The 230,686-nt window shown below is 47.1% G+C and carries 223 protein-coding genes, 3 pseudogenes, 3 riboswitches and 1 other annotated feature (2 of these 230 running past the window's edge); of the genes and pseudogenes, 157 read left to right on the top strand and 69 right to left on the bottom strand.

What is annotated here, in order from left to right; all coding sequences use genetic code 11:
• A protein-coding gene (locus QRX25_RS19175; protein ID WP_115996405.1) for a DeoR/GlpR family DNA-binding transcription regulator crosses the window boundary here: on the bottom strand, window positions 1–335 show its 5' portion. 421 nt of this gene lie to the left of the window's left edge; 335 of the gene's 756 nt are visible here — the first part of the coding sequence; its start codon is at window positions 333–335; its stop codon lies off the left edge, out of view.
• Window positions 336–779: 444 nt separating this feature from the next.
• Here QRX25_RS19175 and iolA point away from each other — a divergent pair, with 444 nt between their 5' ends.
• The 15 genes from iolA (at window position 780) to QRX25_RS19100 (ending at window position 16,948) form a co-directional block, all read left to right on the top strand.
• Window positions 780–2,243, top strand: a complete 1,464-nt coding sequence (gene iolA / locus QRX25_RS19170) for a methylmalonate-semialdehyde dehydrogenase (RefSeq protein ID WP_115996407.1) — start codon at window positions 780–782, stop codon at window positions 2,241–2,243.
• 73 nt (window positions 2,244–2,316) lie between these two features.
• The gene (gene iolB, locus QRX25_RS19165) at window positions 2,317–3,132 is read left to right on the top strand and encodes a 5-deoxy-glucuronate isomerase (RefSeq protein WP_115996409.1); all 816 of its coding nucleotides are present in this window, start codon (window positions 2,317–2,319) and stop codon (window positions 3,130–3,132) included.
• Between the two features lie 23 nt (window positions 3,133–3,155).
• A complete protein-coding gene (iolC, locus tag QRX25_RS19160) occupies window positions 3,156–4,148 on the top strand; it encodes a 5-dehydro-2-deoxygluconokinase (RefSeq protein WP_115996410.1) in 993 nt (330 codons plus the stop codon).
• Between the two features lie 23 nt (window positions 4,149–4,171).
• Entirely contained in the window at window positions 4,172–6,085 is a 1,914-nt protein-coding gene (gene iolD, locus QRX25_RS19155; RefSeq protein ID WP_115996412.1) for a 3D-(3,5/4)-trihydroxycyclohexane-1,2-dione acylhydrolase (decyclizing), read from the top strand.
• A 15-nt stretch (window positions 6,086–6,100) separates the two neighbouring features.
• Window positions 6,101–6,997, top strand: coding sequence for a myo-inosose-2 dehydratase (gene iolE, locus QRX25_RS19150; RefSeq protein ID WP_065982738.1), 897 nt, complete (start codon window positions 6,101–6,103; stop codon window positions 6,995–6,997).
• A 12-nt stretch (window positions 6,998–7,009) separates the two neighbouring features.
• On the top strand, window positions 7,010–8,305 hold the full coding sequence (gene iolF, locus QRX25_RS19145) for a myo-inositol transporter IolF (RefSeq protein WP_065982737.1): 1,296 nt from the start codon (window positions 7,010–7,012) through the stop codon (window positions 8,303–8,305).
• Between the two features lie 22 nt (window positions 8,306–8,327).
• The gene (gene iolG, locus QRX25_RS19140) at window positions 8,328–9,362 is read left to right on the top strand and encodes a bifunctional inositol 2-dehydrogenase/D-chiro-inositol 1-dehydrogenase (RefSeq protein WP_065982736.1); all 1,035 of its coding nucleotides are present in this window, start codon (window positions 8,328–8,330) and stop codon (window positions 9,360–9,362) included.
• Window positions 9,363–9,381: 19 nt separating this feature from the next.
• The gene (locus QRX25_RS19135; RefSeq protein WP_065982735.1) at window positions 9,382–10,251 is read left to right on the top strand and encodes a sugar phosphate isomerase/epimerase family protein; all 870 of its coding nucleotides are present in this window, start codon (window positions 9,382–9,384) and stop codon (window positions 10,249–10,251) included.
• Window positions 10,252–10,338: 87 nt separating this feature from the next.
• Window positions 10,339–11,181, top strand: a complete 843-nt coding sequence (gene iolI, locus QRX25_RS19130) for a 2-keto-myo-inositol isomerase (RefSeq protein WP_065982734.1) — start codon at window positions 10,339–10,341, stop codon at window positions 11,179–11,181.
• Between the two features lie 2 nt (window positions 11,182–11,183).
• The gene (gene iolJ, locus QRX25_RS19125) at window positions 11,184–12,056 is read left to right on the top strand and encodes a 6-phospho-5-dehydro-2-deoxy-D-gluconate aldolase (protein ID WP_065982733.1); all 873 of its coding nucleotides are present in this window, start codon (window positions 11,184–11,186) and stop codon (window positions 12,054–12,056) included.
• Between the two features lie 107 nt (window positions 12,057–12,163).
• Window positions 12,164–12,853 carry a two-component system response regulator YxdJ gene (yxdJ, locus tag QRX25_RS19120; RefSeq protein ID WP_115996416.1) on the top strand — a complete coding sequence of 230 codons (690 nt, stop codon included), beginning with the start codon at window positions 12,164–12,166 and terminating at the stop codon, window positions 12,851–12,853.
• Window positions 12,850–13,827, top strand: a complete 978-nt coding sequence (gene yxdK / locus QRX25_RS19115) for a two-component system sensor histidine kinase YxdK (protein WP_115996418.1) — start codon at window positions 12,850–12,852, stop codon at window positions 13,825–13,827. Before yxdJ ends, yxdK begins: the two co-directional genes overlap by 4 nt.
• A 143-nt stretch (window positions 13,828–13,970) precedes the next feature.
• Window positions 13,971–14,744 (top strand): ABC transporter ATP-binding protein YxdL, encoded by a 774-nt coding sequence (yxdL, locus tag QRX25_RS19110; protein ID WP_065982731.1) that lies wholly within the window; start codon window positions 13,971–13,973, stop codon window positions 14,742–14,744.
• The gene (yxdM, locus tag QRX25_RS19105) at window positions 14,719–16,587 is read left to right on the top strand and encodes an FtsX-like permease family protein (RefSeq protein ID WP_212099901.1); all 1,869 of its coding nucleotides are present in this window, start codon (window positions 14,719–14,721) and stop codon (window positions 16,585–16,587) included. Before yxdL ends, yxdM begins: the two co-directional genes overlap by 26 nt.
• A gap of 13 nt (window positions 16,588–16,600) precedes the next feature.
• Window positions 16,601–16,948, top strand: a complete 348-nt coding sequence (locus QRX25_RS19100; RefSeq protein WP_212099899.1) for a YxeA family protein — start codon at window positions 16,601–16,603, stop codon at window positions 16,946–16,948.
• 40 nt (window positions 16,949–16,988) lie between these two features.
• On the opposite strand, the gene QRX25_RS19095 is transcribed toward QRX25_RS19100, so the two are convergent.
• Window positions 16,989–17,951: an iron-hydroxamate ABC transporter substrate-binding protein gene (locus QRX25_RS19095; protein WP_212099897.1), complete on the bottom strand. Its 963-nt coding sequence runs from the start codon at window positions 17,949–17,951 to the stop codon at window positions 16,989–16,991.
• A 129-nt stretch (window positions 17,952–18,080) separates the two neighbouring features.
• On the opposite strand from QRX25_RS19095, the gene QRX25_RS19090 reads away from it, so the two are divergent.
• Complete coding sequence (locus QRX25_RS19090; RefSeq protein WP_115996421.1) at window positions 18,081–18,473, top strand: hypothetical protein; 393 nt, start codon at window positions 18,081–18,083, stop codon at window positions 18,471–18,473.
• A 51-nt stretch (window positions 18,474–18,524) separates the two neighbouring features.
• Here QRX25_RS19090 and QRX25_RS19085 read toward each other — a convergent pair whose 3' ends face one another.
• Both QRX25_RS19085 and QRX25_RS19080 read right to left on the bottom strand, forming a co-directional pair.
• Window positions 18,525–18,887, bottom strand: coding sequence for a hypothetical protein (locus QRX25_RS19085; RefSeq protein ID WP_014471248.1), 363 nt, complete (start codon window positions 18,885–18,887; stop codon window positions 18,525–18,527).
• Between the two features lie 161 nt (window positions 18,888–19,048).
• Window positions 19,049–19,435 carry a hypothetical protein gene (locus tag QRX25_RS19080; protein WP_065982726.1) on the bottom strand — a complete coding sequence of 129 codons (387 nt, stop codon included), beginning with the start codon at window positions 19,433–19,435 and terminating at the stop codon, window positions 19,049–19,051.
• A 110-nt stretch (window positions 19,436–19,545) separates the two neighbouring features.
• Between QRX25_RS19080 and QRX25_RS19075 the strand changes: the two genes are divergently transcribed.
• The 7 genes from QRX25_RS19075 (at window position 19,546) to QRX25_RS19045 (ending at window position 25,735) form a co-directional block, all read left to right on the top strand.
• The gene (locus QRX25_RS19075) at window positions 19,546–19,965 is read left to right on the top strand and encodes a lipocalin family protein (protein WP_115996425.1); all 420 of its coding nucleotides are present in this window, start codon (window positions 19,546–19,548) and stop codon (window positions 19,963–19,965) included.
• The gene (locus QRX25_RS19070) at window positions 19,955–20,479 is read left to right on the top strand and encodes a hypothetical protein (RefSeq protein ID WP_115996427.1); all 525 of its coding nucleotides are present in this window, start codon (window positions 19,955–19,957) and stop codon (window positions 20,477–20,479) included. The genes QRX25_RS19075 and QRX25_RS19070 overlap by 11 nt, the downstream gene beginning before the upstream one ends.
• 69 nt (window positions 20,480–20,548) lie before the next feature.
• Window positions 20,549–21,361, top strand: coding sequence for a sugar-phosphatase (yidA, locus tag QRX25_RS19065; protein WP_115996429.1), 813 nt, complete (start codon window positions 20,549–20,551; stop codon window positions 21,359–21,361).
• Between the two features lie 70 nt (window positions 21,362–21,431).
• Entirely contained in the window at window positions 21,432–22,373 is a 942-nt protein-coding gene (deoR, locus tag QRX25_RS19060; RefSeq protein ID WP_065982722.1) for a DNA-binding transcriptional repressor DeoR, read from the top strand.
• 90 nt (window positions 22,374–22,463) lie between these two features.
• On the top strand, window positions 22,464–23,132 hold the full coding sequence (deoC, locus tag QRX25_RS19055) for a deoxyribose-phosphate aldolase (RefSeq protein WP_004393277.1): 669 nt from the start codon (window positions 22,464–22,466) through the stop codon (window positions 23,130–23,132).
• Between the two features lie 92 nt (window positions 23,133–23,224).
• Window positions 23,225–24,406 carry a NupC/NupG family nucleoside CNT transporter gene (locus tag QRX25_RS19050; protein WP_065982721.1) on the top strand — a complete coding sequence of 394 codons (1,182 nt, stop codon included), beginning with the start codon at window positions 23,225–23,227 and terminating at the stop codon, window positions 24,404–24,406.
• A 27-nt stretch (window positions 24,407–24,433) separates the two neighbouring features.
• The gene (locus tag QRX25_RS19045; protein ID WP_065522952.1) at window positions 24,434–25,735 is read left to right on the top strand and encodes a pyrimidine-nucleoside phosphorylase; all 1,302 of its coding nucleotides are present in this window, start codon (window positions 24,434–24,436) and stop codon (window positions 25,733–25,735) included.
• Window positions 25,736–25,772: 37 nt separating this feature from the next.
• Here QRX25_RS19045 and QRX25_RS19040 read toward each other — a convergent pair whose 3' ends face one another.
• The 6 genes from QRX25_RS19040 to hutP all read right to left on the bottom strand — a co-directional run bounded on the left by QRX25_RS19040 (window position 25,773) and on the right by hutP (window position 33,207).
• Complete coding sequence (locus QRX25_RS19040) at window positions 25,773–27,191, bottom strand: amino acid permease (RefSeq protein ID WP_115996430.1); 1,419 nt, start codon at window positions 27,189–27,191, stop codon at window positions 25,773–25,775.
• Window positions 27,192–27,238: 47 nt separating this feature from the next.
• Window positions 27,239–28,189: a formimidoylglutamase gene (gene hutG / locus QRX25_RS19035; RefSeq protein ID WP_212099895.1), complete on the bottom strand. Its 951-nt coding sequence runs from the start codon at window positions 28,187–28,189 to the stop codon at window positions 27,239–27,241.
• Window positions 28,182–29,447 carry an imidazolonepropionase gene (gene hutI, locus QRX25_RS19030; RefSeq protein WP_115996434.1) on the bottom strand — a complete coding sequence of 422 codons (1,266 nt, stop codon included), beginning with the start codon at window positions 29,445–29,447 and terminating at the stop codon, window positions 28,182–28,184. Before hutI ends, hutG begins: the two co-directional genes overlap by 8 nt.
• 1 nt (window position 29,448) lies before the next feature.
• Window positions 29,449–31,113 carry a urocanate hydratase gene (gene hutU / locus QRX25_RS19025; RefSeq protein WP_115996436.1) on the bottom strand — a complete coding sequence of 555 codons (1,665 nt, stop codon included), beginning with the start codon at window positions 31,111–31,113 and terminating at the stop codon, window positions 29,449–29,451.
• Window positions 31,110–32,648: a histidine ammonia-lyase gene (gene hutH / locus QRX25_RS19020; protein ID WP_115996438.1), complete on the bottom strand. Its 1,539-nt coding sequence runs from the start codon at window positions 32,646–32,648 to the stop codon at window positions 31,110–31,112. Before hutH ends, hutU begins: the two co-directional genes overlap by 4 nt.
• Before the next feature lie 112 nt (window positions 32,649–32,760).
• Entirely contained in the window at window positions 32,761–33,207 is a 447-nt protein-coding gene (hutP, locus tag QRX25_RS19015; RefSeq protein ID WP_013354132.1) for a histidine utilization transcription antiterminator HutP, read from the bottom strand.
• Window positions 33,208–33,448: 241 nt separating this feature from the next.
• On the opposite strand from hutP, the gene abnB reads away from it, so the two are divergent.
• Both abnB and QRX25_RS19005 read left to right on the top strand, forming a co-directional pair.
• Window positions 33,449–34,855, top strand: a complete 1,407-nt coding sequence (gene abnB / locus QRX25_RS19010) for an arabinan endo-1,5-alpha-L-arabinosidase AbnB (protein ID WP_212099893.1) — start codon at window positions 33,449–33,451, stop codon at window positions 34,853–34,855.
• A 185-nt stretch (window positions 34,856–35,040) separates the two neighbouring features.
• Window positions 35,041–35,430: a (deoxy)nucleoside triphosphate pyrophosphohydrolase gene (locus QRX25_RS19005; protein WP_115996443.1), complete on the top strand. Its 390-nt coding sequence runs from the start codon at window positions 35,041–35,043 to the stop codon at window positions 35,428–35,430.
• On the opposite strand, the gene QRX25_RS19000 is transcribed toward QRX25_RS19005, so the two are convergent.
• Window positions 35,419–38,550, bottom strand: coding sequence for a DUF3427 domain-containing protein (locus tag QRX25_RS19000; RefSeq protein ID WP_212101818.1), 3,132 nt, complete (start codon window positions 38,548–38,550; stop codon window positions 35,419–35,421). The two genes, QRX25_RS19005 and QRX25_RS19000, sit on opposite strands and share 12 nt — an antisense overlap.
• Window positions 38,551–38,678: 128 nt before the next feature.
• On the opposite strand from QRX25_RS19000, the pseudogene QRX25_RS18995 reads away from it, so the two are divergent.
• The 21 genes and pseudogenes from QRX25_RS18995 to QRX25_RS18895 form a co-directional block, all read left to right on the top strand.
• Window positions 38,679–38,900: pseudogene (locus tag QRX25_RS18995) on the top strand (family 1 glycosylhydrolase); the annotation flags it as partial.
• An 80-nt stretch (window positions 38,901–38,980) separates the two neighbouring features.
• On the top strand, window positions 38,981–39,427 hold the full coding sequence (locus QRX25_RS18990) for a universal stress protein (RefSeq protein WP_115996447.1): 447 nt from the start codon (window positions 38,981–38,983) through the stop codon (window positions 39,425–39,427).
• A 146-nt stretch (window positions 39,428–39,573) separates the two neighbouring features.
• Window positions 39,574–40,485 (top strand): DMT family transporter, encoded by a 912-nt coding sequence (locus tag QRX25_RS18985; RefSeq protein WP_373925706.1) that lies wholly within the window; start codon window positions 39,574–39,576, stop codon window positions 40,483–40,485.
• A 141-nt stretch (window positions 40,486–40,626) separates the two neighbouring features.
• Complete coding sequence (locus QRX25_RS18980) at window positions 40,627–41,691, top strand: polysaccharide lyase family 1 protein (RefSeq protein WP_065982707.1); 1,065 nt, start codon at window positions 40,627–40,629, stop codon at window positions 41,689–41,691.
• A 158-nt stretch (window positions 41,692–41,849) separates the two neighbouring features.
• Entirely contained in the window at window positions 41,850–48,887 is a 7,038-nt protein-coding gene (gene wapA, locus QRX25_RS18975) for a tRNA nuclease WapA (RefSeq protein ID WP_212099889.1), read from the top strand.
• 175 nt (window positions 48,888–49,062) lie between these two features.
• The gene (locus QRX25_RS18970; protein WP_212099886.1) at window positions 49,063–49,545 is read left to right on the top strand and encodes a YxiG family protein; all 483 of its coding nucleotides are present in this window, start codon (window positions 49,063–49,065) and stop codon (window positions 49,543–49,545) included.
• Complete coding sequence (locus tag QRX25_RS18965) at window positions 49,538–49,930, top strand: YxiG family protein (protein WP_212099883.1); 393 nt, start codon at window positions 49,538–49,540, stop codon at window positions 49,928–49,930. Before QRX25_RS18970 ends, QRX25_RS18965 begins: the two co-directional genes overlap by 8 nt.
• A 92-nt stretch (window positions 49,931–50,022) precedes the next feature.
• Window positions 50,023–50,436 (top strand): YxiG family protein, encoded by a 414-nt coding sequence (locus tag QRX25_RS18960; protein WP_212099880.1) that lies wholly within the window; start codon window positions 50,023–50,025, stop codon window positions 50,434–50,436.
• Window positions 50,437–50,621: 185 nt separating this feature from the next.
• Window positions 50,622–50,999 carry a hypothetical protein gene (locus QRX25_RS18955; RefSeq protein WP_258415539.1) on the top strand — a complete coding sequence of 126 codons (378 nt, stop codon included), beginning with the start codon at window positions 50,622–50,624 and terminating at the stop codon, window positions 50,997–50,999.
• A 48-nt stretch (window positions 51,000–51,047) separates the two neighbouring features.
• Complete coding sequence (locus QRX25_RS18950) at window positions 51,048–51,875, top strand: hypothetical protein (RefSeq protein ID WP_212099874.1); 828 nt, start codon at window positions 51,048–51,050, stop codon at window positions 51,873–51,875.
• Between the two features lie 45 nt (window positions 51,876–51,920).
• Window positions 51,921–52,430 carry a YxiF family protein gene (locus tag QRX25_RS18945; protein WP_212099871.1) on the top strand — a complete coding sequence of 170 codons (510 nt, stop codon included), beginning with the start codon at window positions 51,921–51,923 and terminating at the stop codon, window positions 52,428–52,430.
• Window positions 52,412–53,005, top strand: a complete 594-nt coding sequence (locus QRX25_RS18940; protein ID WP_212099869.1) for a hypothetical protein — start codon at window positions 52,412–52,414, stop codon at window positions 53,003–53,005. The genes QRX25_RS18945 and QRX25_RS18940 overlap by 19 nt, the downstream gene beginning before the upstream one ends.
• A 14-nt stretch (window positions 53,006–53,019) precedes the next feature.
• Window positions 53,020–53,880: a YxiH-YxzG fusion protein gene (locus tag QRX25_RS18935; RefSeq protein ID WP_212099866.1), complete on the top strand. Its 861-nt coding sequence runs from the start codon at window positions 53,020–53,022 to the stop codon at window positions 53,878–53,880.
• 1 nt (window position 53,881) lies between these two features.
• Window positions 53,882–54,247: a YxiJ family protein gene (locus QRX25_RS18930; protein ID WP_212099863.1), complete on the top strand. Its 366-nt coding sequence runs from the start codon at window positions 53,882–53,884 to the stop codon at window positions 54,245–54,247.
• Between the two features lie 27 nt (window positions 54,248–54,274).
• Window positions 54,275–54,517 (top strand): YxzC family protein, encoded by a 243-nt coding sequence (locus QRX25_RS18925; RefSeq protein WP_212099860.1) that lies wholly within the window; start codon window positions 54,275–54,277, stop codon window positions 54,515–54,517.
• A gap of 95 nt (window positions 54,518–54,612) precedes the next feature.
• Complete coding sequence (locus tag QRX25_RS18920; RefSeq protein WP_238156930.1) at window positions 54,613–55,419, top strand: hypothetical protein; 807 nt, start codon at window positions 54,613–54,615, stop codon at window positions 55,417–55,419.
• A 64-nt stretch (window positions 55,420–55,483) separates the two neighbouring features.
• A complete protein-coding gene (locus QRX25_RS18915) occupies window positions 55,484–55,957 on the top strand; it encodes a DUF2716 domain-containing protein (RefSeq protein ID WP_212099856.1) in 474 nt (157 codons plus the stop codon).
• Between the two features lie 46 nt (window positions 55,958–56,003).
• Complete coding sequence (locus QRX25_RS18910; protein WP_212099854.1) at window positions 56,004–56,369, top strand: SMI1/KNR4 family protein; 366 nt, start codon at window positions 56,004–56,006, stop codon at window positions 56,367–56,369.
• The gene (locus QRX25_RS18905) at window positions 56,356–56,691 is read left to right on the top strand and encodes a PIM8 family immunity protein (RefSeq protein ID WP_212099852.1); all 336 of its coding nucleotides are present in this window, start codon (window positions 56,356–56,358) and stop codon (window positions 56,689–56,691) included. The genes QRX25_RS18910 and QRX25_RS18905 overlap by 14 nt, the downstream gene beginning before the upstream one ends.
• On the top strand, window positions 56,672–57,046 hold the full coding sequence (locus tag QRX25_RS18900; protein WP_065982689.1) for a hypothetical protein: 375 nt from the start codon (window positions 56,672–56,674) through the stop codon (window positions 57,044–57,046). The genes QRX25_RS18905 and QRX25_RS18900 overlap by 20 nt, the downstream gene beginning before the upstream one ends.
• Window positions 57,047–57,100: 54 nt before the next feature.
• Window positions 57,101–58,540: a DEAD/DEAH box helicase gene (locus QRX25_RS18895; protein WP_212099850.1), complete on the top strand. Its 1,440-nt coding sequence runs from the start codon at window positions 57,101–57,103 to the stop codon at window positions 58,538–58,540.
• Window positions 58,541–58,573: 33 nt separating this feature from the next.
• Here the strand turns inward: QRX25_RS18895 and QRX25_RS18890 are convergent, their stop codons facing one another.
• The gene (locus tag QRX25_RS18890) at window positions 58,574–59,824 is read right to left on the bottom strand and encodes an MFS transporter (protein ID WP_212099847.1); all 1,251 of its coding nucleotides are present in this window, start codon (window positions 59,822–59,824) and stop codon (window positions 58,574–58,576) included.
• A 171-nt stretch (window positions 59,825–59,995) separates the two neighbouring features.
• Here QRX25_RS18890 and licT point away from each other — a divergent pair.
• Together licT and bglS are read left to right on the top strand one after the other, a co-directional pair.
• A pseudogene (gene licT, locus QRX25_RS18885) lies at window positions 59,996–60,830 on the top strand (BglG family transcription antiterminator LicT).
• A gap of 231 nt (window positions 60,831–61,061) precedes the next feature.
• On the top strand, window positions 61,062–61,781 hold the full coding sequence (gene bglS / locus QRX25_RS18880; RefSeq protein ID WP_115996483.1) for a beta-glucanase: 720 nt from the start codon (window positions 61,062–61,064) through the stop codon (window positions 61,779–61,781).
• Window positions 61,782–61,823: 42 nt separating this feature from the next.
• Here the strand turns inward: bglS and citH are convergent, their stop codons facing one another.
• Entirely contained in the window at window positions 61,824–63,104 is a 1,281-nt protein-coding gene (gene citH / locus QRX25_RS18875; protein ID WP_115996485.1) for a citrate transporter CitH, read from the bottom strand.
• A 199-nt stretch (window positions 63,105–63,303) separates the two neighbouring features.
• Between citH and QRX25_RS18870 the strand changes: the two genes are divergently transcribed.
• From QRX25_RS18870 to QRX25_RS18855, 4 genes are all read left to right on the top strand, one after another.
• Window positions 63,304–65,355, top strand: coding sequence for a catalase (locus tag QRX25_RS18870; RefSeq protein ID WP_212099844.1), 2,052 nt, complete (start codon window positions 63,304–63,306; stop codon window positions 65,353–65,355).
• 162 nt (window positions 65,356–65,517) lie between these two features.
• Window positions 65,518–66,201 (top strand): hypothetical protein, encoded by a 684-nt coding sequence (locus QRX25_RS18865; protein WP_212099841.1) that lies wholly within the window; start codon window positions 65,518–65,520, stop codon window positions 66,199–66,201.
• Between the two features lie 20 nt (window positions 66,202–66,221).
• Window positions 66,222–66,524, top strand: coding sequence for a protein YxiS (yxiS, locus tag QRX25_RS18860; protein WP_029575284.1), 303 nt, complete (start codon window positions 66,222–66,224; stop codon window positions 66,522–66,524).
• A gap of 140 nt (window positions 66,525–66,664) precedes the next feature.
• Window positions 66,665–67,339 carry a DUF3298 and DUF4163 domain-containing protein gene (locus tag QRX25_RS18855; RefSeq protein WP_212099838.1) on the top strand — a complete coding sequence of 225 codons (675 nt, stop codon included), beginning with the start codon at window positions 66,665–66,667 and terminating at the stop codon, window positions 67,337–67,339.
• A 46-nt stretch (window positions 67,340–67,385) separates the two neighbouring features.
• Here the strand turns inward: QRX25_RS18855 and QRX25_RS18850 are convergent, their stop codons facing one another.
• Window positions 67,386–68,579 carry a NupC/NupG family nucleoside CNT transporter gene (locus tag QRX25_RS18850; protein ID WP_212099835.1) on the bottom strand — a complete coding sequence of 398 codons (1,194 nt, stop codon included), beginning with the start codon at window positions 68,577–68,579 and terminating at the stop codon, window positions 67,386–67,388.
• Window positions 68,580–68,714: 135 nt separating this feature from the next.
• Window positions 68,715–68,815: riboswitch (purine riboswitch) on the bottom strand.
• Window positions 68,816–69,176: 361 nt separating this feature from the next.
• Here QRX25_RS18850 and QRX25_RS18845 point away from each other — a divergent pair.
• On the top strand, window positions 69,177–70,058 hold the full coding sequence (locus QRX25_RS18845; protein WP_212099832.1) for a methyltransferase domain-containing protein: 882 nt from the start codon (window positions 69,177–69,179) through the stop codon (window positions 70,056–70,058).
• Between the two features lie 34 nt (window positions 70,059–70,092).
• Here the strand turns inward: QRX25_RS18845 and QRX25_RS18840 are convergent, their stop codons facing one another.
• The 4 genes from QRX25_RS18840 to pepT form a co-directional block, all read right to left on the bottom strand.
• On the bottom strand, window positions 70,093–71,229 hold the full coding sequence (locus QRX25_RS18840; RefSeq protein WP_212099829.1) for a 5-methyltetrahydropteroyltriglutamate--homocysteine S-methyltransferase: 1,137 nt from the start codon (window positions 71,227–71,229) through the stop codon (window positions 70,093–70,095).
• Window positions 71,230–71,307: 78 nt separating this feature from the next.
• Window positions 71,308–71,394, bottom strand: a riboswitch (SAM riboswitch).
• An 84-nt stretch (window positions 71,395–71,478) separates the two neighbouring features.
• Window positions 71,479–71,955 carry an LURP-one-related/scramblase family protein gene (locus tag QRX25_RS18835; RefSeq protein WP_071347354.1) on the bottom strand — a complete coding sequence of 159 codons (477 nt, stop codon included), beginning with the start codon at window positions 71,953–71,955 and terminating at the stop codon, window positions 71,479–71,481.
• A 102-nt stretch (window positions 71,956–72,057) separates the two neighbouring features.
• On the bottom strand, window positions 72,058–72,225 hold the full coding sequence (locus tag QRX25_RS18830; protein WP_003150808.1) for a hypothetical protein: 168 nt from the start codon (window positions 72,223–72,225) through the stop codon (window positions 72,058–72,060).
• A gap of 576 nt (window positions 72,226–72,801) precedes the next feature.
• The gene (gene pepT / locus QRX25_RS18825; RefSeq protein ID WP_088613690.1) at window positions 72,802–74,034 is read right to left on the bottom strand and encodes a peptidase T; all 1,233 of its coding nucleotides are present in this window, start codon (window positions 74,032–74,034) and stop codon (window positions 72,802–72,804) included.
• A gap of 211 nt (window positions 74,035–74,245) precedes the next feature.
• Here pepT and galE point away from each other — a divergent pair, with 211 nt between their 5' ends.
• Window positions 74,246–75,262 (top strand): UDP-glucose 4-epimerase GalE, encoded by a 1,017-nt coding sequence (galE, locus tag QRX25_RS18820; RefSeq protein WP_115996499.1) that lies wholly within the window; start codon window positions 74,246–74,248, stop codon window positions 75,260–75,262.
• Window positions 75,263–75,308: 46 nt separating this feature from the next.
• On the opposite strand, the gene QRX25_RS18815 is transcribed toward galE, so the two are convergent.
• Window positions 75,309–75,848, bottom strand: a complete 540-nt coding sequence (locus QRX25_RS18815; protein ID WP_212101811.1) for a DUF4352 domain-containing protein — start codon at window positions 75,846–75,848, stop codon at window positions 75,309–75,311.
• Window positions 75,849–76,194: 346 nt separating this feature from the next.
• A riboswitch (guanidine-I (ykkC/yxkD leader) is annotated at window positions 76,195–76,296 on the top strand.
• A 66-nt stretch (window positions 76,297–76,362) separates the two neighbouring features.
• Here QRX25_RS18815 and QRX25_RS18810 point away from each other — a divergent pair.
• From QRX25_RS18810 to QRX25_RS18795, 4 genes are all read left to right on the top strand, one after another.
• Window positions 76,363–77,199 (top strand): YitT family protein, encoded by an 837-nt coding sequence (locus QRX25_RS18810; protein ID WP_003150818.1) that lies wholly within the window; start codon window positions 76,363–76,365, stop codon window positions 77,197–77,199.
• 163 nt (window positions 77,200–77,362) lie between these two features.
• Entirely contained in the window at window positions 77,363–78,256 is an 894-nt protein-coding gene (locus QRX25_RS18805) for a PucR family transcriptional regulator (RefSeq protein WP_115996501.1), read from the top strand.
• 118 nt (window positions 78,257–78,374) lie between these two features.
• A complete protein-coding gene (locus QRX25_RS18800) occupies window positions 78,375–79,475 on the top strand; it encodes an ABC transporter ATP-binding protein (RefSeq protein WP_065982678.1) in 1,101 nt (366 codons plus the stop codon).
• A gap of 99 nt (window positions 79,476–79,574) precedes the next feature.
• Window positions 79,575–80,417 carry a polysaccharide deacetylase family protein gene (locus QRX25_RS18795; protein ID WP_212099827.1) on the top strand — a complete coding sequence of 281 codons (843 nt, stop codon included), beginning with the start codon at window positions 79,575–79,577 and terminating at the stop codon, window positions 80,415–80,417.
• 35 nt (window positions 80,418–80,452) lie between these two features.
• Here QRX25_RS18795 and cimH read toward each other — a convergent pair whose 3' ends face one another.
• On the bottom strand, window positions 80,453–81,796 hold the full coding sequence (gene cimH / locus QRX25_RS18790) for a citrate/malate transporter CimH (protein WP_115996504.1): 1,344 nt from the start codon (window positions 81,794–81,796) through the stop codon (window positions 80,453–80,455).
• A 500-nt stretch (window positions 81,797–82,296) separates the two neighbouring features.
• On the opposite strand from cimH, the gene QRX25_RS18785 reads away from it, so the two are divergent.
• From QRX25_RS18785 to QRX25_RS18765, 5 genes are all read left to right on the top strand, one after another.
• On the top strand, window positions 82,297–83,703 hold the full coding sequence (locus QRX25_RS18785) for a cytochrome ubiquinol oxidase subunit I (RefSeq protein ID WP_212099824.1): 1,407 nt from the start codon (window positions 82,297–82,299) through the stop codon (window positions 83,701–83,703).
• A complete protein-coding gene (gene cydB, locus QRX25_RS18780; RefSeq protein ID WP_115996508.1) occupies window positions 83,687–84,703 on the top strand; it encodes a cytochrome d ubiquinol oxidase subunit II in 1,017 nt (338 codons plus the stop codon). The genes QRX25_RS18785 and cydB overlap by 17 nt, the downstream gene beginning before the upstream one ends.
• Window positions 84,703–86,406, top strand: coding sequence for a thiol reductant ABC exporter subunit CydD (cydD, locus tag QRX25_RS18775; RefSeq protein ID WP_115996510.1), 1,704 nt, complete (start codon window positions 84,703–84,705; stop codon window positions 86,404–86,406). Before cydB ends, cydD begins: the two co-directional genes overlap by 1 nt.
• Window positions 86,403–88,133, top strand: a complete 1,731-nt coding sequence (gene cydC, locus QRX25_RS18770; protein WP_212099821.1) for a thiol reductant ABC exporter subunit CydC — start codon at window positions 86,403–86,405, stop codon at window positions 88,131–88,133. Before cydD ends, cydC begins: the two co-directional genes overlap by 4 nt.
• Before the next feature lie 90 nt (window positions 88,134–88,223).
• Entirely contained in the window at window positions 88,224–89,054 is an 831-nt protein-coding gene (locus tag QRX25_RS18765) for an NAD(P)H-hydrate dehydratase (RefSeq protein WP_212099818.1), read from the top strand.
• Window positions 89,055–89,067: 13 nt separating this feature from the next.
• Here the strand turns inward: QRX25_RS18765 and QRX25_RS18760 are convergent, their stop codons facing one another.
• The gene (locus tag QRX25_RS18760) at window positions 89,068–90,426 is read right to left on the bottom strand and encodes a purine-cytosine permease family protein (protein WP_065982671.1); all 1,359 of its coding nucleotides are present in this window, start codon (window positions 90,424–90,426) and stop codon (window positions 89,068–89,070) included.
• A gap of 277 nt (window positions 90,427–90,703) precedes the next feature.
• On the opposite strand from QRX25_RS18760, the gene yxeI reads away from it, so the two are divergent.
• Complete coding sequence (gene yxeI, locus QRX25_RS18755; RefSeq protein ID WP_065982670.1) at window positions 90,704–91,690, top strand: penicillin V amidase; 987 nt, start codon at window positions 90,704–90,706, stop codon at window positions 91,688–91,690.
• 40 nt (window positions 91,691–91,730) lie between these two features.
• Here the strand turns inward: yxeI and katX are convergent, their stop codons facing one another.
• The 6 genes from katX to QRX25_RS18725 form a co-directional block, all read right to left on the bottom strand.
• Window positions 91,731–93,344, bottom strand: a complete 1,614-nt coding sequence (katX, locus tag QRX25_RS18750) for a catalase KatX (RefSeq protein WP_115996519.1) — start codon at window positions 93,342–93,344, stop codon at window positions 91,731–91,733.
• Between the two features lie 192 nt (window positions 93,345–93,536).
• Window positions 93,537–94,835 carry an arsenic transporter gene (locus QRX25_RS18745; protein ID WP_115996521.1) on the bottom strand — a complete coding sequence of 433 codons (1,299 nt, stop codon included), beginning with the start codon at window positions 94,833–94,835 and terminating at the stop codon, window positions 93,537–93,539.
• Window positions 94,836–94,848: 13 nt separating this feature from the next.
• Entirely contained in the window at window positions 94,849–95,199 is a 351-nt protein-coding gene (locus tag QRX25_RS18740; protein ID WP_115996523.1) for an ArsR/SmtB family transcription factor, read from the bottom strand.
• A 103-nt stretch (window positions 95,200–95,302) separates the two neighbouring features.
• The gene (locus tag QRX25_RS18735; RefSeq protein WP_115996525.1) at window positions 95,303–96,199 is read right to left on the bottom strand and encodes an ABC transporter substrate-binding protein; all 897 of its coding nucleotides are present in this window, start codon (window positions 96,197–96,199) and stop codon (window positions 95,303–95,305) included.
• 16 nt (window positions 96,200–96,215) lie between these two features.
• Window positions 96,216–97,229: a FecCD family ABC transporter permease gene (locus QRX25_RS18730; RefSeq protein ID WP_212099815.1), complete on the bottom strand. Its 1,014-nt coding sequence runs from the start codon at window positions 97,227–97,229 to the stop codon at window positions 96,216–96,218.
• On the bottom strand, window positions 97,230–98,228 hold the full coding sequence (locus QRX25_RS18725) for a FecCD family ABC transporter permease (protein WP_249199341.1): 999 nt from the start codon (window positions 98,226–98,228) through the stop codon (window positions 97,230–97,232).
• 239 nt (window positions 98,229–98,467) lie between these two features.
• Here QRX25_RS18725 and QRX25_RS18720 point away from each other — a divergent pair, with 239 nt between their 5' ends.
• The 7 genes from QRX25_RS18720 to licH all read left to right on the top strand — a co-directional run bounded on the left by QRX25_RS18720 (window position 98,468) and on the right by licH (window position 104,804).
• On the top strand, window positions 98,468–99,058 hold the full coding sequence (locus tag QRX25_RS18720; protein ID WP_212099810.1) for a DNA-3-methyladenine glycosylase: 591 nt from the start codon (window positions 98,468–98,470) through the stop codon (window positions 99,056–99,058).
• A 60-nt stretch (window positions 99,059–99,118) separates the two neighbouring features.
• Window positions 99,119–99,244 carry a small protein YxzF gene (gene yxzF / locus QRX25_RS19885; RefSeq protein WP_373925705.1) on the top strand — a complete coding sequence of 42 codons (126 nt, stop codon included), beginning with the start codon at window positions 99,119–99,121 and terminating at the stop codon, window positions 99,242–99,244.
• A gap of 147 nt (window positions 99,245–99,391) precedes the next feature.
• Window positions 99,392–101,347, top strand: a complete 1,956-nt coding sequence (gene licR / locus QRX25_RS18715; RefSeq protein ID WP_065982663.1) for a transcriptional regulator LicR — start codon at window positions 99,392–99,394, stop codon at window positions 101,345–101,347.
• A 98-nt stretch (window positions 101,348–101,445) separates the two neighbouring features.
• Window positions 101,446–101,754, top strand: a complete 309-nt coding sequence (gene licB / locus QRX25_RS18710) for a PTS lichenan transporter subunit IIB (RefSeq protein ID WP_013354068.1) — start codon at window positions 101,446–101,448, stop codon at window positions 101,752–101,754.
• 15 nt (window positions 101,755–101,769) lie between these two features.
• On the top strand, window positions 101,770–103,128 hold the full coding sequence (gene licC, locus QRX25_RS18705) for a PTS lichenan transporter subunit IIC (protein ID WP_212099807.1): 1,359 nt from the start codon (window positions 101,770–101,772) through the stop codon (window positions 103,126–103,128).
• Window positions 103,129–103,146: 18 nt separating this feature from the next.
• Window positions 103,147–103,479 carry a PTS lichenan transporter subunit IIA gene (licA, locus tag QRX25_RS18700; RefSeq protein ID WP_065982661.1) on the top strand — a complete coding sequence of 111 codons (333 nt, stop codon included), beginning with the start codon at window positions 103,147–103,149 and terminating at the stop codon, window positions 103,477–103,479.
• On the top strand, window positions 103,476–104,804 hold the full coding sequence (gene licH, locus QRX25_RS18695; protein WP_212099804.1) for a 6-phospho-beta-glucosidase LicH: 1,329 nt from the start codon (window positions 103,476–103,478) through the stop codon (window positions 104,802–104,804). Before licA ends, licH begins: the two co-directional genes overlap by 4 nt.
• Window positions 104,805–104,844: 40 nt before the next feature.
• Here licH and QRX25_RS18690 read toward each other — a convergent pair whose 3' ends face one another.
• The 6 genes from QRX25_RS18690 to QRX25_RS18665 all read right to left on the bottom strand — a co-directional run bounded on the left by QRX25_RS18690 (window position 104,845) and on the right by QRX25_RS18665 (window position 110,410).
• Window positions 104,845–105,936, bottom strand: a complete 1,092-nt coding sequence (locus QRX25_RS18690) for a branched-chain amino acid aminotransferase (RefSeq protein ID WP_212101808.1) — start codon at window positions 105,934–105,936, stop codon at window positions 104,845–104,847.
• A gap of 184 nt (window positions 105,937–106,120) precedes the next feature.
• A complete protein-coding gene (gene dltD / locus QRX25_RS18685; RefSeq protein WP_212099800.1) occupies window positions 106,121–107,299 on the bottom strand; it encodes a D-alanyl-lipoteichoic acid biosynthesis protein DltD in 1,179 nt (392 codons plus the stop codon).
• Complete coding sequence (gene dltC, locus QRX25_RS18680; protein ID WP_013354062.1) at window positions 107,300–107,536, bottom strand: D-alanine--poly(phosphoribitol) ligase subunit 2; 237 nt, start codon at window positions 107,534–107,536, stop codon at window positions 107,300–107,302.
• 16 nt (window positions 107,537–107,552) lie between these two features.
• On the bottom strand, window positions 107,553–108,737 hold the full coding sequence (gene dltB, locus QRX25_RS18675) for a D-alanyl-lipoteichoic acid biosynthesis protein DltB (protein ID WP_115996538.1): 1,185 nt from the start codon (window positions 108,735–108,737) through the stop codon (window positions 107,553–107,555).
• A complete protein-coding gene (gene dltA / locus QRX25_RS18670) occupies window positions 108,734–110,245 on the bottom strand; it encodes a D-alanine--poly(phosphoribitol) ligase subunit DltA (RefSeq protein WP_212099797.1) in 1,512 nt (503 codons plus the stop codon). Before dltA ends, dltB begins: the two co-directional genes overlap by 4 nt.
• Window positions 110,246–110,260: 15 nt before the next feature.
• Entirely contained in the window at window positions 110,261–110,410 is a 150-nt protein-coding gene (locus tag QRX25_RS18665) for a teichoic acid D-Ala incorporation-associated protein DltX (protein ID WP_013354059.1), read from the bottom strand.
• Between the two features lie 438 nt (window positions 110,411–110,848).
• Between QRX25_RS18665 and QRX25_RS18660 the strand changes: the two genes are divergently transcribed.
• Both QRX25_RS18660 and ywaC read left to right on the top strand, forming a co-directional pair.
• Window positions 110,849–111,784 (top strand): 1,4-dihydroxy-2-naphthoate polyprenyltransferase, encoded by a 936-nt coding sequence (locus QRX25_RS18660; RefSeq protein WP_013354058.1) that lies wholly within the window; start codon window positions 110,849–110,851, stop codon window positions 111,782–111,784.
• Between the two features lie 130 nt (window positions 111,785–111,914).
• Window positions 111,915–112,547: a GTP pyrophosphokinase YwaC gene (gene ywaC, locus QRX25_RS18655; RefSeq protein ID WP_013354057.1), complete on the top strand. Its 633-nt coding sequence runs from the start codon at window positions 111,915–111,917 to the stop codon at window positions 112,545–112,547.
• 46 nt (window positions 112,548–112,593) lie between these two features.
• Here the strand turns inward: ywaC and tyrS are convergent, their stop codons facing one another.
• Window positions 112,594–113,838 carry a tyrosine--tRNA ligase gene (tyrS, locus tag QRX25_RS18650; RefSeq protein ID WP_115996542.1) on the bottom strand — a complete coding sequence of 415 codons (1,245 nt, stop codon included), beginning with the start codon at window positions 113,836–113,838 and terminating at the stop codon, window positions 112,594–112,596.
• 45 nt (window positions 113,839–113,883) lie between these two features.
• Window positions 113,884–114,095, bottom strand: a binding site (T-box leader).
• Window positions 114,092–114,589 carry a MarR family winged helix-turn-helix transcriptional regulator gene (locus tag QRX25_RS18645; RefSeq protein WP_014419207.1) on the bottom strand — a complete coding sequence of 166 codons (498 nt, stop codon included), beginning with the start codon at window positions 114,587–114,589 and terminating at the stop codon, window positions 114,092–114,094. It overlaps the preceding feature by 4 nt.
• Before the next feature lie 178 nt (window positions 114,590–114,767).
• Here QRX25_RS18645 and QRX25_RS18640 point away from each other — a divergent pair, with 178 nt between their 5' ends.
• On the top strand, window positions 114,768–115,628 hold the full coding sequence (locus tag QRX25_RS18640) for a glycosyltransferase family 8 protein (protein ID WP_115996544.1): 861 nt from the start codon (window positions 114,768–114,770) through the stop codon (window positions 115,626–115,628).
• 52 nt (window positions 115,629–115,680) lie between these two features.
• Here the strand turns inward: QRX25_RS18640 and QRX25_RS18635 are convergent, their stop codons facing one another.
• Window positions 115,681–117,429, bottom strand: coding sequence for a S8 family peptidase (locus QRX25_RS18635; protein ID WP_115996545.1), 1,749 nt, complete (start codon window positions 117,427–117,429; stop codon window positions 115,681–115,683).
• A gap of 163 nt (window positions 117,430–117,592) precedes the next feature.
• On the opposite strand from QRX25_RS18635, the gene celB reads away from it, so the two are divergent.
• Window positions 117,593–118,927, top strand: a complete 1,335-nt coding sequence (gene celB, locus QRX25_RS18630) for a PTS cellobiose transporter subunit IIC (protein ID WP_115996547.1) — start codon at window positions 117,593–117,595, stop codon at window positions 118,925–118,927.
• A gap of 26 nt (window positions 118,928–118,953) precedes the next feature.
• On the opposite strand, the gene glxA is transcribed toward celB, so the two are convergent.
• Window positions 118,954–119,337 carry a glyoxalase GlxA gene (gene glxA, locus QRX25_RS18625; protein WP_013354053.1) on the bottom strand — a complete coding sequence of 128 codons (384 nt, stop codon included), beginning with the start codon at window positions 119,335–119,337 and terminating at the stop codon, window positions 118,954–118,956.
• A gap of 84 nt (window positions 119,338–119,421) precedes the next feature.
• On the opposite strand from glxA, the gene QRX25_RS18620 reads away from it, so the two are divergent.
• Window positions 119,422–120,609, top strand: a complete 1,188-nt coding sequence (locus tag QRX25_RS18620) for a class I SAM-dependent rRNA methyltransferase (RefSeq protein ID WP_115996549.1) — start codon at window positions 119,422–119,424, stop codon at window positions 120,607–120,609.
• 2 nt (window positions 120,610–120,611) lie between these two features.
• Here the strand turns inward: QRX25_RS18620 and QRX25_RS18615 are convergent, their stop codons facing one another.
• Window positions 120,612–120,992 carry a MerR family transcriptional regulator gene (locus QRX25_RS18615; RefSeq protein ID WP_238156931.1) on the bottom strand — a complete coding sequence of 127 codons (381 nt, stop codon included), beginning with the start codon at window positions 120,990–120,992 and terminating at the stop codon, window positions 120,612–120,614.
• 519 nt (window positions 120,993–121,511) lie between these two features.
• On the opposite strand from QRX25_RS18615, the gene QRX25_RS18610 reads away from it, so the two are divergent.
• The gene (locus tag QRX25_RS18610) at window positions 121,512–121,937 is read left to right on the top strand and encodes a BON domain-containing protein (protein ID WP_071347382.1); all 426 of its coding nucleotides are present in this window, start codon (window positions 121,512–121,514) and stop codon (window positions 121,935–121,937) included.
• A 202-nt stretch (window positions 121,938–122,139) separates the two neighbouring features.
• Here QRX25_RS18610 and QRX25_RS18605 read toward each other — a convergent pair whose 3' ends face one another.
• The 5 genes from QRX25_RS18605 to QRX25_RS18585 form a co-directional block, all read right to left on the bottom strand.
• The gene (locus QRX25_RS18605; protein ID WP_212101805.1) at window positions 122,140–123,021 is read right to left on the bottom strand and encodes a DUF2268 domain-containing putative Zn-dependent protease; all 882 of its coding nucleotides are present in this window, start codon (window positions 123,019–123,021) and stop codon (window positions 122,140–122,142) included.
• Between the two features lie 7 nt (window positions 123,022–123,028).
• The gene (locus QRX25_RS18600; protein WP_212101802.1) at window positions 123,029–123,784 is read right to left on the bottom strand and encodes a MerR family transcriptional regulator; all 756 of its coding nucleotides are present in this window, start codon (window positions 123,782–123,784) and stop codon (window positions 123,029–123,031) included.
• 152 nt (window positions 123,785–123,936) lie between these two features.
• A complete protein-coding gene (locus QRX25_RS18595) occupies window positions 123,937–124,131 on the bottom strand; it encodes a YwbE family protein (RefSeq protein WP_014471213.1) in 195 nt (64 codons plus the stop codon).
• A gap of 128 nt (window positions 124,132–124,259) precedes the next feature.
• Window positions 124,260–124,940: a CidB/LrgB family autolysis modulator gene (locus tag QRX25_RS18590; protein WP_212099794.1), complete on the bottom strand. Its 681-nt coding sequence runs from the start codon at window positions 124,938–124,940 to the stop codon at window positions 124,260–124,262.
• Entirely contained in the window at window positions 124,922–125,308 is a 387-nt protein-coding gene (locus QRX25_RS18585) for a CidA/LrgA family holin-like protein (protein ID WP_007407725.1), read from the bottom strand. The genes QRX25_RS18590 and QRX25_RS18585 overlap by 19 nt, the downstream gene beginning before the upstream one ends.
• Window positions 125,309–125,414: 106 nt before the next feature.
• Here QRX25_RS18585 and cidR point away from each other — a divergent pair, with 106 nt between their 5' ends.
• The 7 genes from cidR to QRX25_RS18550 all read left to right on the top strand — a co-directional run bounded on the left by cidR (window position 125,415) and on the right by QRX25_RS18550 (window position 132,508).
• On the top strand, window positions 125,415–126,323 hold the full coding sequence (cidR, locus tag QRX25_RS18580) for a cidABC operon transcriptional activator CidR (protein WP_115996554.1): 909 nt from the start codon (window positions 125,415–125,417) through the stop codon (window positions 126,321–126,323).
• 3 nt (window positions 126,324–126,326) lie between these two features.
• Window positions 126,327–127,145: a hydroxyethylthiazole kinase gene (thiM, locus tag QRX25_RS18575; protein WP_212099791.1), complete on the top strand. Its 819-nt coding sequence runs from the start codon at window positions 126,327–126,329 to the stop codon at window positions 127,143–127,145.
• The gene (gene thiE / locus QRX25_RS18570) at window positions 127,142–127,810 is read left to right on the top strand and encodes a thiamine phosphate synthase (RefSeq protein ID WP_115996556.1); all 669 of its coding nucleotides are present in this window, start codon (window positions 127,142–127,144) and stop codon (window positions 127,808–127,810) included. Before thiM ends, thiE begins: the two co-directional genes overlap by 4 nt.
• Window positions 127,811–127,945: 135 nt before the next feature.
• A complete protein-coding gene (efeU, locus tag QRX25_RS18565) occupies window positions 127,946–129,394 on the top strand; it encodes a ferrous ion permease EfeU (protein ID WP_212099788.1) in 1,449 nt (482 codons plus the stop codon).
• The gene (gene efeO / locus QRX25_RS18560; RefSeq protein ID WP_212099785.1) at window positions 129,391–130,542 is read left to right on the top strand and encodes an iron uptake system protein EfeO; all 1,152 of its coding nucleotides are present in this window, start codon (window positions 129,391–129,393) and stop codon (window positions 130,540–130,542) included. The genes efeU and efeO overlap by 4 nt, the downstream gene beginning before the upstream one ends.
• 19 nt (window positions 130,543–130,561) lie before the next feature.
• Window positions 130,562–131,818 carry an iron uptake transporter deferrochelatase/peroxidase subunit gene (gene efeB, locus QRX25_RS18555; RefSeq protein WP_212099782.1) on the top strand — a complete coding sequence of 419 codons (1,257 nt, stop codon included), beginning with the start codon at window positions 130,562–130,564 and terminating at the stop codon, window positions 131,816–131,818.
• Window positions 131,819–131,905: 87 nt separating this feature from the next.
• On the top strand, window positions 131,906–132,508 hold the full coding sequence (locus QRX25_RS18550) for a DsbA family oxidoreductase (RefSeq protein WP_212099778.1): 603 nt from the start codon (window positions 131,906–131,908) through the stop codon (window positions 132,506–132,508).
• A 19-nt stretch (window positions 132,509–132,527) separates the two neighbouring features.
• Here the strand turns inward: QRX25_RS18550 and QRX25_RS18545 are convergent, their stop codons facing one another.
• From QRX25_RS18545 to QRX25_RS18535, 3 genes are all read right to left on the bottom strand, one after another.
• A complete protein-coding gene (locus QRX25_RS18545; RefSeq protein WP_212099775.1) occupies window positions 132,528–133,202 on the bottom strand; it encodes a glycosyltransferase family protein in 675 nt (224 codons plus the stop codon).
• Window positions 133,202–133,882: a class I SAM-dependent methyltransferase gene (locus QRX25_RS18540; RefSeq protein WP_013354038.1), complete on the bottom strand. Its 681-nt coding sequence runs from the start codon at window positions 133,880–133,882 to the stop codon at window positions 133,202–133,204. The genes QRX25_RS18545 and QRX25_RS18540 overlap by 1 nt, the downstream gene beginning before the upstream one ends.
• A gap of 217 nt (window positions 133,883–134,099) precedes the next feature.
• Window positions 134,100–134,261: an anti-repressor SinI family protein gene (locus QRX25_RS18535; RefSeq protein ID WP_013354037.1), complete on the bottom strand. Its 162-nt coding sequence runs from the start codon at window positions 134,259–134,261 to the stop codon at window positions 134,100–134,102.
• A gap of 375 nt (window positions 134,262–134,636) precedes the next feature.
• On the opposite strand from QRX25_RS18535, the gene QRX25_RS18530 reads away from it, so the two are divergent.
• From QRX25_RS18530 to galT, 4 genes are all read left to right on the top strand, one after another.
• The gene (locus QRX25_RS18530; protein WP_212099772.1) at window positions 134,637–135,260 is read left to right on the top strand and encodes a TetR/AcrR family transcriptional regulator; all 624 of its coding nucleotides are present in this window, start codon (window positions 134,637–134,639) and stop codon (window positions 135,258–135,260) included.
• Between the two features lie 78 nt (window positions 135,261–135,338).
• Window positions 135,339–135,725, top strand: a complete 387-nt coding sequence (locus QRX25_RS18525; RefSeq protein ID WP_065982940.1) for a GtrA family protein — start codon at window positions 135,339–135,341, stop codon at window positions 135,723–135,725.
• 50 nt (window positions 135,726–135,775) lie between these two features.
• Window positions 135,776–136,960 carry a galactokinase gene (locus QRX25_RS18520; RefSeq protein ID WP_212099770.1) on the top strand — a complete coding sequence of 395 codons (1,185 nt, stop codon included), beginning with the start codon at window positions 135,776–135,778 and terminating at the stop codon, window positions 136,958–136,960.
• On the top strand, window positions 136,950–138,491 hold the full coding sequence (gene galT, locus QRX25_RS18515) for a UDP-glucose--hexose-1-phosphate uridylyltransferase (protein WP_065982638.1): 1,542 nt from the start codon (window positions 136,950–136,952) through the stop codon (window positions 138,489–138,491). The genes QRX25_RS18520 and galT overlap by 11 nt, the downstream gene beginning before the upstream one ends.
• A 16-nt stretch (window positions 138,492–138,507) precedes the next feature.
• On the opposite strand, the gene QRX25_RS18510 is transcribed toward galT, so the two are convergent.
• A complete protein-coding gene (locus tag QRX25_RS18510) occupies window positions 138,508–138,753 on the bottom strand; it encodes a GlsB/YeaQ/YmgE family stress response membrane protein (RefSeq protein ID WP_003150926.1) in 246 nt (81 codons plus the stop codon).
• A 502-nt stretch (window positions 138,754–139,255) separates the two neighbouring features.
• On the opposite strand from QRX25_RS18510, the gene qoxA reads away from it, so the two are divergent.
• The 4 genes from qoxA to qoxD are packed head-to-tail and all read left to right on the top strand — an operon-like array spanning window position 139,256 to window position 143,197.
• Entirely contained in the window at window positions 139,256–140,221 is a 966-nt protein-coding gene (gene qoxA, locus QRX25_RS18505; protein ID WP_088030703.1) for a cytochrome aa3 quinol oxidase subunit II, read from the top strand.
• A gap of 27 nt (window positions 140,222–140,248) precedes the next feature.
• Window positions 140,249–142,198 (top strand): cytochrome aa3 quinol oxidase subunit I, encoded by a 1,950-nt coding sequence (gene qoxB / locus QRX25_RS18500; protein WP_065982637.1) that lies wholly within the window; start codon window positions 140,249–140,251, stop codon window positions 142,196–142,198.
• A gap of 14 nt (window positions 142,199–142,212) precedes the next feature.
• Window positions 142,213–142,827 (top strand): cytochrome aa3 quinol oxidase subunit III, encoded by a 615-nt coding sequence (qoxC, locus tag QRX25_RS18495; protein ID WP_013354030.1) that lies wholly within the window; start codon window positions 142,213–142,215, stop codon window positions 142,825–142,827.
• Window position 142,828: 1 nt separating this feature from the next.
• Entirely contained in the window at window positions 142,829–143,197 is a 369-nt protein-coding gene (gene qoxD / locus QRX25_RS18490) for a cytochrome aa3 quinol oxidase subunit IV (protein ID WP_065982636.1), read from the top strand.
• Window positions 143,198–143,240: 43 nt separating this feature from the next.
• Here qoxD and ywcE read toward each other — a convergent pair whose 3' ends face one another.
• Window positions 143,241–143,501, bottom strand: coding sequence for a spore morphogenesis/germination protein YwcE (ywcE, locus tag QRX25_RS18485; RefSeq protein ID WP_003150937.1), 261 nt, complete (start codon window positions 143,499–143,501; stop codon window positions 143,241–143,243).
• A 294-nt stretch (window positions 143,502–143,795) separates the two neighbouring features.
• On the opposite strand from ywcE, the gene QRX25_RS18480 reads away from it, so the two are divergent.
• From QRX25_RS18480 to QRX25_RS18465, 4 genes are all read left to right on the top strand, one after another.
• Complete coding sequence (locus QRX25_RS18480) at window positions 143,796–144,254, top strand: GNAT family N-acetyltransferase (protein ID WP_212099768.1); 459 nt, start codon at window positions 143,796–143,798, stop codon at window positions 144,252–144,254.
• A gap of 235 nt (window positions 144,255–144,489) precedes the next feature.
• The gene (gene rodA, locus QRX25_RS18475) at window positions 144,490–145,677 is read left to right on the top strand and encodes a cell shape-determining peptidoglycan glycosyltransferase RodA (RefSeq protein ID WP_013354027.1); all 1,188 of its coding nucleotides are present in this window, start codon (window positions 144,490–144,492) and stop codon (window positions 145,675–145,677) included.
• A 102-nt stretch (window positions 145,678–145,779) separates the two neighbouring features.
• The gene (gene nfsA, locus QRX25_RS18470) at window positions 145,780–146,529 is read left to right on the top strand and encodes an oxygen-insensitive NADPH nitroreductase (protein WP_115996574.1); all 750 of its coding nucleotides are present in this window, start codon (window positions 145,780–145,782) and stop codon (window positions 146,527–146,529) included.
• 161 nt (window positions 146,530–146,690) lie between these two features.
• Window positions 146,691–147,692, top strand: coding sequence for an LLM class flavin-dependent oxidoreductase (locus tag QRX25_RS18465; protein ID WP_212099766.1), 1,002 nt, complete (start codon window positions 146,691–146,693; stop codon window positions 147,690–147,692).
• Window positions 147,693–147,734: 42 nt separating this feature from the next.
• Here QRX25_RS18465 and QRX25_RS18460 read toward each other — a convergent pair whose 3' ends face one another.
• Window positions 147,735–150,146: a S8 family peptidase gene (locus tag QRX25_RS18460; protein ID WP_212099764.1), complete on the bottom strand. Its 2,412-nt coding sequence runs from the start codon at window positions 150,144–150,146 to the stop codon at window positions 147,735–147,737.
• 525 nt (window positions 150,147–150,671) lie between these two features.
• On the opposite strand from QRX25_RS18460, the gene QRX25_RS18455 reads away from it, so the two are divergent.
• The 5 genes from QRX25_RS18455 (at window position 150,672) to QRX25_RS18435 (ending at window position 155,217) form a co-directional block, all read left to right on the top strand.
• Window positions 150,672–150,986 carry a hypothetical protein gene (locus tag QRX25_RS18455; protein ID WP_065982622.1) on the top strand — a complete coding sequence of 105 codons (315 nt, stop codon included), beginning with the start codon at window positions 150,672–150,674 and terminating at the stop codon, window positions 150,984–150,986.
• 23 nt (window positions 150,987–151,009) lie between these two features.
• Window positions 151,010–151,840 carry a PRD domain-containing protein gene (locus QRX25_RS18450; protein ID WP_065982621.1) on the top strand — a complete coding sequence of 277 codons (831 nt, stop codon included), beginning with the start codon at window positions 151,010–151,012 and terminating at the stop codon, window positions 151,838–151,840.
• Window positions 151,841–152,058: 218 nt separating this feature from the next.
• Window positions 152,059–153,441 carry a sucrose-specific PTS transporter subunit IIBC gene (locus tag QRX25_RS18445; protein ID WP_115996580.1) on the top strand — a complete coding sequence of 461 codons (1,383 nt, stop codon included), beginning with the start codon at window positions 152,059–152,061 and terminating at the stop codon, window positions 153,439–153,441.
• The gene (locus QRX25_RS18440) at window positions 153,438–154,877 is read left to right on the top strand and encodes a sucrose-6-phosphate hydrolase (protein ID WP_212099762.1); all 1,440 of its coding nucleotides are present in this window, start codon (window positions 153,438–153,440) and stop codon (window positions 154,875–154,877) included. Before QRX25_RS18445 ends, QRX25_RS18440 begins: the two co-directional genes overlap by 4 nt.
• Window positions 154,878–154,992: 115 nt before the next feature.
• Window positions 154,993–155,217, top strand: a complete 225-nt coding sequence (locus tag QRX25_RS18435) for a hypothetical protein (RefSeq protein ID WP_065982939.1) — start codon at window positions 154,993–154,995, stop codon at window positions 155,215–155,217.
• A gap of 31 nt (window positions 155,218–155,248) precedes the next feature.
• On the opposite strand, the gene QRX25_RS18430 is transcribed toward QRX25_RS18435, so the two are convergent.
• A complete protein-coding gene (locus tag QRX25_RS18430) occupies window positions 155,249–156,061 on the bottom strand; it encodes a bifunctional hydroxymethylpyrimidine kinase/phosphomethylpyrimidine kinase (RefSeq protein WP_212099760.1) in 813 nt (270 codons plus the stop codon).
• A gap of 362 nt (window positions 156,062–156,423) precedes the next feature.
• On the opposite strand from QRX25_RS18430, the gene QRX25_RS18425 reads away from it, so the two are divergent.
• The 5 genes from QRX25_RS18425 to QRX25_RS18405 all read left to right on the top strand — a co-directional run bounded on the left by QRX25_RS18425 (window position 156,424) and on the right by QRX25_RS18405 (window position 160,182).
• Window positions 156,424–157,230: a glycosyltransferase family 2 protein gene (locus QRX25_RS18425; protein ID WP_212099757.1), complete on the top strand. Its 807-nt coding sequence runs from the start codon at window positions 156,424–156,426 to the stop codon at window positions 157,228–157,230.
• Between the two features lie 14 nt (window positions 157,231–157,244).
• Window positions 157,245–157,928: a uracil-DNA glycosylase gene (locus tag QRX25_RS18420; RefSeq protein WP_013354011.1), complete on the top strand. Its 684-nt coding sequence runs from the start codon at window positions 157,245–157,247 to the stop codon at window positions 157,926–157,928.
• A gap of 58 nt (window positions 157,929–157,986) precedes the next feature.
• Window positions 157,987–158,409, top strand: coding sequence for a YwdI family protein (locus tag QRX25_RS18415; protein WP_212101798.1), 423 nt, complete (start codon window positions 157,987–157,989; stop codon window positions 158,407–158,409).
• An 18-nt stretch (window positions 158,410–158,427) separates the two neighbouring features.
• Window positions 158,428–159,747, top strand: coding sequence for a purine/pyrimidine permease (locus QRX25_RS18410; RefSeq protein WP_212099753.1), 1,320 nt, complete (start codon window positions 158,428–158,430; stop codon window positions 159,745–159,747).
• Window positions 159,748–159,810: 63 nt separating this feature from the next.
• A complete protein-coding gene (locus QRX25_RS18405) occupies window positions 159,811–160,182 on the top strand; it encodes a DUF423 domain-containing protein (protein ID WP_212099750.1) in 372 nt (123 codons plus the stop codon).
• A gap of 46 nt (window positions 160,183–160,228) precedes the next feature.
• Here QRX25_RS18405 and gerQ read toward each other — a convergent pair whose 3' ends face one another.
• Window positions 160,229–160,780, bottom strand: a complete 552-nt coding sequence (gene gerQ / locus QRX25_RS18400) for a spore coat protein GerQ (protein ID WP_212099747.1) — start codon at window positions 160,778–160,780, stop codon at window positions 160,229–160,231.
• 281 nt (window positions 160,781–161,061) lie between these two features.
• On the opposite strand from gerQ, the gene QRX25_RS18395 reads away from it, so the two are divergent.
• From QRX25_RS18395 to QRX25_RS18320, 16 genes are all read left to right on the top strand, one after another.
• Entirely contained in the window at window positions 161,062–161,832 is a 771-nt protein-coding gene (locus tag QRX25_RS18395) for a glycosyltransferase family 2 protein (protein WP_115996588.1), read from the top strand.
• A gap of 4 nt (window positions 161,833–161,836) precedes the next feature.
• Window positions 161,837–163,261, top strand: coding sequence for a capsular polysaccharide export protein, LipB/KpsS family (locus QRX25_RS18390; RefSeq protein WP_212099744.1), 1,425 nt, complete (start codon window positions 161,837–161,839; stop codon window positions 163,259–163,261).
• 22 nt (window positions 163,262–163,283) lie between these two features.
• Entirely contained in the window at window positions 163,284–164,453 is a 1,170-nt protein-coding gene (locus QRX25_RS18385; RefSeq protein WP_212099741.1) for a DegT/DnrJ/EryC1/StrS family aminotransferase, read from the top strand.
• A complete protein-coding gene (locus tag QRX25_RS18380; RefSeq protein WP_065982611.1) occupies window positions 164,454–165,317 on the top strand; it encodes a GNAT family N-acetyltransferase in 864 nt (287 codons plus the stop codon).
• Window positions 165,317–166,438, top strand: coding sequence for an N-acetylneuraminate synthase family protein (locus QRX25_RS18375; protein WP_212099738.1), 1,122 nt, complete (start codon window positions 165,317–165,319; stop codon window positions 166,436–166,438). Before QRX25_RS18380 ends, QRX25_RS18375 begins: the two co-directional genes overlap by 1 nt.
• Window positions 166,431–167,171 carry a cytidylyltransferase domain-containing protein gene (locus QRX25_RS18370; RefSeq protein WP_212101794.1) on the top strand — a complete coding sequence of 247 codons (741 nt, stop codon included), beginning with the start codon at window positions 166,431–166,433 and terminating at the stop codon, window positions 167,169–167,171. Before QRX25_RS18375 ends, QRX25_RS18370 begins: the two co-directional genes overlap by 8 nt.
• 1 nt (window position 167,172) lies before the next feature.
• Complete coding sequence (locus tag QRX25_RS18365; RefSeq protein ID WP_212099735.1) at window positions 167,173–168,177, top strand: PseG/SpsG family protein; 1,005 nt, start codon at window positions 167,173–167,175, stop codon at window positions 168,175–168,177.
• 27 nt (window positions 168,178–168,204) lie between these two features.
• Complete coding sequence (locus tag QRX25_RS18360) at window positions 168,205–168,942, top strand: sugar phosphate nucleotidyltransferase (protein WP_115996598.1); 738 nt, start codon at window positions 168,205–168,207, stop codon at window positions 168,940–168,942.
• A gap of 2 nt (window positions 168,943–168,944) precedes the next feature.
• Window positions 168,945–169,895, top strand: coding sequence for a dTDP-glucose 4,6-dehydratase (rfbB, locus tag QRX25_RS18355; protein ID WP_065982606.1), 951 nt, complete (start codon window positions 168,945–168,947; stop codon window positions 169,893–169,895).
• A 20-nt stretch (window positions 169,896–169,915) separates the two neighbouring features.
• Complete coding sequence (rfbD, locus tag QRX25_RS18350; protein ID WP_212099732.1) at window positions 169,916–170,764, top strand: dTDP-4-dehydrorhamnose reductase; 849 nt, start codon at window positions 169,916–169,918, stop codon at window positions 170,762–170,764.
• Complete coding sequence (locus QRX25_RS18345; RefSeq protein WP_065522457.1) at window positions 170,761–171,216, top strand: dTDP-4-dehydrorhamnose 3,5-epimerase family protein; 456 nt, start codon at window positions 170,761–170,763, stop codon at window positions 171,214–171,216. The genes rfbD and QRX25_RS18345 overlap by 4 nt, the downstream gene beginning before the upstream one ends.
• A gap of 226 nt (window positions 171,217–171,442) precedes the next feature.
• Window positions 171,443–171,904, top strand: coding sequence for a biofilm surface layer hydrophobin BslB (bslB, locus tag QRX25_RS18340; protein ID WP_014471192.1), 462 nt, complete (start codon window positions 171,443–171,445; stop codon window positions 171,902–171,904).
• A 186-nt stretch (window positions 171,905–172,090) separates the two neighbouring features.
• On the top strand, window positions 172,091–173,377 hold the full coding sequence (locus tag QRX25_RS18335; protein WP_013353994.1) for a Glu/Leu/Phe/Val family dehydrogenase: 1,287 nt from the start codon (window positions 172,091–172,093) through the stop codon (window positions 173,375–173,377).
• Between the two features lie 205 nt (window positions 173,378–173,582).
• Complete coding sequence (gene pruA, locus QRX25_RS18330) at window positions 173,583–175,130, top strand: L-glutamate gamma-semialdehyde dehydrogenase (RefSeq protein WP_212099729.1); 1,548 nt, start codon at window positions 173,583–173,585, stop codon at window positions 175,128–175,130.
• A gap of 70 nt (window positions 175,131–175,200) precedes the next feature.
• The gene (locus QRX25_RS18325; protein ID WP_212099727.1) at window positions 175,201–176,883 is read left to right on the top strand and encodes a M20 family metallopeptidase; all 1,683 of its coding nucleotides are present in this window, start codon (window positions 175,201–175,203) and stop codon (window positions 176,881–176,883) included.
• Window positions 176,884–176,907: 24 nt separating this feature from the next.
• Window positions 176,908–178,326: an amino acid permease gene (locus tag QRX25_RS18320; RefSeq protein ID WP_212099724.1), complete on the top strand. Its 1,419-nt coding sequence runs from the start codon at window positions 176,908–176,910 to the stop codon at window positions 178,324–178,326.
• A 31-nt stretch (window positions 178,327–178,357) separates the two neighbouring features.
• Here QRX25_RS18320 and QRX25_RS18315 read toward each other — a convergent pair whose 3' ends face one another.
• Window positions 178,358–179,560, bottom strand: coding sequence for a multidrug effflux MFS transporter (locus QRX25_RS18315; RefSeq protein WP_115996607.1), 1,203 nt, complete (start codon window positions 179,558–179,560; stop codon window positions 178,358–178,360).
• Between the two features lie 220 nt (window positions 179,561–179,780).
• On the opposite strand from QRX25_RS18315, the gene QRX25_RS18310 reads away from it, so the two are divergent.
• From QRX25_RS18310 to bacF, 7 genes are all read left to right on the top strand, one after another.
• Window positions 179,781–181,019 carry an MFS transporter gene (locus QRX25_RS18310; RefSeq protein ID WP_212099721.1) on the top strand — a complete coding sequence of 413 codons (1,239 nt, stop codon included), beginning with the start codon at window positions 179,781–179,783 and terminating at the stop codon, window positions 181,017–181,019.
• Between the two features lie 161 nt (window positions 181,020–181,180).
• Window positions 181,181–181,795: a bacilysin biosynthesis protein BacA gene (locus QRX25_RS18305; protein ID WP_014471186.1), complete on the top strand. Its 615-nt coding sequence runs from the start codon at window positions 181,181–181,183 to the stop codon at window positions 181,793–181,795.
• Window positions 181,785–182,495 (top strand): 3-((4R)-4-hydroxycyclohexa-1,5-dien-1-yl)-2-oxopropanoate isomerase, encoded by a 711-nt coding sequence (gene bacB / locus QRX25_RS18300; RefSeq protein WP_041481683.1) that lies wholly within the window; start codon window positions 181,785–181,787, stop codon window positions 182,493–182,495. The genes QRX25_RS18305 and bacB overlap by 11 nt, the downstream gene beginning before the upstream one ends.
• Complete coding sequence (bacC, locus tag QRX25_RS18295) at window positions 182,492–183,253, top strand: dihydroanticapsin 7-dehydrogenase (protein WP_212099719.1); 762 nt, start codon at window positions 182,492–182,494, stop codon at window positions 183,251–183,253. The genes bacB and bacC overlap by 4 nt, the downstream gene beginning before the upstream one ends.
• A 16-nt stretch (window positions 183,254–183,269) precedes the next feature.
• Window positions 183,270–184,688: an alanine--anticapsin ligase gene (gene bacD / locus QRX25_RS18290; RefSeq protein WP_212099716.1), complete on the top strand. Its 1,419-nt coding sequence runs from the start codon at window positions 183,270–183,272 to the stop codon at window positions 184,686–184,688.
• Entirely contained in the window at window positions 184,685–185,866 is a 1,182-nt protein-coding gene (gene bacE, locus QRX25_RS18285; protein ID WP_212099712.1) for a bacilysin exporter BacE, read from the top strand. The genes bacD and bacE overlap by 4 nt, the downstream gene beginning before the upstream one ends.
• Window positions 185,867–185,878: 12 nt before the next feature.
• Window positions 185,879–187,078, top strand: a complete 1,200-nt coding sequence (bacF, locus tag QRX25_RS18280; RefSeq protein WP_212099708.1) for a transaminase BacF — start codon at window positions 185,879–185,881, stop codon at window positions 187,076–187,078.
• 15 nt (window positions 187,079–187,093) lie between these two features.
• On the opposite strand, the gene bacG is transcribed toward bacF, so the two are convergent.
• Together bacG and hemQ are read right to left on the bottom strand one after the other, a co-directional pair.
• Window positions 187,094–187,873, bottom strand: a complete 780-nt coding sequence (gene bacG / locus QRX25_RS18275; RefSeq protein WP_212099705.1) for an NADPH-dependent reductase BacG — start codon at window positions 187,871–187,873, stop codon at window positions 187,094–187,096.
• 118 nt (window positions 187,874–187,991) lie between these two features.
• Complete coding sequence (hemQ, locus tag QRX25_RS18270) at window positions 187,992–188,756, bottom strand: hydrogen peroxide-dependent heme synthase (protein WP_014471181.1); 765 nt, start codon at window positions 188,754–188,756, stop codon at window positions 187,992–187,994.
• Between the two features lie 256 nt (window positions 188,757–189,012).
• Here hemQ and pta point away from each other — a divergent pair, with 256 nt between their 5' ends.
• Window positions 189,013–189,984: a phosphate acetyltransferase gene (pta, locus tag QRX25_RS18265; protein ID WP_212099702.1), complete on the top strand. Its 972-nt coding sequence runs from the start codon at window positions 189,013–189,015 to the stop codon at window positions 189,982–189,984.
• A 38-nt stretch (window positions 189,985–190,022) separates the two neighbouring features.
• On the opposite strand, the gene QRX25_RS18260 is transcribed toward pta, so the two are convergent.
• Window positions 190,023–191,000, bottom strand: a complete 978-nt coding sequence (locus tag QRX25_RS18260; RefSeq protein ID WP_115996615.1) for a YeiH family protein — start codon at window positions 190,998–191,000, stop codon at window positions 190,023–190,025.
• Between the two features lie 115 nt (window positions 191,001–191,115).
• Between QRX25_RS18260 and cysL the strand changes: the two genes are divergently transcribed.
• From cysL to QRX25_RS18230, 6 genes are all read left to right on the top strand, one after another.
• The gene (gene cysL, locus QRX25_RS18255; protein WP_065982595.1) at window positions 191,116–192,006 is read left to right on the top strand and encodes a cysJI operon transcriptional regulator CysL; all 891 of its coding nucleotides are present in this window, start codon (window positions 191,116–191,118) and stop codon (window positions 192,004–192,006) included.
• A 55-nt stretch (window positions 192,007–192,061) separates the two neighbouring features.
• Window positions 192,062–192,925 (top strand): octanoyl-[GcvH]:protein N-octanoyltransferase, encoded by an 864-nt coding sequence (gene lipL, locus QRX25_RS18250; protein ID WP_115996617.1) that lies wholly within the window; start codon window positions 192,062–192,064, stop codon window positions 192,923–192,925.
• A gap of 151 nt (window positions 192,926–193,076) precedes the next feature.
• Entirely contained in the window at window positions 193,077–193,256 is a 180-nt protein-coding gene (locus tag QRX25_RS18245) for a hypothetical protein (protein WP_013353974.1), read from the top strand.
• Between the two features lie 49 nt (window positions 193,257–193,305).
• Window positions 193,306–194,229, top strand: a complete 924-nt coding sequence (locus tag QRX25_RS18240) for a DUF6895 family protein (RefSeq protein WP_212099699.1) — start codon at window positions 193,306–193,308, stop codon at window positions 194,227–194,229.
• Window positions 194,198–194,995 (top strand): hypothetical protein, encoded by a 798-nt coding sequence (locus tag QRX25_RS18235; protein ID WP_212099696.1) that lies wholly within the window; start codon window positions 194,198–194,200, stop codon window positions 194,993–194,995. The genes QRX25_RS18240 and QRX25_RS18235 overlap by 32 nt, the downstream gene beginning before the upstream one ends.
• Complete coding sequence (locus QRX25_RS18230; RefSeq protein WP_212099693.1) at window positions 194,986–195,822, top strand: hypothetical protein; 837 nt, start codon at window positions 194,986–194,988, stop codon at window positions 195,820–195,822. The genes QRX25_RS18235 and QRX25_RS18230 overlap by 10 nt, the downstream gene beginning before the upstream one ends.
• On the opposite strand, the gene QRX25_RS18225 is transcribed toward QRX25_RS18230, so the two are convergent.
• The 5 genes from QRX25_RS18225 to QRX25_RS18205 all read right to left on the bottom strand — a co-directional run bounded on the left by QRX25_RS18225 (window position 195,812) and on the right by QRX25_RS18205 (window position 199,683).
• Entirely contained in the window at window positions 195,812–196,765 is a 954-nt protein-coding gene (locus tag QRX25_RS18225; RefSeq protein WP_212099690.1) for a DUF2705 family protein, read from the bottom strand. The two genes, QRX25_RS18230 and QRX25_RS18225, sit on opposite strands and share 11 nt — an antisense overlap.
• Complete coding sequence (locus tag QRX25_RS18220; protein ID WP_212099687.1) at window positions 196,762–197,682, bottom strand: ABC transporter ATP-binding protein; 921 nt, start codon at window positions 197,680–197,682, stop codon at window positions 196,762–196,764. The genes QRX25_RS18225 and QRX25_RS18220 overlap by 4 nt, the downstream gene beginning before the upstream one ends.
• Window positions 197,683–197,779: 97 nt before the next feature.
• Window positions 197,780–198,334, bottom strand: a complete 555-nt coding sequence (locus tag QRX25_RS18215; RefSeq protein ID WP_065982588.1) for an HAAS signaling domain-containing protein — start codon at window positions 198,332–198,334, stop codon at window positions 197,780–197,782.
• Entirely contained in the window at window positions 198,335–198,610 is a 276-nt protein-coding gene (locus QRX25_RS18210) for a PadR family transcriptional regulator (protein WP_115996628.1), read from the bottom strand. It lies immediately after the preceding gene.
• Window positions 198,611–198,909: 299 nt separating this feature from the next.
• Entirely contained in the window at window positions 198,910–199,683 is a 774-nt protein-coding gene (locus QRX25_RS18205; RefSeq protein WP_065982586.1) for an RsfA family transcriptional regulator, read from the bottom strand.
• A gap of 203 nt (window positions 199,684–199,886) precedes the next feature.
• On the opposite strand from QRX25_RS18205, the gene QRX25_RS18200 reads away from it, so the two are divergent.
• The 3 genes from QRX25_RS18200 to QRX25_RS18190 all read left to right on the top strand — a co-directional run bounded on the left by QRX25_RS18200 (window position 199,887) and on the right by QRX25_RS18190 (window position 202,114).
• Window positions 199,887–200,111: a YuzB family protein gene (locus QRX25_RS18200; protein WP_003151034.1), complete on the top strand. Its 225-nt coding sequence runs from the start codon at window positions 199,887–199,889 to the stop codon at window positions 200,109–200,111.
• A gap of 161 nt (window positions 200,112–200,272) precedes the next feature.
• Window positions 200,273–201,574, top strand: coding sequence for an HD domain-containing protein (locus tag QRX25_RS18195; protein WP_212099684.1), 1,302 nt, complete (start codon window positions 200,273–200,275; stop codon window positions 201,572–201,574).
• A 39-nt stretch (window positions 201,575–201,613) separates the two neighbouring features.
• Window positions 201,614–202,114 carry a YwgA family protein gene (locus QRX25_RS18190; protein WP_065982583.1) on the top strand — a complete coding sequence of 167 codons (501 nt, stop codon included), beginning with the start codon at window positions 201,614–201,616 and terminating at the stop codon, window positions 202,112–202,114.
• 64 nt (window positions 202,115–202,178) lie between these two features.
• Here QRX25_RS18190 and QRX25_RS18185 read toward each other — a convergent pair whose 3' ends face one another.
• Window positions 202,179–203,558, bottom strand: a complete 1,380-nt coding sequence (locus tag QRX25_RS18185) for an APC family permease (RefSeq protein WP_065982582.1) — start codon at window positions 203,556–203,558, stop codon at window positions 202,179–202,181.
• A gap of 379 nt (window positions 203,559–203,937) precedes the next feature.
• Between QRX25_RS18185 and QRX25_RS18180 the strand changes: the two genes are divergently transcribed.
• Entirely contained in the window at window positions 203,938–204,357 is a 420-nt protein-coding gene (locus tag QRX25_RS18180; RefSeq protein ID WP_212099681.1) for a MarR family winged helix-turn-helix transcriptional regulator, read from the top strand.
• 38 nt (window positions 204,358–204,395) lie between these two features.
• Here QRX25_RS18180 and thmT read toward each other — a convergent pair whose 3' ends face one another.
• The gene (gene thmT, locus QRX25_RS18175; protein WP_003151042.1) at window positions 204,396–204,584 is read right to left on the bottom strand and encodes a 2-hydroxymuconate tautomerase; all 189 of its coding nucleotides are present in this window, start codon (window positions 204,582–204,584) and stop codon (window positions 204,396–204,398) included.
• Window positions 204,585–204,689: 105 nt separating this feature from the next.
• Here thmT and QRX25_RS18170 point away from each other — a divergent pair, with 105 nt between their 5' ends.
• From QRX25_RS18170 to QRX25_RS18160, 3 genes are all read left to right on the top strand, one after another.
• Window positions 204,690–205,349 carry a site-2 protease family protein gene (locus QRX25_RS18170; protein ID WP_014471167.1) on the top strand — a complete coding sequence of 220 codons (660 nt, stop codon included), beginning with the start codon at window positions 204,690–204,692 and terminating at the stop codon, window positions 205,347–205,349.
• Between the two features lie 12 nt (window positions 205,350–205,361).
• A complete protein-coding gene (locus QRX25_RS18165) occupies window positions 205,362–205,883 on the top strand; it encodes a YwhD family protein (RefSeq protein ID WP_212099678.1) in 522 nt (173 codons plus the stop codon).
• 143 nt (window positions 205,884–206,026) lie between these two features.
• Window positions 206,027–206,464 carry a hypothetical protein gene (locus QRX25_RS18160; protein ID WP_212099675.1) on the top strand — a complete coding sequence of 146 codons (438 nt, stop codon included), beginning with the start codon at window positions 206,027–206,029 and terminating at the stop codon, window positions 206,462–206,464.
• Window positions 206,465–206,488: 24 nt separating this feature from the next.
• Here the strand turns inward: QRX25_RS18160 and QRX25_RS18155 are convergent, their stop codons facing one another.
• Window positions 206,489–208,561, bottom strand: coding sequence for a transglycosylase domain-containing protein (locus QRX25_RS18155; RefSeq protein WP_212099672.1), 2,073 nt, complete (start codon window positions 208,559–208,561; stop codon window positions 206,489–206,491).
• A 199-nt stretch (window positions 208,562–208,760) separates the two neighbouring features.
• Here QRX25_RS18155 and speE point away from each other — a divergent pair, with 199 nt between their 5' ends.
• Window positions 208,761–209,591: a spermidine synthase gene (gene speE / locus QRX25_RS18150; protein ID WP_013353957.1), complete on the top strand. Its 831-nt coding sequence runs from the start codon at window positions 208,761–208,763 to the stop codon at window positions 209,589–209,591.
• Window positions 209,592–209,649: 58 nt separating this feature from the next.
• Window positions 209,650–210,522 (top strand): agmatinase, encoded by an 873-nt coding sequence (gene speB, locus QRX25_RS18145; protein ID WP_065522437.1) that lies wholly within the window; start codon window positions 209,650–209,652, stop codon window positions 210,520–210,522.
• A 133-nt stretch (window positions 210,523–210,655) separates the two neighbouring features.
• Here the strand turns inward: speB and QRX25_RS18140 are convergent, their stop codons facing one another.
• The gene (locus tag QRX25_RS18140; RefSeq protein ID WP_115996635.1) at window positions 210,656–210,775 is read right to left on the bottom strand and encodes a PhrC/PhrF family phosphatase-inhibitory pheromone; all 120 of its coding nucleotides are present in this window, start codon (window positions 210,773–210,775) and stop codon (window positions 210,656–210,658) included.
• Complete coding sequence (locus QRX25_RS18135; RefSeq protein WP_212099667.1) at window positions 210,759–211,904, bottom strand: response regulator aspartate phosphatase; 1,146 nt, start codon at window positions 211,902–211,904, stop codon at window positions 210,759–210,761. Before QRX25_RS18135 ends, QRX25_RS18140 begins: the two co-directional genes overlap by 17 nt.
• Window positions 211,905–212,133: 229 nt before the next feature.
• On the opposite strand from QRX25_RS18135, the gene QRX25_RS18130 reads away from it, so the two are divergent.
• Window positions 212,134–213,528 (top strand): YncE family protein, encoded by a 1,395-nt coding sequence (locus QRX25_RS18130; RefSeq protein WP_212099664.1) that lies wholly within the window; start codon window positions 212,134–212,136, stop codon window positions 213,526–213,528.
• A gap of 5 nt (window positions 213,529–213,533) precedes the next feature.
• On the opposite strand, the pseudogene QRX25_RS18125 reads toward QRX25_RS18130, so the two are convergent.
• A pseudogene (locus tag QRX25_RS18125) lies at window positions 213,534–214,013 on the bottom strand (bacteriocin biosynthesis protein AlbG); the annotation flags it as partial.
• 152 nt (window positions 214,014–214,165) lie between these two features.
• Here QRX25_RS18125 and QRX25_RS18120 point away from each other — a divergent pair.
• From QRX25_RS18120 to fnr, 4 genes are all read left to right on the top strand, one after another.
• Entirely contained in the window at window positions 214,166–214,594 is a 429-nt protein-coding gene (locus QRX25_RS18120) for a YwiB family protein (RefSeq protein ID WP_212099662.1), read from the top strand.
• On the top strand, window positions 214,591–216,261 hold the full coding sequence (gene argS, locus QRX25_RS18115) for an arginine--tRNA ligase (protein WP_065982573.1): 1,671 nt from the start codon (window positions 214,591–214,593) through the stop codon (window positions 216,259–216,261). Before QRX25_RS18120 ends, argS begins: the two co-directional genes overlap by 4 nt.
• 132 nt (window positions 216,262–216,393) lie before the next feature.
• The gene (gene narK / locus QRX25_RS18110; protein ID WP_212099659.1) at window positions 216,394–217,584 is read left to right on the top strand and encodes a nitrate/nitrite transporter; all 1,191 of its coding nucleotides are present in this window, start codon (window positions 216,394–216,396) and stop codon (window positions 217,582–217,584) included.
• Window positions 217,585–217,681: 97 nt separating this feature from the next.
• Window positions 217,682–218,398, top strand: a complete 717-nt coding sequence (fnr, locus tag QRX25_RS18105; protein ID WP_014471163.1) for a fumarate/nitrate reduction transcriptional regulator Fnr — start codon at window positions 217,682–217,684, stop codon at window positions 218,396–218,398.
• A gap of 32 nt (window positions 218,399–218,430) precedes the next feature.
• On the opposite strand, the gene QRX25_RS18100 is transcribed toward fnr, so the two are convergent.
• On the bottom strand, window positions 218,431–219,147 hold the full coding sequence (locus QRX25_RS18100) for a YwiC-like family protein (protein WP_212099656.1): 717 nt from the start codon (window positions 219,145–219,147) through the stop codon (window positions 218,431–218,433).
• A 143-nt stretch (window positions 219,148–219,290) separates the two neighbouring features.
• Here QRX25_RS18100 and QRX25_RS18095 point away from each other — a divergent pair, with 143 nt between their 5' ends.
• The 7 genes from QRX25_RS18095 to QRX25_RS18065 all read left to right on the top strand — a co-directional run bounded on the left by QRX25_RS18095 (window position 219,291) and on the right by QRX25_RS18065 (window position 229,817).
• On the top strand, window positions 219,291–219,770 hold the full coding sequence (locus tag QRX25_RS18095; RefSeq protein ID WP_212099653.1) for a cyclic nucleotide-binding domain-containing protein: 480 nt from the start codon (window positions 219,291–219,293) through the stop codon (window positions 219,768–219,770).
• Window positions 219,771–219,945: 175 nt separating this feature from the next.
• Window positions 219,946–223,632 (top strand): nitrate reductase subunit alpha, encoded by a 3,687-nt coding sequence (locus tag QRX25_RS18090; protein WP_212099650.1) that lies wholly within the window; start codon window positions 219,946–219,948, stop codon window positions 223,630–223,632.
• Window positions 223,622–225,085 carry a nitrate reductase subunit beta gene (narH, locus tag QRX25_RS18085; RefSeq protein ID WP_212099647.1) on the top strand — a complete coding sequence of 488 codons (1,464 nt, stop codon included), beginning with the start codon at window positions 223,622–223,624 and terminating at the stop codon, window positions 225,083–225,085. Before QRX25_RS18090 ends, narH begins: the two co-directional genes overlap by 11 nt.
• A 26-nt stretch (window positions 225,086–225,111) precedes the next feature.
• On the top strand, window positions 225,112–225,666 hold the full coding sequence (gene narJ / locus QRX25_RS18080) for a nitrate reductase molybdenum cofactor assembly chaperone (RefSeq protein WP_212099644.1): 555 nt from the start codon (window positions 225,112–225,114) through the stop codon (window positions 225,664–225,666).
• Window positions 225,663–226,331, top strand: a complete 669-nt coding sequence (narI, locus tag QRX25_RS18075; RefSeq protein ID WP_115996650.1) for a respiratory nitrate reductase subunit gamma — start codon at window positions 225,663–225,665, stop codon at window positions 226,329–226,331. Before narJ ends, narI begins: the two co-directional genes overlap by 4 nt.
• A 178-nt stretch (window positions 226,332–226,509) precedes the next feature.
• A complete protein-coding gene (cls, locus tag QRX25_RS18070; RefSeq protein ID WP_212099641.1) occupies window positions 226,510–228,012 on the top strand; it encodes a cardiolipin synthase in 1,503 nt (500 codons plus the stop codon).
• Between the two features lie 80 nt (window positions 228,013–228,092).
• Entirely contained in the window at window positions 228,093–229,817 is a 1,725-nt protein-coding gene (locus QRX25_RS18065; protein WP_212101787.1) for an ABC transporter ATP-binding protein, read from the top strand.
• A 62-nt stretch (window positions 229,818–229,879) separates the two neighbouring features.
• Here QRX25_RS18065 and QRX25_RS18060 read toward each other — a convergent pair whose 3' ends face one another.
• Together QRX25_RS18060 and uvsE are read right to left on the bottom strand one after the other, a co-directional pair.
• Window positions 229,880–230,152, bottom strand: coding sequence for a hypothetical protein (locus QRX25_RS18060; protein ID WP_016937610.1), 273 nt, complete (start codon window positions 230,150–230,152; stop codon window positions 229,880–229,882).
• A 68-nt stretch (window positions 230,153–230,220) separates the two neighbouring features.
• Window positions 230,221–230,686, bottom strand: partial view of a UV DNA damage repair endonuclease UvsE gene (gene uvsE, locus QRX25_RS18055; RefSeq protein WP_212099638.1) — the final stretch only. The gene runs 497 nt beyond the window's last position; only the last 466 of its 963 coding nucleotides appear in the window; the start codon falls outside the window, past its right edge; the stop codon is at window positions 230,221–230,223.

Genomic DNA, 230,686 nt, shown 5'->3' with positions numbered 1-230,686 from the left:
TCGGGGTCAAGCGTCTCCAGCATCGATTTTGTCGTCGTGCCGGAATCAATAAACACAAGATCGTGATCCTCGATAAACTGTGACGCATAGCGGGCGATTTTGATTTTTTCATCCTGATGTTGAATGGTGCGGTTTTCAAAAGGGACGAGCACAGATTTTTCGGCTGATGTCACGCCGCCGTATACCTTTTTGATAACCCCTTTTTCCGCAAGCTTATTAATATCCCGTCTGACCGTGTTTTTAGAGACGTTGAATACCTCGCACAGTTCATCCAGCGAAGTGGCTCCGTGTTTGAGAATGTATTCTTCCATCTCCTGAATCCGCATCAGTTTCATAAAAAAACTCCTTCTAGAATTCTTAAAGTAATTAAAATATATAATAAACACCAAGAGTTAATCAATAGTTACTTAACAAATGATAAAAAAGATGGATCATCCCGTACGATTCGACATTGTTCTCCAAGTTCCTGTTTCCCGGCTCAAAATAAGTATAATAAAAATAATGAAAAAATTTTGATTTTTTAGATTGACTTGGAGGTGTGATGGGCTTACAATGTAACCAAGAAATGACCAAAATATAACCTGTAAAATCAAAAGTGAAAGGTGTAACCGTTTGCTTTTTATGGTACATGACCAACTTTTACACGGGAAGATTGGGAATCACCATCATTTTAGCATTTGTAAGCGTTTAATTCATGTCTTTTGTATGTAAAAGATGAATATATTCATCCGTTATCACCCGGCTGAACAGGATGTTTACTATTTAAGGAGGCAATGAGAATGGCAGAGATCAGAAAACTGAAAAACTACATCAATGGTGAATGGGTTGAAAGTAAAACAGATCAATATGAAGACGTTGTCAATCCGGCTACAAAAGAAGTGATGTGCCAAGTTCCGATTTCTACGCGGGAGGATGTGGAATACGCCGTCCGGTCAGCGTCAGAAGCGTTTAAAACATGGTCAAAGACGGCAGTGCCGCGCCGTGCGAGAATTCTATTTAACTATCAGCAGCTTCTCCAGCAGAACAAAGAAGAGCTTGCCCGTCTGATCACTTTGGAAAACGGTAAAAACACGACAGAAGCACTCGGCGAAGTGGGACGCGGAATTGAAAACGTTGAATTCGCAGCGGGCGCGCCCTCACTCATGATGGGCGATTCACTTGCCTCTATCGCAACGGATGTAGAAGCGGCGAACTACCGCTATCCGATCGGGGTGGTCGGCGGTATCGCACCATTCAACTTCCCCATGATGGTTCCGTGCTGGATGTTCCCGATGGCGATTTCTTTAGGAAATACGTTCATTCTGAAGCCGTCTGAGCGCACGCCGCTGTTAACGGAAAAACTGGCAGAGCTGTTTGAACAGGCCGGGCTGCCAAAAGGCGTCTTCAATGTCGTGCACGGTGCGCATGATGTGGTAAACGGCATTCTTGAGCATCCTGATATTAAAGCCATCTCATTCGTCGGTTCAAAGCCTGTCGGCGAGTATGTCTTCAAAAAAGGCAGCGAACATCTGAAACGCGTTCAGGCGTTAACGGGTGCGAAAAATCATACGATCGTGCTGAATGACGCCCATCTTGAAGATACGGTCACAAATATTATCGGTGCGGCATTCGGTTCTGCTGGCGAGCGCTGCATGGCATGCGCGGTTGTGACGGTTGAAGAGGGAATCGCCGATGAGTTTATGGCGAAATTACAGGAAAAGGCCGCAGACATCAAGATCGGAAACGGACTGGATGACGGCGTGTTCTTAGGCCCGGTCATCCGCGAGGACAACAAAAAGCGCACGCACAGCTATATTGAAAAAGGCATCGAAGAAGGAGCGAGACTCCTTTGTGACGGCCGTGAAAACGTAACGGAAGACGGCTATTTCGTCGGGCCGACGATTTTTGATAACGTGACGACGGATATGACGATCTGGAAAGATGAAATTTTTGCGCCCGTTCTGTCGGTCATCCGCGTGAAAAACCTAAAAGAAGCGGTTGACATCGCCAACCAGTCTGAATTTGCAAACGGCGCGTGCCTGTTTACTTCAAACGCGAACGCAATCCGCTACTTCCGTGAGAATATAGATGCGGGAATGCTCGGCATCAATTTAGGCGTGCCGGCGCCGATGGCATTCTTCCCATTCTCGGGCTGGAAGTCTTCTTTCTTCGGCACATTGCACGCTAACGGAAAAGACAGCGTCGACTTCTATACACGTAAAAAAGTCGTGACGGCACGATACCCGTCTCCTGACTTCAATTGATCTGACAGCCGGCCCGGACGGCTTTGATATCCCGTCCGGGTTTCCTTTTACCATCAATTAAGGAGGAATAAACATGAGTCATTTGCTGCGAAAACCGAAGGCCGATGAGATTTCTCAAGGCGTGAACATCATACATGAAGTCACTTCATCTAATTCAGACCTCAAATACGTCGGATTTAAAGTCGTCGACCTCGCTCCCGGATCAAAATATACAGAAGATTTAAAAAAGACGGAGTGCTGCATTGTTGCGGTAACGGGGAAAATCACCGTCACTGATCATGAACAGACATTTGAAAGCATCGGCACCCGTGAAAGCGTATTTGAAAGAAAACCAACGGACAGCGTTTATGTGTCTAATGACCGCTCTTTTGAGATCACAGCTGTCAGCGGGGCGAGGGTTGCGCTGTGCTATTCTCCGTCCGAACACCAGCTTCCGACAAAGCTGATAAAAGCGGAAGACAACGGTGTGGAACATCGCGGCAAGCTGGCAAACAAACGAACCGTTCATAACATTCTCCCCGATTCAGATCCATCGGCAAACAGCCTTCTCGTTGTTGAAGTTTACACGGACAGCGGCAACTGGTCGAGCTACCCGCCGCACAAACATGACCAAGACAATCTGCCGGCTGAATCCTTCTTAGAAGAAACTTATTACCATGAAATGGACCCGCCGCAGGGCTTTGTTTTCCAGCGTGTATACACGGACGACCGTTCGATTGACGAGACGATGACCGCAGAAAATGAAAACGTTGTCATCGTGCCGGCGGGCTATCACCCGGTTGGTGTTCCGGATGGGTATACCTCTTACTACCTGAATGTAATGGCGGGACCGACACGCAAATGGAAGTTTCATAATGATCCGGCCCATGAGTGGATTCTGGAACGCTAACAAGTGAGGAGTGGCAGATAACGATGAAATATACGTTTAATGAAGAAAGAGAGTTTGATATTGTCGCGATCGGGCGCGCGTGTATTGATTTGAACGCGGCGGAATACAATCGCCCGATGGAAGAGACGATGACGTTTTCAAAATATGTCGGCGGCTCTCCGGCAAATATTGCGATCGGCAGCGCCAAGCTCGGATTAAAAACCGGTTTTATCGGCAAAATCCCGGACGATCAGCACGGCAGATTCATCGTTTCCTATATGAAGGGAAAGGGCGTTGATACGTCACAAATGGTCGTTGACAGAGACGGGCATAAAGCCGGACTCGCTTTTACGGAAATTCTCAGTCCTGAAGAGTGCAGCATTCTCATGTACCGGGATGACGTGGCGGATTTGTATCTTGAGCCGTCCGAAGTCAATGAAGGCTACATCGCAAACGCGAAAATGCTGCTCGTTTCTGGTACGGCGCTTGCGAAAAGCCCGTCGCGCGAAGCCGTCTTAAAAGCGGTGCATATCGCAAAAAAGCATGACGTAAAAGTCGTTTTTGAGCTGGACTATCGCCCGTATACATGGCAATCGGCAGAAGAAACAGCCGTGTACTACTCGCTGGTGGCGGAACAATCCGATATCGTCATCGGGACGCGTGACGAATTTGACGTGATGGAGAACCGCAGCGGCGGAATTAACGATGAAACCGTCCGCCATTTGTTTGCGCACTCTGCTGATCTTGTCGTCATCAAGCACGGCGTTGACGGGTCATACGCATACAGCAGATCGGGAGAAATCTTTCGGGCGCATGCCTATCAAACAAAGGTGCTGAAGACGTTCGGAGCGGGTGATTCCTATGCGTCCGCCTTCATCTACGGACTTGTCAGCGGCCGGGATATTGAAACGGCATTAAAATACGGGAGCGCTTCCGCTTCCATCGTCGTCAGTAAACACAGCTCCTCAGAAGCAATGCCGGCTGCCGATGAAATCATCGAACTGATTGAAGCACAGCACAGTCTGAATGGTAAATAGAACGATAAAAGGTGGGATCGTTTGTGGGCAAGACAATTCGCTTAACGACAGCACAAGCGCTGATTAAATTCTTAAACCGGCAGTACATTCATGTTGACGGAAAAGAAGAGCCGTTCGTTGAGGGCATCTTCACGATTTTCGGCCACGGAAATGTGTTAGGGATCGGGCAGGCGCTTGAGCAGGACGCAGGGCACCTGAAAGTCTATCAAGGCAAAAACGAACAAGGCATGGCGCATGCCGCAATGGCATACAGCAAGCAGATGCTGAGAAGGAAAATTTACGCGGTATCAACATCAGTCGGACCGGGTGCCGCTAATTTGACGGCTGCCGCGGGCACGGCGCTGGCTAACAATATTCCGGTGCTGCTGCTTCCGGCCGACACCTTTGCGACGAGGCAGCCTGACCCGGTGCTTCAGCAGGTGGAGCAGGAATACAGTGCCGCCGTCACGACAAACGATGCGTTAAAGCCCGTGTCCCGCTACTGGGACCGCATTACCCGCCCCGAGCAGCTGATGAGCAGCTTAATCCGGGCATTTGAAGTAATGACAGATCCGGCAAAGGCGGGTCCGGCGACAATCTGCATTTCTCAGGATGTAGAGGGAGAAGCATATGATTTTGAAGAAAGCTTCTTTGCAAAACGCGTTCATTATATTGATCGGATGCAGCCGAGCGAGCGTGAGCTGAAAGGCGCCGCGGAAAGAATTAAAGAGAGCAGCCGCCCCGTCATTTTAGTGGGCGGCGGTGCAAAGTATTCCGGCGCGCGTGAGGAATTGATCGCGCTTTCTGAAACATACGGCATTCCGCTTGTGGAAACGCAGGCCGGCAAGTCAACGGTTGAAGCTGACTTCGCCAACAATCTGGGCGGCATGGGCATCACGGGCACACTTGCCGCAAACAAAGCCGCCCGCCAGGCTGATCTTATCATCGGTGTCGGCACACGGTACACGGACTTTGCGACATCCTCCAAAACGGCGTTTGATTTTGACAAAGCAACATTCTTGAATATCAATGTCAGCCGCATGCAGGCTTATAAGCTTGACGCGTTTCAGGTCGTAGCCGATGCGAAAGTGACGCTCGGCAGGCTGCACGGCTTATTGGACGGATATAAAAGTGCATTCGGCACGGCGATTAAAGACTGGAAAAATGAATGGCTGGCTGAACGGGACCGGCTCGGCAAAGTCACTTTTACACGTGACGCGTTCAAACCGGAAATTAAGAACCATTTTTCACAGGACGTGTTAAACGAGTATGCCGACGCGCTCGAGACTGAGCTGGCGCAAACAACGGCGCTTCTGACGATCAATGACACGATTCCTGAAGACAGTGTCGTCATCAGTTCGGCAGGGTCTCTTCCTGGAGATCTGCAACGGCTGTGGCATTCCAATGTCCCGAATACGTACCATCTGGAGTACGGCTATTCCTGCATGGGATACGAGGTATCAGGCACGCTCGGCCTCAAGCTGGCCCACCCGGACAAAGAAGTCTATTCACTCGTCGGCGACGGAAGTTTTCTGATGCTGCACTCAGAGCTGATTACGGCGCTTCAATATAACAAAAAAATCAATGTCCTGCTTTTTGATAACTCCGGATTCGGCTGTATCAACAACCTGCAGATGGATCACGGCAGCGGCAGTTATTTCTGTGAGTTCCGCACAGAGGACAATCAGATTTTAAACATTGATTACGCGAAGGTGGCAGAGGGCTACGGCGCCAAAACATACAGAGCCAATACGGTTGAAGAGCTGAAAGCGGCGCTTGAAGATGCGAAAACGCAGGACGTATCCACGTTAATTGAGATGAAGGTTCTGCCGAAAACGATGACGGACGGCTATGACAGCTGGTGGCATGTCGGTGTAGCGGAAGTGTCTGAGCAGGAAAGCGTCCAACGGGCATACGAAGCGAAAGAGACGAAGCTGAAGTCTGCGAAGCAGTACTAGAGGGGAGGCATCACGATGGGCAAACAAGATATTCTGTGGGGCATCGCTCCCATTGGATGGCGCAATGACGATATGCCGGAAATCGGAGCCGGGAATACGCTGCAGCATTTGTTAAGCGATATTGTTGTCGCCGGTTTCCAAGGTACGGAAGTGGGAGGGTTTTTCCCTGAACCCTCCGTCCTGAATAAGGAGCTGGCTCTCCGGAACTTGCGGATTGCGGGAAAATGGTTCAGCAGCTTTATCATTCAAGACGGAATTGAAAAAACAGCCGAACAATTTACAGAACACTGTGACTATTTGCAAAAAGTCGGGGCGGATGTCGCCATCGTTTCTGAACAGACGTACAGTGTTCAGGGTTTGGACATTGATGTTTTTAAGAAAAAACCGCACTTCTCAGATGAAGAATGGGATACGCTGTGCCAAGGCTTGAACCGCCTTGGGAAAATCGCCGATGAACACGGGCTTGACCTCACGTTTCATCACCATCTCGGTACAGGCGTTCAGACGGCGGAAGAAGTTGACCGGCTGATGGAAGGGACGGATCCCCGGTATGTCCATTTGCTTTATGATACAGGCCACGCTTATATCTCGGACGGAGATTACATGACGATTCTGAATAAGCATATGGAACGGATCAGACACGTTCATTTCAAGGATGCACGGTTTGACATTATGGAGCTGTGCAGAAAGGAAGGCAAGTCATTCAGGCAGTCGTTTTTACAGGGCATTTTTACGGTTCCCGGAGACGGATGCATCGATTTCACCGAAGTGTACCGAACGCTCATCCGTCATGATTATTCAGGCTGGATCGTCATTGAAGCCGAACAAGACCCGGCAGTCGCCAATCCGCTTGAGTACGCGCTGATTGCGAGAAAGTATATCGACAAAGAACTGCTTGATCCTGCAAATTAGAGGGGGACTTATATGAATAGTGCCAAGGCGGAATCAGCTTTCAGCAAAAGGACCATCGCCGCAGCATTAGCAAATTACATTGATGCAGGTTCCATCGTGGCAGGATCAGCGGGTTTATCCATGTGGGTCAGCTATTTGAAGCTGTCCGACAGCCAGATCGGATTGCTTGGCGCCTTCAGTGCAAACGCCATATCAGCGGCCATCGGAGCGCTGCTTGGCGGATATTTGGCTGATAAGGTCGGACGGAAAGCGGTATATACAAACAGTATGCTCGTTTACGCCTTAGGAATTTGTTTGGTTTTGTTTGGATTCAACTTTCCTATGCTGTTATGCGGATACACGATTATCGGGATTTCTGTAGGCGCGGATATTACGGCATCATGGACCATTATCGCGGAAAACGCCCCTGAGAAAAACCGGGCGAGGCATTGCGGGGTGGCGCAGGTGGCATGGGCCGCCGGAGCCGTTGTGGTCCTGCTGTTATCCGTACTGGTTGGTGACCTTGGGCTTTTAGGAAATAAAATTGTTTTTGCGCATCTATTGGTGATCGCCCTTATCACATATACGATAAGAAAGCGTTTACCTGAATCAGATGCCTGGAAAAACAGTGAAGACCGGCCTGCCGCCGTGAAAAAAACATCTTATTTTGACCTGCTTCAGCCGAAATTTTTTAAGAATATTTTGTTTTTAATGGGTGTGTTTCTCGTATGGAATCTTGCCGCGGGAGTCATGGGATTCTTTATGCCGTACATCTATCAGCAGGTCGGCGGCGTATCCGCAAATACGGCTAACATTCTGCAGATGGCTCTGTTTATTTTCACCGGGCTCGGCGTCGCTTGGATCTTCATGCCTTTTGCTGATAAATATCGGAAAACGGTGTTCGGAATCTGCGCATTTATGGCTGTTGTCGGCTGGTCGCTGTTTTTACTGCCGTTTCAGGGGCTTCCGGTTCTGCTTTTGTTTGTCCTCGCGATCGGCATCAATAACGGAGCCGGCCAGCAGGCGAACTACCAGCTGTGGGCAAGCGAGCTGTTCCCGACGGAGCACAGGGCGTCGGCACAAGGGCTCATGTTCTTTCTGGTCCGTATTTCAATCGGAATTTGGAGTTTATTTGTGCCGGTTATCATGACACAGTTCGGCATCGGTGTTATGGCAGGTATTCTGCTCATATGCGTGACGGCCAGTATGGTCATCGGGCTTGTCTTCGCACCGAATACGTCCGGCAAGTCGCTTGAACAGATTCAGGAGGAACTCTACGGTGCTCCTCAGGACGGCAGCGAGAAAAGAAAGACGAAAACAATCATTTGATTATCAGAAGGAGTGGCGATCAATGAATTTACGTATAGGTGTTATCGGAACCGGTGCTATCGGAAAAGAGCACATCAACCGCATCACAAATAAGCTGTCCGGAGCGGAAATTACCGCTGTAACGGATGTGAATCAGGAGGCTGCACAGCAGACCGTTCAGGATTTCAATTTGAACGCCTCCGTTTATCCTGATGACGACAGCCTCCTCGCTGCTGCGAATGTGGACGCCGTCTTAGTGACAAGCTGGGGCCCGGCTCACGAGTCCAGCGTTTTGAAAGCGATTCATCACGGCAAATACGTTTTTTGTGAAAAGCCGCTAGCGACAACGGCAGAAGGCTGTATGCGCATCGTCGAAGAAGAAATGAAGACGGGACGCCGATTGGTGCAGGTAGGCTTCATGCGAAGATATGACAGCGGTTACGTTCAGCTGAAAGAAGCGATCGACAACCGTGTGGTCGGCGAGCCGCTGATGATTCACTGTGCGCATCGCAATCCGACGGTCGCACCGAATTATTCAACAGACATGGCCGTTGTCGATACGCTCGTTCATGAAATCGATGTCCTTCACTGGCTCGTCAATGACGACTATGAATCCGTACAGGTCATCTATCCGAAGAAATCAAAAAATGCGCTGCCGCATCTGAAAGATCCGCAGATGGTCATTATTGAAACAAAAGGCGGTATCGTCATCAATGCCGAAATCTATGTGAACTGTAAATACGGCTACGATATTCAATGTGAAATCGTCGGAGAAGACGGCATCATCAAGCTCCCGGAACCATCCAGCATCAGCTTGAGAAAAGAAGGGACATTCAGCACTGATATTCTGATGGATTGGCAGCGCCGATTTGTGGCTGCATATGATGTGGAAATTCAAGACTTCATTGATTCGATCCGGAAAAAAGGCGAAGTCAGCGGTCCGACGGCATGGGACGGTTACATCGCCGCCGTGACGACTGACGCGTGCGTAAAAGCTCAGGAATCCGGCCGGAAAGAGCCTGTGGCGCTCCAAGAGAAACCGGCATTCTATCAATCATTTACGACTGTGAACAAATAATAGAGCGGGAGTGAAAGAAATGAAACTGGCCTTGGATCCATCCATGTACCGTGATGATTTAACGTTAGAAGAAATGGTCTATAAAACGGCGGAGCTCGGTTATGAATATATCGAACTGTCACCGCGCGAGGATTTTTGTCCTTTCTATAAATATCCGAAAGTCGATTCAGCAAAGATCAAACAATTGAAGCGCCTTTTAAAGGATACAGGCGTGAAGCTGTCCTCTCTTCTTCCGCTTTACCATTGGGCGGGTCCTGATGAAGACCGCCGCCAGGCAGCCGTGCGCAACTGGAAACGGGCGATCGAAATTGCGGTTGAACTTGAAGTGGATTTGATGAACAGCGAATTCAGCGGTTCAAAATATGATCCGTTAACAAGTGAAGAAAAATTTATCAAATCCATGGATGAGCTGCTGCCCGTCTTTGAAAAAGAAGGCGTCAAACTCAATCTGCAGGCCCACCCGTATGATTTTATCGAGACGCATAAAGGTGCGATGGATATGATCCGCGCGCTTGACAAGGATTGGATCAATCTTGTCTACTCGACTGCGCACACGTTCTTCTATGATGACGGCAGAGGCGACATCGAGACCATGTTTGACGAAGCCGGCGACCGCCTCACACATGTTTTATTTGCTGATACCTATAATCATAAAGCGGCTCATGGCCTTCGCTACATCGTCAATCCGCCTGACGCGAAAGTAACGGTTCACCAGCATTTGGACATTGGTCAAGGCGAGGTTGATTTTGATACGATTTTCAAAAAGATGAGAGAGATGAAGTTCGACGGAATTGCGACGAATGCCGTTTTTGCTTGGGTCGGCGAAAGAGCGGATGAATCAAGCCGCTTCATGCTTAAGAAATTAAAAGAAGAATTAGGTATGGCGTAAGCTGAGTATGGAGTTCGGCGGGACGGGGCAAAAAAGCCCTTCAGCCGGACTCCCTTCATATCTAATACGCGAATGGGAGAGGCTGACATGAAACTTTGCTTTAATGAAGCGACAACGTTGGAGAATTCAAACCTGAAACAGGATTTAGAGCTGTGCGAAAAGCACGGCTATGATTATATTGAAATCCGCACAATGGATAAGCTGCCGGAATATTTAAAAGACCATTCACTGGCCGATCTGGCGGAATATTTTCAAACCCATCACATTAAACCGCTTGCGCTGAACGCATTGGTTTTCTTCAACAATCGTGACGAAAAGGGCTATCGGGAGATCATTTCAGAATTCAAAAGCATGATGGAAACCTGCAAAACACTCGGCGTGAAATATGTGGTGGCCGTACCGCTTGTCACAGAGCGGAAAATCTTAAAAGAAGAGATCAAAAAGAGCAGCATCAAGGTGCTGACTGAGCTTTCTGATATCGCGGAGCCGTACGGCGTAAACATCGCCCTTGAATTTGTCGGCCACCCGCAATGCACGGTCAATACATTTGAACAGGCGTATGACATCGTGGACGCTGTCGGCCGGGATAATGTCGGGCTTGTGTTTGACAGCTTTCATTTCCATGCGATGGGCTCCAATATTGAGAGCCTGAAGCAGGCGGACGGAAAGAAAATTTTCATCTATCATATTGACGATACAGAAGATTTTCCGATCGGTTTTTTAACGGATGAAGACCGCGTCTGGCCGGGGCAGGGGGCGATTGACTTAGACGCCCATCTGTCAGCACTAAGAGAAATCGGATTCAATGATGTTGTCTCCGTAGAGCTGTTCAGACCTGAATATTATAAGCTGACCGCGGAGGAAACGATCAAAACGGCAAAAGAAACAACGGAAGCCGTCGTATCAAAATACTTCATGAAGGAGGCGTGAACATGGCTTTTGTCACCATGAAACATCTTCTTGCAGAAGCGAAACGGGAGCATTATGCAGTCGGTCAGTTTAATATAAACGGCCTGCAATGGACAAAAGCGATTCTGCAAGCGGCGCAAAAGGAGCAATCGCCGGTCATCGCCGCGGCATCTGATCGGCTGGTCGATTATTTAGGCGGCTTTAAAACGATTGCCGCCATGGTAAGCGCGTTAATCGAGGAAATGGCGATTACCGTTCCCGTCGTGCTCCATCTTGATCACGGAAGCAGTGCGGAACGCTGCAGACAGGCCATTGACGCCGGATTCAGCTCAGTGATGATTGACGGCTCCCATGCGCCGATTGACGAGAATATCGCAATGACAAAAGAAGTCACCGATTATGCCGCAAAGCACGGTGTGTCAGTAGAAGCCGAAGTCGGCACGGTCGGCGGCATGGAAGACGGGCTGGTCGGCGGAGTCCGCTATGCCGATATCACGGAATGTGAGCGGATCGTCAAAGCAGCCAATATCGACGCGCTGGCCGCCGCCCTCGGCTCCGTCCACGGCAAATATCAGGGTGAACCGAATCTCGGATTTAAGGAAATGGAGGAAATCTCCCGCATGACTGATATTCCTCTCGTTCTTCACGGAGCATCCGGAATTCCGCAGGATCAGATCCAAAAAGCCATCACGCTCGGCCACGCGAAGATCAATATCAATACGGAATGTATGGTAGCCTGGACAGACGAAACACGCCGCATGTTTCAGGAACAAAGCGATCTGTACGAACCGCGCGGCTATATGACACCCGGCATCGTAGCCGTGGAAGAGACAGTGCGAAACAAAATGAGAGAGTTCGGATCAGCCGGTAAAGCTGTAAAACAGCAGGCCGGCTGATGAGACCGGAAACCGCCGGAATGGCGGTTTTTTTGTGCGGTGTTGCGTCCGTACGCCAGAAACGATTATGATGATGGCAGCATCGTAAAAAACGGGAGTGGTTCAGATTGAATAAAATCATGATTGTGGAAGACAGTGAAGACATTCGCGGACTATTGCGGAATTATCTTGAAAAATACGGATATCAAACCGTGGCGGCCGCGGATTTTACAGCTGTTCTTGATGTTTTTTTAAAAGAAAAGCCTGATGTGGTGCTGCTTGATATCAATCTGCCGTCCTATGACGGCTATTATTGGTGCCGCCAGATCCGTCAGCACTCCACAAGCCCGATCATTTTTATTTCAGCCAGAAGCGGAGAAATGGATCAGGTGATGGCGATTGAAAACGGCGGAGATGATTATATCGAAAAGCCGTTTTCCTATGATATTGTGCTGGCGAAAATCAAAAGCCAGATCCGCAGGGCGTACGGGGAGTACGCCGCAAAGCAGGGGGAGAAAGTGCTTGAATATGCCGGTGTGCAGCTCTTTGTGGAACGGTTTGAACTGCGCTTTCAGGATGAAAAAAGCGAGCTTTCTAAAAAAGAAAGTAAGCTCTTGGAAGTGCTGCTGGAGCGGGGAGAAAAGGTGACGGGAAGAGACCGGCTCATGGAAAAAACGTGGGACACCGATATTTTCGTCGATGATAATACACTTAACGTGTATATCACGCGGCTCAGAAAAAAACTGCGGGAGCTGAATGCGCCTGTTTCAATTGAATCGGTGCGGGGCGAAGGCTACCAGCTGAGGGCGCTGTCATGAAGCTGTTTCTCCGGTCTCATGCAGTGCTGATTCTGCTTTTTCTCCTTCAAGGGCTGTTCGTCTTCTTTTATTACTGGTTTGCGGGTCTTCATTCTTTCTCTCACCTGTTTTACATATTGAGCGTGCAGCTTCTTATTTTGGCGGGCTATCTTGCCTATCGCTGGTACAAAGACAGCGGTGTTTATCATTGGCTCGGCTCGGGACAGGAAGGAACGGACATTCCGTATCTCGGTTCTTCAGAGTTTTGTTCAGAGCTGTATGAAAAGCAGATGGAGCTGATACGGCTGCAGCACCAGAAGCTCCATGAGACCGAAGCCAAGCTTGACGCGCGGGTGACGTATATGAATCAATGGGTGCACCAAGTAAAGACGCCGCTGTCGGTCATTAATTTAATCATTCAGGAAGAGGATGAACCCGTTTTTGAACAAATTAAAAAAGAAGTCCGGCAGATTGAATACGGACTGGAGACGCTTCTATATTCATCAAGGCTTGATCTGTTTGAACGGGATTTTAAAATCGAAGCGGTTTCGTTATCCGAGCTTCTCCAATCAGTCATTCAAAGCTATAAACGATTTTTTATTCAATACCGCGTCTATCCGAAAATGAATATTCGCGATGACCATCAGATTTATACCGATGCAAAATGGCTCAAATTCGCGATCGGCCAAGTGGTCACAAATGCGGTCAAGTATTCGGCGGGCGAGAGTGACAGACTTGAGCTGAATGTCTTCCGCGATGAAGACAGGACAGTGCTTGAAGTCAAAGATTACGGTGTCGGTATTCCTTCCCAGGACATCAAGCGGGTGTTTGACCCTTATTACACCGGCGAAAACGGGCGGCGTTTCCAAGAATCTACGGGAATCGGCCTCCATCTCGTCAAAGAAATTACGGGCAAGCTCAATCATACGGTGGACATCAGTTCGTTCCCGGGTGAAGGGACATCGGTTCGATTTTCATTTCTTACAAAAATGTAAGGCTGCGTTAAGAAAACAACATAGCTCATTCTGCTTCCCCTTGATAACATGGATTTACGTCAAGGGGATTTTTATGTTGAACGCCCCGACATTACATGAAAGCAGCTGAGATCAAGAAGAATAAAACCATAAGGAGGATTCTCATGGCGAATATGCTTGAAGTCAAACATATAAATAAAACCTATAAAGGACAAGTGTCCTATCAAGCCTTAAAACAAATTTCATTTTCAATAGAAGAAGGCGGATTCACGGCGGTGATGGGGCCGTCCGGCTCCGGCAAAACAACGCTTTTGAATATCATTTCAACGATCGACCGTCCGGATTCAGGCGATATCCTGATTCACGGAGAAAACCCGCATCGGCTGAAGCGGACAAAGCTCGCTCATTTCCGCCGCAAGCAGCTCGGATTTGTGTTTCAGGATTTCAACCTTCTGGACACGCTGACAATCGGTGAAAATATCATGCTGCCGTTAACGCTTGAAAAAGAACCGCCGTCTGTAATGGAAGAAAAACTGCACGCCATCGCGGCAAAGCTCGGAATCGAAAACCTCCTCAACAAACGGACGTTTGAAGTATCCGGAGGCCAGCGCCAGCGGGCCGCCATCGCAAGAGCGGTCATTCATAAGCCGTCACTCATTCTGGCTGATGAACCGACGGGAAACCTTGATTCCAAGGCGTCAAAAGACGTCATGGAAACGATGCAGAGCCTGAATCAGGATGATCATGTCACGGCTTTGATGGTGACCCACGACCCTGTTGCGGCAAGCTACTGCCGCCGCGTCATTTTTATAAAAGACGGCGAACTGTTTAATGAGATTTACCGCGGGGAAAACCGCCAAGTATTTTATGAACAAATTCTTGATGTGCTGTCTATGCTGGGGGGAAACGCAAATGACCTTTCTTCAGTTCGCTTATAACAACGTCACGAGAAACAAAAGGGCCTATCTTGCATTCTTTTTAAGCAGCGCCTTTTCCGTTTTGATTTTCTTTACCTTTGCGATGTTCCTGTTTCATCCGGCTTTAAAAGAAGGCTACTTGAATAACATTGCCAGAAAAGGCTTAACCGCCGCGGAATGGATGATCTTTGTTTTTTCTTTCTTATTTGTTCTGTATTCGGTTAATGCATTTTTGAAATCGAGAAATAAAGAATTCGGCATCCTGCTTATGCAGGGCATTACGCCGGGGCAGCTGAGAAAGCTCATTACTGCGGAAAATATGATCATCGGCGTCATGTCGATTGCGGCCGGCATTATCGGCGGCGTCATTTTTTCGAAAACGTTCTTTACGGTCGGCGCTTATATTTTAGAAATGGACGCGCTGCCCCTGTACATGCCTTGGAAAGCGCTCGGCATTACAGCCGGAGGATTTCTGCTTTTATTTTTCCTTTTATCGCAGTTCACGATCCTTTTTGTCAGATCAAATACGGTTATCAAATTAATAAAGGGCACTGATAAGATCAAGCCGGAACCGAAGCCGTCCGTTCTTTTGTCATTATTCGGCATCGCCTGCCTGTGCGGCGGGTACGGCATGGTTCTTAAAGGCAATGTCCACGGGACAGAACCATTCATCATTTTACTCCTTACCGTTATCGGCACGTATTTCTTTTTCAGCCAAAGCAGCATCTGGATTTTGCGCGCGCTGAAGAAGTGGAAAGCCTTTTATCTGCGCGGGAAAAATGTCATTTGGGTTTCTGATCTTGTCTATCGTTTAAAAGACAACGCCCGCCTGTTCTTTATTGTCAGCATTATTTCCGCGGTTGCGTTTACGGCGACGGGCGTGCTCGCGATGTATAAAGCGACCGTCGGGGCGGAAGAGTCAGCCTATGAGATGGAGTATATTTCTTACAGCAACAATCCAAAAGAACAGACTCATTTGAAAGATATTGAGCATGAACTGAAATCACACGGCTTTGCGTATAAGAAAGACAAAATAGATGTTTCCTATATTCGCTATCAGGAAGGAGATACTGTTCCGCCTGTTTACATGATCAGCAAATCGGACGTGTCAAAATACTTCCATGTCAAGCTGAACGGCCTGAAAAATGATGAGGCTGTCTATTTCCCGGGCACGTATGACCGCAATCTCAAAAACCAAGCCCCGGATCAGCTGAAGCTGCTGAACCAAAAAGACGAGCCGTCTGACCAAAAACTGTCGGTAAAAGAAGTCAAAAAACCGCTGATTTCATTGAGTGCCATCATCGCGGTGAACGATCAAACCTTTGATCAGCTCAAATCACTCGGTGATAAAGCGTCATTATACGGCTACAGCTATGACCATTGGAAAGACAGTCTTGAGTTCAGCCAATCCTTGAAAAACGAAATTTACGGCAACTATATCGACGTGCATTCTGATTTTGCGTCAAAAGCCGGAACCTACTATGATACGGTGCAGCTGCCGAGCTTGAGTTTATTCATCGGCCTGTTTATTGCGATCGTCTTCTTCGTCGCAGCAGCAAGTTTCTTATATTTCAGGCTGTTCACCGATTTGGATGAGGACCGGGAGCGCTACCGTTCACTGGCCAAAATCGGTCTGAGTGAGCGTGAAATGTCACAAAGCGTGACGATACAATTGGCGATCCTCTTCTTCTTTCCATTTGTCATTGCCGTCATGCATACGCTGTTTGCCTTGAAAACAATGGCTGTGGAAGGGTATTCCGATGTAGCCGGGCCGCTCAGTCTTACCATCGGAGGATTTTTCATTTTTCAGCTTCTGTTCTTCCTCGCGGTGCGGTCGAGCTATTTGAAAAAAATGAACAAGTAAGGGGAGTGTAAAGATGAAGAAAGCATTGGCAATCCTGGCCGTCGTGGCGGCCGCTGCCGTTATATACGGGCTTCTCTTTTTTCATAACGATATTACAGACAGATTTAATCCGCTTATTCACCAGCAAGATGTCTATGTACAGATTGACCGAGATGGTAAACATCTTAGCCCGGGCGGTACTGAGTATACATTAGACGGATATAATGCGTCCGGAAAAAAAGAGGAAGTGACCTTTTTCGCCGGTAAAGAACTTCGGAAGAACGCGTATCTGAAGGTGAAGGCGAAAGGAAAGTATATCGAGACCTGGGAAGAAGTCAGGTTTGAAGATATGCCGGACTCCGTACAGTCAAAATTAAAATGAATCATACAAAACGGCACAGTGTTATGACTGTGCCGTTTTCTTATTTTTTATTTTCTTCGGCCCGTTTGATCAGCATGTCGGTGATGATATCCATCTGTTTGCTGACGGCAATCGGGTCATACGGATAGAAGGTGTTATAGTCGTTGATAAAGACACGATTGTTCTTCACGGCGTCGAGATTTTTCCAAACGGATGAATCTTTAAGACGCTCAAACGTTTTGCTTTCTCCGTTCGGATTGTAATCGGTAATGAACATATAATCAGCCGCATATTGAGGGATGACCTCTTGGGAAATCTGTTTCATGGCACCCGTTTTGATGATGTCTTTTTCAATTTTAGCCGGCGCTTTTAATCCGAGCGCGTTATAAACGGCCTGGCCGCCGCGGCCGGAATTGTCATTGAAAATCCAGATCTCGCCTTTGTCCGTCGTTTCATAAAGGCCGACTGTCGTATCTTTACCGATCACATCTTTGAGCCGCTTTTGATCGGCTTCAGCTTTTTTGTTAAAGTCTGCCATAAAGCTTTTGGCTTTATCCTTCGCTCCGGCAATGCCGCCGAATAGGCTGACCGTATCTTTCGTATTTTTTGCGGTGTTAAAAGGAATGACAATCGTCGGCGCGATTTTCGATAGTTTCTCGTATTGGTCATCCTTCATCAGTACGATTAAATCAGGCTTCAGCTGCATCACTTTCTCTACATTGACGGGATTGCCGACGTCTGTGATGTGTTTCAGCTGTTTTTTGATAAACGGATTTTTGAAAGCCCATGAGCCCGCCCCGACGACATTTGCATCAACAGACAGCAGCTCACCCGCATAAAAGTCAGTGACGATCCGCTTCGGATGTGCGGGTATGTCAATATTTCCTTTTGCCGATTGATATGTACGCATGTCTGTCTTCTCTTTACCTGATGCTGATCTGCTGTTTTCCTTCGCGCCGCTGCAGGCGCTTAAGGCGAAAACGAGCAGAAGTGCCAGGCCGATCAGCCATGATAGTTTTTTCATTATGATCCCCCTCATTAAATGATAATGATTATCATTATTAATATAGCAGGAAGACCTCATTCCGTCTATGTTTTTTATAGAAAACCTTCCTTGATTATCCATGTTATAGTAGTAAAGGAGGAGGAATGAATGTTGATTACGAAAAGAGGGAACTGGTGGGAAGTGCTGCACAGCTGGTGGCTGCTGCTGACTCTCGTGCCGTTTGCGCTCACTGCTTTCTTGGCCTTTTTCTATATCGGCTACCGGGCCAAGAACAAAAAATGGCTGAAATACGGTCTTATCTATTTTATTATTTTAGCAATTGCTTTTGTGCTGCCGAGCACACCCGGCGTGTATATCGTGCTGCCTTTATGGGTCATCTCCATCATCCACGGTCTGAAGGTGCGGGCGGCTTATTTGATACAGCTTGATGTGTTTAAACAAAACGTCGAAGCAAGAGCGTATGAAGCGGTAAGACATGAGGCGGAAGCAAAATTCAGCGGAAAACCCGCTCACCGCATTAATCTGACAAAACAACAATAAAAACAAATGACAAAGCCGGTATCCTTGCGCTTTGTCATTTGCATGATCGGGCTACTGCTGGTATGAATGCTGCTGGAACGGTGTGTGATGCTGAGTTTGCGGGAATGAAGAAACATTCGTGTTTGTCATCGGTGAAGGCATGTGCCCGCTTACGTCCTGCTGCAGCTGATTGCACACATTCACGATTTGCTGACATTTTTGAATGGCCATTTCATGCCCCTGAAGCGCTTGCTGAATGGTATGAACGGCATGCTGCTCATGGTTAAGCATCTGCTGCAGCATTTGAATGTTTTGCTGTTCTTGCTGAAGCATTTGCTTGTACTGCTGGCTGCTTTGCTGTGTCTGCTGAATCAGCTGCTGTGCTGTCTGGCGGCATTGCTGGAGCTGATTTCCGCTGTATTGGTTTTGGTACATCATGAAAACCTCCTGGAATGATTGATTTTACATATTTATCATGTGAAAGAATGTGAGAGGCATTCATGCAAGCAGGGGATTCAAATATTTACCTGTTATGTATAGAGCGGAATACAAGGCTCGGGAATGGTCTCTCGAGCTTTGTATTCCGGCCCTTTTTCTCAGAAGCCGCCTTCTGTAGCGTGAAAAGGGATATTGAGTCTGTTTTCAACCGCGCGCAGGCGCTGATTCAGGCGGTTTAAGCGGCGGGTATGGATCTCAATCGCCTGGCTCAGCCGTCTGACCTGCTCGCTCATCCGTGTGATTTCCCTGTTTTGGCGCTGGTCTTCATGTGAGAGGCGGGTGAGCTCTCTCGTTTGCTCAGCGTTTTGTCTTTCAAGCTGGGCGACTCTCCGTTCTAAAGCCGTCGGCTGCCGGTCTTCAGCCTGGTAGGGCGCATAATAAGCTTCCTGCTGATACGGCTCATACTCAACACGGTTCACTTCGAATTCCTGCTGCTGAGGGAAATAGGCAGGCGGGGTATAGTTATAGTACTGATATGGGTTCATTCATCATTCTCCTTATCTAGTGAAGTCTTTATACACTATGTAGTCAATTGCACAGTGCCACGGCACCCGCCTAACTTACAGGCGTAAAAAAGCTTCGAAGGAAGGTGATCATGTTGCGGAATATACGGATTTTCATCATGCTGGTTCTTGTTTTCGGATGCGTCATGATGACGGGCTGCCAGCTAAAGAAAGCAGACGATACGCCTTTTTATTACGGGACATGGGATGCAGGGCTGAAGCCGGGACCGATGGACGGGGTCAGATCTGAAACCGTCACGTTTACGAAAGATAGAGTGCTGACAAAGCAGGTCATCAAAGGCCGCGGCGAGGTTGACATGCCCTCAGATGCTTACAAGGTGATATCACAAAACACTGACGGAACGATCGAAATTGAATACCTCGGACATCCGCATCCCGTCAAAAGCACGTTGAAAAGAGGAAAAAATAATACGCTCATTTGGAAGATATACGGAGGAACAAAAACAATGACAAGAATAAAAACCGGCGGGGAGGATGCACATGCGAAATAAAGCTGCCGACAGGCTCGTTTTGACGGGTGTCATCGTACATATCATTCAATGGTTTTCAGTGTTATGGCTATTTTTTATGGTTTTAGACCAGTTTGGGCATTTTACTATTTATAATCCCAATGTCGTCAACGGCAGCATGCAGTCTTTTTCATTCTATGATATGATGCGCGCTCTTCTGTTTTCCGGCACGCTGCGGAATACGCTGCTGCTGTTTTTGTTCGCGGCGCTGCTCATTTACTTATGGGTGAACGCTCTGTTTATCCTGTTAGAAATCGTTTCATATTTCATGATCAGGCGGAACAGCCGTTCATTGTGGGCATACTTTCCCGCAGCGATGGGAATAAAGCTTGCCCTTCTGGACATAGCGGCTGTCCCTTTCTTTGCGGCGGGGCTGATTCTCTTAAAGCAGAAATCAGAGAACGGCGGTGAACAAACCGGCAAGAGGAAAAGACGGCCCCGTATCCGGAAACAAGCCCGGTATATGAAGAGAAGACGGAGAAATCCGTCCGTTTGATTTTTCATTGAAAAGAAAAAACGATATGATGAAAGTATAAGAAGAAAAGGACCACAAAGGAGATGCAGGATGTACAAGTTAATCGCAATAGATATGGACGGAACACTATTAAACGATCATCATGAAGTAACGGCTGAAGTCCGCGGGGCGCTTGATGCGGCTAAAGCCGAAGGAGTCAATATCGTCCTGTGCACGGGACGGCCGATCGGCGGCGTGCGGCGGTATTTGGAAGAGCTGAATTTACAGGAAGAAGGCGACTTTGTGATTGCTTATAACGGCGCCCTCGTCCAAAATACGTATACAAACGGTGTCGTGGCCGAGCAGTCATTAGGCTTTGAAGATTTAGAGGCGCTTCACGAGCTGAGCCTACAGCTGGATACCCCGATGCATTACTTTGACACAGCCAATCTGTATACGCCGAACCGGGATATCAGTGAATACACGGTATACGAATCATACATTACAAAAGTGCCGCTTCATTTCCGCACGATCGATGAGGTGCCGAAGGATATTCTCATTCCGAAAATCATGTTCATCGACGATCCGGACAAGCTGGAGAAAACGATCGCTTCCATTCCGGAATCCTTCAAGGAAAAATACACAATGGTCAAAAGCGCGCCGTTCTTCCATGAGATTCTTCACCCCGAAGTGAGTAAAGGAAACGCGGTCAAGCTGCTGGCTGAAAAACTCGGCATTGAACAAAAAGACGTCATGGCAATCGGCGATAACGGCAACGACATGTCCATGATTCAGTGGGCCGGCTGCGGTGTGGCAATGGCCAATGCCATCCCGGAAGTAAGGGAAATTGCAAATTTTGAAACAAAATCAAACAACGAACACGGCGTAGCGCATGCGATTCAGGAGCTTGTGCTGAAAAAATAGGCACCCCATCAGAGGGTGCTTTTTTACCGTGTGTTTTGGTGATATGATAAGCGGAGAGGGGAGGCGCGATATGGATCGTGAAAAACAGCAGCTCAGCATAGAAGCGGCAAAATTATATTATCAATCAGATTACAGCCAGCAGCAGATCGCCGAACGGCTTAATCTGTCACGCCCCACCGTTTCAAGGCTGCTTCAGTACGCAAAGGAAAAAGGATATGTCCAAATTCGCGTCATGGATCCGTTTGAGGATTTGGATGAACTCGGCGCGAAGCTGGAAGAAAAATACGGACTGCTTGAGGCGCACGTCGTCTTTTCTCCAAGTGACGATTACCCGGCCATTACACATTACTTAAGCCGCTATGGCGCAGACTATATGCATAAAACCGTAAAGGACGGCGATATACTCGGCGTAAGCTGGGGGACGACAATGTACCAGATCGCAAGCCGGATGGAGCCGAAGCAGGTAAAGAGCGTTGAAGTCGTGCAGCTGAAAGGCGGCATCAGCCATTCCAACGTCAATACGTATTCGTCTGAGACAATTCAGCTGTTCGCCGAAGCATTTCAGACCATGCCGAGGTATTTGCCGCTGCCTGTTATATTTGACAGCGCCGATGTGAAACAGATGGTCGAGCGGGACAGACATATTAAGCGGATCATTGAAATGGGCAGACAAGCCAATATCGCCCTGTTTACGGTGGGAACCGTCCGGGATGAGGCGCTGCTTTTCAGACTCGGCTATTTCCGGGAAGAAGAAAAACAATTGCTGAAAGCGCGCGGAGTCGGCGATATTTGTTCGCGCTTTTTTGACGCGGAAGGCAGGATTTGCAGCAGCAGCATTAACGGCCGGACCATAGGAGTCGAGCTCAGCGACTTGAAAATGAAAGAGCGTTCGATTTTGGTGGCGGGCGGCAGCAGAAAATGCAAGGCCATTCACGGTGCCCTGACAGGTAAATACGCAAACGTGTTGATTACCGATCAGCATACGGCCAAAAAACTCATTCAAGAATTGTGACAATTAATGAACATAATTTCAATTACCAATTTACATATGTTCAAAATTCGGTTATTCTAAACGTATCCTAGGAAAAAGGAAGTGCATACAATGTCAATTGCAAGTCAAATAGACCATACTGCTTTGAAACCGCATACACAAAAAGCAGATATTTTACAACTGATAAAAGAAGCAAAAGAATATAAATTCGCTTCCGTTTGCGTGAACCCGACTTGGGTCAAACTCGCAGCGGAGGAGCTGAAGGGCACGGGAGTTGACGTTTGCACCGTTATCGGGTTTCCTCTCGGCGCAACGACATCTGAAACAAAAGCATTTGAAACAAAGGATGCCATCTCAAAAGGAGCCACTGAGGTTGACATGGTCATCAATATCGGCGCGTTAAAAGACGGCGATGATGAAGCGGTTGAGGCTGATATCCGCGCGGTGGTTGAAGCAGCAGATAAAAAAGCGCTCGTCAAAGTGATCATCGAAACATGTCTTTTGACAGATGAAGAAAAAGAGCGCGCATGCCGCTTAGCGGTATCCGCGGGAGCAGACTTCGTTAAAACGTCTACCGGTTTTTCTACAGGCGGGGCAACGGCTGAAGATATCGCTCTTATGAGAAAAACAGTCGGACCGGACATCGGGGTCAAAGCATCAGGCGGCATCAGAACAAAAGCTGATGTTGACAGCATGATTGCTGCGGGCGCAAGCCGGATCGGCGCAAGCGCAGGCGTCTCTATCGTGAGCGGCGGAGACAGCGGCAGCAGCGACTATTAAGCAGCAGTGCGGAAGCTGAAAGCTTCCGCAATCCTCTTTCTTTGTTGATGCATAAAAAATTGTAAGCGAATACAAACAAAAGGAGAACACATATGAAGTATTTCATCGGAATTATTGGAATCATTGTGTTTTTAGGTCTTGCCTGGCTCGCCAGCAACGGCAAAAAAAGAATCAGAATCCGGCCGATCGCCGTCATGCTCGTGCTGCAGCTGATTCTCGGTTACATTCTCCTCAACACCGGAATCGGGAATTTTCTTGTCGGCGGATTTGCCAAAGGATTTAACTACTTGCTGGAATATGCATCAGAAGGGATTAACTTTGTATTCGGCGGACTTGTGAATGCGAAACAGACGACGTTCTTCATGAGCGTGCTTCTGCCGATCGTCTTTATATCCGCTTTAATCGGAATATTGCAGCATTGGAAGGTTCTCCCTTTCATCACGAAGTATATCGGTCTTGCATTAAGCAAGGTGAACGGAATGGGAAAAATCGAATCTTACAACGCTGTCGCATCCGCGATTTTAGGTCAGTCGGAAGTTTTTATCAGCTTAAAAAAACAGCTCGGCTATCTTACTGAACAGCGCTTATACACGCTTTGCGCATCCGCAATGTCGACGGTCTCAATGTCAATCGTCGGTTCTTACATGATGATGCTGAAGCCTGAATACGTCGTGACGGCGCTTGTGCTGAACTTATTCGGCGGATTTATCATCGCTTCTATCATCAACCCGTACACCGTCAGCAAAGAAGAGGATTTGATCGTCGTTCCTGAAGAAGAAAAACAATCCTTTTTCGAAGTGCTCGGTGAGTATATAATGGATGGATTCAGAGTCGCCGTTGTCGTAGCGGCGATGCTGATCGGATTTGTCGCACTCATTGCCCTTGTCAATGGCGTTTTTAACGCGGTCTTTGGCATTACATTCCAGGCGCTGCTCGGCTATGTATTTGCGCCATTCGCGTTTTTAACCGGCATTCCGTGGAATGAAGCGGTGAGTGCCGGAAGCATTATGGCGACGAAAATGGTATCGAATGAATTTGTGGCGATGCAGACGCTCTCATCCGGCGATTTCCATTTTAGTGCGCATACTCAGGCAGTGGTATCTGTATTCCTTGTCTCATTTGCGAATTTCTCCTCTATCGGAATCATTACGGGTGCGGTGAAAGGGCTGCATGAAAAACAAGGAAACGTCGTCGCGCGGTTCGGGCTGAAGCTGCTGTACGGGGCAACGCTCGTCAGCTTCCTGACAGCGGCGATCGTGGGATTGATTCACTGAACATAATTGAAGGACAGGTGATATATCATGAGAATGGTAGATCTTATTGTAAAAAAACAAAACGGTAAAGAACTGACAACAGAAGAAATTCAATTTTTTGTAAAAGGATATACGGACGGAAGCATTCCTGATTATCAGGCAAGCGCGCTGGCTATGGCGATTTACTTTCAGGATATGACGGATCAGGAGCGCGCCGATCTGACAATGGCGATGGTGAATTCAGGGGAAACGATTGATCTCTCCGCCATCGAAGGCATTAAGGTCGACAAACACTCTACGGGCGGAGTCGGCGACACGACAACTCTCGTACTCGCACCGCTTGTCGCGGCGCTCGGCGTTCCCGTCGCTAAAATGTCCGGCCGCGGCCTTGGCCATACGGGAGGAACCATTGATAAACTGGAAGCGATCGAAGGCTTTCACGTGGAATTGTCAAAAGATGAATTCATCAAGCTTGTAAACCGCGACAAGGTAGCCGTCATCGGACAAAGCGGCAACTTGACGCCTGCCGATAAAAAACTGTATGCCCTTCGTGATGTAACGGGTACAGTAAACTCCATTCCGCTGATCGCAAGCTCAATTATGAGTAAAAAAATCGCCGCCGGAGCAGATGCCATCGTGCTTGACGTCAAAACGGGAGCCGGCGCGTTTATGAAGACGGATGAAGACGCCGTGAACCTCGCCAAAGCAATGGTCCGTATCGGAAACAACGTCGGCCGCCAGACGATGGCCGTGATTTCTGACATGTCGCAGCCGCTCGGTTTTGCGATCGGAAACGCCCTGGAAGTTCAAGAAGCTATCGATACATTAAGAGGGGAAGGCCCTGAAGACTTAAACGAACTCGTCCTCACGCTCGGCAGTCAAATGGTCGTTCTGGCGAAAAAAGCCGAGACATTGGAAGAAGCGAGAACGAAGCTGCAGGAAGTCATGAAAAACGGCAAAGCGCTTGAAAAGTTCAAAGAGTTCCTGAGCAATCAGGGAGGAGACGCTTCCGTCGTTGATGATCCGTCCAAACTTCCGCAGGCGGCGTACAAAATTGACGTCCCGGCAAAAGAAGCGGGTGTCGTTTCAGAAATCGTCGCTGACGAAATCGGCGTCGCAGCGATGCTGTTAGGCGCGGGACGTGCGACAAAAGAGGACGAAATCGACCTTGCCGTCGGTATCATGCTCCGCAAAAAAGTCGGTGACAAAGTCGAAAAAGGAGAGCCGCTCGTCACCCTTTACGCCAACCGCGAAAACGTTGACGACGTGACCGCCAAAGTCTATGACAACATCCGCATCTCAGAAAAAGCGGAAGCGCCGAAGCTGATTCATACGCTGATTACGGAATAAGAAAAAAAGGCACATACCTCATCAGTATGTGCCTTTTTTATGGCATGGTTTTATCCAAATGAATGTCACCGACGGATCGTTTCGGCTGTTTTCTTCTCAAAAAACGAATGAGGTAGCACAAGATCATACATGGAATTCCGCAGAAGAGGGCGATTCTTTGATTGGGATCAAATGCAAGGCCTACGCATGAAGCGAAACACAAGATCATGGCAGCGATCGGAACGAGAGGATATAACGGCGTGCGGAAGGTCAGATCCGTGAGGCGGCCGCCGTTTTTTACATAATGTTTTCGAAATAACAGCTGAGACAGGGCGATGCTCATCCACACCACGACGCCGGCAAATCCGGCTATTGCCACAAGCACCACGTAGACCGTGCCCGGAGCGGCGATGCTTGAGATTAAGGATATGCAGGAAACGGCCATGCTGGCGAGCAAGGCGTTCAGCGGAATGCCTTTAGGCGTGACTTTTTTGAACCGGGCGCTGATCATGTTTTCATTAGCAAGTGACCACAGCATCCGGGTGGAAGCGTACAGTCCGGAGTTGGCGACAGAGAGCAAAGCCGTTAAAATCACGAAGTTCATGATATCCGCGGCGTAAGGGATTCCGATCTGGGAAAAGACCGCGACAAACGGGCTTTCAATCACACCTGCTTCCTTCCATGAGATCAGTCCGGACAGCACAAAAATGGCGCCGATAAAAAAGATGACCGTTCTCCAGGCGACATTTCGGATCGAACGCGGAATATCTTTTTCCGGATTGGCGGTTTCACCCGCGGTAATGCCGATCAGCTCCGTCCCTGAAAAGGCGAAGCTTACGGAAATCATTGCGATGAAAACCGCAAGAAAGCCATGCGGAAACAGTCCGCCGTGTGAGGTGAAATTTGACAGCATCGGAGCTTCCGCCGAACCGTGCAACGAAATCAGGCCGAACATCGCGGCGCCGCCTAAGATGATAAATAAAAGGATAGTAACGATTTTGACGCTGGAAAACCAAAACTCCGTTTCTGCAAACAGTTTAACGGAGAATGCATTGGCGGCAAAAAGAAGGGCCGCGAAAATCGCGCTCCACATCCAGACGCTGCTGTGGGGAAACCAGCGCTGCATAAGAATACCGGAAGCTGTAAACTCTGAGCCTACCGTCACCACCCAATTCACCCAATACATGATACCGACCATAAAGCCCGTGGACGGCCCGATAAACGTTGTCGCATACGTTTGAAAAGAACCGGTCACAGGCATGGCTACTGACAATTCTCCGAGACACTGCATGACAAGATACATCATCAAGCCGCCGATTAAGTAGGCGGCGATCGTCCCGCCCGGCCCGGCCTGACTTAACGTATACCCTGTGCTCAAAAAAAGCCCCGTGCCGATGACTCCCCCTAATGAAATCATAAATAAGTGCCTGCTTTTCATCGTGCGCTTCAATTGACTGCCGCCTTTATCAACATCCATTGTGATCTCCCCCTTTTTTCGTGGCATGAGAATACGCCGGCAGCATGTTAACGTGACTGTTTAAATCCCTTTAATGCATGTAAGATGACGTGTGCGGCTGCCCGGCTTGTCATATCGCGAAAATCAAGTGTCGGATCAACCTCAACGATCTCAATACCGGAGATGTCAGCCTCCTGCGCTAAAAATCTGACCGCCTGAAGCAGTTCCTCGGTATACAGGCCTCCGGGACCGATCGCAGGGCAGCCTGGCGCATGTGCTTGATCCAGCACATCCATATCAACCGAAATGAAAATGGAATCCGCTCTTTTTTGAACGGCCGGCAAGGCGTCTTGTATCGTTTGGAGAAGCCCTTTCTCCCGGATCATTTCCATTGTATGCACTTCTGCCTGCCGGTCTTTTACATATTCTTCATATGCCAAGCTGTTGCTGAACTCTCTGATTCCAAGCTGAATCAGGTTTTGGCCGCTTATGATGTTTTCATCTAACAGCCGGCGGAATGGGGTGCCGTTTGTCGGCCCTCCGTCTTCTGTGTTGCGGACGTCGTGGTGGGCGTCGAATTGAAAGACGGCCGTTGTTCCTTTCGTTTCCGCAATGGCTTTGATGGTGGAATAACTGATGGAGTTGTCGCCCCCGAGAATGACGGGCACCCAGTCAGGCTGGTCCGTCAGAATGCCATGAATGGTCTGATAAATGTGCTCATGAGATTTGACGATATCGGTGACATGAATCTGAATATCGCCGGCATCGTATAAATGGTCAATGACATGTCCCCGCAGCTCCGCGGAATAAGCGGAAATGCCGCCGAGCGCGTTGCGGATCGCACCGGGGGCAAAGCAGGCGCCGGAATGGCTGATTGACGACTTAGAAAGCGGAGCGCCTATCAAAGCCGGCCCTTTGATAGGCTGGCCCGCCCACGCTTCCGTCACATCGCCGATCCTTGTCACATGCCGGTCATTGAAGAGCGAGCCGGCTTTTTGCAAAAACGGATACTTATCCAAGAGCGGCTCCCTCCCTTGAAACGACCGTCTTTCCGTTCTTGATGACACGGTGCACATGATTGACGCCGTAATGATACGGAATATACATATAGTTCGGCGCTTCCCAAATGACAATGTCAGCCAGCCGGCCGGCTTTAATTTGTCCGGCCTCTTCGCCTTTCCCGATCGCATAAGCGGCGTTAACGGTGACGGCGTGCCAGATTTCTTCTGCGGTCATTTTTAAATGAAGCGCGGCAATCGACATGATGAGCTGGAGGTTTTCCGTCGGTGAGCTGCCCGGATTGAAGTCAGTCGCCAAACTGACCCGCACGCCCGCATCAATCATCTCACGGGCTCTGGCATAGGTGTGTTTGCCGAGATAGAAAGTCGTGCCCGGCAGCAGGACGGCGATCGTTTCGGACTCTGCAAGCTTGCGGATGCCTTCGTCAGATGCCCCTACCAGATGATCGGCTGAAACAGCGCCCAGCTCTGCCGCCAATTCCGCGCCGCCGAGCGGGTCAATCTCATCCGCGTGGATTTTCAGGCCGAAACCCGCTTCAGCCGCTTTTTTCAGGTAGTTGCGCGACTGGCGGACGGTAAAGACGCCTGTTTCTGTGAAAATATCGGCAAATTGCGCGAGGTCTTTTTCTTTTATTTCCGGCAAAAGCTGCAGCATACGATCCAGGAATTCGTCAGGGCTGTTCTTGTACTCAGGCGGAATGGCATGTGCTCCCATAAAGGTCGTGACAAGGTCGACCGGCTGGCGCTCGCCCAGTTTTTTCGCCGCGGTCAGCTGTTTCAGTTCAGTGTCTTTGTCGAGTCCGTAGCCGCTTTTTACTTCCGCCGTCGTGATGCCGTATGACAGCATGCGTCCGAGGTGAAAAAGCCCTTTTTCAATCAGTTCTTCTTCGGAAGCGGCTTTCGTATCTGTGACCGTTGACAAAATGCCGCCGCCTTGCGCCAAAATATCCAAATAGGACATACCCTGAATTTTCAAATTCAATTCCTTTTCGCGGGATCCGCCGAATACAAGATGGGTATGGGGATCGACGAGGCCGGGGGTGACGAGCCTTCCCCCGCAGTCGATAATGTCTCTTGCCTCGTATCCTTCCTCCGTTCCTTTATGTCCGGCAAAAACAATGCGCCCGTCGTGAATGCCGATAACGGCATCTTCCGTGACTTGAAGGTCCTGCATGCTTCCGCCTGCGCGGGGGCCGCCGGATTCCATCGTTAACAGCTGGCCGATGTTGGTGAGAATCGTATCAATTTGTTTCGGCATGTTACCGCTCCTTTTTCATCGGTATCATAATGTCTTGTTCCTCGGCGACTTGAGCCGCTTTTTCATATCCCGCGTCCGCATGGCGGATAATACCCATTCCCGGATCGCTTGTCAGAACGCGGGCAAGCCGTTCTTCCGCAAGCCGGGTGCCGTCAGCGACCGCGACCATTCCCGCGTGAAGGGAATACCCCATGCCGACGCCCCCGCCGTGGTGGAAAGAAACCCAGCTTGCGCCTGAGGCCGTGTTGACAAGCGCGTTCAGCACCGCCCAATCGCCGACAGCGTCACTTCCGTCTTTCATCGCTTCTGTTTCACGGTTCGGGGAGGCGACTGATCCGCAGTCCAAATGGTCTCTTCCGATGACGATCGGGGCTTTCAGCTCGCCGTTTCTGACCAATTCATTGATGGCGAGGCCCATCTTTTCCCGTTCGCCGTAGCCGAGCCAGCAAATGCGGGACGGCAGGCCTTGGAATGTGACTTTTTTCTGCGCCATGTCAATCCAGCGGTGAAGAGCTTTATTTTCGGGAAACAGCTCTTTTAATAAAGCGTCCGTGCGGTAAATATCTTCAGGGTCTCCGGACAGCGCGGCCCAGCGGAACGGCCCTTTCCCTTCACAAAATAATGGCCGGATGTAGGCGGGGACGAATCCCGGAAAATCAAAAGCATCGGCGAGACCTTCATCTTTGGCAGCCTGGCGGATATTGTTGCCGTAATCAAAGACGATGGCCCCTTTTTTCTTGAAAGCAAGCATGGCTTCCACATGCTTTTTCATACTCTGTTTAGAGAGCCTCACGTATAATTCGGGCTGCTCCCGGCGCAGACGGTCGGCCTCTTCAAGTGAGTATCCGGCCGGAATATAGCCGATCAGCGGGTCATGGGCGGAAGTCTGATCGGTCACGATGTCAATGTGGACTCCGCGGTTCAGAAGCTCATGATGCACCTCTGCCGCATTGCCGAGAAGGCCGATGGATAAAGGCTTTCCGGCTTGTTTGGCTGCCTCGGCCCAGCGCAGCGCTTCGTCAATGGATGCCGTTTTCCGGTCGCAATAGTTTGTTTCAATCCGTTTATCGATCCGTTTTTCATCCGCTTCCACGGCGATGACGACGCCATCATTCATCGTGACGGATAGCGGCTGTGCGCCGCCCATTCCGCCAAGTCCGGCCGTCAGCGTAAGGGTTCCTTTCAGACTGCCGCCGAAATGCTGTCTCGCAAGTTCTGCAAAGGTTTCATAAGTGCCCTGCAAAATACCTTGGGAGCCGATATAAATCCAGCTGCCGGCCGTCATTTGCCCGTACATCATCAGCCCTTTTTTCTCAAGGTCATGGAAATGCTCCCAATCCGCCCATTTCGGCACGAGAACCGAATTGGCCAAAAGGACGCGGGGCGCGCGGCTGTGCGTGCGGAACAGTCCGACCGGTTTCCCGGATTGAATCAGCAGTGTCTCATCATCTTTTAACGTTTTGAGGGAGCGCTCAATCGCGTGAAAAGCATCCCAGTTTCGCGCGGCCTTGCCTATGCCGCCGTATACGATCAGATCCTCCGGCTTTTCGGCAACCTCCGGGTCAAGGTTGTTTCGGAGCATGCGGAGCACAGCTTCCTGTTCCCATCCTAAACATTCAAGTTCGGTGCCGCGGCTGGCGCGGATTGATTTTTTTACTTCAGTCATCTTGTAAGTCCCCCTTCATTGGTCATCAGTTTTTGGTGATGCTCATTCGGCAGAAAAGACTCCTTCTTCAGCCAGTCACTCAGATGCTCGATATCATAAGAAAACACGCGGTCTCCTTGTATGGACGGAACGATGTTTCTCATTTCGAGATAGAGCTGTTTTGTGTACGATGCGCAATGTTCTGCGCCCCGGTATTCCACGGCTTGCAGCGCGCAAATGGCTTCAACGGCAAGCACCCGTCTCGTATTCGCGATGATCTGGTAGGCGTGCCTTGAGGCGATGGTCCCCATGCTGACGTGATCCTCCTGGTTTGCCGACGATGGTATTGAGTCGACACTGGCGGGATGGGCCAGGGTTTTATTTTCCGACACGAGGGAGGCCGCCGCATATTGCATGATCATCGCTCCGGATTGTAAGCCGGGCTGAGGGCTCAGAAAGGGCGGCAGGTCATTCAGCTGCGGATTCACAAGCCGTTCGATACGTCGTTCAGAAATATTCGCAAGCTCGGCAGCCGCAACTTTGAGAAAATCCATGGCAAAGGCGATCGGCTGTCCGTGAAAGTTTCCGCCAGAGATGATTTTGGCGCCGTCCTCGAAAATGAGCGGGTTATCCGTCGCGGCATTCATCTCGATTTCTAATTTTTCTTTTACATACGCTAATGTCTGCCACGATGCGCCATGGACTTGAGGAATACAGCGGATCGAATAGGCGTCCTGGACACGCAGCTCTCCTTGGACAGTCGTCAGTTTGCTGTCAGACAGGTAATAGCGGATTCGTTCTGCGACATCCATTTGCTCTTGATAGCCGCGGGCGGCATGAATATCTTCGTCAAACGCATCCATGATGCCTTGAAGCCCTTCGATCGTTAAGCTTGCAATCCGTTCTGACTGATAGGCCAGCTTTTCCGCCTCAAGGTAAGCGATCAGCCCCATCGCGGTCATGGCTTGTGTTCCGTTGATCAGCGCGAGTCCTTCCTTAGAGGTCAGGACGATCGGCTGAAGATTTGCCTTTTCTAAAGCGTGCGCCGTCGGCATCCGGCCCCCTTCGTAAAAGACTTCGCCTTGACCGATGAGCGCCAGCGCGAGATGAGAAAGCGGCGCCAAATCTCCGCTTGCCCCCAGTGATCCTTGCTGCGGGATGACCGGATGAATGCGATGATTGAGATATGCGAGCAGTTGATCAATCAGCTCAGTCCGCACGCCGGAAAAGCCTTTCAGCAAGGCATTGGCGCGCAAAAGCAGCATGGCCCGCGATACAGATTCGGGAAATGGATCACCGACGCCGCACGCGTGGGAAAGAATCAGATTCAGCTGCAGATCAGCAGCGTCTTCTTTTTGAATCAGCACGTCGCTGAACTTGCCGAACCCCGTCGTGATCCCGTAAATGGTCTTTTCTTCTTGAACAATCCGTTCAACCGCAGCCCTGCTTTTTTTCACCCTTTCCATGCTTTCAGCAGATGCTTGAGCCTCTTCAAAATCAAACAAAACACGCTGGGCATCTGCGGTTGTCAGTGAGGAACCGTCTAACGTTACCATCTTTTCAACCCCTTTTTCTTTACTTTGATAAAGCGCCCATACAAAAAGGAGCTATGCCATGAAAATGATTTTTCACGCATAGCCCCCTATCGTCTAAAATCTATGGGCTGATTCATATGTGATTAATTCCTACTCCAAATGTTTCGTGCTCAAGCCCCTTAATCGGAGCTCCGATCGTGCCGTAAAGTGAAACGGCGATCCAATCGCCTTCCGCCTCGCTCTCATAAGGGTTTCCCCGCAAAACGGCAAATTTAAGGCCGACGGTACGAAGCAGCGAGCCAAGCAGCATTTCGCCCCGCGTCACTCCGTGCAAAGCTTCCATTGTGGCATGATACAGCGCGTGTGATTCACGATAACCCTCTGATTGAATGACACCGCTCTTTTTGGAAGCGGTTTCAATTGCAGCTACCACTTTATGCGCATCCATCGAACCGACCCTGCCGAGACAGACTTTCCAGCCATCCCGTTCCAGCCGGCTGATCTGCTGGCTTTCTTCAGACTCATGAAGCAGAAGAAGGACGGACAATCGCCCGATGCGGCGGTCTTTGTGTAAGGTCATATATGCTTCACTCAATTCTTAAATATTCTGATAACTAGTAACTGTTTTTTATATTAAGTGTTTGCGAATCAGAAGTCAAAACTTTTTTTCCATTCTTTTGCAAATCAGATTGTTATCGCAGTAAAGCGGTACATCACGAAGCCGGCGCTGTTGGTCACATATTCCCGCCATCCCCGTCATAAAATGGAACGTTGTCTTGAAAGCGTTTTTAAGAAAGAGGAGAGCGAGGAGATTTCAGAAAATGAAAACCAGTTTCTTTCGTGTGTGCCTGATCTCAGCAGCGGTCATCGGGTTCACCCTGCCGCAGGCAAAAGCCCAGCATCCGGTTTTTTCAGAGGTCAGCGTCCATGATCCGTCCGTCATCAAAACAGGCGATACATATTATGTATTCGGCTCGCATTTGGCTTCCGCCAAGTCGAAAAACCTGATGCAGTGGCAGCAAATGTCTTCAAGCGTCAATAACAATAATCCGCTGATCCCGAACGTCTACAGTGAATTAAAAGAGACGTTCGACTGGGCCCAGTCTGATACGCTGTGGGCGCCGGACGTCGCCCAGCTGGCTGACGGGAAATTTTACATGTACTACAACGCCTGTAAAGGGGACTCGCCGCGATCCGCTCTCGGTGTCGCCGTGAGTGACAAGATTGAAGGGCCCTACAAAAACAAAGGCATCTTTTTGAAATCGGGAATGGAAGGAAAAAGCGAGGACGGCACGACGTATCATGCAAACGTCCACCCGAACGTCGTAGACCCGCAAACGTTTTTTGACCATAAAGGCAAGCTTTGGATGGTGTACGGCTCTTACTCCGGCGGGATATTCATACTAGAAATGAATCCGAAAACCGGTTTCCCGCTCCCGAACCAGGGTTACGGAAAAAAACTGCTCGGCGGAAATCACAGCTGGATCGAAGGCCCGTACATCAGCTACAATCCGGTAACGAAATATTACTATCTGTATCTGTCATTCGGCGGACTTGACGCGTCAGGCGGTTATAATATCCGCGCGGCCCGCTCCAAAAATCCGGACGGCCCGTATTATGACGCCGCAGGTCATAACATGCTTGAGGCCAAAGGAAAAGACGGCAGTTTCTTCGATGACAAAGCGATTGAACCGTACGGAGTCAAACTCATGGGCAGCTATACTTTCGCCTCACAAGCTGAAAAAGGCACAGGCTACGTCTCACCGGGGCACAACTCCGTATTTTACGACAGGAAAACGAAACGATCTTATCTCATTTTCCACACCCGTTTCCCGAACAGAGGAGAAGAGCACGAAGTCAGAGTGCATGAGCTGTACATGAACAAAGACGGATGGCCGGTTGCAGCGCCGTACCGCTATGCGGGGGAACCGGATACACACATATCGGCAGCCGCCGCAGCCGGAACCTACAAACTCATCCAGCACGGAAAAGACATCACAGCTACGATCAAAACCCAAAAAACCATCCGGCTTAACAACGACGGCACCATTTCCGGGGAAATGACCGGAACCTGGACAATAACCGGCAGCAGCAAAGCCCAAATCAAACTGAACGGCACAAATTATGACGGCGTCTTCCTGAAAGAATGGGACTCAGCGAGAGAGAAAGAAGTCGTGACGTTTAGTGTGCTGAGCGGTGATGGGGAGGCTGTTTGGGGAGTGAAGTAAACCAGCACCAACTCCATTGTGGAGGGTGCTTTTTTTGCTTGTTAATTTGGAAAATGACCTTCTATTGCTTTTAATAAACTAATTGAATTATGATGGACTCAACCTCTATCGTTTGCTGTGAACAGTATAATTTGAAAACTAAAAATATGGATACATACCTGAGAAAAAACGAAAGGAAGTTTATTTTGAAAAAAACAATAAAAGTAGCCGCCGCAGTTATACAAAATGAAAACAATGAAATTTTATGTGCTCTACGTTCGCCAACAATGTCTCTTCCTAATCTGTGGGAGTTTCCTGGTGGGAAGCTTGAAGAAGGAGAGAATGCTCAGGAAGCACTTGTGCGAGAAATTGAAGAGGAACTTGACTGTAAAATTGTTGCGGGCGATGTGATAGCCGACATTCATCATGAATATGAAAAGGTCATTGTAAATTTAATTTCAATAAAAGCGAAGATTGTATCAGGAAAGCCGGTAGCGAAAGAGCACGCAGAATTCAGATGGGTGCCTATCCGTGAGCTTGAATCACTAGAATGGGCACCCGCTGATCTTCCGACAGTAGCTGCTTTAATTCGTTAAATCTACATACAAGTTTTCTGGGACAGGCTGATGAAGCTTCCATTTGACATTCATTGGCTTGTCTCCGTGACTTGATACGTAATCCGCTTCCCCTAAATAAATAAATGGTAAAGTGATGTTGTGCATTTCAGTGAATTTCCTCACAAATAAATGAATATGGTATCCTTTTTCCTTATGGTGAATAAAGTTTTGACCTACGCTTGAAGCATGTGAGGTTTGGTTTTGACTTTGCCAATGAAAATGGCTAGGATCAATAAAATAATCTTTATATAGCAAATGGTCTTCTACTTTTTCTGACTTATTCAAATTAATAAAGATTAAATAGTGATTTTTAACTCTACGTACACCCTCTCGCCAAGTTCCTTCCTGATCAGTTGACTGAAAAAGATAAATGAGCTCATTTCTTGTATAGGTTTGATACATTGTAAGCTTTATCTCTTTTGAAGTCAGGGCTTCAATATTGTTCATTCTACGATATTCAATGAGACCAAATTGCACCCGCTCCATGATATAGTTTCCAAAAATAGAATCCTTTAAGATTTGATTTACTTTAGGGCCTACCTTGAATGTACGATCTTTAATAGAGCCGAATGACCAATTCTGTTTCTGAGCAGGCTTTGTTAAACGCTCCATCGCTCGTTCAATAAGGTTATCATGTGTATTTGTTGTGATTTTGATATGAAATTGTTGCTCTAATGTCTCTTTCACTTTTTCGACCGTGATAATATCGGAATGAAAGGCACAATGCAAAATTAACCATTCATAAGGCCACTTAATAGGTAATTGCTGTTCTAATCTGGCTACCATTTCTACAACCATTGAATGGTTGAGAATGAGTTGATCTTTCTCGTTCAAATCATCCATTTTCTTTTTTGTCTGTACCCATGATTTGTATTTTTTTATAAAAAAGGTAAGTCCAGGTGCTTGTTCAGAGTATAGAAAATCAATTAATTCTGGAGATCGTCCAAGCTCTTGTTTAAATTGCTTGTATAACGTTTTCAGCATGGCATCTGAATTTAGTTTAATATGATCGATTTTATTCAAAATTTCTTTTTTCGTTACAGCTGAAAGGTCAACATATGATCCCCCAGGTAAATCCGCAAATTCATGCGTCACGGCTACTCGGAGGGAATCTTTATCAAACGATTTTTGGCTTGTTTGTCCAGATAGTGCGAGTGGAATAATGAATGACTTTTGGTAGTTTCCGATAAAATCCAGTATCGTTACAAATTCTTTGTCGTCAGTTTTTCTTAGTCCCCGTCCTAATTGTTGAATGAAAATCGTTGGTGATTCTGTTGGTCTAAGGAATAATAGTAGATTGAGTTTTGGAATATCTATTCCTTCGTTGAAAATATCTACTGTAAATATAAGTTCTAAACTATGGTGCGGATCCTCCAATTGACGAATGACCTCTTGTCTTTTTGAAGGAGAATCATTTCCTGTTAAATAAGTTGTATAAAATCCCAATTTATTAAATTCGTCACTCATGTATTTTGCGTGTTCGACGTTTGTACAGAAACCTAAGCCAACCATTTTCTCACCGTGGAATCCATACATGTTGATCATCTTGATGATATATTCTACTCGTTTATGAGTTTTTAATTGGTTTACTAGCGATTTCTCTTCGTACAGCCCATTTTTCACTTTTACTTTTTCGTAATCTACAGTAGGATCTGAAATTCCAAAATAGTGAAAGGGCGCAAGTAGCTCTGCCTTTAGGGCATCTCGAAGTCTGATCTCATAAACAACATTATGATCACAAATCTGAAGGACATCTTTACCGTCAAGCCGCTCTGGTGTTGCAGTTAAACCTAATAAAAACTTCGGTGTAAAGTAGTTTAATACAGCTTGATAGGTAGATGCTTCTGCATGATGGAATTCATCAATCACTATGTAGTCGAATTCATCTGTTGAGAAGGATTCCAATGTTTCTTTTTTATGTAGCGTTTGTACAGTGCTAAATAAAAAACGCTTATCTCTTTCTTTTTTCGTTCCAGTCAATAAACCAAAATCTTCATGATTATTTGTGACTTTCTGGAATGTTTCGATTGCTTTTGTTAGTAACTCTTCCCGGTGGGCAAGAAAAAGATATTTATTTGGTTTAAATTGCTCAAAATCAAATGCTGCTAAAAATGTTTTTCCAGTGCCAGTAGCGGCGATGATGACTGCTTTTGTTTCCCCTTCGTTTCTTGTTTTTTTAAGGTTTTGTAACGCTTCCTTTTGCATGGCATTCGGGGACATTTTCGTTTTGTAAAGAGGGTTTTGAGCAACAAAGGAAGCACTTACCTTTTGGCTTCCAGCTTGGAATTCCTCATAGGCTTGTAAAAATTGTTCGTCAACAGGCTGTGTCTTTTCATTCCAAACCGTGTCAAACAAATCTTTTGTTTGTTGGTAGACAGGGAGATATCTCGTTTCAGGTAGCCTAACATTTAACTCATACCCGGTTGTAAGTGCAGCTTGTGATAGATTTGAAGAACCTACAATGACACTATGCTGTCCAGAACAGCGTTCAAATAAGTAGGTTTTCGTATGGAAAGATTTTTTATATTCATTGACAATTCTCAGCTCAACATTTTCAAATTGAAGAAGATGTCTTAACGCTTTTGGTTCTGTAATGCCCATATAGGTTGATGTAATGATGCGTACAGGGACATGTCTCTTAGCAAGCTCCTGAAGTGGAGGGATCAGAAGCTGAACACCAGACCACCGTGTAAAACTGACCATAAAGTCTACCCGATCCGCCGTTAACATCTCGTGTTTTAATGTTTTGAAAAAGTTATCATGAGTTTGATGATTTCCTAGCAGTTTCAGACGATTTAGAGAAAATTCATCTGAAATAGGAAGTTCCATTTCATTTAAGCTGTAAAGCACTGTGGAAAGTGGTAATGAAAAATTCGCATGTTGTCCAAGCTGAGATGAAACCTTCTCGCTCAGCTGAATCGCTTGCTCATACTGATCTTGATCCACAAGTGTTTGAAATGTCTCGCTGAGTTGTTTTGCCGTATGTAAAGTCAAAACCTCTGTATATTCTTTGGGGCTAACCGGTTGAATGTGATGTGATGTTGGATAAAGTTTTTGTTGTTGCTGAATTTCCTCATGGAAGCCTCTAAGATTTCTCATCATAATCTCCTTTTTTGTATCAATAATTTCATTTTATCACTACTTTTACCAATAGGTAATACTAAATAAGGAGAGAATAAAGTCCTATTTGCTAGGCATGGAGGGAATGAAATTTTAGAAAATAATGAATAGAAGCAAGAGAGGCGATCGAAGACGGAGTCGACCTGATCGGCTACACGTCGTGGGGGCCGATTGACCTCGTCAGCGCCTCAACCGCTGAAATGAAAAAACGCTACGGCTACATTTATGTGGATCGGGACAATGAAGGAAAAGGCACGTTAAAGCGCATCAAGAAAAAAAGTTTCAGCTGGTATCAGCAGGTCATCGCGACAAATGGAGAAAGTCTGTAAGGCAATGTTCCGGAGAAAGCCGGCAAAATTGACATTCAGCAATGAGAGGAGGACAATAAAAGCAGAAAGGCGGGATTCATATGTTTAAAAAAATTCTTGCAGCAGTAGACGGTTCAGACATGAGCAGCAAAGCCCTGGACGCAGCCATCCACCTGGCGAAAGAACAGCGGGCTGAGCTCACCATTCTCTATGCTGGACGTGAAGCCGTTGTTTCCACATCAGCCTTAACCGGGATTGTCTATGTTCCGGAGAACTTCATTGAAGACATCAAACATGAAGTCGAGCAAAAAGGAGCAGCCATTCTGGAAGATGCCAAGCAAAAAGCGGCGGAAAGCGGAGTAGAAGCGGAAAGCCTGTACGTCCAAGGTGAGCCTGCGCATCAAATTTTAAACATAGCGAAAGAACAGCATTTCAATCTGATTGTCGTCGGAAGCCGAGGAATCAGCGGATTTAAGGAAATGATGCTCGGAAGCGTGAGCCACAAGGTCTCACAATTGTCTCCTTGTCCTGTACTGATCGTTCGTTAAACAAACGGCCCTGCTGATGCGGGGCTTTTTTCATGAGAAAAGACCTCCGTCGGCTGAAAAATATGATGATTTCTTCCTCTGAATCAAGTAAAATGGCTGTTAGTATTTGTCTGAATAAACAGTCAATGATATGGAGGAAGAGCACGATGCAAGCTAAACAAACATCAAATGCCGTCATCAAAATGGTGATTTCTATGGTGATTTTCGGATCAATCGGCTTTTTCTCAGAACATACGAATGTGCCGTCGATTGAACTGGTTTTTGTGAGGTGTCTGTGCGCCTCATTGTTTCTGGGTGTTTGCTGGTTTGGTTCCGGACGTTACCGCACCGAACAATGGAACCTGCGGGAGGTTCTGCAGACGCTGGCCTGCGGATTTTTTCTTGTGCTGAACTGGGTGTTTTTATTTAAATCGTTTGAGGAGACATCAGTGACGATCGCGATTTCCGTTTATCATTTGGCTCCGGTTCTCGTCCTTCTCCTCGGGAGTCTCATATACCGGGAAAAACTGCATCTCGCATCCGTCAGTTCTATCGTAATTTGTTTTCTGGGAACCGCCCTGATTTCCGGCATCAACGGAAATACGTCCTTTTCCCAGCTGATGGGATCGGGTATTATTTGGGCCGTGCTGGCCGCTCTTTTTTATGCCTTTACGACACTGGCCGGGAAAGGCATAAACAGCCTCAGCCCATATGCGGTCACCTGTTTGCAGACCGGATTGGGCGTCATCATTCTTCTCCCGTTCGTCCGTTTCGGCGCTTTTTCTGATTTGTCGCAGGTGAACTGGATCATGATTGTGTCGACCGGCATCATTCACACGGGAATTGTGTATTTGCTCTTTTTTGACAGCCTGAGGTTTTTATCCACTCGGTTTATTTCAATCATCGTATTTCTTGACCCGGCTGTCGCGATCGTGCTTGACACCGTGTTTACGGGATTTCGCCCCGACCTATATCAATCTTTGGGGATTATGATGATTTTTGCGGGGATGGCGCTGTCCCTGATTCGAAAGCAAAGAGCCGTGCCGACGGAAGCTCAGGCAGACAGCACCCGTATATAGGCGGCCGTATTGGCTGCTTTTTTTGTTTTGGGTCTTTTCAGCCATAACGAAAAAGCAGACAAACAGATCATGGAAAAAGAGGATGGTAATTGTATAATACTTCTTATGTTTACATTTTAAGAGAGTAAAGGAGTGAAGGGCATGATAAAGAAGACGCGTCATCTCGCTTTCTTGGCTGCACTCGGCTTTGCGCTTTGTCTGGCCATCGTATGTTCCGCATCCAAGCAGGCAGAAGCGGCAGCGGCTTATCCGGATGTGATGCAGGGACTTACCGGATTTGCGGGAAATGCGAAGGATCATAACGGAAAAGCAAAATCAGCCGTATCGGGAGGCCAGGGCGGCTCCGTTGTCTATGTCAGCAATCTCAATGATTTGAAAAACAATGCGGGCGGGACAGACCGCAAAACCATCGTCATCACAAGTGATATTTACTCCCCGGGTAAAGCCGTTGTGACAGTCGGCGCCAATAAAACCATCGTCGGCTCTTATACCAGCCACAGGCTGACCAATATCTATCTGACCACTGGCTCCGGCTCAAACAATGTGATTTTCAAAAACCTCATTATCAGCCATAGTGCCGCCATTACGGGCAACAACGACATTCCGATGTACATAGCGAACGGACAGAATTACTGGATTGACCACGTGTGGTTTGAAGGGCACAGCTACAATCCGAACAGCCACAGCGATTTGGGAAAGCTTCTGTATGTCGGCGCCAAAGCGGATTTTGTGACTCTTTCTAATTCTAAATTCTCCGATCATCTGTACGGCCTGATTCTCGGTTATCCGAATGATGATAACGAAGGACGCAATTATATCGGCTATCCGCATATGACCATCACCAACAACTATTTTAATAACGTCTATGTCCGTTCGCCGGGCCTGATGAGATACGGCTATTTTCACGCAAAAAACAACTATGTGACCAATTTCAATTTAGGATTCACCATTCATACAAACGCGACTGTCTTCTCAGAAGCCAACTATTTCGGTAACGGAAATGAAAAAGGCGGAATGATAGACGACTACGGAACGGCCCAATTTACCGACATCGGTTCATTCCCGTCGCTCAAAGCCCCGAAATCACCGCGCACCGGCTGGAATCCGAGATCAAATTACAGCTACGGCACGCTTTCAGCACAGGATGCCAAAAACTTCGCCCAATCCTACGCAGGAGCGCAAAATACAAATCTCCGCTATCCATAATACGAAAAACCGCCGGCCTCGGCGGTTTTTTTGTGGGTAAAAGGTTATAAATCCCTGTAATCCTTAAAATAACCTTAAATACCTAGGAAAATATTGAAAAACTATTTCAATAATATTACTATTATTAAGTCTATATTACAAAAGGAGGAAGAGAACCTATGAAAATAGGAAAAAAGAACAAGTGGAAAAAATGGTTAGCCAGCACTCTTGCAGCGACGCTGATGATTTCCATTGCGCCTGCCGATGTGTTTGCGGCAGAAACGCGTGAAAAACAAGATCAAGAGAAAACCGCCGCCATTCCGGCCGCAGATCCTGAAAAAGATCTCCCGGCGGAAAAAGAATCCGGGCAGATTCCGTTTGATCAAAAAGATATCAATCAGGACGGTGAAATCACGTCTGAAAGAACTGAGAATTCAAAGCTCTTCTATAAAGGCGAGGGTGTGTACAAACAGGAAATCTACACAGACCCCATTCATACGAAAGAGACCGCCAATGCGGACTGGGAGGACATTTCCCCTGAATTGAAAACCGGCTCAAAGGAAGTCGGGACGGAAAATACAGTGCTGAACTCCGATTTTATGAAGCAAATGAAAAACGGATTATACGCTACCTTTGAACACGATGATCATAAGCTCACATACTCATTAACTGGTGCAAAAGGCCCCGATCAGGCTGCAATCACTCCGACAGATGCCTCAGCAAAAGTGAAGGAAAACAGCAACGAGCTTACATATCAGCAAGTGTTTCCTGCAATTGATTTACAAACCTACACATTTAACGAAAACATAAAAGAAGACCTTGTGCTTCACAAATATGAAGGCTACAATTCCTTCACCTTTCAAATCAAAACCGACCTTCAGGCAAAAGAACAGGAAGACGGCTCTATCGCGTTTTCTGATGATAAAGACAATGTCGTCTACACCGTGCCGAAGCCCTTTATGACCGACTCTGATCTCGACGAAAAGTCAGGTGAAGTCAGCAGGTCAGAAGATGTCAGCTTCAAGCTTGAAAAAAACAGCGAAGGCTACTTGCTTCATGTAACGGCTGATGAAAAATGGCTGAAAGATCCCAAGCGGGTTTACCCGGTATCTATTGATCCGTCGACATCAGTATCCGTGTCATCCGATACCTTCGTCATGAGCGCGTATCCGACGACAAACTACTCTGCCGCGTCGCAGAAATGGGACGCCGGATTGAAAGCATACGTGCTGAAAACGGGCTATTATGACGGCACAACCGGAACGAACTATGCATTTATGAAGTTTGATAATCTAAAACCGATCAAAAACATGACGGTGACGAAAGCGACGCTTAAAGCATACACAGCCCATTCCTATTACGGATCAAAGGCGACGGGGCTCTGGCTCGACACCGTAAACAGCAATTACGACAATGCCAAGATCACATGGAAGAACAAACCGGACTCCAAAAATATCGGCAAAGCCGAGGTCTATAAAGGCCAATGGGCCAGCTACGATGTCACATCCGCAGTCAAGTCGTGGAACAGCGGCGGCGCCAATTACGGCTTTAAGCTTCACACAAACGGCAACGGAAAAGAATATTGGAAGAAGCTGATGTCATCAGCAAACACCGACAAAAAACCATACATCGAAGTGACGTACACGATTCCGAAGGCGGACACGCCATCTGTCAAAGCGTATCATAACGGAGATTCGACAGGATTTTTCAATATCAGCTGGAAAAAAGCTGAAGGCGCCAAAAGCTATAAAGTCTGGCTTTATAACGGGAAAGAATATCAGGCCATTCCTGTCGGCAATGTGACCTCTTGGAGCACCAAAGGGAAAAACATCTGGCCGACAAAAGCGGAAATCGACTCCGGCAAATTTAAGCTGCATACAGACGGAAAAGGCGGAAGTGAATTAGCGCTTGACCCTTCGCCGGTCTATAAAAACTCCGGAGGCAGCTATCCGACAAGCAAAAATTACTGGATCGCGGTCAGCGCGGTGTATGACCAGGGAGAAGGCGCCATGTCTGCGGCTGCCAAGCCAGTCATTCCGAATATTGGCAGAGTGCAGAAACCAAGCACGAAAGGCTTTAATAACAACAACGCAACAGGCTGGTTTGACCTTTCCTGGAAAGCCGTATCAGGCGCAGCCGGATATAAAGTGCAAGTCTATAACGGCAAAGGCTTTGAAACGCTTGATCTCGGAAATAAAACTTCCTGGTCCACAAAAGATCAAAACATCTGGCCGACAAAGGCGGAAATCAGCGCCGGAAAATATGCCCTTCACCTGAAAGACAATAAAGGCGCGGAACTGCCGATTAACCCGGGACCCGTTTATAAAAACGCCGGCGGAGACGCCAACCGGAAAACATACGGATTTAAAGTCATCGCCTATAACAAAGACGGGGAAGCGATCGCCTCACCGGAAGCAAGTCCGGCGCTGCCTGACATCGCAAAACCGAAAAACCTGACAGGCTATGTCTATACGAACACGAAATCGAGCCAAACGGGTTATGTCAATCTCATATGGGATAAGGTCAAAAACGCGAAAGGCTACAAAATCAACATCTATAACGGAAAAAACTATCAATCATTCGATGTCGGTGATACCGATCATTGGACGACCCAAAACAAAAACATCTGGCCGTCAGCCGATGAAGTGAAAGCGGGAAGATTCCAGCTTCACACAGACGGAAAGGGCGGCGAACTGGCGCTTGACCCTTCCCCTGTTTACGAAAACGCAAACGGCAATTACAAAGGGAAAAAGAACTATTCCTTCACGCTGACTGCCTATGACGCAAATGGTGACAGCATACCGACGGCACCTTTTAACCCTGTATTCCATGAAGGCGCGGAATTCCTCGGAACGGAAGAATTCTGGTCCATTATTGACATTCCGGACGGACAGCTGAACGGCGCGACGGGAAATGTCATCGTCAATGAAGAAGATATGTCAATCGACGGACGCGGGCCGGGGCTCGGACTCTCCCGGACCTTTAACAGCCTTGACAGCTCTGACCATATGTTCGGCCAAGGCTGGTACGCCGATGCGGAAACGTCGATCCTTTCTGAAGACGGCAGAGCCGTTTATATTGACGAGGACGCGACAACACATGTCTTTACGAAAAAATCTGACGGCACATATCAGCCGCCGACAGGCGTTTATCTCGAACTGACGGAAACAAGCGATCAATTTGTATTAAAAACAAAGGATCAGACGAACGCTTATTTCAGCAAAAAGGGCGGCAAGCTTCAAAAAGTCGTCGACGGACACAACAACACAACCGAATACGAGTATAACGACAACAATCAGCTGACTGCCATAACAGACGCATCAGGGCGCAAGCTGACCTTTGACTATGACGAAAACGGCCATGTCACATCTCTTACAGGGCCGAAAAACAAAAAGATTTCGTATTCATATGACAAAGACCTTCTCAAAAAGGTGACGGATACTGACGGCAGCGTCACAAGCTATGACTACGATGACGAGGGGCGCCTCATCAAGCAGTATTCCGCAAACAGCACGGATGACAAACCGCTGTTCACTGAATACCAATACAGCGGCCACCGCCTGGCCAAAGCCGTCAATGCGAAAAAAGAAACGTACGACTACAGCTATGACGCGGACAAAAAAACGCTGCTCATGACGCAGCCGAACGGCCGCAAAGTGCAGTACGGCTATAACGAGGCGGGCAACCCGATTCAGATGATCGATGATGTTGAAGGGCTGAAAATCACGACCAACACCGTATACGAAGGCAACAATGTCATTCAGGACACCGATCCGAACGACGCGGATACGGGCAAAGCGACAGAAAGCTATCAATATGACAAAGACGGCAACGTCACAGCCGTAAAAGACAACTACGGCACCGAAACGTATCAGTACAACAAAAACAATGACGTGACGAAAATGAAGGACACTGAGGGGAACGTCACCGATATTGCGTACGACGGACTTGATGCCGTTTCTGAGACGGATCAAAGCGGAAAATCCTCATCCGCCGCCGTTTATGACAAGTACGGAAATCTCATTCAATCAAGCAAAGAGCTGGCAGCTTCGGCGAGTCTGCTGAAAGACGGCAGCTTTGAAGGAACAAAGCTGGGCTGGAACCTCACGGCCACGAAGGACAGCGGGAAAATCGCTTCTGTAAAGGGAAGAAGCGGCGCGCTGTCCGGACAACAAGCACTGGAGATCTCGTCACAATCCGCTTCCGCCGGAACGGAGCACGGCCATGCGTCCGCAACGCAGGAAGTGCAGCTTGAGCCGAATACAACGTATACACTCAGCGGCCAGATCAAAACGGATCTGACGAAGGCGAGAGCGTATTTCAACATTGATCTGCGTGACAAAGACCAAAAACGCATTCAATGGATTCACAATGAATCAGGCGCATTAGCCGGAAAGAATGACTGGATGAAACGGCAGATCACCTTTACAACACCGGCCAATGCAGGAAAAGCCATCGTCTATATGGAAGTGGATCATAACGACAAGGACGGCAAAGGAAAAGCGTGGTTTGATCAGGTTCAGCTGGAAAAAGGCGAAGTCTCTTCAAGCTATAACCCGGTTCAAAACAGCAGTTTCACGGCCAAAACAGACGGCTGGAGCACAAGCGGAGCCGCCGCTGACCTTGATGAAGGCTTCGATGATGACAGCTCACTTAAAGCGTCCCGCTCAAATGCATCACAAGCCAATGCGGTTGCAAAACAAACCGTCACATTAGGCCAAAGCACAGACGATAAGCCGGTATATATCACGCTGACAGGGATGTCCAAGGCTGACGGCGTAAAAGTAACGAATGACAATGATTACGCGCTTCAGGCCAATGTCACGTATGCGGACGGCACGACGGGCGTATACACCGCCAAATTCCCGCAGGGGACACAGGAATGGAACCGCGCGGCGGCAGTCATTCCGAAAACAAAGCCGATCAATAAAATCGAAATTAACATTCTGTTCCAAAAAAGCGCCACGGGAACGGCGTGGTTTGATGATATCCGTTTAATTGAAGGAAGCATCCTGACGAAAAGCACCTATGACGAAAAAGGAAACTACGTCACAAAAGAAGAAGACGAATTAGGCTACGCCAGCACAACAGCATATGATGAGACAGGCAAAAAAACGTCTGAAACCGATGCGAAAGGCGAAACAACCGCCTACGAATACGATCAGGCCGACCAGCTGACAAAACAGACCCTGTCAAACGGCACATCCATCCTTCACAGCTATGACAAGGAAGGAAATGAGCTGACAAAAACGATTCGCGCAGGCGCAGACCAGACCTATCAGTATGAATATGACGTCATGGGCAAGCTCGTCAAAACAACCGACCCGCTCGGCAATGTACTGAAGAGTGAATATGACGCCAACAGCAACCTGACGAAAACTGTTTCCGCCAATGGCAATGAAGTGTCGCTGACCTATGACGGCACAGACCGGGTTAAGTCAAAAGCGTATAACGGCACGGAAAAATACAACTTTACCTATGACAAAAACGGTAATGAGACATCGGTTACAAACAAAGAACAAAATACAACGAAAAAACGCACCTTTGACAACAAAAACCGTCTGACCGAATTAACCGATCGCGACGGCAGCCAAAGCTGGACGTATCGGGCTGATTCGGATAAGCTGAAAACTTTCTCATGGAGCCACGGCGGCCAAAAAGGAACAAACAGTTTTACGTACAACAAACTTGATCAAATGGTTGAAATGAAAGATGGCACATCAGCCTATACATTTGATTATGATGAAAACGGCAATGTCCAGACATTTATCAGCGGCAACGAAGTCGGCACGAGCTTCTCATATGATGAGCGGAATCTCGTCAGCTCTCTTCATATCGGAGCGAAAGACGGCGGCAGCATTTTCAAGGAAAGCTATGAATACGACGCCAACGGCAACCGCACGGTCATCGACAGCTCAGCGGGCGGAAAGGTGCAGTACGAATACGGCAAGCTCAACCAGCTCGTCAAAGAAACTCATGAAGACGGCACCGTCATTCAATATACGTACGACGGCTTCGGCAACCGGACAAACGTCACCACAACAAAGGATGGCGCAAGCAAATCAGTCAACGCTTCCTTCAACATCATGAACCAGCTGACGAAGGTGAATGACGAAGAACTGTCCTATGATAAAAACGGCAACCGCACATCCGACGGCAAATACACGTACACGTGGGACGCGGAAGACAACCTGACCGCCGTAACGAAAAAAGGCGAAGACAAGCCGTTCGCGACATACAAATATGATGAAAAAGGAAACAGAATCCAAAAAACCGTCAACGGAAACGTCACGAACTACTTCTACGACGGAGACAGCCTGAATGTCCTGTATGAAACAGACGCCGACAACAACGTTACCAAATCATACACGTACGGAGACAGCGGCCAGCTGTTATCCTACACAGAGAACGGCAAAAAATATTTCTATCACTACAACGCACACGGTGACGTCATCGCCATCTCAGACAGTACTGGAAAAACGGTCGCAAAATATCAATACGATGCGTGGGGAAATCCGACAAAAACCGAAGCGAGCGACGAAGTAAAAGACAACCGCTACCGCTACGCAGGCTACCAATACGACGAAGAAACCGGCCTGTACTATCTCATGGCCCGCTACTACGAACCAAGAAACGGCGTATTCTTATCACTAGACCCAGACCCGGGCAGCGACGGGGATTCATTGGATCAGAACGGGTATGCGTACGGAAATAATAACCCAGTCATGAACGTCGATCCGGATGGGCATTGGGTGTGGATGGTAGCAGGAGCTTTAATTGGCGGAATTTCATCTTACAAAGCAGCAAAGGCAAAAGGGGCGCGCGGATGGAGATTAGCTGGGTCTGTAGCATTAGGAGCTGCAGGCGGAGCTATTGGCGGAAATTATCTTCGTGTGGGACGTACTTTGTATAGAGCTGGAAAATTATCTAAAACATATTGGAATGCTAGAAAAGTCGCAAAGGCAAACAAAGGTGTGATTAAGAGAGCTAAAACTAAGAAAGGTTGGGTAGTTACTACTAAAAAACATACAGTAAGATTAATGGGGAAGAATTCTGGTCAGCGAAAAAAACCTTACTATAGAATGTCAGTTAGAAATAAAGGTCCTTTAAATGCAAAAGGGCATTTCTCAAATAATCCTTATGAGACTCATATAAAGTTAAGATGGTCATCACATCGAAATATAAATAAACGCTTACGCAGTAAGTCACACAGATGATATTAGTATAAATGTATAGCTCTAAGTTTTGATCCATTTAAGGGTTAATAATAGCAATTAACATAGATAGAGATGCAGATGGTTATACAGGTGAATCCTATTTATATATATTTACCAAGTTACCATCTGCATTTTCAAACCTTTTACTTAAATAAAGTGAGGAGAATGTTATTACATGAACAGCATTGAACAATGGATAGACTATATAAATCATGATGTTAATTGCTTTTTGCACGATATTAATTTTGAATACTTAGAGAATAGATTAACTCTTTATTTCAAGGTATATGATGGAGGAGAAAAAGCCACTTTAAAAGAAATTTCATTTAAAGATGTAAACGGAATTTATTTCGGTGTTAATAACAAGTTTGATAAAACTATGCCCAGTGATGCTAATTGGTACCTTGAGGAAATCAGTTATTTCAAAGAGGGAATTGGAAAAATGCAAAATGGTATATTAGGTGATCAAGTCTCAAGTGCTAATTTTCTTATAGAAATTAACGGAACTTTACTTGCTATAGAATGTAAATATATATACTTTGATTCTAAAGAATATCAAGTGTTTAATTGTCACGAGAAAACTGAAAAAAATCAAAAGAGTCATATAGTGGCTGGAATCAAAAAAATCTTTTCAAGGAGGGAGGATTCAGGTGAATAATCCATTACAAAAGCTGCTGATTGATTCGGAATGCATCGTATTAAAAACAGATTTTCATTTCTTTAAAAAAGAGTTTATTCTTCATTTGGAAGTGAATACGAAAGGAAAGAAGCAACAGCATTGTATTGAATTCAAAAATGTATCATCATTATTTTTTTATGCGGGCAAGGAATCATCTTTAGATGGAGTCAATACAGAGAAAAGATGGAGGTTAAATTCGTTCTCATGCTATCCTCAGGGGATTGGAACAATATATCACCCTTTAATTGAAGATTATGAATCGAATGCAAACATTTTGATTGGGATTAACCAAGCAGTCTATGCAATTGAAACTGAACGGGTGTTCTTTGATTCAACTGAAATATATGCAACAGATAAAGATTGATCGTAACGAAGAATTTATCTAGATGGTTTTGAAAGGTAATTCCTCTTCTGTGAGGTCTGGCTTTACATTTGTCTTAATAAAATAGGCAGGAGATGACCATGTACAAAACAATAAATGAATGGGTAGATTACATAGATGGGGGGTGCGCTGTCCTTCATTTTGATTTTAATGTGTTTAAAAAAGAACTATCACTTGATATTAAGGTTTTTGAAAAAGAAAGTGAATATACACATAAAATATTATTTCAAAATGTAGCATCTGTTTATTTTAGTGCAGATATTGGTGATATGAGATTGGAAAAAATAGACCCGGAAGAATACAATTGGCAAGTATTCGAGATGAGTTATCACCCGGAAGGAATCGGAAATCTATCAAATTCTGTAATTCCGGAGTATCAATCAAATGCTAACTTTCTCATTGACATGAACAGAATGCTGATTGCTATAGAAGCTGAAACAGTTCGCTTTGATAATCAATCATTTTATGCGTATCATTCGAAATCATAAATAAACAAATAAGAGAGGTTCCCGGCCTCTCTTTTCTTACAAACAAAACCACTTTTACGCGGGAAACCGTTTGCGGAGGTAATATGAGCACTCCTATAAATTTACAAAAAGAATCATTGAGGGCTATAGGGAATCTGGATGTGATTAATCTACTGAAATACAACTCAATATATTCGTGTGATCTAGTGAGTAAAGATACTTTTTCTCAATTAATGAATGACTTACAATTCGAAACAGCTCTTATAGAAGTAATGGCATCCCCTTCTTTTACTGAAGAATGGAAGAAGAAGGTTGAAAAGAAAGTAATAAATATGAATTCTGTATCGAAAAAGTTAATTCATATTGAATGTGTCCTGACCAAAGAAGAATTGATGGCAGATCACTTATTGGATGAATTATATTTTTTAGCCTCGATCAATGAATTTGTTGTTATAATAGCAAACCCTTCCAAAAATAAGTCCTACATGAACCTGAACACTCTAAAAGTCGATGTAAACACTGAGTATAATGAGAAGATCATTTGGTTTGAAAATGATGCAGCAGATTTATATATCATTGATTAATTTAATATAGAGGTGTTATTCCAGATTCCTAATCAACGGAGGTTGCTGATGTTAGAACTTACTGCGGAGCGGGTTGGTTCATATGAAAGGGAAAATATCATTTATTTCAATGCGGGCAGGGATGATCAGTTATTTATTGTGTCTGTGCATGATCACAAAATAATATTGGAAGTTATGAAAGGAAGCTCTCATTTAATCAAAAAAGAGTTATGCGGCTTTTCCGAAGATACTCATTTCTATCTGATTGATTCATATAATGACACAATCGTGATCGTTTACCTGGAAAATCATACGTGTCAATTGGCAACATACTGCATAAACAGTAATAAAATCAATCCGATTTGTTCTTTTCTATTAAGCGCCAATGTATTTCATCTGGGTGAGGATGGATTATTATGGATCGGATTAACGGACGAGGGTATGTATGATGAGAGAAACCCTCAAGGGAAAGCGATATTTGCTTTTCATGCAGAAGACAGAACGTTTTATTTTGAAGACGATTTTAAAGAAATGATGCATGAATGCTATGCCGTACAATCGATCAAATCTGATTTGTATGTATGTTTCGAGGGAGAGGATTGCTGTGTCATCGGGCATTATCAGATTGAACAGGACAGAATTCGTACTGTTGCAGAATATGTGCTAAACGGAGATCAATACTCCTATTGTGACCAGCTGTCCGTTTCGAAAAATAGGGTGCTGCTGATACAGAATCACGAGGATAACGTATTTGCATTTCATGAAGAGAGCAAAGGGTTATCAGAGGCTGACGTCATGATACATGGTATTGATAGAAAAGAAGAAACAGCGTACAGAGCCGTTCAGAACCGCATTTTTATCTTTAATGGTAACGATTTATATTTGGTAAAGTGTTGATACTTCTGTGCAGCATGAAAATATCCTCTAAGGAAGTACCCAGCTATGAGAAAAAAGTTAATTGACAAGCTTGAAGAAAATAAGAGGCATCTTTTAATGAAACGTGTTTGTGCCGGATTAACATCTTGTGAAGAATCAGGGTTTGTTTATCAATTTGCCGAGGCAGAACAAAGCAGGAAGATATTGGAGAATGTATTATCGAGCTCTTTCCAAAGTGCAGTACGTGAAGTTGATATAAGCGGCAGGGAAGCGGCTGTATCGCTTATTTTAGAGACCATTGCGGATGTGGGGATTGAACGGAAGAATGATTTCGTTTATCTGTTTCATCCGTATAGTGATGAAGTCGGCGCTATCAAATGTGCGCTGAAGGATTGTGCAAATCATCTGCACTGTCTCATGAATTTTATTGATTTTGAAGGCCGGCAGCTTTCTAACAGCTTTATTGTAGTTGAGCCGTCCTTCCTATTTGCTATCTGTTTATTTCACACAGAATACGGCTGTGAGCTTGCGTATAAACCGCCGAAGAGAGGTACAAGATGCACCCCTTTTTTATAAAGAACACAAAGGAATCGGCAGTCTTTCAATCCCAGATATATTCCTTATTTCATGAAGACAAAACGTTGCCCGAACAAGTATTTAAACAACAAAAACATTATTATCTATTCGAGGAATTCCACTGGGTCTTGTCTGAAGAAGGCTGGATGATGCTCAAAAGTTTGGCTCATCATCATCACGATGAATTTATCTTAATGGCCGTTCTGGAACACTCGGATGATATGAATCGGTTTTATGGGGAATTCGGATATTTTAACTGGTTAAAAATCCCTTTGCATATAACTGCAGATGAATATTTTTCAATCTTAACTGATTATCCAAAGCACAGTAAAAATGACTGTATATTGAATATTGCATCTCGTATTGTTTGGGCTTCACCGACTTTCAAGTGGGCGATTTACGGAGAGAGGGAATTTGAAATTTGTATTTTAGGCATTGATCAGGAGATTGCGGGAAAAACGTTAGAATCATGGAGGCCGTTAGATGATCATGTTTTAGACTGGATATCAGTTGTATTCCCGGATCAGATCGTTCCGGATGAATTTCAAAAAAAGCTCGCCGCGCATTATAAATAGCAAGGGGCAATTACATGAAAATAAAAATGAACAAGATACACGATGAATCAGTAAAAGGATGTTTTTGTCACTTTGACAACTGCGGACGTCAGTATCTTGGACGGCATCAGAATGGCGGTCTCTCGTTTACAATCACGGATGAATCCGGCGATACCCGAGAGGTTCATATCGATGAACAAATTCCGTGTGAGGATATTATGCTGTTTCAACAGATTTCGGCTGACAGGTATGTGTTGATTTTCTTTGAATCGCATGAGCATAAAGTGAAGGTATTTTCAGCAGATGGAACAGAACAAAGTGCATTTTCTCTGCCTTCAGGGGTTTCATGCAGTCTTTTGGACGAAAAACAAAACCTGTGGATCGGTTTAAGTGATGAAGGCATTTATAGCGATGAAAATCCTGATGGGCACAGTGTGCTGTGCTTCACTTTAGACGGGCAGCTAAAGGAAATCCACATTGATCAGCAGCTTTCAGAAATATATGCGCCCGCGGCAGATGACTGCTATGCGCTTGCAGAAAAAAACGGACTGATCTACATGCTGTATTACTCATATACAGTCATTGCTGCGTTTGATGAAACCGATGTAAAACGAGTGTGGATTATTTCTGATAAAGCATGTTCAGGGGTATATGATCAGCTTGCGATTTCAGATGACGGGTTTTGGATATGCAAAGATGATCATTCATTGTCCCTCATTCCGGCTGATGTCAGTCTGCCGGTGCAAGAGGTGAAGTGCTGTGATCCGGATGGCCGTGAGCTTTCGGGGCATCAGCTGAAGCTGACTGGAAATTCCATTTACGCGGTCTCGACTTCGGGGATCTACAAGCGGGATATAAGTAATGGAAAACAAAATGAATTCTTTTCGGCTAAATGAAATGTTGAGATCCAACAGATATTCTTTAAATGATGACGACATCAGAAACCTGAAGTTTCACAAAAAAGAATTGGAGGGTCCGCTGCCCTCAGATGCGGGGAGTTTTGAAGAAGACTTTGAGGGGGTTGCCTGCGCGGGGGATTTTTATGAATATTTCGCGCTTGTCTGCGGCAGCTTAGATTTTGTTTTGGCGAATAAACAAATGCCTAAGCGCCAGCGTAAAGCCTTATATAAATCCTTTTTTGAGCTGTATCCTCAATATGCGCATCTGGAAATTGCTTTAACAGAATACCCGGAGCTCAGCCGGGAAATCGGGCGGCACGAACGGGCCAGGAGGCTGTTAGTCAGCATTTTAAACAAGAAATGAAAGAAAATCGAAAGGCAGGCTTCTAACATGAAAGAACCAACAATGGCAGAATGTCTGAAGAAGGCTGATCTGATCCTGAACGGTCAAGCGGCAAGGGAAGAAGTGTCGGATTGGGCGTGTGAGTATGTGGCTGCAGATGATCCGGAGGTTGAGGATGAAAACGTTTGGGAGATGCTCGTGTATTTGAGCGGGTTTGATCTGAAAGATTCGCCTGATTCATATCTGCATACCACAGAAGAATTAAGAGAATGGGTGCAGGAATATAGGTGACCGGAAATACATGAAGAAAGGGTGCGTTCATGTCGGAATTAGTTTTTACAAGAATCAATACAAAAATAAACACAAGCGGCCCAATCATTCTGTCCATGAATGCAGCGGAACTCATCGTACTGGCTCAGGAAAAAGTGCGGAAAGAAGAATATATCAACCACATTTTCATATTCCGGAACAGTGATGGACATTTACGTCATCGCTATCAAATTCAAACATCAATGAATATAATCGGAGTTCAAAAATCGGGGGATTTATTTTTGTTTCTTATTCATAAGGACTATGAAGATGGGGTGGTTCAGGAAGATCCGAATATTTATATATGGCACCCGCTCAAAGGGTTTTATCATTCGCTCTACGGGGGCCGTTATATCCGGTCAATGACAGTCGATTCTGCGAATAATTTGTGGCTGGGCTACGATGAAGCGGGAATATTTTCTTGCCTGGACGACGATATCAGTTCAAAAGGCGTGGCCCGCTTTCCCTTTGAAGACGGAACTTGGAAATCTTGCAGTGATACTTTCCGTACGGCTCCGCACCTTATTGATCATTTTTACGGGGCGTATGCACAAAAAGATGCCATGTATCTTCATTATCGTACGCTTGGTGAAGATTATATTCGGAAGGTCGATTTGCAAGGTGAAACGTTAAGCTTTCATAGGGCAGACTTTGACTTTAGTGCACAATTCAAGAAAGATTCATCATATTATTTTTTGATTCGGAATCAAGCTTCGTGCCAAATTGACAAAGCGCTAAAATTCCATAACATGACAAAACAGGCTGGGGAATATCAGCTCACTGATAAAGCCTCAAGAAAACCTCTCCGTTTTACGCAAGTGGCTGCTTATCAAGATAAGGCTGCGGGGATTGATGAGAGCAACAGGCTTTACTTGCTGAGCTGACAGGCGGCTTTTAAAAAAGAAAGGGCAGAGGTGAAACGTTTGAAACTGCGGGAGGCAGAAATATATGAATTGGCATTGTTTGAGTGAGGAGGAGACAGAGCAATTGTGGCGCAGGGTGAATCGCGCAGTGAAATGGAAACCGTACAGTAGATTTGCTTCAATAAAACCTCCGAAGCCGTTTCAAGTCTTTAATGTATCTCAAGGATTTAATGATGAAAAAGGGAATATCAGTTTTTTGGAAGATGCAGAGGTGCAGATACTCAAGGCATTTCAATCTTGTACCTTAAAGCAAGAGTTTATATATGCGCTGGACTGGCAGCATGAATGTTATCTATTTAATCCTCATGCGCCAATTGATAAAGATGAATTCGGCGAATGGCTGGTCCCCATTATCCCAAACGGAGACTATTGTTTCTTTATTCATCAGGACTTTCAGTGGGGGCTGTCAGGGGATCCGCGGCAGCAAACCATTACGGTTTTTGGCTCACCGCTAATAAGGGCGATAGAAAGAAACGCTCCTGTCTTATTTCAAAAGTGAATGCCGCTTGCGAATGCATCTCATGTTTTATGGGGGAGGAATAACGATGACAGAAGAAGAGTTCAGGGCTGCGGAAAAAAGCTTGAGAGCGTCTTTTCCGAAAGCATATAAACGGCTGCTTCATAAAAAGAACCCCGCGGAAATCGGGGAGTGGATTTTTTTCCCTATCCGTGAACAAGGCCGTTTACAGAAAACCTGGGATGATGTGATTAGGCAAAACAGTGTGTGCAGAGAAGAAAGCATGCCTGACGATCTGATCGTAATTGCCGACAACGGAACCGGGGATAAGCTGTGCTTGAAGAAAGCGGACGGTGTAATGGAGGAGACCGTTTATCTGTGGGATCATGAGACTGCCGGCGTTGAATTGTATGCCGCTGCTATAGGGGAATTAATAGAAAATGAAAAAGAATAAGTGGCTGATTCATGAGATTTTAGAATTCCGCCTCTTCCGGGAAGGGGAGATTTCTGTAATTGAGTTGGCGTTTTCCTTCGAGTATGAACATCAGCTCATTCATGTAATGCTCACATGCAAAGACGTTTCTTCCGTTCGGATAAAAGAAATGGAGAGTCATGCGGCTGGTTCAGGCATTGTAACAATTGATCCTGTTGCTGATGGCGATGATGGACGGCACTTTCTCATAGAGGAGCGGGAGGATCAAACGTTCCGCTTTTACTGCCGTCAATATGAAGCAGCAGAGGAGAAGGAGGCACAAAATGGAGTGGCACAAACATGAGAAAGCAGTTATGCTGAGGCCGGATTCGCCGGGGTGTTTTGAATTGACGGAGTTTACTTTCTTTACTGGGTATAACGAGTATTATGATAAAATCCCGGTGTTCGAGCTGAAGCTGACTGATGGACAGTATGATGCTGTGCTGCGGTTTGAAGGTGTGTGCTCTGCCCGGCTGGATGATCTTGAAAGCATCACCGACATCCGTCTGGATATCAGCCCGATCGATGGCGGCTGGGAATCGATACGCTATTATGTCGATGACGTGGAAGGAAGCATGAGCTTTTATTGCGCCAAATGGGTCGTGCTTGACATGAAGAAAAAGCAGTCCTCCGAATGGCCCGGCAAAACGTCAGGGTAAAGCGGCGGCGTTTCGCGTATAATGAGGGGAGTTAGACAGAGAAGGAGTTTATTCATGAGCGAATTTAAAGATTTTTCTATCAGCCCCGACATCGTAAGAGCGTTGGAAGGACTTCAATATACCGAGCCGACTGAAGTGCAGCGGCGCGTCATCCCCGCCGCGCTGCAAAAAAAAGATCTCGTCGTCAAATCGCAGACGGGCAGCGGCAAAACCGCGGCCTTCGGCATTCCGATTTGTGAGCTTGCGGATTGGGAAGAAAACAAACCGCAGGCCCTGATTTTAACGCCGACCCGCGAGCTTGCGGCGCAGATAAAAGAAGATATCACGAATATCGGCCGTTTTAAACGGATAAAAGCCACGGCGGTTTTCGGAAAAGCTTCTTTTGATAAACAGAAAACCGAACTGAAGCAAAAAAGCCATGTCGTTTGCGGAACGCCGGGGCGTGTGCTTGATCATATAGAAAAAGGGACGCTGCCGCTTGACCGGCTGGCGTATGTGGTGATTGATGAAGCGGACGAAATGCTGAATATGGGGTTTATTGAACAGGTGGAAGCCATCATTCAGCATCTGCCGAAAAACAGAGTCACCATGCTGTTTTCAGCGACGCTGCCGGACGACGTCGAGAAGCTGAGCCGCACATATATGAAAGACCCGGAATTGATTGAAGTAAAAGCGGAAGGCCTGACGACTAAAGACATTGAGCATTTTGTCACCAGAACAGCAGAAGAGGAAAAATCCTCATTGCTGCGTGACGTCCTGATCACTGAAAACCCGGACAGCTGCATCATATTCTGCCGGACAAAAGAAAGAGTCATCCAGTTAACCGATGAGCTGGACAGGCTGGGCTATCCTTGCGATAAAATTCACGGCGGCATGGTGCAGGAAGACCGCTTTGACGTCATGAATGAGTTCAAGCGCGGCGAGTTCCGCTATTTGATTGCGACCGACGTTGCCGCCAGAGGGATTGATATCGAAAACATCAGCCTCGTTATCAATTATGATATTCCGCTTGAAAAAGAAAGCTATGTGCACCGCACAGGCAGAACGGGGCGCGCCGGACACCGAGGACGGGCCATTACGTTTGTGACGCCGTCTGAATCGCGATTTCTGAATGACATTGAGACATATATCGGTTTCCGCATCAAAAAGCGTGAGGCGCCGTCAGAGAAAGAAACAGCGGAACGGAAAGCGGCTTTTGCGGAAAAATTGAACGCCCGCCCCGACGTCAAAACAGACAAAAGCGAACAGTTAAACAAAGACATCATGAAGCTGTACTTTAACGGCGGGAAAAAGAAAAAACTCAGAGCGGTCGATTTTGTCGGAACGATTGCGAAAATCGACGGCGTGTCAGCCGATGATATCGGCATTATCACGATTCTGGACAACGCATCGTACGTCGAAATTCTGAACGGCAAAGGCCCGCACGTTCTCGACATTATGAAAAATACGACGGTCAAAGGCAAAAAACTGAAAGTCCATAAAGCCAAGAAATAAAAAAGAAAGCCTGCCGCGCACGCAGGCTTTTTTTTACGCCGTCTCCTCAGGGACAAACGCAAGGATGGCAATGCCGATCACAAATAATAATATCAGGCTGAACACGGCGGCTGACGAATTCCCGGTCAGCTGGGCGGTTACGGCAATCAAAAGCGGCCCGATAATTGATGCGAATTTGCCGAAAATATTATAAAAGCCGAAAAACTCATTGGCGTGCTGTTTGGGGACGAGATTGGCAAAGTACGAGCGGCTCAATGCCTGAATACCGCCTTGAGAAGTGGCGACAAGCATAGCCAAAATCCAAAAATCAAAAGCGGAATCCATAAAATAAGCATACGTGCAGACAATCATATACACGCCGATTCCGGCGTAAAGCATCGTTTTTCCCTTAAACCGTTCGGCCAGTCTCCCGTACAAAATCGAAAAAGGGGCGGCGACAACCTGCGTGACAAATAAAACAATCAGCAGATTTGCCGCGCTGATACCGAGGTCAGCCCCGTATGACGTCGACATCGTAATGATTGTGCCGACCCCGTCGATGTAGAAGAAATAGGCGAGCAGAAACAAAAACAGCGCCCGGTACTTCCTGATCTGCTTCAGCGTGCCGGCAAGCCGTTTAAAACTGCTGATCACAAGCCGCGGCTCTCTCTCGATATAATAGCGCTGGCGGACGCGGCGAAGGAGCGGGATCGTGAACAGCCCCCACCATGCGGCCGTAATCAAAAAGGCAATGCGGCCCGCAGCCTGGGCGGACAGCGGAATCACCTCCGCTTGTGCTGACAGGATGACGGCAATGCTGAGAAGAAAAGGGATCGTACTGCCGATATAGCCCAGCCCAAACCCCCTGGCGGACACCATGTTCATCCGCTCCTTTGCGGCCACATCTACGAGAAACGCATCATAAAACACATTAGACCCGGCAAAGCCGATCGTGGAAATCGTATAACAAATTAATAACAGCACCCAAGATTCACCGGGAATACAAGCCAGCGCGGCGGTGCCCGCCACACCGATCAGGAAAAAGAAAGCGAAAAACCGTTTCTTGCATCCTTTGTAGTCGGCAATCGTTCCTAAGACGGGGCCGAGCATCGCCAAAATAAAAGTCGCGGCGGCAATCGTATAGCCCAAATAAGCGGTGGAATCGGCCGCGCTGACGCCGTTTTCAGCCGCCGCCGCTTTAAAAAACAGGGGGAACACCGCCGTCATAATAATGACGGAATAAGCTGAATTGGCCCAATCATACAACATCCAGCTGCTTTCTTCTTTCGAAAACCGTTTCATCACACACGCTCCTTCTCAAAAACCGGTTCTCTGCATTATATGCGCTTCTGTCACATAGTTGGACAATGATTTCTGAACGGCGTTTTCTGATTGACCTGGAGATATTGACCTAGTTCAAAAAGGATGTACAATCAAGGTGAAACAGGTAAATGGTCAGGTGGGAGGGAAACGGAATTGAAGATTGCGAAAGTCATTAATAATAATGTCGTCAGTGTGCTCAAGGAAGGCAATCAGGAATTGGTCATCATGGGCCGGGGCATTGCTTTTCAAAAGAAAACAGGAGACCCGGTAGATGAAGCCCGCATTGAGAAAGTGTTCACGCTCGATAACAAAGATGTATCCGAAAAGTTCAAAACGCTTTTGTATGAAATTCCGATCGAGTGTATGGAAGTATCCGAAGAGATTATCAGCTATGCGAAATTACAGCTCGGCAAAAAACTCAACGACAGCTTCTATGTGTCGCTGACCGACCATATTAACTTCGCCATCCGCCGCAGCCAGAGAGGGCTTGATATCAAAAATGCTTTGCTGTGGGAAACAAAGCGGCTGTACAAGACGAATTTGCCATCGGAAAAGAAGCGTTGGTCATGGTAAAAAACAAGACTGGCGTGTCTTTGCCGGAGGATGAAGCGGGCTTTATTGCGCTGCATATTATAAATGCCGAGCTGAATGAAGAGATGCCCACTATCATCAACATTACAAAAGTCATGCAAGAGATTTTGAGTATCGTAAAATACCATTTTAAGATTGAATTCAACGAAGAATCGCTGCACTATTATCGGTTTGTCACCCACTTAAAGTTTTTCGCACAGCGTCTTTTTAACGGCACACACATGGAAAGCCAGGACGATTTTTTGCTGGAGACAGTGAAAGAAAAGTATCATCGGGCGTATAAATGCACGAAGAATATCCATACCTACATTGAGAGAGAGAGTATGGACATAAGCTCACCAGTGACGAGCTGCTGTATTTAACGATTCACATAGAAAGGGCAGTCAAACTAGTATAATGAAAGCGTTTCCTCATATTGATTGTTTCTTCCATTCATATATAGGATTGTTACTGATAAGCAGGTAAAACCTAAATGACAATGAGTGCGGATCATCTCTGTCTGTGCTGATGTAGTTTAGGTTTTTATTTTTTAACAGAAGGATTATCATTATTTTGACCGATGTTCCCTTTTAAAAGGATCATGTATGATCAATAAAGAAAGCGTGTTCAAAAAAGGGGGAATGCTAACATGAAACGAGTGTTGCTGATTCTTGTCACCGGATTGTTTATGAGTTTGTGTGGGGTCACTTCTAGTGCTTCGGCTCAAACAGGCGGTTCGTTTTTTGAACCTTTTAACAGCTATAATTCCGGATTATGGCAAAAAGCTGATGGTTACTCGAATGGAGATATGTTTAACTGCACTTGGCGTGCGAATAACGTATCTATGACGTCATCAGGTGAAATGCGTTTGGCGCTGACAAGTCCGTCTTATAACAAGTTTGACTGCGGGGAAAACCGCTCGGTTCAAACATATGGCTATGGACTTTATGAAGTCAGAATGAAACCGGCTAAAAACACAGGGATTGTTTCATCGTTCTTCACTTATACAGGTCCAACGGATGGGACTCCTTGGGATGAGATTGATATCGAATTTTTGGGAAAAGACACAACAAAGGTTCAATTTAACTATTATACAAATGGCGCAGGAAACCATGAGAAGATGGCGGATCTCGGATTTGATGCAGCCAATGCCTATCATACGTATGCATTCGATTGGCAGCCAAACTCTATTAAATGGTATGTCGATGGGCAATTAAAACATACTGCGACAACCCAAATTCCGGCAGCGCCGGGGAAAATCATGATGAATTTGTGGAATGGTACGGGTGTCGATGATTGGCTCGGTTCCTACAATGGTGTAAATCCGCTATACGCTCATTACGACTGGGTGCGCTATACAAAAAAATAATGTACAGAAAAGGATTTCCGCTGGCGGAAATCCTTTTTTTGATTAAAACGAAATAATCCCAATCAAAAGCGCCGCAATCGTCATCACAATCGTTGTCCCCACGGCCCATTTGATGGTGAATTTTTGATGGTCGCCAAAGCTGACGCCTGCCATTCCGACCAATAGATAGGTGGAAGGCACAAGCGGGCTGAGCAAATGCACCGGCTGACCCAGCAGGGAGGCCCTTCCTATTTCAGCGGCATCTATTCCGTAAGCGGAAGCGGCTTCAGCGATGATGGGAAGGACACCGAAGTAAAAGGCGTCATTCGACATGAAAAAGGTGAATGGCATGCTGACGATCGCAGTGATCAGCGGCAGGTGCGGGCCCATGGCATCAGGGATGAGTGAAACGAGGGAATGCGCCATCGCATCCACCATTTTTGTGCCGGAGAGGATGCCTGTGAATATGCCTGCCGCAAAGACCATTGAGACAACGTTTAATGCATTACCCGCATGCGCCGAGATTCGTTTCTGCTGCTCTTTGACATTCGGATGGTTAACCATCAAGGCCACTGCGAACGCGGTCATAAAAAGAACAGGGAGCGGCAGCAGGCTGGTGATCAGTGCGGCCATCAGGGCGACAGTCAGCAGCAGGTTGAACCATTGAAGAGCGGGACGTTTGAGCGGCGCCGTCTCAGGAACGGAAGACGGCGCGTGATCAATCGAAATGACGCCGATCCGCTTCCGCTCTTTCTTGCCGAGGATATAACTAACGGCGATCACCCAGAGAATGCCGGCGATCATAGCTGGAATCAGCGGCGTGAAGACCTCTGACGTGTCCAATTTCAAGGAAGCCAAAACCCTCGCAGTCGGCCCGCCCCAAGGAATAATATTCATGACCCCTGAACCGAGCATCGCTATTCCTGCTAACACCAAACGGTTCATGCCGAGACGTTTGTATAAAGGCAGCATCGCCGCGATGGTAATCATATAAGTTGTTGTCCCATCTCCGTCCAGCGAAATGGTCATTGTCAGAACTGCTGTGCCTACGGCGATTTTTAAGGGGTCTCCTTTGACAAGCGATAAGATTTTGGCAATGAGGGGATCAAACAGACCTGAGTCAATCATAATGCCGAAATACAGGATGGCGAATAACAGCATGATACCGGTAGGTGCGAGGTCTGTCACGCCCTGAATCATCATCTCCCCAAGATCTTTGCCGAATCCGCTGATCAGGGCAAACACAACAGGAACGACAATCAAAGCAATAAGAGCGGAAAGCCGGTTAGACATAATAAGATACATAAAGACAATCATCATCACAAAACCGAGTATGGCAAGCACGATATGACCTCCCCTGTTCAACAGTTATTTTGGTAAGCGCTTCCACACTTTCTTTCTGTGAAGAAGGCTTATTTCAAATGTGTATGGCCGCATATTTATATGTAGACCTAAAATCCTAATCAGCGGATCAGCAGTTTATATGAAGAACGCCGCGGGTAAATGTGCTGTAGAATGTTTCGTTTGATAAGGGGGAATAGACATGAGTGATGATCAAAACAAACGTGTAAATGAACACTCAAAGGACGAGCAGCTGGAGCAGTACCGGGCAGATAACAGCGGCAAAAAAATGACGACCAATCAGGGGCTTCGTGTGTCTGAGGATGAGCATTCTTTAAAAGCGGGTGTCCGCGGCCCCACGCTGATGGAGGATTTTCATTTTCGCGAAAAAATGACGCATTTTGACCACGAGCGGATTCCGGAACGGGTCGTTCATGCGCGCGGGTACGGCGTTCATGGGCATTTTCAGGTGTACGAACCGATGACGGAATACACGAGGGCGAAATTTTTGCAGGATCCGTCTGTCAAAACGCCTGTCTTCGTGCGTTTTTCAACAGTGGCGGGCTCCAAGGGGTCAGCCGACACAGTCCGTGACGCCAGGGGATTTGCGACGAAGTTTTACACCGAAGAAGGGAATTACGACCTTGTCGGAAACAATATTCCGGTGTTCTTCATTCAGGACGCGATCAAGTTCCCGGATCTCGTTCACGCCTTAAAACCGGAACCGCACAATGAGATGCCTCAGGCTGCGACGGCTCATGATACGTTCTGGGATTTTGTCGCGAACAATCCTGAATCCGCGCACATGGTGATGTGGACGATGTCTGACCGCGGAATCCCGCGAAGCTACCGGATGATGGAGGGCTTCGGCGTACATACATTCCGTTTCATCAATGAGAAAGGAAAGGCGCGTTTCGTGAAATTCCACTGGAAGCCGGTTCTCGGCGTTCATTCCCTCGTATGGGATGAAGCGCAGAAAATTGCCGGGAAAGATCCCGATTTCAATCGCCGCGACCTGTGGGAAACCATTGAAAACGGCGGCAAGGTTGAATACGAGCTTGGCGTTCAGATGATTGATGAGGAAGATGAATTCAAGTTTGATTTTGATATTCTTGACCCGACCAAGCTGTGGCCGGAAGAGCTTGTGCCGGTGAAGATTATTGGAAAAATGACGCTGAACCGCAACCAGGATAATGTGTTTGCGGAAACAGAACAGGTCGCATTCCACCCGGGAAATGTCGTGCCGGGCATTGATTTTACCAATGACCCGCTTTTACAGGGACGGCTTTTCTCTTATACAGACACACAGCTCATCCGTCTTGGCGGGCCAAATTTTCACGAGATTCCGATCAACCGGCCGGTCTGTCCGTTCCATAACAACCAATACGACGGCTACCACCGGATGACGATTAATAAGGGCCCTGTCGCCTATCATAAGAATTCTCTGCAGAATAATGATCCGTCGCCGGCCTCAGAAGAAGAAGGCGGATACGTTCATTATCAGGAAAAAGTAGAAGGCAGAAAAATCCGACAGCGCAGTGAGAGCTTCAATGACTATTTTTCTCAGGCCAAGATGTTCTGGAACAGCATGTCTCCCGCCGAAAAGGAACATATCATTTCCGCGTTCTGTTTTGAGGTAGGGAAAGTAAACAGCAAGGATGTGCAGCAGCAGGTGGTGAAGGTCTTCAGTCACGTCGACGCCGAGCTTGCCGAGCGCGTTGCGAAAGGAATCGGAGTGAACCCGCCGCCGAAGGATCGTGAATCCGATGAAACCTTCACTTCCCCGGCCTTAAGCCAGGAAAACACGGTGAAAACGGCAGCTACAAGGCAGGTCGCGGTTTTGGCCGATCACGGGTTTGCGGATGAGGAAGTCAAACAATTGCTTGCCGCATGCAAAGAGGCGGGAGTCAGAGCCGATATCATCAGCCCTGCACTTGGCACCGTCAAGGGAGAAAACGGTACGGAGCTGGAAGCGTCAGCCACTTTCCTGACAGCGGATTCCGTCCTGTATGATGCTGTTTTCATTCCGGGCGGACAACGAAGCACAGACAGTCTCAAAGCCCGAAAATCGGCTAAAGACTTCGTCAGTGAAGCCTTCAGTCATTACAAAGCGATCGGCGCCTCCGGGGAAGGAAAAGAACTTCTCACCCTCGCCGCCGGAACCGAAAGCGGCCCCGGCCTTGTTCCGGACGGGAACCATGAACAATTTCTGAAGGCCGTAGCCGAGCATCGGCATTGGGACAGAAAAATATAAGAATATATTTGAGTGCCTCTGAAAATGAGGCACTCTTTAAGTTGAGTTAATAATAGAACAAACTAAAAATTTAATCTCTATATTGCTTGAACTGGAGTTGACTTTAAGTTAACATAAGTTTAAAGTAAGTAATTATCTCGCGATACAAGTTAGGGGAGTTTTATGAAAAAGAGAAGCCGTGGATTTCCGCGATTTAATTTAGAAAACACTTTAAAGTTCGCTAAGTTAATAAGAAGTTATTCAGGAGATAGCGATATTAAAAAGGACTTAATAACAAAAGCTCTGGGATATAAAAAATACAGCGGGGCTGTAGGCAACAAAATAGCATCCTTAAAACACTTTGGATTATTAGAAAGCTCCTCTGGTAATTATAAGCTGACTCAGCTTTCCAAAAGGATAATTGATTCAATGAGTGAGAAGGATTTTCAAAGTGCTTTGAGAACAGCATTTCTTCAACCAGAACTATTTGCTGAACTTTTTAATAAGTATTTAAGTGAAGGTGCAATTCCAGATAATTTACCTGAGATTTTAAATGTATATCATGAAATTTCAGATAACAGTAGTGAATATGCCTCTAGGATTTTCATTGAGTCAGCTTTATTCGCTAATATAATACATAAAAATAGAAAAATAATAAAATCAAATAGAGAGGAAACATTTATGGATAAAAAAAACAGCACTCCAAGAGAAGCGTTAGAACAAGGAACTATTGAAATGCAAAGGTTCGATTTTTCCCTTACTAATGGCAAATCTGCAAAAATTATAGTACCGGGGACATTAATTAAGAGAGACATTCAAATTATTCGAAAACAGATTGAAACTTTGGAACTTCAAGTAGAAGAATAATAAAAGTAGAGGGATACATAGTGAAGCCGTTTACCGAAAAACAACTCGAAGAATATTACCGGCGTGACGAAAACATGATGATTTTGGTGTTTGCCCAATGGTGCGTCAATCATGACCTTGATCCGATGGCGATTTACAGCAGGGCTTATCCCGGACAGCCTTTAAACGAAGAGCTGCGAAAAACGGCTGAAGAGCTTGTCGTACCGAAGGAGGAATCTGAGCCGATTCCTGATCAAACCGTTATCGGCGTTTTGGAGATGTTCGGCAACTCCGATCTGGCGGAAGCCGTTTATGAAGCCATTGCGCAAAGACCTTCACGGTAAAAGAGGCGTGGATTTTCCACGTCTCTTTTTTGATGGAAAAAATGTGAAAAATGGCCTAGAAACAATTTCCTGATCTGTGCTGTCTATAGAGTGTAACCCGTTTTCAAAAAGGGAACGGTAAATAAAAAGGAGGAGTTGTGATGAAAAAGACATTCAAAATGATGGCGGCTGTGCTTTTGGCAGTGCTGACAGCCGCGCCGTTCGGAGGATTTGCGCCTTCAGCCGAGGCCGCGCAAACCGCAAAGCCCGTTGTCAAAAGCCATACGTATAAGCAAGTGAAGCAGCTGACGTACCCCGAGGTCACAAATACGGGAAACGCATCTTTTGAAAAGAAAATCAATCAGGACTTCAAACGCTATATCGACCATTCATATCAAGAATATGTGAAAAACAAAAAAGACGGTGAGAAACAAGGCTACAAAGCGGAATACCAAACCGATTTCAAGGTGAAGTATAATCAAGACGGCAAGCTCAGCATTCAGACGGAGGACTACAGTTACACAGGCGGCGCACATGGCCTGACATCCGTACAGACCTTTAATTATGATCTGGCCGCAAAAAAACAGGTCGCACTCAGTGATGTGCTGAATACGAAAACGAAGGTAAACAAAACGAGAGACTATCTGTACGGCTACATCAAGAAACATGACGATCTGTTCGACCAGGACGTCAAAAAACAGGAGATCACCCTGGATAACGACAGACCTTTCTTCTTTACGAAAAACGGCATTGCCGTTGTGTTCGGACAATATGACCTTGGACCATACGCGGTGGGAATCCGGGACGTTTCCGTACCTGCATCCGTCTATCAATAAAAAAAAGCGATATCACTCCAAAACGGAGCGGTATCGCTTTTTTCGTTTACCAGACAAACAATCCGACAATCGCCGCACTCAATAAGGAAACGGCAATTCCGCTGACAAGCAGCTTCCAGACGTTTTTCCCGATGATGGCTGACTTTTCACCATCAAGCAGAGATTGATACGATCCGTAGATCATACCGATGGTGCTGAAGTTTGCGAATGATGTCAGGAACGTCGTCGCAACGGCAATCGTGTGCGGCGGCAGTGAATGCAGCTGCCCTTTCAGATCGGCCATGGCCACAAACTCGTTCGTTGCGAGCTTGATGCCCATCAGCTGTGCGACATACATCGCGTCATGTCCGGTTAATCCGAGAAGAAAGGCGAACGGACTGAAGATGTAAGAGAAAATCTTTTGAATGGTCAAACCGTCCATGAACAGTCCGAGCACGCCGTTTAACGCGGCCGTTAACGCCACATACCCGATGACCATCGCTAAAATAACAATGACCATGTTCATGCCGACTAGCATACTGTTCGAAATCGTGGAGAAGAAGTCTTTTTTCTCCGCTTTTGAAGGGACGTAAATAATATCTTCCTCTTTAGAAACGTCCACAGGATTCAGCATATTTGCGATTAGAAGAGCGTTTAAGCAATTCAGCGGGATCGCTGTAAATACATAAGTGGACGGAACCATCGACAAGTACGATCCGATGATCGAACCGCTGATGCTGCTCATACTCATCAGCCCGAATGTCAGAAGCCGATTGTTGTTGACGGCGGCAAGCTGCTGGCGGATGACGGCTAAAGCTTCCGTATTTCCTAAAAACATCATCTGAATGGAGAAAAAGCTCTCCAGCTTCGGCAGACGGGATATTTTAGAAATCAGCCAGCCGATTTTATCAATAAGCCACGGCAGAATACCGAAATACGACAGCATATCAAAGAAGGTCACAACGAAGATAATCGGCAGCAGCGCGCTGAAGAAAAAATCAACCGTCGGATTCGCCATGACAGACGGAAAGGCAAATGCAATCCCTTGACTGGCGCAGGAAATCAGCCATGTAAAGAACGCGCCGATCTTCCCGATGACAAAGCCGCCGACTTTTGTCCCTAACATAAACCAAGTAATCAGAAACTCAAAGACGAGGAGCATGACAATCGGACGCCATTTAATCTTCTTCTTGTTGGGAGAACATAAGAAAACAACAGCCATGACAACAATGAGACCGACAATGTTCAATAAAAAGTACATGTGAGCAACTCCTATAAGGGTATTATGGAAATAAAAAAAGCTCTTATTCGTCACAAATTCCTGAAAGTCAGAAAGTGTGATAAATAAGAGCCAAAAGAAAAGAATAGACAGCGTCATATGCTTTTCACTCGTTCAAATTTATGCAAACTTCCTTGTAGTCTAGTCTTTTACGGCACTAGGTAGAAACAATCAGACCATATTACTGATCATATACAAGAATAACGATATTACATGAGATAGCAGTATTTTATCGTTTCAATTTTTGAAAATCAACCTTTTTGGATATTTTCAAAATAATAAATTTATATTATAAATAAAGAAAATAAAGGATATGTAAAAGTAATTGGATTTTAATGGTATAAATTACGCGCAGAAACAGTTCGGGTCATTGTAAAGACGGGACGCGGCTGATAAAATGAATCTGAGGGCACAGCCTTCAAAAGACGGCGGAAAAGAGGCATCTTCATGATTATTCAGTACATTCGTTACAGATAATGAGAGGTATAGATAAATAGGTTAAACCTTCCAATTTGATGAGGTTTATTTGTCTATGCCTTTTTCATTTCATCAGAATAACGAATGAATGAGGTGTTTTTTTTGACGTCTATGAAAAGAAAACGCGCGGAATTACTGAACACATGCCAGTCCGTATTCAGGTGTCCGCTATGCCGCATGGCCATGGCGGTCTCGCAATATCAAAGCCTGACATGCGGGCATGGGCATACATTTGATATATCAAAACAAGGCTATGTGAATTTCCTCAATAAACCGGTTAAAACCCGCTATGACAGGCAGCTGTTCGAAGCGAGACGCGAGCTTTTTGACAGCCGGGAGTTTTTTTCGCCGGTTCAAAAAGAGATCGCCGCCATCATCACCCGTACTCAATCTCCGCGAAAACAGGCGGCGGTATTGGACGCGGGATGCGGGGAGGGCTCCCATTTAGACGCCGTATACAGATTGCTGCAGCCCGCTTTTTCCGTGACGGGAATCGGCATTGATATCTCGAAAGAAGGTGTGCTGCAAGCTGCAAAAGCCTTCGGGGATCATAAGGTTTTTGCCGTCGCTGATGTGGCGGATACGCCGTTTGCCGACAGCAGTTTTGATGTGATTCTGTCTGTTTTATCACCTTGGAATTACAAGGAATGCAGCAGGCTTTTAAGAAAGGGCGGCACAGTCATTAAAGCGGTGCCGCGGCGGGATTACTTGAAAGAAGTAAGGGAATTCTTCTTCGGAGACAGTCCTGAACGGAATGATACCGCTGAGTCCGCGGCCGGCCGTTTCCAAACCGGCTTTCAAGCCTTTGAGCGCAAGCGGCTGTGTTACACGAAGACCTTATCGCAGACTGATCTTGAGCTGCTTGTGAACATGACGCCCTTAACATGGAAATGTTCTGATGAAAGCATTCAGCGCTTTATCAGCCGGAAAGCGGCTGATATTACGATAGATATCGATATTTTAATAGGAACCGGTCCGCTGTAAAACGGAAAAGACACGCTGTAAGCGTGTCTTCTTTTTATTTCCAGACTTCACCGGCAATGTCGACGACATGGCGCAGTTTCGCCCATTGCTGTTCTTCTGTGATCAGATTTCCTTCCTCAGTCGAAGCGAATCCGCATTGCGGGCTGAGGCAAAGCTGATCCAGGCTGACATATTGAGCAGCTTCTTCAATCCGGCGTTTAACCGCGTCCTTGTCTTCGAGTTCGCCGTGTTTCGACGTAATCAAACCGAGCACAAGCTGAAGATCAGAGCGTTTGACATAACGAAGCGGTTCAAAGCCGCCGGAGCGGGAATCATCATATTCCAAGAACAATCCGTCAAGGTCAAGTCCGTCAAAAATCGTTTCCGCCGCCGCATCATACCCGCCTTCAGCCGTCCATGTGGACTGGAAGTTGCCGCGGCAGATATGCATCGTAACCTTCAGATCGGCAGGACGATCTTTGATGGCGTCATTAATGGAAGCGGCGAACAGCCTGCGCAGCTCATCCGGCGTCGTGCCAAAAGCTTCAATCTGGCGAAGCCCCGCTTCCGATAAGAAAACGGCCCATGCGGTATCATCGAGCTGAAGATAGCGGCACCCGGCGTCATAGAAAGCCTGAATCGCTTTCTTATACGCTTGTGATACATCATGCTGAAATTGTTTGTAATCGTTCTGATACGCCGCTTTTTCCAATTTTCCGCGGAAAAACAGCATATTCGGGCTTGGGATGGTCATTTTTGGCACGGCATCGCCGGCAATGCTGTGCAGGAATTTATAATCTTCGAGCATCGGATGCTGAGAAAAATCAATATCTCCCGTTACTTTAATGCCGCGCGCTTTCGTCTGTACATTGCGGAACTGAATACCGCTCTCAGGCGTAAACGCTTCGACGCCGTCTAAGTTTTCGAGAAAATCAAAATGCCACCAGGCACGGCGGAATTCGCCGTCTGTCACGACATTGAGGCCGGTTTCTTTCTGCTTTTCCACACTGCGGATGATTTCTTTGTTTTCGATTTCGCGCAGCTGTTCTGCCGAAATCTCATCAGCCGTTCTTTGCAGACGGGCTTGCTTCACAGCCGCCGGCCGCAGGAGGCTTCCGACCTGATCCGCGCGAAACGGCGGTTTTTTTCTTAGAAGAGTGTGCAATGGTTGCTCTGTGTTTTGCTGTGACATGAACGATTCCTTCTTTCCTGATGAAATATAAAAAAGCTCTTCCCTCGGATAGGGAAGAGCTTGCGTCCGCAAATCTCAACCTTATCTTCAGGATTTAGCACCATTCTGCTGAACAGCGGTTGCCGGGTATCATAGGGCCAGTCCCTCCACCTCTCTTGATAAGGAAATATGCTATTTTCAGAATAAACTGTAATACTATTAATCTTAGTATGTTTTATCAAATTGTCAATATATTTCGAAAAATATTTTTTATTTGTCACCCTCAAATAAAATCATATCAATCACAATTGCGATCGCGAGACAAAGAACGATATCCTCTTCATTTTCAATCTGCAGATGATAGGAATCGCCCCAGCTCATCCATGTTTTACTGACGGTCATCCGGCTTGATTTTCCGTCTGTCACTTGAAAATTCCGCCCCCACACGTCGCCGGTAATATCCCAGCCGAGTCCGGAAATTTCAAATTTCGGTTTGAAAAACGTTACTTTCTTGATGACTTGGCATACAGGTTTGCCGCTGACGGAAATCTCGTAACGGGGAACGAGCGACATCAGTTTCTGACTGACGCTGGCGAGTGTGCGTCCGTCCAAATCAGTCAGCTTCAGTTCATCGCCGAACGAAAACAACTTTCCCTCCACATTGAAGACTTCTTTTCCGCTTTCAAGAAACACTTGAAACCGATTCTTAAATGTAAACACCCGCTCTTTGATATAAAAATGATTCATAAAAAAACTCCTTTTTTATGTTGTACGTAAAAAGGAGGCGGATGGTTTCATATAGACAGGTGCATAAAAAAAGGCTGCCGATTTTGCGGCAGCTGTCGTTTTTTATGATAGCGGCATCCGGCGTTTTTGACGGATCGCATTTAAATCAATGATGTTATTCGTGTCGGCAGCTGTCACCAGCGGGCTTGTCTTTGGCGTTTTCCGGCGGTTGTCCTTACTGAAAGAGAAAACCAGGTATCCTGTCAAAGCAGCAAAAATAAGTAGCATCATTTTACATACCTCCCAAAAAAAGTTTTGGTATTATTATTGTACGAAAAAACAAACGAAAAGTATTCAAACAATTGTAACTTTTTTAAAAAATAACGACATTTTCCGTAAAAACGACTATAAGTTGCAAGAGATTTTCTCATGTTGTGGTTCTATAGATTGTATCGGCTGCTGAGTGATTATCGTTTATATAACTTTTTTACTATTTTTTAACAGAGTCGAATTAACTAATACGGTGTTTTCGTTTGCCTTGTGTTATTCAGTACCCCAAAAAATCCTGTGATATGCAAAATAACTGCTTCTAACAGATGGTTATAGATTGACAGCGCTTTCTTTATTTTTTGTAAGAAAACGAGAAGTTATCTTAAAAAAATCGTTTGAACATTTTCCGCAGCTTTTTAAAAGGATTTGATTTCGTTTCCAAAACGCGCGGGTCTTTTAAGGTTTTTTTCAATTCTTTCGCTACAGTTCCTCTTGCCATAGTGTTCACTCCTTTTTTCCATTTCATACCTTATATACGGAAAGAAAGAAGGAAAGGTTTCATGTGAAAGAAAAAAACCAAAGCAGGAGGCTTTGGTTTTACGCGCGTTCTTCAAACAGCCTGGCGATTTCAACAATGACGTTTACCGCCTTTTCCATATGATCGACAGAAATGTATTCATATTTTCCGTGGAAGTTTTGGCCGCCCGTGAAGATGTTCGGCGTCGGCAGTCCCATGTAAGAGAGCTGTGATCCGTCGGTTCCGCCCCGGATCGGTTCGATAATCGGTTCGATGTCGAGGTTTTTCATGGCTTGATATGCGACGTCGACTATCTCTTTGACCGGTTCGATTTTTTCTCTCATATTGTAGTATTGATCATGCAATTCAAGCTTGATGCTTTCCTTGCCGTATTTGGCCGCAAGCGCGTCGGCGGTTTTCTGCATATATTCTTTGCGTTCTGTAAAGCGGTCTCTGTCAAAATCTCTGATGATGTACGACAGGGCGGCTTCAGAAACGTCGCCGTTCATGGAAAGCAAGTGATAGAAGCCTTCATATCCTTCCGTATATTCAGGCGCTTCTTCTTTCGGCAGCGCGTGATGAAATTCCATCGCGATTTTTGAAGCGTTGACCATTTTGTTTTTTGCCGTTCCGGGGTGGACGCTTTTTCCGTAACAAGTAAGCTTAGCGGCGGCTGCGTTGAAGCTTTCATATTGCAGTTCGCCGAGGGGGCCGCCGTCTATCGTGTAAGCGAATGCAGCGTTGAAGCGGCCGACATCGAATTTATGAGGGCCTCTGCCGATTTCTTCATCAGGCGTGAAGGCGACCCGGATCGTGCCGTGTTTGATGTCAGGGTGTTTAATCAAGTACGCCATTGCCGTCATGATTTCGGCGATGCCCGCTTTGTTGTCGGCTCCGAGCAGCGTCGTGCCGTCCGTTGTGATCAGCGTCTGGCCTTTATAGCGGGAAAGCTCCGGGAATTGCTCAGGCGAAAGGACGACATTGAGTTTGTCATTCAGAACGATATCATGTCCGTCATAGCTCTCAATAATCTGAGGATTCACATTTTTTCCGGTAAAATCAGTCGCTGTATCCACGTGAGCCAGAAAACCGACAGTCGGCACGTCTTTATCCGTATTTGCCGGAAGAGTCGCCATGACGTACCCATTGTCATCGACTGTGATTTCTGTCATGCCGATCGACTTTAATTCATCCGCCAGCATGTTGGCCAATGTCAGCTGCCCGGGGGTTGAAGGGCAGTTTTCATTGTTTTCGTCAGACTGTGTATCGACTTTTACATAAGAGGTAAAGCGTTCAATGATTTCATTTTTCATACCGTCATCTCCTTTGTCTTATCTTACCATGTGCGGGGGAGGGATTTCTATTTCGCCACCCGTTTTGAATCGAAGGCTCTGTTTTTTACGCGAATGAAAACAAATTATGAAGAAACGATGACTAAACGATTAAACTTTTTGGAAATGGATGATTGAGGAAGAAAAAAACTATATAATATGGACAGTTCATTCAATAGGGGAGGCTTTCTTCATGGCGATTTTAGTGACAGGCGGAGCGGGTTATATCGGAAGCCATACATGTGTCGAGCTGTTAAACAGCGGCTATGAGATCGTGGTTCTGGATAATCTGTCAAATAGCTCACCGGAAGCATTGGAGCGGGTGAAAGACATTACCGGAAAAGAGCTTGTGTTTTATGAAGCGGATCTTCTGGACCGTGAAGCCGTTCAACGGGTATTTGCTGAAAATGAGATTGAAGCCGTCATTCATTTTGCGGGATTAAAAGCGGTCGGTGAGTCTGTGGCTGTTCCGCTCCGTTATTATCATAATAATCTGACGGGAACGTTTATTTTATGTGAAGTCATGCAGGCATACGGTATAAAAAAAATCGTCTTCAGTTCATCAGCGACGGTTTACGGCGTTCCGGAAACAACGCCGATCACAGAGGATTTCCCGTTAAGCGCGACCAATCCTTACGGGCAGACAAAGCTGATGCTGGAACAGATTTTGCGCGACCTGCATAAGGCAGACCCTGAATGGAGCATTGCGCTGCTCCGCTACTTTAATCCGTTCGGCGCGCATCCGAGCGGCCGGATCGGAGAAGACCCGAACGGCATCCCGAATAATTTAATGCCGTACGTCGCCCAAGTCGCTGTCGGCAAGCTTGAGCAATTGCAAGTGTTCGGCAATGATTATCCGACGAAGGATGGCACAGGCGTGCGGGATTACATCCATGTCGTTGACCTTGCCGAGGGGCACGTCAGAGCGCTTGAAAAGGTACTGGACACAACAGGCGCTGATGCCTATAATCTCGGCACGGGGAGAGGCTACAGCGTTCTTGAGATGGTCAAAGCGTTTGAAAAAGTATCGGGAAAAGAAGTGCCGTATCGTTTTGCCGCCCGGCGCCCGGGAGACATCGCCGCATGCTTCGCCGACCCGGCAAAAGCGAAGGCTGAACTGGGCTGGGAAGCAAAGCGCGGTCTTGAAGAAATGTGCGCCGACTCTTGGAAGTGGCAATCCTCTAATGTGAACGGATATCAAAAGGTGTAAAAAGAAAGAGACCTTCAAATGGTGGAGGTCTCTTTTGTTAGGATCATTATTTAACTTTTACTTCAACATTATTGTTCAATTTTAATTTCCAAGTGCCTTTAGCATATGCGTCTTTATCAACCTCAAAAGCTTTCACGTCAGTCACTTTAATGTTCGGGTTCAAGTCACTTAAAATTTTACTGGTGTCCACTTTTGTTTCTGTTGCATAGCTTGAAGAAGCATCAATATCTGAATCATAGGATGTTCCTTTAGAATCTGCTAATTTCACGCTCGGAATGGAGAAAGAGCTTAACGGCTTGTTTGACACATTTTTAACTGTGTATTGTACAGCGACGATAACGCCTCCGTCAGATGCTTTTTTCTGGATATATTGTGTCCCTACTGAGTCTCTTTTTTCCACTTTTGTAAGAGTCACTTCAGTTTTTTCAGTTTTAACAGTGTCACCGATGTTATACAGTTTTTCTTTAGATTCCGCAGAACTTGAAGATGCGACCTTAGATGATGAAGAATCGCCTCCGCCGCCGATGTTTACGAGAATGATAATAACCACTACTGCCAGAAGCAATGTAATGATTTTATGCCTCATAAAAAAGTTTCGCTGATCTTTACCGCAGTTCGGGCATTTTTTAACGCCTTTAGCGATTTCTTTGCCGCATGCCTTGCAAGACACTAAATTGCCTGCCATAATATTTCCTCATATGTAAACTATTCCTTAAAAACTATATACTATAATGCCTGTAAAATATCCTTCAGTCAATACATTTTTGAGAAAAACAGTATTTTAATGATTTTTTAGTTATATATTTTAAGGGCCTTTATTAGTATCGGCAGGTCGTTCGAATTTTTCATAGGTTTATGGAAAAAAGAGAGGTTGAACATGATCGCGATTTCCCGTATAATCTTGAAAGAAATACAAAAACTGAACATAAAAAACAGTGGTTTTCTAGGGTTCCGCAATGCTGAATTGGTCTGGACCGAGAGAAAACACACAGCAGGTTTTTGCTGTGACACGGTGGGATAAAAGCCCGGGAGTTTCTGCTCTTTTGATGAAGAGTGCTCTCCCCGGGCTTTTTTGATTTTATAAAAAGGGAGTGTCTGGGATGAAAAAGAGATTGCTGGATGTGCTGATGCTGATCATTGGGGCTTTTATCTTTGCATTGGCTGTTAATTTATTCGCCATTCCGAATGATCTTGGAGAGGGCGGGGTAACGGGGATTACCTTGATCTTGTACTATGTGTTTGAATGGTCGCCAGGGGTGACGAATATCATTTTGAACGGAATTTTATTGATCATCGGATATAAATTTTTAGACGGAAAAACAACGCTTTATACAATCATTACCGTTGTCGCCAACTCGCTGTTTCTGCATCTGACGCATGATTGGCACTCACCGTCACATGAACTCATTATTAATACTATTTTTGCGGGTGTGTTTGCCGGTGTCGGAATCGGGATCATTATTCGAGTCGGAGGCACGACTGCGGGATCTGCCATTTTGGCGAGGATTGCGAATAAATATCTCGATTGGAATATCAGCTACGCGCTTTTGTTCTTTGATCTGATTGTCGTCTTCAGTTCTTATTTCATCATCGGCGCGGAAAAAATGATGTTTACCATTGTCATGCTTTACATCGGAACTAAGGTGATGGACTTTATCATTGAAGGTCTGAATACGAAAAAAGCGGTGACGATTATATCTGAGCATAAGCACGAAATCGCTGAACAGGTCAACACGCTTATGGACAGAGGGGTGACGCTGCTGTCGGGTAAAGGAAATTACACGGGGCAGTCAAAAGAAATTTTATATATCGTCATCCAGAAGCAAGAGCTCTCCATGCTCAAGAAAATTATTAAAAGCTGTGATACAAAGGCGTTTGTCATTGTTCATGATGTGCGTGACGTCTTTGGTGAAGGCTTTGTCGATATCTCAAAATAAAAAAGATCCCTCTGCCGGTGCAGAGGGTTTTTTTTATACAGCAGAAGCGGTTATGATTCGTTTCCCGGGAAATAGCCGGAAAGCTGTTTCGTAAAACTCAGTGGATACAAATTGCCGGACGTTTTATACTGAAAATATGAAAGAGCGATAGAGAGGAGCGCATATGAACCCTATATTGGCAATTTACCCGAGGGCTGTGTTGTCTGATACGTGCTGTTCGGCGGAGGATGTCTTTTGTTTTTATGATGAGAAGAGGCGGGTCTATGTCGCCATTCCGAAGGAGGATATCACCCAGAAGGAGAAACTGCTTCTGGATTCGTTTTTGACACCCGCTGAAGAGAAGGGCGTTTTTTTCCCGGAGACGGCGGCGGCAAAGAGGTGGTGGCGTTTTCTGCTGGAAGAGGGCCTGGTGCCTGAGGTCAAGGAGCCTCGTGTTCGCTTTATCCATTATGACTTATTGGGAGAAAGGGATTGGTGGGCATTTACGGAAGCGCTTCGCCATTTCTGGCCGGTTCCGTATACAGTTGTCCGGACGGGAAGGGATCAGGGCGTGATTGTAGAGGAAGAAAAGCTTGAAGCGCCTGATCAGGATGATATCGCATCTTTTGTAAAGGTTCTTGAAGCCGATTTTTATTTCAGTGTCCGTTTTTTCATCGGAAGGTATTACGGCGCCGGGGAACGTCTGCGCCATCATTATCGGAGAGAACAGCAATATTTTCAGAATGGCAGGCGCCATCTTCCACAGCTGAGCACGATGACTGCGGAAACGGTATTTCCGGCAATGCTCACGGAAGAAAGCAGGGAAAAGCTTTCCGCATTGCTTCAGGAAGAGGCGGCGTTGCTGTTTCAGAAAGAACCGGAGCTGAAGCATACGATTCAGACTTTTATTGAACATAACTCGAACATGTCGCTCACATCGAAAAAACTGCATTTGCACCGCAACAGTCTTCAATATCGTGTTGATAAATTTGCGGAACGCTCGGGTATTGATATTAAGACATATCGGGGCGCCCTGCTGGCTTATTTTATTTGCCTGCAGTATGAAAAGTCACATTAAATGGGAAATATGCACGAAGGCAGCGGACTTTTTTTATGTACATTGCCCATACACGCCGCCGCCGGACGCTGTTACAATCCTATTTGAGAAAGCGTTTGCAATCAAAGGGGGATATGACATGGCGGAACTTCGGCTGGAGCATATTTATAAGTATTACGATCAAAAAGAAGCGGCTGTCGATGATTTTAACCTTCATATTAAAGATAAAGAGTTTATCGTGTTTGTCGGTCCGTCGGGGTGCGGAAAGTCGACAACCCTGCGGATGGTTGCCGGGCTGGAGGACATCACGAAAGGCGATTTTTACATCGGTGATACGAGAGTGAATGACATCGCTCCTAAAGACAGGGATATCGCCATGGTGTTTCAAAACTATGCGTTATATCCGCATATGACAGTCTATGATAATATTGCTTTTGGTTTGAAGCTGAGAAAAATGCCGAAACCGGAGATTAAAAAACGGGTCGAAGAAGCAGCGAAAATGCTGGGACTCACAGAGTATCTGCACCGCAAACCGAAGGCGCTCTCCGGCGGACAGCGGCAGCGGGTTGCTTTAGGACGGGCGATTGTCAGGGACGCCAAAGTATTTCTGATGGATGAGCCGCTGTCAAATCTGGACGCAAAGCTTCGGGTGCAGATGCGGGCTGAAATTATTAAGCTCCATCAAAGGCTGCAAACAACCACAATCTATGTGACTCACGACCAAACCGAAGCGCTGACGATGGCGACACGCATTGTGGTCATGAAGGACGGAAAGATTCAGCAGATCGGCACGCCGAAAGAAGTCTATGAACATCCGGAAAACGTATTTGTCGGAGGGTTTATTGGCTCCCCCGCTATGAACTTTTTTAAAGGAAGACTGACAGACGGCGCCATTCAGATCGGTTCAGCCGCTCTCAGCGTGCCGGAAGGAAAAATGAAAATGCTCCGGGAAAAAGGCTATGCCGGCAAAGATGTCATCTTCGGAATCCGTCCGGAAGACATACATGACGAGCTGATTGTGGTAGAATCCTATAAGAATTCATCCATCACAGCTAAAATCAATGTCGCGGAATTACTCGGGTCAGAAATTATGGTTTATTCCCGGATCGGGGATCAGGATTTCATCGCTCGGATTGACGCCCGCCATGACATTCATGCCGGTGAGGAATTGACTGTCGCTTTCGACATGAATAAAGCCCACTTCTTTGACAGTGAAACAGAAATCAGAATCCGCTCATAACACAAAGCCGGACAGCTGGATGTCCGGCTTTTTTGATGTAACAATTTTATCAGCATAACCGATATAAAAAGTAAATATAAGACAGAAAGCAGGAAAACCATGAAACGCATCATCATGTGCATGTGCCTTTTGGCTGCCGTGTTTACGCTTGCCGCCTGCTCGGGCCATGAGGCAAGTGCCGAACAGAGCATTCCGAAGGCGGAAGGGCACCACGAAAAAAAGTCCGTACAGCCGCAAATAAAAAAAGAGCCGGATACGTCGGAATGGGTTAAAACGAAAGGAACGGCGAGACTGCCGATTCTGATGTACCACAGCATTTCAGAGGGGAACAGCCTGCGTGTGCCGAAGGAAGAATTCCGGCAGCATATGAAATGGCTTCATGATCACGGCTATTATACGATGACTCCGGAAGAAGCCTATCTGATGCTGACGGAGGATAGAGAGCCGCGTGAAAAATGCGTTCTGATCACATTTGATGACGGCTATACCGACAATGTAAAAGAGGCGTATCCGATTTTAAAGAAATATAAGATGAAAGCAACCATCTTTATGATCGGAAATTTTATCGGACATAAAAATCATCTGACTGAGAAGCAGATGAAGGAGATGGCCGCACACGGCATTTCCATTCAGAGCCATACGATGAACCATCTTGAGTTGAACGGACTCACACCAGAGCAGCAGCGCCGTGAAATGGCGGATTCCAAGCATTTATTTGATCGAATGTTCGGGCAGCGGACGTCTGTGCTCAGCTATCCTGTCGGACGGTATAATAAGGAAACATTAAAAGCCGCCGCTGCATCAGGCTACCGTATGGCGGTCACGACGGAGCCGGGTGCGGCATCAAGAGATCAGGGGCTTTACGCGCTTCACCGAGTACGTGTGTCGCCTGGCATGTCCGGCGCGGCATTCGGCTCTTATATTCAAAATGTGATGAACTGACAGAGCCTCCGCATATAGCGGAGGCTTTTTTCCGTTTAATAGAATTGATGAAGCAATAGAAGGGTGACGCTCACGGTAATCGCCCCGCCGATTCTGGTGGACACTTGGGCAAACGGCATAAGCTCAAGCCGTTCAGCAGCGCTTAAGATCGCGACATCGCCGGTGCCGCCCTGTCCGGAATGGCAGGCGTTAATAATCGCCGTCTCAATCGGGTACAGGTTCAGCCATTTTCCGGTCAGGAAACCGACGGCCATCATCGTGACGACGATAGATAAAATAGTAATGATGTTGCTGATAGTAAACGCCGCAATGAGCTTGTCCCATGGTGTCATTGAAACGCCGATCGCAAATAAGAGCGGATAGGTCACGGCTGTCGAGAAAAAACGCGAGACGCCGAAGGCTCCGTTTTCAATCGAGGCCGGCGCCAGCCTGAACAGCTTAATAAGCACGGCAAGGACGAGCATCACGACAGGAGCCGGAAGCTGAAAGAAATCATGCGCCAGCATGCCGACCAAATATAAGGAAACCGCTAAAATGCCTCCGGAAGCGAAAAAGGACAAATCAAACGTTTTGTCACTGGCCGGCTGTTCCAATGCAGGAGCGTTCTGATCAGACTTATCAACCTTCCCGTTGCCCGTCCATTCCGGTTTGCGTTTCCCGATGACATTCAGCAGACCCGATAACATAATGGCGCACAGGCTTCCGAGCATGATGGACGGCAGCACAAGCGCAAAGGCGTCTCCCTGGGACATCGGCATAATATCGGAGTAGCCGATGGATAAAGGAATCGCGCCTTCACCGACACCTCCAGCCATAATCGGGACGACAATATAAAGCAGCGTGTGCTGAAAGCCGAGGCCGAGCAGGGTCCCGACGCATAAGCCGACGATGGCGGCTGCGATCGAGCCGGCGATAAGCGGAATAAAAATCTTGACGAAAGCCTTAACGAGCGTCTCTCTTTTCATCCCGAGAATACTGCCGACGACGATACCGGCAATAAATAGATAGAGAAAGTTAGAGCTTTCCGTGAATTCTGTTGTTGAAGTAATAATGTCTTTCGGAAGCAGGTGGTAGTAGACGACTGCGGACGGAATAAAGGTTGCGAGGATCGCAGGGCCGCCGATGGAACGCACGATCGGAATGGATTTTCCGATCTGGCCGAAGGTAAATCCGAAAAAACTCATGACGGCAATCGATGTCAGGATGTCGCTTTTTACATCGCGGCTCATGACAAACACCGTAATGAGCAAGAACAGCAGGATATAGATAGGAAGTGGAATAATGCCGATTCTTATATTCATTGCTCTGGCAAACCAGTTATCAGTCCGTTCCTGTTTTTGGATTGATTCCGTTTGCAAATTTGGTTGAAGTTCTCCCATGATTGTTCCCCCAGTCGTTATGTAGTGAAAAAATCCCCCATTTAAAGTATACTAAAAAATTTAAATTGTTCATATATTATGAATTTACTAGTGGGTATACTTTTTCTTCGTTTTCTTTCTCAAAAAGGCGATCTGACGGCCTTTTTCATTGCATAAAGCATTTTATTCGCCACACGAATAAAAAAGAGGTACGATATAAAAGGGACAAATATCCTAGATGCTGACATAAATTCTTTATAAATTCGACAATAATCGGTCACAATTTCAGCCTATTTTTAGGTATATTGATCTTTTTTTTTAGGCCGAATCGTTGTAAAGTAATGATATTGAATCATTTCTATGACAGCCGCTGCCCCCAGGGTGTACAGGCTGATAATTCATTAGTTTTGACAAACTTGTGAAACGTTGAGCAAATATATCAATCTTTGTGAAATAGCGAGCATTGATTTTGTTGTGTTTGTGAAATGTTGAGCAATTTACCAGATTGGAGGAAAAACATCATGAGTGAGTTGGTTTTAGCCCGCATTCAATTTGCATCTACAACATTGTTTCACTTCTTGTTTGTGCCTATGTCTATCGGGCTTGTGTTTATGGTTGCTTTGATGGAGACGCTTTATGTTGTCAAAAAACAAGAGACCTATCTCAAAATGGCTAAATTTTGGGGGCATCTCTTTTTAATTAACTTCGCTGTCGGCGTCGTCACAGGGATTCTTCAGGAATTTCAGTTCGGCTTGAACTGGTCTGATTATTCCCGCTTTGTCGGAGACGTATTTGGAGCTCCGCTTGCGGTTGAAGCGCTTTTGGCGTTTTTTATGGAGTCTATTTTTATCGGATTATGGATTTTCGGCTGGGACCGTTTATCTAAAAAAGTGCATTTGCTCTGCATTTGGCTTGTATCCTTCGGAACGATTATGTCATCTTTCTGGATTTTGACGGCAAACTCATTCATGCAGGAGCCGGTCGGCTTTACGATTAAAAATGGCCGCGCGGAAATGAGTGATTTCGGGGCGCTTTTGACAAACCCTCAGCTTTGGGTCGAATTCCCTCACGTCATTTTCGGAGCGCTTGCAACGGGTGCTTTCTTTGTCGCCGGTGTCAGCGCGTTTAAATTATTGAAGAAAAAAGAAGTGCCTTTCTTCCATAAATCGTTCAAGCTTTCGATGATTGTCGGCCTGATCGCCGGTATCGGCGTTGCGTTCAGCGGACATATGCAGGCTGAGCATTTAATGGAATCGCAGCCGATGAAAATGGCTGCCAGTGAAGCGCTTTGGGATGACAGCGGTGATCCTGCCGCGTGGACGGCTTTTGCGAACATTGATACGAATAAAGAAAAAAACACATCTGAAATTTCAATTCCTTACGCACTGAGCTACTTGGCTTATCAGAAGTTCAGCGGCAGTGTTAAAGGGATGAAAACACTTCAAAAAGAATACGAAAAAACGTACGGAAAAGACGACTATATCCCGCCTGTTAAAACGACGTTCTGGAGTTTCCGCATTATGGCGGGAGCGGGCGCGCTTATGATTTTTGCCGCGATTGCCGGTTTTATTCTGAACCGCCGCAAAAAGCTTCATACGAGCAAGTGGTACTTACGCGGTATGGTCGCGCTGATCGCATTCCCATTCATTGCGAACTCTGCCGGATGGATTATGACTGAAATCGGCCGCCAGCCGTGGACGGTCATGGGGCAAATGACGACCGCACAATCCGTTTCGCCTAACGTAACGACGGGATCTCTGCTGTTTTCAATTATCGGCTTCGGCGTCATGTACTTGATTTTAGGCACGCTGCTTGTCTTCCTATTCGTTCGTGAAATTAAAAAAGGTGCGGACCATGATGATCACAAGGATGTTCCTGTATCAACAGATCCGTTCAGTCAGGAGGTCTACCATGGGGTCACTTCATGATCTTTGGTTTATACTCGTTTCGGTTTTGTTTGTCGGATTTTTCTTTTTAGAAGGTTTTGATTTCGGTGTCGGCATTTCGACCCGATTTCTTGGCCATAATGAATTAGAACGCAGAGTGCTGATTAACACCATCGGCCCGTTCTGGGATGCGAATGAGGTATGGCTGCTGACAGGGACGGGAGCGATTTTCGCGGCATTCCCGAACTGGTATGCGACGATGCTGAGCGGATATTACATTCCGTTTATCATCATCCTTCTTGCCTTGATGGGCCGCGGTGTGGCATTTGAATTCCGCGGGAAAGTGAATCATTTGAAATGGGTCAAAACATGGGACTGGGTGGTTTTCTTCGGCAGCCTTATCCCGCCGTTTGTATTCGGCCTTATTTTCACAAGCATGTTCCGCGGCATGCCGATTGACGGCCATATGAATATGCATGCTGGATTTTCAGATATTGTGAACGTGTATTCCGTTCTTGGCGGAGCCGCGGTCACCCTTCTTTCATTCCTGCACGGTTTAATGTTTATTACACTGCGCACGATCGGTGATTTACAGGAGCGTGCGAGAAAAATGGCAAAACGCGTAATTGGTGTTATCTTTCTTGTTGTACTTGCTTTCTTTGCGATGTCTGCATACGACACGGATATGTTTACACGCCGGGCAAACATCACGATCCCCGTGTTCGTGCTGATTGTCATCTGCAACTTGCTTGCCGTTCTGTTTATGAGCAAGAAAAAAGACGGCTGGGCATTCGGTATGACCGGTGCGGGACTTGCGTTAACAGTCGCGATGATTTTCATCTCATTGTTCCCGCGCGTCATGGTCAGCTCGCTGAAAAGCGCGTATGACTTAACAGTAGCTAACGCGTCTTCCGGTGATTATTCACTTAAGGTCATGACAATTGCCGCACTGACTCTGCTGCCGTTTGTCATCGGCAGTCAAATCTGGAGCTACTATGTCTTCCGGAAACGCGTCAGCCATAAGGAGCCTATGACTTATTAATGGGAAAAGACCTGTTTCTTTATAAAGGAATGAAGCGGATTCTTGCGATCATTACGGGATTAACGATTATACAAACGGCCGCCATTATCTTGCAGGCGGAATGGCTGAGCCAGGCGGTAACCGGGTTATTTAACGGGAAGCGGATTGCTTCTCTTTATCCGGTTATCGGCTTTTTCCTGCTTGCGTTTTTGGTCCGGCATGCGGTGACAGCGGTTCGGCAGAAAATCGTGTACCAATATGCCGCTCAAACCGGCGCGGACTTAAGAAAAAGATTTCTTGAGCAATTGTTCCGTCTCGGACCCCGCTTTGCGAAAAAAGAGGGGACGGGCCGGATGGTAACGCTGGCGATGGAAGGCATCAGCCAGTTCCGCCGCTATTTAGAGCTGTTTCTGCCGAAAATGGTCAGCATGGCGATTGTGCCGGCAGCCGTTGTCATTTACGTGTTTTTTCAGGATAAAACATCGGCTTTGATTTTGATTCTGGCGCTTCCGATTTTGATTGTATTTATGATTCTGCTCGGGCTTGTCGCGCAGAAAAAAGCCGATCGCCAATGGAAGTCCTATCAGGCGCTTTCCAATCATTTCGTGGATTCGCTCCGCGGACTGGAGACATTGCGGTTTTTAGGTTTAAGCAAATCACACAGCAAAAATATCTTTCATGTCAGTGAGAGATACCGTAAGGCGACGATGAGCACGCTTCGGGTCGCGTTTTTATCATCATTCGCCCTTGATTTCTTTACGATGCTGTCGGTGGCGACAGTTGCGGTGTTTCTCGGCTTACGGCTGATAGACGGGCATATTCTTCTCGGTCCGGCATTGACCGCGCTGATTCTCGCCCCTGAATATTTTCTCCCGGTCCGCGAGGTGGGAAATGACTACCACGCGACATTAAACGGGCAGGAGGCTGGAAAAACGATTCAAGCGATTTTGGCGCAGCCCGGTTTTAAAGAAGAAAAGCCGCTCGAACTTGATACGTGGACTGACGGGGACGAATTACAGCTTACGCGTTTGTCCGTCCGTGAATCGATGTCTGAATTTAATCTGGCCTTTAAAGGGAAGAAGAAAATCGGGATTATCGGTGAAAGCGGTGCGGGAAAATCGACACTTATTGATGTGCTGGGCGGCTTTTTAGAGCCTGCGTCCGGTGAGATCAAGGTAAACTGTGAATCCCGCTCACATCTGCAGTCGGACAGCTGGCAGAAGCAGCTGCTTTATATTCCGCAGCATCCGTATATTTTTGATGACACGCTTTTGAATAATATCCGGTTTTATCATCCTGATGCTTCCCGTGAGGAAACGGCGCGCGCCGCCGCTTCGGCGGGTCTTTCCGACCTGATCCGTGATCTGCCCGGCGGCCTTGACGGCCGGATCGGAGAAGGCGGACGGGCGCTCAGCGGAGGGCAGGCTCAGCGTGTCGCGCTGGCCAGAGCCTTCCTGGGGAACCGGCCGATTCTCCTTTTGGATGAGCCGACCGCTCACCTTGATATTGAAACAGAATATGAAATAAAAGAAACGATGAAAGACCTGTTTGAAAACAAGCTTGTCTTTCTGGCCACTCACCGTCTTCACTGGATGCTTGAGATGGACGAAATTATCGTGCTTGATCACGGCGCGGTGGCGGAAATCGGCACCCATGACGAATTGATGGCAAAACAAGGCGTATACGCCAAACTTGTAAAGGCGCAACTGGGGGAAAGAACATGAGGAAAGAAGAATGGATTCTGCCGTATATTAAGCAAAATGCCCGTTTGTTTGTTCTTGTGATTTTTTTAGGCGCAGTGACGATTTTTTCGGCGGCCTTTCTCATGTTCACTTCCGGTTTTTTGATCTCAAAGTCGGCGACAAGGCCTGAGAATATCCTGCTCGTATACGTTCCGATTGTGGCCGTGCGCACCTTCGGGATTGCCCGTTCAGTGTCCCGATATGCTGAGCGTCTGACGGGGCACCATATCATTTTGAAAATCGTGTCTGACATGCGGGTGCGGCTTTACAATATGCTGGAGCCGGCCTCGCTCATGCTCTCCTCCCGTTTCAGGACGGGCGACATGCTCGGCATTTTGGCTGAGGATATTGAGCATTTGCAGGATGCGTTTTTGAAAACGATTTTCCCGGCGGTTTCCGCTTTGCTGCTGTATGCGGCATCCGTTATCGGGCTCGGCTTCTTTTCCTGGCCGTTTGCCGCTTTTGCGGCGATTTACCTGTTTGTATTGGTTGTATTATTTCCGGTTGTATCGCTTCTAGTGACGAGAGCGAAAAACATGAGGCTGAAAAGCGGCCGGAATACGCTCTACAGCCGGCTGACAGATGCCGTGCTCGGCGTGAGCGACTGGATGTTTTCGGGACGTCAGGCCGCCTTTATCTCCTCTTATGAAGAGAAAGAAAAGGCATGGTTTGACCTTGAGAGCAAACGTCAGCGCTTTACGAGACTGCGTGACCTCGCTGCGCAATGTCTTGTCGGCGGTTTCATATTGATCATGCTGTTCTGGACGGCGGGTCAGTATGCGGACGGCAGCATCGCCAACACGATGATCGCGGCCTTTGTGCTCGTCGTATTTCCATTGACGGAGGCTTTTCTGCCCCTTTCGGATGCGCTGACGGAAGTGCCTTCTTATCAGGATTCCATCAGCAGAATGAGTAAGGCGGCTCCGGAGCTGCGGGGGCGTGAGGTAAAGCAGTCAGGTGAGAAACTGGATGTAACTGATGTGACACTGACATTTGATAACGTGACATTTTCTTATGATCAGCACAGTCATGTGCTTGACCGTTTTTCCTTCACTCTCCGCCAAGGTGAAAAAATGGCGCTGCTCGGCAGGAGCGGCTCCGGTAAGTCGACCTCTCTCGCTTTAATTGAGGGCGCCTTACTTCCCGATTCGGGCAAAGTGACGCTGAACGGGCTGGAAACTGCGGCCGTACAGGATCAGATTTCCTCAGCGGTAGCCGTTTTGAATCAGAAGCCTCATCTCTTTAATACGAGCATTATGAACAATATCCGTCTCGGAAACGGCAAGGCGAGTGATGAAGATGTCAGGCGTGCGGCGCGGCAAGTGAAGCTGCACGATTATATTGAATCACTGCCTGACGGGTATGAAACGTCCGTGCAGGAGACGGGGATTCGTTTCTCCGGCGGGGAACGGCAGCGGATCGCGCTTGCCCGTATTCTGCTTCAGGATACGGCGGTCATTATCCTTGATGAACCGACGGTCGGCCTTGATGCGGTCACCGAACGTGACTTGCTTGAGACCATTTTTGACGTCTTTAAAGAGAAAACGATTCTCTGGATCACACACCACTTAGCAGGTGTGGAAACAGCTGATAAAATCGTCTTTTTAGAAAATGGAAAAGCAGAAATGGAAGGAACCCATCAAGAGCTACTTGCAGAAAACGAACGGTACCGGAAGCTTTACCGTCTTGACGTTCCGATCAGAACATAAACAGCCGCAAATGAGCGGCTGTTTTTTTGTGCGGTTTAAAACCGCTCCTGATTTGGAATATAAATAGGAGACAGAAGAGGAGGTACAGAGATGAATATATTGGATTGGACGGAACAGGATGTGAAAGACACACTGCCGAAACGGGACGCAGACAGCCATAAAGGAACGTTCGGGACGGCGTTATTGCTGGCAGGGAGCGATGACATGCCGGGAGCCGCCCTTCTGGCCGGATTGGGCGCGATGAGAAGCGGTGTCGGCAAGCTTGTCATCGGTACATCGGCAAGCGTCATCCCGCTCATCGTCCCGGTGCTGCCGGAAGCGACGTACTGGCGTGACGGCTGGAAAAAAGCCGCGGACGGCCAGCCTGAAGAAACCATCCGGGCCGCAGCCATCGGGCCGGGACTCCCGCAAACGGATGAAGTGCAGCAGGCGGCTGACCAGCTGCTTTCTGCCGATTATCCCGTCATACTGGACGCGGGCGCCATTACGAAAAGAACCTATCCAAAGAGGGAAGCCCCGGTGATCTTGACGCCTCATCCCGGCGAATTTTCCAGAATGACAGGCCTTCCGATTCAAGAGATTCAGCAGAACAGAGCCGCATATGCCGCGGAGTGGGCTGAGCGGCTTCATGTCACGATTGTCCTGAAAGGAAACGAAACCATTATCGCTTTTCCCGATGGGGAGTGCCGCAGGAATACAACCGGAAACGGCGCGCTGGCAAAAGGCGGGACCGGCGACACGCTGACGGGGATGATCCTCGGTATGCTGTGCTGTCATCAAGACCCGAAGCATGCCGTATTGAACGCCGTCCGCCTTCACGGCGCCTGTGCGGAATTATGGACGAAAGAGCGCTCCGCCCACACCTTATTGGCGCACGAACTTTCTGAACTGCTGCCGCGGGTGTGGAAACAGTATGAATAAAGAAGAGGCGTCTTCATATGGAAGGCGCCTCTTTTTGTTTCAACCTTGATTTCATCAGGACATAATACAGCAGCGACGGCACGGCCAGGCCGACGATCCAGGCAATGTCGCCTCCGCCGAATATTTCTGCGAGCGGTCCGATGTAAAAGGATGTATTGATGAACGGGATTTCTAATATTATCGACAAAACGAAGGCGGCTGCTGTAATCCAGTTGATCCTGCCGTATTGCCCGTTTACGTCAAACATCGATTTGATGTGGTATTTTCCGCGGCGGATAAAATAGTAATCCACGAGGTTGATCGCCGTCCATGGAATTAAGAAATAACTGATGAAAAAGATGAAATTTAAAAACAGTTCCATGAAGTTGCTTTGTCCCAAGAGACTTAACACAGTACCCGCTGCCGTGACACAAAGGATCATCACCACTCTTGTTTTCGGCGTCACCTTCAGTTTCAAAAACGGCTCCAAGGTGGTCGTGGTTGACATAAAGGCTCCGTATAAATTAAAGACGTTAATCGCCATTTGCCCGAACAAGACGATGATAAGCATAATAAAGGAAAACGGACCGAACAATCGGACAATCTCATTTCCTGCATTAGCGGTAAATTCCGGGAGCGCCGTCGTCAAAATGGCGCCGAGAAGCATCATCCAGATGGAACTGACTGATGTGCCTGCATAGCTGTACCAGAAAGTATGCGATGCCGGTGTTTTAACCGGCAGATAGCGGGAGTAATCTGCCACATATGGCGCGTATGCCAGCTGCCATGTCGCCACCGCGCTGACCGCCACTAAGAAAACAGGCAGATCTAATGAGCCGGGCACCCAGCTTCCTGAGGGAATCGGCAGTTGAAAAATGAGAATCGTTGCAGCAAAAAAAACGGCAAAGGAGGTCCAAGAGAGGATTTTCTGCATTTTGTGAATCAGATCATGACCGTAAATCGTGAGTAAAAAACAGATGGCGCTTAAGCCGATAATACACCATGAAGCCGGAATCGGGACATAGCTGCTCAGTGTGCCGGCTGCGAGAATCGTACTGCTCGCAAAGAAGCCAAGATAAATAAACATGACCAAAAAGAGGGGCAGTATCGCTCCGATCACGCCGAATTGCGCGCGGCTTTGAATCATTTGCGGAATGCCGAGCTGAGGTCCTTGTGCGGAATGAGACGCCATAAAAATTGCGCCGATAAAGGTTCCGATAATAATGGCGGCGATACTCCAAAAGAGATCGAGTCCCATTGTGACGGGCAGTGTGCCGGTGACTAACGTCGTGATATGCATATTCGCCCCGAACCAAACGGGAAACAAATCTTTGGCCTTTCCGTGTCTTTCATGATGCGGAATATGTTCAATCGTTCGCCTTTCTACTTTCAATAGATAATCTCCTCCGTATGTTCTTCTTTAACATAAAGTCATAGCTTAACAGAATGACTTGCCGTTTACAAATTCCAGTAAAAGTTTTTTTGAAAACCAAACTGATACCTGCCGCAAAAACGTTTTTGGCAGGGTTTAAAAGGTATGGATAGGTTTAAAGGCTAATATGTATCAAAGAGAAATGTGTCAATTCTTTGACGAATGGAATCATTTTTCGTTAAGCTTTAAGAATAGTTTACTTTGTGTAAATTTCATTATTGAAAAGGGGATTGATGATATGTGTACAAGTCTTACATTGAAAACGGCAGACGGTAACCACTTATTGGCGCGAACGATGGATTTTGCTTTTCAGCTCGGCACGGACGTCATGCTTTACCCTCGTCAGTACAGCTGGAAAAGTGAAGCTGACGGCAGGCTGCATAAGACGAAATACGCATTTATCGGCATGGGGAGAAATCTCGGCAATATTCTGTTTGCCGACGGCGTGAATGAAAAGGGACTGTCGTGTGCGACGCTGTATTTCCCGGGCTTTGCGGGATACGAGAAAGCGGAACGGGAGGGCACCTCTCACATCGCTCCTCATGAGTTTGTCACATGGACCTTATCAAACTGTGAATCTATTGAAGATGTAAAGGAAAAGCTTGGTTCATTGACGATTGTAGAGAAGAAATTAATGTTATTGGATACGGTCCTGCCCCTTCATTGGATTTTATCAGACCGCACGGGCGGCTGCATTGTGATCGAGCCGACACCCGAAGGAATGAAAGTCTATGACAACAAACCCGGAGTGATGACCAACAGCCCTGAATTTCCTTGGCATGTGACCAATCTGCGCCATTATATCGGAATCAGGCCGCAGCAGTCAGAAAGCAAGACATTGGGCGGAATGACATTAACCGCATTCGGGCAAGGCTCAGGAACGATCGGGCTTCCCGGTGATTACACGCCGCCATCCCGATTCATCAGAGCCGCTTATCTGAAAGAGCATTTGGAGCCTGCAGCCCATGAAACGGAAGGGGTTACGGCAGCTTTTCACGTGCTGTCCAATGTGAATATTCCAAAAGGCGCGGTGATCACCGAGGAGAATGAAATTGATTATACGCAGTATACGTCGGTCATGTGCTGTGACACGGGGAGCTATTACTTTCATCTGTACGACAACCGGCAGATTCATAAAGTAAGTTTATTCCATGAAGATCTTGACCGTCCGGAGCCGAAAGTATTTGCGGCTGTGGCGGAGCAGAATATACAGGAGCTCAATTAGCTCAAAAAAAAACAGGACGCTGCTGTCCTGTTTTTTTTGTTTAATACGGATCTGACGGATGGCTTTCCTGTTCAGCCTGCTTTGCGGCCTGTGCCGTATCCGTTGTGCCGATCGGCCCGCCGCTGTTGTTTTCGGAGGCTTTTTTCAGTCCTTCCGCAACACGTTTTCCGTAGTCCGGATCTGCTTTTGTGAAGTTCTCAATCATTTGATCCTGAATTTCTTTTCGGCAAGAAGACAGCGTATTGACCAAGTTTGTAATCAATTCGTTCCGTTCAAATTCGGAAAAACGGCGGTACGTTTCTCCGGCCTGGCCGAAGTTATTCGTCCGGTCGATCGCTTCCCGCTTCACGTCGCCTTCGACATGAGGCCTATGGTCTTTCCCATCCTGCTTCGCTTCTTTCAGTCCGCCCATAATGGACGGCTCATAGTTGACGTGCGGGTTTTGTCCTTCTGCCCGATCGACCCGATACTGCATTTGTCCGCCTTCCTGGTTGGTGGCGACATGCTTTTTCGGCGAATTGATCGGAAGCTGCAGGTAATTTGCGCCGACGCGGTACCGCTGGGTATCTGAATAGGCGAATGTCCGCCCCTGAAGCAATTTATCATCTGAAAAATCAAGGCCGTCCACAAGCACGCCCGTTCCGAATGATGCTTGTTCCACCTCGGCGTGGTAGTTTTCAGGGTTTTTGTTCAGAACCAATTTACCGATCGGCTTCCAAGGGAAATCGTCTTTATACCACAGCTTGGTCGGGTCAAGCGGATCAAAATCCAGCTCGGGATGCTCGTCATCAGTCATGATTTGCGCATACACTTCCCATTCAGGGAAATCACCTTTTTCAATCGCTTCATACAAATCCTGTGTCGCATGGTTGAAGTTTTTCCCCTGAATCTCTTCCGCTTCCTTCTGTGTCAGGTTGCGGATGCCCTGTTTCGGTTCAAAGTGATATTTGACGAGCACGGCTTTTCCTTCTTCATTGACCCATCTGTACGCGTGTACCCCTGAGCCCTGCATCTGCCGGTAGTTGGCCGGAATGCCCCACGGTGAGAACAAGAAAGTGATCATATGAGTCGCTTCCGGTGATTGGGAAATAAAATCGAATATCCGCTCGCCGTCCTGAATGTTCGTAACGGGATCAGGCTGAAATGCGTGAACAAGATCCGGGAACTTCAGCGGATCACGGATAAAAAAGATTTTCAGGTTATTGCCGACCAGATCCCAGTTTCCGTCTTCCGTATAAAGCTTAACGGCAAACCCCCGTGGGTCACGCAATGTTTCCGGTGAATGTTTTCCGTGATTGACAGTTGAAAAGCGCACAAACGCCGGTGTCTTCGTTCCTTTCTTTTGGAACACCTTCGCTCTTGTGTATTTCGAAATTTCCTCGTCTCCAAAACTTCCGTATGCCTCGAAGTATCCGTGTGCGCCGGCGCCTCGCGCGTGAACGACACGCTCCGGAATCCGTTCGCGGTCAAAGTGGCTGATTTTCTCCAAAAAATCATAATTCTCCAATGTTGTCGGCCCTCTGTTGCCGACTGTCCTGACATTCTGATTGTCAGTGACCGGATGGCCCTGCCGGTTTGTCAGCGTGTCTTCTGACTCGCCTTTACCGGTCGTCTTACTGGAAAGCGTCTCATCGCTGTTTTTGTTATTTTCCATTGTTGAACCCTCCTTATTGAACGGTAACAATATGCCCAGCAGAGCCGTTTTTTAAAACCGGTTTTCAAAAGAAGCGGTTATTCCGCAATCGGCGTCAAGGTTCCGCCATTCCACATTTCGCCCTTGTTCAAAGGCTTTGCGCGCCTTGAGTGGCTGCCGGGCTTACAAGTTTTACGTTTCGGTTTTTTCCTATCAGGAGAGCCATAACAGCCACAAATAAAGTCCGGTCAGCGTTATAAATAACGTCGGAATGGTTAATATCAGACCTGTTTTGAAATACATTCCCCAGGAAATTTTCACGTTTTTCCGGCTCAGTACATGAAGCCATAACAATGTCGCCAGCGACCCGATCGGCGTGATTTTCGGTCCGAGATCCGAACCGATAACATTCGCGTAAATCAGCGCTTCTTTCATCAGCCCGTGAGTGTCCGTTCCGCTGATGGCTATGGCGTCAATCATCACCGTCGGCAGATTATTCATAACGGATGACAGGATCGCAGCGATAAAACCCATTCCGAGTGTCCCCGCAAACAGCCCGTGATCCGCCGCTTTCTGTATAACCTGAGAAAGAAGATCCGTCAGTCCGGCATTCCGCAAGCCGTACACGACAACATACATGCCGACAGAAAAAAACACGATGGCCCACGGGGCGTCCTTGATGACCTGTTTTGCCGGGACGGCGGGGCTTCGCTGGGCCAGAATGAGAAAAATGACCGCGATGGAGCCGGCCACGAAGGAAACGGGTATCGACAGCAGTTCGCTGACGAAATATCCGATCAGCAAAACGGCCAGCACAACCCATGATAACCGGAAGAGGCGCTGATCCTTAATTGCGGATGACGGATGTTTGACAAGGCCGGTGTCATACCGTTTCGGAATGTTTTTTCTGAAATAGAGATACAGCACCAAAATGCTTGCCGACAAAGAAAAAAGGTTGGGCACCAGCATACGTGATGCATATTCGATATATCCGATATGAAAGTAATCCGCCGAGACGATATTGACCAAATTGCTTACAACGAGCGGAAGCGAGGTGGTGTCCGCGATGAATCCTCCGGCGATAATAAACGGAAAAACCAGCTTTTCAGGTAAATCCAAAGCCCGCACCATCGCCAGTACGATCGGCGTCAAAATGAGCGCCGCTCCATCATTGGCAAACAAGGCGGAGACAACCGCTCCTAAGCCCGACACATAGAGAAACATCCGCAGCCCGCTGCCTTTGGCCGCCATGGCCATATGCAGCGCAGCCCATTCAAAAAACCCGATGCTGTCAAGAATCAATGAAATGATAATAATGGCGATAAAGGCAAGTGTCGCATTCCAGACGATCCCCGTCACTTCCGCAATATCATGAAGGCTGACTGCTCCCGCGATCAAAGCGAGGACCGCTCCGCCGCAGGCAGACCAGCCGATGGATAGATGTTTCGGCTGCCATATGACAAATACAAGTGTCAGCACAAAAATCAGCGCTGATAAAACCGCAATTCCCAAGTATATATCCTCCTTACCGGCATGAAACAGTGACTTCTTTTTGCCGCAGTGTTTGTAAAACGCCGTCCTTCTCATCTATCTGCCGCAGAATCGAGCGGACCAGCGCGTATTCCGGACCGGACGGATGAATGGCATAGTACCGCCACTGGCCCTCCCGCCTTTCCTGCACAAGCCCGGCGTTCTTTAATTTCCGCAAGTGCTGGCTGATGCCGGGCTGGCTCATATCAAAAATGGCCGTCAGCTCGCAGACACAGTATTCCTTATCCGCCAGAAGCTTCATCATCAAAAGCCTCGTCGGATCGCTGAGAAGCTTGAGGCATTGACTGACCTCTTCGGAACTTAAGGCGTTTTGCTGCCGTTCCATGCGCTCACTCCTTTTTTACATCATTATATAAGCATTCGCTTATATAAGTAAACAATAATATAAAAAAAGCCGGCTTTGCAACTTTTGCAAAACCGGCTCATGTTTATTTTTGGAACAGCTTTTTCGCTTCATCCATTGCTAATTTATTTCCCAGTGCCGAATAATCAAGCCAAGGCTGATCGGCGATCTTATAGACATGATTTGCTTTAACCGCCTTCAGGCCTTTCCATACAGCGCTTTTTTGCAATTCTTTATAGGCTTGCTGTGATTTGTCGTCTCTGTTAACGACGACGAAAATCGCATCTGCGTTGTAATCAGGCAGAACCTCTTGAGAAATGACCTCATAAGGGCGGGAGGTGTTCATTTCTTTAATGCCGTCAGCCGGCTTCAGCTTCAGATCATCAAACAGAATCGGACCCATCGGGCGGCGTGTGCTGAAGACGCGAAGCTCTTTTGCGTTCACGCGGATCGCCATAACTTTGGCGTTTTTCCCTAATTCCTTATTGATCATGGATCTGACTTGTTTTGTTTCATCTTCGTAATCTTGAATAAAGGTTTTCGCTTCTTTTTCACGGTTGACGATTTTTCCGATGTCTTTTAAATGATCGCGCCAAGTGCCTTTATCAAGGTCGAACACGTGTGTGTTTCCGATTTTTTTGTATTTTGACACATCTTTTCCTGCAAATTCTTTATCAAGATAAATGTTGTCAGGGTTCAGCTCAAGTAAAGCTTCCATATCCGGATCTGAGGCAGGGCCGAGTTTTTTCGTGTCTTTCAGCTTATTTTTCACATGAGGGAGAAAATCTTTTAATTCTCCGCCCACGACGGAACCGGCCGGTGTAACGCCGAGAGCCAGCAGGTCATTTGTCAGGTGAATGGACATCGATGCGATTTTATGATCGCCGGATTTCTTTTTTGTCTCCGGCTGTGTTGAATCGGATTGGCAGGCAGCCAATAAGAAAATACACATGAAACTGACGAGCGCAATTATTTTTTTCATGAGAAAGCTCCTTATTTTATGTTTTGATTTTCATGACCAGATAGAGAAAATACGGCGCGCCGATGGCTGCCGCAACCACTCCGGCCGGAATGGCGTTCGGCTGAAACAAAGACCGGCCGATGGTATCTGACGCGACAAGAATGACAAGGCCGATTAACCCCGCAATCGGGATAATATGCTGATGCATGGTGCCGACGAGCCGTCTCGCCAAGTGAGGGGCGGCAAAGCCGATAAAGCCGATTCCGCCCGCCATCGCGACACTCGCGCAGGATAAGCCGACCGCTATGGCGATCAGCATGATCCTTTTTCGCTGTACGTGTGCGCCAAGCCCCGCGGCTGCCTGGTCACCAAGCATTAAAATATTCAAAGACTGGGCGTTAAGCCATGCCAGCGGTGCGAGAATGCCGATCCAGGGCAGCAGCGACCACACATGAATCCAGTCCCTGCCCCAGACGTTTCCGACCAGCCAGCGGGACGCGAATGTATAGGTTTCTTCATTCAGGCGCAGCGACATAAACAATGTAACGGCGCTGAAGCCCGCGGAAACGGCGATCCCGACTAACAGCATGCGGATCGTTAAAAAACCGTTCAGCCTGTCGTACGTAAGCAACACGATCAGCAGGGCAGCGAGGGTTCCGCCCGCAAACGTAAATAACGGGATGAACATCGACGCCTGCGCCTCCAGTGAATGAAAGAACGTGATATAAATCATCAGACCGAACGAAGCGCCGGCATGCAGTCCGAGAATGCCCGGATCGGCAAGCGGGTTTCGGGATACACCCTGCAAAATAGCGCCCGACACGCCTAAACCGATACCGGCAAGCATCGTCACCAGAATCCGGGGAAGCCGGTAATCAAATAAAACGGTTGTGCTTTGAAACGTACCGTATCCGAACAGCGTTTTTCCCACCGTAAGAGGAGAAAGCCGGAATGAGCCCGTATGTAACCCGATCAGGATAATGCAAACGGCGATGACCAGCAGAATGAGGCCTGCCGCCGCCGCTTTTTTTGTTTCCTTCTGCACCTTCATTTATAAATCTCTCCCTTCCTTGCGGGCAATGTAAAGAAAGAAAGGGACACCGACAAGTGCGACCATAATGCCTATCGCCAATTCTCTCGGGGGACTGACTGTCCTCGAGGCCAAGTCGGCCAAAATCAAAAGAATCGCGCCAAGCAATGCGGACATCGGAATAATCAGCCTGTACGTAACGCCGACGATCTTCCGTGCGATATGGGGAATGACCAGCCCGACAAAGCCGATTGCACCGGCAGCCGAAACAGACACACCGGCAAGAACGACGGAGATCATTAATCCGGCGGCACGCGTCAGAGCCGTGTTCACCCCTAAATTCGCCGCAACGTCATTGCCCATTGAGAGAAGGGTGACGGACCGGCCCATGAATGTCGCCAGAATGATGAAGACCGCAATGACGGGAACGAGGACTTGTAAATGTGCCCACTTGATCCCTGATACCCCGCCGGCATACCAGAAGGCCAAATCCTGGCTTAAATCGTAATAAATCGCCACACCCGTACTGAGTGAATGCAATAGAGCGGCTACAACCGCCCCGGCAAGCGTCACCTTTAAAGGTGTCATGCTGCCTTTTCCCGCCGCACTGATAAAGAAAATCAAGGCTGTGCTTGCCAGTGCGCCGAAAAATGAGAGCACCATCAGCAGGGCGTATGACAAATGAGGGAAAAAAGCAAAGCTAAGCGCAACAACAAACATGGCCCCTGCGTTTACGCCTAAGACACCCGAATCGGCAAGCGGGTTTCTCGTGACACCCTGCATGAGGGCGCCGGCTGCTGCAAACGCGGCTCCTGTAACGGCCGCTCCGAGCACTCTCGGCAGGCGTAATTCATGAATGATCTGCTGGCCCGTAATGTTTGGGTTGTAATCAGCAACAGCCGACCAAACCGTATGTAAAGTAATGTCTTTCGCGCCGAATGAGACGGCGAAAAAAATAGAAACAAGCAGTCCGAGCACCGCAGCCAGGAAGAAAATCCCGTTTTTTAAGATGCTGAGCAGACGGTTTGCGGACGTGACAGAATCGCTCAAAAATCAATTCACCTACTTTTATGATCATTGTCCGGTATTGAACATGAGAATCATTTTCAGTTGAACCATCATATTATAACCAGCCGATTTTCAAAACGCAATAGAGTGTTCAACAATGACGCCCTTTTTTCTTTCATGTTTATATTGTAAAAAAGAAGTGAAAAACGTGAAAGAGGGAAATGGCTATATTCAGAAAAGGAGGAAGACGGATGAAGGGAGAACGAAAGCCTTTGCCGATTGAATTTTTCCAGAGACCGTCAGTAGAGCTTGCTCCTTTATTGCTCGGCTGTCTCTTGGTGAAGGAAACGGATGAGGGAACGGCTTCAGGCTTCATCGTTGAAACGGAAGCTTATATGGGAGCGGAAGACCGGGCGGCGCACAGCTTCGGCAATCGGCGCACGAAACGGACTGAAATCATGTTCCATGAGGCGGGCCGCATTTATACATACGTCATGCACACCCATACATTAATGAATGTTGTCGCCGCTGACATCGGCATTCCGCAGGCCGTGTTAATCAGGGCGGCAGAACCTCATGAAGGACAGTTCCTGATGGAGCGCAGGAGACCGGGCAGACGCCCTAGAGAGTGGACAAACGGCCCGGGAAAACTCACAAAGGCGATGGGCATTTCAATGAGTGACTATGGCGGCATGATCACGGAACCGCCGCTGTTTATTACGGAAGGCTTTACGCCGGAGCATATATCAACAGGCCCGAGAATCGGGATTGAAAACAGCGGAGAAGCCCGGGATTATCCGTGGCGCTATTGGGTGACGGGAAATCGGTATGTCTCACGATGACCATGTTTACAGCTGCTGATAACAGGGGAAAGACAAGGTAAAAGAAAGGGGATTCAGACATTGAAAAAATTTTTCAAAACAATTATCAAATGGGCGCCCATCATCTATCCGATCATTAGAAAAATTATAAAAGAACGGAAGGCATCTAAGCGAAACCGCATGTCCGCATCCCGAACAGCCGGCTGATCCGGCTGTTTTTTTACGGGCTTTCTATCGGGCTGCCGCATTGACTTGAAATCCTCCCCATTATAGAATTTACATTACATTTACCCCTTCCTCATCCTTTTTGCCCATTTTTTACGATTGCATTTGATCTGATAGGAGGTTTTTCTCATGCTTCATGGGCGGCTTCGTGAACTTCTGCGCTTGCTTTTAGCTGCTGAAACACCGATTACAAGCTCAGTCATCGCTGCAAATGTAAAGGTAACGACGCGGACGGTCCGCAATGACATAAAGGAACTGCAAACCGTTGTGGAAAAACACGGCGCTTCCATTCAATCTGTCAGAGGGAGCGGCTATAAGCTGCTGATCCGCAATGAGCAGCCGTTTAAAAACTGGCTTCAGGACAATTTCCAGCAGAACAGCGCCGTGCCGATTTTTCCCGATGAACGAATTCATTATCTTATGAAAAGACTGCTTCTGACCGACGGCTGCCTCAAGCTGGATGACTTGGCAGAAGAACTGTTCATCAGTAAATCCACGCTTCAATCTGATCTGAAAGAAGTAAAAAAGCGGCTCCGCCCCTATGACATCGTTTTGGAAACAAGGCCGAACTGCGGATTTAAGCTGCGCGGCGAAGAGCTCCGCCTCCGTTATTGTATGGCGGAATACTTAGTGGACGACCGCGAGCCTGAGCCTGATCTCCTGAATGAGAAGGCCGGTATTTTGCCGAAAGAAGACATTCATGTGATCCGCACAGCCATTATGAAGCAGGTTCGAAACCACAAGATTCCGCTTTCTTTCTTCGGCCTGAACAATCTCATCATCCATATCGCCATTGCCTGCAAACGAATCCGGACGGAAAACTATGTATCTCTCATCCCGGAGGATCTTCATGACATTAAGCTTGAAACAGAATATCAGTCAGCGGAAGCCATCGTAAATGAGCTTGAATCGGCGCTTTCCGTCACCTTTCCCGAACAGGAAACCGCCTATATCGCCATTCACCTGCTGGGGACAAAACGCATGACCCAGTCACAAATTGAAGGAAAAGAGTTTACAAGGCTGATAGACGGAGAAACCAGCCGTTTAACGGAAGCCATGATTGAAGCCATTGAGAGGGAGCTGGAGCTCGGAATCACGGACGACAATGAGCTGAAAACGGGTCTTGCGCTCCATATCAAGCCGGCGATTAACCGAAACCGCTACGGAATGAACCTGAGAAACCCGATGCTTTCCGCCATCAAAGAAAATTATCCGCTCGCATTTGAAGCGGGAGTGATTGCGGGAATCGTGATCAAGGAGCAAACCGGGATTGATATTCATGAAAATGAGATCGGCTATTTGGCGCTGCATTTCGGAGCCGCCATCGAAAGGAGAAAGACGGAACGGCCGCCTAAACGCTGTTTGATTGTCTGTGCGTCCGGCGCCGGCAGTGCGCAGCTTTTAAGAGAAAAGCTGCGTTCCCGGTTCGGAAAGCGCCTTGAAATCGTCGGAACGGCTGATTACTACAGTCTTGACCAGCTTTCTTTTGAGTCGATTGATTTTGTGGTCAGCACCGTGCCGATCAAAATAGACTTGCCCGTTCCCGTTTTAAAGGTTCATACGCTGTTGGGCGGCGGGGACTTTACCAAAATTGATGCCATGCTGGAAGAAAAGCGGGAACAATTGAACTTTCTGAAACCGGAGCTGATATTTTTGCAGCAGGATCTGGAGACGAAGGAGGACGTCATCCGTTTTCTCGGGCAGAAGGTTGCAGAAGCCGGCCTCGCCTCTGATTCCCTGACCGATTCTATTTTCGAAAGGGAAGCGATTTCTCCTACGAGTTTCGGTAATCTCACGGCGATTCCGCATCCCCTCGTTCCCCAGACAGACACGACGTTTTGGGCGGTATGCACGCTGAAGAAGCCGATTGACTGGGCGAATAAGCGTGTCCAATTTGTCTGCCTGCTCTGCGTCGAGAAAGAAAACAAAGCCGACCTCCAGCATATGTACAAATGGCTCGGCGGTATATTAGATGATCAGGCCGCGGTGAGCCGTCTTTTAAAATGCACAACCTATCAGGAGGTTTTACAAGTATTCAGAGACAAACGATCTGAGAAAGACCGGGATACACCTTTTTTCCGTTAGCAGCGGAAAAAGCCTGAGTAGTTATGAAAGCGATTTCATAATATGATGGTACTAACATCGAGACATACAAAATATCAAACTTTCAGGAGGTCTTTTACATGAATATATTACTCGTTTGTGCAGCAGGGATGTCTACAAGCTTACTCGTTACCAAGATGGAAAAAAGCGCGCAGGAACAAGGGAAAGAATATAAAATCTGGGCGGTGTCAGGCGATTCAGTCAAGCAGCATATTGATAAAGCGGACGTATTGCTGCTTGGGCCTCAAGTCCGTTATTTGCTTCCGCAGCTGAAAAAACTGGGTGAATCAAAAGGAGTGCCGGTTGAAGTCATCAATACCGTCCATTACGGCACGTGCAACGGAGCGGAGGTTCTGAAATCAGCAGAACAGCTCGGAAACGCATCATAGAAAGGGGCGGGCCGTGTGAATAAGGTGAACCAGTTTTTAGAAGAGAAAGTTATGCCCATTGCCGGAAAAATTGCGTCTCAGCGGCATCTGCAAGCATTGCGGGACGGGATCATCCTCACCATGCCGCTTATTATCATCGGTTCATTTTTTCTGATCATCGGCAACCTGCCGATTCCGGGATATGCGGATTTCATGGCAAATACGTTCGGAAGCTCGTGGTCTCAAAAACTGCAATATCCGGTTGATGCGACCTTTGAAATCATGGGTCTTGTCGCCGCTTTCGGGATCGCCTATCGCCTGGCCGAAAAATACGGGGTAGACGCTTTATCGGCCGGTGCAATATCTCTGGCGGCATTTCTTTTGGCAACGCCTTACAAAGTGCCGTTTCTGCCTTCAGGCGCTAAGGAGGAAATCATGGTGGGCGGCGGCATTCCGCTTTCTCTCATGGGAAGCAAAGGGCTGTTTGTCGCGATGATCATCGCCATGCTGTCAACGGAGATTTACCGCCTGATCATACAGCGGAATTTCGTATTTAAAATGCCGGACGGCGTGCCTCCGGCGGTCAGCAAATCGTTTGTCGCTTTAATTCCCGGCTTTGCCGTTATCTTTCTGATCTGGGGCGCACGTTTAATTGTCGAAGCGACGCCATTTGAGAGTCTTCATAATATTGTAAGCGTTTTACTGGGGACGCCGCTCTCGATTCTCGGCGGAAGTCTCGGCGGAAGCCTGATAGCTGAAGCGGTTCAAATGCTCTTGTGGGCGTGCGGATTACACGGAGCAAACATTGTCGGCGGTGTTATGGCGCCGATCTGGTACGGAGCGATGGATGCGAACCGGGTTGCTTTTCAGGCGGGCGATGCGCTTCCGAATATTTTCACCCAGCAGTTCTTTGAAATCTGGATCAACATCGGAGGAAGCGGCGCGACACTTGCACTCGTGGTCACCATGTTTCTCCGCGCCCGAAGCAAACAGATGAAGCAGCTTGGGAAACTCGCCATCGGGCCGGCCATCTTTAATATTAATGAGCCGATTATTTTCGGAATGCCGATCGTCATGAACCCGATGCTTCTCATCCCGTTCATCCTCACACCGCTTGTCACACTGACACTGACCTATATCGGCATGAGCACCGGCCTCGTCGCCAAACCTGCCGGCATTGCCGTCCCATGGACGATGCCGCCGATTTTCTCCGGCTATCTTGCCACAGGCGGAAAAATATCAGGGGCTGTCATGCAGGCGATCAACATCATCACAGCCTTTATCGTGTACTACCCGTTCTTCAGAATGTGGGATTCACAAAAGCTCAAAGAAGAAAACGAACTTGAACAATCGCAGGCGCCAGCCGTACAGGGAGACGAAACAGCCGTGCTGTAGAGAAAGGGAGTGAAACACATGAATGAGAAAATGGAACAGACCATTTTTCAGATCATCCTGCATGGCGGAAACGGCAGGAGCGCCTCCATGGAAGCCATAGCCGCCGCAAAGCAGGGAGACAGAGCCCTGGCGGAAGAAAAGCTTCAGGAAGCCGCAAGGGAACTGACAGAAGCCCATCATTATCAGACAGAACTGATCCAAAACGAAGCCGGCGGAGAAAAAACAGACATGACGCTTTTGATGGTACATGCGCAAGATCACTTGATGAATGCCATGACCGTGAAAGATTTGGCCGCAGAGTTAGTCGAGATTTATGAAAAAGTGAGTCTGCAAGGGGGAGCAACAATATGACAAAAGGAATTAAAATCGTAACGATCGGCGGAGGATCAAGTTATACTCCGGAGCTTGTAGAGGGCATAATCAAACGCTATGATGAACTGCCTGTCAGAGAATTATGGCTCGTCGACATTCCCGAAGGCGAGAAAAAACTCAATATCGTCGGCACGCTTGCAAAACGCATGGTCGAAAAAGCGGGTCTTCCGATAGAAATTCACCTGACGCTTGACCGCAGAGAAGCCTTGAAGGATGCAGACTTCGTGACGACTCAATTCCGCGTCGGCCTTCTTGAGGCCCGCGCCAAAGATGAACGGATTCCGTTAAAATACGGCGTAATCGGCCAGGAGACAAACGGTCCGGGCGGTTTATTCAAAGGGCTGCGCACCATTCCGGTCATTCTGGAAATCGCGAAAGACATCGAAGAGCTTTGTCCGAATGCATGGCTTGTGAACTTCACAAACCCTGCCGGCATGGTCACCGAAGCTTTGCTCCGCTATTCGAATCTGACAAAAGTCGTCGGCCTCTGCAATGTGCCGATCGGCATTAAAATGGGCGTCGCAAAAGCATTGGATGTGGATGTCAGCCGGATTGAAGTGCAATTTGCCGGGCTGAATCACATGGTCTTCGGATTAGATGTTTTCTTAGACGGCGTCAGCGTGAAGGATAAAGTCATTGAAGCCATGGGAGATCCGGAAAACGCCATGACGATGAAAAACATTTCCGGGGCGGAATGGGAGCCTGAGTTCCTGAAGGCGCTCGATCTGATTCCTTGCGGCTACCACCGCTATTATTTTAAAACGAAAGAAATGCTCGAGCATGAAATAGAAGCATCTCAAACGGAGGGCACACGCGCCGAGGTCGTGCAGAAGGTTGAGAAAGAACTGTTCGAACTGTATAAAGATCCGAATCTCGCCATCAAACCGCCGCAGCTTGAAAAACGAGGCGGGGCGTACTACAGTGACGCGGCTTGCAATCTGATCAGCTCCATCTATAACGACAAACATGATATCCAGCCCGTCAATACAATAAACAACAGCGCAATCGCCAGCATCCCGAATGACTCAGCGGTGGAAGTGAACTGTGTCATAACGAAAGACGGTCCGAAACCGATCGCCGTCGGCGATCTGCCGGTGTCTGTCCGCGGCCTCGTCCAGCAAATCAAATCATTTGAGCGTGTCGCCGCGGAAGCAGCTGTCACGGGAGATTATCAAACGGCGCTTCTCGCGATGACGATCAACCCTCTCGTCCCGTCAGACACCGTGGCAAAGGCCATTCTGGATGAAATGCTTGAGGCGCACAAAGAACATCTGCCTCATTTCTTTAAGTCGATTGAAGCATAAAAGCACCAAAAAAACCCGGATTCATTTCCGGGTTTTTTGTTTATTTTGATTCGCTTAATGAGGCGACTGCCGTCGTCCAGCCGAACACGTCGGCCTCCGCGCCCTTTTGAATGCCTGTAATGGTATCATACAATTTCTTCGAGATCTCTCCGGTTTCACCGCCGCCGATGACAAGACTTTCATCATTCCAGATCAATTCGCCGACCGGAGAAATGACCGCCGCCGTACCGGTTCCGAATGTTTCTTCCAAACGGCCGTCACGATGCGCCTGAATGACTTCGTCGATCGAAATTTTCCGCTCAGACACAGTCAGTCCCCAATGTTTGAGAAGGGCGATGACGGAATTTCTCGTAATTCCTTCAAGAATGCTTCCGTTCAGCTCCGGCGTCACGATCTCGCCGCTGATTTTGAAAAAGATGTTCATGCTGCCGACTTCTTCAATGTATTTTTTTTCAATGCCGTCAAGCCACAACACCTGAGAAAAGCCTTTCTCTTCCGCAACCTGCTGCGCCTTCAGGCTTGATGCGTAGTTGCCGGCCGTTTTCGCGTTTCCCGTACCGCCTTTGACGGCGCGCACGAATTCATTTTCTACGGCGATTTTCACCGGTTTAATGCCTTCTTTGTAATAAGAGCCGACCGGCGAAAGAATGATAAAAAGCTTGTACGTATGGGATGCCGCTACACCGAGGAAAGGCTCGGTCGCAATGATAAACGGACGGATGTAAAGGGAAGTGCCTTCCGCTTTCGGAATCCAGTCTTTGTCGATGGCTACGAGCTGCTTCAGGCCTTCAAGAACAAGCTCTTCATCAATGAGCGGGATGCAAAGGCGGTCATTTGACTGATTCAGGCGCTCCATATTTTTCTCCGGTCTGAACAGAAGCACTTCCTGATCTTTCGTTACATACGCTTTAAGCCCTTCGAAAACGGTTTGCCCGTAATGATAAACCATAGCCGCAGGATCCATTGAGATGGGCTGATAAGGGATAATTCTCGGGTCGTACCACCCTTGATCGGCGTCGTAATCCATGACAAACATATGGTCTGTGAAAATTCTGCCGAACGCGAGGTCATGGGGGTCCGGTTTCGTTTTTTTAGCTGAAGTCAATTCAACACGAATGTCTTGTTTCATAATGTTCTGTCTCCCTATTGGTGTTATTGTCAAACTTATTTGAAAATAATTTATATTCTATTGTATACCTTCAACAAATATTCGCAATAGTTTTCCTCAAATTTGTGAAAAAATCAAATCACATAAAAAGCAGGGGAGAAAAGCCCCCCTGCGTGTTCGTTTTTTTCGTATTCGGTCATCACCGTGCTCAGTGAACCGTCACCTTGCCGGTTTTGTAAAACTGCTCCATCGCTTTATCGACGTACACCCAGCCCTTCCAGGCGATATGGATGGTATCTTTCATAAAGTACGGATCATATTCGTGCCCGGATAAGTCGGCAACCTGAAAGCCCTTCGCTTTAATTTGCTTTGTGACTTTCTTGTAGTAATCAGTCCGGCCTTTTTTCGGGAAGCCGGTGTAGTCATACCATTTTCCGTTGACCGGAATAACCACAAACATCGGATCAGCGCCGGCATCTTTCAGAATGCTCAGCATATCTTCAAAGTCGTTATATTCGACTGATTTGGCGTATGTTCTGCCTTTGTTGATTCCTTTTACTCTCTTTACCTTCTTCTTAATTTTTTTATAAGAAGCGTCATCGATATAGAAAGGGTTGGATTTGGAGTTCTGTTCTCCTAATTGAGAGGCGGCTGTTTTCAGCTCTGACCAAGACTTCCCTTTCAGGTTTTCAGAGATCGTCCGCTCAGGGCCCTTGGTTTCTCCCATTGAATAATAAAGATCTTTTTTCTCAAGCAGAGAATAATAAGCCTTGGCAGCCGGCATGACCGCTTTCACTTTCCATGATTGTCCGTTGACCATTCCCTTGTACAGTTCAGAAAGGACAGCATCATGCTGAACAACTTTAAAACGAAGCATGCGCTTCATCATGTTCTTTTTGACTGAGGGATCAATCTGGTCATTAAATGCTAAATCCAATGCCTGGAGTGATGAAAAATTCGGTGCAAAGTGCTGTTCATCAGAACCTTTTTTGATAAACCATTGCGGAGAAACAATGAATACCAGCTTTTTGCCTTTCAGCTGCTGATAATGCGCCGCAAAGTTCACGGCATGTATCAGGGATTGATCCCCGCCTTTTCCGACAAGATAAGGCGTAAAGCCTTGGTTGTTCACTTGAAAATAGTTGGACGGATGAAACTCATCCAGTCTTGAAAGCTCGGAAGAACCGAAAATCGGCAGATACTTCGAGTCTTCGAACATTTTGTTTTGCAGATAGAGCCCTTGGAACATATTCGGGTTCAGGGCCGCTGCCGACTCTTCGACACGTTTTTCAGGTATGAAGCGCGTAAGCCATGAAGCCGGAACTGCGATAGCTCCGACAAACAGGACAAACGCTAAAATAATAGGTCCAAAGAAACGCTTTTTCATTTACTTCAACTCAGTCAGTTTGTTTACAATGTTGTTTGGCGTATTCCATTCGTCACGGTCAAATTCAGTGATCGGCACCGTAATGCCGAAACGGTTTTCGATGGCAACAAGCAGCTCTACAGTTCCGAAAGAATCAAGCAGTCCTTCTTCAAAGATTTCAATATCAGGATTTTCTTTAACAACGTCCTCCTGACAAACTTCAGCTAATACGTCCAATACTTCTTGTTTAAATTCCATGTGTTTTCAATCTCCTTTAGTGATGATGAAATGGTTTTCCTGAGAAAATATAAAATCCGAAACATACGAAATGGAATGTGATGACAATGGCTAAAAAGGCCGTAAAACGGTTGGCAGGCAGCCACTTGTATTTCTTATTCCACTTCTCAAAAAAGTTATACCCCGTCATTAACACGGCGTGGTACAGGCCGTACACAATATATTGCAAGGCAAGTCCATGCCAGACGCCCATCAGCATGAACAGCAGGAAATACCCGATGTTCGAGACGGCCATCCGGTTCTTTATCCATTTTTTCTTTGTCATCCAGAATACAAAGCGCATAAATACGTAGTCTCTGAACCAAAAGGATAAGGACATGTGCCAGCGGTTCCAGAAGTCTTTAATGTTTTTGCTGATAAACGGCTTATTAAAGTTTTCCGGAGATTTGATACCCATAATGTAGCTGACACCGACGGCAAACATCGTGTAACCCGCAAAATCAAAAAACAGGTACAAGCTGTATCCGTACATGTACAGCACATTACCCCACAGTTTGCTGTGGGTGATATGAGACAGATTCATAATGAAGTACGTGTTAATCGCATATCCGATAATGAATTTGTACAAGAAACCGATAAAAATTTTATGAATGCCGGTATACAATAAATCAGCGTATTCTTCCTTTGTCCATACTTTCTGTTCGTCCTTGGCAAATCTGCGGTATCTGTCGATCGGACCGGAAGAAATGGTCGGGAAAAACATAATAAAGTACAAAAGACGGTGAAGCGGCATTTTTTCTTTAATCAGTCCGTCTCTCGTTTCCATGATCAACTGGACGCCTTTAAATGTCAAATAAGAAATCCCTAAGAAACTGATCAGGTTTTGAACCGGATGATGAGGCGCCGGCGGAAAGAAAAACGGCCATAATTTAGATAAAAACAGGGGTAAAATGGACGCGATCACGGCCATACTGAAGACAAAGCCGCTGTTGGCTTTCAGTCTGTAAGCGAGATACCCCCTGATTAAAAGCACCTGCCACAGCGTAAAGATACATAATGCGATCACGCCGTGCAGATCATGCGAGAAAATCAAAGCCAGTACGATGATGGATATAAACATGTTGTATCCTTGAAATCTCTTGCCGTTCAGCCCTAAAATAATCGTCGGCAAGAGAAGGATTCCAAGTAGGATAAAGAAGAAAAACGAGCTGTAAGGCGTCATACAAGAACCTCTTCGCCAATGCGTTTACGGTCGATTTTTCCGTTCGCAGTCATTTGAATGTGATCCTGATAAATGAATTTTCTCGGAATCATGTAGGCCGGAAGCGAAGCGGCCAGCTCTTTCTTAATGGCGCTTGTCAGCTGGAATTCTTTTTCAAAATCATGTTTTTCAGGCACGATGGCGGCAATTAGATATTCGACAGTTCCGTTAGGCTGATACGGGATGACAACCGCTGATCGTACATATTGAGACTGCCTTACATGGACTTCGATTTCCTCAAGCTCCATGCGGTAGCCGTGAAGCTTAATCTGGAAATCAAGGCGTCCTTGGCAGAAAATCTGACCTTCTTGAACATATCCGGCATCACCCGTATGATATGCCCACTGTCCGTCAACAGAGAAAAACGCTTTTTCCGTCAGAGACGGCTCTCCGAGATAGCCTTTGCTCACGCTCGGGCCGGCGATGATGATTTCCCCTTTTTCTCCGTCCGGAAGCTTATTCCCGTTTTCATCCATGATGAAGATATTCATATCGGGTTTTGCAAAACCGACGGGCAGAGATTCATTTTCATCGATGACCTGCTGCGTAATCTCAACGGAGGTGACGGCAACCGTTGTTTCAGTCGGGCCGTATGTATTGAATACACGGGCCTTCGGAAAACGGTTTAACAGTTCCTGCGCCACGGCAGCCGGAAGGGCTTCTCCGCAAAACATAAATACTTCTGTGTCAGGCAGGAGCTCCTGCGTAAAGCCGGGGTCCATCAGACACATTTGGACGAAAGACGGCGTCGATGTCCAGACGTTCAGTTTGGATTTCTCCAGCTCTTCGAACAATACTTTCGGCTTATTGATTTTGTCTTTCGTTACGCAGTGCAGCGTACCGCCCGTTTGAAGCGACGGGAAAATATCCATGACAGACAAATCAAAAGAAAACGGAGCTTGGTTTAAGAATGTCTTGCCTTCGCCCACAGGAAAATCCCTGCAGATCCAGTCAGTGAAGCTTTGCAGGTTATCAGCTGATATTTGCACGCCTTTCGGATTTCCTGTGCTGCCGGACGTGTAAATAATGTAAAAAGTGTCCAGCTCTTTTACCCAGTTCTCGCGGCTGAGGTCTGCATCTCCGTCAGCTGCAAGTTCTTCGGGTGTAACAGTTTTAATCAGATTGCTTCCCGTATCGACTGCATCGCCCGATACGCTGATGAGCAGCTCTGCGCCTGAGCTTTCAATGATTTTGACGATCCGCTCCGCCGGAATGGATACATCGACGGGGATGTAAGGGCGGCCCGCTTTGACGCTTCCTAAGAAAGAAACGATCATATTCGGCTCCATATGTCCGTAAACCAGAACAGGCGTTTTCGAACCGTCAGCCGTATGTTTTTGAATGCCGGACGCGACCCGCTCCGACAAATCCCATAATTCCCCGTAAGTGAGGGAATGATCTAAGGAACGAAACGCTTCGGCCTGAGGCTTGGCGTCTGCGTATGTTTTTATAGCATCAAGTAGTTTCATAGTTATCCTCCCCGATTAGAAATCGTTGTAAATATAAGTGCCGGTATTTGCTGTATGAAAACCATACATCCAAAAGAGCAATACTAATATCAGAAAATAAAAGCCTGTATGAAACGTCCATTTGACCAATGTATTTTCATAAGCACGTTTTAATTTTTGCATCATGTTAAATTCCTTCCCGCGTATTCAATAATTACACCAGTATATGACGATTAGATTAACAAAAAGTTTCAAAATATGTCTAATATCCTAAGCTTAAAATTTCCTTAAAAATGAATGAGAAACAAAAGGCTGGAAAACACGCATGTAAAAATTCGCGAAAGATCATACTAAAAAAGCGCTGTGCAGGCGGGATTTTTAACTTACGTAAATATAATTGAGGTAAAAAAAATTTGCCGGCTTTTTCTTGGTCTGGTTGTGCTGAATCCCAATGGAGAAGGGCGAAAAGCCGTTTCCGGCAGGAAAGCTGATAAAGCGCCGCATCTTGTGAAATGAGGAAGAAATTATTATGATAGATAAGGTAGCAGAAAACATGAAAACCCCAATTCAACACTACTGTTATCGGCTGACTGTGAAAGCCTTTTAATAGAAAGGAAGAGGAAAATGAATCAAAACAATATGGGAGGCAGCCAAAAGACGCCTGAAAAAGAAAGCATGGGCCGTATTTTGTGGCAGTTAACCCGCCCTCATACATTAACGGCATCGTTTGTGCCCGTACTTCTCGGCACCGTATTGGCGATGTTTTACGTAAAGGTTGATTTCCTGCTGTTTTTGGCCATGCTGTTTTCCTGCCTTTGGATTCAGATCGCCACGAACTTATTCAATGAATATTACGATTTTAAACGCGGTTTAGATACGGAGGATTCCGTCGGTATCGGCGGAGCGATCGTCCGCCACGGCATGAAGCCGAAAACAATACTGCAGCTGGCGCTCGGCTCTTATGCGATTGCCCTCGTGCTCGGTGTTTATATCTGCATGAGCAGCAGCTGGTGGCTTGCGGCAATCGGCCTTGCCGGCATGCTGATCGGCTACCTGTATACGGGCGGCCCGCTGCCGATTGCGTATACACCGTTCGGGGAACTGTTCTCCGGCATTTGCATGGGTTCTGTATTTGTCCTTATTTCTTTCTTTATTCAGACAGGCGAAGTAAATGAACAGAGCATTTTGATTTCCATTCCGATCGCCATCTTGGTCGGGGCGATTAACCTGTCCAACAATATCCGTGATATTGAAGAAGATAAAAAGGGCGGACGTAAAACGCTGGCGATTTTGATGGGGCATAGAGGAGCCGTCATAATACTGGCCGCATCCTTTGCCATCGCTTACATCTGGATTGTCGGTCTTGTCATCATGGGGTACACAAGTCCGTGGCTGTTCCTGGTCTTTTTGAGCGTGCCGAAACCGATTCAGGCCGTGAAAGGCTTTGTGAAAAACGAAATGCCGATGAACATGATTATTGCAATGAAATCAACGGCGCAAACCAATACATTCTTCGGATTCCTGCTTTCAATCGGACTCCTGATCAGTTATTTCCGCTGATCAAATAAAAAAGCAAATGTCATAACCGGCATTTGCTTTTTTTATGAAATAATCTTCACGATTTTGTAAAGAACCTCACTGCAAACCGACCCGTCTAATACGTGGACAGCAAAGCAAGGAGATGAAAAAAATGGACTTATCAACAGCCCATATGGATGATTTAAAAACAGTTATGGAAGATTGGAAAAATGAATTATTAGTTTATAAATTTGCTTTAGATGAGCTGGATACGAAGTTTTCTATCATCAGCCAGGAATATAATCTGATTCACGGGCATAACCCGATCGAGCATACAAAATCACGCGTAAAAAGTTTTGAGAGCATCGTCAACAAACTGATGCGCAAAGGCTGCGATGTGACGACGCAGGAAATGAAAGAGCATATTCATGATATCGCGGGTGTCAGGATTATCTGTTCCTTTATTTCCGATATTTATAATGTCGCTGAGGTTTTGAAGCAGCATAAGGACCTGAAAATCGTGAAGGTGAAGGATTATATCAAACATCCAAAGCCGAACGGCTACCGCAGCCTGCATTTGATTATTGAAATTCCCGTCTATTTGACGAATCGTGTGGAATATGTGAAGGCGGAAATCCAAATCCGCACCATCGCCATGGATTTTTGGGCGAGTCTTGAGCATAAAATTTATTATAAATTGAATAACGAAGTCCCGAAGCATCTGACCGACGAGCTGAAGGAAGCGGCGGAAATCGCCCATTATTTAGACGAAAAAATGCTTGGGATTAAGAAAGAAGTCGATTAGCATCACAAACAGCCGGACCGCTTTTATGTGCAGTCCGGCTGTTTATTTATCCGTTTACGCGCAGCTGTACAAATTTTCGCTTGCCCACCTGAATCGTCATGCCGTCTTCTGCGGTAATGACGGTATGAAGGGCATCCGTTTTCTCCCCGTTCACTTTGATTCCGCCGTTTTGAATCATACGGCGTGCTTCGCTTTTTGAAGAAAAGAGGCCAATCGTGACGAGCAGCTCAATAAGGGGCACGGTCTTTTCTCCATCCCATATGACGGTTTTCATATCTTCAGGCAGGCTGTTTTGCTGGAAGACACGTTTGAAATGCCGTTCTGCCGCATCCGCCGCTTTCCTGCCGTGGTACATTCTGACGATTATACCCGCTAAGATCATTTTGGCATCTCTCGGATGAAGCTTTCCTGATTCCAAATCCTTCTCCATCTGTTTTTTCTCCGCAGGCTCTAAGTCTGTCGCTAAATGAATATATGTTTTCATCAGGCTGTCCGGCAGTGACATCGTTTTGCCGTACATGTCGTTCGGATGCTCGTCAATACCGATGTAGTTGTTTTTTGATTTAGACATTTTTTCAACGCCGTCAAGACCCTCCAAAAGCGGCATGAGGATGACGACCTGCTTTTCTTTTTTGTAGCGTTCTTGGAAATGGCGGCCCATCAGCACGTTAAAATGCTGATCCGTACCGCCGAGTTCAATATCGCTTTCGAGAACGACAGAATCGTAACCCTGCATCAGCGGGTAAAAGAATTCGTGAAGTGAGATCGGTTTTTGCATGGCGATGCGCTCCTCAAAGTCATCGCGCTCCATCAGACGGGCGACAGTAATTTTCCCCGCTAATTCAATCACATCTTCCAGATTCAATGTCTTCAGCCATTTTGAGTTGCAGTGAAGTTCAACTTTGTCTTGATCCAGCACCTTGCCAAACTGTTCAAAGTAGGTTTTGGCATTGTGCTGGACTTCTTCATCAGTCAGCTGTTTTCTGGCTTGCGACTTCCCCGTCGGATCACCGATTTTTCCGGTGAAGTCCCCGATAACAAGCTGTATGATATGGCCGTTTTCTTGAAATTGGCGGAGTTTGTTTAACACGACGGTATGTCCCAAGTGGACGTCGGGTGCGGACGGATCAAGGCCGAGTTTAATGTTCAGCGGCTTGCCGGATGCCACTGATTTGGCGATTTTATTTCTCAATTCTTCAGGCGGTATGACGTCCGCGGCGCCGGTCATGTACAAATCCAGCTGCCTTTGCACTTCTTTTTCCTGATCATTCGTTAAAGTGATTGATTCCATCTTTTACATCCTCCTTTTTTTAGCCAAACAAAAAAGCCGCATCCCAAAAGGGACGTGGCTGTATGCACGCGGTACCACCCTGATTGAAGACGACGTCTTCCGCTCATTCGAATAACGGTTTCCCGTTCTTTGCTACTGAAGTTCACAAAGAAAGCTCAGGGAGGTAATTCACGTTTGTCTTTGTGCCGGCTTGCACCATCCGCCGGCTCTCTGAAACAGGGAGACAATCCGTTACTGATTCCCGTCATAGCTGCTATGTTATGAAATTGTCAGCGATTTTTTGCAGCAGGGCGGACAGCGTTTTTTGTTCCTGTTTATCCAGACAGGCCGTCAGTTCAATTTCCCCCTGATGAAAGTCGGGGTAAAGATCTTCAATAACCTTTCTGCCCTCATCGGTAATACTGACGAATACAAGCCTGCGGTCTCTTTTGTTCGTTTGTCTGCTGCATAAGCCCTTCTTCTCCAAAGTGTTCAAGACATTGCTCGCCGTCGCCGCGGTAATTCCGGATAGAGCGGCTATCCTTCTTGTATCAAGCGTTTCCCATTCACAAAGGTCATACAGGATGGAAAACGCCGTCCATGATAATTTGTGTGCCGACAGCACCTCTTTCTCCATTTTTACACGGAGCTGCTGGGCGGACCGATAGAGTGCAGCGGCAATATAGGCCGCCTCTTTGTTTCGGCCGGATAGATCGGAAAAAGGCCTGTTCGGCTTCTTATTGTCTGATCCGGCATCGTTGCGATTCGTCAATGGCGTCATGCTCCTTATTATTGTCAGAATCATTAGCTATGAAATGAATTTTAACAGAGAATGCAAAAGATATCAAATCGCAAACAGCACATTCCCGCGCAAAAAATGTGTGGGATCAAGGTTTACTTTTTTCAAAAAGGGAAAGACATTTGTACAACAAAAAGGGAGATGAATATCAGTGGGAAAAAATGAAACAATGCATATCGTATCATGTGCTGATGATCATTATGCTCGTCATTTGGGTGGGATGTTCGCTTCTTTATTGATGAATATGGACAAAACAAGGGATGCGAAATTATATGTAATCGACGGCGGAATTACTGCCGAAAACAAGGACAAGCTTGAACAGACCGCGATGTCATTCGGAGCGCCGCTTGAATTTTTAGAAGTGGATGCTGATCAATACAAGCATGCCGTCGAAAGCAGCCACATTACTAAAGCGGCTTATTACCGCATTTCCATCCCTGATTTAATTAAGGATGAGTCTGTGAAGCGGATGATCTACATTGATTGCGACGCGATTGTGATGGAAGATATTTCAGCTCTATGGGATTTGAATATTTCCCCGGCAATTGTTGCGGCGGTAGAGGATGCCGGACAGCATGACAGACTGAAAAAAATGAATATCAGCGATACTGCCAAGTATTTTAATTCCGGCATTATGATTATAGATTTCGAACCTTGGAGAAAACAAAATATTTCCGAAAAGGTGATTGATTTTATCAATGAAAACAGTTCGGAGGATTTTCTCGTATTTCATGATCAGGACGCGCTTAACGCGATCTTATATGATCAATGGCATGAACTGCATCCGCGCTGGAATGCGCAGACGCATATTATCATGAATGAGAAAACGCCTCCTGAACTGATTGACCGTATACGATACAGAGAAACACGTGCCGAGCCGGCCATCGTCCATTTCTGCGGAGGAGACAAGCCTTGGAATACAGGTACCGCGCACCCGTACCGTGATCATTATTTCCGATATATGTCCTTTACGAAATGGAACACGATCGACCGCCCGGCTATGAACCAATAGGCAGGTGTGATGAAAACGCTTGTGAAGCCGTTATCCGGCTCATAAGCGTTTTTTAATGTTTTACCCGGATCGCGCGCACACGTTTTTGCAGACTGGTCTTTTCGGCAGACGGCTTCAGCCGGCTGACCGCCGTTTGTGCCGCTGATTTTGCCTTTTTCGTTTTGGTTTTTTCGGCCGTTTTCACTTTGTCTCTTGCTTGTTTCCGGTTGATTTTATCTTTTATCCGCTCAAGCCGTTTTTCCAGGGCGGTTTTTTCTTTTCCCGGCTGGAGCTCGCTGACTGCTTTTTTGGCTTTGGCGGCGTTGGCCTCAGAGGTCTTTTTTTCCGCCTGCTTGACGCTGGCTTCGGCTGTTTTCAAAAGGCCTGAGTTGACAGCATCCAGCCGCTTTTGCAGCCCTTTTTTCTCTGAGCCGGCCGCTAATTTGCGGATGGCGCTTTGGGCGGCATTGACGGCGGTTTTTTTCTTTTGTTTTTCGGCAGTCCGGACTTTGTCTCTTGCATCCGTCACATTTCTTGCGGCTTGAACTTTATTGATTCGCGCCTCAAGTGCGGTTTTTCCCTTTGACTTGGGAAGCTTGCTGACCGACGTTTTTGCTTGATTGATATCTGCCTGCTTTTTCGTTTTTTCCGCTTTTATGACGGCCTGTTCGGCAAAACTTTTTTGGTTCGTATAATATTGCACCAGCCCGTAACCGAATCGGCTGTCACGTCCGGGAGCGCCTAGGTCTTTGACGTTTTGCCGCATCTGCTGCCGGAGCTGCGTATTTGTTTCCTCCGGATATTTCTGCTTGAGCAGTGCGAACATGCCGGTGACGTGCGGAGCGGCTTGAGATGTCCCGTCCGCCGTTGCATACATTTGATTCAGGTAAGTGCTTGTTATATTGGTGCCGGGTGCGGCAAATTCAATTTCTTTTCCGGTCGTGGAAAACGCCGCAAGTCCGTTTTTTTCGGTTGACGCTGAGACTGCCGTTACGCTGCTGTAGGCGCCCGGATAATTGACGGGTTTTTTATTGCCGTCATTTCCTGCGGCGGCTACGATCACGATTCCTTTTTTGTAAGCTTTGTCGACGGCGTCGTGAAGAATTTTGCTGTCTGCGTTTGTTCCGAGGCTCATATTGATGATGTCCATTTTATTGGCGATTGACCAGTCGATCGCTTTAAGAAGGCTTTTAAGATCTCCCGCACCTTTTCGATCCAAAGCTTTAACCGCATATAACCGGACATCCGGCGCGATGCCGTCAATGCCGTATCCGTCATGCTTGGCCGCAATGATCCCGGCGACATGTGTACCGTGTCCGTTGTCATCTTTGTATGAGGATGTATAGCTGACTGCGGAATAGCCTCCCGCAATGGAAAGGTCATCATGAGGATAAATCCCGCTGTCAATGACAGCCACTTTCACCTTTTGTCCCGTCAAGCCTTCTTTCCAAGCCTGCTTGACCTGTGTCGGTTCTATATCCCATTGCGGCAGCGCGTAACTGCTGCTTGGAGCCGCTGATAACAGGTGTACATCAGAGCCGCCTGCTGCCTGAAAGGATACATTGTCTTCTACATATAAGATGTCAGGATCTTGCTTCAGGTCTTTCACCGTTTGCGAATCGGCCGACACGGCGACTGCCGGGAGATGCTGATAGGTCTGTTCCACATCCGCTCCGCTGTCTATGGCGGATTCCTTGCCGTTTTGATTTTTGTACACTACGATAACGTCCCGGTCGTGCGTCTCGGCGTGCGCTGGCGCCGCGGCGGAGAATAGGCTGACGCACAAGGCAGCGGCCATTATCGGTTTTAGGATGTGATGCATTGTGGTTCCCCCTTTTTTCTTTATATATCGGCAGTGCGGAATTCTTTTTTTCCTAAGGGAAAAGGAAAATTTCTGTATGCAAATGTAAACGCTTTCAAAATATGATGAAGAAAATGCTTTAAGACATTTGCGCAATGAACTCAAAAAGGGGGTTTTTTGATAAATGAGTACGTTCAATCGGGTAATGGAAGAAAAAATCATGCCTGTCGCCGGAAAAGTCGCCGGTCAAAGGCACTTAAGAGCTTTGCGTGACGGCATTATTCTGTCTATGCCGCTTATTATCATCGGATCGGTTTTTCTGATTCTGACGAGTCTTCCGATTCCCGGTTACGCCGATTTTATGGCGGGTCTTTTCGGTGAACATTGGGTTGAAAAGTTCGGGTATCCGGTGAATGCGTCCTTTGACATTATGGCGCTCGTCGCCGCCTTTGGAATAGCTTACCGGCTTGCAGAAAGCTATGAGGTGGATGCCCTGTCGTCGGGAGCCATTGCCCTTGCCGCCTTTTTATTGGCGACGCCGTATCAGATTCCGTTTATTCCTGACGGCTCGGCAACAGAGATTATGGTGGGAGGCGGCATCCCGATTTCACTGCTCGGAAGCAAAGGTCTGTTTGTCGCGATGATCATTGCAATGCTGTCTACGGAAGTGTACCGGTTTATCATCCAAAGAAATATCGTCATTAAGATGCCTGACGGAGTGCCGCCTGCGGTCAGCAAATCGTTCGTCGCGCTCATTCCCGGTTTCATTATTATTACGCTCGTTTGGCTGGCCCGTCTGTTTATTGAAATGACTCCTTTTAAAAGCCTTCACAATGTCGTAGGCGACCTGCTGGGCACCCCGCTGTCTATTTTAGGCGGGAGTCTCGGCGGAAGCCTTGTCGCCGAATTCGTGCAAATGCTGCTTTGGTCTTGCGGCATACACGGCGCATCCATTATCGGCGGAGTCATGTCACCGATCTGGTACGGGGCGATGGACGCCAACCGTTTGGCTTTTCAAGCGGGAGAAGCGCTGCCGAGCATTTTTACGACACAGTTCTTTCAAATATGGATTAATGTCGGCGGAAGCGGAGCGACGCTAGCCCTTGTGCTGACCATGCTTGTGCGCTCCAGAAGCAAACAGATGAAACAGCTCGGCCGTCTCGGCATCGGGCCTGCGATATTTAACATTAACGAACCGATTATTTTCGGAATGCCGCTCGTCATGAATCCGCTGTTAATCGTGCCTTTTATCATCGCGCCGCTCTTGACCATTACGGCGACGTACATCGGAATGAGCACGGGGATGGTGGCAAAACCGGCGGGAATCGCCGTGCCGTGGACGATGCCGCCGCTGATTTCAGGTTATCTGGCGACGGGCGGGAAAATCTCCGGTTCGGTGATGCAGCTGATCAACCTCCTGATTACATTTATCATTTATTATCCGTTTTTCAGAATTTGGGATCTTCAAAAATGGAGAGAGGAACGGGAAGCGGCGCAAAACGTCACAGAAGAAACATAAAAAAACGGGCGCTTCCGCCCGTTTTTTTAACGCTGGAAAAATTCAATCCATTCGCCGTCAGGTCCTTCAATGTAAAAGTAGCGGTATCCGTTGGGAAGCGTCGTGATTTCTTCATCAATAAATACAGCGCCCTGGCGTTTCGCATGCGTGAATTCCGCCGCGATATCTTCAGTTAATAAAGCGATATGATGCACTTTTCCTTCTGCGGGAAGCTCGCTGCTGTAGCCTTGGATCAATTCAATCTCCGTCTCGGGCCCTTCCTGAAAGCCGAGAAAGGCGAGTTCAATAATGCCGTTTGTATGGGTGATCCGGTCCTTTAACGTCATACCGAGAACGTCTTGATAAAAGGCGATGGATGTTTCAATATCTTTGACCATAATGCCTGTATGGTCGATTCTTTTGGCTGTCATGGTTTTCCCCCTGTTTTGTATTTTTCGGGACAATGCATGTTTTATGGTACGATAAGAGAAAGCAAAACGAAAGAGGAATGCACAATGAAGCTACTTACAGTGAAAGATACATTTGCCGGAAAGCTGAAAAAAGGATTCCCCCTGATTGAAAAAGACGCTCTGTCCGGAAGCTCGGCTCACTTAACAGAGGGCGATCTTTTTGATGTGAAATCCGAGAAGGGTGAATTTATCGGAAAAGGCTATTACGGTCTGCAGAATAAAGGAGTCGGCTGGGTGCTGTCCCGCGCGAGAGATGAACGGATCGACGGACGCTTCTTTCTGGACAAGCTGAAAAAAGCGGCTGAAGCAAGGGCCCATCTGTTTAAGGCGTCCGATACAACGGCGTTCCGTCTTTTCAACGGTGAGGGCGACGGCATCGGCGGCGTCACGATTGACTTCTATGACGGTTATCTGCTGATTCAATGGTACAGCAAAGGCATTTACGCATATAAGGACAGTTTGATTGAGGCGATTGACGGGCTGGAACTGTCTTATAAAGCGATCTACGAAAAGAAACGGTTTGATACCGCCGGACAATATGTAGAAGACGACGATTTTGTCAAAGGCGAAAGAGGAGATTTTCCGGTCATTGTTCAAGAAAACGGGATACAGTACGCTGTGGATTTAAACGACGGGGCGATGACGGGCATTTTCTTAGACCAGCGTCATGTGCGCAAAGCGATCCGGGACAAGTATGCAAACGGCAGACGGGTGCTGAATACGTTCTCTTATACGGGAGCATTTTCCGTTGCGGCGGCGCTTGGAGGAGCAGAGAAAACGACAAGCGTCGATGTCGCCAACCGCAGCCTGGCAAAAACGATTGAACAGTTCAGCGCCAACGGAATTGATTATGAGGCGCATGACATTAAGGTTATGGATGTATTCAAATACTTCGGCTATGCGGAAAAAAAAGGGCTGGCATTTGACCTCATCATCCTTGATCCGCCTTCTTTCGCCCGCACAAAAAAACGGACGTTCAGCGCGGCGAAAGATTATAAAAACCTGCTGAAGGAAACGATCGCCATCACTGCGAAAAACGGCATCATCGTTGCATCGACAAACAGCAGCGCCTTCAACATGAAGAAATTTAAAGGCTTTATAGAGGCTGCCTTTAAAGAAACAAACGAGGGTTACGACATTTTGGAAGAATATACGCTTCCGGAGGATTTCAAAACGATACCCGCGTTTAAAGAAGGGAACTATTTGAAGGTTGTTTTCTTGCGGAAAAAATAGGATTATCGTGTATAGCGTGGAGGAGGGAAAAGAAACCCCTCCTCCGCCATGTGGCGGTTGAATTCTTCCTGTCGCTTCATGAATTCAACCAAAGGATTGTCCTGTAGCGATGTAGCGGTATCCGATATGGTTAGTTTTGAACGATATAGGCTTGCTATATGCTTTACCGTTTCGTCGAGTGAGTGTCCATTGATCTTAGTCTTTGTACATAGATACTCTAAAGTCTTTACGTCATCCTCGGTATAGAGTCGCCATCCTTTTGAATCTTTATTGAAGGAGCAGTCTTGTTCTTCAAGCATACTGGCATACTTGCGGACAGTCACCGGCTCTATACCGAGGTGTTTTGCGACGTCTTTTGATGATAATTTGACTCCCATGTCCATCACGTATCACCTCGTAAAAAGGTTCGCTATGGCGAGGCGAAAGCCCTTTTAGTGCTGCATACTTTATATGTTTGAGTTGTTTTGGGATAGGATATCAAGGTGCAGTGTTCAGTGTATAAGCATCAAATGTTTTGGGGAAAAGTCGAGGGGTTTTGACAAAAGAAATGGTATAATTTCTTTAAGAGTGAGTACCCCCCAATGTGGTTGAAAAAAGAGGATGTACATACAAAGTAGGACGGGAAAAGGCTTTTGAATTACAAAGACGAGGATGATCTATTGGCATCTTCACTTTAAAAATTCATCCGTAAATAAGTCTTTAAACAAAAAAAGTTAGAAAGAGGTAAAAATATGAAAAAAACCTTTTACTTATTTTTGATATTATATATAATAATAGTATTATTGCTTAATTCTGTATATGATTTAAGTAATGTATTATTAACTGTTTTGTTTGCTATATTCGTTGGTGCATTAGTGATTTATAGCATTGCGAAACGGAGTAAAAGGTGATGAGAGAAAAAAGTGTTAAAGAAGGTTACTAAATTATTAATAGCGGGGTGTATTCTCGCTACCGTGTTGTCTGCTTTTGCCCCTAGTTCTAAAGCAGCTTGTCGACCGACAAATCTTGGAACTCAGTGTGATAATGATGTTCTTCTTAAAAAGAGGGTAAAGGTTTATTACACAAAGAATCAGGTAAATAAAGTTGTGTCTAGATATAACAATATGGGGTCTAATAAAGGGCTTATTCTGGGTTATATTATTGGGCTAGCACACCCTTCTGCTGGTTTAAGTGTTTTAATGTATCAAGTAGGAGCTAATAATATGATTAAGCCTTTTAAAACTGCTAAATCTAAGAAAAAGGGTCTAGAGATTTCTTACACGGTTACAGTTTATAAGTGGTCAAATGCATCTACTAAGGTTTCTGGAGTAAAATATAAATATAGATAAGACCAAGTAATACATAATGAGCAGGCGACGGCCTGCTTTTTTTATTTACGGAAGAATGAATAAGGAAAACTGAAAATCGATCTGCAGATCAGGAAGCCTAGGGGATGATGCGTTCCTAGCGTGAGTCAACGGTAACCGGACCGTAGGGAGTCGCTTTAAATTGGGCGAAAATAATAATGACTTTCTTACTGTCCAAACGTTATTAAAGAAACAGTCCGCTATTACTTAGTATCTCATCTGTATCAAGTAAGGTGGCCTCTCTTATCCCCGCATTGTTAGCTTTCATGAAGGATTGCACAGCCTGGTAGCCTACCGCATAGCCTGCAAATGGTGATAATCCAACAGGCTGATAACCTTGTTGAGCTGCAAAAGTGTCACCAAACATATAACTGCTGACCTCATCGAATCCTTTAATATGTAATGAGTCTTTGAAGATTTCTTTTGAGTATTCTAAGTCTTCTTTTTCAAAGGAAGTAACCCAAGGACCTAAAAGCGTTTCTCCGTAAAGTTCTTTGGCAAATGATTCTGCTAACCCCTCTATAATTAAGTAATCACCGACCGTTACGTTCCCATAATCCCAATTGAAATATGAAAAACGAATATTATGATGAAATTCATGAGCAATTACAGCGGGCAGTCTTGGTATATTATATGAATTGGGGAATATACAAATTTGAATAAACCCTGGAATGCCTCCAAATCCACAATATCCTTTATGTAATTCAAGCTTTTTTTGATTAGCTAGATACATCCCAAATCTTATTTCATCAGCATTTATTTGTAAGTTGTTTTGTTCGATAAATTCAACACAATGAGTTAAAGTGTCAAATGCAATTTGAGAAGCTTGAATTTCTTTTAGGTTCTCTAATGCTTTTCTACCGGTTTCCGTATCCGTTAAGCTCAGATAGCCCATCATATTTGTAGCTACTATTACATCATATCCGTTAGGGTGCTTTGCCTTTAAGGGAACATTTATCTTTTTCCACATGTCTTCAAAAGGTTTCATCATTGAATATCGATAATAATCTTCTCTATTTTCAGTCATTGAAAATAACTTTTCGTATTGCCTAATTGTATCTTCCATAATGATTTTAATTGGTATCACCCTTTTTTTGACTGTCTATGAAAATTTTAATTGCATCACTCATAAGCTTCGCCAACCCTTCACCATACTGATCGATGTTCTTAGTAAAGCGTGTATCTTCAATATAGAGTTGACCTAATCCATAAAAAGCATCAAAAGAATATTCACCAAAATTCTCATTTAGAAAATCAAACCATTCTTTGATAGCTGTTTGTACTTCTGGAGACTTCGGGGATTGATTAATAAGGAGTGCAAATGTATTGAACATTGTAGTCCACTTATCAGATAAATCTTTTTGCTCGTCATCAGTCATGTTTTTCAATCTTATATTTACCTCATCGACAGGTTGATCGCCCCACCGTTTGCGAGCTTCTTGTTCATAAAGATCATGCTTAAAGTGAATACCTTCAAACCTCTCTTTGTTTGTCATGGAGATTTCTCCCTTGATATGTTTGATTGATTTATCTATGGTTTCAATCATCTTGTCTACTCTATTTCGTTTCTCAATCAACATTTTCTTTTGTAATATTAATGCCTCCCTTCGGTTAAATGAAGGACTATTGATGATTTCTTTAATCTCTTTTAAGGAGAAATCGAGCTCCTTGAAAAATAATATCTGTTGCAGCTGTTCAAGATTCTCTTCAGAATAAAGCCGATAACCGGAATCGGTGGTTTCTTTAGGAGTCAATAATCCAATTTGATCGTAATGATGGAGAGTACGGATGCTTACTCCAATCAGTTCAGCTACTTCTTTTACTTTCATACCCGTCACTTTTTCCACCTCCTCAATTGCTACTCTAAAGTATTACGCAACGTAAGAGTCAATAGTTAGCTGTACATTTTTTGTAAAAGGGGAGAACATTGATTTTAGTTATGAAAACAAAAAAAGCCGGGCGTGAAACCCCGGCTTTTTTTCTATTCAATAATTTGCTGCACCCGGCCGATTCGGCCGTCTTCTAGGCGAACCTTAATGCCGCGCGGGTGGAAGCTTGAGTTTGTCAAAATATCTTTCACGATTCCTCTTGTCAGCTTCCCTGAACGCTGGTCGGCTTTCAGGACGATATCGACTTCAAGTCCTTTTCTGATGCTGCTTCGCTGCTGGCCGTTCATATGACACATCCGTTCTTCAGTCTTTTCACTTCATGTCTTATCATATCGTGTTTTCGTCTTTTTATGAAGGACGGACAAATCAATTCTTACGGCCAACAAAAAAAGACCGCTCTGTAAGGAGCAGTCTTTTATGACATAAACGAAAGCAAAATCGGGGCCGCGCACAGCGTCATAATCGCGGCGAGAATCATGGACACGCTTGAGATCGTTCCAGATACGGAGCTGAGCTCAAATGCTTTAGATGTTCCCGCTCCGTGCGCGCTTGTTCCGAGCAGCACGCCCCGGGCAACTTCGTTATCAATGCGGAAATAGCGGATGACCATCGGCCCGATGATCGTTCCCAGTAAAGCCGTTAAAATGACAAAAACCGCTGTAACAGCCGGCATCCCGCCGATCATTTCTGATACGTTCATGGCAATCGGCGTCGTCACGGATCTCGGTACGAGACTGTCGACTAAGCTGCTGCCGAGATGGAACCATTTCGCGATAAAGGCCGTTGACAGAATGGCGATACATGAACCGACCGCCACGTTCAAAATAATTTCCACGGCGTATTTCTTTAAAATCGGGAAATATTTATAAAGCGGGATGGCGAACGCCACTGTGGCCGGCTGAAGCATATCGGTCAGCACTCCGCCGCCGAGATTGTATGTCTGATACGGGACATTGACAAGAAGCAGCAGTCCGACCAAAACGGCGGGCGTAACCAGAAGCGGCGAAGTATACACCCGCGGAAATCGAATGTAGAGTTTTTTTGCGCCCAAATACACCAAAACAGTTAAGAATAAACTTAAGATTCCGATGAACACGTTTGTTTTTTCTCCTTTCTTTTTGCTATAAGCTGTGTAAGCGTACCTGTTGAAACCATCACAACAAATGTGCTGATGACGACGACAAGTAAAATGCTTACGCCGAATTTAGACATAATATCTCCGTATTCAATCACTCCGACGGCAGACGGGATGAAAAACAACAGCAGCTCGCCGAGGAGCCATGCTGCGCCAAGCTCAATCCATTCAAGCTTGATAATCTTGAAATGCAACAATGTGAAAAGAATCACAATCCCGATTATACTGCCGGGAATATTTATATGAAGAGCCGCCGTGACCCAATTGATCAGACGCGCAAATATAAACAGCAGAGCGATTTGAATAACGGTAAGCAGCAATTTTTTCATCATGATGCCTCCCTTATATTTATATTGTACATAAGGTTTTGCTATAGGTAAAATATATATAAAGAATAATATCTATTCCTTTTGTCTATAGAAAGGATGAAATGAAATGGACATCCGGCACTTAACGTATTTCTTAGAAGTGGCCCGTTTGAAAAGCTTTACGAAGGCTTCACAGTCGCTGTATGTTTCGCAGCCGACTATCTCAAAAATGATTAAAAACCTGGAGACGGAGCTCGGCATCAAGCTCTTTTACCGCAATGGCCGGCAGGTTGAACTGACTGACGCCGGACAGAGCATGTATGTGCAGGCGCAGGAAATCACAAAGTCATTCCAAAACCTGACGTCAGAGCTGAATGATATTATGGAAGTGAAGAAAGGGCATGTCCGCATCGGACTTCCGCCGATGATCGGGTCCGGCTTTTTCCCGAGGGTGCTCGGTGACTTCCGCGTCACATATCCCGAGGTGACGTTTCAGCTTGTAGAAGACGGCTCTATTAAAGTGCAGCAAGGGGTGGAGGACGGCTCGCTTGATATCGGCGTTGTCGTGCTCCCCGCGAATGAAGAGATTTTTCATACGTTTACAATCGTAAAGGAAACCCTTATGCTCGTCGTCCATCCGTCACACCGGCTCGCTGACGAGAAAGAATGCAGTCTGCACGAATTGAAAGACGAGCCTTTCATATTTTTCAGGGAGGATTTTGTCCTTCATAATCGAATTATGACGGAATGTGTGAAAGCCGGATTCAGACCGCACGTCATTTATGAAACATCACAGTGGGACTTTATCAGTGAAATGGTATCGGCCAATCTAGGCATCGGCCTGCTGCCGGAAAGAATCTGCCGCGGCCTTGATCCTGAGAAAGTCAGCACCATTCCGCTCGTTCATCCGGTCATTCCGTGGCATTTAGCCATCATTTGGCGGAAGGACCGCTATATGTCCTTTGCCGCCAGAGCCTGGCTGGAACATACGAAATCGTATTTATGGAATCCGAAAAAGAGAAAAAAGGATGATTAAACCATGGACGCACAAACCGCAGCTCAAAACTTGAGTAAAGTGCGGGAGCAAAGCCCGCTTGTTCACAGTATCACCAATAATGTCGTCACGAACTTCACCGCTAACGGCCTGCTCGCGCTCGGCGCATCGCCCGTTATGGCATATGCAATCGAGGAGGCCGCCGACATGGCGAAAATCGCCGGAGCGCTCGTCCTGAATATAGGCACTCTCAGTACGGCGTCGGTTGAAGCGATGATCGCAGCCGGAAAATCGGCTAACGAAAACGGCGTTCCGGTCATTTTTGATCCGGTCGGCGCCGGCGCCACACCGTTTCGGACAGCATCAGCCCGCAAGATCATACAGGAGGTCCGCTTGTCCGTCATTCGCGGAAATGCCGCGGAAATCGCCAATATTGCCGGCGCCGCCGATTGGAAGATAAAAGGCGTGGATGCAGGGGAAGCCGGAGGAGATCTGGTTCAGCTCGCCAAGACCGCTGCAAGCGGGCTGAAAACGGTCGTTGCGATTACCGGAGAAACCGACGTGATTTCCGACGGCACCGACATATACGCCGTACATAACGGCGATAAACTGCTGACGAAGGTAACTGGGGCTGGGTGTCTGCTGACATCTGTGATCGGAGCCTTCTGCGCAGCAGAGCAGGACGTTCTGCAAGCGGCCGTTTCAGCCGTTTCTGTATACGGAAGCGCAGCTCAGCTTGCCGCTCAGGATACGTCTCATAAGGGACCGGGCAGCTTCCAGATTGAGCTTTTAAACAAGCTGTCGGCCATCTCAGAACAAGAAGCGGCCGAACTTGCTGCAATTGAAAGGGTGACAGAAAAATGACGCGTATTTCTCGGGAAATGATGAAGGATATTTTATCGGTTTATTTTATCATGGGATCAAATAATACAAGCGCAGACCCCGTTTCTGTGGTAAAAAAAGCCATAGAGGGCGGCGCTACGCTTTTTCAATTTCGGGAAAAGGGGAGCGGTTCTTTAACAGGAGAGGATCGTGTGTTATTTGCAAAGCAGGTGCGGGATGTCTGCAGGCGGGCCGGCATTCCTTTCATTATTAATGATGATGTTGAATTGGCCTTGCGCCTTGAGGCGGACGGAGTGCACATCGGCCAGGATGACGCGGACGCTGAAGAAACGAGAGCGGCAATCGGTGATATGATTCTCGGTGTATCGGCACATAACGTCTCCGAGGTGAAGCGGGCGGAGGCCGCCGGAGCCGATTACGTCGGAATGGGTCCGATCTATCCGACCGAAACGAAAAAAGATGCCGAAGCTGTGCAGGGCGTTACATTGATTGAAGAAGTACGGCGTCAGGGCATCACCATTCCGATTGTAGGAATCGGCGGCATTACGGCTGACAATGCGGCGCCCGTCATCGAAGCGGGGGCAGACGGCGTCAGCATGATCAGCGCCATCAGCCAAGCCGAAGATCCAAAGGCGGCGGCGCGCAGGTTTTTTGAAGAAATTCGGCGCTCCAAAGCAAAAAGCTGACATGTTTCTGTCAGAAGGGCTGTCCCGTGAGGACGGCCCTTTTTCTGTATGCACAACTTTTTATTGACAAAGGCTGATATCGGACTATGATTATGATATATAATGATAATCATTTTCAACTACAGGAGGTGCATGATGGCACGGAAGATTGCTTTCATGTTATTCAGCCTGCTCGTCATTTTCAGTTCTTCTGCCGTGGCGAAAGGCGCTGATCCCATCGGTTCACTTATCAGCCTGAATCAGCAAATGATTCAATCTGCAAAAGACGGAAACCTGCAATCCGTCGAAAAAACATTTTCACAATTCAAAACTGTATGGAAAAAGGAAGAGCCTGCTATCAAAAAAGAAAATATATCTTCCTACTCAAAAATGAACTCCAATATCGCAATGATTTCACTTTCTCTGATTAATAAAGATACAAAAAAAGTACAGGCGGCGCTTTCTGAGCTTGGGTCCCATTTGGAAACCTACCGGCAGGCCGTCACATTAAAAGACGCAGCCGGAGGGAGCTCAAGACTTACACTCTCTGCCTATATTCAAAGCTTAAAAGAGACGAAACAGCTGATCAAAAGCAGCCAAACCGCTGAAGCCCAAGCAAAAATCGATCAGCTTGTCACGAATTGGCTGGCAGTCGAAGGAGATGTCGTGTCCCAATCAAAAACGGCCTACACGATTTCAGAAGAGAACCTGGCGCTTATGAAGGCGGAAGCTGAAAACCGCCCGGACCAGGCCATTAAGCATATTGATGAAATGATTCAGCTCCTTGAGCCGATTGCGTCGAGCAGCTACAGCTGGCTGGACGCCGCTCTTATCCCGGTAAGGGAAGGAATGGAAGCGCTTCTTGTGATCGGCGCGCTTTTGACGATGACGAAAAAAGCCCGGGTCACCCGTTCATCAGCTTGGATTTGGGGCGGAGCGTCACTCGGCATGCTCGTCTCTCTCGGTGCGGGAGTCGGCGTCACACTGCTGTTTTCCTCGAACATTTTTGGCGAAAATAACTTTCTGCTCGGCGGCGTGACCGGCATTCTGTCTGCCGTGATGCTCCTGTATGTCGGGGTCTGGCTCCACCGGAACGCTTCAATGGATAAATGGCGGGAAAAAATCAATACACAAAAATCGCAGGCGCTTAAAAAAGGCAGTCTGCTATCCTTCGCGCTGATCGCCTTTTTGGCGGTCGTCAGAGAAGGACTTGAAACGGTGATCTTTTTTATCGGCCTCGTCGGCAAGCTGCGGCTTACAGAATTAATAGGAGGAACCGCGGCGGGATTGTTGATCCTTGCGGCAGCGGGTTTTCTCATGATTAAGCTCGGAATGCGGATTCCGTTAAAGCCGTTCTTTCTGCTGTCCATGGCCGTCGTGCTGTATATGTGCGTGAAATTTCTCGGTACGGGCGTCCACAGCCTGCAACTGGCGGATATTCTGCCGTCTGACGCCGAAAGCTGGCTTCCGTCGGTATCGTTCCTCGGCATCTATCCGTCGATTTACAGCACAATTCCGCAGCTGATCATCATCGGATTTTTAGCCGTCGCACTCGTTATGGAAATCTTAAAAATAAAATCGAATAGAAGGGAAGTTGCAAAATGAAACATATCCAGAAAGCGGCTTTGTCAGCCGGCTTACTCCTCGTTTTGTGCTCGGGCTGCGGCGCTCAGCAGTCAGCGTCTGACAAAGGAGCCGAAAAAAACAGTGTAAACCAGGAAATCAAAACATCAGTTGACAAAATGGAGGATATTCTCACCAAACTGAATGAATCCGTTAAAAAACAAGACCGGAAAGGCATTCAGCAAAAAGGGAAAGAACTGAACAGCTACTGGCTCTCATTTGAAAATAAAATCCGCGGCGATTATCCGTTTGAATACACGGATATCGAAAAGCACCTGCAGCCGATTTATACAGAAGCACAAAAAGATAAGCCTGATACAGAGAAGATTAAATCGGAATCCGTATCGCTGACAGCCTCGCTGGAAGAGCTGACGGGCGCTGAAAAAAGCAGCAAAAAGGCAAGTGACCAGCTCAAGAAAGCGGCTGATGACTATAAAACATATGTGAAAAAACAGAGCGATCAGCTTGTAAAGTCGACCGAAGCGTTTACAGACGCTGTCAAGGCCGGGGACATCGATAAAGCAAAATCACTTTATCCGAAAGCGCGCGTCTATTACGAGCGAATTGAACCGATTGCCGAAAGCCTCGGCACGCTTGACCCGAGAATCGATGCCAGAGAAAATGATGTGGAAGAAGGCGACAAATGGACGGGCTTCCACAAGCTTGAAAAAGCGCTCTGGAAGGACAATAAGATTACTGGCGAAAAAGAAACGGCCGCCGTTCTGTTAAAGGACGTGAAGGAGCTTGACGGCTCTATCGCTTCTCTCAAACTGACGCCGGAACAAATCGTCGCCGGCGCCATGGAACTCCTGAATGAAGCGGGCATCTCAAAGATCACGGGTGAAGAAGAACGTTACTCCCGAATTGATTTAACAGATCTGGCCGCTAATGTCGAAGGCTCAAAAGCCGTATATGAAACAGTGAAAAGCGCGCTTGTGAAAGACCATTCCGACGTCACGGAAAAGCTGGATACGGAATTCAGCGAATTTGAAGTTTTGATGTCGAAATACAAAACGGGTGATCACTCGTATACGTCTTATGATAAATTAAGTAAAGATCAAATCAGAGAGATAAGCACAAAGCTGACGGCCCTTTCTGAAACCATGTCGAAGATTGCCGATGTGCTTTAAAAAGGAGTTATAACACAGCATGAGCGATGAACAAAATAAGGAAAAACAGATCCACAGACGGGATGTTCTGAAGTGGGGCGCCGTAGCGGGCGCAGCCGTCGCTGTCGGAGCGAGCGGCCTCGGAGGACTCGCGCCGCTTTTCAAACCGGCGGCCACCGCTTCAAAGAAGAGTCAAGGGAAAAGTGAAAGTGATCAAATCGTTCCTTTTTACGGAAAGCACCAAGCGGGAATCACAACGGCGCACCAGACGTATGTGTATTTTGCGGCGCTTGATGTCCTGTCAAGCGACAAAGCTGATGTCATCTCCCTTTTCAGAAATTGGACCAGTCTGACGCAGCTCTTGACCTCAGGCGCCGCCCTGTCAGGCGAACAAAAAAATAAATATATGCCTCCGCAGGATACCGGGGAGTCGCAGGATCTGGCACCGGCGAATTTAACCGTTACCTTCGGCTTCGGCCCCGGTTTTTTCGAGAAAGACGGGAAGGACCGCTTCGGACTTAAGGATAAAAAACCGAAGCACCTCGCCGATATTCCGCCGATGCCTAACGACAAGCTCGATAAGAAACAAGGCGGCGGTGATATCGTCATACAAGTCTGCGCGGATAATGAACAGAGTGCGTTCCACGCGGTGCGCAATCTGATTAAACAGGCAGTCGGCGTGTGTGAAGTCCGCTTTCTCAATAAAGGTTTCTTAAGCGGCGGAAAAAACGGCGAAACCCCGCGTAACCTTTTCGGATTCAAAGACGGCACTGGCAACCAAAGCACGAAAGATGAAAACCTGATGAATTCAATCGTTTGGGTTCAATCAGGGGAGCCGGACTGGATGACGGGCGGCACGTACATGGCGTTTAGAAAAATTAAAATGTTTTTAGAAATATGGGACCGTTCATCCTTGAAAGATCAGGAGGACACGTTCGGACGAATGAAAAGCTCGGGCGCGCCTTTCGGACAAGAAAAGGAAACCGACCCCGTCAAGCTGAATCAAATGCCCGCCGACTCACATGTCAGCGTGGCGAAATCAACCGGCAGACAGATTCTGCGGCGGGCATTTTCCTATACGGACGGAATTGATCCGAAAACGGGCTATGTTGACGCAGGCCTGCTGTTTATCAGCTTTCAAAAAGACCCGGACCGCCAATTTGTCCCGATGCTGAAAGCTTTGGCGGCAAAGGATGCGCTGAATGAATACACACAAACGATCGGCTCCTCCTTATTCGCCTGTCCCGGCGGCTGTAAAAAAGGAGAATATATCGCCCAGAGGCTTCTGGAATCGTGACACCTTCCATATGGAGGGTGTTTTTTTAAAAAAACACTTGTAACTATTTATGTTACAACTTAAAATAAAAAAGAAAGGAGACTTACAATGACACTGCAGATTAAAGTATATTCTGATTATGTTTGTCCGTTTTGCTTTGTCGGCAAAGCGGCGTTTGAAGAAGCAATTAAGGACAAGGACGTACAGGTGGAATGGATGCCGTTTGAATTGCGTCCGAGCCCCTCACCAAAACTTGATCCGGTGAATGACCCCGCCAAGCGGCAGATGTGGGAAAACTCAATTGAACCGATGGCGCGGTCTTTAGGCGTTGATATAACGTTCCCCCGCGTATCACCGCATCCTTACACGGATTTGGCGTTTGAAGGCTTCCATTTTGCGAAGGAACATGGGAAAGAAAGCGAATACCATACACGCGTTTTTCGGGCGTTCTTTCAGGAAGAACAAAATATCGGTGACATTGACCTCCTGACAAAGCTTGCGGAAGAAGCCGGACTTGACGGCGGCGCGTTCAAAGAGGCGCTTGAGACAAGGGCGTACAGACACATACAGCGGGAAGCGCTCCGCCATGCCTATGAGGAAGCCGGCATTACCGCAGTGCCGACGTTTATCATCGGTGATGAAAGAATCCCGGGCGCGGCGGGAAAGGAAACCTTTGAACAAATCATTGAGCGGGAATTGAATAAACGGTAACAGTAATAAGCCCTCTGCATCAGCAAGAGGGCTTTCCCATATAGTGTTTGACAAATGTTTGTCTGTCCGCTTCATATGCCGCGGCGTCAAATGAATCACCGCAAAAATGAAGGCACCAAGGCTCTTTCTGGCAGGCGACGCCGACTTGATAGCCGTGTTTTTGAAATTCAAGCGACTGTGATGTGTCGTAAAAATGAAAGCCGCGAAACAAATCCTCCCGCCACTCTACGTCATATTGAGCGGCCATTAACAATCCGTCAATGGCGTCAGCATGCGTAAACAGGCCGTTTTCTTCACCGTTTTCAAATTCCAGAGGGTGGTAACCATTCCCCCGGTATTCAATCACTTTTCCCAGCCGATGCCCGCTTTCCCACCAAATACCGTTCGGCGGCAGAGTTTTGCAGCCGGCGACACCGAGAAGGCCTAGCTCCCGATGAGATTGAAAGATATGAAGCATGTCTCGCAGGAAATGCTGATGAATGATAAATGTATCCTGATGCAGATAAATTTTATACTTGGCAGGGTGTTTCAGCGCTTTGTTGTAGGAGGAGGCCATGCTTTCTGAATCGTATATCGGCATGATATCAACGGAGTGTGAGGGGGGAACGGTGAGCTGCAGGATATGGTTTTTGCATTGGGAGTAAAGCGATTCATCATTCACACAGACGACAAACAGAAACGAATGCGCATCCATTACATGCTCCTCTCAGCCTCAATCACATATTGATAGGCCGATGCCTCTGTCAGAAAATCATGCCTTATGCCAAGCTGTACGCAGACTTCGTGCAAAGATGCGATGGCCTTGTGATAAGAGGGATGATCAACACGGATCGCCTCAATGCTTTTCACCTCATAGCCGGAGGCTTTAAATAAGGAAAGAGTCTCTTCACGCGTAAAAAAACGCAGGTGGGTCTGATCCATTAATCCGGCATCTCTGTATGTCCATTTGCCGGCTAAAAGCTCAAGCACCACCGAGATGTGGCCGACATTCGGTATGCATGCAAGCACTGTGCCGTCTTTTTTTAAATAAGGGCGAAGTTTTTTCAGCACTGACCACGGGTCGACAAGATGCTCCAGTACGTCTCCGAACAGCATACAGTCGAATTGCTCTGATTTGTACGGAAGAATGGCGGATTCAATGTCGCCGCAAAGCACGTGGCTCAATTTGTTTTCCGCCTTTTCAGCTGCTTCGGGATACGCTTCAATACCGTAAACCGTTATTCCGCGGTCTTCAATCGCCGCGCCTAAATTACCCGTGCCGCAGCCGACATCAAGCACTGTACGCCAGTTTTTGTCTATTTTTTTTAATAAATAAGGATTCAGGCCTTCGTAGTAGTTCTGTTGTTTTTCATCATAATAGGGATTCGTATCCATCTGTGTATCACCTCGTAAATCGGCATAATACACAAGATATGCAGCGGGGGGATCTCATATCACCATGTTTGGCTGTTCAGGTAGCGGAATGCGGGCGGGAATGGTTGTCCGGTATACGGTTTTGTTCTCTGATTCCCCTCATAAGATTGCGGGTGTTCCTTTGAAAACTCGGGTGCGGGCGGACTGTGTCATATAGTAAAAGGATCCGCCTGTAATCTTACCGCTGGCGGATGGTGTTTTTCATTGGTGTTTTTTTCTTCACCGCTTTTTCAGCATTTAAGAATCGCCTTACATCGTCAATGTGCAAACCCATGATTCTAGCCTCTTGAATTAACAAATGCCAATCTTGATCTATCTCTTTCATTACATGAGTTTTCATAAGAACCTCCAATTGAAAAATTGATTTGCCCAGCTACAGCAGCCAATGTATAACAAATATCACACATAGTTGGCCGGTAATCCCAAATTGAAGATAAATTCACCTACCTATTCCCTAAGAAAATGACTGAAATACCCAAAATCCTTCAAGAAATCTTACATATAATAATAAACAATTAAATACTGACTGGATAGTATGTAAATGAAAATAAACCATTAAATACTGACTGGATAGTATGTAAATGAAAATAAACCATCTGACCTATTAACATTTACCCTTTGAACGTCGAACTAACATATTCTTTTTACATAAAAAATACCGCAAAAGAATGATTCGGTGTAAGATAAAGTGAAGATCAAACAGCTGGGGTAAAAAATGAAAAAAAACAAATTTCAAATTAAGAGAGAAGAAACATTTGAAAGTTTTATTGACGCAGGCCTTCATTTGTTAATTGACCGAGCTTACGATACAGTATCGATAGATGAAATCAGCAGAGCCGCGGGTTACAGCAAAGGCGCCTTTTACGTTCATTTTGAAAGCAAAGAAGATTTCCTGAAGCATTTGTTAGACAGGCGTCAGATCAAAAAAAGGATCATTACCGGCTATCTCGACGAAATAGAACGGCAATCAGCCAGGCCGCTGACACTTTATGAAGCGGCAAGAAGCGCGGCTGACTTGCTGATGCATCTTATTAACAGCAAACCGGCATGGAACATCGTGTCCTTTGCCCTTCACATGCCCAATTACAAGGTGGTACAGGAGTATGATGCCTATATCCGTCTTTACGAGCTATGGATTGAAGAAAGCTGCTTGTACATAAATTGGCTCAAATCGAGAAATTTAATAGAAGAACAAATTGATACGGAATACACCGCCAGAATGATGTGCGCGCTCATTGACGGCATGATTAAGCAATCAAACGTGCTGGGGCGCTCCGTTACCTTCCGCAGCCTGTTTGATGCGCTCTCTGTTTTCTTCAGTAACAGAAAATCAGGGTAAGTTCGTCTTTATTTGACAAAAGGTTTAGAAAAGTTTTTCAGAAAGCGAGGAATTGCCATGCGCTACAGAGAAATTATGATGTATATCATTATGGGTGTTTTCACGACGATCGTGAACATCGTCAGTTTTTACATTCTGACGTCGATGTTTCAGATGGATTACAAGATGGCGACCGTCGCTGCTTGGATTCTGTCCGTTCTATTTGCTTATGTCACGAATAAACTGTATGTATTTCAGCAAAAAACCGCGGGGATGCGGAGTCTGATGAAAGAACTGACAGCCTTTTTCAGCGTGCGGGTATTGTCTCTCGGCATAGATCTCGCCATGATGATTCTTCTGGTCAGTCAATTTCATATGAACGAAACTTTGGCGAAAATCGCCGATAACGTCATTATCGTAGTCGTCAACTATGCGGCCAGCAAGTGGATTGTCTTCAGAAAAGCGAAAGAAGAGGGCGTGTCATAACGGTTTCTTTCCGCGCCCCGGGGGAAAGAGTAACGGGAAAGGGGATACGTATGAAACACAAAATAAAGAAAGCGTTTGCTGATGTATTCGGGGAATCGGAGGACCTGCGTATTTTCTTTGCGCCCGGCAGAGTGAATCTCATCGGAGAGCATACGGATTATAACGGGGGCCACGTCTTTCCGTGCGCACTGACGATCGGTACATATGCAGCCGTCCGGGAGAGAGGGGACAGGCTCGTCAGAATGTACTCTGATAATTTTAATGAAGCGGGCATAAAGGAATGCAGTCTCGATGAGATCCGCTACCAAAAAGAGGACGGGTGGGCCAATTATCCGAAAGGGGTCATGGCGGAATGTCTCAGGAGCGGTTTTTCTCTTCCGCACGGCTTCGACATTGTATTCTTAGGAAATATCCCGAACGGCGCAGGGCTGTCATCATCAGCCTCCATTGAACTTGTCACGGCGGTCATTCTCAAGGAATGCCATGGACTTGATGCGGATATGCTCGACTTGGTGAAACTGGCTCAGGCGGCGGAAAATTCTTTTATCGGCGTCAGCTGCGGCATTATGGATCAATTCGCCATCGGGATGGGAAAGAAAGATCACGCGATCCTGCTGAATTGCGGGACGCTCGCCTTTAAATATACGAAGCTAGGGATGTCTGGACTGTCGATCGTTATTGCGAATACCAATAAAAAACGAACGCTTGCAGACTCAAGCTATAATACGAGGCTTAAGGAGTGCCGGGAAGCGCTTTTTGATCTGCAGAAGCACCTTTCCATTCAGTCACTCGGGGAGCTGTCTCCTTCCGCTTTTGACGCTCATGCGGAGCTGATTCAGAATGAAGTGAACAGACGCCGGGCGAAACACGCCGTCTATGAAAACCACCGCACCCAAAAGGCGGCCGACATGTCCAGCAGCAATCAGCTTCATCACATCGGCGAATTAATGAGGGATTCGCATCTTTCTTTACGCGATGACTACGAGGTGACAAGTCTTGAGCTGGATACACTGGCAGAAGCGGCATGGCGCCATGCCGGGGTTGTCGGATCAAGGATGACGGGAGCCGGTTTCGGCGGCTGTACGGTCAGTATCGTCAAGGACGATGCCGTGTCAGATTTTATTGAAACGGCAGGGGCCCGCTATAAGGAACAGACCGGGAGAAAGGCTGACTTTTATACGGCGGATATCGGGGCCGGAGCGAGAGAACTAAAGGGGGATGACAATGGCGATTGAGCGGCACGTAGAACGTTTAATCCGGTACGGACTGCAAAAAGAGCTGATTTCATTTCTTGATATTGAATATACAAGAAACCGTTTATATGAAACTTTGCACATAACCCATCCGGAGCCTTCAGAACAGATAGAATATGAATCGGCGGCGTCTCTGCCGGACATATTAGCCCCGATTTATGAATGGGCGGCAGAGACGGGCCGGATTGCAGCCGATACAGACACATACCGCGATCTGCTGAGCGCGAAGATCATGGGCTGTTTTGCTCCGCAGCCGTCAGAGATTGTCCGGCGTTTTGAAGAAACAAAGGCAGTGCACGGTCCGGAGCAGGCGACAAAGGCGTTTTACCGATTTTCAGAGGATGTGTATTATATCCGTTCGGACAGAATTCAGCGGAATATCGGGTGGACGGCTGAGACGGCTTACGGAAAGCTGGACATCACGATCAACCTTTCAAAACCGGAAAAAGATCCGAAAGCAATTGCCGCTGCCAAAGAGCAGCCGCAATCCGATTACCCGAGATGTGTTCTCTGTAAAGAAAATGTCGGATATGAAGGAAGGCCGGATCATCCCGCGCGTCAAAATCTTCGCGTCATTCCGGTGATTCTCGGTGATGAGCAGTGGTTTCTGCAATTTTCTCCGTATGTGTATTACCGGGAGCATTGCATCGTTTTGAAAGACCGGCACGAACCGATGAAGATCAGCAAAAAAACGTTTGACAGGCTGCTGTCGTTCGTCAGCCAGTATCCTCATTATTTTCTCGGTTCCAATGCTGATCTGCCGATTGTCGGTGGCAGTATTTTAAGCCACGATCATTTTCAGGGGGGCGATCACGAGTTCCCGATGGCGCAGGCGGAGACAGAAAGCCGTTACAGGCTGCCTGATTATCCGAATACGGCTTTGGGCGTCGTGAAGTGGCCGATGTCGGTCATCCGTCTGCAAAGCGAGAGCGCGTCTGAGCTTTCTGAGGCGGCAGATTCCATCTTGCAGGCATGGCGCGGCTATTCCGATGAGGCGGCGGATATCCTCGCCCATTCAGGGGAGACACCGCACAATACAATTACGCCGATTGCCCGGCGGAGAAACGGTTTATTCGAATTAGATCTCGTTCTCAGAAATAACCGCACCTCAGATGAGCATCCGCTGGGAATTTTTCATCCTCATCAGGAAGTTCATCATCTGAAAAAAGAAAATATCGGACTGATTGAGGTGATGGGGCTTGCGATTCTGCCGGGGCGTCTTGAAGAAGAGATGATCCGCACGGCTGAAGCGCTGTGTTCACCGGACCCGGAGGCGGCTTTAACGGCCGATCCTTCTGCGGCCAAGCATAAGGAGTGGGCGCTCAGCGTGCTGCACAAGCGGAAGGTAACGAAAGAAAACGCGGAACAGATTCTAAAAGAAGAAATCGGACATGTCTTTGCCCGGATACTGGAGCATGCCGGCGTCTTTAAACAGACAGAAGAAGGCAGAGCGGCTTTCCGGCGTTTTATCAGCCATTTGGACGCTCTACCGGAAAAAAGCCTCATCCCATAAGGGACGAGGCTTTTTTTTATCCTCTGCTTCTGGCGATGAGGCTGAACAGAAATACCACGATCGCCGCTCCGATGATTGCCGGAATGATAGCAAAGCCAGCAAGGTGCGGACCCCATGTGCCGAGCAGTCCGTGCCCGATCCATGCGCCGATAAGACCGGCGATCATTGACCCGATAATTCCCCCGGGCATACTTCCTTTTACAAATAAACTTCCGATCCAGCCGATAATAATAGCTACAATCAGAGATACGATGAAACCCATAAATATCACTTCCTATTTTTTATTGTTTATGCCTATATGTTTCCTTCGTTTTGTCCATATTAAACATATGAATGTGTTTTTTATAATGAACATATCAACGCGCGTTCATCTCTTTTTTTTCACCATGCGTTGCGTTAAAATGGAAACCGTGTGAAAAGGTGTGAGCAAAGGAAAAAATATTTCCTATGTGGAATGGTTAACAAAATGAAGTTTTTTGTTGACCAGCGTATTTTATTATGGTAAACCTTTATTTGGTATTATTCGTTCTCACTATCTTTTTTCTCTATATATGCTAAATGATCTAAAACTTTTTATGTTTTATTTATGCAAGGGAAAAAAGTTCATGCATTTTTTGTCGATTTTGTGACATCAGGGCGAAAAAAAGATGAACTTTAGAAAAAAATAAAGCTAATAAGGGCAGATTTTGATAGCATAACAAGGTAGATAGAGAAAAGATTTTGAGAAAGTACATTTCAGATTCACTACATCAATAGGAAGGATGGTGATCTTCTTGTTCAGAGCATTTAAACCGTTACTTTTATTAGCGATGTTGGCTGTTGTTTTCGTACTGGGCGGATGCAGCGACATTTCCGTGTTAGATCCGAAAGGACCTGTGGCAGACCAGCAAAAAGATCTGATTCTCTTGTCAATCGGATTTATGCTGTTCATTGTCGGCGTCGTATTCGTACTATTTACAATCATTTTAGTGAAATACCGCGACCGCAAAGGCAAAGACAGCGGAAATTACAAGCCAGACATGCACGGCAACACGTTCTTAGAAGTAGTCTGGACAGTGATCCCAATTTTAATTGTCATTGCACTTTCTGTGCCTACCGTACAGACGATATATTCGTTAGAAAAAGCGCCTGAAGCGACTAAGGATAAAGAACCTCTTGTCGTTTATGCTACTTCGGTAGACTGGAAATGGGTATTCAGTTACCCTGAGCAGGATATTGAGACGGTTAACTACCTGAACATTCCTGTAGACCGTCCGGTTTTATTTAAAATTTCTTCAGCAGATTCAATGGCGTCGCTATGGATTCCTCAGCTCGGGGGACAAAAATACGCGATGGCGGGAATGCTGATGGATCAATACTTACAGGCTGACAAAGTGGGAACATATGAAGGCCGCAACGCGAACTTCACCGGCGAACACTTTGCCGACCAGAAATTCAACGTAAAAGCCGTTACGCAAAAAGACTTTAACAACTGGGTGAAAAAAGCCCAAAGCGATTCTCCAAAGCTGACGAAAGAGAAGTATGACGAACTGATGCTTCCGGAGAATGTCGGTAAATTAACGTTCTCTTCTACACACTTAAAATACGTTGACCACGGCCAAGATGCCGAATATGCGATGGAGGCGCGCAAACGCCTTGGCTACAAAGCCGTATCACCGCACTCTAAAACAGATCCGTGGGAAGATGTTAAGAAAAACGAATTTAAAGTATCCGACGATAAACAAGATTGAAATTGAACAAGAAAGGAGGAAGCCCGAATGAAATTGAGATGGGATGAATTTTTTGTAACAGGTGACCCATTAATTCTGGGCGCACAAGTTTCCATTGCGCTTTCCACTATTGCTATCATCGTAGTACTCACATACTTCAAAAAGTGGAAGTGGCTCTGGTCTGAATGGCTGACGTCTGTAGACCATAAGAAACTTGGAATCATGTACATTATCTCTGCTGTTATCATGCTGTTCCGCGGCGGGGTCGACGGCTTGATGATGCGTGCCCAGTTAGCGCTTCCTAATAACAATTTTTTAGACTCAAACCACTATAATGAGATCTTTACGACTCACGGTACGATCATGATTATCTTCATGGCGATGCCGTTTTTAATCGGTCTGATCAACGTTGTCGTACCTTTGCAGATCGGTGCGCGCGACGTAGCATTCCCGTACTTGAACAACCTGAGTTTCTGGACGTTCTTCGTAGGTGCGATGCTTTTCAATATTTCTTTCGTTATCGGAGGTTCTCCGAACGCAGGCTGGACGAGTTACATGCCGCTGGCAAGTAACGACATGAGCCCTGGGCCTGGTGAGAACTTCTACTTGCTCGGTCTTCAGATTGCCGGTATCGGTACGCTGATGACGGGTATCAACTTTATGGTGACGATCCTGAAAATGCGTACGAAAGGCATGACGCTGATGCGTATGCCGATGTTCACATGGACGACGCTGATTACAATGATTATTATCGTATTCGCCTTCCCTGTTCTGACAGTGGCATTGGCGCTGTTATCATTTGACCGTTTGTTCGGCGCTCACTTTTTCACGCTGGAAGCCGGCGGTATGCCGATGCTTTGGGCTAACTTATTCTGGATCTGGGGACACCCTGAAGTTTATATCGTTATCTTACCGGCTTTCGGTATTTTCTCTGAAATTATTTCAGCGTTTGCAAGAAAGCAGTTATTCGGTTACAAAGCGATGGTCGGCTCTATTATCGCCATTTCCGTCCTGAGTTTCCTTGTATGGACTCACCACTTCTTCACAATGGGGAACAGTGCGTCTGTTAACTCTTTCTTCTCGATCACAACGATGGCGATTTCGGTTCCGACCGGGGTTAAAATCTTTAACTGGCTCTTTACGATGTATAAAGGCCGAATCAGCTTTACAACACCGATGCTGTGGGCGCTTGCGTTCATCCCGAACTTCGTTATCGGCGGGGTAACAGGGGTTATGCTTGCGATGGCTGCAGCGGATTATCAATACCATAATACGTACTTCCTCGTATCTCACTTCCACTATGTGCTGATCGCGGGTACGGTATTTGCATGTTTCGCAGGATTTATTTTCTGGTATCCGAAAATGTTCGGCCACAAGCTGAACGAAAGAATCGGAAAATGGTTCTTCTGGATCTTTATGATCGGATTTAATGTATGTTTCTTCCCTCAATACTTCTTGGGGCTGCAAGGTATGCCTCGCCGTATTTACACATACGGACCGAATGACGGATGGACTACATTGAACTTTATTTCAACTGTCGGAGCCTTCATGATGGGTGTCGGATTCTTAATCCTTTGCTACAACATCTACTACAGCTTCCGCTACTCTACTCGCGAGATCAGCGGAGATTCATGGGGCGTGGGACGTACGCTTGAGTGGGCGACTTCATCTGCGATTCCGCCGCACTACAACTTTGCGGTGCTTCCTGAAGTGAAATCTCAAGATGCGTACCTGCAATTGAAAGAAGACAAAGTGGATATTCATCCGGAAAGCAAGTTCAAGAAAATCCATATGCCGCACAACTCCGGCAGACCGCTTATTATGTCAGTGGCGTTCGGTATTGCAGGCTTCGGACTTGTCTTTGAATGGTTCTGGATGGGCATTGTCGGCTTGATCGGCATTCTGCTTTGCATGGTGCTTCGTTCATTTGAATATGACAATGGATACTATATACCTGTTGAAGAAATAAAAGAGACGGAAAGAAAGATTTCCGAATAAAGGAGGCGTGATTTATGGAACATGCAGAACACGGCAATTCTAACGCGCCTATGGAATATCAATCTGAAACCGGCAGACTCAATATTCTCGGGTTTTGGATCTTTTTAGGGGCAGAGATTGTGTTGTTCTCAACACTATTTGCAACCTTCTTCGTTCTTCAAAGAAGAACAGCAGGAGGAGTCTTACCGGCTGAATTATTTGAAGTGAAGCTTGTCATGATCATGACATTCCTGCTTCTGATCAGCAGTTTTACCTGCGGGATCGCTGTTCATGAAATGCGTCGCGGAAGTTTAAAAGGCGTCGTCATTTGGACGATCATTACGCTTCTTCTCGGCGCAGGCTTCGTAGGATGTGAGCTTAACGAGTTCATTCACTATGTACATGAAGGAGCATCTCTCGGTACAAGTGCTTTCTGGTCTGGATTCTTCGTCCTTCTGGGAACGCACGGAACGCACGTAACGATCGGTATCTTCTGGATTACCGGCATCTTGCTGCAATTGAAGAAACGCGGATTAACGCCGCAGACGTCTTCAAAAATCTTTATTTCAAGTTTATACTGGCACTTCTTAGACGTTGTCTGGATCTTCATCTTTACAGGCGTCTATCTCATCGGATTGGGGGGACTATAATATGGCAAACAAATCTGCTGAACACAGCCACTTTCCGTGGAAGCATATCGTAGGTTTTGCGTTGTCTATTATTCTGACCCTGCTGGCCCTTTGGGTTGCGGTATATACAGATTTAAGCTCATCAGCAAAACTCTGGATCATTTTCGGATTCGCATTTATTCAGGCCGGCCTGCAGCTTCTCATGTTCATGCACATGACAGAAAGCGAAAACGGCACCATCCAAGTCGGAAACACGCTCTTCGGATTTTTCGGAGCGATTGTTATCATCCTTGGTTCCATCTGGATCTTTGCGGCGCACTACCATCACGGTGACCATATGGATGGAAACCCTCCGGGCGGTGCGAAGCAGCATTCCGAACATCACGAATAAAAAGAAACCCTCTTCGTTTAGGCGAAGAGGGTTTTTTATGCCTTTATTGGCTTCTTCTCCGGCGCAGGCGCGGAAGGCCGTAAATGATAAAGGCGGCGATATGGGCAACGATGACGTTGACGGCAAACAGGATAATCATGAGTGTGTGGCCGAGGGGGGATAGGCTGCTGGTTGCGTAAAAGTAGAAGAAAACCCACATTAAAATAATTGGCGGTATGGCCGAAAGAGCCACTTTTTTGTTATCAAGCCAGATAAAGAGGGGTGTTGCGCTTGCGACCAGTAAATAAGCAAAAAACATGTCCATCTTACGTGTCTCCTTTCATTTTATGGGAGCGTTTCCAAAATGAAATACAGAGAATAAAATGTGTCTGTTTTGTGGTCGTTTTTTGAACATTTTGTTACAATTATTATACCATGTTTTCCAATTTTTGATACCGCTTTTTCAAGAAATGTATTGCAACTATTGCCCCATTTTTGGATAGGTAATAGAAATCAGAAAGGTCAAATACCCTGTCACATTTTCATACAGTGCGATGGCGCAGCCTTGTGTACCTTTGTTATGTTTAAAGAAAACATGCACACTAAGGCAGGTTTTGAAATGAACATAAACAAAGAAGATGTAACAGCGCCGGATGTTATTGCGCTTTTGCAGGATCATCTGAAGAGCATGACCCTCTATTCTCCTCCGGAAAGTATACACGCGCTTAATACGGACCGCCTGCGTCAGCCTGACGTTACGTTTTGGAGTGCGAGGGAAGACGGCGTCCTGCTCGGATGCGGTGCCTTAAAGGAGCTTAACAGCCGGCACGGTGAGCTGAAATCAATGAAAACCTCCCCGCAGCATGTCAGAAAAGGCGTGGCCAAACGGATTCTTCACCATATGATTGAAGAAGCAAAGCGGCGGGGCTATCAGCGTATCAGCTTAGAAACCGGTTCTATGGAGGCTTTCCTTCCCGCCAGACTGCTGTATGAAAAAGCCGGGTTTCAATATTGTGAACCGTTTGGGGACTACAATGAGGACCCGAACAGCTTGTTTATGACATTAAACATGAGGTAAAGTCATTTGAATTCATCGGTTTCTATATTCCCGCTGCCCCTTTTCTGGTGAGAAGGGGTTTTTTATCGGAAAAGTTTCATCATGACCGAAACATTTCCTTTTCTGACACGTCATATGTCGTGTAGTCTCCAAACCGTAAAAAATAAAAAGGAAACAACCTCATCATGTTTTCTTGAACGGTGTTCATGTATAATAAACAATAGTGACTTCCGATGAAAATGTAAGGCGGGATAGAATGAGTCGATATAAGAAACAGCAAAATCCCTACTATCAGGGGGATTTGATTTTTATATTTGGTGTGTTTTTAATAATTAGTGTCGCTGCGATTTATGCGGCCGGACAGTTCGGGCAGTATGGAGGCAGTGCCTGGATGAAACAGATTGTCTTCTACGTTATAGGGGCGGGATTCATCGGATTATTGCTGTACTTTGATTTAGAGCAGCTTGAGAAACTGAGTCTGTACGTATTAATTGCCGGCGTTCTGTCGCTGCTCCTTTTGCGTGTCGCGCCGGAATCCATCGCGCCGATTAAAAACGGGGCGAAAAGCTGGTTTCAAATCGGAACCTTTACCCTTCAGCCCTCTGAGTTTACGAAAATAGGAATTATGATGATGGTCGCGTCCATTATATCGAAGGCGGGCCCTAAAGATCAAAGATCACTTCGGGAAGATGTGAATCTGCTCTTGAAAATTGCGGCATGGACAGTGATTCCGATCGGGCTGATCGTTTTGCAGGATGCCGGAACGGGTGCGATCTGTCTGTTTATTGTGATGGTGATGGTGTTTATGTCAGGTGTAAACTGGAAGCTGATCACCATTATCGGCGGTTCGGCCGCCCTTGTTATCGGTCTTTTCTTAGTGCTCGTGATTGAATTTCCCCATGTGGCGAATTCAATCGGCATTGCGGATTATCAAATCAACCGGATTACATCGTGGATGTCTGACTCCAGTGCGGCAACGACTCAGGCAGAGAGTGATAAAAGCTGGCAGGTGGATCAGGCCGTTATGGCGATCGGATCGGGCGGCATTACCGGAAACGGCGTTCATAATCTGAAGGTGTACGTACCTGAGGGGCAGACCGACTTTATCTTTGCCATTTTAGGTGAAAGTTTTGGGTTTTTAGGCTGCGCGATTGCCGTTGTTATGTTTTTCTTTTTAATTTACAGGCTTGTGGTGCTGATTGACCGCTTGCATGCCTTTAACCGATTCGGCGCATTTTTTTGCGTAGGATTTACGGCACTTATCGTGATTCACACCTTCCAGAACATCGGGATGAATATCGGCATTATGCCGGTTACCGGAATTCCGCTGCTGTTTGTCAGCTATGGAGGGAGCTCGGTGCTGTCTACATTAATCAGCTTCGGGATCGTATATAACGCAAGTGTGCAGCTGACGAAATATAAAAGCTATTTGTTTAATTCTTAATGTCAGACGGCTCGTTTTTCGGGCTGTCTTTTTTTGGTTAGAGCATTTCGCTTTTGGCATGATTCTCTTTCGGATATGATATATGGAGAAGGAGGCTTTTATATGAACAATACCATTGAAACCATACTTAATCATCGGTCGATCCGATCATTTACTGACGAGCTTCTGACAGCGGAAGAGATAGATACATTAGTGAAAAGCGCCCAGGCGGCGTCAACGTCCAGTTACGTGCAGGCGTACTCCATCATCGGGGTAACCGATCCGGAGAAAAAGCGGAAGCTGGCGGCGCTGGCCGGAAATCAGCCTTACGTCGAGAATAACGGGCACTTGTTTGTGTTTTGCGCTGATTTGTACCGCCATAAAAAACTTGCTGAGGAAAAAGGCGAAAACATTACCGAGCTTCTTGAGAATACGGAAATGTTTATGGTCAGCGTCATTGATGCCGCACTTGCCGCACAAAACGTAAGTGTTGCCGCGGAATCAATGGGACTTGGCATTTGTTATATCGGAGGCATTCGGAATGAACTTGATCAGGTGACGGAAGTGCTCGGTACGCCTGACCATGTGCTGCCGCTGTTCGGCTTGGTAGTCGGCCATCCCGCACATCCGTCCGGTCAAAAGCCGCGACTGCCGAAGCAGGCTGTTTATCATGAAAACACGTATGATACAAATGAAGAAAACTTCCGAAATTATATGAAGGAATATGATGAAACCATCTCCGCTTATTATGATAAACGGACAAACGGCAAGCGGGTTGAAACGTGGTCTGATCAAATTCTGCAATTCATGAAACAAAAACCGAGAACCTATTTAAATCAATATGTTAAAGATAAAGGCTTTCAAAAAAATTAAGAAAAAACCTCTCCTGATGGGAGAGGTTTTTTATGTTTCACGTGTAACATATTTCGACAAAATTGAACAAGGTATATAAATGTTTACCATCAGAGATGCTTATAAGCATACAGCAAGAAAAAACGGCCTAGCAGTGGTACGATGTTGAGGAGGTGACAGTGATGATTTCATTGAGTATATTAGATCAATCTCCTGTATCAGAAGGGAGTTCTGCGGAAAGCGCGCTGCGGGATACGGTGAGGCTCGCGCAGGAGGCGGAGAAGCTCGGATATAAGAGGTTTTGGGTGTCAGAGCATCATTTTTCAGAGCGGCTGGCGGGTTCAAGCCCTGAAGTGCTGATCAGCCATATTGCGGCTAAAACGAACGACATTCGTGTAGGCTCAGGCGGTGTCATGCTTCCGCATTACAGCGCTTATAAAGTAGCGGAGAACTTCCGCGTGCTTGAAGGTTTGACGCCGGGCAGAATCGATCTCGGCTTGGGGAGAGCGCCGGGCGGAATGCCGATTGCATCATGGGCGCTGAATGACGGCGGGAAGCGCAATGCTGATCAATACCCGCAGCAGATTCGTGAGCTGGCGATGTATTTACATGATGAAGCCGATGACAATCACCGTTTTCCGAATCTGACTGCATCACCCCTTATTAAGACGGCGCCGGAAGTCTGGCTTCTCGGTTCATCGGGGGAAAGCGCGCTTCTGAGCGCAGAAACGGGAGCAGGCTATATGTTTGCCCATTTTATTAATGGAGAAGGCGGACAAAGCGCGACGGCACAATATAAGCGCCGATTTAAACCTTCTGTATTAGGAAAAGAACCAAAAACGGCCGTGGCGGTGTTTGTGCTGTGCGCGGACACTGAGGAGAAAGCGGAGGAACTCGCTGCCGTCATGGATTATACGCTGCTTGCGGGGGAACAGGGGATTCCGCTTCATGGCGTACCGTCTTACGAAACCGTCCGCGGCAATACGTATACACCATATGAACAAAGGCGAATTGCCGATAATCGGAATCGAATGATCATCGGAACAAAGCAGCAAGTGAAAGAACAGATTCTGGCTCTCAGTAAAGCATACGGTACGGAGGAAGTGATGGCTGTGACCATTACTCATCATTTTGAAGATAAACTTCAGTCATACCGGCTGCTTCGTGAGGCTTTTGCCGAATGATTCAGAAAGAAACCCTGCTGATGCTCCAGCAGGGTTGTTTGGTTATTCAATGATAAATGGTTTTTCTGTCAGCACCTGGCTTGATTTCCCTTTGTTCGCGGCATAGGCCAGCATATAATATTCTCCTGCCGGCAGTGCGGTGTCACCATTGACTTTGCCGTTCCAGTCGAAATATTGATAACCTTTATCTTGTTTTTTATAAATGCCGGCTTGGCCGACAAAGTCAAGATTGCTGTTATACACAAGGAAGGCAAGCTCTTCGGCGCCCGCCGGCAAATAGGTTTCAATTTGATAGGATCCTTGCGCTGTGCCGTCCTGTACGTCGATCGAAGTCACGCGCGGATAGTCCGGTTCTTTTACAATCAGAAGCGTCGGCACTTTTGCGACTGTTTTTCCGCCTTCACGCACTGTGACTGTTCCCTCAAACGTGCCTGCTTTTACTTTTTTGGCATTGACCTTTACCTTCGCATTGACTTTTCCGGTTTGATGAGCGGGAATCACGACCCGTTCTGTGCCTGAAACGGTAATGCCTGTGCCGTTGAAAGAGTATTCCAGCTGATATGACTTTCTGATGGACGATTGGTTTTCAATCGTAAAGGTTTCTTTTTTCGTTTCATTGCCTTTGTCTTTCATAAACGTTCCGTAAGAATAACTTCCCGGGGCGACGAGAGAATCTGCTTTGATCGCCTTCATGATTCTGATGCTTCCGGCGCCCTGCGCATTATGCGGGTATACGTCACCGTCCGCATCCGTTAAGGTTTCCGCCGTGTTCATGAGCGCGGCTTTTATTTGCTCCGGGCTCCATTTCGGTTTAGCCTGCTTGATGACGGCAGCTGCGCCGGCTACATGCGGTGAAGCCATGCTTGTTCCCTGCTTCGATCCGTAGCCGTACGGGTTGGCCGGATCATGGGTCGGAATGGTGCTGACGATGTTTACGCCGGGAGCGGAGACGTCAGGTTTTATCATCCACGTGTCCATAACCGGACCGCGTGAAGAGAAGTCTGCCATTTGTTCAGTGAGCGATTTAGCCACGGATAAATTGAATGTCGCTTTTGTGCCGCCCGCTTTTAATTGGCTGACGAGCTTTTCACCGTCTTCTGATGACAGCTTAATGGTCGGCACGGACATGCCCGGTACGTTGGCTTCAATTTCTCCTGCTGTGTTGTTATACACAACCATACCGATCGCGCCCGCTTTTTTGGCGTTATCGGCTTTATCCACAAAGGCGATGCTGCCGCGTTTGACGACCGCGACTTTTCCTTTCAGATCTTTGCCTTCAAAATCTTTTTGCTCGCCGATACCCGCTTCTGTGAGTTCTACTTCTTTTTTATTCAGTGCTTTTATGTCATCTTCTTTGTTGTAGCCCATCACTTTCGCTGAGGAATAAGAACCGAAGGAGACGGCATATTCATTCAGCGGCAGCTGTGTCGCTCCGACGGAGATGGCTTCCCTGGATGTTCCCGGAGAGCCGACGGTCCAATTGTTCGGCCCGCTGTTTCCGTTTGACGTAACGGCCGTAACGCCTTCTGACATTGCCCAGTCAAGCGCAGTGCTTGTGGCCCAGTCTGGATTATTCACAGAATTGCCGAGCGAAAGGTTCATGACATTCGCTCCGTCCTGTACGGCGCGTTCGATGCCGGCGATGACGTTTTCAGTTGTCCCGCTTCCGCCCGGACCGAGCACTCGGTAGGCTAGAAGTGTTGCATCAGGCGCGACGCCTTTAATTGTTCCGTTTGCGGCAACCGTGCCCGCGACATGGGTTCCATGGTCAGTCGCTGCGCCTCTCGGATCACCGGCCGGCGTTTCTTCAGGATCGTAATCGTTATCCACAAAATCGTATCCTTTATATTGCCCGAAATTTTTCTTTAAGTCAGGGTGTTTGTATTCGACGCCTGTATCAATAATGGCAACTTTGACGCCTTTGCCCGTATAGCCGAGCTTCCACGCGTCATTTGCCCCTATATAAGGCGCGCTGTCATCCATCTGCGGAGACACGGCATCCTTGGAAAGGGTGATGTCTTTATCTTTCAGCTGATCGGTATGATAGGTGATATTCGGATAAACCGCTTTGACATCCTGATCACTCAGCAGTTTCGGGATTTCATTTGCCGGGAGTTTCATGGAGAAACCGGAAAACACTTGCTCATATTCCCTGTTGATCTTTCCGTGTTTAATCGTTTTGAGCGCTTTGTTTTTCACTTTTGCGCGTTCGCTTTTCAGCTTGTTTTTTGTTTGTGCTTTGCCGAGTTCCTTTGCTTCGGCCAGTGATTTTTCTTTCAGTTCCACGATGACCGTCGTTTGTTTGCCGGTGGTCATATCAATGTCACCGAACACCTCAGCCTTCTCCAGATCAGGAGCTTGCGGTTTTGAAGCCGGCGCAGCCTGTGAACTTGTGGATAAGGTAAAGGATAAGACAAAAGCCGGAAGCAGATAACGGATGATTCCTTTTTTCAATCGTGTTTCCCCCTTTTTCTTTATCTAAAATTAGAAATCTAGTATATATTTCTCGAAAATTCAAAATATTCCTTGTGACATAGGACTCATTTATGGAAATTGATCTGTGAATAATGAGGGAGTTATACACAGAATCATGTGTATAACTGAATAAATCTGTGTATATATATTGTTGGGAACGAATGTTCCTATACAAAATATAGATTTGTTTTGTGGATATGTGGATATGTCCTGTGTTTAAGCTGTGCTTAACCAAGGGATAAGATGTGCATAACTTTTTTTAACCGCTTCTCCATTTTTCAGGTCATTTCCATCAGCTTTCAACAAAACTTCTGAAAACTAGTTTGTTTTTTCACTCATATTGTGACAAACAATTTGTCCGGCCGCGTCTATCATAGAGTCATAGGGTTGCTAGACCCGCTAGTTTTTAGCGGAGAAGGATCGGCCGCCTTTTCCGTTAAAGCGGAGAGAAAACAGGCCTGCGAACAAGCTGTCTGTCAAAAAGAAGCGGAGGGATGATTTGCAATGAAACGTTTGCTAGTATCTTTACGGGTGTGGATGGTCTTTCTGATGAACTGGATGGCGCCGGGTAACGGAAGATTTCAATTAGCCGCCGTGTACGGAAACCAAGCTGTCTATCATAAGAAAGCGAAGCTGACGGCTGAGGCGTTTTCGTTTGTGAGCCGGGTCCGATCGGCGGATCTGACCGATGAAACGAAATCGGCCTGCGGCAGACTGGATAAAAATCGATGGATACCTGTCCGCAAAGAATTGCCGAAACGGGAGCGGGCTGGTCCGGTATCTTTACATCATATGAAAAAGAGGGTACAATCCCACTAAACATATGAACGGGAGCGAACCTCTTGAGAATAGACAAAGTATTAAATAACAATGCGGCGTTAATAAAAGAAGACGGACGGGAAAAGATCGTAATGGGTCCCGGAATCGCTTTTCAAAAGAGAAAGAATGATTTGATTCAAAAACATAAAATTGAAAAAATATTTGTCGTGCACGACGAAAATGAAAAGTTCAAACAAGTGTTAGAAACGCTTCCTGAAGACCATATAGAAGCGGCTGAAGATATCATCAGCCATGCGGAGGGAGAGCTTGCAGCGCCTTTGAGCGATCATATCCACATTGCGCTGGCGGACCATTTATCCTTTGCGATCGAAAGGATTCAAAACGGCCTTCATGTGCATAACCGATTGCTTCATGAAATTAAGGCGCTCTATAAAAAAGAATATGAGATCGGCCTTTGGGCGGTCGAACATGTGAAACAGACCCTCGGTATATCATTGCCTGATGATGAGGCGGGGTATATCGCACTTCATATCCACACTGCCAAGGCGGATGCCAAAAGCATGTATTCGGCGATGAAGCATACAACCATGATCAAAGAAATGATCGAAAAGATCGAATCCTTTTTTGAACAAAAGGTGGATGAAGACAGTATTTCCTATCAGCGCCTCGTCACGCACTTGCGGTATGCGGTCAGCCGGTTGGACTCAAATGAAGCCCTCCATTCCATGGACGAGGAGATGCTTTATTTCATCCAAAAAAAGTATCCGTTTGCTTATCGGTGTGCGCTTGAACTGGCGGCGTTTTTAAAAAATGAATATGATTTGGAACTGCCGGAATCCGAGGCCGGCTATATTACGCTGCATGTCCAGCGTCTGCAAAAAAACCCGGAATAACGCGTCTGTTTGGAGAAACAGACTTTTTTTTGATAACATATTGACGAAAGCGCTGTCATGAAATAAAATGAAAGCGCATCAATAAAACTGAATCCGGCGGGATTGTGACTGGTTATGCAGGCAAGACCTAAAATTTGCGTACATGAAAAAGGGATCATGCTGTCCTTTTTCGTTGGCGAATTTTAGGTCTTTTTTGATTTTAGAAAGGGGGATACATAATGGATTATCAAGAAATTGCAAAAGAGCTTGTCAAACATATCGGAGGGAAATCAAACATCATCAGTGCGACACATTGTGCGACCAGGCTCAGGCTCGTCATTCAAGATGAACAGAAGATCAGCCAGGCCGGCATTGAAGAAATAGAAGGAGTAAAAGGGGCTTTCAGCAGCTCGGGACAATACCAGATTATATTCGGTACCGGCCTCGTGAATAAAGTGTATGACGCTTTTTCAAAAGAAGCCGATCTGGGGCGGGAGGATCGTGAGACACATCAGGACGCAGCCAAAAAAAAGCTGAACCCGGCCGCAAGATTTGCGAAAACACTGTCTAACATATTCGTTCCTATCATTCCGGCTATCGTAGCAAGCGGCCTTTTAATGGGATTGCTCGGCATGATGAAGGCCTTTCACTGGGTGTCTGAACAATCATCGCTGTTTCGGCTTCTCGACATGTTTTCAAGCGCGGCTTTTATCTTCCTGCCCGTATTCATCGGATTCAGCGCGGCGAAGGAATTTGGCGGAAATGCATATCTTGGTGCGGTGCTTGGGGGAATTATGATCCATCCTGCGCTTTTGAATCCGTGGGGGCTTGCGGATGCATCGCCTGATTTTATGGAACTCTTCGGCTTCAACATTGCGCTTCTCGGCTATCAAGGGACGGTCATCCCCGTACTGTTGGCCGTTTATATTATGAGCAGGGTGGAAAAAGGCACGAGAAAAATTGTGCCTCACGCATTTGATTTATTGGTCACGCCGTTTGTCACGGTGATTGTGACCGGATTTATCACCTTTATCGCAATCGGTCCGCTTGGCAGAGTGATCGGATCAGGCATTACCGTCTCGCTGACATATGTGTATGATCACGCGGGCATTGCTGCCGGACTTCTTTTCGGAGGGCTTTACCCGCTTATTGTGCTTACCGGTGTGCATCACAGCTTTCATGCGATTGAGGCCGGCCTCATCGCTGATTTGGGCAGAAACTATATCCTTCCTATCTGGTCGATGGCGAATGTCGCTCAGGGCGCGGCGGGACTGGCTGTATTTTTCCTGACGAAAAAAGCGAAAATGAAAGAAATCGCTCTGCCTGCCGCGTTTTCCGCTTTTCTCGGCGTAACAGAACCTGTTATTTTCGGTGTGAACCTCAGATACCGCAAGCCGTTTATCGCGGGAATGATCGGCGGAGCGCTGGGGGGCGCCTATGTCGTGGTGACCGGTGTCGCCGCCAATGCCTACGGACTGACCGGAATTCCGATGATTGCCATCACGGCTCCGCTCGGTTTAGGAAATCTCATAAACTATCTGATCGGAATGGGCATCGCCTCTGTGTCGGCGTTTATTGCCGCTTACATTATGGGAGCTAAAGAAAAGGAGGCCGCCAAATGAGTACACTGGATCAAGAGCTGCGGCTGCAGGCTGAGGAAGCGAAAAAGAAGCGGGGGGAAACCGCTGCATCAGATCCGTATCGTCAGAACTATCATATTATGCCGCCTGTCGGGCTTTTAAATGATCCGAACGGCGTGATCCAATGGAACGGTGTATATCATTTATTTTTTCAATGGCAGCCATTTCATACGGGACATGGCGCGAAATTTTGGGCTCACGTGACGACGAAGGATTTTGTTGATTGGAAAGAGGAAGAAATCGCGCTTGCGCCGGGGGAATGGTATGACAAAAACGGCTGTTATTCCGGAAGCGCCATCGAAAAAGACGGCCGGCTCTGCCTGATATACACAGGCAATGTCCGTGACGGAGAAGGCAATCGGGAAACGTATCAATGTCTCGCCGTATCCGATGATGGGAAAGTGTTTGAAAAAAAAGGAGTCGTCGCGCGTCTTCCGGAAGGCTATACCGCTCATTTCCGTGATCCGAAGGTTTGGAAGAAAGACGGGACGTATTACATGGTGCTCGGGGCGCAGACAGAAAAGCTCACCGGGAGCGCTGTGTTATTCACGTCAGAGAATGTAACGGATTGGACATTTCTCGGTGCGATTGCGGGGGCGGATTCCGGCGGTCTCGGGTCATTCGGCTATATGTGGGAATGCCCGGACTTGTTTTCTCTTGACGGAACCGACGTGCTGCTCGTATGTCCGCAGGGGCTTGAGGCTGACGGGATAAAATATCATAACAGCCACCAGGCGGGCTATTTCCTCGGCAGGCTGGATACAGAGCCGCTTGAGTTTAAGCATGGTGAATTCACGGAGCTTGACAGAGGGTTTGATTTTTACGCGGCTCAGACGCTGGAAGATGATAAGGGACGGAGGATTCTGTTCGCGTGGATGGGCGTCCCGGATCAGCAGGAGGACAAACATCCGACACATGCGTATCACTGGGTTCACTGTTTGACGATGCCGAGACAGCTGTCACTGTCAAACGGCAGAATCATACAGCGTCCGCTCCCGGAAATGAAATCGCGCCGTACGGATGAACAAAAGCGCCGTCTCCAATTGGATTGCTCGTCTGCGGCTCTTCCGGTGAAAGATGCGTCCCGAGCTGAAGTGCTGCTGGATGACATCACTTATAAATCCGGTTTTGAAATCTCTATTCGGGGCGCGGCCCGGTTTATATTCCATCAGGAAAAGGGACTCGCCGTGCTGGAGCGCACCGCTTTTAGCGGTAAAGAAAAAGAAACGAGAAGCTGCGTCATCAGTGAGGTGCATTCCGTGCAGCTTTTTCTGGACGCTTCCTCCATCGAATTGTTTTTGAATGATGGAGAAGAGGTATTCAGCGCCAGATATTTTCCTTTCCCGGGAAATGATGAGGTAACGGTTACATCGACAGGGAGAACGGAAATAAATGCCTCAATTTGGTCACTTTTGTAGAAAATCGTCCTTTTTTCTTATGTGAAACCTATGCCATCTGTGCTATTCTTCAAACAAAAGACTACTATTCTCAGGAATAAAAGGAGTTGTTTTCTCAGTTTTGAAGAATCAGAAGATGACGCCGAAATGTTTACTTGTCAAAGCCGCAGAGCAAGTGGAAGATAGGCGGGAAGAATATAAAGAAGTATTGCTTCAGCTGAAACGCATGCTCAAGAGAGCCGAGCCGCACAACGAATGGAGTGATCGGCTGAGCCATACATATGAACAGATGAAGGAATATGCGCTGTTTGTGCAATCGATTGAGATGTTTTTACGGTCATCCGCGAAAAAAATGAAATAATCCCCCTCAGGCGACGAGGGGGATATTTATTTTACTTTCCCCTAAGACGCATCGCCGAATGTTTAGTCGGTCCGATGTATTGGTTCAGCGGGAAGGATTCTTTGATCGCGGCGGTGATAAATTCTTTTGCCGCATAGATGGCTTCCTTCACTTCAGCGCCTTTGGCCAGTTCTGCAGTAACGGCTGCAGAGAATGTGCATCCGGCTCCGTGTGTGTAAGGCGTATCAATCATTTCGCTTTCTAATACTTCCGCGGTTTTCCCGTCATACAGCACGTCAACCGCTTTTTCGTGTTTCAGTTTGCCTCCGCCTGTAATTAATACATATTTCGCGCCGAGTTCGTGAATTTTCTTGGCCGCTTCTATCATGTCTTCCACCGTTTTTAATTCATCCATACCGCTCAGCTGGCTTGCTTCAAACAGGTTTGGGGTGATGACGGTTGCCAGCGGGGCCAATTGGGTGCGCAGCGCTTCGGCATGCTCCGGATACAGCACTTCGTTCGCTCCTTTGCAGACCATGACCGGGTCAATCACGACATTTTTCAGTTGTTTTTCTTTAATCGTTTTCGCCGCAAGCTCAATGATCTCCACAGTAGGGAGCATTCCCGTTTTCATGGCGTCTACGCCGATCCCGTCAACGATCGTCGCAAGCTGTGCGCGAATCGTATCGGCATCGATCGGAAACACTTGATGATCCCAGCTGTTTTCCGGGTCCATCGCTACGATAACGGTCAAAGCCGTCATTCCGTATACGTTTTTTTCTTGAAATGTTTTTAAATCGGCCTGAATTCCCGCGCCGCCGCTGGAATCAGAACCGGCTATAGTAAGTGCTTTGTGCATTGACATATCAATGGCCTCCATCAGTGTTTTATATCTCATTATAGTTAGATTTTCTCCTGATCACAATACGGAAGGCTTGGGAGGAATGATTTGACATCGCTTGTCCCGCCGGCTTTGGTCTGTTTGTGCACGTGTTATGCGATGGTGTTGGTGCCTGTTTATCAGTCAAAACTTTAGAATGCCATGGATGCGGGCAGATTTGATATCAAGGCGGTATGCATGGTTTGGGGAGACCTTCTGATCATTCTGGTTTTGCTGGCGGGCATGACCTGGATATGTGTCTGACCGGGTGAAATAAAAAATCCCCCCTGATCTCTCAGCCGCTTTATGTTTTAATAGAACATGAGAAAAAGCAGAAGGAGCGGATCATGAATATATCAATTGTCATAGTCACGTATAATCGGATTCCGGCTTTGTGTGAGCTGCTGGAGTCAATTTCCAGGCAGACGATAAAGCCTTATGAAGTGATCATCGTAAATGATGCGGGGGAATCGGTCGAGCAAGCGAAGCAGCTGTACAGTGATCTGCCGATTCAGATTATTGATTTAGAACAGAATGCCGGTCATGTGGAAGCGCGGAACGCCGGTGTGAAAAAAGCGTCAGGTGATTGTATCATGCTGTGTGATGATGATGATTTCATTACGCCGGGCCATTTGGAAAGAATGGCGGCTGAGCTCGCTGATGCCGACTTTGTTCATGCTGACGCGGAAATTGTGTCATTTGAAGAACGGGACAACACGAGATATCCGGTGTCGCGGAAGCCATTCGCCTATACGGCCGATTATGAGGATATGCGGGTGTTTTCCACGTATGTTCCGTCAGGCAGCATGTACAGACGCTCTCTGCATGACACGTTAGGATATTTTGATCCGGATGTCCATAATTATTGGGACTGGGATTTTTATTTGCGCGCTGCGAAACAGCACCGCGTGAAGCGTGTTCCTTGCGCGAGTGTCATCTATGCGTTTTTTGAGGGAGGCGGCAATCAGTCCGCGGATCTTGGCGCCAAACGGAAGCAGTACTTAGACCGGTTAAGCGAAAAGCACGGGCTTGGGGAGCTCCCGACGAAAAACTTCGCGGTTCTTCTTGAAGAGCCGGATATGAAAAGGCGGGAGGCGCCGACTGACATTGTGTGGGACGGAAAGCCTGTCTATTCGAGACTGCACAGTTCATAAGGGGGACGGACAGTTTGAAACAGCTTTTAAAGGACAGCTGGTGGAATCAGCTGAAAGATGAATTCGACAAACCGTATTATCAAGAGCTGAGAGAGATGCTGAAACAGGAATACAGCAGCCAAACGATTTATCCGGACAGCCATGATATTTTTAATGCCTTGCATTATACGTCCTATGAGGATGTAAAAGCGGTCATTCTCGGACAAGATCCGTATCACGGCCCCGGACAGGCGCACGGGCTAAGTTTTTCCGTTCAGCCCGGCGTCAGACAGCCGCCGTCATTGAAAAATATTTTCATAGAGCTTCAGGATGATATCGGCTGCTCCGTACCGAATCACGGATCACTTGTCAGCTGGGCGAAGCAGGGAGTGCTGCTGTTAAACACAGTGCTTACGGTTCGCCGCGGCCAGGCCAATTCCCACAAAGGCAAGGGGTGGGAGCGGCTCACTGACCGCATCATCGATGTGGTGAATGAAAGAGAAAAGCCGATTGTCTTTATCCTCTGGGGACGTCACGCGCAGATGAAAAAAGAGCGTATTGACACATCGAAACACGTTATTATTGAATCGACTCATCCGAGCCCGTTTTCGGCAAGGAACGGCTTTTTCGGGAGCAGACCGTTTTCCCGTACAAACGCCGCCCTTGAAAAAATGGGGGAGCAGCCGATCGACTGGTGCATCCCCGATCTGCCGCAATAAACGGTTTTTTGAGGCGCTTCCGCCCGGCGGAAGCGCCTTTTTTGACGCCCCGGACCGTATGCTGTCAGAAAAAATAACAAACTCATTTCTGCGATTCGGTCAGAAATTTGATAAAATGCAGGAAGAAGACAAATTACTGCTGGAGGATTTACTCATGAACATACATATCTCTGCTTTGATTCAGAAGATGGAAGAAGAACTAAGGCAGGCAAAAACGGCGTCCCGCGCCGAGGAGGTCAAAATGCACGTGGCCGCCGTCCGCTCTCTGTGTGACGTCGTGCTCGGCACCCAGACGCACACCGCTCCGGCGCCTGTGCAGAATCCGATTCCGAAAGCGGCGCCGAAGCCTTCCGCGTCTCCTTCGACAGACCCGCTTCTGCTTGAAAAAATGATGGGCAGCGCCGGGTTGAACCAATATCAGAAAAAAACGAAAGAAGAACGCGGGGAAGACGGAAACGGGGATTCCATTTTCGATTTTTAACAGGAGAGGTTGATTGACTTGAAACTGATACTCGGGGGTTTGCAATGGACGGCATTTATGATTGCGGCTGCGATTGTGGTTCCTGTCGCCATCGCACAATCATTTCACTTGAACCATGCCGATTCTGCCGCATTGATTCAGAGTACATTTTTTGTGCTCGGCGTCGCCGCGGTCATCCAATGTCTTCAGGGACATCGTCTGCCGATTAATGAAAGCCCGGCAGGCCTATGGTGGGGCGTGTATACGATTTACGGCGGACTGACGGGCACGGTGTTTGTGACATTCGGCGAGACGCTGCGGGCGCTTCAGGGGGCGCTGCTATTAAGCGCTGTCTTTTTCTTTTTGTTCAGCCTTTTTAAAGTGATTGAACGGCTGGCCGTACTGTTTACGCCGGTTGTGACTGGCGTGTATCTGCTGCTTTTGGTCATGCAGCTGAGTCAGCCGATAGTAAAAGGTCTTTTGGGCATCGGCTATTTAAAAAACAGCGTCGACGGCCTTGTCTTTGGGCTTGCCATGGTTGTGACTGCCGCGATGTTCATCATGTCCCGATCACATGTTACGTTTTTAAGGCAGTATGCGATTCTTCTTTCGCTTGCGGGCGGATGGATATTGTTTGCCGTCTTCGGCGCTGCCAAACCGATTCAAATACCGGACCGCATGATTCAGCTGCCGGCTCTCTTTCCGTTTGGAAAACCTGTGTTTGACAGCGGACTGATCATTACATCACTCTTCATCACAGTGCTTTTGATTGTCAACATGCTTGCGAGCATTCGGGTTGTTGAAGCGGCGGTGAAAAAATTCGGCGGCACCGCAGGGAAGCGGCGTGAGCGCCCGGCCGGGTTTGCGGCCTCGATCAGCCACCTTTTGAGCGGATTGACGGGAGGTATTGCACCTGTGCCGATCTCAGGGGCGGCCGGTTTTATTGAGACGACGAAGCTTCCTTCGAAAAAGCCGTTTCTTTTGGGGAGTGTATTTGTCATTATCATCAGTATGATCCCATTATTTATGAATGCGTTTGCGAGTCTGCCCTCACCGGTCGGCTTTGCGGTGAATTTCGTCGTTTTCTCCACAATGGCGGGTCTTGCCTTTACGGAGTTTGACTCTTATGAGAAAGCGGAGCAAAAACGAATCCGCTCCATTATCGGTCTGGCGCTTCTGACGGGAGTCGGTGTGATGTTTGTGCCTGAGAGCGTATTGTCAGGCATGCATCCGATTCTGATTTCGCTCTTAAGCAACGGTCTTGTGCTCGGGACGCTGTTGGCGATAGCGGTTGACCGGATCTATCTTATCAAAAAGAAAAAATCCGACAATCTCGTGTCATCGGAGGACGGGCGTTGAATTTTGCCGATGTTGGGTTATGATTGAATTGGAAACTTTAACGAAAAGGCGGGAGAAGAATAGATGAAAGTGTTTATTATTCTGGGTGCGATTAACGCCTTATTGGCTGTGGCGCTGGGTGCTTTCGGCGCGCACGGGCTTGAAGGGAAAATCCCTGATAAATATTTGCAGGTATGGCACACAGGCGTGCAATATCATATGTATCACGCGCTCGGCCTTCTGGCTGTCGCGTTTTTAGCCGATAAGCTCTCTGGCGTCGGGAGCGTTTCTGTTGCGGGCTGGCTGATGTTTGCTGGCATCGTTCTGTTTTCAGGAAGCCTGTACGTATTGAGCGTGACGCAGATTTCCATTCTCGGAGCAATTACACCGCTCGGCGGCGTGGCGTTTATTATTTCGTGGATTATGATTGTCGTCGCGGCCGTCAAATATTTATAAAGAAAAAAAGCCAATCCTCTGCCAAGTGAGCGATTGGCTTTTTGATTTATCTCGGAGAATAAGAAGACATGGAGTACGGATAAGTATAAGCAATTTCCTCATCAAACGTGATGTAATCAAGGTAAATGGTCAGAAGCAGATAGCGGGTGCCCGTTTTCGGGTCGCTGATGATGATATGGTCACGCCCCGCTGCCTGAATCACGCCGCGGAAAATCTTTGAATTCCATTCTTTGCTGCTTTCAAACGTCATATAAATCGTCGCCGTTTTGCCCCGATTCAACCGCAGAATATTTTCAATGTATGACTCTTCAATCGGCAGCATGCCGGGAACATTTTGTGACGATGATGGACCTGAAGGGATCTGAAAGCTGCTGCCGCCCTGCTGCTGCGGCTGGCCGGGGAACCCACCGCCGAAGCTCTGCTGGCCTTGCTGCATCGGCATCGACATCGACATCTGCTGCTGCATCGGCATCATCTGTGATCCTTGGCCCTGAGGCTGCGGATAAGGATTAGGCCCGAGCTGCGGCTGGAATCCCTGCATATCCATTCCCATCCCCATCCCCTGCATTTGCTGGTATTGATTCTTTTTCGGTTTCATATTGTTCCTCCTTTGATGAAAACCTCGTGATGCTGGAACCTCCTGACAAGTAATCAGACAGCCGACAGAGCGGCTGCTGTTTTTATCTATTCCACCATATGAGCCTATAGAAAGATTTATGCGAAAAAAGAAAACACGCTTCCCTGAGACCGGCCATCAGAGCCGGCCTTTTTTGTGCGCGCAAAGCTGACTTTTCACATAATAGTCTGTATTCCTAGCGCATCTTTGGTATAAGGAACATATGATAGCGGTAGTTTCAGGTACGAAAAGGGGGTGACGAGTTGCCTAAAGTGTCAGTGATCATGACGAGCTATAACAAAAGTGACTATGTGGCCCGCTCAATTAAAAGTATTCTGTCTCAGACGTTTACAGACTTTGAGCTTTTCATTATGGATGACAACTCAAATGAAGCGACATTGGCGGAAATACGTCCTTTTCTCACGGATCCCCGCGTCCGGTTTTATCAAAGCGATGTATCGGGCGTCAAAGAAAGAACGGAAAAAACACGCTACGCGGCCTTGATTAATCAGGCAATAGAAATGGCGGAGGGCGAATACGTGACGTATGCGACCGACGACAACACGTATGTGCCGGACCGGCTTGAGAAAATGGTGAAAGAGCTTGATGACGACCCGGAAAAAGCCGTTGTGTATTCAAGTTCCAAAACCTATCATCTGAATGAGCAGAAAGAGACGGTGAAGGAAACGGCCAGGCCCGCCGAACGGATCGTGTGGAATGCGCCGTGCGCCATTGACCATTGTTCCGTCATGCACCGGTTTTCCGTGCTGGAACAGGTCAAATCGGCATTCGGTTCCTATTGGGATGAAAGCCCCGCGTTTTATCGGATCGGTGACGCGCGTTTCTTCTGGAGAGTCAATCATTTTTATCCGTTTTACCCGATTGCTGAGGAGCTTGACATCAATTATATTACCGATCAATCCATCCATTATCAGCTTTTTGCGGCGGAGAAAAACGAGTTTGTGAACAGCCTTCCTCCGCAGACCACGTGCCGAGAGCTGAGGGAATCATTAAAAAAGCTTGGAAAGGGGTGAGGGCTTGTCGGCATACTTAGCGAACTATTGGGTGCTGTACCGGCAGTATATTGACCTTTTTCATTCACTTCGCTACAAAGGCATCCCGCTCGCATTGATCAGTAATTTTTATCAATATATCAGTCCGGCGCTTCGGGAGAGCATGGAGCAGGACCCAGAGCTTTTCGGCCCGGCTGACCGGCATATTCCTGAAGCCAATATTCAGTCTTATTTTGATCAAAAGAAGCAAACCATTAAGAAAACAGATGAGAAACCGGTAAACGGAAAAGTCATTCTGCATTTCGACCACCTTCGATTCACCGAGGGAAACTACCGGCAGTTTGATCCGGCGAAAACAGCGGTATTAGCCAGATGGAGTCTTCCTGATTATCACGGGCTGCCCGTTATCTGCAAATTGGAGCTGACGGGAATGGGCAATAAAGGGAACCCCGTCCCTTATATTGAAAAAGCCCATTCCATTCTGAAAGAGCACAACAGCCATCCCGCTTTCGGGAACAGGGCATTTCAGGAGCGTTTGTATAAAGACATTCCGTTATTTATTGAAGCGATTGATGCCGTTGATATTTTGTTTACGGCCGAGAACATTTCCGCCGTTGTGGTCGGCACGACAGAGGATATTTACAGCCGTGTGCTGGCGCTGATGTGCGCGAAAAAAAACGCCGTCAGCATCTGTCTTCAGCACGGGGCGCTCATGGGAGATGAAGCGTTTCTGCCCGTGTTTACGGACTATCAGGCTGTGTTCGGAGCTTATGAAGCGGAGTGGTATAAAGCAAAAGGCTGCGGGGACGAACAAATCATCATCACGGGTCATCCTCGTTTCGACGAGATTTTCTCAAGAGAGCCGATAGATAAGGACACGTTTTACCGCAAGCTTTCCTTTCTTCCGTCAAAGCGGACGGTGCTGATCGCCACTCAGCCGTTCTCTGATGAATTTTACACGGGGGTGCTTGAAGAACTGATCAAGCATAAGAACATGCAGCTTATTATTAAACCGCATCCGTGGGAAATCGGCAAAAACAAGCTGGATGCTTACAATCAGGTGCTGCGGAAATATAAAGCCGGCAAAATCATCAAAAAAGAAATGGGGCTTTATGATATTCTCCCGTATGTTGACGCCGCGGTGACGCAGACATCAACGGTCGGCCTTGAAGCGATGCTGTTTCAGAAACCCGTGCTGATCGGAAAATCAGCGGGAACCCGTCAATACCCTTATTATCATTCTCTCGGGGAATTTGCCTTTGATGATCCGCAGGCGCTTGCTCAGGAGTTGATTCAGGTATGCGAAAGCCCCGACGAATACCAAAAGGCAGAAAAGGCGCGCCGTACTTTTATCGCCGCGAACTATCCTGTTCAGGATTCGCTGGCCGCTTTATGCCGAGTGCTTCAGGAAAAAACCGGAGTCGACTTCAGACGGGTTGACCCTTCATAAAAAAGATAGGAGAGCAAAGAAAATGGTGCAAAAAAGATCATCTTTTCTTCCCTATTCATTGCCCATGATCGGGAAGGACGAAATTCAGGAGGTTATTGATACGCTTGAAACGGGCTGGCTTTCAAAGGGACCGAAAGTGGAGGCGTTTGAAAAAGCTTTTGCCGCCTGGACGGGAGCAAAGCACGCGATCGCGCTGAATTCATGTACCGCCGCGTTGTTTTTGGCCCTGAAAGCGAAAGGGATCGGTCCCGGCGACGAGGTCATTACGTCTGCTGTGACGTTCAGTTCAACAGCCAATACAATCGTGCATACAGGCGCAGTTCCGGTGTTTGTTGACATTGATCCGCTTACCTTGAATGCGGACCCTGAGAAAATAGAGGCGGCTGTCACCCCGCGGACAAAGGCGATTGTGCCCGTTCATTTCGCCGGCCAGTCGTGTGAGATGGATCAGATTCTGGCCATTGCCGAAAAGCATCAGCTGTTTGTCTTAGAGGACGCGGCCCATGCCGTGTACACCACTTATAAACAGAAAATGATCGGATCAATCGGGGACGCGACAGCATTCAGTTTCTACGCGACAAAAAACCTGGCAACCGGAGAAGGCGGCATGCTGACGACGGATGATGACAGGCTTGCCGACCAGATCAGGGTGCTCAGCCTTCACGGCATGAGCAAAGGCGCGTGGAACCGTTATTCTTCAAACGGAAGCTGGTACTACGAAGTCGAAACGCCCGGCTATAAAATGAATATGTTTGATCTTCAGGCGGCGCTTGGGCTTCATCAGCTGAAACGGATTGACAGCATGCAGGAAAGAAGAGCCGAAATTGCGGCCCGCTACCAGGACGCCTTCAGAGACATGAAAGGGCTGACCGTCCCATATGTCAGTGATGACGGACGGCATGCATGGCATTTGTATGTTCTTCAAGTAGAGGAGCAGGAAGCCGGAATCAGCCGGAACGATCTGATTTCCGCTTTGAAAGACCAATATAATATCGGCACAAGCGTTCATTTTATTCCGGTTCCGTTCCATCCGTATTATCAAAAAACATACGGATATAAGGAAACTGATTTTCCGGCCGCGGCCGCGTATTATCACCGCACCGTATCACTTCCTCTTTATCCGTCAATGACAGATGATGACGTTGAATACGTCATTGCAGCCGTTACGGATATCATCAAAGGGGCTGATTAGGTGTACAGACTGAGGGAAAATCTTACTCAGGACATGATTCAAGCCTTTCTCCATCAAAAGGGCATTCAGCCGGAGGCCTATGAATCGTCGCTCTGTTTATTGGAAGAAAACAGCCTTCAAGGCGTGATTTTATACGAAAACTCTTCGTGGGAAAGTCAATTGTTCCAAAAAAATATCATCAATGTGAAGCTCGCAGCCGCAAACAGCACCGGCCAGCTCAAAAGGCTGTTTCAGGAATTTTACGCCTCAAGGCGGGCGGACGGCACCGACTTTATATTTATTAAAATACCGGCTGAAGATGTCGGAGCGATGCAGGTCGTTCAGCAGCTTCCGACCGCCTGTTTTGTCGGGAGTTTGTTCAAGCTCGTCAGTCCGGTGCGTGTTTATAACAGTGCGCCGCCGTTTGAGATTACAGAAGCCGGACCCGGCGACACGGAAGCGATCAGCCGGCTGGCCCGCGACGCCTTTACAAAAAGCAGGTATTACCAAGACCCTCATCTCAGCTATGAAAGTGCAAACCGCCTGTTTGAAGAGTGGGCGCGGAATAATGCGGAAGGCAGGGCTTCGTTACAATTCGCCGCCAAATATAAAGGAGAGACCGTGGGCTTTGTTCAGGGGCTGTCAAAAGGCGATGAATTTGTCCTTGATCTGATGGCGGTAAAGCCGGGATTTGAAGGAAAGGGCGCGGGATACCATTTAGCGGCGCGCATTATTGAACAATCACTGCGCTTTCAGCATAAGACTGTATCAGCGGGAACGCAGCTCCACAATGTAAGAGCCATCCGCCTGTATGAAAGAATGGGATTTAAAGCGGATGCGTCTTATTACTATTATCATGTGTGGCCCGGGAAGGAGGCGGACTGATGGCATCATGCAAAATCGGATCGAAGTCAATCGGCGAAGGTTCGCCCGTTTTCATCATCGCCGAAGCCGGGATTAATCATGACGGAAAACTGAGCCAGGCGTTTGAATTGATAGACGCGGCCAGTGAGGCCGGTGCGGACGCGGTCAAGTTTCAAATGTTTCAGGCTGACAAAATGTATCAGAAGGACCCCGGTTTGTACAAAACCGCGGCGGGTAAAGACGTCTCAATATTTTCTTTAGTGCAATCAATGGAAATGCCCGCCGAATGGATAGAACCGCTGCTTGACTATTGTAAGAAAAAAGGCGTGCTGTTTTTAAGCACGGTATGTGACGAAGGCTCTGCGGACTTATTATATGCGACATCCCCGTCAGCCTTTAAAATCGCCTCCTATGAGCTGAACCACCTGCCGTTATTGAAATATGTCGCGGGGCTGAAGACACCGATTATCTTTTCAACCGCGGGCGCTGATATTTCAGATATTCAGGAGGCTTATAAAACCATTACCGGCGAGGGGAACAAAGAGATTGCGATTATGCACTGTGTGGCGAAATATCCCGCACCGCCCGAATACAGCAACCTGAGCGTCATTCCCATGCTCGCCGCCGCTTTCCCGGATGCTGTGATCGGCTTTTCCGACCACAGCGCCCACCCGTATGACGTCCCGTGCGCAGCTGTCAGGCTCGGAGCGAAACTGATCGAAAAGCATTTTACGATAGACAAAAACCTGCCCGGCGCCGATCACTCCTTTGCCCTCAATCCGGATGAATTAAAGGAAATGGTTGCGGCGATCCGTTCAGTTGAAGCGGAGCTGAGACAAGGGCATCACGCTCCGGTGCCGGAAGTGCTGTCGGGAAGCTCGCATAAAACCACGACACTGATTGAAGGGGATATCAGAAAATTCGCTTACAGAGGCATTTTTTCAACAGCGCCGATTCAAAAAGGCGAATGTTTTACGTCGGATAACCTTGCCGTTCTTCGTCCCGGCCAAAAGCCGCAGGGGCTTCACCCGAGGTATTTTGAGCTTTTAACTGACGGGGCGCGTGCGGTCAGGGATATCCCCGCCGACACGGGCATCACCTGGGATGACCTTTTGACGAAAGGCAGCTCTTATGATGGCTGACGTTCTGTTTATCATTCAGGCACGGATGGGAAGCGAGCGTCTTCCAGGCAAAGTGCTGAAACCGATCGGCGGATATACCATCCTCGATATGATTGTCAAAAGAGTTCGGCAAAGCGCGTATTATGATCAATCACGGGATAATCTGATCATTGCCACGTCTGACAGCAAGACCGACGACATACTGTCTGCGCACTGCCTCAGCAAACACTACCGTGTGCACCGCGGCAGCGAGCAGCGCGTGCTTGACCGGTTTGCACAAGTCATCGAACAAGTAAAACCGGCCATCGCAGTCAGACTGACGGGGGATAACCCGTTCGTCGATCCTTCGCTGCTTGATCTCCTGATTAAATCGCACTCAGACCAACACGCGGATTACACGTATATCGGGGGTACGCCGCTCGGCATCGGCGGCGAGGCAGTAAACGCGAATCTTTTAACAGAGCTGAGCGCCGCCAAAACGCTGGCGGACAAATATCAGGAGCATGTGACACTTTTGATAAGAGAATCTCCTGAGAAGTACCGGCTTCTCTTTCCCGAACCCCCGCAGGAACTTCGTGCCCCTCACTTGCGGCTGACGGTGGATACTGAAGAGGACTACCGGCTGGCCCGCGAGCTGTACGCAAAAGCAGGATCGAGCCCTGATATTCCGGCAAAGGAATTGATTCATCTGCTGAATAGCGATCCGGAGCTCAGAGCTATTAATCAGATGATCCGGCAAAAAGAGGCGGATTAAGATGCGGGTTTTGATATTCGCAGACGGGGGCTATGAAATTGGCATGGGCCACGCCGTCCGGATGAAACTGCTTGCCGATGCCATTAAGACCAAATGCTCCATTACGTTTTACACCAACAAAGAAGCTTCCTCTTATCTTTCTTCTGACAAATGGGAAGTGATCATCAAGCCTGACAAGGGACAGAAGGAATTTATTGTCCGGGAAATAAACCGGCAGGCTCCTGACCTGCTCATATTCGATCTGCTCGATATACCGTGTGACTGGCTTGAAGAAATCAAAAAGCACTCATCTGCCCGCATCGTCTTGTTTGAAGAAAAACGGGAACATGTTATTCATTTATGCGATGCCATCATAAACGGCATATATGGCGGACTGAAAAGCCGGATGGTTAAAATGGGCAGCACCGTTGTATATGAAGGCCCGGAATATATGATTCTTCATCCGGGTTTTGAAAAAGCCAAACAGCTCTATCAGCTGAGAAAAGAATGCCGGACCATTTTGGTTTCTTTAGGAGGAAGCGACCCTAAGAAGCTTGTCTTTAAAGTGATAGAAGCATGCCGCCGCATTCCGGATATTCAGCGCAAACAGGTGATCATCGTCATGGGCGGCGCCGCTGCTCATGCTGATGACGTGCGCGCGCTTATTGCGCAAATGCCTTATGCCGGGTTGGTAAGTCAGACAAATGACATGGCCGCGCTTCTCACAAGGGCTGATATGGCCGTCGTGTCCGGCGGCATTACTTTATATGAAACCATTTGTACGGGTGTGCCCTGCATCGTTCTATCTCAAGTGGCGCATCAAACCGTGACGGCAGAAAAATTCGCCGGACGGGGAGCCGCCGTTCATCTCGGCCTCGGAGAACGCATGTCAGCGGATGTTCTTGCTCGGCATATGTCTGAGCTGACCGCTGATTATCAGATGCGGCTCGGACTTCATCAGAACGGAACGCCGCTGGTTGACGGGAGAGGCATCAAACGGGCGGCGGCGATTCTTTTTGATTTGTGATAAAACCACACGTAAGGAAGTGTTGATGTGAAAGGTGTTATCTTAGCCGGAGGCACCGGCTCACGCCTTATGCCGCTGACGAAAGCGGTCAATAAGCATTTACTCCCTGTCGGTCCATATCCGATGATTTACTGGTCGATCATGAAGCTGGAAGAAGCGGGAATTAAGGATATATTGCTGATCACGCAAAAAGAGTATATTCCGCAATTTCATAAACTTCTTGAAAACGGAGAAGAGCTTGGCGTCTCGATCACATATCAGGTCCAGCCCGCCGCATCCGGCATTTCGGACGCTTTATCGTACGCAAAGCGGTTCACAGGACGCGATCCGTTCGTTCTGCTTTTAGGAGATAATATATTTGAAGATTCATTAAAACCTTATACGGAACGCTTCGCACAGCAGGGAAAAGGAGCGAAAGTGCTGCTGAAAGAAGTTGATGATCCGGAGCGCTTCGGCATCGCCGAGATTGATGAGGAAAACAAACGGATCAAGTCGATCATTGAAAAGCCGGAGCAGCCGCCGACCAGCCTATGCGTCACAGGGATCTACATGTATGATGCCGAAGTGTTTTCTTATATTGAACAAATTTCCCCTTCAAAACGCGGCGAACTGGAAATTACCGATGTCAATAATTTATACATTGAACACAGTGAGCTGACGTATGATGTGTTAACGGGCTGGTGGGTGGATGCGGGCACGCATGAATCGCTCTGCCTCGCCGGAAGCCTGGCGCAACAGGCGATACAGAAAGGACAGGAACATTAATCATGCCAAAATCATATTTAATTACAGGCGGCGCCGGATTTATCGGCCTCACCTTTACAAACATGATGCTGAAAGAAACGGACGCGCAGATTACCGTCCTGGATAATCTCACGTATGCAAGCAGGCCGCTTGAAATAGAAGCCTTAAAAAAGAACGGCCGTTTCCGTTTTATTAAAGGTGATATCTCTAAAAAAGAGGACATCGACAAAGCCTTTTCCCAAATGTATGACGCCGTCATTCATTTTGCGGCAGAATCTCATGTGGACAGAAGCATAAATCAGGCGGAACCGTTTATCACAACAAATGTGATGGGCACATACCGACTGGCTGACGCGGTGTTACAGGGAAAGGCCGGCAGACTGATTCATATTTCAACTGACGAGGTGTACGGAGATTTGGGGCCGGATGATCCCGCTTTTACGGAGACGACGCCGCTTTCGCCGAATAATCCGTATTCCGCCAGCAAGGCAAGCTCAGACCTGCTCGTCATGTCCTATGTGAAAACCCATAAGCTTCCCGCCATCATTACGAGATGCAGCAACAATTACGGGCCTTATCAGCATCATGAGAAAATGATTCCGACCATTATCAGACACGCCGTAAACGGCACGCCGGTTCCGCTGTACGGCGACGGGATGCAGATCAGAGACTGGCTGTTTGCCGAAGACCATTGCCGCGCCATTAAACTTGTACTGGAAAAAGGAACGCTCGGCGAAATTTACAATATCGGCGGCGGAAATGAACGGACGAATAAAGATCTGGCAGCTTTTATCATGAAGGAGCTCGGAGTCGAGGAACGGTTTGCTCATGTCGAAGACAGAAAAGGGCATGACCGCCGTTACGCCATCAATGCCACAAAGCTGAAACAAGAGCTGGGCTGGCGGCAGGACGTCACGTTTGAAGAAGGAATGAGAAGAACCATTCGCTGGTATACAGGCAGCCAACAAGACTAATCGGAAAGAAGGGGATCCGATTGACGAAGGTATTAGTAACCGGAGCGGCCGGCCAGCTGGGGCGGGAGTTATGCCGCCGACTGAAGCGGGAAGGGTATGAAGTGATCGCCCTGACAAAAGCGATGATGAATATATCCGACCAGCGATCGGTGCGGCACTCGTTCAGCCATTACAAGCCGGATATCGTCGTCAATACGGCGGCATACACCTCCGTTGACAAATGTGAAACGGAGCTCGACAAAGCGTATTTAATAAACGGAATCGGAGCCTATTATACATCGCTTGAGGCTGAAAATACCGGAGCGAGATTTATTCACATCAGCACCGATTACGTCTTCAGCGGCAAAGGAACACAGCCTTATCAGACAGATGATCCCGCAGACCCCGGAACGATTTACGGAAAAAGCAAAAAACTCGGCGAAGAACTGATCCGGTTAACGGGAAAAAACCACACCATTATCAGAACATCGTGGGTATACGGCAGCGGCGGGAACAACTTTGTCAATACGATGCTGAAGCTTGCGGATACACATGATCAAGTGCGTGTCGTCAACGATCAAGTCGGCGCACCGACATACACTAAGGATTTAGCCGAAACGGTGATCGGTCTCTTTGACAGGCCGCCGGGCACGTACCACGCCGCAAACAGCGGAGTGTGCAGCTGGTATGAATTCGCAAAGGCTATTTTTGAAGAAAGCGGCAGGACCGCCGCTGTGCTTCCCGTCACGACGGAGGAATACGGAAATAAGACGCCGCGTCCCGCTTACTCGGTGTTAAGCCTTGAGTCGATTGAACGGCAGGGGCTCGGCATGAGGCATTGGCGGGATGCGCTGCGGGATTATTTACAAAGGGAGGGACAGTGCAAGTGATCGAAGGCGTAAAAATCAAAAAGCTGATCAAACACAGTGACGACCGAGGTTTTTTCTCAGAACTCGTCCGTGACGATGAACAACTTCTGGAACATTTCGGGCAGGCTTCCTGGTCAAAAAGCTACCCCGGCGTCATTAAAGCGTTTCACTATCATGAGAAACAGGATGACCTGTGGTTTTTCCCGACGGGCCATGCCCAAGTCGTGCTCCATGACCTTCGCGAAGAGTCAGCAACCAAGGGGGAAACGGATGTCTACTACATGGGAGAAGACAATCCGATGCTGCTTCTCATTCCAAAAGGAGTCGCACACGGTTACAGAGTGCTGGGAGAAACCCCGCTGACCATTATTTATTTTACGACAATGTCCTATAATCCGGATCAGCCTGACGAAAAAAGAATTCCGTGGAATGACGAAACCATCGGATTTGACTGGCAGACGGCTCATCGGTAGTGCACAAGACGGAGACAGCGGATGTCTTCGTTTTTTGATTTTCAGCTGATGTGAATCTTGCAAAAATAAAAGAAAGAATATTCTCAAAAAACAATTTACTTACATGGATAAAGGTGGTAGATTATTCTCAGGAAAAGAGAAACTCCAATTCGCGCGAATGGAATCATCAGACACGCTTTTCCGGCAGAGGACGCTCTGAATCCCATATGATCTGGAGGAATCAATGATGTTAAAAAGAAAATCATTTTCTGCTTTTTTCATCAGTGCTGCTGTATTTTTAGCTGTGTTCTTGCCATCTTTTCATGCGAATGCCCAATCTGCTGTTATTGAAGCGAAAACCATCAACAGTACGAAAGAATACGCGACGTCTGATATTGAAGTCACATACAAGCCGAATGCGCTGCTTGCCGTCGGTGCCATTGAATTTCAATTTCCCGACGGGTTCAACGCCACTGTGAGGGACTCTGTAAACGGAAGAACTTTGAAAGAAACGCAAATTCTCAACTATGGAAAAACGGTCAGACTGCCGCTTACCCTTGATTTGCTGGGAGCGACTGAATACAATCTCGTTCTGGTGCGTAAAAACCTTCCGCGCGCCGGCACGTATACAATCAAAGGCGATTACGTAAACGGTTTGGGTGCCGGCAGTCTTTACGCCGAAACAAAACTGGTCATTGACCCGCGTTAATCCCGAATGAAAGAGGCTGCACAACAGCCTCTTTTTTTATGCGGAAAAGGCTGGCATGAATCTTGCATATAAAAAGGGGCGTAACGACAATGTGAAAGGGACTGATGGGTCTTGGTGTAAAAGCGCTTACATTTTGTTCTGCCGGTAATTGAAGCTTACACGTAAAATACGATGAGGTGATGAAACATGTCAGCCAACCCGCTTTCTAAAAGCAATCAGAAAGATGAAGAAAAAGAAGTTCTTAATTTGTTCTTGTCAACACAATCGATCATTAAGGAAGCCCTGCGTAAACTGGGGTATCCCGACAATATGTATGAATTAATGAAAGAGCCGATGCGGCTTTTGACCGTCCGCATTCCAGTCAAAATGGACAATGGCTCAGTACAGGTTTTTACGGGCTACCGCTCACAGCATAATGATGCGGTCGGCCCGACAAAAGGGGGCGTGCGGTTTCACCCTGAAGTCAGTGAAGAAGAGGTCAAGGCGCTTTCCATCTGGATGACTTTAAAATGCGGCATCACAAACCTTCCTTACGGGGGCGGAAAAGGAGGCATCATCTGTGATCCGCGGACGATGTCATTCGGGGAGCTGGAACGGCTGAGCCGCGGATATGTGCGGGCGATCAGCCAGATCGTGGGCCCGACAAAGGATATTCCGGCTCCTGACGTATATACCAACTCGCAGATTATGGCGTGGATGATGGACGAATACAGCCGGCTGAGAGAATTTGATTCACCGGGATTCATTACGGGCAAACCGATCGTTCTCGGCGGTTCACAGGGGCGGGAAACGGCGACCGCGCAAGGCGTCACGATTTGTATTGAGGAAGCCGTTAAGAAAAAAGGGATTCCATTGGAAAATGCGCGCATCATCATTCAAGGGTTCGGAAATGCCGGAAGTTTTCTCGCTAAATTTATGCATGACGCGGGCGCCAAGGTGATCGGCATCTCAGACGCCCACGGCGCTTTGTATGATCCTGACGGCCTTGACGTTGATTACCTGCTGGATAAGCGGGACAGCTTCGGCACGGTGACGAATCTCTTCTCAGATATCATAACGAATCGGGAGCTGCTGGAGAAAGACTGTGATATTCTCGTGCCTGCCGCGATCTCCAATCAGATTACGGCTGAAAACGCTCATAACATTAAAGCCTCGATCATTGTGGAAGCGGCGAATGGGCCGACAACAATAGACGCCACGAAAATCCTGAATGAAAGAGGCGTGCTTCTTGTGCCGGATATTTTGGCAAGCGCGGGCGGCGTGACAGTGTCTTATTTTGAATGGGTGCAGAATAATCAGGGATTTTACTGGTCTGCGGAGGAAGTCGCCGGAAAACTGCGCAGTGTTATGGTGAATTCGTTTGAATCCATTTATCAGACAGCGCATACCCACAAGGTCGATATGCGTTTGGCCGCTTATATGACAGGCATCAGAAAATCAGCTGAAGCCGCCCGTTTCCGCGGCTGGGTATAAGTGTTATCCGCAAAGAAATTTTGCATCGGCTATAGAGGATCGCAAAATTTCTTTGCGTTTTCTGAATGCAGCTGACAGATTCGGACAAACTTCGTCCGCTTTCGGCAGAGATTTTCTTTTTTTTATCACAACTTGTTATGCTGGTATGCTTCTTGCATCTTCATAAAGCGTGAGCACACATTACAAAATACGAGGAGGAATTCTAATGACAGTTTCATACGCACACGAACCGTTTACAAATTTTCAAGAAGAGACAAATAAACAATCGTTTCAAGAAGCGCTGGCTTATGTGAATTCACAGCTGGGCAAGCATTATCCGATTATCATCAACGGTGAATCGATTGAGACTGATAAAAAAATCGTTTCCGTCAATCCGGCTGATAAAAAAGAAGTGATCGGCACTGTATCGGCGGCCGGCAAAGAGCTTGCGGAAAAGGCCATGCAGGCGGCGCTTGAGGCATTTCAAACATGGAAAAAAGTACGGCCGGAACATCGTGCGAACGTGCTGTTTAAAGCGGCGGCCATCATCCGCAGAAGAAAGCACGAATTTTCCGCGTACCTTGTGAAAGAAGCGGGAAAACCGTGGAAGGAAGCGGATGCGGATACGGCGGAAGCGATCGACTTTTTAGAGTATTACGCCCGTCAGATGCTTAATCTGAAAGACGGTTCTCCTGTAAAGAGCCGTGACGGAGAATTTAATCAATATCATTATGAGCCGCTTGGCGTGGGAATCGTCATTTCTCCATTCAACTTCCCGCTTGCGATTATGGCCGGAACGGCGGCAGCGGCTATCGTAACAGGCAACACGATACTGCTGAAACCGGCTGATGCGGCGCCTGTCGTGGCGGCGAAATTCGTTGAAGTGATGAAGGAAGCGGGTCTGCCGGACGGCGTGCTCCAATTCATACCGGGCGACGGAGGAGAAATCGGCGACTTCCTGGTTGAGCATCCGAAGACGAGATTTGTGTCATTTACAGGCTCCCGTGCGGTCGGATGCCGCATCTATGAACGAGCCGCAAAAGTGCAGCCGGGCCAAAAGTGGCTGAAACGGGTCATCGCCGAGATGGGCGGAAAAGATACGGTGCTTGTAGACAGAGATGCTGATCTTGATCTTGCCGCTTCCTCAATCGTGTATTCCGCTTTCGGATTTTCAGGCCAAAAATGTTCGGCCGGTTCCCGCGCGGTCATTCATCAGGACGTCTATGATGAAGTTGTCGAAAAAGCCGTCGCTTTAACAAAATCACTTACCGTCGGAAGTCCGGAAGATTTTGATACATACATGGGGCCTGTCATCCACGAAGCGTCTTATAATAAAGTCATGAGTTATATCGAAATCGGCAAAACAGAAGGAAAACTTCTGACGGGAGGCGAAGGTGATGATTCGAAAGGATACTTTATTCAGCCGACTATTTTTGCGGATGTAGATGAAAACGCCCGCCTGATGCAGGAGGAAATTTTCGGACCGGTCGTCGCGATCTCTAAAGCCCGGGATTTCGACCATATGCTTGAGATCGCCAACAATACGGATTACGGCCTGACAGGAGCTCTGTTATCGAAAACCCGCGCGCACATTGAACGCGCCCGTGAAGACTTTCACGTCGGAAATCTATATTTCAACCGCGGATGTACGGGTGCGATTGTCGGCTACCAGCCGTTCGGGGGCTTCAATATGTCAGGAACGGATTCAAAAGCCGGAGGACCTGATTATCTGATTCTTCATATGCAGGCGAAAACAACATCTGAAGCCTATTAATCTTTCGGAAATAGCGCGAGACAAAGAGAGTCGCGCTATTTTCTCTATTTGAGAGTAAGGAGGATGAAACATGTATCAGCAGCTCAGCAAAATGCTTCCGGAGGAGAAAATAGAAGCCATTACGAAATCGCTGGTAGCGTTAAACAGCATTAACGGCACATTGGGAGAAGGAAAAAAGGCCGACTATATCAAAGATATGATCAAGAGCTTTCCCTACTTTCAGGACAACCCGTCACATGTGTGGGAGCAGGCGATTCCTGAGGACCCTTACGGCCGCAAAAATATTTTCGCGTTTATTGAAGGAAACGGTGACAGCCTGAATACGGTCATTTATCACGCCCATCTTGATACGGTCGGCATAGAGGATTTCGGCCCTTTAAAAGATATCGCTTTTGATTCCGACCGTCTCGCGGAGTATTTCTCCAGCTATGAATTTGATCGGGAGGTGCAGCGGGACGCCCGCTCAGGCGAGTGGATGTTCGGAAGGGGATCGGTTGATATGCAGAGCGGTATTGCCGTTCATCTCGCCAATCTGCTTCACTTTTCTGAACGGCGCGAGCAATTGCCGGGCCATATTCTGTTCATGGCAAACCCGGATGAGGAAAGCCAGCATTCCGGCATCTTAACAAGCATTTCTGAATTAAAACGGCTGAAACAAGAAAAACAGCTTCGTTATTTAGCCGCGATTAATACCGACTTTATCACGCCGCTGTATGAAGGTGACACGACACGGTACATATACACGGGCGCCGCCGGAAAGCTTTTGCCTTGCTTTGCGATTTACGGGCGGGAAGTGCATGTCGGGGATACGCTGTCCGGCATAGACCCGAATTTGATCGCGTCAGAAATCACCAGAAGAATCCACAACAATATTCATATGGCAGAAAACATTGAAGGAGAGCTTGTGCTTCCGCCGACCTGCCTGTACCAGCGTGACAACAAGGAAGCGTATAACGTGCAGACCGCCGTCAGCAGCTACGTCTATTTTAATTATTTTATTTACGAAAAAACCGCCAAAGAAATCATGGATCAGCTGACTGCCGTGGCTGCCGAAGCCTGCAAAGAGACAGAACAAAAATTATCTGATTATTACGACGAATATTGCAGGAGAACGAACCTTCCGAAAAAAGAGATCTCATGGAACGTTCAAGTGTACAGTCTGGAAGATTACCTGAAAAGGCTGAGAAGCCGCGGCATAGACCCGGCCCAGTGTATAGAGCAGACGTTTAAAACATATGAACATCTTGAACTGCGGATGAGATGCTTTAAAGCCGTCGAGGAACTGCAAAAACTCGATCCTGAGCAGGGAGCCAAGGTCATTATTTTCTATGCGCCGCCTTACCTTCCGCACAATTATTTGAAGGAAGAGAGCACGCGGGACCGGCTTTTGCAGCATGTCATTCAAGAAGCCGTCGATAAAACAGCGGCGTCAACTGGAGAAACATTCGCTTTTAAAAAGTTTTTCCCTTATTTAGCGGACGGAAGCTTCTTATCGCTGCATGAAACAGATGCTGAAGTCTCCGCCTTTACCGATAATTTTCCGGGATGGGATGTCATCGGCATGATTCCTTTTAAAGAAATCAGGGAATTAAATATTCCATCGGTCAATATAGGGGTATATGGCAAGGACGGCCATAAATGGACGGAACGGGTGTATAAACCGTACACATTCCATGTGCTGCCGGAACTCATTCAGCAGACGACGCTGCACCTTTTGCACAGCTATCGATTAGACATACGCACAAATGGCTGACATAACGGGATAAGGGGGATGTATATGCAGGGAGATACCAATCAAAATGAATTACAGCGCACGATGAAGGGCCGGCATTTATTTATGATCGCCCTCGGCGGCGTGATCGGGACGGGACTGTTTCTGGGCTCCGGTTTTACAATCAGTGAAGCGGGGCCGATCGGTGCGATAATGGCTTATGTGATCGGCGGATTTTTAATGTATCTGGTGATGCTTTGTTTGGGGGAGCTTGCAGTCGCCATGCCGGTCGCCGGTTCGTTCCAGGCGTATGCCGCAAAGTTCTTGGGGCCGTCGACGGGTTTTACGATCGGATGGATGTACGCATTCAGCTGGGCCAATACAGTGGGGCTTGAGCTGACGTCGGCGGGAATTTTAATGCAGCGGTGGTTTCCGGACGTTCCGATTTGGGTGTGGTGCCTTGTATTCGGCGTCGTCATTTTTTCCATTAACGCGCTGTCTGCGCGGAGTTTTGCGGAAATGGAGTTTTGGTTTTCCAGTATTAAGGTCATGGCAATTGTATTGTTTATTATTCTCGGCTGCGCTGCCGTATTCGGCTTTGTCGGTTTTAACGGCGGGCAGACGGCGCCGTATCTGTCAAACTTTATGACGGACAAAGGGCTTTTCCCGAACGGGGGACAGGCTGTGCTGTTTACGCTTGTCATGGTGAATTTTTCATTTCAGGGAACCGAACTGGTCGGAATCGCCTCGGGGGAAAGCGAAAACCCGGAAAAGACGCTTCCCCGCTCAATCCGAAACGTCATATGGCGGACGCTGTTTTTCTTTGTGCTGGCGATGTTTGTTCTCGTGTCCATTTTGCCGTACCAAACGGCAGGCGTCATCGAAAGCCCGTTTGTGGCTGTGTTAGATAAAATCGGCGTTCCCTATGCGGCTGATATCATGAACTTTGTCATTCTGACCGCCATGCTGTCGGTGGCGAATTCCGGGCTGTACGCTTCGTCCAGAATGATGTGGTCTCTATCAAAAAGCAAAATGGGTCCCGCTTTCTTAACGAAACTGACGAAAAAAGGCGTGCCCCTGAAAGCTCTTTCCATCACCATCGCTATCTCCGGTTTATCCCTGCTGACAAGTGTAGTCGCGGCTGAAACGGTGTATGTATGGCTGATTTCCATTTCGGGTATGATTACCGTCGTCGCGTGGATGTCAATCTGCGCTTCACAATTCGTTTTCCGCAGGCGCTTCCTCGCTGAAGGAGGAAATCTGAAAGACCTGGCATTTAAAACGCCTCTTTATCCGCTCGTCCCGATTCTCGGATTTTCGGTCTACGGGCTTATCTTAATCAGTCTCATCTTTATCCCCGACCAGCGTATCGGTCTGTACTGCGGTGTCCCGCTGATGATCATCTGTTACGCGTATTATCACTTCGGTATCAAAAAACGCTTGAAGCGTGAGCCGGCTTCTTCGGAAAAAGGCGCCGCAGGATAAGAAGAAAGCCCTCCGCAAAAAGCGGCGGGCTTTACTTTGTTTTCCGTTTTGCCGACAGAACATAGGAAAGAACGGCAAAGAGCTGAAAACCGAAAATGCTGACAGCCATCGGCCAGGCGTTTTCTTCTCCGGCTATCCCGACCAGTGGGGCGGCAGCCGCGCCGCCGATAAAAGGCAGGAGTCCGAGAAGAGCCGCAGCGCTCCCCGCGCCTTTCTCTTGTTTTTGCATAGCCAAAGAAAACCCTGTCGTTGTGACGACCCCGACTGAAGAGACAATAATAAATAAAGAAATGCAGACCGCCGTCAGGCCTAATCCGAAGGCAAGCGATAAAAGCAAAGCGATGCTCCCGATGACGGCAATGAACAGCCCGGCGACAAACAGCTTCCGTTCATCATGTGTTTTGGCCATCCGTCCGGTGATTTGAGCAGCGCATATGATTCCCGCTCCGTTTACGGCGAACAGCAGGCTGAACGTTTGCGCCGACACGCCGTAGATGTTTTGCAGCACAAACGGCGACCCGGCAATATATGCGAACATGCCGGTCATCACAAATGCCTGGCTGAGCGCAATTCCCATAAACATCCGGTCGCCGAGCAGGCCCCGAAACGTCATCAGCGTCTCCCGGAGTCCGCCGCTTGTCCGTTTTTCAGGCGGAAGCGACTCAGGCAATGCCGCAATCACTGCGGCAAAAATGATACAGCCGATCACCGCCAGCACGATAAACACGATTTTCCACCCCGCGAATTGAAGGATAAATCCCCCTGTAATCGGCGCTAAGATCGGCGCCGCCCCATTCACAAGCATCAGTAATGAGAAAAAAGCCGTCAATTCTTTTCCGGAATACATATCGCGTGCGGAAGCCCGTGCGATGACGATTCCGGCCGCCCCTGTGAACCCTTGAATAAACCGCATGACAATTAAAAACGAAACAGAAGGGCTGAAGGCGCATAATAAAGAAGACAGCGTATAAAGCAGCAATGACAGAATCAGAGGCTTCCGGCGCCCGATCATATCACTGAGCGGCCCGACAACTATCTGGCCGATCGCGAGCCCCAAAAGACAAAACGTCAGGCTCAGCTGCGCAAGTGACGCTGACGTATGGAGGTCGGCCGCCACTTCAGGCAAAGCGGGCAGATACATATCGAGCGAAAGCGGCCCGAATGAAGCAAGCGTCCCGAGAATCAATACCATGCCGAGGCCTGCGCGGCCGGCCTTTGAATAACCGTTATTCATTCCATGACCCACCTTAACAAATGATTCTATCACTATAGCATAACCGGATGGCTTATTTTATAACATTTATTGAATATAAACTAAATATTTTATTTAAAATCTTAATGTAAATAAAAAAATGAAATTAGTTTTCGTATGAAATGTAAAATGAAAAATAAGGATGCTAAACTATAAAACAACAAAAGGTAGAAAAGTTTTACGGAAGAGGTGTTCAAAAAGCATGAACAGCATACAAACCGATCACATCGAAACGAAACGCCGATTTCCGGTCTTTCTCGCGCTTGCTTTGACATTAGGCGTATTTGCCGCGGGTTCTGAAGAGCTGGTGATTTCCCCGCTGCTTCCGGATTTAGCGCAGGCTTTCAGCTCGGATGTCAGTGTTCTGGCGCTTTCCATCAGTATTTACGGAGTGATGATTTTTATCGGGGCGCCGCTTTTGGTTCCGCTGGGAGATAAATATTCCCGTGAACTCAGCCTGATGGCGGGGCTTCTTATATTTACGGCCGGCACGGTAATCTGCGCGCTGGCGAACAATATCTTTTTTTTCTTTCTGGGCAGGGCGCTTTCCGGACTTGCGGCGGGTGCGTTTGTGCCGACAGCTTATGCGCTGGTCGGCGACCGTGTGCCTTATGCGCATCGCGGCAAGGTGATGGGTCTGATCGTTTCAAGCTGGTCGCTTGCTTTGATTTTCGGTGTTCCGATCGGCTCTTTTATCGGCGGCGTTTTGAATTGGCGGTGGACGTTTTGGATTTTCGCCTTGATGGCTGTCCTCGTTGCTTCGCTCATTTTCATTGAGGCGCGCCGCACAACGGCGGATGGGGACAAAACAGAAGAGGAAAGCGGCCGGCAGACAGGCACCTTCCGGGATGCGCTGAAGGTGCCCCGTGTTCCTGTATACCTCACGATCACTTTTTGCAACATGATCGGTTTTTACGGCATGTATTCATTTCTCGGCACGTATCTTCACCGCGTGCTGCCGGGGGGAAATACCGCTTCCGGGCTGATGATCATGGTGTACGGGATCGGGTTTTCCATGAGTGTGTTCACGGGGAAAATCGCCGACAAGGCGGGGAAAATGCGTGCCCTGATCGCGGCATTGGCCGTTATCAGCATATGGCTTGCCTGTCTCGCCTATGCGCCGTCATCAATGCCGCTTTTGGTCATCGGGTTATTCGTCTGGGGCTTGATGCAAAGCCTGACGGTGACCTTGCTCAGCACCATTTTAAGCGATTGCTCACAGAGCCGCCGGGGCAAAATCATGGCATTCTACAGTCTGGCGTCCAATTTGGCCGTGACCCTGGGTTCGGCTGTCATGGGCCCGGTCTACGTCGGATATGGATATGCAGCTGTCGGGTTTATCTGTGCAGCCGTCACCCTCATCGGCTTTGGCCTCAGCGTTTTTGCTTACAGAAGATATGGCAGATATGAGCATACGGCTGACCAATCATTGTATCGGTAAAATAAAGTTTCAACAATTTTGTAAATGTTAATTTTTAACACCTTATCTCATAAGGTGTTTTCTATTATATAGGGATAATTATCAATATTTTCAAATAATATTGACAGTTTGAATCTCTATGGATAATATTTACTTAAAATTTAACAGATTGGTTGGTGCTCATGATTATATTGGATAATAGCATTCAGACGAAAAGCAAGGCTTATTCAATATCTAAACTGATTACGATCAACACGCTCGGTCCTGAAGGGACAAGCAGTGAGTACGCAGCAAAAAACTTCATCACCAATTTTACCCTCCTCCAAGGGGTGAACAGCAAGTTATCTCTGCATGATACATTTGAATCGTGCATTGAAAAAACGCTCCAAAGTCCGTTGGAATACACAATTGTGCCTCACGCGTATGACGGCATTAAGCATTTCTACATGAGACCGGATCTGCAGCTTCTGCAAATTTTCAGGTGCGACACCCCCATGTACGGCCTGGCTGTCCGGCCTGATTTTGAATATACCGATGACATGCTTGATAAGGCTGTTATCGTATCCCACCCGTCTCCTATCAATTTGATTAAGTATTTTACCCGTAAAGATGTTACGTTTGATTTGGTAAACTCAACAAGCGCAGCCGCGAAAAGAGTGAAGGACGGTTTGTCCGACATCGCGCTGACAAATGAGCTGGCCAGACAAAAGTACGGCCTTCAATTTGTAAAAACGTTTAAAAGCATTCCCATGAGCTGGTCATTATTCGGAAAAGGAGAGATTCATGATGAAAACTAAACAAGACTTGCAGGAACTTTATTTCCCGACGCCTAAATTAATAGAATGGGAAAACGGAGTAAGACAATATTCATCCGTCAGAGGCGATACGGAAGTTCTGCTCTCTTACGTTCCGCCGCATACAAACGTGGAACCGCATCAGCATAAGGAAGTCCAAATCGGCCTTGTCGTTTCCGGCGAGCTGTCTATGACAGTCGGAGACGTCACAAGAAAGATGACGGCGCTGGAATCAGCTTATATCGCGCCTCCTCATGTGCCTCACGGCGCAAGAAATGAGACGGATCAAGAAGTGATCGCTATTGATATTAAACGCCTTAAAGCCGGTGAAACCTACACAAGCCCTGAGGATTATTTTTTGAATATTTTTAAAACGCGAGACTTATTGCCTGGTATGGAAGTCACATTCTTCGTGGAGGACTGGGTGGAAATCATGCTTGCCAACATTCCGGGCAACGGCGGGGAAATGCCGTTCCATAAACATCGCAATGAACAGATCGGCATCTGCATCGGCGGCGGCTATGATATGACCATTGAAGGCTGTAAAGTGGATATGACATTCGGAACAGCCTATTTCTGCGACCCGAGAGAAGATCACGGCGCCATCAACAGATTTGAAAAGGATTCAAAATCAGTCAATATCTTTTTCCCTCCGCGCTATAACAGAGCAAAAGCGAAAAAATTAGAGGCGAAAGAGTCATGAACCTGACGGATAAAACCGTCCTCATCACAGGGGGCGCATCAGGCATCGGTTATGCCGCGGTTCAGGCGTTTCTGAATCAGCAGGCAAATGTGGTCGTCGCGGATATTGATGAGGCGCAGGGAGAAGCGATGATCCGGAAAGAAAACAATGACAGGCTGCATTTTGTCCAGACGGATATTACAAATGAACCGGCATGTCAAAACGCCATCCGGTCAGCGGTTGACAAGTTCGGCGGGTTGGACGTGTTAATCAATAACGCCGGCATCGAAATTGTCGCCCCGATTCATGAGATGGAGCTGAGTGATTGGAACAAGGTGCTTAACGTCAATCTGACGGGCATGTTTCTGATGAGCAAGCACGCGCTGAAGTATATGCTCAAAAGCGGCAAGGGCAATATCATTAACACGTGCTCCGTCGGGGGAGTCGTCGCATGGCCCGACATTCCCGCATATAACGCCTCTAAAGGCGGTGTTTTGCAGCTGACGCGTTCTATGGCCGTCGATTATGCGAAACACAACATCCGCGTCAATTGCGTGTGTCCGGGAATCATCGACACACCTTTGAATGAAAAGTCGTTCCTTGAAAATAACGAAGGCACGCTTGAAGAAATCAAAAAAGAAAAAGCGAAAGTCAATCCGCTGCTGAGGCTCGGCAAGCCTGAAGAAATAGCGAACGTCATGCTGTTTCTCGCCTCGGATTTATCAAGCTATATGACCGGAAGCGCCATCACCGCAGACGGTGGATACACCGCACAATAGAGAAGGAGTGTTACATATGGAGAGAAAAACAGTATTGGTTATCGCTGATCTTGGGGGCTGCCCGCCGCATATGTTTTACAAAAGCGCAGCCGAAAAATACAACCTCGTCAGCTTTATTCCGAGACCCTTTGCAATTACAGCCTCTCATGCGGCCTTAATTGAAAAATACTCGATTGCGGTCATTAAAGATAAAGACTATTTTAAGAGTCTGGCTGATTTTGAACATCCCGATTCGATTTACTGGGCTCATGAAGATCATGACAAACCTGAGGAAGAAGTAGTCGAAGAAATCGTCAAAGTGGCCGAGATGTTTGCGGTTGACGCCATTACGACCAACAATGAACTGTTTATCGCTCCGATGGCAAAAGCGTGTAAACGGCTCGGCCTGCGGGGAGCGGGCGTACAGGCCGCTGAAAACGCCAGAGATAAAAACAAAATGAGAGCCGCCTTCAACCGGGCCGGCGTCAAATCCATCAAAAACAAACGGGTGACGACCCTGGAAGATTTCCGCGCCGCGCTTCAGGAAATCGGAACGCCGCTTATTCTGAAGCCTACATATCTGGCGAGCTCGATCGGCGTGACGCTTATCAAAGAGATGGAAACGGCCGAAGCTGAATTCAACAGAGTCAATGAGTACTTGAAATCTATTAACGTACCGAAAGCGGTCACGTTTGAAGCGCCGTTTATCGCGGAAGAATTCTTGCAGGGCGAGTATGATGACTGGTACGAAACAAGCGGTTATTCCGACTATATCAGCATAGAAGGCATCATGGCCGACGGAGAATACTTCCCCGTCGCGATCCATGATAAAACACCGCAAATCGGATTCACGGAGACAGCGCATATTACGCCGTCCATCCTGGATGATGACGCCAAGCGGAAAATCGTCGAAGCTGCCAAGAAGGCGAATGAAGGACTCGGCCTCGAAAACTGTGCAACGCATACAGAAATAAAATTAATGAAAAACCGAGAAGCCGGACTGATTGAGTCAGCTGCCAGATTCGCGGGATGGAATATGATTCCGAATATTAAAAAGGTCTTCGGCGTCGATATGGCGCAGCTATTATTGGATGTTCTCTGTTTCGGAAAAGAAGCCGATCTGCCGAAAGGATTATTGGAGCAGGAGCCATGCTATGTCGCAGACTGCCACTTGTATCCTCATCATTTCAAAGAGAACGGCCAGCTGCCTGAGACGGTTGTCGATTTCGTCATTGAAAGCATTGAAATTCCTGACGGCGTTTTAAAGGGAGACACTGAACTCGTTTCTTTCTCAGCGGCTGAGGCGGGTACGTCAGTGGATCTGCGGCTGTTCGAAGCGTTCAACAGCATTGCGGCGTTTGAGCTGAAAGGAAGTAATTCAAAAGACGTGGCCGAATCAATCAAACAAATTCAGCAGCAGGCGAAGCTGACTGCAAAGTATGCGTTATCGGTATGAAACAGCTGAAACCGAACTCTAAGTATTTGCTTTTCGGGCAGGCGCTTTCGTTTATGGGAGACTATTGCGTTCTCCCGGCCCTGCTCATTTTGTCTACATACTATCATGACTACTGGGTGACGTCCGGCGTCATCGCGGTCCGCAGCATTCCGATGGTGTTTCAGCCGTTTTTAGGCGTGCTTGTCGACCGGCTCGACAGGGTGAAAATCATGCTGTGGACGGATGTGATCAGAGGTGTCATCTTCTTGGGGCTGACATTTCTCCCGAAAGGCGAATATCCGCTGCTTTTTCTGGCGCTGCTGTTTGTCTCTTACGGAAGCGGCGTATTTTTTAACCCGGCCCGTCTCGCGGTCATGTCGTCTTTAGAAGCGGATATTAAAAATATCAATACCTTATTTGCCAAAGCCACGACGATTTCGATTATTGTCGGCGCCGCAGCCGGCGGTCTGTTTCTGTTAGGCGGTTCTGTTGAGCTTGCCGTCGCCTTTAACGGGGTAACCTACCTTGTCTCCGCGTTTTTCATCAGCCGTATTAAGCTTCAATACGTGCCGATTCAGTCAGAAAACGTGAGAGAAGCCTTTCAGTCGTTTAAGGAAGGCCTGAAGGAAATCAAAACAAATGCTTTCGTGTTAAATGCTATGTTTACGATGGTTACGATGGCGCTGTTATGGGGTGTCGTCTACAGCTATTTTCCGATTGTCAGCCGCTTTTTAGGCGACGGGGAAATTGGGAATTTCATTCTGACGTTCTGTATCGGCTTCGGCGGCTTTATCGGCGCCGCCCTTGTCAGCAAATGGGGCTTTAACAATAATAAAGGGCTGATGTATTTTACAGTGTTGTCGATCGTCTCGCTTGCGCTGTTTTTGTTCACCCCGATTTTCGCCGTGTCAGTCATTGCCGCCATTCTTTTCTTTATTGCAATGGAATACGGCGAGGTGCTGGCGAAGGTCAAAGTTCAGGAGAACGCGGCGAACCAGATTCAGGGCCGGATCTTTTCCGTGGCAGAGGCGTCCATCGGATTGTGCATCGCCGTCGGTTCCATGCTGATCAACATTGTAGATGCGGCGGTTATCATGGCGTTTATCGTGCTTCTGGTCAGCGGGTTGTTTCTGCATACAAAACTGGTCAATAAATCGTTTTCAGAACGGAATAACGAATCGGAGCAAATTCATTTATAAGGAGCCTTTCAGATGGAAATCATACCGTCCGACGTCATCAAGACACTTCCGAAACAGGAATTTTCGCTCGTTTTTCAAAAGGTAAAAGAGTTGGAGAAAACGGGGGCCCGGATCATCAATCTCGGGCAGGGAAATCCCGATCTCCCCACTCCGCCGCATATCGTTCAATCATTGCGGGAGGCTGCGCTGAATCCTTCGTATCACGGATACGGCCCGTTCAGAGGCTATCCGTTTCTGAAAGAAGCCATCGCGGAATTTTATGAGAGAGAATACGGTGTATCGGTCAATCCGGAGACAGAAGTTGCGCTGTTCGGCGGAGGGAAGGCGGGTTTGTACGTTTTGACGCAATGCCTGCTGAATCCCGGCGACATCGCCTTAGTCCCGAACCCCGGCTACCCTGAGTATTTATCGGGAATCACAATGGCCAGAGCGGAGCTGCATGAGATGCCGCTTCATCCAGAGAACGGCTATCTTCCGGATTTTGAGCAGATTGATCCCGCCGTCCTGAAAAAAGCCAAACTGATGTTTTTGAATTACCCGAATAACCCGACGGGCGCGACAGCGGATCAGGCGTTTTATGAAAAAGCGGCGGCGTTTGCTAAAAAACATGACATCCATCTCATTCACGATTTTGCGTACGGCGCGTTCGAATTTGATCAGAACCCGGCCAGCTTTCTGCAGGCGAAGGAAGCCAAGACGGTCGGCGCGGAGCTGTATTCATTTTCGAAAACCTTCAATATGGCAGGCTGGAGAATGGCGTTTGCCGTGGGGAATGAGAAGATCATTCAGGCGGTCAATGAATTTCAGGATCACGTATTCGTCGGTATGTTCGGCGGCCTTCAGCAGGCGGCAGCGGCGGCGCTGTCAGGAAGCCCTGAACATACGGAACGGCTGAAGCGCACATATCAGGAACGGATTGATTTTTTCACTGAGTTATGTGAAAAGGAATTGGGCTGGAGCATTGAAAAACCGAAAGGGACTTTTTATGTCTGGGCTGAAATTCCGAATGAATTCGAGTCTTCACACCAATTTTCGGATTATCTGCTGGAGCATGCCCATGTTGTTGTGACGCCCGGCGAGATTTTCGGAAGCCGCGGAAAGCGTTATGTCAGAATATCAATGGTGGCCAAGCAGGGGGACTTGAGGGAATTCGTTTTGCGGATTCGAAAGCTCGGTTTGTCCTTTGCTTCATTACAAGAAACATCCCGCTAAACAGCGGGATGTTTTTTATATGCTTTTCATGCTTCCGCCGTCGGCCGACACTTGCTGCCCCGTAATATAAGAGGCTTCTTCCGAGGCGAGAAAGGCAGCCAGCGCCGCGGCTTCTTCTGCGGTTCCGACACGCTTCATCGGAACGCCTGAGGCAATCCGTTCTTCCGCTTCTGCTTTGGAAATGCCGTTTTGCTTCATGACATTCTGCACGAATTGGTGATAGCGGTCTGTGGCGATAAATCCGGGATTCAGACAATTGACAGTGATGTGAAAAGGCGCAAGCTGAATGGCGATATTTTTGCTGGCATTAATTAAAGCGGCGTTCATCATGCTGTTGGTAAACATGTTGGCGCCGGGCTCTTTCCATAGGTTTCCCACAATATTAATGATTCTGCCGAATTCGTGCTGTTTCATGATCGCTGCGGCTGTTTTCATAGAATCGATATAAGCGATTGTTTTATTCGTAAAGGTATTTGTCATATCCTCTATATCGCAGTTTTCAAAAGTGTCCGGCGAGCCGCCCGGAATGTTGTTGATCAATACATCAAGCCGTCCGCATTTTGATCTGATTTCTTCAAAAATACCGGTTCTCGTCTTCTGATCCGACATATCCCCGGCAAGAACGGTGACGCCCGCATCCGGATGTTTGGCGAGAATCTCTTCTTTTACGGATTCAATATTTTCGGGAACTCGTGAATTAATGACGGTATGAAAGCCATTGTCCGCCAGTTTCAGAGCGATCGCTTTGCCGATCCCCTGACTGGCTCCCATAATAAATGCGGTTCGTTTTGACAACTGTCTGCACCCCTTTACCAAAATGGAATCTCTTTTACATCGTAAAAAAAAACGACAAAAATAGCAAATTTTATTTAAATTCTGACAAAGGAAAACCCGCCGGAGAGGCGGGTGGGTGTTACACGTGTAAAAACTGCGGAAGTGTGTCGAGAGACAATCGGTTTCCGACAAAAAATGAACCGAATTCGCCGTAGCGCGCGCTGACTTCGTCAAAGCGCATTTCATAGACAAGCTTTTTGAACTGAAGCACATCATCACTGAAGAGCGTGACGCCCCATTCGTAATCGTCAAAACCGACAGACCCCGTGATAATCTGTTTGACTTTGCCGGCATAGCTCCGTCCGATCAGGCCGTGGCTTCTCATCAGGCTTTTGCGTTCATCCATAGAAAGCATGTACCAGTTGTCATTTCCGTTTCTTCTTTTATCCATCGGATAGAAGCAGACGTATTTCGCTTCCGGCAGCTCAGGATACAGGCGTGCGCGGACATGCGGATTTTCATACGGATCGCCTTCTCCGCTTGCCAGGTAGTTGCTCAGCTCTACCACGGACACGTAAGAATAAGCCGGGATTGTAAATTCAGCAAGCTTTGATTTATTAAATTCAAGCTCGATTTCGTTCAGCTCTTCCATTGTCGGGCGAAGAATCATCAGCATAAAATCGGCTTTCTGTCCGACGATGCTGTAGATGGTTTGCGAGCCTTTGCCTTCTTTTTGGGCGACGCCCCATTTTTCAAGCAGTCCCGTAAATTCGTGAATAATCGACAGGCGCTCATCGCTGGATAACAGCTTCCATGACGTCCAGTCCATTGTGCGGAAATCATGAAGCGCGTACCAGCCGTCAAGCGTTTGGGCGGCTTCGTTCGTTTTTTGCTGCTCACTCATGTATCTTCACTCCTATATCTTTTCATTGATGCCTTCACTATATCACAGTTTAACCGTTTCAGCTGTGGAGAAACCTTGAATAATCCATAGCCTTGTGTCAGAAACTAAGCTGTGAACAAACCGTCAGTTAAATTAGTTAGAAAAATAAGATTTTTCTTTGAAAGCGCTATAATGGAAGTTGGTTATTTGAATTTAGCAGGAAGAAGAGTATGCTGTAAAAGTAAGCGTTTTTTGTCAACATAGAGGAGGGTATATCGTGGCAGATTTATTTACAAAAGTACAAGAAAAAGTAGCAGGAAAAGATGTAAAAATCGTATTTCCTGAAGGAATGGACGAACGTATCCTGGTTGCGGTCAACAACTTGGCGGGCAACAAGGTATTAAAGCCGATCGTAGTCGGCAATAAAGAAGACATTCAAGCAAAAGCGAAAGAATTAAATCTTACGCTTGACGGCGTTGACATTTTTGACCCGAATACATATGAAGGCATGGAAGAACTCGTTCAGGCTTTCGTAGAACGCCGCAAAGGCAAAGCGACGGAAGAACAGGCCCGCAAAGCCTTGTTGGACGAAAACTATTTCGGCACAATGCTTGTGTACAAAGGTCTCGCGGACGGACTTGTCAGCGGAGCTGCACATTCTACTGCCGATACGGTGCGCCCTGCACTGCAAATCATCAAAACAAAAGAAGGCGTGAAAAAAACATCAGGCGTCTTCATCATGGCTCGCGGTGACGAGCAATATGTATTCGCTGATTGTGCGATCAACATTGCTCCTGACAGCCAGGACCTTGCCGAAATCGCCATTGAAAGCGCCAATACGGCTCAAATGTTTGATATTGACCCGCGCGTTGCCATGCTCAGCTTCTCTACAAAAGGATCGGCGAAATCAGACGAGACGGAAAAAGTGGCCAAAGCGGTGAAAATTGCGAAGGAAAAAGCGCCTGAACTTACGCTTGACGGCGAATTCCAATTTGACGCTGCATTTGTGCCGTCTGTTGCGGAGAAGAAAGCGCCGGACTCCGAAATTAAAGGAGACGCGAATGTATTTGTATTCCCAAGCCTTGAAGCAGGAAACATCGGCTACAAAATCGCTCAGCGTTTAGGCGGCTTTGAAGCGGTCGGACCGATTCTGCAAGGATTAAATATGCCTGTAAACGATCTTTCCAGAGGATGTAATGCGGAAGACGTCTACAATCTTGCGTTAATTACGGCGGCTCAAGCGCTGTAATCCGGAAAATGCCGGCCTTTATGAAGGCCGGCGTTTTTTTATAGAAAGAAAGTCACTGCCGCCCAGCCGAACAGGGATAAACAGAGAGAACCGATCAAACCAGCCGCGAGCGCCCGCCAGCCGTCATGACGAAATGCTGATATATGGACTTTTAAACCGAGACCCGCCATCGCCATGCCGATTAAAACATAAGACACTTGCACAAGAAACGCGGAATGCGCGGCAGAAATGACGCCTGATGTGTGGATGGCGCTCATTCCGAGAAATCCGAAGATAAACCAAGGGATGGGCAGCGAAGCGGCAGATACTGTCTCTGACTTACCGCTGCGGCGCGCCCGCATTCCAAGCATGAATGCGGCCGGAACGAGCAGCGCGACCCGGGTCAGCTTGACGATCACCGCCATCTCGACGGCTGTTTTTCCTCCGGCGCTGCCGGCCGCCGCCGCATGCGCCACCTCATGAAGCGTTGCCCCGCAAAAGGCCCCGTAAGCCGCGGGAGAAAAGCCCAATACATGATAAGAAAGAGAATACACAACAGTAAAAACGGTTCCTAATAATGAAACGGCGGCTGCACTGATGGCGGCTGCATTTTCATTTGATCTGATCTGCGGCGCGATCGCGGCAATGGCAGCCGCCCCGCAGATCGCTGTGCCGCAGGCCGTTAATATGCTGAGTGTCTGATCCATACGAAACAGCCGGGACAGTCCGTATACCACGGCGCCCGCAAACATCATACAGCAGACGGCAATTGCAAATACGTGCCAGCCGGCATGATAGATGTCCGCCAGGTTCAGTCTCATGCCAAGCAGGATAATGCCTGCTTTCAGCAAGTATTTGCTTGAGAACGCAATCCCCGGCTCTAATGCCGCCTGCTGTCCGAAAACCGCGCGCCAGAGCATGCCGATCAGCATCGCGAGGACAAGCATTCCGAGCATTTGTAAAAAAGGCAGGCGGCTGACAAAGAAAGCCGCAAACGCAATTCCTGCGGTAACTGTAACACCCTTTACCATCTTCATCTCAGTCACTTCCCATTATGTTGATAACTCCACTTTACTGCGGTCTTAATCATTAGTAAAATATATTTATATGATCTAAACGATTAGGAAAAATAATGATTAGGGGCGATGCTTTTTGTATTATGGAGAACTGAAAACATTCATTGCCGTCGTGGAAGAAAAAAACTTTACAAAAGCGGCGCAGAAGCTGATGATTTCTCAGCCGAGCGTCAGTCTTCACATTAAAAATCTGGAGAAAGAATTTCAAACCGCCTTGCTGAACCGCTCGCCGAAGCACTTTACGACAACGCCGACGGGAGACATTCTCTATCAGCGCGCCAAACAAATGGTCTTTTTGTACGAGCAGGCGAAAACCGAAATATACGCCCATCACCATTATGTCAAAGGGAAGCTGAAAATCGCAGCGAGCTTTACCATCGGCGAATATATTCTGCCGCCGCTTCTCGCAAAGCTTCATGCCGAGTATCCCGAGCTGAACCTGGACGTCATGATCGGAAACACGGAGGAGGTCAGTGAAGCGGTTCGGATGCTTGAAGCCGATATCGGATTAATTGAAGGGCATACGGGGAAAAACGAGCTCGACATTCAGCCGTTTATGGAGGACGAATTGTGCATTGCCGCACCGAACGGACACCCGCTCGCCGGCAAAAAAAACATCCCGGTTACAGATTTGCAAAATCAAGCGTGGGTGACGAGGGAGAAGGGTTCGGGAACGAGAGAATATTTAGACCACGTCCTTCATTCAAACGGACTGCGGCCGAAATCCTTGATGACGATCAGCAGCAACCAAGGCGTCAAGGAAGCAGTCATCAGCGGAATGGGCCTTTCCGTCCTGTCAAAAAGCGTGCTGCAAAAGGATCTGCTTCACCGCAGCATTTCCGTGCTTGAGATAAAAGGATTCTCCTTGAAGCGGAAACTGTCTATCATTCAATCTTCCATTATGGAGAGCACAAAAAACAAAGAAATCTTCATCGCTCTTTTGAAAAGCCAATTTCAATCATCTTAAGCGGAGTGATATAATAAATGCATGAAAAGCCTATGACGAAAGGGATTTAATATAGATGGGAAAGCAACCGATTGATTTATTGATGCAGCCGAGCTGGAGAATCATTGACCAATCCAGCCTCGGCCCTTATTTTGATGCGAAGCAGTCATTCGCAATGGATGATACGCTGTGCGCCTCCGCAGGCAAAGGGGATTCGCCTGCGACAGCAAGATCTTGGGTGCACCACCGGACGATCGTGCTCGGCATTCAGGACACACGGCTTCCATTTTTAGAGGACGGCGTGAAATTGCTGAAGGACGAAGGCTACCGTGTCATTGTCCGCAATTCCGGGGGCCTCGCGGTCGTTCTCGATGAAGGCGTATTGAATATCTCGCTTATTTTTGAAGATGAGAAAAAAGGCATCGACATCGACAGAGGCTACGAGGCGATGACAGAGCTGGTGCGGCGGATGCTGAGTCCGTACAATGCTGAAATAGAAGCGTATGAAATTAAAGGATCGTACTGTCCGGGGAGCTATGATCTCAGCATCGGCGGCCGAAAATTTGCGGGAATCTCACAAAGACGGCTGCGGGGCGGAACCGCGGTTCAGATTTATCTTTGCGCCGATAAAAGCGGCAGTGATAGGGCCGACTTGATCAGACGTTTCTATCAAGCCGCTTTAAAAGACAAAAGCAACGATACAAAAGGCGTATACCCCGACATCCGGCCCGAAACGATGGCTTCATTAAGCGAATTGCTGCAAACGGCCATTTCCGTACAGGACTTAATGATGGCACTTTTGACCGAACTGAAGGAACTCAGCGGCCGCCTGTATGCGGCGGGATTATCGCCGGAAGAAGAAATCGTATTTGAAAAAAATCTGACCCGAATGCTTGAGCGGAATGAGAAGGTGTTTGGTACGCAGGAAAGCTTGGACTGAGTCCGGGCTTTTTTATTTTTGGTAATTATATACTATTTTTTATAGTGAAAAAAGAAGTGTTATATCAAAAGTAGTTTACAATATATACCTTATTTGATTAATATATTGATGTAGGTTCCAAATAATTCTATAAACTAAAGGAGATGGAGATATGAATTTTAAAAAAATAAAAGAAGAAAAAAGAATCACGATCCCGACACATTTGTTAGCTGGAGATGCAGAGCAATCAGGCAATACTTTCGCTTGGAGTGGCTGGGTGCTTGTAGTGCCAAGCCAAGAAGACAATCAAAACCCGAATTTGAATTTCTCTGATTTAGCCACTCAAAAGTAGATTATCAGCTGTTTGGAACCTACACATCTGAGACAAGGTGGTGAAAAATTTGACCCAATTGTACATAAAAGAAATTAAGCAGGGAGCACTGTCATGGATCGTTGAGAATATTCATTTCTTTGATATGAATCATAAAGTAGCGAATGATTTCAGATGGCGGCTTAAAACATTTATAGAGCTCATTTTTCTTACCAATTACCTGATCAGAAATCAGGCAGATGATAAGGAGGTTACGGTTTTAACAGACTTTATTACAGAAAGGCTTCACAATGAGAAGCTTGAAGAATTTATTCATTTTGATCCGGACGGTCTTGCCGGATTGGCTATTACGGGGGAATTTCTTACCTTAACTGATCACCCGTCCCGGGCTTCGGTGATATGGGAGCTGAAAAAATTCACGGCATCGCGTTTTGATGGCAGCCTTGCTAAAATTCCCTTTCGGAAAATGGATCTGAAGTACAGTCTGGAAAGAGCGGGAGTGACCTCGGAAATAACGGATTTTTCTGACTTATATAACTACACAGCAGCTGGTCAGAATATCCCAAATACATATATGACTGATCATGATGCGTACAGTATAACTCATACGATTTTTTATATAACAGACATGGGATGTTCTTCGCTTACAGATAAAGAGTATAATCTGCCGTCTTTGAAAGAAAAGGTCCTGAAGTTTCTCGGGATTTATATATGTCTCGAGAATTTAGATATTACCAGTGAATTATTGATGTGCAGTTCTTTTTTAAATATTGACATGGAAAGAGAAAATCATAAACCGCTCTATGAGGCAGCATGGAATAAAATATATCAGGGCCGAATGAAAGAGGGGAATGTTCCGGGCATTACCTATCAACATAAACCCGGTTTGACAGGTGAGCAGCGAAGGGAAGATGTGTTTAAAAATTGCTACCATACCACACTTGTTGCTGCGGGAGCCGCGCATGCCTGTCTTAGAGCAGAAAGGAACTATTAACTTGAACAGATTAGCTGAAGAGACGGATCAATTTTTATTATCTTTTGGCGAACAATCGCTTCCGGATATGAAGTGCATTCAGCTATTTGCAGGCTTCTGCAAATACTACAGAAAGACGAGCCATTCTTCCGCTGTAAAAGAACATATTGAACGGATTGCGTCTGCTTTTGTTGATAAGTCATGCTGGGAAGATCTGTTTCACAGTAACACGGCCATTGTGAATGAATTGATTCATATCTATTTAACGGCAAGAACCTATAAAAAGAAGCAGGGGTTGAAAGCGGACGATCAGATGATACGTCATGGATTGCAAAACGGCTATCTTATAAAAAAAGAATGGCCTTATTTTAAATACGCTGAATTAGTCGGTTTGCTGAATGAGCTGGGAATGTCATCTGATGATGAGAAAGTGCGTTTTTACAAAGATTCGATGTTTCAGCCTTTGTTTCAAGACGCATGGAAAAGGACAGCTGAAAACGAGCTGGAGTTTATTGAGTATTGTCTTCTTTATTTAGATGAGGGAAAGCATCAGCTTCATCCCGGCTTGAAGGCTTCCATTCAAAAATGGCTTGTGTTTTGTCTCGGCAGCAGAAATATGAAACAGCTGTGCACTATGTTATTTATTCAATCATGTATCGATCCTTTTTTTTATGGCTGTCAAGCAGCTCTTCATTATATAAATAATGAAAATCCATCCATTCATTGTGCCCCGGCTCTTCTGCCGGCGATTGAGATTCTGACTCTGGAGTGTGAAACATGCAGATAGCAGAGGAACATTTTAATATAAAAAAAACAAAAGAATGGCTGCTGGTTTTTTGGAAGAATCTTCAGCTGCAGCCGGAAGAAATGGAAGCAGAGGAACTCATGCACCTGTTTTGCGGTTTAGCGGCATGTCATCATTTCGAAAAAAACAAGGATACGGAAGAAGTCATCCTCTACTTAGACCGTTATTTTGGAGAAAAAACGCACGAATGCCACCCGGTCCTGTTCGCGTATGCGTATCATGTATACCGCAGGATGTATGCCTCAAAAAGCATTTTTTTTCATAACGGTCGTGAACAAATGGTCAGCGGTTTAAAAGATGAGCTGAAATCAGATTCTTCTTCTATGATCCTAATGGTGTTAGCAGCTTATTTTAAAGCCGTGACTTCGGAAGAGCTGATCGTTTTCTTAGAAAACGGCTTGGAAAGGGAGGCTGATTTGCTTATGGCATCGGGCGGCAGGCAGGAAGAATTGGCGGATGCCCTTTATGTTGTTACTTACTTGCAGATGAAAGAATTGCAGCCTTTTCTCATAGAATGGTACAAAACATCAGACTTTGCTTTCTCAGGCTTAATGTTAGCTGAGTGCAGAAGGTATCACATCGACGCCGTTGCAAAATACACCGCCATTATGAAATTTCTTCAGTTCGATGAGGCGCTTTTTATACGGGAAGGGCGGGAATTTCTATGCTTTCAGCAGCGAAGCAACGGGGGCTTCGGTTATTTAAATCCATTGGCCATGGACCAAGGGAAGGTCAGCGGCAAAATGCTGGACCGTCAGTATTTTTTGCCGTCCGCTCATTATGCCGCCGCCACTCTGTCTATGCTGTAATGTCTCTCTTTTGAAAGACGGTAAATGAAATCAACAAACAAATAAGAAAGTAGATTGCTATAACCGTCATAGAATAGGGGATGTTTAATGTTGAAATCGCATCACCGGCGCTTTTATTTACATAAGCAACGAGATTTAAATGCGGAAAGAGCGTAAATTTATACCACGTAAATTGAGCAAGCAAATCAGTTCCGCCCAATATACTGCCGGCAAACAGCAGTAAAATGGATAAGCAAAGGGAAAGAGCCTGACTTTTGAATAATACTGACAAAGTGAATGCGATGGTGACAATGCTTATAATTGAAATGAAACGTAAAAGAAGAATGCTCCCGGATGCTTTTAATGAACTGATGGTATACAGGCTGTCATTTAAATGAGAATAGACGAGCGGATATGAGCCATTAGAAAAACCGAATAACACGCCGCCGATCAGCAAACAGCTTATACAGTAAAATAAGTAAACCATGCCGGTAAACAGAAGGGATGCCAGAAATTTCGATGTTAAAATCCGCCATCTTCGGTTCGGACTTGTAGCGATAAACTTAATCGTCCCAAGAGCAAACTCTTTGGAAACAATCCCGCTGACGGTTAAAATTGCGGTTAAGCTTACGAAAATTTCAAGCCCGTTTGAAGTAACCGTGCTGAAAAACCTCCAGCTGTTCCATTCATAGGGGTTAATGTTATGCTCCAAATAATAGTCTTTATTTTTAACATCAGCTGAATAATAAACGCCCGTCGTTTCAGTCGGTTTCTCGATTTCTTCTTGTTTTTTTTCGGCGAGAAGCCGTTCTTTCCAATTGTTATCCGAAGAAGCATCTACCTCATGATTCATGATAAGGCCGGTCAGCAAAACGATGAGAAACAGGAAAAAAAGAGATAAAAGTGTGCCTTTTTTTCGGGTTATTTTTATGAATTCGTTCTGCGCCAGATGAAATATGCTCATACCGCGTCCTCCTTATCTGTTATCATCATGTATTTTTCTTCCAGGGACAAAGTTCTTGCGGAGACGCGGGAAATCAGAATCTCTTTCTCTGCTAAAGATTTAATGACATACGGGATGGTGTCTTCTTCTGCTTCCAATTCAATGATGCGGCTGTCTATTTGCTGTACTTGAAGAATCCCTTCCTGTTCCAATATTTCTTTCGCCCTTTCAGGATTATTAACCATGACGGTAAACAGCTTTTTCTGAGCAGGGTCATTTCTTTTTTTCATCTCTTCAATTCCTAAAATCCGTCCCTTTTTGATATAGGCAACCCTGTCGCAAATCTCCTCCATTTCCGACAATAAATGGCTTGATATTAAAATAGAAACTCCCTCCTGCGCTAAATCAGAAAGAATGGTGCGCAATTCTTTCATCCCTTTAGGATCTAGGCCGTTCATCGGTTCATCCAGAATTAATAACTCAGGATTGTGGAGAAGAGAATAAGCGAGCCCCAAACGCTGTTTCATGCCTAATGAGAAATGTTTCACTTTTTTGCGGGCAGCCTGCTCTAATCCGACTTTTATGAGAATATTCATAAGGTCATCCGTTCGGAGCGAGGCGCTGCGAAGTTTAGTGAAATATTTCAGGTTTTGCAAAGCGGTCATATTCGGATACATGTCCGGCCCTTCGATGATAACCCCGATATGTTTCATGAAATATTCAAAGTCGCTGTCCGGTCTGCCCTTGAATGAAATGGCTCCTTCTGTTTTTTTAATAAGCTGTACGATCATTCTGAAAATAGTGGTTTTTCCTGAGCCGTTCGGTCCTAAAAGGCCGAATATCTCACCTTTTCTCACATCGAAAGAAATTGACTGTACAATTGGAATATGATTGATGGTTTTAGAGACATTTTCCAATATCAGGGCTGGTTCAGTCACGATATTTGCACACCTTCCTTATGAATTAGGATAAAAGCCGTCAAAACCGAAGAACATGCTTCCGATCAGACCGGCAGCGATTAAAATGAGAGCAATGCTATACCACATTTTTCGATTCAATGGTTTCCCTCCTTACAACGCTGACATTCCATTTAAAATAGCGCAAAAAGACACGGAATATCAGCTTCGAAAGATCAAATCCGGCCATAAACACCGCCATACCCGCTCCGAGGACAATACACCCGTTAAAAATGGCTATGACAATCGGTACCTTCACAAGAAGAAAGAATGACCCGGTTATCAGCATAAGCCCGATCGCCATCAAACTTAATACCGTAACAGAGGCAAAAAGAAACGGTGTCAGCATAACCATGAAGTTAAACAGGCCCATGCCTAACAGCAGGCCGAATGCTTTGAAAAAGGAGCGCCATGTTTTCTGCTCCTGGGCATCATTGATGAAAATATCAGCTTTTAAGGTGCGCGCAAGTGTTTTGGGATCTCCTAAATTTTCGGCGATTTGTTCGTCGCTTTTTCCTTCAGCACCGCCCATTTGGAATATTTCGCCGATATCCGCAAGTATCTCTTTTTGTTCAAGTTCCGGCAGATCTTTTATTTCCCGCCGGAGCTGTTTTAGGTATTGGTCTTTAAACATTCACTTTCCCTCCTTAATGATGCTGTTCACTTTTTCGGACAGGTCGAGCCAATCTGCTTTTAATGTGTGATAGTAAAAGGCTCCTTCTTCTGTTACTTTGTAATATTTGCGTGACGGGCCTTGATCTGAGGCTGCTGTATATGTTTTTAAATAATTATTTTTTGTGAGTCTCCGTAATATGGGGTAGATGGTGCCCTCCGACACAGGGAACGTTTCACTTATGACCTTGATTAATTCATAACCATATAAATCTTCATAAAGAAGCAGAGATAACACACAAAGTTCCAAAGCTCCTTTTCGTAATTGGCTATTCACTTTACTATCATTCCCATCATATCTAATAATTGTATTATTTATACAGTGTATTGCACAGTAGTTAATTGATCAATAATTCCCAAGTACCATTTGGGATGAAGAATTGAATCTTTATGCTTATGTACGGACGGGGACTGAGATGTGCAGGCCTTGTGGAAGAAGGCCCCCGGACAATGTTTACATTAATATAGATCAGCATGCGCGTCATTGACAAATGACAAAAACCCCTTTTTCCGTGATAAGGAAAGGGGGTTTTTGCGTTATTCGGCCATTTTTTCTAAATTGCCGTTCCGATCCATTTTAAAGGACGGGGAGGCGTGTTCGTCTTCTTCAAATAAAACTAGTTTTCTGGCTCTGTTCATAATTTTAACCAAGGTTTCGTAGTCTTCCTGAATGGTTTTTTGATCTTTTTCAAGTTTTTCGACAGCCGCTTCCAGCTTCTCGGTTTTAGACTGCAGTTCTTGGTTTTCCCGTTTTAAACGGTCATTTTCCATTTGCAGGGCAGAGGTTTGCTTTCCGCTGCCTTCATAGCTCTGCAGAAATTGAATGACGTCTGCCATTGTAAGCTCAGTTGTTGGGCTCGGCTGCTGTGGCGCCAGCAAATGTGATAAACTAGCTAACTCTTCCTTGAAGCTTTCATCGACATAAGGCATATGTTCGCCGGACATGACGGCTTGCCGCTCATCTTTTGGCGCTTCTGTTTGAACCGTCTTTTCGGGTGCGGTTTCTTGAATGATATCCGAATCCGGTGCAGGCGGCTGATATAATAATTTCTTCTTGGCCGGCTGGCCGTTGCCAAGCGCGCGCATCCGCTGTTTCCGCTGTTTTTTGGCGAGCTGAAGCGCTTTTTCGTATTGATGGCGGACGACGGCATTCCATCTGAATCCGCATGCTGCCGATGTTCTGTTTAATTTATCGCCTACCTCTTCAAAGGCGTTAAGCTGCGTGCTTCCTTCCCGAACGTGCCGGAGCACGGTTTCCGCAAGCAGCAGATCATTTTCCTCTGACCAGGCGTCCTGTCTTTGCTTTGTCAATGTTCTCAACCCCCAATAATCTTGATGGTATTAGAATGTCCAGATTGGAAAATATTTATACAAATTGGCTGAAAGAATGAGAGATACGCAGAGCCTTGCAGGATAAGATGAATCCTTGTACAATGGAATGTGATGTGATTTTTTTCGTTTTTAAAAATTAAGAATTAACATAGAGGAACATTGAATGAAGGGAAGCGTACATCATGGCTAATGAATTCCGAGTGTGTGATGATTGCCAAGCCACCAATATTAAAACATTGCTGCCGCGTTTAAAAGAAGCTGATCCGGATGCAAAAGTGGAGGTCGGCTGTCAGTCATATTGCGGGCCCGGACGCAAAAAATCGTTTGCTTTCGTAAACAACCGCCCGCTGTCTGCGCCGACTGAGGACGAGCTGATTGAGAAAGTGAAAAAGAAGATCAAAAAGTGAATTTGTGTGTTTACGACAGCCTCGCCCGATGGGTCAGGCTTTTTTGCTTCGAAAAAATCAGTTTCGGAAAACTGGAACAAAACGCCGGACAAATTCAAGGATGTTTTCAAATGATTGAGCCGATATAATAGAATCACGGCTAAAAAAAAGAGGGAATGACGATGGCGTATCCAAATGGAAAATTATCAGAAGAAAAAGTGTTTAAAGATCCTGTTCACCGCTATGTTCATGTGCGGGACAAGCTGATCTGGGATTTGATCGGCACCCGTGAATTTCAGCGGCTGCGCCGGATCAAGCAGCTCGGTACGACGTATTTGACGTTTCACGGCGCGGAACACAGCCGTTTTAACCATTCTCTCGGCGTCTATGAGATTGTCAGAAGAATGGTTGATGATGTCTTTAAAGGGCGTCCTGAATGGGATGACAATGAACGCGAACTCTGTCTCAGCGCAGCGCTTTTGCACGATTTGGGGCATGGGCCGTTTTCGCATTCCTTTGAAAAGGTTTTTCATCTGGATCATGAAGATTTTACGAGGGAAATCATTCTGGGCGACACTGAGGTGAATCAGGTTCTCAGAAAGGCGGGACCGGGATTTGCGCAGGATGTTGCTGAAGTCATTGCCAAAACATACAGAAACAAACAGGTAGTCAGCCTGATTTCGAGCCAGATTGACGCCGACCGGATGGATTACCTTCAGCGGGACGCGTACTATACGGGCGTCAGCTACGGACATTTTGATATGGAACGGATTTTAAGGGTGATGCGTCCCCGTGAGGACCAGATCGTCATTAAGCAAAGCGGCATGCATGCCGTCGAAGACTATATTATGAGCCGCTATCAAATGTACTGGCAGGTGTATTTTCACCCTGTGACGAGAAGCGCTGAAGTCATTTTGACGAAAATTCTCCACCGTGCGAAGCAGCTCCATGAAGAAGGGTATATCTTCACTCATGCTCCCGTTCATTTTTATTCCATTTTTGAAGGGAAGCTGACGCTCGATGATTATCTGAAGCTTGATGAAGCAATCATTTTGTATTATTTCCAGGCTTGGGAGGAAGAAGAGGATCCGATTCTGTCCGACTTGTGCCGCCGCTTCATTAACCGCCAGCTGTTTCAATATGCCGAATTTAACCCGAATGAAGAAATGTCGGCTTATTTTGAGCTGACCGCTCTGTTTAAAGAGGCGGGAATTGATCCCAATTACTATTTGGTGGTCGATTCTTCATCGGATCTGCCGTATGATTTTTACCGTCCGGGTGAGGAAGAAGAGCGTCTGCCGATTCATCTGTTAACGCAGAACGGCCAGATAAAAGAGCTGTCCAGGCAGTCCGCCATTGTCGAATCCATTTCGGGCAAACGGCGGACGGATCATAAGCTGTACTATCCGATGGACCTCATTTTTGACGATTCAGAAAACCCTGAAGCAAAATTAAAAATCCGGCAGCTGCTGGGACTGACATAGAAGGATTTTGGTAAAGAAGGAAAAGGAGATGTCGGGAATTTGTTGAAAGAACATGCAAAACTGATGAAGGTGTTCTCGGATTCTGGAGAAATCATCGGGCGGAAAAAGCTGCAGAAAATCATTTATATCGCGAAGAAAATGCAGTATCCTTTCTACGAAAAATATGATTTTCATTTTTACGGTCCGTATTCCGAAGAACTGACGCTTCGAATTGAAGAGCTGTGCAATCTTGGGTTTCTGGATGAGGTGAAGGAAAAAAAGGGCGGCTACTTTCAATACCGATACTCGCTGACGGAGACGGGAGCCGAGTTTTTACATCATGCGGAGCTTACGATGCCGGATATGAAGAATTACATCGACAGCGTCAACAGCCGCTCATCCCGGTTTCTGGAGCTGGTGTCCACGATTTTGTATTTTGACGGCCTTGAAGCAGAGGAAAAGAAAGAGAAAGTGTTTACGATAAAAAGCAAACAGAAATATACTGATGAAGAATATGATGAGGCGCTTCACTACATAGAAGAGCTGAAACACATTTGTTAAAGGCGATGGCTTTCGTCTTTTTTTATGCAAAAACCAGGCCGCGAACAAGCGGGCCTGGTTTTGTTTATTTTCTCAATTTGCTGTGCTTGTACGAATATAAAAAGTAAACGATTACGCCGATGATCAGCCAGACGATAAAATAAAGCCATGTTTTCAGCGGCAGATTGACCATTAAAAACAAACAGCAGATAATGGCCAAAATCGGCAGAACGGGTACAAACGGCACTTTGAATCCCCGAGGCAGATCCTTATGGGTGCGGCGAAGAATCAGTACGGACAGACTGACCATGGCGAATGTCAATAATGCGCCGATGTTTGAGAGATCTGACAGCTCTTTCAGGTTAACAAAACCCGCAATAAATGCGCTTGTCAGCCCGATCACCCACGTATTAAAGATCGGAGCTCCCGATTTCTTTCCGACAATCGTGAAGACTTTCGGCAGCATCCCGTCTCTTGCCATCGCCAGGGATATGCGGGTCGCCGCATATGTATGGGCGAGAACGACGGCCATCAGCCCGATCACCGCTCCGGCAGCGATAACGCCCGCCACCGCGTTTTGTCCGACAGTCTGTAATACATAAGACATGGCTTCCGGCACATTAAGCTGTGAATACGGAACCATCCCGGTCATGACGAGACAGACAATGACATATACTAATGTACAGATCACCAGTGAACCGATAATGCCGATCGGCAGGTTGCGCTGCGGTTTTTTGACTTCTTCAGCCGAAGCGGAAATCGCGTCAAACCCGAGAAACGCAAAAAAGACGGCAGAAGCCCCCGTGATTACGCCTTTGATTCCAAAAGGCATAAAAGGATGCCAATTGCCCGGCTTCACAAAAAAGCTGCCTGTAATGATAAACAGTAAAACAATTCCGATTTTTACGAGAACCATTACATTATTAAATGTTTTGCTCTCTTTGGATCCGCGTGACAGAACGACCGCAATTAATAGAGTAATGATGATGGCAGGAAGGTTGACGATGCCCCCCTGGCTCGGCACGTGCAGCAGACTGTCCGGCAAAGGTATGCCGATTTCGGCTAACAGATTATTGAAATAACTTGACCAGCCGCTTGCCACCGCAGACGCCGTCACCATATAAACGGATAAGAGCGTCCAGCCCATTAAATGGCCGATAATTTCTCCCATGGTGGTATAAGAGTAAATATAAGCGCTTCCGTAAACCGGGAGAACAGAAGCGATTTCGGCGTAACATAATGCTGCAAGACTGCAGACAACGGCTGCAATGATAAAAGAAAAGATAACGGAAGGCCCGGCATTTTTCGCGGCCGTAATGCCTGTAAGGACCATGACGCCCGTCCCGATGACGGCGCCGATGCCCAGTAATGTTAAATCAAATCCACCCATCGTTTTGGCAGTCTGCCTGTTTCTGCTTTGTTCAAGCAGCTGGGTGATGTCTTTTTTTTGTAGGATATTCCGCAACACGCATCCCTCCATCCGAAAGCAAAAGCCGAGAGGAACTCTTTGGCTTTTACCCGTGTCACATCTTCTGTGTAATCAACAATCCTGTGTTCTGTTTCCCCGTTTGTTCCGTTTCTTTCCCATCATATTGTCTGCCGTATCAGATCAGTCTTTCCGTCAAACGCAGTCACCCTTAATGATTTTACCTGAATCATGTCTATAAAACCAGCATTGCATAAAAGGGGCCGGTGAAAAAAGAGGGAGACAAAAGTCTGTAAAGGGCAGGATAAAAGTTGCGGGTGTTCCGGCCGGAATTTTGACTTTCTCCGTAAGGTATCAGTAAAATGTAATAAAAACAATCAAATGATGATGGATGCATCTTGAAATGGGGAGTTTCTGCATGAAGCACGATAACTTGCAAGCAAATGTACTGGATTATGCTCTCACAAAGTACTTAAAGAGCACGAAAAAACTTGATGAGGCGACAATTCCGAAGAGTATAAACAATATCAGAGGATTTATTCTCAGGATTATTTACCGGCACGGCACGTGCACGATTAAAGATATATTGCAGGAAGTCACATTATCGCCTTCCGCCACGACTACCGCTCTCAATCATTTAGAAAAAGAAGGGTTCGTGGAAAGGTCGAGAAATAACGAAGACCGCCGCACAGTGTGGATGACGCTTTCCGAATCAGGGAAAATGGCGGCCATGCAAATGATTGAAAATCGGCAGCTGCTGATTGACGAGCTGTTCGAAGCATTGACAGAGGAAGAAAAGAAAACCTTTTTCAGCCTGGTTGAAAAATTAGTGAAATAAGCCGGCCCGCGTACAGCAGCACCGGCCATTATCAAGGATTACTCCGTGTCGCTGATCCGTTTGCCGGCGACGGCGTAATGATCCTTTCTCATTTCTTCAATCATGACAATGATTTTTTCTTCGGCTGCGCCTGTCGTTTCTTTTACGGCTTCTGTTACTTTTTCAACCAGATTCCGTTTTTGTTCATCTGTGCGGCCTTCAAGCATTTTAACGGTTACGAGCGGCATGGTGCTGTTCCTCCTTTATCGTTTCCTCTCTTTGGAAGAGCGGTCACTTATAGTATACTGAACGGAGGACAATCTTGCATTTTTTAAAAAAGGGGATTTTTACATTTGGACAGATTTTTATATTATCCGCTGGAGCTTATGCCCTATGTCGTGATTACGCTAATCGTGGCATTTACGATGCATGAACTGGCGCACGCATATGTCGCGTATCGGTTCGGTGATGATACCGCGGCGAGACAGGGAAGATTAACGCTCAATCCGATTAAACATCTTGATGTTTTCGGAACCATTCTTATTTTGGTCGCGGGTTTCGGCTGGGCACGGCCTGTGCCGGTGAACCGCCGCGCCTTTAAAAGACCGCGGCTGGCGGGAGTGCTGGTTTCCGTCGCCGGGCCTGTAAGCAACCTGCTTCTTGCCTTTATCGGTTTCTTTTTGCTAGTGTTGATGCATGCTTACGGAATGGAGCTGCTTTCGGCATTCAGCATGGGGCTTGACCGCTTTTTCTCTATTTGGATTCAGCTGAATCTCGCGCTGTGTTTATTCAACCTGCTGCCGCTTCCTCCGCTTGACGGCTACCGGATTATTGAGGATCTCGTGCCGCCGCGGGTGCGCGCCAAAATGACTCAATTTGAGAGCTACGGGATTATCGTGTTCCTCGTGCTGTTTGTGACACCGGTCGGCTCCTATGTCGTGTGGCCGCTGTTAAGCGAGGGAAGAGACTGGATTCTCAGAGTATTTGCCATTATATTTCAACCGCTTTTGTAGGAGGGTATTTTCATGGAAGAAGGAAAAAAGAAGAAATCAATCGGGTTTAATATCATTAAAAGTGATCCGACCGACGGACATGGCGGTTTCGGAGCCGGATCGCTGAGCCTTGACAATATTTCTCCGGTATTTGTCGATGTGGAAGAGAAGGAAGCCTTCGTTGATATCGGCGCCATGCACGCCCGCAGTGTCGTGGAAAAAGGCATCAAATTCCTGCCGAACAAGGATGAAGTGCCGAACGGAAAACCGTACTGGCTCGTATGGGTCACCATCGACAGAAAAGAAGAAGGCCCTTATTACGCGGGTGTGACGGCTTGTGAAATGACCGTGGACAGAAGTATCCGCAGAGGCTATAAGTCATTGCCGGAGCATGTGAATTTAATGGATAAATCAATGAAGCGCCGCATTATCGTGGACAAAATGGATGACAGCTCAAAGCGGGTGCTCGCTGAATTTCTGCAGAAGCATGACAAAGGGCTATGGGAGCGTTCATCCGATGAATTGAAAACGGGACTGCTTCCGGAAGAAAAATAATTTGTGAACTTTTTGTGAACTTTATAAATATTTGCACTATTTCGCAATTGTACTGAGTAAACTGTTGATACAGAATCAGGACATGGAAAGTCCCGAGCCGAACCAAGACTCGGGGTTTTTCATGTTTAAGCGGAGGTTTCATCATGCTCACCGTATTTGACATCGGACCTTGGGTCATTGAGGCGGATGCGGCGGAAACGAGAAAACAATACGAAAAACCATGGGACGATCGATATCGATGCGATTGCGCGAACTGCCGGAATTTCTCCGAGGCGATGAATCTCCTTCCCGCCGAGAAAACAAGATTGTTTACGCAGTTTGGGATTCGTCCGTCTGTCTGTCACGACTTGGGGGAGATCGGAAAGGAAAACGGCCGGCATCATTATGCGGGCAGTTATCCGATTGTCGGCCGCCTTGGCGAAGGCTGGCCGAAGTCTCATATTGAGAAGGCGGGAGATATCCGCTTTTCGTTTTCTTTGCCGAGTACAAGGTTTTTTATACCGAAGGATTTTCCTGATCCTATCATTCATCTTGACTTTTCACTTCTGCTCCCATGGGTGCTTGAGGAAGATGCGGATTAAAGCCCGGTGCGCGATGCACCGGGCTTAGCCTTTTTTGCCGAGCCACTTATCCCACCATTTTTTTTGCCGAGGTTCTTTGCGGGCGGGGGCGTGTTCCTTCTCTTTTTTAGACGGTTCCGGACCGAAGCACACATCCGCGGGCTCTGTGCCTGCGATAAAATACGTATAATGCTTTGCGGCGCATCCGGGTCCTGATGTGTAGCCGGAAGCGGGATCAATGTAGACGCCCGTGACACCCTTCGGCGGTTTAAACGCCATTTCCGGTTCTCCTTTGAGCGCCTTCTCCATAAAATCCGCCCAAATGGTCTTCGCATAGCTTTTTTCCTCAACTGAATCAATCGTGCTGCTTTTGTCATAGCCTGTCCATACGCCGGCAGCAAGAGCGGGATTAAAACCGATCATCCAGCTGTCCGCGCTCGTCGTGCCCGATTTCCCGCCGTAGGTTCGGGTCAGCCTGTCTGAAATGGTGCGTCCTGTGACGGAAGTATAGCCATTTAAATCTTTATCAAACATGCCCGTCATCATGCTTGCCGTTACAAAGGCTGCTTTTTTATCAAGAACCTGCTGATGCCTGCGCGGCTGTTCATACAAGACGTTGCCGGCGGTATCCGTCACTTTTGTGATAAATGAAGGGGTGATTTGTTTTCCCCCGTTTGCGAGCATCGCGTAGGCATTGACCATTTCAATCGGGCGCACGGGTTCAGTTCCGAGCGCCAGAGACGGAAGGGGCTTTAAATGTTCGCTGATGCCGAATTCCTTCGCCGCCGACACGAGCTTATTCATGCCGAGAAAGAGATGGGTCTTCACGGCATAAATGTTATCTGATAACGCAAGCGCCTGAAGCAGGGTAATCGGTTTATTGGCGTAGTAGCCGTTGTAATTGCTTGGAGAATAGGTGTCTCCGTTGTCGTCAATCTGGAACTCTGTTTCTTCGCTTTTCATCAGCGTGACCGGTGTAAAGCCGCTTTGAATCGCTTTATAGTACAAAAGCGGCTTGATCGTGGAAGCCGGCTGGCGTTTCGCCTGTGTCGCCCGGTCAAACGGGCTTTTTTCATAGTCACGTCCGCCGAGCAGCGCAAGCACGCGACCTGTTGCCGGATCAATCGCGGAAAAGCCGACCTGAATGTCAGAGCCGGTACGGATCGTATGTGCCACAGTGTTTTCTGCGATCCGCTGCATGCGCTTATCAAGCGTCGTATAAACACGCAGCCCGCTCGTTGCCAGCTGTTCGCGCGTCATGCCGAGCTTTTTCTCAAGTTCTTTCATCGCATCATCGTAAAAATAAGGCGCCGTTTTCGCCGCGGTTCTATTTTTCAGCGGCTGATAGGCAAGCGGGGCTTTCTTAAGATTTTCCGCTTTTGCTTTTGATATCATTTTCTGTTCGGTCATCAGTCGGAGAATGGTTTCCTGGCGCTGTTTGGCTTTCTTTTCGCTGATATAAGGCGAATAGCCGGACGGGCCTTTCGGAATGCCTGCCAGAAGCACGGCTTCCGCATCGTTCAGATCTTTGGCGTGTTTGCCGAAATACAGGCGGGAGGCGGCTTCTATTCCGTACGCGCCGTGGCCGTAATATATCGTATTTACATAACCTTCTAAAATCTCGTTTTTAGAATAGTTCTGTTCAATGCGGATCGTATAAAATGCTTCATTCCATTTTCGTTTCCATGTTTTATCATGCTCAAGGTAGAGATTTCTCGCGTATTGCTGGGTAATGGTGCTGGCGCCCTGAACCTTGGCCATTGCCTTTATGTCAGCAAGCGCTGCGGCGGCCATCCGCCGGTAATCAAATCCGTGATGGCTGTAAAAGTTTTGATCCTCTACCGCAATGGCGGCCTGCACCGCCATCGGATTGATATCTTTCAACCGGACCCAGTAGCGTTTTTCCCCGAAATCGGTCTCACCCAGCTTTGAGCCGTCATTTGCATAAAGAATCGTAGACTGAGGAACCCGGACGGAGGGGGCTCCCTGCCATTTCGCTGCAAGAAGAATGGATGTGAAGCAGACGCCGGCCAGCATTCCGCCGATCAATGTCAGAAAGATGCAGGCGCGGATGATTTTGAGCGTGATTCTGAGCTGTTTTCCAGATACTTTATCCACTTTTGGGAACCCCCTTTTTCATGATTCTATTATTATGTGAAAAAAGGCGGTTTTTTAAACATCGCAAGCCGGACACATCTTTACTTTTTCCCCTCCATCCTCTATACTTTTTCCTTAGGTGAAAATGAGATTTTAACCGGAATAAAAGCGAAACAGACGCTTACAATAAATGAAATAAGCCTTGAAAGGGAGATGACAATTGAGCGAGCTTTGGTATACGGAGAAGCAGACGAAGAACTTCGGCATTACATTAAAGGTGAAACAAACATTACATACGGAACAGACGGAATTTCAGCATCTGGAAATGGTGGAGACAGAAGAATTCGGCAACATGCTGTTCTTAGACGGAATGGTCATGACTTCTGAAAAGGACGAGTTCGTCTATCATGAAATGGTTGCGCACGTACCGTTATTTACGCACCCGAATCCGGAAAACGTCCTCGTTGTCGGTGGCGGAGACGGCGGCGTCATCAGAGAGATTCTGAAGCACCCGGGCGTAAAAAAAGCGACGCTTGTCGACATTGACGGCAAGGTCATTGAATACTCTAAAAAATTCCTTCCATCTATTGCGGGCAAGCTGGATGATCCGCGCGTAGATGTGAGAGTCGATGACGGCTTCATGCACATCGCAAAATCAGAAAATGAATACGACGTCATTATGGTTGATTCAACAGAACCGGTCGGACCGGCCGTCAATCTGTTCTCAAAAGGCTTCTATGCCGGAATTTCCAAGGCATTAAAAGAAGACGGCATCTTCGTCGCGCAGACGGACAATCCGTGGTTTACACCGGAACTGATTACAAACGTACAGCGCGATGTGAAAGAAATCTTCCCGATCACCCGTCTGTATACGGCTAATATCCCGACGTACCCAAGCGGTCTTTGGACATTTACGATCGGTTCTAAGAAGTATGATCCGCTTGAAGTGGAAGACAGCCGTTTCTTTGATATCGATACGAAGTATTACACGAAAGAGCTTCACAAAGCGGCATTTGTTCTTCCGAAATTTGTAAGCGACTTAATTAAATAAAAACGTACGGCGCAGGAGCGAATCTTGCGCTTTTTTACAGGAAAGCGAGGGTTTTATCATGAGGTTTGATGAAGCATATTCAGGAAAAGTATTTATCGCAAGCCGACCCGACTGGAAAGAGGCGGACGCCATCCTTTACGGCATGCCGATGGATTGGACGGTCAGCTATCGTCCGGGTTCACGGTTCGGCCCGGGGAGAATCCGCGAGGTGTCTATCGGTCTTGAAGAATACAGCCCGTATCTCGACCGTGACTTGGCTGATTTGAATTTCTTTGACGCCGGCGACATTCCGCTTCCGTTCGGCAATCCGCAAAGAAGCCTTGATATGATTGAGGAATACGTGGACAGCATTTTAGAAAAAGGAAAGTTCCCGCTTGGCATGGGAGGGGAGCACCTTGTGTCATGGCCTGTCATTAAAGCCATGTATAAGAAGTTTCCGGACCTTGCCATCATTCATTTTGACGCGCATACAGACCTGCGCACGGATTATGAAGGCGAACCGCTTTCCCACTCTACACCGATCCGCAAAGCGGCCGAGCTCATCGGGCCGCAAAACGTATTTTCATTCGGCATCCGTTCCGGAATGAAGGAAGAATTTGAATGGGCGAAAGAAAACGGCATGCACATTTCTAAGTTTGAAGTGCTTGAGCCGCTGAAAAAAGTGCTGCCGCAGCTCGCGGGACGTCCTGTTTATGTCACCATTGATATCGACGTTCTTGACCCCGCTCATGCGCCGGGCACGGGCACGGTTGACGCAGGAGGCATCACGTCTAAGGAATTGCTCGCGTCCATCCATGAAATCGCCCGCTCAGAAGTCAGCGTAAAAGGCGCTGACCTCGTAGAAGTCGCGCCGATCTATGACCACTCAGAACAAACCGCAAACACGGCAAGCAAGATGATTCGTGAAATGCTGCTTGGGTTTGTGAAGTAGAAGGAAGAAAACCCGGAATAACAGGGCAGAAGCAGCCTTTGTTCCGGGTTTTTGTAATAGAATCTATCTCTTGAATAAAAAAACACAAGGGGATTGTCACCGCAAACCTAGAGTGAAATCTGTCATTATAAATTCAGATCATTGCACGTTCAGAAATATAATAATGAGGAGTTAAACTATTCGTTATTCCTGCTGATACTAATAGCGTACTCACGGCAAAACAGACTATAAGTAATTTATACTTCAATTTCATATAAATTCACTCCTCCTTCGATCTGCTGTCTGGCTTCTTCAACTTTTAAAAAGTAGACAGAAGCTTTTTTATATTCTTCTTTTGTGTAATAATATTTAGCTACATCAAGAGCTAATTCCTCAATATCAGCATACATCAATTTACTTTCAAGAAAATGCAGACAATCATTTATTAATATATCTCTTGGATTCGGCGTGTATAAATATTCCAAAAATTTAAATTTCTCCTCGTAAATTATATCATCTATTTCCTTACATATTGAGACACCTTTTTTATGATAATCGTACGCGTTATCTATATTTTCTAACTTATAATAAATCTGTGTAAGTAAGAAGTAGGGCTGCGGAAGTGAGTGAATCATTTGAGCTTTTTCAAAAACATCTATGGCTTTTTTTAAATGAGGAATAGCTTTATCTTTATTGTTTTGATTATTATGGCATAAAGCGATGTTAAAAAGTGTTCTCCCCATTAATTGAGGCTGCTGATCCAGTTCAGCCATCGTATATGCTTTTTGAAAGTGGGATATCGCATGATCATATTGCTTTACATCAAGATAATTAGCGCCAAACAAAGAATGGCACTGAGTCAACCTAATGCTATAATTCTCCCCATTTTTATAAATTAAATAAGCTTGCCGCGCATAGTCCATTGAAACATAAGTTTGTTTCATATAGTAATAGACTTCTGACATCTTAAAGTAAAATTCCGCTTTTTCTATCTGATCTGTAACGTACGTCAATTTGCTTTCCGCTTTCTTAAAAAACTGAATCGCTGAAAGATATTCACGGCATTCCAGCTCATACATCCCCCGGAAAAAATTAAAATAATAATCAAGGCGTCCGGTCAGCCGGGCCTGCTTTTTATCAATATCCGCGAGCAGATCCGATAGTCTCGGCTGTTCTTCTATCCGCTGCGATTCCAGCGGTTCGAGGTATTCCAGCATCAGATTGTGGCGGAATTCCATGAGAGAATAGTACAGATGAAGATCCTGATCATCCTCTGCATGCTCAAGCTCTTCTTTGATTTCTCTCCGCAAGTACTCGGCGTCCGGGATGCTGAACCTTCGAATGTACATATACCATTCGTTGATTTTTTCTCCAGCCGCTGAAGACGATACAACACTCGCCACTATTCCGAATCCCTCCCTTCCACGTTATGTATATGACATATTTTATCATTTTCATTCGGAAGCATAGCGCAAAAATACCGCAATGTTTTCTTTTTAAAACCGCATGTCTGCGGATATCATTTCAAAAAATCCGCTATTATCCCCGACAATTTGTACAAGCAAACAAATACATCTTCCATATTCTGTTATATCTGCGTGAGCAGTGTATGTTTGAAAAGGAAGTGAAGATATGAGAAGTAACATGCTTTCCTTTAAAGAAAAAGCAGGAGCCGTACAAGAAGATTGTTTATGTTTTTGCGAGGAAGAAGGAAGCCGTGAAGCGATGTTTCAAGCGCCGATTGAATTGCCTGAGGGGTTTGTTGTTGATCCGGCTGAAGCTGTTGCAAACGTGACGTGGAATGCAGACAGCCTTTCTTGTGTCATTGAACGCTGTTTCATTGAGACGGGGCCTGAGCCTGATGAAATCGGTATTCAATTCGCAGTGCGCCTGCAGGGAACTGTTACGCTTCTCGTCAGTGTCTCACCAGTGCGAAATCAATATGGACAAGGGGACGGGTCTGTTTCTGTCATCCGCAATGCAGAGATTGACCAAGTCGTCTATTATTCTGATGAACCCGATGATTGCCCGGATGTCAGTGACATTACGATCGAGAACCTTGTTGTCGTTCCGCCATTCTATGGCAGTCCTTTATCGGTAACGGGCACGATTGTGCTTGTGCCGGAACCGGATCATCGATCTTACGTGTTTACTGCAAACACTGGAGACAGCACGGTTTCTGTCATTGATGCTGACGTGAATACTCTTGTAAGTACCATTTCTTTATCTGATATCCCGACTGATTTGGGTGTTACCTTGGATAAAGCGTATACGTATGTTCTCCATAGGAATGCGAATCTTGTGTCGATCATTAACAACGAAACATTAACGGTTACACAAACCATCCCTCTTGTAGGAGCCCCAAGAAAAATCCAGTTTGAAACTGGGGGAGAATTTGCTTATATTCTCGCAGGGGGCAGCTCCGTTTATGAAATTAATATTTCCTCGCAAACCATTACCAATACGTTCACGGTGTCACCCGCTGCGGACGATTTTGCCCTAGACCCTAACGGACAGTTTTTCTATACGACCAACTCTGTAATTTGGGTCGTTAATAAATATGACTTAAACACCGGACAGCTGATCGAAAGTTTAAGTAACTTTGAAACACCAAATTTAATTGTAACCCCGATAATAGGGGATTTTGCTTATCTGGAAAATGGTGAGCTAGGGCCGAATGCCGTTTCTGTGATAGATTTGACAACATTTAGCGAATCTTCACGAATTAACAGACTGTTTGACGGTTTAATTACAATTGTTTTTTCTGCTGATGGGACTCGTGCGTTTTTCCTTGAGCCCTATTTTGAGGCATCCCCGGAGAATCTCACTGTCGTAGATACAGCGCAGCATACTTTTATAACAACTGCCTCTCTCCCCGGCGTCTCTGATCTCGCCGTAACACCTGATAATCAGTACATTTATGCAGCACAGCCCGACGACAATACCGTGACCGTGTACCGCACGAGCGATTATACAGCTGTGACGGTGATCCCGGTTGGCGCGGGTCCGTCTGCGATTGCAATGTAGCGATTTCATAGATCGAGAGAAGCAGAGCTGGGATAAGACAATCGTTTATAAATAAATGAGCCGATCTGCTGGATGGCAGTCAGGATGATCAAAAACAGCAGTTCACTTATGGTGAAACTGAGCATCCACCAAACCCCGGCTCCTGTCAGCGCTCCCGCAAGCCCTTTTTTGAACAGGCTGTCATGCTGGAAAAGCTGCAGCAAGTTCGTCCGCATAAAATACAATAAATACAAAATCAGTAACACCGCGAGTCCCGTTGATACGGCAAGGGGCGTGTGAAAGCGGAAAGGGACGGCCTTGACGATTTCGAACACGCAGCCGAATATGATGACTTGGCATAATACAGAAGCCATCACGTGTGTTTGGCGGACGTTTTTATAGCTGCTGCACAATCTATGTTGCTGGAAGTCGCAGCAGCTTCGATGAGACTGTGTGAGTTTCTGAAAAGCTGCTGTCATGTTTTTCAAGGATTGGGTGACATAGTGATATGATTTTCTCTTCTCATAAGGACTGCTTTTTATGAGGTTTATCTTCAAATCTAATGAGCAATGATGGTAAGATAGAAGCAGTTGAAGTTTACAAGCTGAATGATTATACTATTCAAGTCAAAGTGGAATGATGAAAAGGACGTGTCAAAATGAAGCAAGAGACACCGATAACACTCCATGTGAAGTCTGTGATCGAGGATGACGGAAATGAGGAAGTCATCGAATTCCGTACTACCGGATTTTACTATGTAAAACAACAAAAAGTGTATCTATCTTATTATGAAGAACACGACCTAGGCAAAGTAAAAACGATTGTGAAGGTGAGCGAAGGCGAAGTCGTGATCATGAGGTCAGGCGCTGTTAAAATGAATCAGCGTTTCATAACGGGAGCTTCCACAATTGCGAAATATAAAATGTCATTTGGTGAGCTGGAGCTGGAAACAAGCACAAAATCGATTCAATCTGATCTCGGTGAAGAAAAAGGCCGAATCAGCATCGCATATGACATGCATGTCGGAGACGAGCAGCAGCATTTACATAATATGACGATCACGTATGAGGGAGGAACTCACGCATGAATATTGCGGAACAAATGAAGGACGTGCTGAAGGAAGAAATCAAAGCGGCCGTTCTGAAAGCGGGCCTGGCGGAAGAAAGCCAGATTCCAAGCGTACTGTTAGAAACGCCGAAAGACAAAACACACGGTGATTATTCCACAAACATGGCGATGCAGCTGGCGAGAATCGCCAAAAAAGCGCCGCGCCAAATCGCCGAGGAGATCGTGGCGGCATTTGATAAAGGCAGGGCTTCCATTGAAAAGATGGATATTGCGGGGCCGGGCTTTATCAACTTTTACATGAACAACAGCTACTTAACAAAACTGATTCCGTCCGTGCTTGAAGCGGGTGAACATTACGGAGAGACAAACGTCGGACAAGGCGAAAAGATTCAGGTGGAATTCGTGTCCGCCAACCCGACGGGAGATCTTCACTTAGGCCATGCGCGCGGCGCGGCAGTAGGTGACGTGCTGTGCAGCGTGCTTTCTAAAGCGGGCTATGATGTGAGCCGCGAATACTATATTAATGATGCGGGCAATCAGATTAACAATCTGGCCCTTTCTGTTGAAGTCCGTTATTTTGAGGCGCTCGGTCTTGAAAAACCGATGCCGGAAGACGGCTACCGGGGCGAAGATATTATCGCTATCGGGAAAAAGCTTGCCGAAGATTTCGGTGACCGCTTCGTACATGAAGAGGAGAGCGAACGTCAGGCATTTTTCCGTGAATACGGCTTAAAGTACGAGCTTGATAAACTCCGCTCCGACCTGGAGAATTTCCGCGTGCCGTTTGACGTATGGTATTCTGAAACGTCACTGTACGAAAACGGAAAAATCGATCAGGCGCTTGAGGCGCTTCGCGAAAAGGGCCATGTATACGAAGAGGACGGCGCGACATGGTTCCGTTCCACAACGTTCGGTGACGACAAAGACCGTGTGCTGATCAAAAAAGACGGCTCATACACTTATCTGCTTCCGGACATCGCATACCATAAAGACAAGCTTGACCGCGGCTTCGACAAGCTCATCAATGTGTGGGGCGCGGATCACCACGGCTATATTCCGCGTATGAAAGCGGCAATTGAAGCGCTCGGTTACAAAAAAGGCACATTGGAAGTTGAAATCATTCAGCTCGTTCATTTATATAAAAACGGCGAAAAAATGAAGATGAGCAAACGTACGGGGAAAGCCGTAACGATGCGTGACCTGATTGAAGAGGTCGGCCTTGACGCGGTCCGTTATTTCTTCGCGATGCGCAGCGCCGATACGCATATGGATTTTGATCTGGATCTTGCCGTATCTACATCAAACGAAAACCCTGTGTATTATGCACAATACGCGCATGCCCGTATTTGCAGCATGCTTCGCCAAGGGGAAGAGCAGGGACTTAAACCGGCGGCAGATCTTGATTTCAGCCATATTCAATCAGAAAAAGAATACGATCTTCTGAAAACGATCGGCGGATTCCCTGAAGCTGTGGCGGAGGCGGCGGAAAAACGCATCCCGCACCGGATCACCAACTACATTTATGATTTGGCATCCGCTCTTCACAGCTTCTACAATGCGGAAAAAGTCATCGATCCTGAAAATAAAGAGAAGAGCCGCGCGCGTCTGGCTTTAATGAAAGCGACGCAAATTACGCTGAACAATGCGCTTCAGCTGATCGGCGTATCGGCTCCGGAAAAAATGTAATCATCATGAAAGGACAAAGTCTTCGGGCTTTGTCTTTTTTTGCATATAAAGCGTGTGATGTAATTCACAATCCTGTACACCGAGTTTTTGTATGATAAGACTGATATTGAATCAGTGAAAGGAGCAAGCCGAATGATCAATCGTCAACATATTCAATTATCATTGCAGTCATTAAGCTTAGTGGCAGGGTTTATGGTGTGGGTGCTGATTTCATCACTCATTTCCCAAATGACATCAGATATTCATTTAAGCAAAGGCGAGATTTCATTGGTGACGGCGATTCCCGTTATTCTCGGATCGCTTCTCCGCATTCCATTAGGGTATTTGACGAACAGATATGGGGCGCGGCTAATGTTTATGATCAGCTTCATCTTTCTTTTGTTTCCTGTGTTTTGGATCAGTATCGCGGATTCTCTGTTTGATTTAATCGCAGGCGGCTTTTTCTTAGGGATCGGCGGAGCGGTGTTTTCCATTGGGGTGACCTCCCTTCCGAAATATTATCCGAAAGAAAAGCACGGTGCCGTCAATGGAATTTACGGTGCCGGAAACATCGGCACCGCCATTACCACATTTGCGGCGCCGGTTATTGCTCAAGCTGCGGGATGGAAAGCAACCGTGCAGATGTATCTGGTTTTGCTGGCTGTTTTCGCATTACTGCACGTTTTATTCGGCGATCGGCATGAGAAGAAGGTCAAAGTTTCCGTAAAAACTCAAATGAAAGCCGTTTACCGAAATCATGTGCTTTGGTTTTTGAGCCTGTTTTATTTTATTACGTTTGGCGCCTTTGTTGCCTTTACCATCTATCTTCCGAACTTTTTGGTTCAGCATTTTGGGCTGAGCCCGGCGGATGCCGGTCTGCGGACGGCCGGCTTTATTGCGGTCTCTACGCTGCTCAGGCCTGCGGGAGGATTTCTTGCTGATAAAATGAACCCGCTCTGCATTTTGATGTTCGTTTTCGCAGGGCTTACGCTATCAGGTGTTATGCTGTCATTCTCGCCGACGATCGGCCTTTATGCGTTTGGGTCATTAACGGTGGCGGTCTGCTCAGGTATTGGGAACGGAACGGTATTTAAACTGGTGCCTTTCTATTTTTCGAAGCAGGCGGGAATTGCCAACGGTATTGTGTCTGCCATGGGCGGACTGGGCGGCTTTTTCCCTCCGCTGATTCTGGCAAGTGTATTTCAGGCAACAGGACAATACGCCATCGGGTTTATGGCGCTTTCGGAGGTTGCGTTGGCGAGCTTTGTCCTTGTGATCTGGATGTATTGGCAGGAAAAAATGAAAACACATACGGAGAGAAACAGTCAGAGCCTCCATTCATGATGATCCATTCACAAGATTGTTAGTTTTTTCTGGATGAGTGCAAATCAAGTCACGTTACAATAAACATACGCAACGTGACTTTCTTCGAGGTGAGCTCATGAATATTCTCTCTGTCCGAAAATCTGATAAAGAACTTCTTTCCCGCGAACTCCATGAATTGCTGAAATCGATCAGCACAAAAAGGAAAATGAAAAAACACACGTATTTGTTTCAAGAAGGAATGGATGCAGAAGAGCTTTATCTGATTCAATCAGGACTCATTGAAATCGGCAAGCTGACGTCTGACGGCAAAGACCTGACGCTTAGAATCTGCCAAAAAAACGATATTGTCGGGGAACTGACACTGTTTACAGAAGAGCCGAGATATATGCTCAGCGCAAAAGTGTTAGAGGGTGGCGAGGTGCTCGTCATTAATAAAAACAAGCTGGAAAAGGAATTAATCCAAAATGGTGATTTGACTTTTGAATTTATGAAATGGATGAGCACCCATCTCCGGAAAATTCAGTCCAAAATCAGGGATCTGCTTCTTCACGGCAAAAAAGGGGCGCTCTATTCTACTCTTATCCGCTTATCAAACAGCTACGGGGTGGAACGAAGCGACGGGATTCTGATCAACATTGTGCTGACAAATCAGGATTTGGCTAAGTTTTGCGCGGCGGCGAGAGAAAGCGTCAACCGCATGCTGGGAGACCTTCGCAAACAAGGGGTTATTTCGATAGATGAAGCCGGGAAAATTATTTTGCACAAGCGGGACTATTTACGATGTGAGATCGAGTGTGAAAACTGCCCGCTGGAGATCTGTAATATTGACTGAAAAAACAAGGACAGCCGCTGTCCTTGTTTTTTTTACGCCATATATGTACACATGACAGCGAAAAAGAAGCCGGTGTTTGCGATTTCAAGAATGCCGATTTTTTTCGCGGGCCAATCTTTCCCGTGAAAAAACCAGGCCCGCAAACTGCTTGGGATAAAAGCAAAAAACGCCCATCCTGCTCCGAATAGAGCGGATAAAAAGGGGAGCAGCAGGTGATATCCCCATGACCAGTATGCAAATGCCCTGTTTTTTCTCTCACGGATGACTGATTTCACATAAAAAGAACTTCCGATAAAAAATAAAGCAGATTGCAAGAATAGAAACCAAGCCCAGCCGTCAAGGGCTCCCGTTCCCAGCCAGCAGCTCGCAAGTCCGCCTGAACAAAAGAACAGGACACCCGCAGCATCGTTCGTCAGCGCTCGTTCGTTTTTTCGGCGGGCATAATGCATATGGATAAGAAACAGCGGCAGTAAAGAAACGCCCACCCAGATGAGAGGGGGCTTATGAACGGCAGAGACAGTCAGAAAGCAGCAGGCCGGAACACCGTAGTACCATATCCACTTTTGATAGGGCTTGAGCTGTTTCTTTTTCAAGGCAAGTGAAACGGGATAAACCGTCAAGTAAAGGAAAAGCCAGCCCAGAAAGAGCGGAATATGCCAGAAAACCGGGCCTCCCTTGACCATCCCGAGTAAAAATGGAATCAGCAGCATCGCCCATGCGCCGTGCTGCTTCGGAATCATCGCCTTCATCAAAATCCTCCTTTTTTACTTCATTATAAATGCAGGCATCCTCCTGATAAGTGACATTCATCATACAAGCTGTGAAATATATCACTGCCGTGCACACTCAATCGGGCTACACTAAAGCTATCCTTAGCACGGGAGGCTTTCCTATGAATCAGTGTGACTATTTATTATGTCTGAAACAACTTCCTATGTTTAATGAAGTGCCTCTGTCCATTGTCGCAGCCTTATTGAAAAACGGGACGTTAATCCGCGGCTCGTCTGATCAGTCTCCATCCTTTCTTCATCATTCACAATCCGTATATATCGTATTAAAAGGCAGTATCCGTTTTAAGGACAGCAGGCTCCCTGAAAGATCGCAAACCGTTGCGCTGTGGGAAAAAGGCGCTGTGTTTCCGGTTGATGAAAAAGGCGGACTGTCTCTATCGCCTTTTATCTCAGTTAATGCTTCCCCGGACATTCTGGCACTCAATATTCCATATTCCATATTCAAGCAAATGATGTCTTACCATCCGAAGCTGCAAATGAACTTTTTGGCGATGCTTCAGCAAAATGTCTTTTGTTCCTATCAATTGTTTTTACGGTATCTGCATACATCACGGGATGAAAGCGCAGAACCCGGTTCTTAAATAGAGCCGGGTTTTTCTTTGAATCTAAGGCGGCTAATGACTCAGGCATCCTTCCTTCTTCTGTGTGTGGACATTTTGTGAAAAAAGCAGAGTGTGTGACATAGTTCACAAGGTAACGTGATGTCTCTGTTTATAGTGTACATAGCATCACCTGACTCGGAAGGAGTGAACGATCATGAAGAAAAAGAAAATGAGTCCGTTGTTCAGGAGATTAAACTATTTTTCTCCTATCGAACATCATTCAAATAAACATAGCCAAACCACCCAAGAAGATCGTGATTGGGAGAATGTATACAGAAACAGATGGCAGTACGACAAAGTCGTTCGCTCCACCCACGGTGTCAACTGCACGGGGTCTTGCAGCTGGAATATTTACGTGAAAAACGGAATTGTCACGTGGGAAGGACAAAACTTGAATTATCCATCTACAGGCCCGGATATGCCTGATTTCGAACCGAGAGGCTGTCCGCGGGGGGCCAGTTTTTCGTGGTACATCTACAGCCCGCTGCGTGTGAAATACCCATACGTGCGCGGTGTGCTGATCAATTTGTGGCGGGAAGCATTACAGGCCCATCAAAATCCATTGGATGCCTGGAAATCAATCGTCGAACACCCTGAAAAAGCGAAGTCTTATAAACGGGCAAGAGGGAAAGGCGGTTTTGTGCGCGCTGAATGGCCGGAGGTGCTGAAGCTGATCTCGGCCTCTCTGCTGTATACAGTGATGAAATACGGGCCTGACCGGAATGTCGGTTTTTCCCCGATTCCGGCGATGTCTATGATCAGCCATGCTTCAGGCTCCCGGTTTATGTCTTTAATGGGCGGGCCTATGCTCAGTTTTTATGACTGGTATGCGGATCTTCCTCCGGCGTCCCCGCAAATTTGGGGTGACCAGACGGACGTTCCGGAAAGCAGTGATTGGTACAATTCCGGCTATATCATCACATGGGGCTCAAACGTTCCGTTGACGAGAACGCCTGATGCGCATTTTTTGGCGGAAGCCCGCTATAAAGGCGCCAAGGTCATTTCAGTCAGCCCGGATTTTGCGGAATCCTCCAAGTTCGCCGATGACTGGCTGAGTATCCGCCAAGGGACTGACGGGGCGCTTGCGATGGCGATGGGTCACGTCATTTTGCAGGAATTTTACGTGAATCAAGAGACAGAGCGTTTTATCAAGTACGCAAAGCAATACACGGATTTTCCATTCCTCGTCACCCTGTCAAAAGAAAATGGCGTGTATACAGCGGGGCGGTTTCTGCATGCGAAGGACATCGGACGGCAGACAAAACATGATCAGTGGAAACCCGCGGTCTGGAATGAACAGACAGGCGCGTTTGCCATACCGCAAGGAACAATGGGCTCCCGCTGGGACGGTCAGAAGAAGTGGAATCTGCACATGATCGATGAAGACACCGGAGAACAGATCGAACCCCGCCTCTCTGTACTTGGAATAGAGGACGAAATCGGCAGGGTGCGCATTCCGTATTTTTCAAATGACGGAAACAAAGTGCTTGAGCGGGATCTTCCTATTAAAAAAGTAAACCTGAATGGCGAAGAGGTGTACGTCACGACCGTGTTTGACTTGATATTGGCCAACTACGGCGTGAACCGGGGCATCGGCGAACAAGCAGCTGTATCCTATGATGATCCTCGTCCGTTTACACCTGCCTGGCAGGAACGGATCACAGGAATTAAAAGAGAAGCCGTCATTCAGATTGCCAGGGAATTTGCCCAAAATGCGATCGATACAGACGGCAGATCCATGATTATCGTCGGGGCGGGGATCAACCACTGGTTCAACTCCGACACGATCTATCGTGCGGTGTTAAATCTTGTTTTACTCGTAGGCGCGCAAGGCGTAAACGGCGGAGGCTGGGCTCATTATGTGGGACAGGAAAAGCTCCGTCCCGCTGAAGGATGGCAGACGATTGCAACTGCAAAGGACTGGGAAGGCGTGCCTAAGCTGCAAAACGGCACCTCATTTTTCTACTTTGCGACAGATCAGTGGCGCTATGAGGACCAGCCGATCAGCGATTTGGCTTCACCGATTGCTGCGTCATCCCGCTACAAGCATCACGCTGATTACAATGTGCTGGCGGCCCGGTTAGGATGGCTGCCGTCTTATCCGACATTCAATCAAAACGGCATTGATCTGTACAAAGAAGCTGAAAAAGCGGGGGCGGCGGCACCAGAGGACGTCGGTGCGTACGTGGCCTCACAGCTTCAAGAGAAAAAGCTGAAATTCGCGATTGAAGATCCTGACAATGAAGTGAACTTCCCAAGGAATCTCTTCGTATGGCGGGCAAATCTGATCTCCAGCTCAGGAAAAGGGCATGAATATTTTCTCAAGCATCTGCTGGGGACGACGAACGGTTTGATGAATGACGACAGCGACAGCATCCGTCCTGAAGAAATCAAATGGCGGGAGCAGGCGCCGGAAGGAAAGCTCGACTTGTTAATCAATCTCGACTTTCGAATGGCGGGTACGGCGCTGTATTCCGATATCGTGCTGCCGGCGGCGACATGGTACGAAAAACACGATCTCAGCAGTACGGATATGCATCCGTTCATTCACCCTTTTGCACCGGCCATCTCGGCACCGTGGGAATCGAGGTCAGACTGGGATATTTTCAAAGCCCTCTCAAAAGCCGTTTCCGATCTTGCGGAAGAAGTCGATATGGAACCGGTAAAAGAGGTTGTCGCGACACCGCTCCTTCATGACACCATCCAGGAATTGGCCCAGCCGTTCGGCAAAATCAATGACTGGAGCAAAGGTGAATGTGAAGCGATTCCGGGAAAAACGATGCCAAACATCCAAGTCGTTGAACGGGATTACAAGCATATTTTTCATAAAATGACCGCGCTCGGTCCAAACGCTGCTTTAAAGCCGAGCGGAACAAAAGGCATGAGCTGGTCGATAGCCGATGAATATGAATCACTCAAAAAGAGACTGGGAGAAACCGAATCGGACAGTGTTGCAAAGGGATGTCCGAATATAAGTGAAGCGAAGCAGGCGGCGGAAGCGATTTTAGCCCTATCGTCCACTTCAAATGGAAAAGTCGCCGTCAAAGCATGGGAGTCACTTGAAAACATCACAAACCTGAAGCTGAAAGACCTTGCGGAAGAGCGGGAGGAAGAATGCTTTACGTTCGAACAAATTACAGCCCAGCCGAAAACGGTCATCACCTCTCCGGTCTTTACCGGCTCAGAAAAAGGGGGGCGCAGATACTCGCCGTTTACGACGAATGTGGAAAAATTAATCCCGTGGCGGACACTGACGGGCAGACAATCCTACTATGTCGATCATGAACTGATGATGGAATTCGGTGAAACGATGGCGACATTTAAACCGATCCTCCAGCATCGTCCGTTTCTGAGCAAGCGGCCTGATCAGGAGGGGAAAGAAATCGTCCTCAACTATTTGACGCCGCATAATAAATGGTCCGTCCACAGCATGTATTTCGATTCCCTGCCGATGCTGACGCTGTTCCGCGGAGGGCCGACCGTGTGGATGAATAAAGATGACGCAGAGGACACGGATATCAAGGACAACGATTGGATTGAATGCTTCAACCGAAACGGCGTTGTCGTCGCGAGGGCTGTTTTGTCTCACCGGATTCCTAAAGGGATGGCGTTTATGCATCATGCTCAGGACCGCCACATCAACGTGCCCGGCACAAAACTGACGAATAACCGCGGCGGCACCCATAACAGCCCGACAAGGATTCACGTCAAGCCGACACAGATGATCGGAGGCTATGCCCAGCTCAGCTACGGCTTTAACTATTACGGTCCGACAGGGAACCAGCGTGACCTGAATGTCGTCATCCGCAAGCTGAAGGAGGTCGATTGGCTTGAAGATTAAAGCGCAAATCGGTATGGTCATGAACTTGGATAAATGCATCGGCTGCCACACATGCAGCGTCACCTGCAAAAACACGTGGACAAACCGCTCCGGTGCGGAATATATGTACTTCAATAATGTAGAAACAAAGCCGGGCATCGGCTATCCGAAGCAATGGGAGGATCAGGACAAATATAAAGGCGGCTGGACTTTAAAAAAGGGAAAGCTCGAGCTGAAAATCGGCCCGAAAACGAATCGGCTAGCAGGCCTTTTCTATAATCCGAATCAGCCGGCGATTGATGATTACTATGAACCTTGGAACTATGATTATGAAACATTAACAAACAGCCCGCAGAAAAAACATCAGCCGGTGGCGCGTCCGAAATCGTCATTGACGGGGAATTTCATGAATATCGAATGGGGCCCGAACTGGGAGGATGATCTCGCGGGCGGCCACATTACGGGGCTTGAAGATCCGAACGTGCAAAAAATGGAGGAATCGATCAAAACGGAATTCGATGAAGTCTTTATGATGTATCTGCCGCGTATTTGCGAGCACTGCATCAATCCGGCGTGCGTGTCATCCTGCCCGTCCGGCGCTATGTACAAACGCGAAGAAGACGGTATTGTGCTCGTGGATCAAAACGCCTGCCGTTCATGGAGATATTGCGTGTCATCCTGCCCTTATAAAAAAGTTTATTTTAACTGGAAAACAAACAAAGCCGAAAAATGCACACTCTGCTTTCCGCGTTTGGAGGCGGGGCTGCCGACCATCTGCTCCGAAACGTGTGTAGGCAGAATCCGCTACCTCGGTGTCATGCTGTATGACGCGGACAAAGTCGAGGAAGCGGCATCGGTTGAACATGAAAAGGATCTCTATCATTCCCAATTGGACGTTTTTCTTGATCCGAATGATCCTGAGGTTGCCAGACTGGCAAAAGAACAAGGCATCCCGGATGAATGGATAGAGGCCGCGCGAAAATCGCCGATCTATAAAATGATCATCGACTGGAAGATTGCGCTTCCGCTTCATCCTGAGTACCGCACGCTGCCGATGGTTTGGTACATACCGCCGCTCAGCCCGATTATGAATCTCTTTGAAGGAAAAGGCAGCCGGCAATCTGCGGAAGCTATTTTTCCGGCTATCGACCAAATGAGAATCCCGATTGACTACCTGGCGCAGCTATTAACGGCGGGAGACACGGATCATATTCGGTCAACGTTAAAGAAAATGTCTGTCATGCGCCAGTATATGCGAGCGGTCCAGACGAATAAATCCATCGATCCGGCACTCATCTCCAGTGTCGGTCTGACAGAATGGCAAATTGAAGATATGTACCGGCTGCTGGCGATCGCCAAATATGATGACCGCTTTGTGATTCCGAGCAGCCATCGGGAAGAAGTGTCAGATTTATACGCTGAACAAGGGAGCTGCGGCTTATCATTTTCAGGCGGCCCCGGATCTTGTTTCTAATTTTTTGATAAATGAGGTGTAACAAGATGAACACCACAGACCGGCAAATTACGTTCTCCGCTCTTTCCTGTCTTCTCTCTTATCCGGACGAAGAGTGGAGAGCCGAGCTTCCCGATTGGAAGACTCTTATCCTTGACATCAGCAGCCAGGAAATCAGGAAGAAGCTGCTGCGCTTTTTGAAGGCGGCAGCCGGATTTTCTCAGGAAGCGCTGATTGAACACTATGTCTATACGTTCGATTTCGGGAAAAAAACGAATATGTATGTCACCTACTTTAACTCAGGCGAGCAAAGGGAACGCGGCATTGAATTGCTGCATTTAAAGAACACATACCAGCAATCCGGTTTCCTGCCGACAGAGAAAGAACTGCCTGATTATCTGCCGCTTATGCTTGAATTTGCGGCGATTGCGGAAATTGAAGCCGCAAGAAGCGTATTTGAGAAATATCTGTCCAATGTGAGGGAGCTGGCGTCCCGCCTCGAAAAAAATGACAGCATATACGCCGGGCTGCTGCATGTCCTGATTGCCGCGCTGGAAGATATCGGCGTTCGTGAAAGCAAAGAAGGGGCTGTTCAAGCATGAACGGACAGATTCTCTGGGGCGTGATGCCATACATTGTATTGACGATCTTTATCGGCGGACATATTTACCGCTATCAGCATGACCAGTTTGGCTGGACGGCAAAATCAAGCGAGCTGTTGGAAAAGAAAAAACTTGCGGCGGGCAGCACCCTTTTTCACTGGGGCCTGCTGTGCGTCATCGGCGGCCATATCATGGGAATTCTGATCCCGGAAGCCGTGTACTCCGCCATAGGCATTTCCGAGCATACGTATCACAAAATGGCGATTGGCGCGGGCCTGCCTGCAGGGGTCGCGGCGTGTACCGGCCTGTTCATCCTGATATACAGAAGGCTGTTTGACAAAAGAATCCGCAACACCAGCTCGCCGGCGGATTTTCTCACGCTCATTCTGCTGCTGTTTATGATGCTGTCGGGCGTTGCGGCCACGTTTCTCAACATTGATTCGAAAGGCTTTGATTACCGGACAACAGTGGGGCCGTGGTTCAGGGAGCTCATTTTGTTCAGGCCTGATGCCTCTTTGATGGAGAGTGTCCCGTTATGGTTTAAGTTTCATATCATCATAGGATACGCCGTTTTTATCCTCTGGCCGTTTACGAGATTGGTTCACGTGTTCAGCCTGCCGCTCAAGTACTTGACCCGCAGCTATGTTGTATATCGAAAACGCTAAACACCCCCTTGCAAAAGGGGGGTGATTTTTTCAACGGTTCTTGAAAAGGCTTTTCTCCTTCATCACAGGAAGCCGAATCATAAGCCTTTCCGCGCGTGCGGGAAGGCTTTTTCATATGTTTACAGGCCGGAGAACAGAGGGTATAAAGAGATATCGGATCAGATTGGAGAGAGTCGGGATGCTGAAAAGGAGACTGGAATTTTGCTTTTTATATATGATGCTGATCGGAGCATATGTGATATGGTTTTTTCCGGTTTCCAGGCTTGAGTTTTACGGCGGCTTGCTTTGCTATGCAAGCATTATCTTGTTCAGCATTTATTCGTTAATCTTAGAAAACCGCACCTCGCAGCACACGCTGTTATGGATCCACATTCTTATCTTTTTTCCGATCGCCGGGTACTTATTTTACCTATTTTCCGGCCAGCTTTATGAAAAAGGCAAGCTGTTCAGGTCAAAACGGACGTATACCCGGGAAAAGCTGAGAACGATATTTGATATGGAGCAAACTCCCGACCTGTCCGGATTGAAAGGAAATCAGAAGCGTTTCTTTCAATATTCAATCAAAGCGGCCCACATGAATATCAATACAAAAAGCAGGCTGAAGGTGCTCAAAAACGGGGATGAAACTTTTCCGGAGCTGTTTGAAGCGCTCCGGGGGGCAACATCATTTATACATATTGAATATTACATGTTCAAATCAGACATGCTCGGGCACAAGATGATGGAGATTATGATGGAGAAAGCGCGTCAAGGGGTGGAAGTGCGGTTTTTGTTCGATGCGGCCGGCAGCCTGAAGCTGTCCGGAAAAGATATTAAAAAACTGAAACGCGCGGGCGTGAACATCGTCCCGTTCCTGCCGCTGAAATACGGCTTTTTCAACCAGAAATTCAATTTCAGAAATCACCGCAAGATCGTCGTCGTTGACGGGAAAACCGGTTTTGTCGGCGGGCTGAATGTCGGTAAGGAATATATCAGCAAAGACAAAAACGTCGGCTTTTGGCGCGACACCCATATGAAAGTCGAAGGAGAAATCGTTCAGACACTCCACAGCATTTTTATGCTTGATTGGGAATATGTTTCTGATGAGGTGCTTATTGATCAGAAAGCATACAGCCGCCCGATTCCGGCAGAAAGCGGCGGCGTCTATCAAGTCGTTCCGACAGGTCCCGATATGAAGGAGCGGATGAGCGATCTGTATTATGCCATGATCGCGGCGGCCGAATCGTCTGTATGGATCGCGACGCCTTATTTCGTGCCGAATGAGCCGATCCGCACGGCGTTAAAGGAGGCTGCCGCAAGAGGCGTCCAAGTGCGTGTCATGGTGCCGGAAACCAATGACGGGTTTTTAACCCAGTACGCGTCGAGATCTTATTTCCCCGAGCTTCTTCGGGAAGGAATTGAAGTCTATTCCTATCAAAAAGGCTTTATGCATCAAAAAGTGCTCATCACTGACGGAAACCTTGCTTCTGTCGGGACGGCGAATATGGACATGAGAAGCTTTCAGCTGAACTTTGAAGTTAATGTGTTTTTTACAGATCAAGAGGCGATTAAAGATCTTGAAGCGCATTATCTGGAGGATATGAGAGAGTCTGAGAAAATCAGCCCCGTCCGTTTTTATAAGCGCACATTATGGGAAAGAACGAAGGAATCCTTCGCACGGCTATTTTCAGGCGTTTTGTAAAAAACGCTTTAAAAACTCCTTGTGTATAGTATAATTGAGAAATATTATCATTGAGTGCGAGGCACAAGGAGGACAGAATGGTGCTGCGACAATTTTTTTCTTATTATAAACCGTACAAAAAGCTGTTTTTTCTCGACTTCCTTTCTGCCATCGCAGGCGGATTGATGGAGCTGAGTTTTCCTCTGATCGTCAATTACTTTATCGATACATTGCTCCCGGGGCGGGATTGGAGTCTGATTATTTTGACTTCCATCGCTTTATTCGGGGTGTACGCCCTCAGCTCGGCACTTCAGTATGTTGTAACGTATTGGGGCCATATGCTCGGTATAAACATTGAAACTGATATGCGGAAAAAGCTATTTGACCATCTGCAAAAGCTGTCGTTCAAATTTTACGATAACAACAAAACGGGCAGTTTAATGTCTAAGCTCACCAATGATTTGATGTATATCGGAGAAACGGCCCACCACGGACCCGAGGACCTGTTTATCGCGATCATGACGATTTTGGGCGCATTCGGCGTCATGCTGTTCATTAACTGGCAGCTCGCGCTGTTGACCTTTATCATTATGCCGGTCGTCATTTGGCTCGCTTTGTATTTCAATAAAAAAATGACCTCCGCGTTTACAAAACTGAACAAAGACGTCGGAGATTTCAGCGCGAGGGTCGAAAATAACATCGGCGGCATCCGCCTTGTCCAGGCTTTCAGCAATGAAGCGTTTGAAAAGCAGCGGTTTGACGTGAACAATCAGCGGTTCCGCAAGACAAAACTGACGTCATATAAAATCATGGCGAAAAACGGTTCAATCAGTTACATGCTGACAAGATTCGTCACTCTGTTCGTCCTGTTGTGCGGCACATGGTTCGTCATTCGCGGATCATTATCCTACGGAGAATTCGTCGCTTTTGTGCTGCTGACGAACGTCCTGTTCCGTCCGATTGATAAGATCAACGCAATTATTGAGATGTATCCGAGGGGCATTGCCGGTTTTAAAAGCTTTATGGAAATACTGGAAACGGAGCCTGATATCAAGGATGCCCCGCACGCGAGACATGTACCCGGTTTAAAAGGGAATATCCGCTATGATCATGTGTCATTCGGTTACGAAGAAAACAGTCCGGTGCTGTCCGGCATCAATTTATCCATTCATGCGGGGGAGACAGTCGCATTTGTCGGGCCTTCGGGAGCGGGGAAATCAACGCTGACAAGTCTGCTTCCGCGTTTTTATGAGCCGTCTGAAGGTGTCATATCCATCGACGGCATCGATATTAAGGACATGACGCTGTCATCTCTGCGGGGACAAATCGGCGTCGTCCAGCAGGATGTCTTTCTGTTTTCCGGCACATTACGGGAAAATATTGCTTACGGGCGTCTGGACGCGTCTGAGGAAGAGATCTGGCAGGCCGTCCGGCAGGCGCATTTAGAGGATTTGGTAAACGGGTATCCCGACGGTTTGAACACGGTGATCGGCGAGCGCGGCGTGAAGCTGTCAGGCGGACAGAAACAGCGGCTTTCCATCGCCAGAATGTTTTTGAAAAACCCGTCGATCTTAATTTTGGATGAGGCTACATCAGCTCTCGACACAGAAACGGAAGCCGCCATTCAAAAGTCGCTGCAAGAACTGTCTGAAGGACGCACGACACTTGTGATCGCCCATCGGCTGGCTACGATTAAGGATGCGGACCGGATCGTCGTCGTCACGAAAGAAGGCATCGCTGAACAAGGACACCATAAGGAACTGCTGGCATCCGGCGGCATGTACCAGAGACTTCATCAGGCGCAATTCGGCGAGCTGATTCATTAATAAAGGAGAGACGAACGGAGCCGAGCGGCCTCCTGTCTCTCCTTTTTTTATGTAGTCCGTATTTAATGGGCTTCTTTGTGTGCAGGTTCGATGATATGTTTGAAACGGTCAATGAGCTGCACCGCTTTCTTTCCTTCCACTACAATTAAGTATTCTTGTTCTTTATGAGCCATTCTGAAAGTTTCCAGTTCGATGATATCTTTGATTTTGCACATCGTTTTTTTAGAGTAGATATACAGCTCATGGCCTCCCGTGTGGCAAAGCTGATAAAGCTGAAGCATGTTTCTTAAAGTGAACTTCTTAGCGGCTATTTTCAAAGATGTAATGTTTTTCATGTGTTGTCTCCTCCGTCTGATGGTCTGTTATTTCGGAAATTCCCCATATAATCGGCTGATAAACCTGGTTATGATTTCCACCTCAGCACGCCTCCCGCCAGGCGTTTGACTCCGCGGATGGCGCTTAATTCTTCGACGAGCCGAAGCAGCGCCCGGTCTTTCTCTTTTGCTTCAATCATAAAATCGATGTCCGTATCCCATTGTCTGAACCGCTCCAGCACCGGCAGGATGAAATTCGCATCCACATAGTCGGCATGACTGCGGATGGCTGCTTCTGATTTTGGTGAGGAGAGGTGGACTTTCGGCTTTAAGCCGATCCGCTTCCACGTCGTGATCATCCGGGGGAGAATGTCATCCAAATCCGCGTCATCGGTCGGATTGGCGTAAAAATGGTGGTAATCAAACACAAATGGAATGCCCTCTTGTTCACATACACTGAGTGTTTCTTCAGATGTATACGTTTTATCATCGTTTTCCAAAGTCATCCGCTGTTTGATGATATCGGGGAGCTCTTTCAAATTCATGCCGAAACGG

Source organism: Bacillus sp. L381 (assembly GCF_030284525.1).
Taxonomy (GTDB): Bacteria; Bacillota; Bacilli; order Bacillales; family Bacillaceae; genus Bacillus; species Bacillus amyloliquefaciens.
Note: the sequence above shows the minus strand (reverse complement) of the source record. Positions and strands in the feature narration are given on the sequence as shown.

Bases quoted from the DNA above. Each gene is read 5' to 3' on its own strand.
- iolA (WP_115996407.1), top strand. From the start codon at position 780: ATGGCAGAGATCAGAAAACTGAAAAACTACATCAATGGTGAATGGGTT.
- iolB (WP_115996409.1), top strand. From the start codon at position 2,317: ATGAGTCATTTGCTGCGAAAACCGAAGGCCGATGAGATTTCTCAAGGC.
- iolC (WP_115996410.1), top strand. From the start codon at position 3,156: ATGAAATATACGTTTAATGAAGAAAGAGAGTTTGATATTGTCGCGATC.
- iolE (WP_065982738.1), top strand. From the start codon at position 6,101: ATGGGCAAACAAGATATTCTGTGGGGCATCGCTCCCATTGGATGGCGC.
- iolF (WP_065982737.1), top strand. From the start codon at position 7,010: ATGAATAGTGCCAAGGCGGAATCAGCTTTCAGCAAAAGGACCATCGCC.
- iolG (WP_065982736.1), top strand. From the start codon at position 8,328: ATGAATTTACGTATAGGTGTTATCGGAACCGGTGCTATCGGAAAAGAG.
- QRX25_RS19135 (WP_065982735.1), top strand. From the start codon at position 9,382: ATGAAACTGGCCTTGGATCCATCCATGTACCGTGATGATTTAACGTTA.
- iolI (WP_065982734.1), top strand. From the start codon at position 10,339: ATGAAACTTTGCTTTAATGAAGCGACAACGTTGGAGAATTCAAACCTG.
- iolJ (WP_065982733.1), top strand. From the start codon at position 11,184: ATGGCTTTTGTCACCATGAAACATCTTCTTGCAGAAGCGAAACGGGAG.
- yxdK (WP_115996418.1), top strand. From the start codon at position 12,850: ATGAAGCTGTTTCTCCGGTCTCATGCAGTGCTGATTCTGCTTTTTCTC.
- yxdL (WP_065982731.1), top strand. From the start codon at position 13,971: ATGGCGAATATGCTTGAAGTCAAACATATAAATAAAACCTATAAAGGA.
- yxdM (WP_212099901.1), top strand. From the start codon at position 14,719: ATGACCTTTCTTCAGTTCGCTTATAACAACGTCACGAGAAACAAAAGG.
- QRX25_RS19100 (WP_212099899.1), top strand. From the start codon at position 16,601: ATGAAGAAAGCATTGGCAATCCTGGCCGTCGTGGCGGCCGCTGCCGTT.
- QRX25_RS19095 (WP_212099897.1), bottom strand. From the start codon at position 17,951: ATGAAAAAACTATCATGGCTGATCGGCCTGGCACTTCTGCTCGTTTTC.
- QRX25_RS19090 (WP_115996421.1), top strand. From the start codon at position 18,081: ATGTTGATTACGAAAAGAGGGAACTGGTGGGAAGTGCTGCACAGCTGG.
- QRX25_RS19085 (WP_014471248.1), bottom strand. From the start codon at position 18,887: ATGTACCAAAACCAATACAGCGGAAATCAGCTCCAGCAATGCCGCCAG.
- QRX25_RS19080 (WP_065982726.1), bottom strand. From the start codon at position 19,435: ATGAACCCATATCAGTACTATAACTATACCCCGCCTGCCTATTTCCCT.
- QRX25_RS19075 (WP_115996425.1), top strand. From the start codon at position 19,546: ATGTTGCGGAATATACGGATTTTCATCATGCTGGTTCTTGTTTTCGGA.
- QRX25_RS19070 (WP_115996427.1), top strand. From the start codon at position 19,955: ATGCGAAATAAAGCTGCCGACAGGCTCGTTTTGACGGGTGTCATCGTA.
- yidA (WP_115996429.1), top strand. From the start codon at position 20,549: ATGTACAAGTTAATCGCAATAGATATGGACGGAACACTATTAAACGAT.
- deoR (WP_065982722.1), top strand. From the start codon at position 21,432: ATGGATCGTGAAAAACAGCAGCTCAGCATAGAAGCGGCAAAATTATAT.
- deoC (WP_004393277.1), top strand. From the start codon at position 22,464: ATGTCAATTGCAAGTCAAATAGACCATACTGCTTTGAAACCGCATACA.
- QRX25_RS19050 (WP_065982721.1), top strand. From the start codon at position 23,225: ATGAAGTATTTCATCGGAATTATTGGAATCATTGTGTTTTTAGGTCTT.
- QRX25_RS19045 (WP_065522952.1), top strand. From the start codon at position 24,434: ATGAGAATGGTAGATCTTATTGTAAAAAAACAAAACGGTAAAGAACTG.
- QRX25_RS19040 (WP_115996430.1), bottom strand. From the start codon at position 27,191: ATGGATGTTGATAAAGGCGGCAGTCAATTGAAGCGCACGATGAAAAGC.
- hutI (WP_115996434.1), bottom strand. From the start codon at position 29,447: ATGCCGAAACAAATTGATACGATTCTCACCAACATCGGCCAGCTGTTA.
- hutU (WP_115996436.1), bottom strand. From the start codon at position 31,113: ATGACTGAAGTAAAAAAATCAATCCGCGCCAGCCGCGGCACCGAACTT.
- hutH (WP_115996438.1), bottom strand. From the start codon at position 32,648: ATGGTAACGTTAGACGGTTCCTCACTGACAACCGCAGATGCCCAGCGT.
- hutP (WP_013354132.1), bottom strand. From the start codon at position 33,207: ATGACCTTACACAAAGACCGCCGCATCGGGCGATTGTCCGTCCTTCTT.
- abnB (WP_212099893.1), top strand. From the start codon at position 33,449: ATGAAAACCAGTTTCTTTCGTGTGTGCCTGATCTCAGCAGCGGTCATC.
- QRX25_RS19000 (WP_212101818.1), bottom strand. From the start codon at position 38,550: ATGAGAAATCTTAGAGGCTTCCATGAGGAAATTCAGCAACAACAAAAA.
- QRX25_RS18990 (WP_115996447.1), top strand. From the start codon at position 38,981: ATGTTTAAAAAAATTCTTGCAGCAGTAGACGGTTCAGACATGAGCAGC.
- QRX25_RS18985 (WP_373925706.1), top strand. From the start codon at position 39,574: ATGCAAGCTAAACAAACATCAAATGCCGTCATCAAAATGGTGATTTCT.
- QRX25_RS18980 (WP_065982707.1), top strand. From the start codon at position 40,627: ATGATAAAGAAGACGCGTCATCTCGCTTTCTTGGCTGCACTCGGCTTT.
- wapA (WP_212099889.1), top strand. From the start codon at position 41,850: ATGAAAATAGGAAAAAAGAACAAGTGGAAAAAATGGTTAGCCAGCACT.
- QRX25_RS18970 (WP_212099886.1), top strand. From the start codon at position 49,063: ATGAACAGCATTGAACAATGGATAGACTATATAAATCATGATGTTAAT.
- QRX25_RS18960 (WP_212099880.1), top strand. From the start codon at position 50,023: ATGACCATGTACAAAACAATAAATGAATGGGTAGATTACATAGATGGG.
- QRX25_RS18950 (WP_212099874.1), top strand. From the start codon at position 51,048: ATGTTAGAACTTACTGCGGAGCGGGTTGGTTCATATGAAAGGGAAAAT.
- QRX25_RS18945 (WP_212099871.1), top strand. From the start codon at position 51,921: ATGAGAAAAAAGTTAATTGACAAGCTTGAAGAAAATAAGAGGCATCTT.
- QRX25_RS18940 (WP_212099869.1), top strand. From the start codon at position 52,412: ATGCACCCCTTTTTTATAAAGAACACAAAGGAATCGGCAGTCTTTCAA.
- QRX25_RS18935 (WP_212099866.1), top strand. From the start codon at position 53,020: ATGAAAATAAAAATGAACAAGATACACGATGAATCAGTAAAAGGATGT.
- QRX25_RS18930 (WP_212099863.1), top strand. From the start codon at position 53,882: ATGTTGAGATCCAACAGATATTCTTTAAATGATGACGACATCAGAAAC.
- QRX25_RS18925 (WP_212099860.1), top strand. From the start codon at position 54,275: ATGAAAGAACCAACAATGGCAGAATGTCTGAAGAAGGCTGATCTGATC.
- QRX25_RS18920 (WP_238156930.1), top strand. From the start codon at position 54,613: ATGAATGCAGCGGAACTCATCGTACTGGCTCAGGAAAAAGTGCGGAAA.
- QRX25_RS18915 (WP_212099856.1), top strand. From the start codon at position 55,484: ATGAATTGGCATTGTTTGAGTGAGGAGGAGACAGAGCAATTGTGGCGC.
- QRX25_RS18910 (WP_212099854.1), top strand. From the start codon at position 56,004: ATGACAGAAGAAGAGTTCAGGGCTGCGGAAAAAAGCTTGAGAGCGTCT.
- QRX25_RS18905 (WP_212099852.1), top strand. From the start codon at position 56,356: ATGAAAAAGAATAAGTGGCTGATTCATGAGATTTTAGAATTCCGCCTC.
- QRX25_RS18900 (WP_065982689.1), top strand. From the start codon at position 56,672: ATGGAGTGGCACAAACATGAGAAAGCAGTTATGCTGAGGCCGGATTCG.
- QRX25_RS18895 (WP_212099850.1), top strand. From the start codon at position 57,101: ATGAGCGAATTTAAAGATTTTTCTATCAGCCCCGACATCGTAAGAGCG.
- bglS (WP_115996483.1), top strand. From the start codon at position 61,062: ATGAAACGAGTGTTGCTGATTCTTGTCACCGGATTGTTTATGAGTTTG.
- QRX25_RS18870 (WP_212099844.1), top strand. From the start codon at position 63,304: ATGAGTGATGATCAAAACAAACGTGTAAATGAACACTCAAAGGACGAG.
- QRX25_RS18865 (WP_212099841.1), top strand. From the start codon at position 65,518: ATGAAAAAGAGAAGCCGTGGATTTCCGCGATTTAATTTAGAAAACACT.
- QRX25_RS18855 (WP_212099838.1), top strand. From the start codon at position 66,665: ATGAAAAAGACATTCAAAATGATGGCGGCTGTGCTTTTGGCAGTGCTG.
- QRX25_RS18850 (WP_212099835.1), bottom strand. From the start codon at position 68,579: ATGTACTTTTTATTGAACATTGTCGGTCTCATTGTTGTCATGGCTGTT.
- QRX25_RS18840 (WP_212099829.1), bottom strand. From the start codon at position 71,229: ATGTCACAGCAAAACACAGAGCAACCATTGCACACTCTTCTAAGAAAA.
- QRX25_RS18835 (WP_071347354.1), bottom strand. From the start codon at position 71,955: ATGAATCATTTTTATATCAAAGAGCGGGTGTTTACATTTAAGAATCGG.
- QRX25_RS18830 (WP_003150808.1), bottom strand. From the start codon at position 72,225: ATGATGCTACTTATTTTTGCTGCTTTGACAGGATACCTGGTTTTCTCT.
- pepT (WP_088613690.1), bottom strand. From the start codon at position 74,034: ATGAAAAATGAAATCATTGAACGCTTTACCTCTTATGTAAAAGTCGAT.
- galE (WP_115996499.1), top strand. From the start codon at position 74,246: ATGGCGATTTTAGTGACAGGCGGAGCGGGTTATATCGGAAGCCATACA.
- QRX25_RS18815 (WP_212101811.1), bottom strand. From the start codon at position 75,848: ATGAGGCATAAAATCATTACATTGCTTCTGGCAGTAGTGGTTATTATC.
- QRX25_RS18810 (WP_003150818.1), top strand. From the start codon at position 76,363: ATGAAAAAGAGATTGCTGGATGTGCTGATGCTGATCATTGGGGCTTTT.
- QRX25_RS18805 (WP_115996501.1), top strand. From the start codon at position 77,363: ATGAACCCTATATTGGCAATTTACCCGAGGGCTGTGTTGTCTGATACG.
- QRX25_RS18800 (WP_065982678.1), top strand. From the start codon at position 78,375: ATGGCGGAACTTCGGCTGGAGCATATTTATAAGTATTACGATCAAAAA.
- QRX25_RS18795 (WP_212099827.1), top strand. From the start codon at position 79,575: ATGAAACGCATCATCATGTGCATGTGCCTTTTGGCTGCCGTGTTTACG.
- cimH (WP_115996504.1), bottom strand. From the start codon at position 81,796: ATGGGAGAACTTCAACCAAATTTGCAAACGGAATCAATCCAAAAACAG.
- QRX25_RS18785 (WP_212099824.1), top strand. From the start codon at position 82,297: ATGAGTGAGTTGGTTTTAGCCCGCATTCAATTTGCATCTACAACATTG.
- cydB (WP_115996508.1), top strand. From the start codon at position 83,687: ATGGGGTCACTTCATGATCTTTGGTTTATACTCGTTTCGGTTTTGTTT.
- cydD (WP_115996510.1), top strand. From the start codon at position 84,703: ATGGGAAAAGACCTGTTTCTTTATAAAGGAATGAAGCGGATTCTTGCG.
- cydC (WP_212099821.1), top strand. From the start codon at position 86,403: ATGAGGAAAGAAGAATGGATTCTGCCGTATATTAAGCAAAATGCCCGT.
- QRX25_RS18765 (WP_212099818.1), top strand. From the start codon at position 88,224: ATGAATATATTGGATTGGACGGAACAGGATGTGAAAGACACACTGCCG.
- yxeI (WP_065982670.1), top strand. From the start codon at position 90,704: ATGTGTACAAGTCTTACATTGAAAACGGCAGACGGTAACCACTTATTG.
- katX (WP_115996519.1), bottom strand. From the start codon at position 93,344: ATGGAAAATAACAAAAACAGCGATGAGACGCTTTCCAGTAAGACGACC.
- QRX25_RS18740 (WP_115996523.1), bottom strand. From the start codon at position 95,199: ATGGAACGGCAGCAAAACGCCTTAAGTTCCGAAGAGGTCAGTCAATGC.
- QRX25_RS18735 (WP_115996525.1), bottom strand. From the start codon at position 96,199: ATGAAAAAAATAATTGCGCTCGTCAGTTTCATGTGTATTTTCTTATTG.
- QRX25_RS18730 (WP_212099815.1), bottom strand. From the start codon at position 97,229: ATGAAGGTGCAGAAGGAAACAAAAAAAGCGGCGGCGGCAGGCCTCATT.
- QRX25_RS18720 (WP_212099810.1), top strand. From the start codon at position 98,468: ATGAAGGGAGAACGAAAGCCTTTGCCGATTGAATTTTTCCAGAGACCG.
- licR (WP_065982663.1), top strand. From the start codon at position 99,392: ATGCTTCATGGGCGGCTTCGTGAACTTCTGCGCTTGCTTTTAGCTGCT.
- licB (WP_013354068.1), top strand. From the start codon at position 101,446: ATGAATATATTACTCGTTTGTGCAGCAGGGATGTCTACAAGCTTACTC.
- licA (WP_065982661.1), top strand. From the start codon at position 103,147: ATGAATGAGAAAATGGAACAGACCATTTTTCAGATCATCCTGCATGGC.
- licH (WP_212099804.1), top strand. From the start codon at position 103,476: ATGACAAAAGGAATTAAAATCGTAACGATCGGCGGAGGATCAAGTTAT.
- dltD (WP_212099800.1), bottom strand. From the start codon at position 107,299: ATGAAAAAGCGTTTCTTTGGACCTATTATTTTAGCGTTTGTCCTGTTT.
- dltC (WP_013354062.1), bottom strand. From the start codon at position 107,536: ATGGAATTTAAACAAGAAGTATTGGACGTATTAGCTGAAGTTTGTCAG.
- dltB (WP_115996538.1), bottom strand. From the start codon at position 108,737: ATGACGCCTTACAGCTCGTTTTTCTTCTTTATCCTACTTGGAATCCTT.
- dltA (WP_212099797.1), bottom strand. From the start codon at position 110,245: ATGAAACTACTTGATGCTATAAAAACATACGCAGACGCCAAGCCTCAG.
- QRX25_RS18665 (WP_013354059.1), bottom strand. From the start codon at position 110,410: ATGATGCAAAAATTAAAACGTGCTTATGAAAATACATTGGTCAAATGG.
- QRX25_RS18660 (WP_013354058.1), top strand. From the start codon at position 110,849: ATGAATCAAAACAATATGGGAGGCAGCCAAAAGACGCCTGAAAAAGAA.
- ywaC (WP_013354057.1), top strand. From the start codon at position 111,915: ATGGACTTATCAACAGCCCATATGGATGATTTAAAAACAGTTATGGAA.
- tyrS (WP_115996542.1), bottom strand. From the start codon at position 113,838: ATGGAATCAATCACTTTAACGAATGATCAGGAAAAAGAAGTGCAAAGG.
- QRX25_RS18635 (WP_115996545.1), bottom strand. From the start codon at position 117,429: ATGCATCACATCCTAAAACCGATAATGGCCGCTGCCTTGTGCGTCAGC.
- celB (WP_115996547.1), top strand. From the start codon at position 117,593: ATGAGTACGTTCAATCGGGTAATGGAAGAAAAAATCATGCCTGTCGCC.
- glxA (WP_013354053.1), bottom strand. From the start codon at position 119,337: ATGACAGCCAAAAGAATCGACCATACAGGCATTATGGTCAAAGATATT.
- QRX25_RS18620 (WP_115996549.1), top strand. From the start codon at position 119,422: ATGAAGCTACTTACAGTGAAAGATACATTTGCCGGAAAGCTGAAAAAA.
- QRX25_RS18615 (WP_238156931.1), bottom strand. From the start codon at position 120,992: ATGGACATGGGAGTCAAATTATCATCAAAAGACGTCGCAAAACACCTC.
- QRX25_RS18605 (WP_212101805.1), bottom strand. From the start codon at position 123,021: ATGGAAGATACAATTAGGCAATACGAAAAGTTATTTTCAATGACTGAA.
- QRX25_RS18600 (WP_212101802.1), bottom strand. From the start codon at position 123,784: ATGAAAGTAAAAGAAGTAGCTGAACTGATTGGAGTAAGCATCCGTACT.
- QRX25_RS18595 (WP_014471213.1), bottom strand. From the start codon at position 124,131: ATGAACGGCCAGCAGCGAAGCAGCATCAGAAAAGGACTTGAAGTCGAT.
- QRX25_RS18585 (WP_007407725.1), bottom strand. From the start codon at position 125,308: ATGAAAAAATTGCTGCTTACCGTTATTCAAATCGCTCTGCTGTTTATA.
- cidR (WP_115996554.1), top strand. From the start codon at position 125,415: ATGGACATCCGGCACTTAACGTATTTCTTAGAAGTGGCCCGTTTGAAA.
- thiM (WP_212099791.1), top strand. From the start codon at position 126,327: ATGGACGCACAAACCGCAGCTCAAAACTTGAGTAAAGTGCGGGAGCAA.
- thiE (WP_115996556.1), top strand. From the start codon at position 127,142: ATGACGCGTATTTCTCGGGAAATGATGAAGGATATTTTATCGGTTTAT.
- efeU (WP_212099788.1), top strand. From the start codon at position 127,946: ATGGCACGGAAGATTGCTTTCATGTTATTCAGCCTGCTCGTCATTTTC.
- efeO (WP_212099785.1), top strand. From the start codon at position 129,391: ATGAAACATATCCAGAAAGCGGCTTTGTCAGCCGGCTTACTCCTCGTT.
- efeB (WP_212099782.1), top strand. From the start codon at position 130,562: ATGAGCGATGAACAAAATAAGGAAAAACAGATCCACAGACGGGATGTT.
- QRX25_RS18550 (WP_212099778.1), top strand. From the start codon at position 131,906: ATGACACTGCAGATTAAAGTATATTCTGATTATGTTTGTCCGTTTTGC.
- QRX25_RS18545 (WP_212099775.1), bottom strand. From the start codon at position 133,202: ATGGATGCGCATTCGTTTCTGTTTGTCGTCTGTGTGAATGATGAATCG.
- QRX25_RS18540 (WP_013354038.1), bottom strand. From the start codon at position 133,882: ATGGATACGAATCCCTATTATGATGAAAAACAACAGAACTACTACGAA.
- QRX25_RS18535 (WP_013354037.1), bottom strand. From the start codon at position 134,261: ATGAAAACTCATGTAATGAAAGAGATAGATCAAGATTGGCATTTGTTA.
- QRX25_RS18530 (WP_212099772.1), top strand. From the start codon at position 134,637: ATGAAAAAAAACAAATTTCAAATTAAGAGAGAAGAAACATTTGAAAGT.
- QRX25_RS18525 (WP_065982940.1), top strand. From the start codon at position 135,339: ATGTATATCATTATGGGTGTTTTCACGACGATCGTGAACATCGTCAGT.
- QRX25_RS18520 (WP_212099770.1), top strand. From the start codon at position 135,776: ATGAAACACAAAATAAAGAAAGCGTTTGCTGATGTATTCGGGGAATCG.
- galT (WP_065982638.1), top strand. From the start codon at position 136,950: ATGGCGATTGAGCGGCACGTAGAACGTTTAATCCGGTACGGACTGCAA.
- QRX25_RS18510 (WP_003150926.1), bottom strand. From the start codon at position 138,753: ATGGGTTTCATCGTATCTCTGATTGTAGCTATTATTATCGGCTGGATC.
- qoxB (WP_065982637.1), top strand. From the start codon at position 140,249: ATGAAATTGAGATGGGATGAATTTTTTGTAACAGGTGACCCATTAATT.
- qoxC (WP_013354030.1), top strand. From the start codon at position 142,213: ATGGAACATGCAGAACACGGCAATTCTAACGCGCCTATGGAATATCAA.
- qoxD (WP_065982636.1), top strand. From the start codon at position 142,829: ATGGCAAACAAATCTGCTGAACACAGCCACTTTCCGTGGAAGCATATC.
- ywcE (WP_003150937.1), bottom strand. From the start codon at position 143,501: ATGGACATGTTTTTTGCTTATTTACTGGTCGCAAGCGCAACACCCCTC.
- QRX25_RS18480 (WP_212099768.1), top strand. From the start codon at position 143,796: ATGAACATAAACAAAGAAGATGTAACAGCGCCGGATGTTATTGCGCTT.
- rodA (WP_013354027.1), top strand. From the start codon at position 144,490: ATGAGTCGATATAAGAAACAGCAAAATCCCTACTATCAGGGGGATTTG.
- nfsA (WP_115996574.1), top strand. From the start codon at position 145,780: ATGAACAATACCATTGAAACCATACTTAATCATCGGTCGATCCGATCA.
- QRX25_RS18465 (WP_212099766.1), top strand. From the start codon at position 146,691: ATGATTTCATTGAGTATATTAGATCAATCTCCTGTATCAGAAGGGAGT.
- QRX25_RS18455 (WP_065982622.1), top strand. From the start codon at position 150,672: ATGAAACGTTTGCTAGTATCTTTACGGGTGTGGATGGTCTTTCTGATG.
- QRX25_RS18445 (WP_115996580.1), top strand. From the start codon at position 152,059: ATGGATTATCAAGAAATTGCAAAAGAGCTTGTCAAACATATCGGAGGG.
- QRX25_RS18440 (WP_212099762.1), top strand. From the start codon at position 153,438: ATGAGTACACTGGATCAAGAGCTGCGGCTGCAGGCTGAGGAAGCGAAA.
- QRX25_RS18435 (WP_065982939.1), top strand. From the start codon at position 154,993: ATGACGCCGAAATGTTTACTTGTCAAAGCCGCAGAGCAAGTGGAAGAT.
- QRX25_RS18430 (WP_212099760.1), bottom strand. From the start codon at position 156,061: ATGTCAATGCACAAAGCACTTACTATAGCCGGTTCTGATTCCAGCGGC.
- QRX25_RS18425 (WP_212099757.1), top strand. From the start codon at position 156,424: ATGAATATATCAATTGTCATAGTCACGTATAATCGGATTCCGGCTTTG.
- QRX25_RS18415 (WP_212101798.1), top strand. From the start codon at position 157,987: ATGCTGTCAGAAAAAATAACAAACTCATTTCTGCGATTCGGTCAGAAA.
- QRX25_RS18405 (WP_212099750.1), top strand. From the start codon at position 159,811: ATGAAAGTGTTTATTATTCTGGGTGCGATTAACGCCTTATTGGCTGTG.
- gerQ (WP_212099747.1), bottom strand. From the start codon at position 160,780: ATGAAACCGAAAAAGAATCAATACCAGCAAATGCAGGGGATGGGGATG.
- QRX25_RS18385 (WP_212099741.1), top strand. From the start codon at position 163,284: ATGGTGCAAAAAAGATCATCTTTTCTTCCCTATTCATTGCCCATGATC.
- QRX25_RS18375 (WP_212099738.1), top strand. From the start codon at position 165,317: ATGGCATCATGCAAAATCGGATCGAAGTCAATCGGCGAAGGTTCGCCC.
- QRX25_RS18370 (WP_212101794.1), top strand. From the start codon at position 166,431: ATGGCTGACGTTCTGTTTATCATTCAGGCACGGATGGGAAGCGAGCGT.
- QRX25_RS18365 (WP_212099735.1), top strand. From the start codon at position 167,173: ATGCGGGTTTTGATATTCGCAGACGGGGGCTATGAAATTGGCATGGGC.
- rfbB (WP_065982606.1), top strand. From the start codon at position 168,945: ATGCCAAAATCATATTTAATTACAGGCGGCGCCGGATTTATCGGCCTC.
- bslB (WP_014471192.1), top strand. From the start codon at position 171,443: ATGTTAAAAAGAAAATCATTTTCTGCTTTTTTCATCAGTGCTGCTGTA.
- QRX25_RS18335 (WP_013353994.1), top strand. From the start codon at position 172,091: ATGTCAGCCAACCCGCTTTCTAAAAGCAATCAGAAAGATGAAGAAAAA.
- pruA (WP_212099729.1), top strand. From the start codon at position 173,583: ATGACAGTTTCATACGCACACGAACCGTTTACAAATTTTCAAGAAGAG.
- QRX25_RS18325 (WP_212099727.1), top strand. From the start codon at position 175,201: ATGTATCAGCAGCTCAGCAAAATGCTTCCGGAGGAGAAAATAGAAGCC.
- QRX25_RS18320 (WP_212099724.1), top strand. From the start codon at position 176,908: ATGCAGGGAGATACCAATCAAAATGAATTACAGCGCACGATGAAGGGC.
- QRX25_RS18315 (WP_115996607.1), bottom strand. From the start codon at position 179,560: ATGAATAACGGTTATTCAAAGGCCGGCCGCGCAGGCCTCGGCATGGTA.
- QRX25_RS18310 (WP_212099721.1), top strand. From the start codon at position 179,781: ATGAACAGCATACAAACCGATCACATCGAAACGAAACGCCGATTTCCG.
- QRX25_RS18305 (WP_014471186.1), top strand. From the start codon at position 181,181: ATGATTATATTGGATAATAGCATTCAGACGAAAAGCAAGGCTTATTCA.
- bacB (WP_041481683.1), top strand. From the start codon at position 181,785: ATGAAAACTAAACAAGACTTGCAGGAACTTTATTTCCCGACGCCTAAA.
- bacC (WP_212099719.1), top strand. From the start codon at position 182,492: ATGAACCTGACGGATAAAACCGTCCTCATCACAGGGGGCGCATCAGGC.
- bacD (WP_212099716.1), top strand. From the start codon at position 183,270: ATGGAGAGAAAAACAGTATTGGTTATCGCTGATCTTGGGGGCTGCCCG.
- bacE (WP_212099712.1), top strand. From the start codon at position 184,685: ATGAAACAGCTGAAACCGAACTCTAAGTATTTGCTTTTCGGGCAGGCG.
- bacF (WP_212099708.1), top strand. From the start codon at position 185,879: ATGGAAATCATACCGTCCGACGTCATCAAGACACTTCCGAAACAGGAA.
- hemQ (WP_014471181.1), bottom strand. From the start codon at position 188,756: ATGAGTGAGCAGCAAAAAACGAACGAAGCCGCCCAAACGCTTGACGGC.
- QRX25_RS18260 (WP_115996615.1), bottom strand. From the start codon at position 191,000: ATGAAGATGGTAAAGGGTGTTACAGTTACCGCAGGAATTGCGTTTGCG.
- lipL (WP_115996617.1), top strand. From the start codon at position 192,062: ATGGGAAAGCAACCGATTGATTTATTGATGCAGCCGAGCTGGAGAATC.
- QRX25_RS18245 (WP_013353974.1), top strand. From the start codon at position 193,077: ATGAATTTTAAAAAAATAAAAGAAGAAAAAAGAATCACGATCCCGACA.
- QRX25_RS18235 (WP_212099696.1), top strand. From the start codon at position 194,198: ATGCCTGTCTTAGAGCAGAAAGGAACTATTAACTTGAACAGATTAGCT.
- QRX25_RS18230 (WP_212099693.1), top strand. From the start codon at position 194,986: ATGCAGATAGCAGAGGAACATTTTAATATAAAAAAAACAAAAGAATGG.
- QRX25_RS18225 (WP_212099690.1), bottom strand. From the start codon at position 196,765: ATGAGCATATTTCATCTGGCGCAGAACGAATTCATAAAAATAACCCGA.
- QRX25_RS18215 (WP_065982588.1), bottom strand. From the start codon at position 198,334: ATGTTTAAAGACCAATACCTAAAACAGCTCCGGCGGGAAATAAAAGAT.
- QRX25_RS18200 (WP_003151034.1), top strand. From the start codon at position 199,887: ATGGCTAATGAATTCCGAGTGTGTGATGATTGCCAAGCCACCAATATT.
- QRX25_RS18195 (WP_212099684.1), top strand. From the start codon at position 200,273: ATGGCGTATCCAAATGGAAAATTATCAGAAGAAAAAGTGTTTAAAGAT.
- QRX25_RS18180 (WP_212099681.1), top strand. From the start codon at position 203,938: ATGAAGCACGATAACTTGCAAGCAAATGTACTGGATTATGCTCTCACA.
- thmT (WP_003151042.1), bottom strand. From the start codon at position 204,584: ATGCCGCTCGTAACCGTTAAAATGCTTGAAGGCCGCACAGATGAACAA.
- QRX25_RS18165 (WP_212099678.1), top strand. From the start codon at position 205,362: ATGGAAGAAGGAAAAAAGAAGAAATCAATCGGGTTTAATATCATTAAA.
- QRX25_RS18160 (WP_212099675.1), top strand. From the start codon at position 206,027: ATGCTCACCGTATTTGACATCGGACCTTGGGTCATTGAGGCGGATGCG.
- speB (WP_065522437.1), top strand. From the start codon at position 209,650: ATGAGGTTTGATGAAGCATATTCAGGAAAAGTATTTATCGCAAGCCGA.
- QRX25_RS18140 (WP_115996635.1), bottom strand. From the start codon at position 210,775: ATGAAATTGAAGTATAAATTACTTATAGTCTGTTTTGCCGTGAGTACG.
- QRX25_RS18130 (WP_212099664.1), top strand. From the start codon at position 212,134: ATGAGAAGTAACATGCTTTCCTTTAAAGAAAAAGCAGGAGCCGTACAA.
- QRX25_RS18120 (WP_212099662.1), top strand. From the start codon at position 214,166: ATGAAGCAAGAGACACCGATAACACTCCATGTGAAGTCTGTGATCGAG.
- argS (WP_065982573.1), top strand. From the start codon at position 214,591: ATGAATATTGCGGAACAAATGAAGGACGTGCTGAAGGAAGAAATCAAA.
- narK (WP_212099659.1), top strand. From the start codon at position 216,394: ATGATCAATCGTCAACATATTCAATTATCATTGCAGTCATTAAGCTTA.
- fnr (WP_014471163.1), top strand. From the start codon at position 217,682: ATGAATATTCTCTCTGTCCGAAAATCTGATAAAGAACTTCTTTCCCGC.
- QRX25_RS18100 (WP_212099656.1), bottom strand. From the start codon at position 219,147: ATGAAGGCGATGATTCCGAAGCAGCACGGCGCATGGGCGATGCTGCTG.
- QRX25_RS18095 (WP_212099653.1), top strand. From the start codon at position 219,291: ATGAATCAGTGTGACTATTTATTATGTCTGAAACAACTTCCTATGTTT.
- QRX25_RS18090 (WP_212099650.1), top strand. From the start codon at position 219,946: ATGAAGAAAAAGAAAATGAGTCCGTTGTTCAGGAGATTAAACTATTTT.
- narJ (WP_212099644.1), top strand. From the start codon at position 225,112: ATGAACACCACAGACCGGCAAATTACGTTCTCCGCTCTTTCCTGTCTT.
- narI (WP_115996650.1), top strand. From the start codon at position 225,663: ATGAACGGACAGATTCTCTGGGGCGTGATGCCATACATTGTATTGACG.
- cls (WP_212099641.1), top strand. From the start codon at position 226,510: ATGCTGAAAAGGAGACTGGAATTTTGCTTTTTATATATGATGCTGATC.
- QRX25_RS18060 (WP_016937610.1), bottom strand. From the start codon at position 230,152: ATGAAAAACATTACATCTTTGAAAATAGCCGCTAAGAAGTTCACTTTA.